The organism is Streptomyces sp. RLA123 (assembly GCF_056270165.1).
Window position 1 is genome coordinate 3267171 of the sequence record NZ_JBWDOR010000003.1, and the last position, 225157, is coordinate 3492327.

216 protein-coding genes, 1 tRNA gene, 6 pseudogenes and 2 riboswitches (1 of these 225 running past the window's edge) are annotated in these 225157 nt (G+C 71.5%); of the genes and pseudogenes, 75 read left to right on the forward strand and 148 right to left on the reverse strand.

Annotated features, from left to right (window positions below):
* Positions 1-566: the final stretch of a phospho-sugar mutase gene (locus RV983_RS14670; RefSeq protein ID WP_475986241.1), read on the forward strand. It extends 1141 nt beyond the left edge of the window; the window shows 566 of its 1707 coding nt (coding positions 1142-1707); its start codon lies off the left edge, out of view; its stop codon occupies positions 564-566.
* A gap of 787 nt (positions 567-1353) precedes the next feature.
* Here RV983_RS14670 and RV983_RS14675 read toward each other — a convergent pair.
* From RV983_RS14675 to RV983_RS14685, 3 genes and pseudogenes are all read right to left on the reverse strand, one after another.
* On the reverse strand, positions 1354-2007 hold the full coding sequence (locus tag RV983_RS14675) for a PH domain-containing protein (protein WP_475986242.1): 654 nt from the start codon (positions 2005-2007) through the stop codon (positions 1354-1356).
* Between the two features lie 67 nt (positions 2008-2074).
* Positions 2075-3115, reverse strand: coding sequence for a hypothetical protein (locus tag RV983_RS14680; RefSeq protein ID WP_475986243.1), 1041 nt, complete (start codon positions 3113-3115; stop codon positions 2075-2077).
* 73 nt (positions 3116-3188) lie between these two features.
* A pseudogene (locus RV983_RS14685) lies at positions 3189-3683 on the reverse strand (SigE family RNA polymerase sigma factor); the annotation flags it as partial.
* Between the two features lie 131 nt (positions 3684-3814).
* On the opposite strand from RV983_RS14685, the gene deoC reads away from it, so the two are divergent.
* From deoC to RV983_RS14700, 3 genes are read left to right on the forward strand one after another with little or no spacing between them, the layout of a single operon-like run.
* Entirely contained in the window at positions 3815-4810 is a 996-nt protein-coding gene (deoC, locus tag RV983_RS14690; RefSeq protein ID WP_475990328.1) for a deoxyribose-phosphate aldolase, read from the forward strand.
* Positions 4811-4817: 7 nt separating this feature from the next.
* Positions 4818-6305, forward strand: coding sequence for an aldehyde dehydrogenase family protein (locus tag RV983_RS14695; protein WP_475986244.1), 1488 nt, complete (start codon positions 4818-4820; stop codon positions 6303-6305).
* Positions 6298-7212 carry an aldehyde dehydrogenase family protein gene (locus RV983_RS14700; RefSeq protein ID WP_475986245.1) on the forward strand — a complete coding sequence of 305 codons (915 nt, stop codon included), beginning with the start codon at positions 6298-6300 and terminating at the stop codon, positions 7210-7212. Before RV983_RS14695 ends, RV983_RS14700 begins: the two co-directional genes overlap by 8 nt.
* Positions 7213-7872: 660 nt before the next feature.
* On the opposite strand, the gene RV983_RS14705 is transcribed toward RV983_RS14700, so the two are convergent.
* A complete protein-coding gene (locus RV983_RS14705) occupies positions 7873-8226 on the reverse strand; it encodes a hypothetical protein (protein WP_475986246.1) in 354 nt (117 codons plus the stop codon).
* Positions 8227-8406: 180 nt separating this feature from the next.
* On the opposite strand from RV983_RS14705, the gene RV983_RS14710 reads away from it, so the two are divergent.
* Positions 8407-9024, forward strand: a complete 618-nt coding sequence (locus tag RV983_RS14710; protein WP_475986247.1) for an ATP-binding protein — start codon at positions 8407-8409, stop codon at positions 9022-9024.
* Between the two features lie 139 nt (positions 9025-9163).
* On the opposite strand, the gene RV983_RS14715 is transcribed toward RV983_RS14710, so the two are convergent.
* Positions 9164-10006, reverse strand: a complete 843-nt coding sequence (locus tag RV983_RS14715; RefSeq protein ID WP_475986248.1) for a SigE family RNA polymerase sigma factor — start codon at positions 10004-10006, stop codon at positions 9164-9166.
* Between the two features lie 187 nt (positions 10007-10193).
* On the opposite strand from RV983_RS14715, the gene RV983_RS14720 reads away from it, so the two are divergent.
* The 5 genes from RV983_RS14720 to RV983_RS14740 all read left to right on the forward strand — a co-directional run bounded on the left by RV983_RS14720 (position 10194) and on the right by RV983_RS14740 (position 13953).
* Positions 10194-10871: a response regulator transcription factor gene (locus tag RV983_RS14720; RefSeq protein WP_319658662.1), complete on the forward strand. Its 678-nt coding sequence runs from the start codon at positions 10194-10196 to the stop codon at positions 10869-10871.
* Complete coding sequence (locus RV983_RS14725; protein WP_475986249.1) at positions 10868-12421, forward strand: ATP-binding protein; 1554 nt, start codon at positions 10868-10870, stop codon at positions 12419-12421. Before RV983_RS14720 ends, RV983_RS14725 begins: the two co-directional genes overlap by 4 nt.
* Positions 12418-13122: a hypothetical protein gene (locus tag RV983_RS14730; RefSeq protein ID WP_475986250.1), complete on the forward strand. Its 705-nt coding sequence runs from the start codon at positions 12418-12420 to the stop codon at positions 13120-13122. The genes RV983_RS14725 and RV983_RS14730 overlap by 4 nt, the downstream gene beginning before the upstream one ends.
* 53 nt (positions 13123-13175) lie before the next feature.
* Positions 13176-13667, forward strand: coding sequence for a VanZ family protein (locus RV983_RS14735; RefSeq protein ID WP_475986251.1), 492 nt, complete (start codon positions 13176-13178; stop codon positions 13665-13667).
* A gap of 85 nt (positions 13668-13752) precedes the next feature.
* Positions 13753-13953 carry a PspC domain-containing protein gene (locus RV983_RS14740; RefSeq protein WP_360902029.1) on the forward strand — a complete coding sequence of 67 codons (201 nt, stop codon included), beginning with the start codon at positions 13753-13755 and terminating at the stop codon, positions 13951-13953.
* Between the two features lie 67 nt (positions 13954-14020).
* Here RV983_RS14740 and RV983_RS14745 read toward each other — a convergent pair whose 3' ends face one another.
* Both RV983_RS14745 and RV983_RS14750 read right to left on the reverse strand, forming a co-directional pair.
* The gene (locus RV983_RS14745; RefSeq protein ID WP_475990329.1) at positions 14021-14350 is read right to left on the reverse strand and encodes an ATP-binding protein; all 330 of its coding nucleotides are present in this window, start codon (positions 14348-14350) and stop codon (positions 14021-14023) included.
* Positions 14351-14524: 174 nt separating this feature from the next.
* Positions 14525-14669 (reverse strand): annotated as a pseudogene (locus RV983_RS14750) (adenosine deaminase); the annotation flags it as partial.
* Positions 14670-14817: 148 nt separating this feature from the next.
* Between RV983_RS14750 and RV983_RS14755 the strand changes: the two are divergent.
* Positions 14818-15933 carry an adenosine deaminase gene (locus RV983_RS14755; RefSeq protein WP_475986252.1) on the forward strand — a complete coding sequence of 372 codons (1116 nt, stop codon included), beginning with the start codon at positions 14818-14820 and terminating at the stop codon, positions 15931-15933.
* A 138-nt stretch (positions 15934-16071) separates the two neighbouring features.
* Here the strand turns inward: RV983_RS14755 and RV983_RS14760 are convergent, their stop codons facing one another.
* Positions 16072-16641 carry an excalibur calcium-binding domain-containing protein gene (locus tag RV983_RS14760; RefSeq protein WP_475986253.1) on the reverse strand — a complete coding sequence of 190 codons (570 nt, stop codon included), beginning with the start codon at positions 16639-16641 and terminating at the stop codon, positions 16072-16074.
* A 418-nt stretch (positions 16642-17059) separates the two neighbouring features.
* Here RV983_RS14760 and RV983_RS14765 point away from each other — a divergent pair, with 418 nt between their 5' ends.
* Together RV983_RS14765 and RV983_RS14770 are read left to right on the forward strand one after the other, a co-directional pair.
* Entirely contained in the window at positions 17060-17839 is a 780-nt protein-coding gene (locus RV983_RS14765; protein ID WP_475986254.1) for a dienelactone hydrolase family protein, read from the forward strand.
* A gap of 116 nt (positions 17840-17955) precedes the next feature.
* Positions 17956-18156, forward strand: a complete 201-nt coding sequence (locus RV983_RS14770; RefSeq protein ID WP_475986255.1) for a DUF5999 family protein — start codon at positions 17956-17958, stop codon at positions 18154-18156.
* On the opposite strand, the gene RV983_RS14775 is transcribed toward RV983_RS14770, so the two are convergent.
* Positions 18143-19123 carry a LysR family transcriptional regulator gene (locus RV983_RS14775; RefSeq protein WP_475986256.1) on the reverse strand — a complete coding sequence of 327 codons (981 nt, stop codon included), beginning with the start codon at positions 19121-19123 and terminating at the stop codon, positions 18143-18145. The two genes, RV983_RS14770 and RV983_RS14775, sit on opposite strands and share 14 nt — an antisense overlap.
* Before the next feature lie 64 nt (positions 19124-19187).
* On the opposite strand from RV983_RS14775, the gene RV983_RS14780 reads away from it, so the two are divergent.
* Complete coding sequence (locus RV983_RS14780) at positions 19188-20459, forward strand: MFS transporter (protein WP_475986257.1); 1272 nt, start codon at positions 19188-19190, stop codon at positions 20457-20459.
* An 88-nt stretch (positions 20460-20547) separates the two neighbouring features.
* Here RV983_RS14780 and RV983_RS14785 read toward each other — a convergent pair whose 3' ends face one another.
* The 8 genes from RV983_RS14785 to RV983_RS14820 all read right to left on the reverse strand — a co-directional run bounded on the left by RV983_RS14785 (position 20548) and on the right by RV983_RS14820 (position 30706).
* Positions 20548-21825, reverse strand: a complete 1278-nt coding sequence (locus tag RV983_RS14785; RefSeq protein ID WP_475986258.1) for a thymidine phosphorylase — start codon at positions 21823-21825, stop codon at positions 20548-20550.
* Positions 21826-21840: 15 nt separating this feature from the next.
* Positions 21841-22263 carry a cytidine deaminase gene (locus RV983_RS14790; RefSeq protein WP_475986259.1) on the reverse strand — a complete coding sequence of 141 codons (423 nt, stop codon included), beginning with the start codon at positions 22261-22263 and terminating at the stop codon, positions 21841-21843.
* Positions 22260-23549, reverse strand: a complete 1290-nt coding sequence (locus RV983_RS14795; RefSeq protein WP_475986260.1) for an ABC transporter permease — start codon at positions 23547-23549, stop codon at positions 22260-22262. Before RV983_RS14795 ends, RV983_RS14790 begins: the two co-directional genes overlap by 4 nt.
* The gene (locus tag RV983_RS14800; RefSeq protein ID WP_475986261.1) at positions 23546-24661 is read right to left on the reverse strand and encodes an ABC transporter permease; all 1116 of its coding nucleotides are present in this window, start codon (positions 24659-24661) and stop codon (positions 23546-23548) included. The genes RV983_RS14795 and RV983_RS14800 overlap by 4 nt, the downstream gene beginning before the upstream one ends.
* A complete protein-coding gene (locus RV983_RS14805) occupies positions 24658-26259 on the reverse strand; it encodes an ABC transporter ATP-binding protein (protein ID WP_475990330.1) in 1602 nt (533 codons plus the stop codon). Before RV983_RS14805 ends, RV983_RS14800 begins: the two co-directional genes overlap by 4 nt.
* Before the next feature lie 224 nt (positions 26260-26483).
* Positions 26484-27533 (reverse strand): BMP family lipoprotein, encoded by a 1050-nt coding sequence (locus tag RV983_RS14810; RefSeq protein WP_475986262.1) that lies wholly within the window; start codon positions 27531-27533, stop codon positions 26484-26486.
* Between the two features lie 153 nt (positions 27534-27686).
* Complete coding sequence (locus RV983_RS14815) at positions 27687-28931, reverse strand: amidohydrolase (protein WP_475986263.1); 1245 nt, start codon at positions 28929-28931, stop codon at positions 27687-27689.
* Between the two features lie 233 nt (positions 28932-29164).
* Positions 29165-30706 (reverse strand): glycosyltransferase, encoded by a 1542-nt coding sequence (locus RV983_RS14820; RefSeq protein ID WP_475986264.1) that lies wholly within the window; start codon positions 30704-30706, stop codon positions 29165-29167.
* A 206-nt stretch (positions 30707-30912) separates the two neighbouring features.
* On the opposite strand from RV983_RS14820, the gene RV983_RS14825 reads away from it, so the two are divergent.
* Genes RV983_RS14825 through RV983_RS14835 form a run of 3 tightly spaced genes read left to right on the forward strand, consistent with a single transcriptional unit; the run spans position 30913 to position 34074 of the window.
* Complete coding sequence (locus RV983_RS14825; protein ID WP_475986265.1) at positions 30913-32862, forward strand: hypothetical protein; 1950 nt, start codon at positions 30913-30915, stop codon at positions 32860-32862.
* On the forward strand, positions 32859-33227 hold the full coding sequence (locus RV983_RS14830; protein WP_475986266.1) for a hypothetical protein: 369 nt from the start codon (positions 32859-32861) through the stop codon (positions 33225-33227). Before RV983_RS14825 ends, RV983_RS14830 begins: the two co-directional genes overlap by 4 nt.
* Positions 33220-34074, forward strand: coding sequence for a SecDF P1 head subdomain-containing protein (locus tag RV983_RS14835; protein ID WP_475986267.1), 855 nt, complete (start codon positions 33220-33222; stop codon positions 34072-34074). The genes RV983_RS14830 and RV983_RS14835 overlap by 8 nt, the downstream gene beginning before the upstream one ends.
* Before the next feature lie 36 nt (positions 34075-34110).
* On the opposite strand, the gene RV983_RS14840 is transcribed toward RV983_RS14835, so the two are convergent.
* The 4 genes from RV983_RS14840 to RV983_RS14855 are packed head-to-tail and all read right to left on the reverse strand — an operon-like array spanning position 34111 to position 38827.
* A complete protein-coding gene (locus RV983_RS14840; RefSeq protein ID WP_475986268.1) occupies positions 34111-35232 on the reverse strand; it encodes a hypothetical protein in 1122 nt (373 codons plus the stop codon).
* A gap of 3 nt (positions 35233-35235) precedes the next feature.
* Positions 35236-36183: an N-acetylneuraminate synthase family protein gene (locus RV983_RS14845; protein WP_475986269.1), complete on the reverse strand. Its 948-nt coding sequence runs from the start codon at positions 36181-36183 to the stop codon at positions 35236-35238.
* Positions 36180-37493: a cytidylyltransferase domain-containing protein gene (locus tag RV983_RS14850; protein ID WP_475986270.1), complete on the reverse strand. Its 1314-nt coding sequence runs from the start codon at positions 37491-37493 to the stop codon at positions 36180-36182. The genes RV983_RS14845 and RV983_RS14850 overlap by 4 nt, the downstream gene beginning before the upstream one ends.
* Before the next feature lie 26 nt (positions 37494-37519).
* Positions 37520-38827, reverse strand: coding sequence for a DUF6716 putative glycosyltransferase (locus RV983_RS14855; RefSeq protein ID WP_475986271.1), 1308 nt, complete (start codon positions 38825-38827; stop codon positions 37520-37522).
* A gap of 186 nt (positions 38828-39013) precedes the next feature.
* On the opposite strand from RV983_RS14855, the gene RV983_RS14860 reads away from it, so the two are divergent.
* From RV983_RS14860 to RV983_RS14870, 3 genes are all read left to right on the forward strand, one after another.
* Entirely contained in the window at positions 39014-39994 is a 981-nt protein-coding gene (locus RV983_RS14860) for a glycosyltransferase family 2 protein (RefSeq protein WP_475986272.1), read from the forward strand.
* Positions 39994-41343 (forward strand): polysialyltransferase family glycosyltransferase, encoded by a 1350-nt coding sequence (locus RV983_RS14865; RefSeq protein WP_475986273.1) that lies wholly within the window; start codon positions 39994-39996, stop codon positions 41341-41343. Before RV983_RS14860 ends, RV983_RS14865 begins: the two co-directional genes overlap by 1 nt.
* A gap of 135 nt (positions 41344-41478) precedes the next feature.
* The gene (locus RV983_RS14870; RefSeq protein ID WP_475986274.1) at positions 41479-41946 is read left to right on the forward strand and encodes a hypothetical protein; all 468 of its coding nucleotides are present in this window, start codon (positions 41479-41481) and stop codon (positions 41944-41946) included.
* 7 nt (positions 41947-41953) lie between these two features.
* Here RV983_RS14870 and RV983_RS14875 read toward each other — a convergent pair whose 3' ends face one another.
* Positions 41954-43543, reverse strand: a complete 1590-nt coding sequence (locus RV983_RS14875; protein ID WP_475986275.1) for an acyl-CoA mutase large subunit family protein — start codon at positions 43541-43543, stop codon at positions 41954-41956.
* Between the two features lie 120 nt (positions 43544-43663).
* Between RV983_RS14875 and RV983_RS14880 the strand changes: the two genes are divergently transcribed.
* A complete protein-coding gene (locus RV983_RS14880) occupies positions 43664-44557 on the forward strand; it encodes a L,D-transpeptidase family protein (RefSeq protein ID WP_475986276.1) in 894 nt (297 codons plus the stop codon).
* An 18-nt stretch (positions 44558-44575) separates the two neighbouring features.
* Here the strand turns inward: RV983_RS14880 and RV983_RS14885 are convergent, their stop codons facing one another.
* The 4 genes from RV983_RS14885 to RV983_RS14900 all read right to left on the reverse strand — a co-directional run bounded on the left by RV983_RS14885 (position 44576) and on the right by RV983_RS14900 (position 48713).
* Positions 44576-45007 carry an SRPBCC family protein gene (locus RV983_RS14885; RefSeq protein ID WP_475986277.1) on the reverse strand — a complete coding sequence of 144 codons (432 nt, stop codon included), beginning with the start codon at positions 45005-45007 and terminating at the stop codon, positions 44576-44578.
* Between the two features lie 321 nt (positions 45008-45328).
* Complete coding sequence (locus RV983_RS14890) at positions 45329-46243, reverse strand: hypothetical protein (RefSeq protein WP_475986278.1); 915 nt, start codon at positions 46241-46243, stop codon at positions 45329-45331.
* Entirely contained in the window at positions 46240-46872 is a 633-nt protein-coding gene (locus RV983_RS14895) for an RNA polymerase sigma factor (RefSeq protein WP_475986279.1), read from the reverse strand. The genes RV983_RS14890 and RV983_RS14895 overlap by 4 nt, the downstream gene beginning before the upstream one ends.
* Positions 46873-47093: 221 nt before the next feature.
* Complete coding sequence (locus tag RV983_RS14900; RefSeq protein WP_475986280.1) at positions 47094-48713, reverse strand: beta-N-acetylhexosaminidase; 1620 nt, start codon at positions 48711-48713, stop codon at positions 47094-47096.
* Positions 48714-49135: 422 nt separating this feature from the next.
* On the opposite strand from RV983_RS14900, the gene RV983_RS14905 reads away from it, so the two are divergent.
* The 5 genes from RV983_RS14905 to RV983_RS14925 all read left to right on the forward strand — a co-directional run bounded on the left by RV983_RS14905 (position 49136) and on the right by RV983_RS14925 (position 53140).
* Complete coding sequence (locus RV983_RS14905) at positions 49136-49612, forward strand: 2-oxo-4-hydroxy-4-carboxy-5-ureidoimidazoline decarboxylase (protein WP_475990331.1); 477 nt, start codon at positions 49136-49138, stop codon at positions 49610-49612.
* Positions 49613-49739: 127 nt separating this feature from the next.
* Positions 49740-50120: a succinate dehydrogenase, cytochrome b556 subunit gene (sdhC, locus tag RV983_RS14910; protein WP_475986281.1), complete on the forward strand. Its 381-nt coding sequence runs from the start codon at positions 49740-49742 to the stop codon at positions 50118-50120.
* Between the two features lie 8 nt (positions 50121-50128).
* Complete coding sequence (locus RV983_RS14915) at positions 50129-50599, forward strand: succinate dehydrogenase hydrophobic membrane anchor subunit (protein WP_475986282.1); 471 nt, start codon at positions 50129-50131, stop codon at positions 50597-50599.
* Positions 50600-50627: 28 nt separating this feature from the next.
* On the forward strand, positions 50628-52382 hold the full coding sequence (gene sdhA / locus RV983_RS14920) for a succinate dehydrogenase flavoprotein subunit (protein WP_475986283.1): 1755 nt from the start codon (positions 50628-50630) through the stop codon (positions 52380-52382).
* Positions 52382-53140: a succinate dehydrogenase iron-sulfur subunit gene (locus RV983_RS14925; RefSeq protein ID WP_475986284.1), complete on the forward strand. Its 759-nt coding sequence runs from the start codon at positions 52382-52384 to the stop codon at positions 53138-53140. The genes sdhA and RV983_RS14925 overlap by 1 nt, the downstream gene beginning before the upstream one ends.
* Before the next feature lie 252 nt (positions 53141-53392).
* Here the strand turns inward: RV983_RS14925 and RV983_RS14930 are convergent, their stop codons facing one another.
* Complete coding sequence (locus RV983_RS14930) at positions 53393-54643, reverse strand: DUF4132 domain-containing protein (protein WP_475986285.1); 1251 nt, start codon at positions 54641-54643, stop codon at positions 53393-53395.
* A gap of 124 nt (positions 54644-54767) precedes the next feature.
* Between RV983_RS14930 and RV983_RS14935 the strand changes: the two genes are divergently transcribed.
* Entirely contained in the window at positions 54768-56024 is a 1257-nt protein-coding gene (locus RV983_RS14935) for a D-alanyl-D-alanine carboxypeptidase family protein (protein ID WP_475986286.1), read from the forward strand.
* Between the two features lie 21 nt (positions 56025-56045).
* Here RV983_RS14935 and RV983_RS14940 read toward each other — a convergent pair whose 3' ends face one another.
* Entirely contained in the window at positions 56046-56483 is a 438-nt protein-coding gene (locus tag RV983_RS14940; RefSeq protein ID WP_475986287.1) for a DUF4234 domain-containing protein, read from the reverse strand.
* A gap of 159 nt (positions 56484-56642) precedes the next feature.
* The gene (locus RV983_RS14945; RefSeq protein ID WP_475986288.1) at positions 56643-57206 is read right to left on the reverse strand and encodes a MarR family winged helix-turn-helix transcriptional regulator; all 564 of its coding nucleotides are present in this window, start codon (positions 57204-57206) and stop codon (positions 56643-56645) included.
* 68 nt (positions 57207-57274) lie between these two features.
* Here RV983_RS14945 and RV983_RS14950 point away from each other — a divergent pair, with 68 nt between their 5' ends.
* The 4 genes from RV983_RS14950 (at position 57275) to RV983_RS14965 (ending at position 60345) form a co-directional block, all read left to right on the forward strand.
* On the forward strand, positions 57275-58567 hold the full coding sequence (locus RV983_RS14950) for an MFS transporter (protein ID WP_475986289.1): 1293 nt from the start codon (positions 57275-57277) through the stop codon (positions 58565-58567).
* Between the two features lie 71 nt (positions 58568-58638).
* Positions 58639-59049 (forward strand): hypothetical protein, encoded by a 411-nt coding sequence (locus tag RV983_RS14955; RefSeq protein WP_475986290.1) that lies wholly within the window; start codon positions 58639-58641, stop codon positions 59047-59049.
* A 5-nt stretch (positions 59050-59054) separates the two neighbouring features.
* Positions 59055-59627 carry a thiol-disulfide oxidoreductase DCC family protein gene (locus RV983_RS14960; RefSeq protein WP_475986291.1) on the forward strand — a complete coding sequence of 191 codons (573 nt, stop codon included), beginning with the start codon at positions 59055-59057 and terminating at the stop codon, positions 59625-59627.
* A gap of 10 nt (positions 59628-59637) precedes the next feature.
* On the forward strand, positions 59638-60345 hold the full coding sequence (locus RV983_RS14965; protein WP_475986292.1) for a TetR/AcrR family transcriptional regulator: 708 nt from the start codon (positions 59638-59640) through the stop codon (positions 60343-60345).
* Positions 60346-60376: 31 nt separating this feature from the next.
* Here RV983_RS14965 and RV983_RS14970 read toward each other — a convergent pair whose 3' ends face one another.
* Positions 60377-60772 carry an ATP-binding protein gene (locus RV983_RS14970; RefSeq protein ID WP_475990332.1) on the reverse strand — a complete coding sequence of 132 codons (396 nt, stop codon included), beginning with the start codon at positions 60770-60772 and terminating at the stop codon, positions 60377-60379.
* Positions 60773-61036: 264 nt separating this feature from the next.
* On the opposite strand from RV983_RS14970, the gene RV983_RS14975 reads away from it, so the two are divergent.
* The 5 genes and pseudogenes from RV983_RS14975 to RV983_RS14995 all read left to right on the forward strand — a co-directional run.
* Complete coding sequence (locus RV983_RS14975) at positions 61037-61216, forward strand: hypothetical protein (RefSeq protein WP_475986293.1); 180 nt, start codon at positions 61037-61039, stop codon at positions 61214-61216.
* On the forward strand, positions 61213-62238 hold the full coding sequence (locus RV983_RS14980) for a UbiA family prenyltransferase (protein ID WP_475986294.1): 1026 nt from the start codon (positions 61213-61215) through the stop codon (positions 62236-62238). Before RV983_RS14975 ends, RV983_RS14980 begins: the two co-directional genes overlap by 4 nt.
* 214 nt (positions 62239-62452) lie before the next feature.
* A complete protein-coding gene (locus tag RV983_RS14985) occupies positions 62453-62653 on the forward strand; it encodes a hypothetical protein (RefSeq protein WP_475986295.1) in 201 nt (66 codons plus the stop codon).
* A 319-nt stretch (positions 62654-62972) separates the two neighbouring features.
* Positions 62973-66989: a carboxypeptidase regulatory-like domain-containing protein gene (locus RV983_RS14990; RefSeq protein ID WP_475986296.1), complete on the forward strand. Its 4017-nt coding sequence runs from the start codon at positions 62973-62975 to the stop codon at positions 66987-66989.
* Between the two features lie 143 nt (positions 66990-67132).
* Positions 67133-67636, forward strand: a pseudogene (locus tag RV983_RS14995) (transposase); the annotation flags it as partial.
* Between the two features lie 50 nt (positions 67637-67686).
* Here the strand turns inward: RV983_RS14995 and RV983_RS15000 are convergent.
* A complete protein-coding gene (locus tag RV983_RS15000; protein ID WP_475986297.1) occupies positions 67687-67935 on the reverse strand; it encodes an SCO4848 family membrane protein in 249 nt (82 codons plus the stop codon).
* Positions 67936-68203: 268 nt separating this feature from the next.
* Between RV983_RS15000 and RV983_RS15005 the strand changes: the two genes are divergently transcribed.
* The 3 genes from RV983_RS15005 to RV983_RS15015 all read left to right on the forward strand — a co-directional run bounded on the left by RV983_RS15005 (position 68204) and on the right by RV983_RS15015 (position 70380).
* Entirely contained in the window at positions 68204-69505 is a 1302-nt protein-coding gene (locus RV983_RS15005; protein WP_475986298.1) for a D-alanyl-D-alanine carboxypeptidase family protein, read from the forward strand.
* 195 nt (positions 69506-69700) lie between these two features.
* Complete coding sequence (locus RV983_RS15010; protein WP_475986299.1) at positions 69701-69919, forward strand: hypothetical protein; 219 nt, start codon at positions 69701-69703, stop codon at positions 69917-69919.
* Between the two features lie 65 nt (positions 69920-69984).
* Positions 69985-70380, forward strand: a complete 396-nt coding sequence (locus tag RV983_RS15015; RefSeq protein ID WP_475986300.1) for a DoxX family protein — start codon at positions 69985-69987, stop codon at positions 70378-70380.
* Here RV983_RS15015 and RV983_RS15020 read toward each other — a convergent pair.
* The gene (locus RV983_RS15020) at positions 70349-70552 is read right to left on the reverse strand and encodes a DUF397 domain-containing protein (RefSeq protein WP_475986301.1); all 204 of its coding nucleotides are present in this window, start codon (positions 70550-70552) and stop codon (positions 70349-70351) included. The genes RV983_RS15015 and RV983_RS15020 overlap by 32 nt on opposite strands.
* Positions 70549-71361 carry a helix-turn-helix domain-containing protein gene (locus RV983_RS15025; RefSeq protein ID WP_475986302.1) on the reverse strand — a complete coding sequence of 271 codons (813 nt, stop codon included), beginning with the start codon at positions 71359-71361 and terminating at the stop codon, positions 70549-70551. The genes RV983_RS15020 and RV983_RS15025 overlap by 4 nt, the downstream gene beginning before the upstream one ends.
* 70 nt (positions 71362-71431) lie before the next feature.
* Between RV983_RS15025 and RV983_RS15030 the strand changes: the two are divergent.
* Positions 71432-71803: pseudogene (locus tag RV983_RS15030) on the forward strand (ATP-binding protein); the annotation flags it as partial.
* Positions 71804-71890: 87 nt separating this feature from the next.
* Positions 71891-72463, forward strand: coding sequence for a 3'-5' exonuclease (locus RV983_RS15035; protein ID WP_475990333.1), 573 nt, complete (start codon positions 71891-71893; stop codon positions 72461-72463).
* Between the two features lie 38 nt (positions 72464-72501).
* Here the strand turns inward: RV983_RS15035 and RV983_RS15040 are convergent, their stop codons facing one another.
* The 5 genes from RV983_RS15040 to trpS all read right to left on the reverse strand — a co-directional run bounded on the left by RV983_RS15040 (position 72502) and on the right by trpS (position 77287).
* Positions 72502-72966: a hypothetical protein gene (locus tag RV983_RS15040; RefSeq protein WP_475986303.1), complete on the reverse strand. Its 465-nt coding sequence runs from the start codon at positions 72964-72966 to the stop codon at positions 72502-72504.
* Positions 72963-73850 carry a YihY/virulence factor BrkB family protein gene (locus RV983_RS15045; RefSeq protein ID WP_475986304.1) on the reverse strand — a complete coding sequence of 296 codons (888 nt, stop codon included), beginning with the start codon at positions 73848-73850 and terminating at the stop codon, positions 72963-72965. The genes RV983_RS15040 and RV983_RS15045 overlap by 4 nt, the downstream gene beginning before the upstream one ends.
* Positions 73851-73883: 33 nt before the next feature.
* Complete coding sequence (locus tag RV983_RS15050; RefSeq protein ID WP_475986305.1) at positions 73884-75305, reverse strand: pyridoxal phosphate-dependent decarboxylase family protein; 1422 nt, start codon at positions 75303-75305, stop codon at positions 73884-73886.
* A gap of 150 nt (positions 75306-75455) precedes the next feature.
* The gene (locus tag RV983_RS15055) at positions 75456-76058 is read right to left on the reverse strand and encodes a 2'-5' RNA ligase family protein (RefSeq protein ID WP_475986306.1); all 603 of its coding nucleotides are present in this window, start codon (positions 76056-76058) and stop codon (positions 75456-75458) included.
* Positions 76059-76273: 215 nt separating this feature from the next.
* Entirely contained in the window at positions 76274-77287 is a 1014-nt protein-coding gene (gene trpS, locus RV983_RS15060; RefSeq protein ID WP_319658601.1) for a tryptophan--tRNA ligase, read from the reverse strand.
* Between the two features lie 141 nt (positions 77288-77428).
* On the opposite strand from trpS, the gene RV983_RS15065 reads away from it, so the two are divergent.
* The 3 genes from RV983_RS15065 (at position 77429) to RV983_RS15075 (ending at position 79899) form a co-directional block, all read left to right on the forward strand.
* Entirely contained in the window at positions 77429-77980 is a 552-nt protein-coding gene (locus tag RV983_RS15065) for an RNA polymerase sigma factor (protein ID WP_475986307.1), read from the forward strand.
* Entirely contained in the window at positions 77977-78735 is a 759-nt protein-coding gene (locus RV983_RS15070; RefSeq protein WP_475986308.1) for a hypothetical protein, read from the forward strand. Before RV983_RS15065 ends, RV983_RS15070 begins: the two co-directional genes overlap by 4 nt.
* Positions 78736-79200: 465 nt before the next feature.
* Positions 79201-79899 (forward strand): hypothetical protein, encoded by a 699-nt coding sequence (locus tag RV983_RS15075; RefSeq protein WP_475986309.1) that lies wholly within the window; start codon positions 79201-79203, stop codon positions 79897-79899.
* Between the two features lie 13 nt (positions 79900-79912).
* Here RV983_RS15075 and RV983_RS15080 read toward each other — a convergent pair whose 3' ends face one another.
* Positions 79913-81355: a glycine hydroxymethyltransferase gene (locus RV983_RS15080; RefSeq protein WP_475986310.1), complete on the reverse strand. Its 1443-nt coding sequence runs from the start codon at positions 81353-81355 to the stop codon at positions 79913-79915.
* A 26-nt stretch (positions 81356-81381) separates the two neighbouring features.
* A riboswitch (ZMP/ZTP riboswitch) is annotated at positions 81382-81468 on the reverse strand.
* Between the two features lie 150 nt (positions 81469-81618).
* Here RV983_RS15080 and rocD point away from each other — a divergent pair.
* On the forward strand, positions 81619-82824 hold the full coding sequence (gene rocD / locus RV983_RS15085; RefSeq protein ID WP_475986311.1) for an ornithine--oxo-acid transaminase: 1206 nt from the start codon (positions 81619-81621) through the stop codon (positions 82822-82824).
* Positions 82825-83087: 263 nt separating this feature from the next.
* Complete coding sequence (locus tag RV983_RS15090) at positions 83088-83261, forward strand: hypothetical protein (RefSeq protein ID WP_475986312.1); 174 nt, start codon at positions 83088-83090, stop codon at positions 83259-83261.
* A gap of 318 nt (positions 83262-83579) precedes the next feature.
* Here RV983_RS15090 and RV983_RS15095 read toward each other — a convergent pair whose 3' ends face one another.
* The 7 genes from RV983_RS15095 to RV983_RS15125 all read right to left on the reverse strand — a co-directional run bounded on the left by RV983_RS15095 (position 83580) and on the right by RV983_RS15125 (position 90381).
* On the reverse strand, positions 83580-84569 hold the full coding sequence (locus tag RV983_RS15095; protein WP_475986313.1) for a malate dehydrogenase: 990 nt from the start codon (positions 84567-84569) through the stop codon (positions 83580-83582).
* 332 nt (positions 84570-84901) lie between these two features.
* Positions 84902-85789, reverse strand: a complete 888-nt coding sequence (locus tag RV983_RS15100; protein WP_475986314.1) for a helix-turn-helix domain-containing protein — start codon at positions 85787-85789, stop codon at positions 84902-84904.
* Between the two features lie 124 nt (positions 85790-85913).
* Entirely contained in the window at positions 85914-86801 is an 888-nt protein-coding gene (locus tag RV983_RS15105) for a helix-turn-helix domain-containing protein (RefSeq protein ID WP_475986315.1), read from the reverse strand.
* A 94-nt stretch (positions 86802-86895) separates the two neighbouring features.
* Complete coding sequence (locus RV983_RS15110) at positions 86896-87570, reverse strand: response regulator (protein WP_475986316.1); 675 nt, start codon at positions 87568-87570, stop codon at positions 86896-86898.
* On the reverse strand, positions 87567-88775 hold the full coding sequence (locus RV983_RS15115; RefSeq protein ID WP_475986317.1) for a sensor histidine kinase: 1209 nt from the start codon (positions 88773-88775) through the stop codon (positions 87567-87569). The genes RV983_RS15110 and RV983_RS15115 overlap by 4 nt, the downstream gene beginning before the upstream one ends.
* Positions 88776-89008: 233 nt before the next feature.
* Positions 89009-89530 (reverse strand): DUF3017 domain-containing protein, encoded by a 522-nt coding sequence (locus RV983_RS15120; RefSeq protein WP_475986318.1) that lies wholly within the window; start codon positions 89528-89530, stop codon positions 89009-89011.
* A complete protein-coding gene (locus RV983_RS15125; RefSeq protein WP_475986319.1) occupies positions 89527-90381 on the reverse strand; it encodes a bifunctional methylenetetrahydrofolate dehydrogenase/methenyltetrahydrofolate cyclohydrolase in 855 nt (284 codons plus the stop codon). The genes RV983_RS15120 and RV983_RS15125 overlap by 4 nt, the downstream gene beginning before the upstream one ends.
* A 102-nt stretch (positions 90382-90483) precedes the next feature.
* On the opposite strand from RV983_RS15125, the gene RV983_RS15130 reads away from it, so the two are divergent.
* Positions 90484-91194 carry an RDD family protein gene (locus RV983_RS15130; protein WP_475986320.1) on the forward strand — a complete coding sequence of 237 codons (711 nt, stop codon included), beginning with the start codon at positions 90484-90486 and terminating at the stop codon, positions 91192-91194.
* Between the two features lie 97 nt (positions 91195-91291).
* Positions 91292-91915, forward strand: coding sequence for a hypothetical protein (locus RV983_RS15135; protein ID WP_475986321.1), 624 nt, complete (start codon positions 91292-91294; stop codon positions 91913-91915).
* Positions 91916-91994: 79 nt separating this feature from the next.
* On the opposite strand, the gene purH is transcribed toward RV983_RS15135, so the two are convergent.
* Positions 91995-93548 (reverse strand): bifunctional phosphoribosylaminoimidazolecarboxamide formyltransferase/IMP cyclohydrolase, encoded by a 1554-nt coding sequence (gene purH / locus RV983_RS15140; protein WP_475986322.1) that lies wholly within the window; start codon positions 93546-93548, stop codon positions 91995-91997.
* Complete coding sequence (gene purN, locus RV983_RS15145; protein WP_475986323.1) at positions 93545-94159, reverse strand: phosphoribosylglycinamide formyltransferase; 615 nt, start codon at positions 94157-94159, stop codon at positions 93545-93547. Before purN ends, purH begins: the two co-directional genes overlap by 4 nt.
* Before the next feature lie 214 nt (positions 94160-94373).
* On the opposite strand from purN, the gene RV983_RS15150 reads away from it, so the two are divergent.
* Positions 94374-95087: a hypothetical protein gene (locus RV983_RS15150; protein WP_475986324.1), complete on the forward strand. Its 714-nt coding sequence runs from the start codon at positions 94374-94376 to the stop codon at positions 95085-95087.
* Between the two features lie 12 nt (positions 95088-95099).
* On the opposite strand, the gene RV983_RS15155 is transcribed toward RV983_RS15150, so the two are convergent.
* Positions 95100-96512: a cell division protein PerM gene (locus RV983_RS15155; RefSeq protein WP_475986325.1), complete on the reverse strand. Its 1413-nt coding sequence runs from the start codon at positions 96510-96512 to the stop codon at positions 95100-95102.
* Between the two features lie 415 nt (positions 96513-96927).
* Between RV983_RS15155 and RV983_RS15160 the strand changes: the two genes are divergently transcribed.
* Positions 96928-97638, forward strand: a complete 711-nt coding sequence (locus RV983_RS15160; RefSeq protein WP_475986326.1) for a SigE family RNA polymerase sigma factor — start codon at positions 96928-96930, stop codon at positions 97636-97638.
* Between the two features lie 78 nt (positions 97639-97716).
* On the opposite strand, the gene sucD is transcribed toward RV983_RS15160, so the two are convergent.
* The 5 genes from sucD to RV983_RS15185 form a co-directional block, all read right to left on the reverse strand.
* Complete coding sequence (sucD, locus tag RV983_RS15165) at positions 97717-98601, reverse strand: succinate--CoA ligase subunit alpha (protein WP_360902261.1); 885 nt, start codon at positions 98599-98601, stop codon at positions 97717-97719.
* 18 nt (positions 98602-98619) lie between these two features.
* Complete coding sequence (gene sucC / locus RV983_RS15170) at positions 98620-99795, reverse strand: ADP-forming succinate--CoA ligase subunit beta (RefSeq protein ID WP_475986327.1); 1176 nt, start codon at positions 99793-99795, stop codon at positions 98620-98622.
* A 281-nt stretch (positions 99796-100076) separates the two neighbouring features.
* Positions 100077-101276, reverse strand: a complete 1200-nt coding sequence (locus RV983_RS15175) for a VWA domain-containing protein (protein ID WP_475986328.1) — start codon at positions 101274-101276, stop codon at positions 100077-100079.
* Between the two features lie 20 nt (positions 101277-101296).
* Entirely contained in the window at positions 101297-103669 is a 2373-nt protein-coding gene (locus tag RV983_RS15180) for a DUF5682 family protein (protein ID WP_475990334.1), read from the reverse strand.
* Entirely contained in the window at positions 103627-104715 is a 1089-nt protein-coding gene (locus RV983_RS15185; protein WP_475986329.1) for an ATP-binding protein, read from the reverse strand. Before RV983_RS15185 ends, RV983_RS15180 begins: the two co-directional genes overlap by 43 nt.
* A gap of 166 nt (positions 104716-104881) precedes the next feature.
* On the opposite strand from RV983_RS15185, the gene RV983_RS15190 reads away from it, so the two are divergent.
* The gene (locus RV983_RS15190) at positions 104882-106240 is read left to right on the forward strand and encodes an SWIM zinc finger family protein (protein WP_475986330.1); all 1359 of its coding nucleotides are present in this window, start codon (positions 104882-104884) and stop codon (positions 106238-106240) included.
* 56 nt (positions 106241-106296) lie between these two features.
* The gene (locus RV983_RS15195) at positions 106297-107844 is read left to right on the forward strand and encodes a DUF5691 domain-containing protein (RefSeq protein WP_475986331.1); all 1548 of its coding nucleotides are present in this window, start codon (positions 106297-106299) and stop codon (positions 107842-107844) included.
* 47 nt (positions 107845-107891) lie between these two features.
* On the opposite strand, the gene RV983_RS15200 is transcribed toward RV983_RS15195, so the two are convergent.
* Positions 107892-108305 carry a cobalamin B12-binding domain-containing protein gene (locus tag RV983_RS15200; RefSeq protein WP_475986332.1) on the reverse strand — a complete coding sequence of 138 codons (414 nt, stop codon included), beginning with the start codon at positions 108303-108305 and terminating at the stop codon, positions 107892-107894.
* 242 nt (positions 108306-108547) lie between these two features.
* On the opposite strand from RV983_RS15200, the gene RV983_RS15205 reads away from it, so the two are divergent.
* Together RV983_RS15205 and RV983_RS15210 are read left to right on the forward strand one after the other, a co-directional pair.
* On the forward strand, positions 108548-109366 hold the full coding sequence (locus RV983_RS15205) for an esterase/lipase family protein (protein ID WP_475986333.1): 819 nt from the start codon (positions 108548-108550) through the stop codon (positions 109364-109366).
* A 141-nt stretch (positions 109367-109507) separates the two neighbouring features.
* Positions 109508-110857: a M23 family metallopeptidase gene (locus RV983_RS15210; protein WP_475986334.1), complete on the forward strand. Its 1350-nt coding sequence runs from the start codon at positions 109508-109510 to the stop codon at positions 110855-110857.
* Positions 110858-110941: 84 nt separating this feature from the next.
* Here RV983_RS15210 and pcrA read toward each other — a convergent pair whose 3' ends face one another.
* Positions 110942-113377, reverse strand: a complete 2436-nt coding sequence (pcrA, locus tag RV983_RS15215) for a DNA helicase PcrA (protein WP_475986335.1) — start codon at positions 113375-113377, stop codon at positions 110942-110944.
* Positions 113378-113654: 277 nt separating this feature from the next.
* A riboswitch (cyclic di-AMP (ydaO/yuaA leader) is annotated at positions 113655-113816 on the forward strand.
* 8 nt (positions 113817-113824) lie between these two features.
* Here pcrA and RV983_RS15220 point away from each other — a divergent pair.
* Positions 113825-114958: a C40 family peptidase gene (locus tag RV983_RS15220; protein ID WP_475986336.1), complete on the forward strand. Its 1134-nt coding sequence runs from the start codon at positions 113825-113827 to the stop codon at positions 114956-114958.
* A gap of 25 nt (positions 114959-114983) precedes the next feature.
* On the opposite strand, the pseudogene RV983_RS15225 reads toward RV983_RS15220, so the two are convergent.
* A pseudogene (locus RV983_RS15225) lies at positions 114984-115338 on the reverse strand (hypothetical protein).
* A 340-nt stretch (positions 115339-115678) separates the two neighbouring features.
* Between RV983_RS15225 and RV983_RS15230 the strand changes: the two are divergent.
* On the forward strand, positions 115679-116752 hold the full coding sequence (locus RV983_RS15230) for a C40 family peptidase (protein ID WP_475986337.1): 1074 nt from the start codon (positions 115679-115681) through the stop codon (positions 116750-116752).
* A gap of 24 nt (positions 116753-116776) precedes the next feature.
* On the opposite strand, the gene RV983_RS15235 is transcribed toward RV983_RS15230, so the two are convergent.
* Positions 116777-117448, reverse strand: a complete 672-nt coding sequence (locus tag RV983_RS15235; protein WP_475986338.1) for a LuxR C-terminal-related transcriptional regulator — start codon at positions 117446-117448, stop codon at positions 116777-116779.
* Positions 117445-118752 (reverse strand): PspC domain-containing protein, encoded by a 1308-nt coding sequence (locus RV983_RS15240; protein WP_475986339.1) that lies wholly within the window; start codon positions 118750-118752, stop codon positions 117445-117447. The genes RV983_RS15235 and RV983_RS15240 overlap by 4 nt, the downstream gene beginning before the upstream one ends.
* Positions 118753-118861: 109 nt before the next feature.
* On the opposite strand from RV983_RS15240, the gene RV983_RS15245 reads away from it, so the two are divergent.
* Both RV983_RS15245 and RV983_RS15250 read left to right on the forward strand, forming a co-directional pair.
* A complete protein-coding gene (locus RV983_RS15245) occupies positions 118862-120130 on the forward strand; it encodes a PspC domain-containing protein (protein WP_475986340.1) in 1269 nt (422 codons plus the stop codon).
* Positions 120127-120387, forward strand: coding sequence for a hypothetical protein (locus RV983_RS15250; protein ID WP_475986341.1), 261 nt, complete (start codon positions 120127-120129; stop codon positions 120385-120387). Before RV983_RS15245 ends, RV983_RS15250 begins: the two co-directional genes overlap by 4 nt.
* 66 nt (positions 120388-120453) lie before the next feature.
* Here the strand turns inward: RV983_RS15250 and RV983_RS15255 are convergent, their stop codons facing one another.
* From RV983_RS15255 to guaA, 3 genes are all read right to left on the reverse strand, one after another.
* Positions 120454-120975 (reverse strand): DoxX family protein, encoded by a 522-nt coding sequence (locus tag RV983_RS15255; RefSeq protein ID WP_475986342.1) that lies wholly within the window; start codon positions 120973-120975, stop codon positions 120454-120456.
* A gap of 123 nt (positions 120976-121098) precedes the next feature.
* Entirely contained in the window at positions 121099-121890 is a 792-nt protein-coding gene (locus tag RV983_RS15260; RefSeq protein ID WP_475986343.1) for a class II aldolase/adducin family protein, read from the reverse strand.
* An 89-nt stretch (positions 121891-121979) separates the two neighbouring features.
* Complete coding sequence (gene guaA / locus RV983_RS15265; RefSeq protein WP_475986344.1) at positions 121980-123563, reverse strand: glutamine-hydrolyzing GMP synthase; 1584 nt, start codon at positions 123561-123563, stop codon at positions 121980-121982.
* Between the two features lie 278 nt (positions 123564-123841).
* Here guaA and RV983_RS15270 point away from each other — a divergent pair, with 278 nt between their 5' ends.
* The gene (locus tag RV983_RS15270) at positions 123842-124129 is read left to right on the forward strand and encodes a chorismate mutase (protein WP_475986345.1); all 288 of its coding nucleotides are present in this window, start codon (positions 123842-123844) and stop codon (positions 124127-124129) included.
* 511 nt (positions 124130-124640) lie between these two features.
* On the opposite strand, the gene RV983_RS15275 is transcribed toward RV983_RS15270, so the two are convergent.
* The 7 genes and pseudogenes from RV983_RS15275 to RV983_RS15305 form a co-directional block, all read right to left on the reverse strand.
* Entirely contained in the window at positions 124641-126464 is a 1824-nt protein-coding gene (locus tag RV983_RS15275) for a GMC family oxidoreductase N-terminal domain-containing protein (RefSeq protein WP_475986346.1), read from the reverse strand.
* Positions 126464-128084: pseudogene (locus RV983_RS15280) on the reverse strand (succinic semialdehyde dehydrogenase). Before RV983_RS15280 ends, RV983_RS15275 begins: the two are co-directional and overlap by 1 nt.
* Before the next feature lie 167 nt (positions 128085-128251).
* Complete coding sequence (locus tag RV983_RS15285) at positions 128252-128488, reverse strand: hypothetical protein (RefSeq protein WP_475986347.1); 237 nt, start codon at positions 128486-128488, stop codon at positions 128252-128254.
* An 86-nt stretch (positions 128489-128574) separates the two neighbouring features.
* Positions 128575-130458, reverse strand: a complete 1884-nt coding sequence (locus RV983_RS15290; RefSeq protein WP_475986348.1) for a serine/threonine protein kinase — start codon at positions 130456-130458, stop codon at positions 128575-128577.
* An 81-nt stretch (positions 130459-130539) separates the two neighbouring features.
* Entirely contained in the window at positions 130540-132399 is a 1860-nt protein-coding gene (locus tag RV983_RS15295; RefSeq protein WP_475986349.1) for a protein kinase domain-containing protein, read from the reverse strand.
* Between the two features lie 121 nt (positions 132400-132520).
* A complete protein-coding gene (locus RV983_RS15300; protein ID WP_475986350.1) occupies positions 132521-134146 on the reverse strand; it encodes a serine/threonine-protein kinase in 1626 nt (541 codons plus the stop codon).
* 114 nt (positions 134147-134260) lie between these two features.
* Positions 134261-135967, reverse strand: coding sequence for a glycerol-3-phosphate dehydrogenase/oxidase (locus RV983_RS15305; RefSeq protein WP_475986351.1), 1707 nt, complete (start codon positions 135965-135967; stop codon positions 134261-134263).
* A 220-nt stretch (positions 135968-136187) separates the two neighbouring features.
* Here RV983_RS15305 and RV983_RS15310 point away from each other — a divergent pair, with 220 nt between their 5' ends.
* Positions 136188-137423, forward strand: a complete 1236-nt coding sequence (locus tag RV983_RS15310; RefSeq protein ID WP_475986352.1) for a nucleotide sugar dehydrogenase — start codon at positions 136188-136190, stop codon at positions 137421-137423.
* 124 nt (positions 137424-137547) lie between these two features.
* Here the strand turns inward: RV983_RS15310 and RV983_RS15315 are convergent, their stop codons facing one another.
* The 8 genes from RV983_RS15315 to RV983_RS15350 form a co-directional block, all read right to left on the reverse strand.
* Complete coding sequence (locus tag RV983_RS15315; RefSeq protein ID WP_475986353.1) at positions 137548-139626, reverse strand: acyltransferase family protein; 2079 nt, start codon at positions 139624-139626, stop codon at positions 137548-137550.
* A gap of 49 nt (positions 139627-139675) precedes the next feature.
* Positions 139676-140776 (reverse strand): mannose-1-phosphate guanylyltransferase, encoded by a 1101-nt coding sequence (gene manB / locus RV983_RS15320; RefSeq protein ID WP_475986354.1) that lies wholly within the window; start codon positions 140774-140776, stop codon positions 139676-139678.
* A 16-nt stretch (positions 140777-140792) separates the two neighbouring features.
* Positions 140793-142031, reverse strand: coding sequence for a glycoside hydrolase family 113 (locus RV983_RS15325; protein WP_475986355.1), 1239 nt, complete (start codon positions 142029-142031; stop codon positions 140793-140795).
* A 20-nt stretch (positions 142032-142051) separates the two neighbouring features.
* Complete coding sequence (locus tag RV983_RS15330) at positions 142052-143503, reverse strand: glycosyltransferase family 2 protein (RefSeq protein ID WP_475986356.1); 1452 nt, start codon at positions 143501-143503, stop codon at positions 142052-142054.
* 405 nt (positions 143504-143908) lie between these two features.
* Positions 143909-145030 (reverse strand): GuaB3 family IMP dehydrogenase-related protein, encoded by a 1122-nt coding sequence (locus tag RV983_RS15335; RefSeq protein WP_360902374.1) that lies wholly within the window; start codon positions 145028-145030, stop codon positions 143909-143911.
* A gap of 152 nt (positions 145031-145182) precedes the next feature.
* Entirely contained in the window at positions 145183-146685 is a 1503-nt protein-coding gene (gene guaB, locus RV983_RS15340; protein WP_475986357.1) for an IMP dehydrogenase, read from the reverse strand.
* 122 nt (positions 146686-146807) lie between these two features.
* Positions 146808-147419: a sigma-70 family RNA polymerase sigma factor gene (locus RV983_RS15345; protein WP_475986358.1), complete on the reverse strand. Its 612-nt coding sequence runs from the start codon at positions 147417-147419 to the stop codon at positions 146808-146810.
* A 260-nt stretch (positions 147420-147679) separates the two neighbouring features.
* Positions 147680-148291 carry a response regulator transcription factor gene (locus tag RV983_RS15350; RefSeq protein WP_003948568.1) on the reverse strand — a complete coding sequence of 204 codons (612 nt, stop codon included), beginning with the start codon at positions 148289-148291 and terminating at the stop codon, positions 147680-147682.
* A gap of 481 nt (positions 148292-148772) precedes the next feature.
* On the opposite strand from RV983_RS15350, the gene RV983_RS15355 reads away from it, so the two are divergent.
* The 4 genes from RV983_RS15355 to RV983_RS15370 all read left to right on the forward strand — a co-directional run bounded on the left by RV983_RS15355 (position 148773) and on the right by RV983_RS15370 (position 151893).
* Positions 148773-149087, forward strand: coding sequence for a WhiB family transcriptional regulator (locus RV983_RS15355; protein ID WP_475986359.1), 315 nt, complete (start codon positions 148773-148775; stop codon positions 149085-149087).
* 245 nt (positions 149088-149332) lie between these two features.
* On the forward strand, positions 149333-150388 hold the full coding sequence (locus RV983_RS15360; protein WP_475986360.1) for an aminotransferase class V-fold PLP-dependent enzyme: 1056 nt from the start codon (positions 149333-149335) through the stop codon (positions 150386-150388).
* A 49-nt stretch (positions 150389-150437) separates the two neighbouring features.
* Positions 150438-151097, forward strand: a complete 660-nt coding sequence (locus RV983_RS15365) for an MOSC domain-containing protein (RefSeq protein ID WP_475986361.1) — start codon at positions 150438-150440, stop codon at positions 151095-151097.
* A 10-nt stretch (positions 151098-151107) separates the two neighbouring features.
* Positions 151108-151893, forward strand: a complete 786-nt coding sequence (locus tag RV983_RS15370) for an SDR family NAD(P)-dependent oxidoreductase (protein ID WP_475986362.1) — start codon at positions 151108-151110, stop codon at positions 151891-151893.
* A 74-nt stretch (positions 151894-151967) separates the two neighbouring features.
* Here the strand turns inward: RV983_RS15370 and groL are convergent, their stop codons facing one another.
* Both groL and groES read right to left on the reverse strand, forming a co-directional pair.
* Positions 151968-153590 carry a chaperonin GroEL gene (gene groL, locus RV983_RS15375; RefSeq protein WP_475986363.1) on the reverse strand — a complete coding sequence of 541 codons (1623 nt, stop codon included), beginning with the start codon at positions 153588-153590 and terminating at the stop codon, positions 151968-151970.
* Positions 153591-153714: 124 nt separating this feature from the next.
* Positions 153715-154023, reverse strand: coding sequence for a co-chaperone GroES (gene groES, locus RV983_RS15380; protein ID WP_018562788.1), 309 nt, complete (start codon positions 154021-154023; stop codon positions 153715-153717).
* Between the two features lie 267 nt (positions 154024-154290).
* Here groES and RV983_RS15385 point away from each other — a divergent pair, with 267 nt between their 5' ends.
* Positions 154291-155472 (forward strand): class I SAM-dependent methyltransferase, encoded by a 1182-nt coding sequence (locus RV983_RS15385; RefSeq protein ID WP_475986364.1) that lies wholly within the window; start codon positions 154291-154293, stop codon positions 155470-155472.
* Positions 155473-155520: 48 nt separating this feature from the next.
* On the opposite strand, the gene RV983_RS15390 is transcribed toward RV983_RS15385, so the two are convergent.
* From RV983_RS15390 to tsaB, 4 genes are read right to left on the reverse strand one after another with little or no spacing between them, the layout of a single operon-like run.
* Entirely contained in the window at positions 155521-155772 is a 252-nt protein-coding gene (locus tag RV983_RS15390; protein ID WP_475986365.1) for a hypothetical protein, read from the reverse strand.
* A complete protein-coding gene (gene tsaD, locus RV983_RS15395; RefSeq protein WP_475986366.1) occupies positions 155769-156875 on the reverse strand; it encodes a tRNA (adenosine(37)-N6)-threonylcarbamoyltransferase complex transferase subunit TsaD in 1107 nt (368 codons plus the stop codon). The genes RV983_RS15390 and tsaD overlap by 4 nt, the downstream gene beginning before the upstream one ends.
* Positions 156868-157362, reverse strand: a complete 495-nt coding sequence (gene rimI, locus RV983_RS15400) for a ribosomal protein S18-alanine N-acetyltransferase (protein ID WP_475990335.1) — start codon at positions 157360-157362, stop codon at positions 156868-156870. The genes tsaD and rimI overlap by 8 nt, the downstream gene beginning before the upstream one ends.
* A 17-nt stretch (positions 157363-157379) precedes the next feature.
* On the reverse strand, positions 157380-158033 hold the full coding sequence (gene tsaB / locus RV983_RS15405; RefSeq protein ID WP_475986367.1) for a tRNA (adenosine(37)-N6)-threonylcarbamoyltransferase complex dimerization subunit type 1 TsaB: 654 nt from the start codon (positions 158031-158033) through the stop codon (positions 157380-157382).
* Positions 158034-158170: 137 nt separating this feature from the next.
* Between tsaB and RV983_RS15410 the strand changes: the two genes are divergently transcribed.
* Positions 158171-158740, forward strand: coding sequence for a hypothetical protein (locus tag RV983_RS15410; RefSeq protein WP_475986368.1), 570 nt, complete (start codon positions 158171-158173; stop codon positions 158738-158740).
* 59 nt (positions 158741-158799) lie between these two features.
* On the opposite strand, the gene RV983_RS15415 is transcribed toward RV983_RS15410, so the two are convergent.
* The 10 genes from RV983_RS15415 to RV983_RS15460 form a co-directional block, all read right to left on the reverse strand.
* Entirely contained in the window at positions 158800-158994 is a 195-nt protein-coding gene (locus RV983_RS15415; RefSeq protein WP_475986369.1) for a hypothetical protein, read from the reverse strand.
* Between the two features lie 132 nt (positions 158995-159126).
* The gene (gene tsaE, locus RV983_RS15420) at positions 159127-159654 is read right to left on the reverse strand and encodes a tRNA (adenosine(37)-N6)-threonylcarbamoyltransferase complex ATPase subunit type 1 TsaE (protein WP_475986370.1); all 528 of its coding nucleotides are present in this window, start codon (positions 159652-159654) and stop codon (positions 159127-159129) included.
* 11 nt (positions 159655-159665) lie between these two features.
* Positions 159666-161015, reverse strand: a complete 1350-nt coding sequence (locus tag RV983_RS15425) for an alpha/beta fold hydrolase (protein WP_475986371.1) — start codon at positions 161013-161015, stop codon at positions 159666-159668.
* A 32-nt stretch (positions 161016-161047) separates the two neighbouring features.
* Positions 161048-162184: an alanine racemase gene (gene alr / locus RV983_RS15430; RefSeq protein ID WP_475986372.1), complete on the reverse strand. Its 1137-nt coding sequence runs from the start codon at positions 162182-162184 to the stop codon at positions 161048-161050.
* A gap of 35 nt (positions 162185-162219) precedes the next feature.
* Positions 162220-163158 carry a L,D-transpeptidase gene (locus RV983_RS15435; RefSeq protein WP_475986373.1) on the reverse strand — a complete coding sequence of 313 codons (939 nt, stop codon included), beginning with the start codon at positions 163156-163158 and terminating at the stop codon, positions 162220-162222.
* Positions 163159-163227: 69 nt separating this feature from the next.
* Complete coding sequence (locus tag RV983_RS15440; RefSeq protein ID WP_475986374.1) at positions 163228-164682, reverse strand: NAD(P)H-hydrate dehydratase; 1455 nt, start codon at positions 164680-164682, stop codon at positions 163228-163230.
* Positions 164683-164824: 142 nt separating this feature from the next.
* Positions 164825-165193 (reverse strand): holo-ACP synthase, encoded by a 369-nt coding sequence (locus RV983_RS15445; protein WP_475986375.1) that lies wholly within the window; start codon positions 165191-165193, stop codon positions 164825-164827.
* 13 nt (positions 165194-165206) lie between these two features.
* Positions 165207-167054: a glutamine--fructose-6-phosphate transaminase (isomerizing) gene (gene glmS, locus RV983_RS15450; RefSeq protein ID WP_475986376.1), complete on the reverse strand. Its 1848-nt coding sequence runs from the start codon at positions 167052-167054 to the stop codon at positions 165207-165209.
* Between the two features lie 98 nt (positions 167055-167152).
* Positions 167153-167959, reverse strand: coding sequence for an ABC transporter permease (locus RV983_RS15455; RefSeq protein ID WP_475986377.1), 807 nt, complete (start codon positions 167957-167959; stop codon positions 167153-167155).
* A complete protein-coding gene (locus tag RV983_RS15460) occupies positions 167956-168930 on the reverse strand; it encodes an ATP-binding cassette domain-containing protein (protein WP_475986378.1) in 975 nt (324 codons plus the stop codon). Before RV983_RS15460 ends, RV983_RS15455 begins: the two co-directional genes overlap by 4 nt.
* Before the next feature lie 162 nt (positions 168931-169092).
* Here RV983_RS15460 and coaA point away from each other — a divergent pair, with 162 nt between their 5' ends.
* Both coaA and RV983_RS15470 read left to right on the forward strand, forming a co-directional pair.
* Positions 169093-170085, forward strand: coding sequence for a type I pantothenate kinase (coaA, locus tag RV983_RS15465; protein WP_475986379.1), 993 nt, complete (start codon positions 169093-169095; stop codon positions 170083-170085).
* A gap of 29 nt (positions 170086-170114) precedes the next feature.
* A complete protein-coding gene (locus RV983_RS15470; RefSeq protein ID WP_475986380.1) occupies positions 170115-171062 on the forward strand; it encodes a DUF389 domain-containing protein in 948 nt (315 codons plus the stop codon).
* Here the strand turns inward: RV983_RS15470 and glmM are convergent.
* The 4 genes from glmM to RV983_RS15490 form a co-directional block, all read right to left on the reverse strand.
* Entirely contained in the window at positions 171059-172417 is a 1359-nt protein-coding gene (gene glmM, locus RV983_RS15475) for a phosphoglucosamine mutase (RefSeq protein ID WP_475986381.1), read from the reverse strand. The genes RV983_RS15470 and glmM overlap by 4 nt on opposite strands.
* Positions 172418-172565: 148 nt before the next feature.
* Positions 172566-173066, reverse strand: coding sequence for a 30S ribosomal protein S9 (gene rpsI / locus RV983_RS15480; RefSeq protein WP_475986382.1), 501 nt, complete (start codon positions 173064-173066; stop codon positions 172566-172568).
* A 40-nt stretch (positions 173067-173106) separates the two neighbouring features.
* A complete protein-coding gene (gene rplM / locus RV983_RS15485) occupies positions 173107-173553 on the reverse strand; it encodes a 50S ribosomal protein L13 (RefSeq protein ID WP_475986383.1) in 447 nt (148 codons plus the stop codon).
* Between the two features lie 279 nt (positions 173554-173832).
* Positions 173833-175455, reverse strand: a complete 1623-nt coding sequence (locus tag RV983_RS15490) for an ATP-binding cassette domain-containing protein (RefSeq protein WP_475986384.1) — start codon at positions 175453-175455, stop codon at positions 173833-173835.
* A 66-nt stretch (positions 175456-175521) separates the two neighbouring features.
* Between RV983_RS15490 and RV983_RS15495 the strand changes: the two genes are divergently transcribed.
* The gene (locus tag RV983_RS15495; RefSeq protein WP_475986385.1) at positions 175522-176577 is read left to right on the forward strand and encodes a hypothetical protein; all 1056 of its coding nucleotides are present in this window, start codon (positions 175522-175524) and stop codon (positions 176575-176577) included.
* 40 nt (positions 176578-176617) lie between these two features.
* Entirely contained in the window at positions 176618-178465 is a 1848-nt protein-coding gene (locus tag RV983_RS15500; RefSeq protein WP_475986386.1) for a hypothetical protein, read from the forward strand.
* Positions 178466-178726: 261 nt separating this feature from the next.
* On the opposite strand, the gene truA is transcribed toward RV983_RS15500, so the two are convergent.
* From truA to RV983_RS15735, 47 genes are all read right to left on the reverse strand, one after another.
* Complete coding sequence (gene truA / locus RV983_RS15505; protein WP_475986387.1) at positions 178727-179605, reverse strand: tRNA pseudouridine(38-40) synthase TruA; 879 nt, start codon at positions 179603-179605, stop codon at positions 178727-178729.
* Between the two features lie 75 nt (positions 179606-179680).
* Positions 179681-180175 carry a 50S ribosomal protein L17 gene (gene rplQ / locus RV983_RS15510; protein WP_475986388.1) on the reverse strand — a complete coding sequence of 165 codons (495 nt, stop codon included), beginning with the start codon at positions 180173-180175 and terminating at the stop codon, positions 179681-179683.
* A gap of 82 nt (positions 180176-180257) precedes the next feature.
* Positions 180258-181280: a DNA-directed RNA polymerase subunit alpha gene (locus tag RV983_RS15515; protein ID WP_475986389.1), complete on the reverse strand. Its 1023-nt coding sequence runs from the start codon at positions 181278-181280 to the stop codon at positions 180258-180260.
* Between the two features lie 184 nt (positions 181281-181464).
* Positions 181465-181869: a 30S ribosomal protein S11 gene (gene rpsK, locus RV983_RS15520; RefSeq protein WP_018558890.1), complete on the reverse strand. Its 405-nt coding sequence runs from the start codon at positions 181867-181869 to the stop codon at positions 181465-181467.
* Between the two features lie 67 nt (positions 181870-181936).
* Positions 181937-182317 (reverse strand): 30S ribosomal protein S13, encoded by a 381-nt coding sequence (gene rpsM, locus RV983_RS15525; RefSeq protein ID WP_389254277.1) that lies wholly within the window; start codon positions 182315-182317, stop codon positions 181937-181939.
* Between the two features lie 184 nt (positions 182318-182501).
* Positions 182502-182615: a 50S ribosomal protein L36 gene (rpmJ, locus tag RV983_RS15530; RefSeq protein WP_003956441.1), complete on the reverse strand. Its 114-nt coding sequence runs from the start codon at positions 182613-182615 to the stop codon at positions 182502-182504.
* A 29-nt stretch (positions 182616-182644) separates the two neighbouring features.
* The gene (gene infA, locus RV983_RS15535; protein ID WP_003956442.1) at positions 182645-182866 is read right to left on the reverse strand and encodes a translation initiation factor IF-1; all 222 of its coding nucleotides are present in this window, start codon (positions 182864-182866) and stop codon (positions 182645-182647) included.
* Positions 182867-182997: 131 nt separating this feature from the next.
* A complete protein-coding gene (map, locus tag RV983_RS15540; protein WP_475986390.1) occupies positions 182998-183837 on the reverse strand; it encodes a type I methionyl aminopeptidase in 840 nt (279 codons plus the stop codon).
* Between the two features lie 91 nt (positions 183838-183928).
* Positions 183929-184603, reverse strand: a complete 675-nt coding sequence (locus RV983_RS15545) for an adenylate kinase (protein ID WP_475986391.1) — start codon at positions 184601-184603, stop codon at positions 183929-183931.
* A complete protein-coding gene (gene secY / locus RV983_RS15550) occupies positions 184603-185916 on the reverse strand; it encodes a preprotein translocase subunit SecY (protein WP_475986392.1) in 1314 nt (437 codons plus the stop codon). Before secY ends, RV983_RS15545 begins: the two co-directional genes overlap by 1 nt.
* 210 nt (positions 185917-186126) lie before the next feature.
* Positions 186127-186591: a 50S ribosomal protein L15 gene (rplO, locus tag RV983_RS15555; protein ID WP_475986393.1), complete on the reverse strand. Its 465-nt coding sequence runs from the start codon at positions 186589-186591 to the stop codon at positions 186127-186129.
* A 1-nt stretch (position 186592) separates the two neighbouring features.
* Positions 186593-186775, reverse strand: coding sequence for a 50S ribosomal protein L30 (gene rpmD / locus RV983_RS15560; RefSeq protein WP_087927574.1), 183 nt, complete (start codon positions 186773-186775; stop codon positions 186593-186595).
* Entirely contained in the window at positions 186775-187380 is a 606-nt protein-coding gene (rpsE, locus tag RV983_RS15565) for a 30S ribosomal protein S5 (protein WP_319658494.1), read from the reverse strand. The genes rpmD and rpsE overlap by 1 nt, the downstream gene beginning before the upstream one ends.
* Positions 187381-187420: 40 nt before the next feature.
* Positions 187421-187804 (reverse strand): 50S ribosomal protein L18, encoded by a 384-nt coding sequence (rplR, locus tag RV983_RS15570; RefSeq protein WP_475986394.1) that lies wholly within the window; start codon positions 187802-187804, stop codon positions 187421-187423.
* A gap of 3 nt (positions 187805-187807) precedes the next feature.
* Complete coding sequence (gene rplF, locus RV983_RS15575; RefSeq protein ID WP_401596924.1) at positions 187808-188347, reverse strand: 50S ribosomal protein L6; 540 nt, start codon at positions 188345-188347, stop codon at positions 187808-187810.
* Between the two features lie 21 nt (positions 188348-188368).
* Positions 188369-188767, reverse strand: coding sequence for a 30S ribosomal protein S8 (rpsH, locus tag RV983_RS15580; RefSeq protein WP_319658491.1), 399 nt, complete (start codon positions 188765-188767; stop codon positions 188369-188371).
* A gap of 210 nt (positions 188768-188977) precedes the next feature.
* A complete protein-coding gene (locus tag RV983_RS15585; RefSeq protein ID WP_003948630.1) occupies positions 188978-189163 on the reverse strand; it encodes a type Z 30S ribosomal protein S14 in 186 nt (61 codons plus the stop codon).
* 3 nt (positions 189164-189166) lie between these two features.
* Positions 189167-189736: a 50S ribosomal protein L5 gene (gene rplE, locus RV983_RS15590; RefSeq protein WP_319658490.1), complete on the reverse strand. Its 570-nt coding sequence runs from the start codon at positions 189734-189736 to the stop codon at positions 189167-189169.
* On the reverse strand, positions 189736-190059 hold the full coding sequence (gene rplX, locus RV983_RS15595; RefSeq protein WP_360902495.1) for a 50S ribosomal protein L24: 324 nt from the start codon (positions 190057-190059) through the stop codon (positions 189736-189738). Before rplX ends, rplE begins: the two co-directional genes overlap by 1 nt.
* 3 nt (positions 190060-190062) lie before the next feature.
* Positions 190063-190431, reverse strand: a complete 369-nt coding sequence (gene rplN, locus RV983_RS15600) for a 50S ribosomal protein L14 (RefSeq protein ID WP_360902498.1) — start codon at positions 190429-190431, stop codon at positions 190063-190065.
* Positions 190432-190587: 156 nt separating this feature from the next.
* Positions 190588-190872 (reverse strand): 30S ribosomal protein S17, encoded by a 285-nt coding sequence (gene rpsQ, locus RV983_RS15605; protein ID WP_475986395.1) that lies wholly within the window; start codon positions 190870-190872, stop codon positions 190588-190590.
* On the reverse strand, positions 190872-191096 hold the full coding sequence (gene rpmC / locus RV983_RS15610; RefSeq protein WP_475986396.1) for a 50S ribosomal protein L29: 225 nt from the start codon (positions 191094-191096) through the stop codon (positions 190872-190874). Before rpmC ends, rpsQ begins: the two co-directional genes overlap by 1 nt.
* Entirely contained in the window at positions 191096-191515 is a 420-nt protein-coding gene (rplP, locus tag RV983_RS15615) for a 50S ribosomal protein L16 (protein ID WP_475986397.1), read from the reverse strand. Before rplP ends, rpmC begins: the two co-directional genes overlap by 1 nt.
* A 5-nt stretch (positions 191516-191520) precedes the next feature.
* Entirely contained in the window at positions 191521-192378 is an 858-nt protein-coding gene (gene rpsC / locus RV983_RS15620) for a 30S ribosomal protein S3 (protein WP_475986398.1), read from the reverse strand.
* A complete protein-coding gene (gene rplV, locus RV983_RS15625) occupies positions 192378-192725 on the reverse strand; it encodes a 50S ribosomal protein L22 (RefSeq protein WP_475990336.1) in 348 nt (115 codons plus the stop codon). Before rplV ends, rpsC begins: the two co-directional genes overlap by 1 nt.
* Positions 192726-192774: 49 nt before the next feature.
* Entirely contained in the window at positions 192775-193056 is a 282-nt protein-coding gene (gene rpsS / locus RV983_RS15630; protein WP_018558873.1) for a 30S ribosomal protein S19, read from the reverse strand.
* 12 nt (positions 193057-193068) lie between these two features.
* Positions 193069-193905 carry a 50S ribosomal protein L2 gene (rplB, locus tag RV983_RS15635; RefSeq protein WP_319658483.1) on the reverse strand — a complete coding sequence of 279 codons (837 nt, stop codon included), beginning with the start codon at positions 193903-193905 and terminating at the stop codon, positions 193069-193071.
* A gap of 47 nt (positions 193906-193952) precedes the next feature.
* Entirely contained in the window at positions 193953-194279 is a 327-nt protein-coding gene (rplW, locus tag RV983_RS15640; RefSeq protein WP_475986399.1) for a 50S ribosomal protein L23, read from the reverse strand.
* Complete coding sequence (gene rplD, locus RV983_RS15645; protein ID WP_475986400.1) at positions 194279-194929, reverse strand: 50S ribosomal protein L4; 651 nt, start codon at positions 194927-194929, stop codon at positions 194279-194281. The genes rplW and rplD overlap by 1 nt, the downstream gene beginning before the upstream one ends.
* 4 nt (positions 194930-194933) lie before the next feature.
* Positions 194934-195578: a 50S ribosomal protein L3 gene (gene rplC, locus RV983_RS15650; RefSeq protein WP_475986401.1), complete on the reverse strand. Its 645-nt coding sequence runs from the start codon at positions 195576-195578 to the stop codon at positions 194934-194936.
* A gap of 14 nt (positions 195579-195592) precedes the next feature.
* Entirely contained in the window at positions 195593-195901 is a 309-nt protein-coding gene (gene rpsJ, locus RV983_RS15655) for a 30S ribosomal protein S10 (RefSeq protein ID WP_014144312.1), read from the reverse strand.
* Between the two features lie 404 nt (positions 195902-196305).
* Positions 196306-197490, reverse strand: a complete 1185-nt coding sequence (locus tag RV983_RS15660) for a S8 family peptidase (protein ID WP_475986402.1) — start codon at positions 197488-197490, stop codon at positions 196306-196308.
* Between the two features lie 250 nt (positions 197491-197740).
* Complete coding sequence (gene tuf / locus RV983_RS15665) at positions 197741-198934, reverse strand: elongation factor Tu (protein WP_475986403.1); 1194 nt, start codon at positions 198932-198934, stop codon at positions 197741-197743.
* Positions 198935-199106: 172 nt separating this feature from the next.
* On the reverse strand, positions 199107-201233 hold the full coding sequence (fusA, locus tag RV983_RS15670; protein WP_475986404.1) for an elongation factor G: 2127 nt from the start codon (positions 201231-201233) through the stop codon (positions 199107-199109).
* A gap of 39 nt (positions 201234-201272) precedes the next feature.
* Positions 201273-201743 carry a 30S ribosomal protein S7 gene (rpsG, locus tag RV983_RS15675; protein WP_475986405.1) on the reverse strand — a complete coding sequence of 157 codons (471 nt, stop codon included), beginning with the start codon at positions 201741-201743 and terminating at the stop codon, positions 201273-201275.
* A gap of 2 nt (positions 201744-201745) precedes the next feature.
* Positions 201746-202117 (reverse strand): 30S ribosomal protein S12, encoded by a 372-nt coding sequence (gene rpsL, locus RV983_RS15680; RefSeq protein WP_014144289.1) that lies wholly within the window; start codon positions 202115-202117, stop codon positions 201746-201748.
* A gap of 278 nt (positions 202118-202395) precedes the next feature.
* Entirely contained in the window at positions 202396-202839 is a 444-nt protein-coding gene (locus RV983_RS15685; protein WP_475986406.1) for a DUF1707 and DUF4190 domain-containing protein, read from the reverse strand.
* A 118-nt stretch (positions 202840-202957) separates the two neighbouring features.
* The gene (locus RV983_RS15690; RefSeq protein WP_475986407.1) at positions 202958-206857 is read right to left on the reverse strand and encodes a DNA-directed RNA polymerase subunit beta'; all 3900 of its coding nucleotides are present in this window, start codon (positions 206855-206857) and stop codon (positions 202958-202960) included.
* A gap of 131 nt (positions 206858-206988) precedes the next feature.
* A complete protein-coding gene (rpoB, locus tag RV983_RS15695) occupies positions 206989-210474 on the reverse strand; it encodes a DNA-directed RNA polymerase subunit beta (protein ID WP_475986408.1) in 3486 nt (1161 codons plus the stop codon).
* A gap of 592 nt (positions 210475-211066) precedes the next feature.
* The gene (gene rplL / locus RV983_RS15700; protein ID WP_475986409.1) at positions 211067-211450 is read right to left on the reverse strand and encodes a 50S ribosomal protein L7/L12; all 384 of its coding nucleotides are present in this window, start codon (positions 211448-211450) and stop codon (positions 211067-211069) included.
* An 84-nt stretch (positions 211451-211534) separates the two neighbouring features.
* A complete protein-coding gene (gene rplJ / locus RV983_RS15705) occupies positions 211535-212092 on the reverse strand; it encodes a 50S ribosomal protein L10 (RefSeq protein ID WP_384295633.1) in 558 nt (185 codons plus the stop codon).
* 275 nt (positions 212093-212367) lie between these two features.
* Positions 212368-213285, reverse strand: a complete 918-nt coding sequence (locus RV983_RS15710) for an SCO4651 family lipoprotein (protein WP_475986410.1) — start codon at positions 213283-213285, stop codon at positions 212368-212370.
* A 149-nt stretch (positions 213286-213434) separates the two neighbouring features.
* The gene (gene rplA / locus RV983_RS15715) at positions 213435-214160 is read right to left on the reverse strand and encodes a 50S ribosomal protein L1 (RefSeq protein ID WP_475986411.1); all 726 of its coding nucleotides are present in this window, start codon (positions 214158-214160) and stop codon (positions 213435-213437) included.
* Positions 214161-214249: 89 nt separating this feature from the next.
* Positions 214250-214684 (reverse strand): 50S ribosomal protein L11, encoded by a 435-nt coding sequence (gene rplK, locus RV983_RS15720; protein WP_475986412.1) that lies wholly within the window; start codon positions 214682-214684, stop codon positions 214250-214252.
* A 236-nt stretch (positions 214685-214920) separates the two neighbouring features.
* Complete coding sequence (nusG, locus tag RV983_RS15725) at positions 214921-215757, reverse strand: transcription termination/antitermination protein NusG (protein WP_475986413.1); 837 nt, start codon at positions 215755-215757, stop codon at positions 214921-214923.
* 69 nt (positions 215758-215826) lie between these two features.
* Positions 215827-216126 (reverse strand): preprotein translocase subunit SecE, encoded by a 300-nt coding sequence (gene secE / locus RV983_RS15730; RefSeq protein ID WP_475986414.1) that lies wholly within the window; start codon positions 216124-216126, stop codon positions 215827-215829.
* 61 nt (positions 216127-216187) lie between these two features.
* Positions 216188-216260 (reverse strand) — tRNA-Trp (locus RV983_RS15735).
* A gap of 203 nt (positions 216261-216463) precedes the next feature.
* Between RV983_RS15735 and RV983_RS15740 the strand changes: the two genes are divergently transcribed.
* Together RV983_RS15740 and RV983_RS15745 are read left to right on the forward strand one after the other, a co-directional pair.
* A complete protein-coding gene (locus tag RV983_RS15740) occupies positions 216464-217681 on the forward strand; it encodes a pyridoxal phosphate-dependent aminotransferase (RefSeq protein WP_475986415.1) in 1218 nt (405 codons plus the stop codon).
* A 119-nt stretch (positions 217682-217800) separates the two neighbouring features.
* Positions 217801-218814 carry an adenosine deaminase gene (locus tag RV983_RS15745; RefSeq protein ID WP_475986416.1) on the forward strand — a complete coding sequence of 338 codons (1014 nt, stop codon included), beginning with the start codon at positions 217801-217803 and terminating at the stop codon, positions 218812-218814.
* On the opposite strand, the gene RV983_RS15750 is transcribed toward RV983_RS15745, so the two are convergent.
* The gene (locus tag RV983_RS15750) at positions 218804-219412 is read right to left on the reverse strand and encodes a TetR/AcrR family transcriptional regulator (RefSeq protein ID WP_475986417.1); all 609 of its coding nucleotides are present in this window, start codon (positions 219410-219412) and stop codon (positions 218804-218806) included. The genes RV983_RS15745 and RV983_RS15750 overlap by 11 nt on opposite strands.
* Positions 219413-219469: 57 nt before the next feature.
* Here RV983_RS15750 and RV983_RS15755 point away from each other — a divergent pair, with 57 nt between their 5' ends.
* The gene (locus RV983_RS15755) at positions 219470-220102 is read left to right on the forward strand and encodes an NAD(P)-dependent oxidoreductase (RefSeq protein WP_475986418.1); all 633 of its coding nucleotides are present in this window, start codon (positions 219470-219472) and stop codon (positions 220100-220102) included.
* Positions 220103-220169: 67 nt separating this feature from the next.
* Complete coding sequence (locus RV983_RS15760) at positions 220170-220691, forward strand: N-acetyltransferase family protein (RefSeq protein WP_475986419.1); 522 nt, start codon at positions 220170-220172, stop codon at positions 220689-220691.
* Here RV983_RS15760 and RV983_RS15765 read toward each other — a convergent pair.
* Positions 220681-221736 (reverse strand): UDP-N-acetylmuramate dehydrogenase, encoded by a 1056-nt coding sequence (locus tag RV983_RS15765; RefSeq protein ID WP_475986420.1) that lies wholly within the window; start codon positions 221734-221736, stop codon positions 220681-220683. The genes RV983_RS15760 and RV983_RS15765 overlap by 11 nt on opposite strands.
* Positions 221737-221809: 73 nt before the next feature.
* Positions 221810-222979 carry a thiolase family protein gene (locus RV983_RS15770; RefSeq protein WP_475986421.1) on the reverse strand — a complete coding sequence of 390 codons (1170 nt, stop codon included), beginning with the start codon at positions 222977-222979 and terminating at the stop codon, positions 221810-221812.
* 122 nt (positions 222980-223101) lie between these two features.
* Here RV983_RS15770 and RV983_RS15775 point away from each other — a divergent pair, with 122 nt between their 5' ends.
* Entirely contained in the window at positions 223102-223575 is a 474-nt protein-coding gene (locus tag RV983_RS15775; protein WP_475986422.1) for a winged helix-turn-helix transcriptional regulator, read from the forward strand.
* A 70-nt stretch (positions 223576-223645) separates the two neighbouring features.
* On the opposite strand, the gene RV983_RS15780 is transcribed toward RV983_RS15775, so the two are convergent.
* Positions 223646-225115, reverse strand: coding sequence for a DHA2 family efflux MFS transporter permease subunit (locus RV983_RS15780; protein WP_475986423.1), 1470 nt, complete (start codon positions 225113-225115; stop codon positions 223646-223648).
* Positions 225116-225157 lie beyond the last annotated feature (42 nt).

Below are 225157 nucleotides of genomic sequence, written 5' to 3' on the forward strand. Positions count from 1 at the left end.
TCAAGTGGATCTCCCGGGTGGAGGGCCTGCGGTACGGCTACGAGGAGGCCCTCGGCTACTGCGTGGACCCCGGGGGCGTCCGAGACAAGGACGGCATCAGCGCGGCCCTCGCCGTCGCCGAACTCGCCGCCGAACTCAAGGCCAAGGGCCGCACGCTCTCCGACCTCCTGGACGACATCGCCCTGGAGTACGGCCTGCACGCGACCGACCAGCTCTCGGTGCGGGTCGCCGACCTCGGCCTCATCGGCGACGCCATGACCCGGCTGCGGGAGCGGCCGCCGACCTCCCTTGCGGGGCTGGCCGTGACAACCGCCGAGGACCTCACCCAGGGCACCGAGGACCTGCCCCCGACCGACGGCCTGCGCTACCACCTGGCCGGCGCCGGCCCCGTCGAGGCGGCCCGCGTCATCGTCCGCCCCAGCGGGACCGAGCCCAAGCTCAAGTGCTACCTGGAGGTCGTCCTCCCGGTCCCGGGCGGCGCCGAGACCCTCGCGGCCACCCGCACGCGCGCGGCCGAGGTCCTGTCCGCGCTGAAGACCGACCTCGCGGCGGCCGCCGGCATCTGAGCCTCCCTCCGCTGACGGAGCGACACGGCCGCACGCCGCCGCATCGCTCCGTCGGCGGGCGGTCCGTGGCCGGGGGTGCCCCACGCCCGCGAAAGTGATCCAGCACGTGCCGTCGGCGGTGTCCACCGGATACCGGATACGACCACCGCCGGTGACGTCGATCTGCCACTGCTCGCGGGTCCGCCCGCGGTGAGTGCCGTGTGCCAGGCTGCCCTTGTGCCGGTGGTGCCGGGACGTCTCGGCGGACGGCCGGGGATGCGTAGGCACGCTGAACCATGCACGGCAGGTGTTCCCGCGGGCCTGCCGGGCCGGGCTCTCCCGTCCCCTGGCCGAGGCCCGTCCGCGTCCGCGAAGCGGACCTCCCACTGGCCTTCCGGCGCCGGAGGTGCCGCCCGGTCGCCACGACCGGCCGCCATGTGGTGTCCCGCGGATCGGGTACCGCACCGCAGTCCGCGTCGTGATCCCTGGTCAGTGCGGCCGGCAGTTCGGGATCCGATCGGGCCTCGGCGGTGTGCTGCCAGGCGACGAGCCGAGCCCGGGCGCGGAACCGGGCCGCCCGTGCGGGTGCCCGGGGCCGCGCCTGCCGGCGGGGCCGGCAAGGGGTTCCCGTCGGGGACATTCGCGATGCATCAGCCCGGCCGGAGTTGACGCCGCCAGGAGGAGTTGCAGGAGTGCACAACCGAGGGCACGTCGCGGGAATTCAGCCGCGGCGTGCCCTTCCCCTTTCCCGCGCGGTTTTCGCGGGCGCGCCTCCGGACGGAGGCGCGCCCGGCGCGGGGCCGCCGGCTCACCCCAGGGCGAGCAGGACCAGCAGGGCGATCGCCCCGGCCACCGCGGGGGCGATCACCTCGTACGCCCAGCGCACCGTGACCTCGCCCTGGGCAGTGTCCCGGGCCGCGTGCTTCTCGGCGAGCTCCCGCAGCTCGTCGACGACCTGGTCGGACCAGGCCCTCGTGGAGTCCGACGCACCGAGGCGCTTGTTCAGGGTCGCGCCCGGATCGGCCGCGGCCACCGACCGCGCCCGCGTCCGCGCCGCGCGCTTGCGGGCGCGCATCGACACCGGGACCGCCCACAGCTGGTACTTCTTGCCCCCGGCGAACAGCTCGGTGGAGTACCCGGCACGCAGTCCTTCCACCGCCGCCCAGGGCGCGACGATGGTCCGGAAGGGGTTGCGCACCCGCAGCCGCTCCTCCCCCGCGAACACCACCGGGCGCAGGCTGAAGGCGGTGATCAGCGGCACGACCAGCACCAGCAGCGCCAGAGCGGCCCAGGGAGTGCGGCCGTCACCCCGGAGGATCGCGTCGATGCCGAGCCACAGGGCGATGGCGAGCATGATCACACCGCCGGCGATACCGGCCGCCGATCGGTAGGACCGGTCGGCGTACTTCGGCTGCCCCGGACCGGGCTGCGGGTCGGGGGCGGGGGTCTCTGAGCTCGTCATGAGATCAGATTGTGCCTGACGGGCCGCCGCTGCCTCACGGGGCAGAGGTTGCGTTAGTGCATCGGCGTCAGCCGCCCACGGTCTGGTCGTAGGCGGTGTCCTGCCTCGAGTCGTAGACCAGCCTGCCCGCCGCGTCGTAGCCCTTGACGCGCGGCGCCGACGTCACGGGCTTGGTGAGTATGCCGGTGACCGCGTAGTAGCCGTGGTCGAAGGCCGCCTCCTTGGTGACCCCTCCGTAGGAGACGGTGACCCTGGCGACCTGGGGCTCGGCCGTGCCGATGCTGCCCCAGCGGTATGGGAGCCTCCAGCTGTCGCTGGTGATCATCGTCTGCTCGTAGAGCTTGAAGGCGTTGATGTCGGGTGCCACGGGGCCCCGGCCCGGGTCGTCCCCGCCCCCGGAGTTCAGCCCGGAGACCTTGCCGTCCTTCATGGTGCAGATCAAGCGCTGGGCCCGGGAGTCCGACCTGTCGACCGCGACGACGCTGAAGCCGTCCCCCGGCGCGTTGTCGTCACCGGTGGCCCTCATGGCGAGGATCACGCGGTAGTCCCCGGCCGTGCCGGAGTCGTGCCGGAAGGTCTTCACCCGGGGCTCGTACCGCCGGTCGAAGCGCAGGCATTTCTCGATCGCCTCGCCCGCCTGCCGCATCGTGATCCCGTCCACGAGCTGCCCAGGGGTCGCCGGGCCCTCGGGAGCCGACGGTGTGCGGGACGCGCGCACCGCAGGGACGGAGGACTGCGGACGGGCCGTGCCGGAGGTCTTCGTCGGCACGGTGCCGCCGGCCGGCTGCGCGGTCGCCCCGCGCCCGTCCGGCTGGAAGTGCACGGCCACCGCCGTGCCCGGCACCGCCACGAGCGCCGCCAGGCCGGCTCCGGCCGCCGCCATACGACGGCGGCGATCGGTCCTGCCCTGCCGCACGATCGAGGCGTACGGCGCCTCACCGGGATGGAATCCGTCCGTCTCCCGCTCCAGCAGATCGCGCAGCCTCGCCTCGAACGGGGTGTCCTGCGGGTCCCCCGTCGCCGCCTCGTTCCCGGTGTCCGCGCTGTACCGGCTGTGCCCGCCGTCCGCGCTCGGCCTGTACTGCCCGTCCTGCCCCATGCCGCCCATCGGCCCCTCCTCCTGCCTGTGTGTTCCTCGCCGTGTCCCACCGCGCCGGCCCCTCTTCCGGGCCGGCGCCCGCCCTTGCCGCTTCCGCTCCCAGATGGCTGCGGAGTTTGGCCAGGCCTCTCGCGGCCTGACTCTTGACCGTCCCCACCGAGCAGCCCAGCACGTGGGCGACCTCGGTCTCCGACAGGTCGTCCCAGTACCTCAGGACCACCACCGCCCGCTGCCGGGCGGGGAGTTCGCCGAGCGCCTCCAGCAGCACCTCGCGCTGGGCGACCCGCGCCGTCGGATCGGCCCCCGCGCCGTCCGGCGGAGCGTCGACCAGCCGCTCCGGCACCCGTTTCTTGCGGAACCGGTCCTTGTTGCAGGTGATCAGGATCCGGCGCACATAGGCGTCGGGATTGTCCCTGCGCTGGAGCCTGCGCCAGGACCGGTAGGCCTTGGCGAGCGCCGTCTGGGCCAGGTCCTCGGCGTGATGCCTGTCACCTGTGAGGAGATAGGCGGTACGCACCAGATGGGCCCATCTGGCACGGACGTAGCCTTGGAACTGCGCCTCGTCGTCCGGATTCATCGATGACCCCCTTCACCCTCCAGACCACCGCTCGGGTGAAAACGGTTGCCGGATCCGGCCGTCGGTCCTCACGAATCCACCACTCGGGTGGTGACATGTGCTACGCGCGTAGATATGCTCATGTGGTGACCATGCCCACCACTGTTCCCGCTCACGGCCCGGACGCCGCGGCGAGGCTGGCGTCGATGTCCGACGTCACGTCCTCGGACGCCGCGCTGCGCCGCTTCCTGCACGGGCTGCCCGGCGTCGACGCGGTCGGCCTCGAGGCCCGCGCCGCAAGCCTCGGCACCCGCTCGATCAAGACCACGGCGAAGGCGTACGCCATCGACCTGGCGATCTCCATGATCGACCTCACCACGCTCGAAGGCGCGGACACCCCGGGCAAGGTCCGGGCGCTGTGCGCCAAGGGCGTCACCCCGGACCCGACGGACCGCACGGCCCCCAAGGTCGCCGCCATCTGCGTCTACCCCGACATGGCCGCGATCGCCAAGGAGTCGCTCGGCGCCTCCGGCGTCCGGGTCGCCTCCGTCGCCACCGCCTTCCCGGCCGGCCGTGCCGCGCTGCCCGTCAAGCTCGCCGACACCGCCGACGCGGTGGCCGCCGGGGCCGACGAGGTCGACATGGTCATCGACCGCGGCGCCTTCCTCTCCGGCCGCTACCTGAAGGTCTTCGAGGAGATCAGGGCGGTCAAGGCGGCCTGCCGCCGCTCCGACACGACCTCCGCGCGGCTCAAGGTGATCTTCGAGACCGGCGAGCTGGCGACGTACGACAACATCCGCCGCGCCTCCTGGCTCGGCATGCTCGCCGGCGCCGACTTCATCAAGACCTCGACCGGCAAGGTCGCGGTCAACGCCACCCCTTCCAACACCCTGCTGATGCTGGAGGCCGTGCGCGACTTCCGCGCCGCCACCGGCGTCCAGATCGGCGTGAAGCCCGCCGGCGGCATCCGCACCTCCAAGGACGCCATCAAGTTCCTGGTGCTGGTGAACGAGACCGTGGGCGACGAGTGGCTGAGCAACGAGTGGTTCCGCTTCGGCGCCTCCAGCCTGCTGAACGACCTGCTCATGCAGCGCCAGAAGCTGAGCACCGGCCGCTACTCCGGTCCCGACTACGTGACGGTGGACTGAGAACCCCATGACGAAAAAGACACAGACGACCGACACCCAGCGGCCCGAGCAGCCGAGGCCGGGCTCCGCCTTCGCGTACGCGCCCGCGCCGGAGTCCCGTTCCGTCGTCGACATCGCGCCCTCCTACGGCCTGTTCATCGACGGCGAGTTCACCGAGGCCGCCGACGGCAGGGTCTTCAAGACCGTCAGCCCGTCCACCGAGGAGGTGCTCTCCGAGGTGGCCCGGGCCGGTGAGGCGGACGTGGACCGCGCCGTGCGGGCCGCCCGCCGCGCCTTCACCTCGTGGTCGGCGCTGCCCGGCTCCGAGCGCGCGAAGTTCCTGTTCCGCATCGCCCGGATCGTCCAGGAGCGCTCACGCGAACTGGCCGTGCTGGAGACGCTGGACAACGGCAAGCCGATCAAGGAGACCCGCGACGCCGACCTCCCCCTGGTCGCCGCGCACTTCTTCTACTACGCCGGCTGGGCGGACAAGCTCTCGCACGCCGGCTACGGCCCGGACCCGCGCCCGCTGGGCGTGGCCGGCCAGGTCATCCCGTGGAACTTCCCGCTGCTGATGCTGGCGTGGAAGATCGCCCCGGCGCTGGCCGCGGGCAACACCGTGGTCCTCAAGCCCGCCGAGACCACACCGCTGTCGGCGCTGTTCTTCGCCGACATCTGCCGCCAGGCGGGGCTGCCCAAGGGCGTCGTCAACATCCTCCCCGGCTACGGTGACGCCGGCGCCGCGCTCGTCGCGCACGAGGACGTGGACAAGGTCGCGTTCACCGGCTCCACCGGGGTCGGCAAGCAGATCGCCCGCAGCATCGCCGGCACGAAGAAGAAGGTCACGCTGGAGCTGGGCGGCAAGGGCGCCAACATCGTCTTCGACGACGCCCCGGTCGACCAGGCAGTCGAGGGCATCGTCACCGGCATCTTCTTCAACCAGGGCCAGGTCTGCTGCGCCGGCTCCCGCCTGCTGCTCCAGGAGTCGGTGGCCGACGAGGTGCTGGACGCGCTCAAGCGCCGCCTGTCGACGCTGCGCGTCGGCGACCCGCTGGACAAGAACACCGACGTCGGTGCCATCAACTCCGCCGAGCAGCTGGCGCGGATCACCGCGCTCGCCGACGCCGGCGAGGCCGAGGGCGCCGAGCGCTGGTCGCCCGAGTGCGAACTGCCCTCCTCCGGGTACTGGTTCGCGCCGACGCTGTTCACTGGTGTCACCCAGGCGCACCGCATCGCCCGCGAGGAGATCTTCGGCCCGGTGCTGTCGGTGCTGACCTTCCGCACCCCGGCCGAGGCCGTGGAGAAGGCCAACAACACCCCTTACGGGCTGTCGGCCGGCATCTGGACGGAGAAGGGCTCGCGCATCCTGTCGGTCGCGAATCAGCTCCGCGCGGGTGTGGTGTGGGCCAACACGTTCAACAAGTTCGACCCGACCTCGCCCTTCGGCGGCTACAAGGAGTCGGGCTTCGGCCGCGAGGGCGGCCGGCACGGTCTGGAGGGGTACCTCGATGTCTGAGAAGTCCGAGAAGCCCGAGGCAGCGCGGCTGTCCGTCTTCAAGACCTACAAGCTGTTCGTCGGGGGCAAGTTCCCCCGCAGCGAGAGCGGGCGGGTGTACGAGGTGACCGACTCCAAGGGCGACTGGCTCGCCAACGCCCCGCAGTCCTCCCGCAAGGACGCCCGTGACGCGGTCTCCGCCGCCCGCAAGGCCGTCGCCGGCTGGTCCGGCGCGACCGCGTACAACCGGGGCCAGGTCCTCTACCGCGTCGCGGAGATGCTGGAAGGCCGCCGGGACCAGTTCGTTCGCGAGGTCGCCGAGGCCGAGGGGCTGTCGAAGTCCAAGGCCGCCGCCGTCGTGGACGCCGCGATCGACCGCTGGGTCTGGTACGCGGGATGGACCGACAAGATCGCCCAGGTCGTCGGCGGCGCCAACCCCGTCGCGGGGCCGTACTTCAACCTCTCCAGCCCCGAGCCCACCGGTGTCGTGGCGGTCCTCGCGCCGCAGGAGTCGTCCTTCCTCGGCCTGGTGTCGGTGATCGCCCCGGTGATCGCCACCGGCAACACGGCGGTCGTCGTGACGAGCGAGAAGGCCCCGCTGCCCGCGCTCTCGCTGGGCGAGGTGCTGGCCACCTCGGACGTCCCCGGCGGTGTGGTCAACCTGCTGTCCGGCCGGACGTCCGAGGTCGCGCCGACGCTCGCCTCGCACCAGGACGTCAACGCCATCGACCTCGCGGGCGCGGCGCACGACGCCGGACTGGCCCGGGAGCTGGAGGTGGCCGCCGCGGACAACCTCAAGCGGGTCCTGCGTCCACAGGCTGTGGACTGGGCGGCCGAGCCCGGCACGGAGCGCATGACCGCGTTCCTGGAGACGAAGACCGTGTGGCACCCGGCGGGTGCGGGCGCGGGCTCCGGCTCCGCCTACTGACCCGGTCTCCCCGGCGGCACCTCCCGCCGCCGGGGAGGACGGGCACGCTCAACCGGCGTTTCTCCCGGCCCCGGCCCCGTCGCCGTCCGTCGCCGTGTCCGCCGATGACGAGGCGAAGCGTTCGTACGCCGCCCGGCAGGTCGAGTAGCGCTCATAGGCGCGGGGGGGGAGACCGCCAGGGTGCCGCCCTGCGGGCCGCGCGCGGACCGGAACCACCCGTTGCCCTCGTCGGGTGCGTGCAGCAGCACGCAGCCGAGCTCACCGATCTCGCTCTTGAGGTGCCTGAAGTCGGCGCGACAGGGTGGCGGGATCGGGCCGGCCCCCGGCCGCCACCGCGACCACCCGGCCGTTGTGCGCCTTCATGCGCCAGTGGTGGTCCCGTCGGCGGACCGCTCGACGCTCCACCGTGCACCCGGCGCGGATCCGCGGTCCCTACGTGCGGCCATCACGTGGCCCCCGCCCCTTCTGCTCATCAGGGCCGAGCCCGCCGCCGTGGCTGATCCCGGTTCGCGGAAGGCAGTGGGAGGTGCCGCGCGCGACGGCCCATCGGTCCGGATACCGAAAGGGCTTCACACCGAAGTTGTCCCTCATTCCCACGGGACGACGCGCCCCGCCTGACCGAAGGTCGCTGGTCAGAGCGGGGCGAAGCGGGAACGACGGTCAGTGGCCCTGGAGCGTGCGCACCAGGCCGCCGACGAGCGGCAGATCGGCGACCGAGCGGCTGTCGGCGACCGGCTTGGTGAGCGTGGCGCTGGAGACCGGCTTGAAGTCGCTGACCTGCGAACCCACCGCGTTGTCCAGGGGGTTGACACTGGTGCGCGCCAGCGGGTTGACCGGCAGGTAGTTGATGGTGCCGACGACGGCCGACGCGGTCTCCTTGCCGGCCTTGTCGGCGCCTCCCTGCCCGTTGGGCTGCGCCGCGCCCGCCTGTGCCGCCCCGGCCACCGTGAGGGCGGCGACGGACGACACCGCGAGGGCTGCGGCGCGAAGAAGGGTACGGGAGAGCTGCGGCATGAAAGTCCACCTGCCTGGTCGCTGAACCGGTGCCGGGCCGGAGACCGGGGCCGGTCGCGGGCCGGCGGCCGTCTCCGTACGCGACGATGTCGCCACGTACGGTATTCGGTTGAACATCACGCGTCCAAAACATGTCCCCGCGGGTCACTCCAAAGGCCGAATGCCTCACACTGGTGTTCCGTGAGCTCCCACCCCGCCCGCGTGATCCTGCTGACCGGCCCCTCCGGGTCCGGCAAGTCCTCGCTCGCCGCCCGTACCGGGCTGCCGGTCCTGCGTCTGGACGACTTCTACAAGGAGGGCGACGACCCGACCCTCCCGCCGCTCGCGAGCGGTGCCGGGACCGACTGGGACTCACCGGTCTCCTGGAACGCCGAGGCCGCCGTCGCCGCCGTCGCCGAACTGTGCGCGACCGGGCGCACCGAGGTCCCCGCGTACGACATCTCCTCCAGCTCCATCACCGGCCGCACGGCCGTGGAGCTCGGCGGGGCACCGCTGTTCATCGCCGAGGGTGTCTTCGCCGCCGACATCGTCGCGCGGTGTGCCGGCCTCGGGCTGCTCGCCGACGCCCTGTGCCTGAGCCGGGGGGCGGTCACCACCGCCCGCCGCCGCTTCGTGCGGGATCTGCGCGAGGGCCGCAAGTCGGTGCCCTTCCTGCTGCGCCGCGGCTGGAACCTGATGCGGGCCGAACGGCACATCGTGGCCCGCCACTCGGCGCTCGGGGCCCATGTCTGCGACCGGGACGAGGCGCTGGACCGGATCACCGGTGCGCGATGCACACCTGTTCCCGTCCGGGTCTGAACGACACGGCGCTCGCGCCCGTAGACATGGGTGAGGGAGCGGTGCGCACAGACCCCCCGCTGCACGCGACCGCTCCCTCTCCCCCCTCCCCCCGCTGTGGAGCCCCCGCTCCCCCGATCCCCCCGGGGGCTCCGCGGCGTCAGGCCACCAGCTCGCCGAACGCCCCTTCCTCGTCGACGCCCGCGCTGAGCGTCTGGTCCTCGCGCAGCCGGCGCAGGGAGCGCCAGATGCTGCTCTTCACCGTGCCGACGCTGATGCCGAGGATGCCGGCGATCTCCGGGTCGGTCCGGCCCTCGTAGTAGCGGAGCACCAGCATCGTGCGCTGGGTCTCCGGCAGCTTGGCGAGCGCCTGCCAGAGCACGGCCCGCAGCTCGGTGCCGCGCATCTCGTCGCAGTCGCCCACCGTCTCCGGCAGTTCCTCGGTCGGGTACTCGTTGAGCTTGCGGCGCCGCCAGGCGCTGATGTGCAGATTCGTCATGGTGCGGCGGAGGTAACCGCCGACCGCCGCCTTGTCGCTGATCCGGTCCCAGGCCCGGTAGGTGGAGAACAGCGCGCTCTGCAGCAGGTCCTCCGCCTCGAAGCGGTCTCCGGTCAGGTGGTACGCGGTCGCGTACAGAGAGGCCCGGCGCTCCTGGACGTAGGCGGTGAAGTCCGCCTCCGCCGATACCCGCCGCTCCTCCTCGCCGCCCGTGGCCGGGTCGGCGAGGTCCCCCGAGGCCCCCGTGGCCTCTCCGTACGCGACACCCCCGTGTCCCCCGTGACCACCCTCGATCGCCGTGAAGTACGGCGGGCGATTGCGGATCACCCCACGTCCTGTGCCACGAGCGCACCCCCGCCCGCCCGTGGCACCGGGCTTCTCCACACCCCGCCCCGCGGTGCGCACCGCGGCGGCCGGGCGAAGCTCCTCGTTCCGGACCTGCTGGTGGGAGACGAGCGGGAGCGGCTGAAGTACTGCCGTCGTCGTGCTGTGCAGTGCGTTCATTTCGCGCCCCCGTGGGTGGAGCCTGCCTGGTGACTGTCTCGGCACGGCAGGGGCTTCGCCCAGGGCTGCCCTCGCCGTGAGCAATAGACTGCCGGGCCAGTTTCATGACGCTGTCCGCCGAGTGTCACAGGCCCGTCACAGACGCCACAGGTACCTTCCGCGGCCATCCTTGGTGGAGAATGCGGGCGTGCCCTTCCTGTTGCTGATCGAGGACGACGACGCCATCCGAGCGAGCCTCGAACTCGCCCTGTCTCGCCAAGGCCATCGAGTGGTGGCCGCGGCGACGGGCGAGGACGGGCTGAAGCTGCTGCGCGAGCAGCGGCCGGACCTGATCGTGCTGGACGTCATGCTGCCCGGGATCGACGGTTTCGAGGTGTGCCGGCGTATCCGGCGCACCGACCAGCTGCCGATCATCCTGCTGACCGCCCGCAGCGACGACATCGACGTCGTCGTGGGCCTGGAGTCCGGTGCGGACGACTACGTCCTCAAACCGATCCAGCCGCGGGTGCTGGACGCCCGCATCCGCGCGGTGCTGCGCCGCGGCGAGCGGGACAGCTCCGACTCGGCGGCCTTCGGCAGCATCGTGATCGACCGGTCCGCGATGACCGTCACGAAGAACGGCGAGGACCTCCAACTGACCCCCACCGAACTGCGCCTGCTGCTGGAGCTCAGCCGCCGGCCCGGGCAGGCCCTGTCCCGGCAGCAACTGCTGCGCCTGGTGTGGGAGCACGACTACCTCGGTGACTCCCGCCTGGTCGACGCCTGCGTGCAGCGGCTGCGCGCGAAGATCGAGGACGTTCCGTCGTCACCCACCTTGATCCGTACCGTCAGGGGCGTCGGATACCGCCTGGACGCCCCGGCGTGAATCCAGGGCATCACGAGTACGCCGCCGAGGACGACCCCGCGGAGCAGCGGCTGAACGGCTGGCGATCACGACTGCTGCGGTTCACGAGCCTGCGGCTGCGCCTGGTGGTGGTCTTCGCCGCCGTGGCGCTGGCCGCCGCCGTCTCCGCCTCCGGCATCGCCTACTGGCTCAACCGCGACGCCGTGCTGACCCGCGCCCAGAACGCGGCGCTGAACGACTTCCGTGCCTCCATGACGCGCAACGCGGGGTCGCTGCCGCGCCATCCGCCCTGCGACAAGCTGGCGGAAGCGACGCGGAGCATCGGCGCGAGCACCCAGAACTACCAGGTGATCCTCATCGGCACCGGGCCGGACGGCGAGCGCTGTGCGACCAAGTCGAGCAGCGACGGCCTCTCGCTGGACGCGGTGCCCGCCTCGCTGCGCAAGGCGGTCGAGAAGCGCAACCCCAAGCAGGGCGACCCCGCCGAGTACCACCTGTACTGGCAGCGGATCACCCGTGGCGGCCAGCCCTACCTGGTGGGTGGCGCCAAGGTGATCGGGGGCGGCCCGACCGGCTACATGTTCAAGTCGCTGGAGGCCGAGCGCAAGGACCTCAACTCGCTGGCCTGGTCGCTCGGCATCGCGACGGCGCTCGCCCTGATCGGCGCCGCGCTGCTGGCGCAGGCCGCCGCCTCCACCGTGCTGCGGCCCGTGGCACGGCTCGGGGAGGCCGCGCGGCAGCTCGGCGAGGGCAAGCTCGACACCCGGCTGAGGGTGACCGGCACCGACGAACTCGCCGAGCTGTCACGGACGTTCAACCGCACCGCCGAGCGCCTGGAGCGGCGGGTGGACGAGCTCAGCCAGCGCGAGGCGGCCAGCCGCCGCTTCGTCGCCGACATGTCGCACGAGCTGCGCACCCCGCTGACCGCGATCACCGCCGTCGCCGAAGTGCTGGAGGACGAGGCGGACTCCCTCGACCCGATGATCGCCCCGGCGGTGCGGCTGGTGGTGAGCGAGACCAAGCGGCTGGGCGAACTGGTCGAGAACCTCATGGAGGTCACCCGCTTCGACGCGGGCACCGCCAGGCTCGTCGAGGACGCGGTGGACGTCTCCGACATGGTCACCGCCTGCATGGACACCCGTGCCTGGCTGGACGCGGTCGACCTCGACGCACCGCGGGGCATCATCGCGCGGCTCGACCCGCGCCGCCTGGACGTCATCCTGGCCAACCTGATCGGCAACGCCCTCAAGCACGGCGGCTCGCCGGTCCGGGTCAAGGTGCGGCAGGACGGCGAGGAACTGGTCGTGGAGGTCGCCGACAACGGCCCCGGCATCCCCGAGGACGTCCTGCCGCACGTCTTCGACCGGTTCTTCAAGGCCGACGCCTCCCGCGCCCGTTCCGAGGGCAGCGGCCTGGGTCTGTCGATCGCGCTGGAGAACGCGCACATCCACGGCGGCGGCATCACCGCGGCCAACGCCCCCGGCGGGGGCGCTGTCTTCACGCTGCGGCTGCCCATGGGCGGTGGGGACGACCTCGCCCCGGAGCCCGAGGAAGGAAACGCGAACACATGACGCGACCGCCCCGGGGCACCGCCCCGTACCCCGCGGCGCCGGGCTCGGCCCGGCGGTGGCGCGCCCCGCTCCTCGCCGTGGTGTGCGCGGCGCTGGCGGCCGGCTGCGGCATCCGCACGACCTCCGTGCCGGTGGACGCGGGACCGGCACCGTCGCGGGTGTCGTGCGCGGTTCCGGACCGCCCCCGGGCGACGGCGACGGCGACGGTCTCCGCCTCCGTCCCGGCCTCTCCTCCCGCGTCCGGCTCCACGACGGCGCCGGCTCCTTCCAGCGCGGAGTCCCTGGCCACCGTGTATCTGGTGTGCAGCTCGCAGGTCGCCGACGTGCACCGCATCGTCGCCCTCGCCGGGCTGACCCGGCTCGGCACCGCCGTGGCGCTGCTGCGCGAACTCCAGCAACGGCTCGGGATGGCCGAGGCGACGGCCGGCTTCGGCACCGCCGTGCAGGGCGACCTCGCCGTGGAGGGACCGCATCCCGGCGATCCGCGGGACGCGCTGCGGCTGAGCGCGCCGGTGTCGGAGCTGCCGCCGTTCGCGCTCGCGCAGTTGGTGTGCACCTACGCGGCCGATCCGTCGCTCTCCTCCGACGGCTCGGTGGTGCTGGGAGGTTCCGACGACGCCAAGGTGCGCCGTTTCACCTGCACCAGCGCCTTGCGCACGGACCCCGGGGCGGCCGAAACCGCTGGAACCGCCGTGAAGTGACGGACGTCCTTCCATTCGTGCGGCGCAACGGCTCTCTCCCCAAAGTGCGCGCGGTGGGCCTGATACTCGCCGCGGTTCATCTGACCCTGGTGGGATGGCTGCTGCTGCGTCCGCAGTACCTCGCCTGGGTCGACGCGCCGAACCTGCGCCCCCTGGCGACGATCCGCGCCGACCTCGCCCGGCCGCCCGTGGAGGCGGCCCGTGAACTGGGCGCGGGACTGGTGCTGCTGGCGCCGCTGGGGGTGCTGCTGCCCATGGCCGGGGGGCGGGCACGGGTCTCCGGGCCGGGTTCGTTCGCGCGGACGGTGTTCGCCGGGCTGATGATCTCGCTGACCCTGGAGTTCATGCAGACCGGCGTGCCGGGCCAGATCTTCGACGTCGACGCCCTGCTGCTCAACACCGCGGGCGTCGCCCTGGCCCACCTCGCGGTCGTACCGGCCGCGCGTGCCCGGCTGCGGCGGCGCGGTGAGCGGGTCACGGCCCGTGGCGCGGCCCGCACTCAGGGCCGGACCCCGAGGATTCCCAGGGTCGGAGTCGCCCCGTAGAGCGACGATTCGCGGGGGTATGCGCTCGTACGGTGGTGGCATCGGCCGGAGGGACCGGCCTGGAACTCCCGAAGGAGCACCCGCCATGTCCGCTCTGGTCCGCCCGCGTCACGGCCGGATGATCGCCGGGGTCTGCGCCGGGCTCGCCGACCGGTTCGGCACCTCGCACACCACGATGCGCGTGATCTTCCTGCTCTCCTGCCTCCTGCCCGGCCCGCAGTTCCTGCTCTACCTGGCGCTGTGGATCGTGCTGCCCGCCGAGGGCCGCCCCTCGGCCGCGCTGTAGCCGCCGGTACCGGAACGCGCGAGGGCCGCACCCCCGTCAGGGGTGCGGCCCTCGCGCATGGGCGGGGTCAGCCGCCGATGGGCAGGCCCTGCAGCGGGAGCTGACCGATCGGCAGCTTGCCGATGGGCAGGCCGCCGAGCAGCGTGTTCAGCGCGACGGGGGTGTTCTGCGCGCCGGGGACGACGCTGCCCGTCTTGGGCAGGTTGCCGGCGAGCGAGTCGAGCGGGACCGCCTGGGCCACTTGGTTGACCGGCAGAGAGGTGGCCGGCAGGTTGGGCACCTGGGGCAGGCCCATGTCGGTCGTCGACGGGGCGGCGGATGCGGCGCCCGCGGCGGCACCGACGAAGGCCACGCCCAGCGCGGCGGCACCGAGAGTCTTGACGGTTCCGGTCTTCATGGTTGCGATCCTCGTGATGGGGGAGATGGAGCGCCCGCCGCGTCGACACACCGGCCGTAACCGCGGGAATTCGGAACGTAGCGAGGCGGGGCACCGCGGCGCAAGCGAACGCGTGCCGCCGAGCGCCGCGCCGTCACCTCCCCGGCGCGCCCGTACCCGCCCTGCCGGTCCCTGCCCCTCGGACGCGGAACCGCTGGCCGAGGCATGTGCGGCGGAACCGCGGCTCGGCCTTCGGTTCGGCGTACCCGGGCTTGATGACGTCATTGATCATCGCCACCCGTTCATCGAAAGGGATGAACGCCGAGTTCATCGTGTTGACGATCCGCGAGCACACGACAGTTGGCGTGGGGTCAGGTTCACCGGCCCTTGCCCCGTGGACCGGGGCCGCGACGCGGCCTGTCCGCCGGGTGTGCGGGCCGGCGTCGTACCAGGGTCCGTTCTATGCGCGTAGGAGTTAGAGTGCGGAAATGACGAGCCAGAGCGTGATCCCGAGTTCTGAGCAGATCCGGCGTGCGCCGAAGGTGCTGCTTCACGACCATCTGGATGGTGGTCTGCGGCCGGGGACGGTCGTCGACCTGGCCCGTGCGTCGGGTTACGAGGGGCTTCCGGAGTGGGACCCCGACAAGCTCGGGGTGTGGTTCCGCGAGGCGGCCGACTCGGGTTCGCTGGAGCGGTATTTGGAGACGTTCTCGCACACGGTCGGTGTGATGCAGACGCGTGAGGCCCTGGTGCGGGTCGCTGCGGAGTGTGCCGAGGATCTTGCGGCCGACGGTGTGGTGTACGCGGAGGTGCGGTTCGCGCCGGAGCTGCACGTCGCGCGGGGCCTGGGCCTGGAGGAGGTCGTCGAGGCCGTCAACGAGGGCTTCCGGGAGGGCGAGCGGCGTGCCCGTGAGGAGGGCCGGCGTATCCGGGTGGGAGCGCTGCTGACGGCGATGCGGCATGCGGCGCGGTCGCAGGAGATCGCGGAACTGGCGATCTCGTACCGGGACGCGGGCGTGGTCGGCTTCGACATCGCGGGCGCCGAGGCGGGCTTCCCGCCCACCCGCCACCTGGACGCCTTCGAGTACCTGAAGCGGGAGAACTTCCACTTCACCATCCACGCCGGCGAGGGGTTCGGGCTGCCGTCGATCTGGCAGGCGCTCCAGTGGTGCGGCGCGGACCGGCTGGGCCACGGTGTCCGCATCATCGACGACATCGAGGTGGCCGAGGACGGGTCGGTGAAGCTGGGCCGGCTGGCGTCGTACGTGAGGGACAAGCGCATCCCGCTGGAGATGTGCCCGACCTCGAACCTCCAGACGGGGGCGGCCTCCTCCTACGAGGACCATCCGATCGGGCTGCTGCGCCGGCTGCGGTTCCGGGTGACGGTGAACACCGACAACCGGCTGATGAGCGGTACGAGCATGAGCCAGGAGTTCGAGCATCTGGCGACGGCGTTCGCGTACACGCTGCGGGACTTCGAGTGGTTCTCGATCAACGCGCTCAAGTCGGCGTTCATCCCGTTCGATGAGCGGTTGGCACTGATCGACGAGGTGATCAAGCCGGGGTACTCGGCGCTGCGCAGCGAGTGGCTGTTCCAGGGGTGAGGAGCCGGCGGGGGCCGGGACGCGGCCCGCTGCCGCAAGGACCCCCGCACCCCCGGTGATCGCGCGGGGGGCCGGCCGGGAACAGGTGAGTCCCTGACCGGCCCCTCACCGGATCAACGCCGCGAACCCCGCGGCCGGCTACTCGCAGGCGACTCCGTCGCCGTCGCGGTCGAGCCCGCTGCGGTAACCCGGGTCACCCACGTAGAGCGGGGCGGCCCCGGCGGCGCGGGCCGCCGTGCAGTTCGCGTAGTACGCGCTGCCTCCGCCACCCCCGCTGCCGCTCCCGCCCCCCGAGCCGCTGCCACCGCCGCCGGACCCGGAGGCGGCCTTGACGGACTTGGTCACCGTCACCCTGGGCAGCGGCTTCGCCGTGACGGTCCTGGTCACCGTCGGAGCGGGCTCGGGGGACTCGGTGACGGTGGCCGTGGCGGTCGCGGTGACGGTGGCCCTCGCCGTGACCGTCGGGGCGGCCTTCGCCTTCGCGTTGGCCTGGTCGGCCCCGTTCCCCGTGGCCGCGGCGGTGATCACCATGGCGAACAGGAACACCCCGACCCCCGCGAACCAGACACGCTTGCGCCGGTGCAGCGGCCGGGAGTCCGGTACGCGCGACGCCCCGGAAGTGTCGTACGGATGCGTCGGCGGCTGACCCCATCCCTGCTGCTGCGGCCTCGGTCCCCACCCCTGCGGCTGCTGCGGGCTGTTGCTCACTCGGTTTTCCCTCCCCATACCCCTGCGGACAGCACTGTCCGCATGGCGCCCGGCCGGGGCGTCGAACCCCAGCTCACGCTCCCGAAGGGACCGGGCGGCACATGAAGTCCCCCCACACGTGCCGTCGTTCCTGCCGGGGAACGACCGACGAACACGAGGCAGCCACTCCCTCTTCACAGGAAGCACACAGTAGCGAGAGGCTACGACAGCGGAGGGCGCGGCAACTGGGTTTCGCGCGAATGACGCCCGGCCGCGTCCGGGTTCCACCGGTACGTACGGCAATGCCGCGCCAGGCAGCCGTCCGCTCCGGGAGGCAGCGGACCAAGCGCAGCCGTACGCGCGTAGAGCCCGTGGATGATGCTGAATATTGACCTCTCGGCCAGGCCGTGCACACCTTCCCGTCTGCCATGGTTACGCCATGGCTTCGCAAGCTTTACCGGTGCGTGGTGCGCGGTTGGGAAAGAGAGTCACTCCGGGGCTGACCCCGGCGGCACGGCGGGAATCGGACGACACCGTCCGGGCCGCCGTTCTCGTGCTGCCCGGGGGCAGCGCGTTGAGCACGCGCCGGCGCTCGCCGGTGGCGGCGGCCGCCATGGTGCCTCTGGCCCGTCGGCTGGTGCGGGCGGCCGGGCGGGGCGAGGGCTTGGCCGTGCACGTCGTGCACTACCGCTTCCGCGGCTGGAACGGCGGTCACGCCCACCCCGCGCAGGACGCCGAGTGGGCCGTGGACGAGGTCGTACGGCGCTACGGCGACGTGCCGGTGGCCCTGGTCGGCATGGACATGGGCGGCCGCGCGGCACTGCGGGCGGCCGGCCACGCGGCCGTCGACTCCGTGGTGGCGATGGCCCCGTGGCTGCCCGACGCCCTGGAACCCGACCCCGTCAAGCAGTTGATCGGCCGTCACGTGCTGATCGTGCACGGGACGAACGACCACTCCACCCACCCCGACCTGTCCTACCGGCTCGCCGAACGCGCGAAGAAGGTCAACCGGGACGTGTGCCGCTTCGAGGTGCACTCCGACGGCCATCTGCTGACCGACCACCGCTCCGAAGTCTCCGCCCTTGCCGCCGACTTCGTCCTCGGGACCCTGCTGGGGCGGTCCTTCGCCCGTCCCGTCGCCGACGCCCTGGCCGCCCCTCCCCCGCTCGGCCTGCGCATGCCGCTGGCGACGGGTTTCGGCCGCGCACCGCTCCACTGACGAACCCCCGGCACCAAGAGCTGTCCCGGCGTTCGCCTGCGCGCCGTACGGACGTACGGACGGTGTCAGGGGGGCGGGGGAGCATCACGGCAGCCGGTGGAAAAGCGAGGTCCGTCATGTGTCTGCACCAGCCGCAGTGCCCGCCCTCCGACGCTCCCGACCGTGAGGCGGCGCATGCGACGGCGTCCCACAGCGAACAGGGCTGGAGCCTGCTGTGCAACGGCGTCCTGCTCTTCGAGGACACCGGGGAGATCCTGCCCGACGGCCGGGTCGTCGATCCCCGCCGTCCGACGGACGCGCCGCTCACCCCGGGATGAGCCTGCCGCGCCGCCCGATCAGGAACTTCTTGAAGGCCGCCACGGGCGCCGTGTCCGGGTGACCGCCGAGCCAGGCCACCCCGATCTCGCGCACCGCGCGCGGCGCCGTCACCGACAGCTCCACCACACCGGGACGGGGCACCAGCGGCGGCGGCAGCAGCGCCACTCCCAGACCCGCGGCCACCAGGCCGCGCAGCGTCTCCGTCTCCTCGCCCTCGAAGGCGACACGCGGGGTGAACCCGGCCTCGGCGCACAGGGTGTCGGCGATCCTGCGCAGCCCGTAGCCCGGTTCGAGGGTGACGAACAGTTCACCGGCGGCCTCCGCGAGCCGGATCCTGCGCCGTCCCGCGAGCCGGTGGCCGTCGGGGACGACCAGCCGCAGCCGCTGCTCGTCCAGGCGCCGGGTGACCAGATCGGGTGCGTCGGGGACCGGTGAGGTCAGGCACAGGTCCAGCTGACCCGCGCGCAGCCCGGCCAGCATCGCCTCGCTGTAGTTCTGCACGAGCTGGAAGCGCACCCGCGGGTGGTCGGCACGGAACTCCCGCAGCAGGGCAGGTACGGTCTCCGAGCCGAGGGTGTGCAGGAAGCCGAAGGCGACCCGCCCGGTCGCCGGGTCGGCGCCGGCGCGTGCCGACTCCGCCGACCGTTCCACCTCCCCCAACGCGCGCTCCACGGAGGCGAGGAAGCCCCGCCCGGCGGGGGTGAGCGAGACGGTGCGCCCCTGGCGGGCGAAGAGCGTGACGCCCAGATCGGTTTCGAGCCGGACCATGGCCCGGCTCAGCGTCGACTGCGGTACGCCCAGCTCGCGCGCCGCCCGTGTCACGTGCTCGTGCCGCGCGACCGCCGCGAACTGCGCGAGCCGGGGCGCGAGGACGGCCGCCCAGGAGGCGCTGTCCAGCTCCGCACGCATGTCGCTCGCGTCACTCGAAGGCGGAAACGATGCCGTCGACCTCGCTTCATGCACCATGGGAACGATTATGGCGAGTCCATGCATTGGACGCATGAAACGTGCCGGTCCTAGCGTGGGGGACATGCCTTCTGCCGATACAGGGGCGTCCGCCATGACACGGCCGGACGCCTCCTCTGCCGACGCTCTCCGCCCGGGTGCACCCGGCTACCGCCGCGCCAATGTGGCGCTGTTCGCCGCCGGTCTCGCGACCTTCGCCCTGCTCTACTCGACACAGGCCCTGCTCCCCGCGCTCTCCGCGGGCCTCTCGCTCACCCCGGCGCAGGCCAGCCTCACCGTCTCCGCCACGACGGCGGCGCTCGCGCTGGCCCTGCTGCCGGTGAGTGCGCTGAGCGAGAAGTACGGCCGCACGGCGGTGATGACGGCCTCGGTGTTCAGCGCCTCGGCACTGGCCCTGGTCATCCCCTTCGCTCCGGACCTGACCACGCTCGTCGTGCTGCGCGCCGTGCAGGGCGTGGCGCTGGCCGGGCTGCCCGCGACGGCGATGGCCTATCTCGCCGAGGAGATCCACCCCAAGGCGGTGGCCTCCGCGATCGGCCTGTACGTGGCGGGCAACAGCATCGGAGGGATGAGCTCCCGGGTCCTGACCGGCGCCTTGGCCCAGGCGTTCGGGTGGCGCACCGCGCTGTTCGCGGCCGGCCTCATGGCGCTGCTGTGCGCCGTCGCCTTCCGCCTGCTGATCCCGCCCGCCCGTAACTTCCGTCCCGGGCCGGTCAATCCGGCGGCCCTGGTGCGCATCGTCGGCCACCACCTGCGCACACCGCTGCTGCGCCGCCTCTACGCGATCGGGCTGCTCTTCATGGCGGTCTTCGGCGCCGTCTACAACGTCCTGGGCTACCGGCTGGGCGAGGAGCCCTTCGGCCTCTCCCAGACGGCCATCGGCTTCATCTTCCTGGTCTACCTGGTCGGTACCGCCGCCTCGGCGGCCTCGGGGGTGCTGCACGGCCGCATAGGCCGCCGCGGCGCCCTGTACGTCGCCGCGGGCCTGGTGACCACCGGACTGCTGCTGAGCCTCGCCGGCTCCCTCGCCGCCGTGCTCACCGGCCTCGTGCTGATCACGGCCGGCTTCTTCACCGGCCACGCCATCGCCTCGGGCGCCGTCAGCCGCACGGCCGGCACCGGCCGCGCCCAGGCCTCCGCCCTCTATCTGACGGCGTACTACATCGGCAACAGCCTCGGCGGCACCCTGGGCGCCTCCGCCTTCCACTCCGCGGGCTGGGACGGCACGGTCGTCCTCTGCCTCGCGGCGGTCCTGGCCGTCGCCGGCATCACCTTCCACGCCACCCGGCGTGCCCTCGCCGAGCACCGCGGCCGGGCGCTGCTCACCGCCGGCTGAGCCGCGCACATCACGCGGTGGGGAAGAGAGCGGGACCGGTGGACGTCCACCGGTCCCGCTCGCTGCGCCGCTCGGGGGGCTGCCCCGGTCAGGCGATACGGTCCAGCACGATCGGGCGGGGCGTGAACGCCGTGCTTTCCGGAGAGATCTCGACGCCGCCGGTAAGGGCCGCCAGGGCGTAGTCGAACTTCTCCGGGGTGTCGGTGTGCAGGGTCAGCAGCGGCTGGCCCTGCGTGACCGTCGCGCCGGGCTTGGCGTGGATCTCGACGCCGGCGCCGGCCTGCACCGGGTCCTCCTTGCGCGCGCGGCCCGCGCCCAGACGCCAGGCGGCGACGCCGACGGCGTAGGCGTCGAGGCCGGTGAGCACACCGGACCGCTCGGCGGTGACCACGTGCCGCTCGCGGGCGACGGGCAGTTCCGCGTCCGGGTCGCCGCCCTGGGCGGCGATCATGCGGCGCCACACGTCCATGGCGGAGCCGTCGGCCAGCGCCTTGGCGGGGTCGGCGTCCTTCAGGCCGGCCGCGTCGAGCATCTCGCGGGCGAGGGCGAGGGTCAGCTCCACCACGTCGGCGGGACCGCCGCCCGCCAGGACCTCGATGGACTCGCGGACCTCGAGCGCGTTGCCCGCGGTCAGGCCCAGCGGGGTCGCCATGTCGGTGAGCAGGGCGACGGTCCTCACACCGTGGTCGGTACCCAGACCCACCATGGTGGAGGCCAGCTCGCGGGCCTGCTCCAGGTTCTTCATGAAGGCGCCGGAGCCGACCTTGACGTCCAGGACGAGCGAACCCGTGCCCTCGGCGATCTTCTTCGACATGATCGAGGAGGCGATCAGCGGGATCGCCTCGACGGTGCCGGTCACGTCGCGCAGCGCGTACAGCTTCTTGTCGGCCGGGGCGAGGCCGTCGCCCGCCGCGCAGATGACCGCTCCGGCGTCGCCGAGGACCCGCAGCATCTCCTCGTTGGTCAGCAGCGCCCGCCAGCCGGGAATGGACTCCAGCTTGTCCAGGGTGCCGCCGGTGTGGCCCAGGCCCCGGCCGGACAGCTGGGGCACGGCAGCGCCGCAGGCGGCCACGAGGGGCGCGAGCGGCAGCGTGATCTTGTCGCCGACACCGCCGGTGGAGTGCTTGTCGGCGGTCGGGCGCGGCAGCGAGGAGAACTCCATGCGCTCGCCGCTGTTGATCATCGCCGCCGTCCAGCGGGCGATCTCCGCCCGGTCCATGCCGTTGAGCAGGATCGCCATGGCGAGCGCGGACATCTGCTCGTCGGCGACCTCACCCTTGGTGTAGGCGTCGATGACCCAGTCGATCTGCTCGTCGTCCAGGCGGCCACCGTCGCGCTTGGTGCGGATGACGGAAATGGCGTCCATGATTCACGTACCTTCTTAACGGTTGGTCAGGTCGTCCGGGCCGAACGCGTCGGGCAGGACGTCCCGCATGGTGCGGATGCCGTCGGACATCTCGACCAGCAGATCGGGGCCGCCGTGCTCCCACAGCAGCTGCCGGCAGCGGCCGCACGGCATCAGCTGGTCGCCGTTGCGGTCGACGCAGGTGAACGCGACGAGCCGGCCCCCTCCCGTCGCGTGCAGGAGCGAGACCAGCCCGCACTCGGCGCACAGGCCGAGGCCGTAGCTGGCGTTCTCCACGTTGCACGCGGCGATGACACGGCCGTCGTCCACCAGGGCGGCCGCTCCCACCGGGAAGTGGGAGTAGGGCACATAGGCCCGGGACATGGCGTCCCGGGCCTGCGCCCGCAGGCCTTCCCAGTCGACCCCGGTGGGGTCGGCCGGGCCCGCGGTGCCGGTCACTTCCCCTGACCCTTTCGGTAGCGCATACCGTCAGCCTTGGGCATGCGCAGGCGTTGCGCCGACAGGGAGAGCACCAGCAGAGTGACGACGTACGGGGTCGCGCCGACGAACTCGGCCGGGACCTCGTCGGTGAGCAGGTACCAGACCAGCACCAGCGCGCCGACGGCCAGGCTGGCCACGCCCTGCCACACGTTCCGCTTCCACAGCTTCCAGGCGCCGAGCAGCACCACCAGGATCACCAGGAGCAGCAGCAGCGCGTGGACGGTGGGACCGCCGTTGCGCAGCTGGAGCGCGTCGGAGTAGCCGAACAGGCCGGCACCGGCGGCGAGGCCGCCCACCCGCCAGTTGCCGAAGATCATCGCGGCGAGACCGATGTAGCCGCGGCCGCCGGTCTGGTTCTCCAGGTAGATGTGCGTGGGCACCATCGCCAGGAACGCGCCGCCGAAACCGGCGAGGGCACCGGAGACGATCACAGCGACGTACTTGTAGAGGTACACGTTGACGCCGAGCGACTCGGCGGCCACCGGGTTCTCACCGGCGGAGCGCAGCCGCAGGCCGAACGCCGTGCGCCACAGCAGGTAGAAGCTGGCCACGAAGAGCACGGCGGCGATGATCGTCAGCGCCGAGACGTCGGTGACGAGGCCGCCGATGACACCCGCGAGGTCGGAGACGAAGAACCAGCCGTGCTTCTCGATGCCGCTCAGCCAGTCGGACAGCCCGGGGATGTCGAACGACGGCAGGGAGTCCACCGGAGGCGACTGCTTGGGGTTGCCGCCCTTGGCCGCCGCCTCGCCGCCTGTGAACCACAGCTTGGCGAGGTACTGCGTCGCGCCGAGCGCCAGGATGTTGATCGCCACACCGGAGATGATGTGGTCGACGCCGAAGGTGACGGTGGCGACCGCGTGGACCAGACCGCCGACCGCGCCGCCGACGACACCGGCGAGGACGCCGATCCAGGGGTTGGTCTGCCAGCCCGCCCAGGCACCGAAGAAGGTGCCGAGGATCATCATGCCCTCGAGGCCGATGTTGACCACGCCGGAGCGCTCGGACCACAGACCGGCCAGACCGGCCAGACCGATCGGCACCGCGAGCCCGAGGGCCGCGGTGATCTGGCCCTGTGCGGTGAGCTGGTCCTGGCCCGTGACGATCCGCACGACCGACACCAGCGCGAGCGCGCCGGCGATGATCAGCAGGATCACCGGGAAGGAGAGGCGGACCTTGCGGCCCTTGGTGCCGGCCGCCTTGGGAGCCGCGGGCGGCGGGGTGTGGGTCGTCGTGGCGGTCACGCCGTCACCTCCTTCTTGGTGCGCGCCTGGGCGGCGAGCTGCTCGCCGACCTTCTGCTGCTGCCGCTTGAGGCCGTAGCGGCGGACGAGCTCGTAGGCGATGACGACGCACAGGACGATGACGCCCTGCATGACGCCGACGATCTCCTTGTCGTAGCCGTCGAACTCCAGGCGGCCGGAGCCGCGCTCCAGGAAGCCCCACAGCAGTGCGGCCAGCGCGACACCGACCGGGTTGTTGCGGCCCAGCAGCGCCACCGAGATGCCGGTGAAGCCGATACCGGCCGGGAAGAGGTCGGCACCGTAGGCGTGCACGTCGTTCAGCAGCAGCGGCAGACCGGTCAGGCCGGCCAGGCCGCCCGAGATCAGCATGCTGATGACCACCATGCGCTTGACGCTGACACCGCTCGCGGTGGCCGCGCTCTCCGACATCCCGACGCTGCGCAGGTCGAAGCCGAAGCGGGTGCGGCCCAGCACGAACCAGTAGCCGACGCCGATGATCACGGCGAGGACGACGAAGCCGTAGATCTGGCCGATGTCCTCACCCATGTCGAAGTTGAACAGGTGGCCCGACGAGGGCAGCGGCGTGGTCGACACCGAGGTCTGCGCCTTGTCGAGGTGGCCGAGCCGGCCGGCCTTGAGGAAGAAGCCCAGGATGGACAGCGCGATCGCGTTCAGCATGATGGTCGAGATGACCTCGCTGACGCCGCGGGTGGTCTTCAGGAGGCCCGCGATGCCGGCCCACACGCCACCGACCACCATGGCCACGACGATGATCAGCGGGATCTGCAGGAAGCTCGGCAGGGTCACCGCCCCACCGACCGCGGCGGCGAAGAAGACGCCCAGCCGGTACTGGCCCTCGACACCGATGTTGAACAGGTTCATGCGGAAGCCGACGGCGACCGCGATACCCGCGATGTAGTAGTAGCTGGCCTTGTTGATGATCTCGACCTGGCTGTCGCTCTTGAAGCCGTAGTCGATCATCGTGCTGAAGGCGCCGAACGGCTCCTTGCCGGTGGCCAGCAGCACGAGCGCGGTGATCACGAACGAGGCGACGATCGCCAGCACGGGTGCGGCGACGGCGAGGAGCAGCCGCTCCTTGTCGATCTTCTTCATCGGTCCTCTTCCCCGTGCGCGGCGTCGCCGTTCTCGTGCTCGAGACGGCCGGCGGCGGCGCCGGTCATCGCGGAGCCCAGCTCCTCCGGGGTGATGGTGGCGGGGTCGGCGTCGGCGACCAGGCGGCCGCGGTACATGACACGCAGGGTGTCGGACAGCCCGATCAGCTCGTCCAGGTCCGCGGAGATCAGCAGCACGGCCAGGCCGTCGCGGCGGGCCTCACGGATCTGGTCCCAGATCTGGGCCTGCGCGCCGACGTCCACACCCCGGGTGGGGTGGGCGGCGATGAGCAGCCGGGGCTGATGGCTCATCTCCCGGCCGACGATCAGCTTCTGCTGGTTGCCACCGGACAGGGACGCGGCGGTGACCTCGATACCTGCGGTGCGGACGTCGTACTCGCGCACGATCCGCTCGGTGTCGCGGCGGGCCGCGGCCGGGTCCAGGAGGCCGCCCTTGCTGTTGGGGCGCTCGGTGACGTGGCCGAGGATGCGGTTCTCCCACAGCGGGGCCTCCAGCAGCAGCGCGTGCCGGTGGCGGTCCTCGGGGATGTAGCCGATGCCGTCCTCGCGGCGCTTGCGCGTCGGGAGGTGGGTGATGTCCGTGGTGCCGAGCGTGATCCGGCCGGCGTCGGGCGGGAGGATGCCCATGATCGCCTCGACCAGTTCCGCCTGGCCGTTGCCCTCGACGCCCGCGATGCCCAGGATCTCGCCCTTGTGGATCGTCAGGGAGATCCGGTCCAGGACGACGCGCTCGATGCCCTCAAGGTCGGTCTCCGACAGGTGCAGACCGTCCACGGTCAGCATCGGGATGTCGGTGACCGTGGACTCGCGGGTCTCCGGCGACGGCAGCTCGCTGCCCACCATGAGTTCCGCGAGCTGCTTGGGGGTCGTGGTCTTCGGGTCGGCGGAGCCGACGGTGGTGCCGCGCCGGATGACCGTGATCTCGTCCGCGACGGAGAGCACCTCGCCGAGCTTGTGCGAGATGAAGATGACGGTGAGGCCCTCGGCCTTCAGACCGCGCAGGTTGCCGAAGAGGGCGTCGACCTCCTGCGGGACCAGGACCGCCGTCGGCTCGTCGAGGATCAGCGTACGGGCGCCTCGGAAGAGGACCTTGAGGATCTCGACACGCTGACGGTCGGCGACACCGAGGTCCTCCACCAGGACGTCCGGCCGCACTCCGAGGCCGTAGGCGTCCGAGATCTCCTTGATCCTGGCACGGGCGCGGCCGCCGATACCGAAGAGTTTCTCGCTGCCGAGCACGACGTTCTCGAGGACCGTCAGGTTGTCGGCGAGCATGAAGTGCTGGTGCACCATGCCGATGCCGCGGGCGATGGCGTCGCCGGGGTCGTGGAAGGTGACCTGTTCGCCGTCGACGGTGATGGTGCCCTCGTCCGGCTTCTGCATGCCGTAGAGGATCTTCATCAGGGTCGACTTGCCGGCGCCGTTCTCACCCACGAGGGCGTGCACGGTGCCGCGGTGGATGGTGATGTCGATGTCGTGGTTGGCCACGACACCCGGGAATCGCTTGGTGATGCCGCGCAGTTCGACGGCATGCGGACTGAGGGGGCTAGGGGGACTGGGGGTGCTGGACGCGTTGATGACGCACTCTCCTCGCGGAAAAGAGCGGGGCGGGGCGGGTGTGGCGAACGTACCGCGAGGAGGGAGCTCTATACGCGTAGCGTTGCCAGATCCGTAGTGGTGCGAGTCAGAACAGAAACCACTGGGGACCGAAATGGGCTGAACGCAGGCGCGAGGCCCGGTGAGGGAGAGCCTGGGCTATCCCCCACCGAGCCTCGCGACCGTGACTCAGAGGAGACCGGGCGTCACTTGACGGTCGTGTTGACCTTGATGTCGCCGCTGACGATCTTCTGCTTGGCCGCGTCCAGCTGCGACTTGATGTCGTCGATGAAGCCGCCGCTGGTGGCCAGGCCCACGCCGTCCTTGGCGAGGTCGTAGCTCTGGGTGCCGGTGAGCGGGGCGCCGTCCTTGACCGACTTGACCGCGTCGTAGACCGCGACGTCCACGTTCTTCAGCGCGGAGGTCAGGATCGACTTCTGGTACTTGACCAGACCCGTCTGCGCGTACTGGTCGGAGTCGACACCGATCGCCCAGGCGCCGGTCTTGCCGGCGACGGCCTCGATCGCGCCGTTGCCGGAGGAGCCGGCCGCGGCGTAGACGACGTCGATGCCCTTGTCGAGCATGCCCTGCGCGGCCGCCTTGCCCTTGGCCGGGTCGGAGAAGCCGGACAGGTCCGAGCCGCTGGTCAGGTACTGCGAGGTGACCTTGACCTTCGGGTTGGTCTCCGTGACGCCCTGGCGGAAGCCGGCCTCGAACTTGTTGATCAGGGGGATGTCCACGCCACCGATGAAGCCGACCTTGTTGTCCTTGGTCTTCAGCGCGGCGGCGACACCGGCGAGGTAGGAGCTCTGCTCCTCGGTGAAGACGATGCTGTCGACGTTCTTCGCGTCCACGACGGAGTCGACGATCGCGAAGGTGGTCTTCGGGTACTTCGCGGCGGCGGCCTTGATCGAGTCGCCGTAGGCGAAGCCGACACCGATGACCGGGTTGTAGCCCGCGTCCGCCAGGTCCTCGAGGCGCTGCTCGCGGTCGGCCTCGGTGTCCGAGGTCTTCGCGGTGAGCTCCTTGACGTCGATCCCGAAGTCCGTCTTGGCCTTGTCCAGGCCCGCGGCGGCGGAGTCGTTGAACGAGTGGTCGCCACGACCACCCACGTCGTAGGCGACACCGACCTTGAGCTTGCCGCTCTTGTCGCTGTCGCTGTCGGTGTCCTTGGAGCTGCTGCCGCACGCGGTCGCGGTGAGCGCGAGAGCCGCGGAGGCTATGCCCGCGGCGGCGAACTTGGTTACCCGGCGCAAGAGGGACCCCTTCACTAGAAGCGCCCCGTCCGGGGCTGGCTTAACCCGGAGCTTAACGCGCGTAGATGTCAGGTAAAGGGGGGTTGGCGGCCCGTTATCGGATCGACGCATTTCGGCCAGGTGACCCGGCCGTGACAGCCGGGTCACCCACCGTCATGCCAGCAGCGCAGCGGAGGTGAAGAGCTCCACCCCGACCTTGATCGCGCCCTCGTCGACGTCGAAATCACCTTGATGCAGATCACGCTTGGCGGTGTCCCCCACGGGACGCACTCCGAGCCGCGCGAGGGCGCCCGGCACCTGCTCCAGGTACCAGGAGAAGTCCTCCCCGCCGAGGCTCTGCTCGGTGTCCTCAACGGTGTGCGCACCGTAGCGGGCCGTCATGGCGTCGCGCAGCAGCTCCGTCGAATCGTGCTCGTTGACCACCGGCGGGACCCCGCGGTGGTACGTCAGCTCCCACTTGGCGCGATACATGCCGGCGATCTGGTCGATCACCTCGTGCACCAGGTCCGGGGCCTCGTGCCAGGCGGTCAGGTCCAGGCAGCGGACCGTGCCCTCCAGCTCGGCGTGCTGCGGGATGACGTTGCAGGCATGGCCGGCCTCGATACGTCCCCACACGATGCTCATCCCGGACCGCGGGTCCACCCGGCGGGCCAGCACGGCCGGCAGCTCGGTGGCCATCTTGGCGGTGGCCGTCACCAGGTCGGTGGTCAGGTGGGGGCGGGCGGTGTGGCCGCCCGCGCCGTCCAGGGAGAGCTCGAGGCGGTCCACCGCCGAGGTGATCGGCCCCTGCCGCAGCCCGATCCGGCCGACGTCGACCTTGGGGTCGCAGTGCACGGCAAGGATGCGTCCCACGCCGTCCAGCGCGTTCGCCTTGATGGCGTCCAGTGCTCCGCCCGGCATGACCTCCTCGGCCGGCTGGAACACCAGCCGCACGGGCCGCCGCAGCTTGCCCTCGCGCAGCAGCTCCGCCAGCACCAGGCCGGCGCCCAGCACCACCGTGGTGTGCACGTCGTGGCCGCAGGCATGCGCCCGGCCGGGAACCGTCGAGCGGTAGTCGACCCGCTTGGTGTCCGGGATCGGCAGCGCGTCCAGATCGGCGCGCAGGGCCAGCCGCGGCCGCTCCGGGTCCGTGTCCCCGATGTCGCAGATCAGGCCCGTCCCGCCCGGCATGACGCGGGGCCTGAGACCGGCCTGCTCCAGGCGGGCCTTCACCGCGGCCGTCGTGCGGAACTCCTGGCGGCCCAGCTCGGGATGCATGTGCACATCCCGCCGGAACGCCACGAGCTCCGTCCGCAGGCGCTCGGGGAGCACACCCAAAAGGGCGTCGTCCGGCGCGGCGGGGACGGTGGGGGCCGCTGACACAGGGCTTCCGGAGGGTTCGGAGGGTGAGTCGTTCACCTCCGACAGGCTAGACCGCATCTGCACTCCCGATCACTGGATCGCCGTAAATTCATTCCGCGCGAGGAAGAAAAACTCCCCCGTTCGGTGCGTACCCGGTTCCGTACAGGGGTATCAATACGGTTTACCCCTCGCCACTCCATAGTGGCTCAACGATCGCCCCGTCGCGAGGCAACGCTCGGTGAGCGGCGTCACCCGGGACCCAGGTGGCGGCGCCGTGCGGAGGTACGGGGTCAGCGCGGTCCCAGCAGGCGGGAGTAGAGGTCCATGAGCGGGGCGGACTGCGTCTGCCAGGACCAGTCACGCAGGGTGTCGCCTCGGTCGTAGGCCTTCCGGTAGCGCCGCGGATTGGTCAGTACGGCACCGACGGCGCGTACGAAGTCGGCGGTGTCCAGGGAGCGGAAGACCTCGCCGTTGCCGATCTCCAGCGTCGGCCGGGCCAGCACCCGCACATCGCTGACGACCACGGGCAGACGGGCGTGGGCGTACTCGAAGTAGCGGGCCGGCAGGGCCACCTGGTGCGCGGGCAGGCGGTGCACGGGCAGGACGCCGATGTCCGCGGAGGCCAGGAAGCGCGGGATGTCGGCGGGCGGCACATAGGGCAGCACGTGCAGCCGGCCCTCGACGCCGAGTTCCGCGGCGCGGTCGGTGAGGATCCGCACGAAGGCGTCGCCGGGATCGGGGACGACCAGGGCCGCGTGCAGGTCGTACAGCTTGGGCAGCGCCTCGATCACCGTGAGCAGGCCGCGGGCCGGTCCGACCGCGCCGCTGTGGACCAGGAGGGGGACCTCGGGGGCCAGGTGGCAGCGGTCGCGGACCCCGGAACGCGACGAGGCGGCCGAGGACGGCGGAGTCTCGTACGGCGGGGCGTTGCGCGCCACGGCCGGGCGCGCGGCAAGGCCGTGGCGCTCGCGCAGCCGGTCGGCGTAGGTCTCGGCGACGGTGACGACGCCGTCGACGAGCGGCACATAGGTGCGCTCGTGGGCGTCACGGGCGACGGCGGCCCGGTGGCTGGGCTCGGTCTTGGCCGTGGTGTCCCAGACGACCTCGACACGGTGCCCGGTGCCCTCCGCCCGCAGCGCGGCGCGGACGGCCGTGCCCAGGGTGCGGTGCCCGAGGGCGTGCACCAGGTGCGGGCGCAGCTCGTCCAGGACTGGTCCGTAGGCGATCTCCAGGTCGAGCAGCAGCGGGTCCAGCCGGCGCCAGCAGCGCTTGCCGAGCACCAGGCGCGTGGTGGCGGTGGACAGCCGGTCCAGCAGCCCGCCGGGCGTCGCCCTGCGGCGGACGGCGGCGCGGTACTGCGCCGAGCGCAGGGCGGTCCAGGCCCGGCGCACCGCGTGCTGCAGACGCGCCCCGCCGTGGCCGAGCCGGGCGGCGGCCTTCACCGGTAAAGGGCGGTAGATCACGTCCAGCTCGGCCTGGCGGGAGGCCAGCAGGGCCGTGTGGGCGGCCACGAAGGCGTTGCGGTGCGCGTACGACTCCGCACTGCGGTAGGCCAGTGCGCGCAGCAGGCCCGGACGGGGGCGTTGCAGGCGCCTGCGGTGCAGGGTCTCGGCGACGGAGACACGGATCAGGCGCACGCCCTCGGGCGTGATGCCGTCCCCGTCCTCCTGGCAGTCCTGGCATCCCCGGCCCTGGGCGGCCCGGCCGATGATCGTGACCTCGTACCCCGCCTCGGCGGCGGCCGCCGCCACGCGGTGCGCCCGTGAGTCGCGCTCCAGCGCACTGTCCGCGAGAACCGCGATGCGCCGCGCGGGCCTCGGTGCCGTTGCCATGGAGCAAGGCAACCTGGTTCGGGTGACTGATCGGTTACGCACGGCTTGCGCGCAGCGGAACGCCCCCGACAGCCGGAACACGCGCCCCTGTGCGCCCCTCGCGCCTCGCAGCGCCCCAGCGCGCCTGGTTTTCACACATCCCCCACCTTTTCGGGACTTGTGGGGGCGCCCACACTGGTGGGAACAGGGGAGATGAGGTGGGGCGTGTGACATCGCGATACCCGGGTGCCGGGAGCCCGGGGAACACGACCGGGACCGGCATCGAGGACCGCGCCGGGGAGGGCAGCAGGGAGGCCGGGGAGGGCAGCAGGGAAGAGTCCGCCGCCCGCGGCGCGGGGACCGCCCCCAAGCCCCCGCCCCCGCGCCCGGCGGCCGCGCCGCCCTTACCGCGCCAGGCGCCCGCCCCCGGGTACCGGCCGGGCAGCGGCGGCACCGGCGAGGAGGACTGGGGCGCTTCGACCCGCTACATGTGCGCGGGCGCCCGCCTCGACGAGGGCTTCGCCCGCCGGGTGGTGCACGAACTGCGGCACGAGCGCTACCGCGCCTGCGCCCCTTCCTACGGTGTCGACCTCGACCGGGTGGGCACGCACGCCGAGCAGACCCTGCGGGACCTGCGCAGACGCGACCTTGTCGTCGGCGGCGCCTTCCTGGTGTCGCTGCTGCTGGCCCCGGTGGCCACCGTCGTGTACTGGTTCGCCACCGCCTTCCTGCCGGGCGGCACACCGCACGGCTCCGCCGCGCCCCGGTGGGTGCGCGGGCGGGAGCGGCCGCGCGACCCGGCCGTCCTGGCCGTCCTGCGGGCACTGGCCCTGCAGATCCTCGTGCTGCTCGCCGCCGGCCGGCTGACCCCGCTGGTGCCGGTATGGCTGAACGACGTCCCGGTGGCCACCTTTCTGCTGACGCTGGTCCTCCTGGTCGTCTGCCCCTGGGTGTTCACCTGGGAGCAGCGCGGCCGCACGTGGAAGGCGATCCGCGAGCAACTGACCCGGGAGGCGTTCCGCTCCGCCTCCGGCGCCCCGCCCCTGGACCGGGAGGCGGCCGGGCTGCCGCAGTCCTCGGTCGGCGGGGACGCCAACCTCGTCGTCTACAGCGGCTACCGCCCCTTCGTCGGCGCCGGCGACGAGGTCAACTCCTGGTCGTTCGCCATGCGGCTGGCCCCCGACGGGCACGAGCCGGGCGCGGGCGCCGAGCCGCCCCCGGTGCCTTTCGACACCGCCGGCCTGGTCCGGCGGATGGCCGACGACCTGGACGCGCTGCGCGCGGGCTCCGGAGCGGCCTTCGCGGCGGACCGCGTCCCCGGGCTGGAGGTCACCGAGAAGGTCTTCGTCCACGGCACAGAACTGCGGCAGAACGCCCTGTTCGGCGAGGCGGTGTTCTGGCCGGGCGCCGCCGGGCACTGGCCGCCCGAGGGCAGGCCCGCCGACCAGCTCTCCTCCGAGCGCATCGCCACCGCCCGGGGCACCGTCGACGGACCGGTGCGGCACTGCCTGTGCGCCCAGGTGCGCAGCTGGGGCACGGATCTGGTGCTGTCGGTCTTCGTGCAGGTCGCCGTGAGCGCGGCGACCCTGTATCTGCAGGCGAACACCCTGGTGCTCACGCCCGTCAAGGAGGAGTACCGGGTGGCCGACTCGGTCGCGCGCCCCGAGGACCTCCAGGACCCCCGGGACCTCCGGGACGGGGAGCGCGCCGCTCCGGGACTCGCCGACGCGCTCCTGCACAGCCGCTCGGTGCTGCAGTCCGCGCCGGCCGCCGCCTTCTCGGAACTGCGCGCACCCGCCCGGCGGCAGCGCGCCCTCCAGGCTCAGCGCACGGCGATGTCCGACGACCGGCGGTACGACTTCGGGGCCCGGCTCAGCCTCCGCGAGCTCGCCTCCTCGCACGCCTTCCGGGACTTCTTCCAGCGGGTGGACGTCAACCGCATCGGCAAGCAGATCGAGCTGCAGGTCCTCAGCACCGTCGCCGAGTTCCTCGCCGAGCACGGTCTGGACCTCGGCGATCTGACGCGGCACCGCAACGTCATCCTCAACCAGGGGATCATGATGACCGGAGGATCCATGAGCGGCAGCATCGCCGCCGGGGCCGGCGCGGCGGCGCTCTCGACCGCCCCCGGGCCGCAGTGGGCCGCGGACCCCGGCGAGGGGGGTGGCACGCGATGACCGGGACGGGCGAACCGCGGGCCAACCACGGCATCGTCATCGGCGGGAACGCCAGGGTCGGCGACTCGGCACTGGCCGCAGGGGACGGCGCCGTCGCCCATCGCACCGGACCCGGATCCACGGCCGCCGACGGCGCGCTCGCCGCCCTCGGCGAACTGACGCGCCGGCTGGAGACGTGGGAGGACACCGAGGCGGCGCGCGCCGAGGCGGAGGCCCTGGCCCGGGAAGTGGCCGCCGGGCAGCCCGACGGTGAGCGCGTCGAACGGCGCCTCGCCCGGCTCCGGGCTCTCCTCGGCGACGCCACCGCGCTGACGGGCCTCGTCACCGCGGTGCACGCGAGTGTGCGGGCGATCACCGGTGGCTGAGCGCCGGCGCCGGATCACGGCGCTCGCCCTGCTGCTCGGCTGTACGGGCGCTCTCGCGGCCTGTTCGCCGGCCGGGCATCCCGTCGCGGACAAGGGCGGCGACGGCCCCCGCACAACGACGGTGTTCATCCCGCGCGAGCCCCTGGGCGAGGAGCGGTTGCGGCGGACCGCCGACCTGATGCGCCGCCGCGCCGAGGGTGTCGGTCTCCGGGACGTCGCGGTGCACGCGGCCGACGGCAAGGTCACCGTCACCGCACGGGGTGCCACCGCCAAGCAGCTCGCCTCGCTCGGTGAACCGGCGGTACTCGTGCTCCGGCCGGTGGTCGCGGTCGCACCGTCCGCCGACGGGGTGCCCTCCCCCGAGGCAGGGGCCGGGGTCGCGGAGTTCCAGGCGCTCGACTGCTCGGCGGCCGCCGGCCGTACGGATCATCAACGGGGCCCCGGGGAGCGGGCGGTGGCGTGCGCCACCGAAGTCGTGGGCGGGGTCCGTACGAAGTACCTGCTCGAGCCGGTCGCACTCAACGGCACCGAGATCAGCAGCGCCAAGGCGGTCTTCGACCAGAAGACCGGCCCCGGATGGCAGATCCAGCTGCGGCTGACCTCCGCCGGTGCGACGACGTTCCAGGAGGTCACCGGCCGGCTGGCCGGGCAGACGAGCCCCACCAACCAGTTCGCCATGGTGCTGGACGGCGCGGTGCTGTCCGCCCCCGCGGTGAACACCGCGATCCCCGGGGGGACCGCGGTCATCACCGGCAATTTCACGCACGCGTCAGCCGGCCTGCTGGCCGCGCAGATCAGTGGCGGTTCGCTGCCGACACCGATGGACGTGTCGTCCATGACGCGCTGAGGCGCCTCATGGACGACGACGTCCGCGGTGCCGGTGTCAGGGCGCGAGGACCGTGGGCTGCCCGGAGACCACCGACGCGAGCCCGTGCAGGTCGCGGGCGGTGCCGGTGATGCCGGACAGGAAGCTCTGCGCCCGGGGTGAGGCCGAGTCGGTCAGCCACTCCGGGTCGACGTCGCAGACCTGGATCTTGACGCCGGTGCCCTCCAGCGCGAGCGGGAGGGTGTGCACGACCGTGGAGGGGAAACTCAAGATGGTGTGGCCGATCGGCCCCCGCCTGGCGACCAGTTCCAGGGGCAGGTCGGGCCGCACGATCTCCAGACCGGTCTCGACGGAGAGCCGGTGGAGCTTGTCGACGCTCTCACGGCGGTGCGCGAAGTAGCGGGTCGCGCCGTGGCTCCTGGTCAGGATCGCGACCGCGGTCATGTACCGCTCCAGGTCGACGACGCCGGTCTCCACCAGGGAGGTGCCGACGATGTCGGTGCCGGCGCTGACGGTCGGCGGACCGAAGCGGGCCCGCGTCCACGCGAACCGGTTGGCGCGCAGTGCCATGCCGGACGGCGGCGAGGCGGGCATCGAGCTGAACAGCTCGACCTGCCGGCCGCGGCCCGGGGTGAGACGCCGCCGGGCGGCCGAGGCGAAGACGCCGAAGGCGGCGTCCGCCGGGGAGGGGCGCCGGCCGCTGCGGTGCCAGCGGACCAGCCGCGCGCCCTTGGTCAGCAGCTCGGTGAACTCCATGGTCGCGGTGCCGTCGTCCACGACGATGATCTCCCGCGCCCGGGTGAGCGGCAGGAGGACCTGCACCAGCCGGGAGAAGGGGTCACCGAGGACGACCCGGCCCGCGGAGCGCAGAGCCGGGGTGAGTTCGGCCGCGGTGCGCAGCAGGGAGCCCCGGGAGGAGCGCGCCTCGCACCAGCGGACCACGATGCCCTCGTCCAACGCCAGTTCCGCCATGCGGCGCAGTTGCCCGCGCGTCATGGGGTCGCGCGGGGCGAGAGCCACCACGGTGAGGGGCCGGCCGGGTGCCACCGGGCCCGGGGCGGCCGAAGCCGCCCCGGGTCGCGGTGTGGGCACCGCGGGCGGGTGAACATGCGCCCACTCCAGCACGTTGAGCAGCTGAACGGGGCTCTCTACGAGTGCCAGAGTGCCGCTGTCGCCCATGGATCAGGCCGACACCGATTCGGCGTCGGCAGCTGCTGCCGCCTCCTGCTCGGCGATGACGCCGGGCACACGGCGCAGCTTCTTCATCGGGCCGAGCTCGCCCTCGTAGACCTTCTTGACACCGTCGCCGAGCGCGGACTCGATGATGCGGATGTCGCGGACCAGGCGGTCCAGACCCTGCGGCTCGACGGAGGCGGCCTGGTCGGAGCCCCAGTTCGCGCGGTCCAGGGTGATGTGGCGCTCGACGAAGACGGCACCCAGGGCGACCGCCGCGAGGGTGGTCTGCAGGCCGATCTCGTGGCCGGAGTAGCCGACCGGAACGTTCGGGAACTCACGCTGCAGCGTGTTGATCATCCGCAGGTTCAGCTCCTCGTGCTTCGCCGGGTACGTCGACGTGGCGTGGCACAGGATGATGTTGTCGCTGCCGAGGACCTCCACCGCGTGGCGGATCTGCTTCGGCGTGGACATGCCCGTGGAGAGGATGACCGTCTTGCCGGTGGCGCGCAGGGCGCGCAGCAGCTCGTCGTCGGTCAGCGAGGCCGAGGCGACCTTGTGGACCCGGACGTTCTCGAACTTCTCGAGGAACTCGACCGAGGGGACGTCCCACGGGGAGGCGAACCAGTCGATGCCCTTGCTGACGCAGTACTCGTCGATGGCGCGGTACTGCTCCTCACCGAACTCCACCTTGTGGCGGTAGTCGATGTAGGTCATCCGGCCCCACGGGGTGTCGCGCTCGATCTCCCACTGGTCGCGGGGGGTGCAGATCTCCGGGGTGCGCTTCTGGAACTTCACAGCGTCGGCGCCGGCCTCCACGGCCGCGTCGATCAGGGCGAAGGCGTCCTCGAGGGAGCCGTTGTGGTTGATGCCGATCTCGCCGGTGACGTAGACGGGCTGGCCGGGGCCGACCAGGCGGTCGCCGATCGGACGAAGGCGGGCGGGGGTGGTGGTCACTGGGAGAGTTCCCTTCGGGAAAGAGAGGGGCCGAGGATCCACGAGGCGACCTCGCGGATCGCACCGCGCCCTCCGGGCGTTGCGGTGATGGAACGGGCCGCGTCCTTGACCACGTCGTGCGCGTTGGCGACGGCGGTCGGCCAGCCGACGAGCGCGAAGCAGCCGAGGTCATTGACGTCGTTGCCGACGTAAAGGACCCGCTCGGGGGCGATACCTTGCTCCTCGCACCACTGCTTCAGTGCGAGGTCCTTGCGGTCGATGCCGTGGAGCACGGGGACCTTGAGCTTGCGGGCCCGTGCGGCGACGACCGGGTTGGTCTCCGTGGACAGGATCAGGACGGGGAGTCCGTTGTCGCGCAGGGCGGCGATCCCGAGCCCGTCACCACGGTGCACCGTGACGGTCTCGCGTCCCTCGGAGTCGACCAGCACCGTGTCGTCGGTCTGGGTGCCGTCGAAGTCGAGTACGACCGCGTCGATGTCGGCGCGGGTCGGCAGGGCGGCCGGTGCCGCGGACTCGTCGGTCCTGGCGGCGGAGCCGGTCGCGGGGTCGAGCAGCGGGGCCAGGGCGCGGGCGCGGGACAGGTCGTCCGGCTCGTCGATCTCCAGCACCCGGGCGGGGTCGGTGCGCACCAGCGCGGTGTGGCCGAAGAACCGGTGCTTGGCCTCCCGGAAGCCCTCGACGCGCATCGCGTAGGCGGCGCCGGTCTCCAGCAGGTCCTGCGGGCGGTCCTGGCGGCGCGGGCGGTGCGCCTTGTCGTGGTTGACACCGTACCCGCCCGTGGTGGTGGCCAGGGCCGTACGGGCCTCGCCGGTGCCGGAGGCGGCGCCGACCTGGTCCGTCGCGGCGGCGGCGGCGCCCATCTCGTCGGCGGCGTCGCGCCAGATGAAGCCGTGGAACGGCGCGACGGTCACAGCCGTGTCGGCGCCGTCCTGGACGACCGCGGCGGCGACCCCGTTGACGTCCTCGGTGCTGATGAACGGGCTGGTGCACTGCACGAGCAGCACGACGTCCGCGCTGACCCCGGACATCGCCTGGTAGGCGTCCATGGCGTGCAGGACCGCGGCCTCGCTGGTCGCGGTGTCGCCGGCGATGGCCGCCGGGCGCAGTACGACCTCGGCGCCGGCGGCGCGGGCCGCGTCGGCGATCTCGGGGTCGTCGGTGGAGACGACCACGTCGGTGATCAGCTCGGCCTCGCGGCAGGCGCGCACGGCGCGGGCGACCAGCGGCACGCCGCCGACGGGGGCGAGGTTCTTGCCGGGTACGCCCTTCGACCCGCCTCGGGCGGGAATGACGGCCAGCACCGTTGGCATGGGGGCTCCTTGCGATTTCAGGGGACTCACAGCTGGCCCCATCGGCGGATCACGGGCGCGACGCGCTGAACGCCCTGGCGGTACGCGGTGCGCGCGGAGTTGCGCGCGAAATCGCGGACCGCGCGGCGCAGCGCGCTCGGCTCGACGGGCTCCACGGCGGCACCGGGCAGCGGCTCGCCCTTCGGGTCCAGGCTGTGCCGGGCGAGGACTCCGGGGAGGTAACCGGGTGCGGTGGCGGTGGTGTAGTACGGCGCGAGCGGCGGCAGCTCGTTCTCCGCGGTGAGCGCGGCGACGCGCTCACGGACAGTACGGAACGGGTCGCCGTCCGAGGCGATGCCTTGGGCACGGGCCCACGCGGGGCGCACGCGGGGCACCTGGCCCGCGTCGATGTGGTCCCAGGAGGCGTAGGCGCCGGAACCCAGGAAGTGGTGGTTGCCCAGCGACTCGCGAATGCCGAGGTCGGTGAGGATCGCGGTCGGGATGCCGCGGTGCATCGACTCCAGCGCGGCCGTGGAACTGACCGTGACCAGCAGATCCGTGTGGTCCAGCACCTCGCCCATGTGCCCGTAGACGAGCTTCAGGTTCTTGGGCGGGTCCAGCCGGGCGACCAGCTTCTGGTACGGCTGTTCCTCGATGTGCGTGGTGTGCTCGCCGGGCTTGCTGCGCAGCTTGACCAGCACCTCGCGGTCCGGGTGGAAGCGCGCGTGGTCCACCGCGCGGCGCAGCAGGTACAGGCGGTCCTTGCGGCTGTCCGGGACGGACGGCTGGACCGCGAAGACGACGGTGAAGGGCCGGTCCGCCGAGGGCTCGTACGGGGTGCCCTCCAGGAACGGCAGCGCGGTCTCCACGATGGATCCCGCGTCCGCCCCGACGCCCTCGTACACCGCGCGGAAGCGGTCGGCGTCGTGCGCGCTGTTCGCCAGCACCGCGTCGGCACCGGAGCGCAGCAGGAGGCCGTCGGCGAGCTTCTCGTAAACGACACCGACATAGCCGGTGACGACCACCGGCCGGTGAGGGCTGCCCTCCCAGGCGCGGGCGAGACCGTGCAGCATGGCCTGGACGCTGCCGCCGACACAGGACAGAACGACCACGTCCGCGGTGTCGCGGCTGGTCGTGGCCAGGAACTCGGCCGCCGTGACCTCGCGCATGGAGTCCGCGGGGATGCCGACCTCGGAGAGCTGGCGCTCGGTCGGCGTCGCACGCCCGCGGAGCAGGCGGGCATCGAGCCGCGCATGGGGGGCGATACGGCGGGCCGTCAGCGCACCCCATTTCCATCGGGTGTCCGAGTCGGCGAGGACGGTGACCCTGATCGGGTCGGCGGTACTTGCAGGCACGCCGCAAAGCTAGGAATACATTCCTAGCGGGCGCCCAACGCCACGCCAACGGACGGTTAACAACACGCCGCCGGATGAAGAACCAGCACGCCAGGCTGACGCATTCACAAACCCGACACCTCACGTTCACCAAAGAGCCCGCGTCGTGTCAGCACGCGGGGCAGCGGGAGTCATAGGGTGCGCCCCGTGGTTAAGCTTTCCGTCATCGTCCCGTTCTACAACGTGCAGGCGTTTGCTCCTGACATGTTGAGAAGTCTCCGTGCGAACGCGCGGCCGGATTTCGAGTTCATCCTGGTGAACGACTGTGCCACGGATGAGACGCCGAAGATCCTCGAGCGTGCCCTGCCGGACCTACCCGGGGCGAGACTGGTCACGCACGAGCAGAACGGCGGCCTCGCCACCGCCCGCAACACGGGCATCGACGCCGCCAAGGGCGAGTACGTGACCTTCCTGGACGGCGACGACTGGCTGGCCGAGGGGTACCTGCCCCAGCTGCTGGACGCCATCGAGACGCTGGGCACCGACTTCGTCCGCACCGACCACGTCGTCTGCCACGGCCGCAAGCGCACCGTGGCCCGTGTGCCGCACGGCCGCCGCGGGGTCTCCCTGGACCCCCGCGGGGCGATCCTGCCGGCCGACCGCACGACCTCGGTGGACTACCCGTACGCCTGGGCCGGGATCTACCACCGCCGGCTGGTCGACGCCGGGCTGCTGCACTTCCCCGACGGGCTGCGCACCGCCGAGGACCGGCCGTGGATCTGGCGGCTGCACCGCGAGGCGAAGAGCTTCGCGGTCGTCGGCCTGCTGGGCGTCTTCTACCGGCGCGGCGTGGCCACCTCGCTGACGCAGATCGGCGACGTCCGGCAGCTGGACTTCATCCGGTCCTTCGACCAGGTACTCGCCGAGACGGCGACGGACCCGGACGCGGACCGCTTCATGCCCAAGGCCGTGCGCACCTACTGCGCGGTGATCTCGCACCACCTCGGGGCCATGGGCCGCTACGAGCCGCAGGTGGCCCGTAAACTCAAGGCCATGAGCGCGGCCGCCCTCAAGCAGATGCCCCAGGACATCCTCGCCGAGGCCCTGGACTCGATGGACATGGAACGCAGCCTCCGCCTGCGCAGGCTGCGCCGGCGGATCGGCGCCGGCGGGACGGTGGCCGCGTAATGGGGCGTACCCAGGTCTTCCTGGCGGCCGGCCTCACCGGCGTGGCCGCGCTGGCCGCCGCGCTGGACGCGGGGCTGTTCACCCCGGCCGACCGGCGACTGCTGGTGATCAGCAACAACGCCCCGGTGCCCGAGACCTCGCCCGCCGCGGACGCGATGGCGGGCTTCGAGGCGCTGCGCGGCCGCTTCGACCGCGTGCTGTCCTGGAACGAGGCGATCTCCCCGCTCCACCCGCGCGGCTGGTCGCCGCGTCCGGACGACGTGCCCATGTGGGAGCGCCATCTGCGGCGGCTGTGGAACCTCGGCGACGACGATCTGGAGCTGGTCGTCGAGTCGCCGCACGTCGACCCGGCACTCGCTCTGGTGAACGTCTTCACCGGCGCGCCGATTGTGGCGTACGCGGACGGGCTCACGGTGTACGGACCGTCCCCCACCAAGCTGGAGCCACTGGTCACCACGCGTGTCGGCCGGCTGCTGCACCTGGGACTCGTGCCGGGACTGCGCCCGCTGATGCTGTCGGAGTACGGCGTACCGGAGGAGGTCGTCCCGGCCGAGGCGTTCACCAAGGTCCTCGCGGAGGTCGCCACGGCCGCGGAGCGCACCGCGGACGGCGACACACCGCCGAGGGGCGGCGCCCTCCTGCTCGGCCAGCACCTGTCGTCGCTGGAGATCCTCAGCGACCGCCAGGAAGAGGAACTCCACCTGCGCATGCTGCGCAGTGCCGTCGCCGCCGGGCACCGCACCATCGTCTTCAAGCCGCATCCGACGGCTCCCGCGCACCGGGCGGGCCGGCTGGAGCGGGAGGCGGCGGAGCTGGGCGTCCAGCTGCATGTGGCCGATCCCGCGCAGCCGGCCGAGGTGCTCTTCCAGAGCGTCCGCCCCGAACTGGTCGCCGGCGGCTTCTCCCCGGCGCTGTTCACCGCGTCCGCGCTCTACGGGCTGCCGGTCGCGCGGATCGGCACCGAGACGGTGCTGGAGCGCCTTGCGGTGTACGCCGACGGCAACCGCGTCCCCGTCATCATCGCCGACCGTCTGCTGCCCGACTTGGCCGACAGCGCCGCGGTGGCCGGCTGGACCCCGCCGGCCGCCGAGCGCGTCGCGTCCGAGGTCGCGCCGCTGCTGCGCGCCGTCGCCTTCTGCATGCAGCCACAGATCTACCCGTCGCTGCGCGACGAGACCGCCACGTACCTGTCGAACCACCTGAACTCCGGCAGCATGCGCTACTTCACACGGCGCCGGCTCAGCAGGCTCGCCCTTCCGGGTGGAGTGCCTGCCCAGCTCGCCTTCCTGCCGAACAACCCGGCCGTGCGCCGGGCGGCGCGCCGGCTGCGTCACGTGGCACGTCGCTGACCCCGCGGACGGAACGCGCCGGCGCGCCCCGTCCGGTGCGAGGGTCTCCGCGATGCCGGCGACGACGATCCGCAGGGTCTCGAAACGGGCCTCGCAGTTGCCGAACGCCTCCTCGCTGACCGCTCCCAGCGGCGGGTGCCCGGCACCGAGCCGCTCCCTGCGCTCGCCGGGGACCGGCCGCACCGCCTGTTCCTCGATCACGAAGCGTTGAGGGCGTTCTCGACGGTGAACCCCTGCCGGCGCAGCACCGAGGTGCACCGGCTGGGCGTCGGCTACCGCGGAGGCCCGCTCACCGCCGAGACCCGCGACGGCCTGGCCGACGCTGCGCTGCGGGCCGGTGACCGCGCCCCGGACGCACCGCTCGCCGACGACGGCCGGCTGTTCGACGTCTTCCGCGGCCCGCACTTCACGGTGCTGGCGATCGGCGCCGAGCCGCCCGCCGCCCTGCCGGGGTTCGCCCGCGTGCGCCGCGAGGAGTCCGGCGGCGCCGCCCACGAGGCCTACGGCGACGGCCTGTTCGTGGTCCGTCCGGACGGCTACGGGGGACTGGCGACGGACGACCCGCGGCGGGTGGGCGCGTATCCGGCCCGCTTCGGTGGCTGACCCGGCGTCAGAGGACGTCGGTGGGGACATAGGTGCCCCAGACCTCGCGCAGCGCGTCGCAGACCTCGCCGACCGTGGCCCGTGCGCGCAGCGCGTCCTTCATCGGGTACAGCACGCCCGGCCCGGCCGCCTCGCTCTCCGCGGCCCTGCGCAGCGCACCCAGTGCCGCCACGACCGCCCGCCGGTCGCGCCGGGCCCGCAGCGCGGCGAGCCGCTCCACCTGGGCGGTCTCGATCGCGGGGTCGACGCGCAGCGGCCGGTACGGCTCCTCCTCGTCGAGCCGGAAGCGGTTCACCCCGACGACGACCCGTTCACCGGAGTCCGTCTCCCGCGCGATCCGGTAGGCGTTCCGCTCGATCTCCGACTTCTGGAAACCGCGCTCGATGGCAGTGACCGCGCCGCCCATGTCCTCGACCCTGCGCATCAGGTCCACCGCCGCCGCCTCGACCTCGTCGGTCATCGTCTCGACCACGTAGGAGCCGGCGAACGGGTCCACCGTCGCCGTCACGTCGGTCTCGTACGCCAGCACCTGCTGGGTGCGCAGCGCGAGCCGGGCCGACTTCTCCGTGGGCAGCGCGATGGCCTCGTCGAAGGCGTTGGTGTGCAGCGACTGCGTGCCGCCCAGTACCGCCGCCAGGCCCTGGACGGCGACCCGCACCAGGTTCACCTCCGGCTGCTGCGCGGTGAGCTGCACACCCGCCGTCTGCGTGTGGAAGCGCAGCATCCAGGACCTGGGGTTCCGCGCGCCGAACTCCTCGCGCATGACGCGGGCCCAGATCCGGCGCGCGGCACGGAACTTGGCGACCTCCTCCAGGATCGTCGTCCGCGCCACGAAGAAGAACGACAGCCGGGGCGCGAAGTCGTCCACGTCCATACCCGCGGTGACGGCGGTGCGGACGTACGCGATGCCGTCCGCCAGGGTGAAGGCGATCTCCTGCGCGGGCGAGGCACCGGCCTCGGCCATGTGGTAGCCGGAGATGGAGATCGTGTTCCAGCGCGGGATCTCGGTACGGCAGTAGCGGAAGAGGTCCGCCACCAGCCGCAGGGAGGGCCCCGGCGGGAAGATCCAGGTCCCGCGGGCGATGTACTCCTTGAGCACGTCGTTCTGGATCGTGCCGGTGAGCCGGCCGGCGGGGACCCCCTGCTCCTCACCGACCAGCTGGTACATCAGCAGCAGCAGGGCGGCGGGGGCGTTGATGGTCATGGACGTGGAGACCTCGCCGAGCGGGATGCCGTTGAGGAGCACCTCCATGTCCTCGACCGAATCGATCGCCACCCCGACCTTGCCGACCTCGCCGTGCGCGAGCGGGGCGTCGCTGTCGTGGCCCATCTGCGTGGGCAGGTCGAAGGCCACGGACAGACCGGTCGTGCCGTGGGCGATCAGCTGCCGGTAGCGGGCGTTGGACTCCGCGGCGGTGCCGAAGCCGGCGTACTGGCGCATCGTCCAGGGGCGGGTGGTGTACATCGCCGGGTGGACGCCGCGCGTGTAGGGGTACCCGCCGGGCTCGCCGAGCTTTTCCGCCGGATTCCAGCCGTCGAGTGCGCCGGGGCCGTAGACCGGCTCGATCGGCAGACCGGATTCGGACTCGCGTGCCATGCGTCATCCTCCAGGGATTCGCCCCCTGGTCCCAGTGTGCGGGGATTTTCCTCGATGTCGGCGCAACTACATGCCGGGGAAATCAGTCCAAGGGGATACCGGTTCTCACAGGGGGATGACATGGGACTCATATCGATCACCAGATCACGTGCGGCCGCGGCGGCCGCGGCACTTCTCACCGGGGCGCTGCTGGCCGGCTGCACGGCCCACACCACCGAGCCCGTGACAGCCCAGGGCTCGCCCGCATCCTCGGCCGGCGAGGACAGCCCGCGCCCGGCCACGCCGAGCACGGGCACCGGCACCCCGTCGGCCCCGACCGCGACCCCGACCACCGCGAAGCCGAGCCCGTCGCGCACGCCCAAAGCCCCGCACACCGCGCGCCCGGTCGTGGTCATGGCCCCCGGCAGCAACAGCGCGGGCGTGCGCGAACTCCAGGCCCGCCTGCGGCAGCTCCGGCTCTTCGACCGGGCCCCCACCGGCTACTACGGCAGCGTCACCAAGGCCGCGGTCCGCACGTTCCAGGGCACGCACGGCCTGGCCGCCTCCGGCAGCGTCACCAAGTCCACCTGGACGAAGCTTCGTTCCCTCACCCGACAGCCCACCCGCGCCGCGATGTACCCGCCGACCGCCAACCCCGTGGCCGAGCTGGACCCGCGCTGCCTGAACGGCCGTGTCCTGTGCGTCAGCAAGACCAGCCGCACCCTGGCCTGGGTGATCGACGGCAAGGTCGTCTCGGCGATGGACGTCCGCTTCGGCTCCCAGTACACGCCCACCCGCGAGGGCACCTTCAGCGTCTTCGCCAAGAGCCGCCACCACGTGTCCACGATCTACCACACGGCCATGCCGTACGCGATGTTCTTCAGCGGCGGCCAAGCGGTGCACTACTCCCCGGACTTCGCGGCGCGCGGCTACGCGGGCGCGTCCCACGGCTGCGTCAACGTACGGGACGTCAACAAGATCGCGGCGCTCTTCGCCCAGGTCCGGATCGGCGACAAGGTCGTCGTCCACTGGTGACCGCCGACGGCGGCCGCCCTACGGCTGGTCCCCGGCCAGCAGCGCGTCCAGCGCGCGTCCGAACACCCGCCGGCCGGCCCACGCCGTGGGCCGGCCGAACGCCTTGGGGAGCCCGCGCACCCGCAGTTCCTCGCGCCACACGATCCGCGACCCCGGGCCGGGGCCGCGCGGCCACACCTCGATCTCGGCCCAGCCCAGCACGACCGCGCCCCGCTTCTCCAGCCGGCACCGGCCGGGCCCGCCGTCGGCGTCCGGCGGCTCCCAGCGCACGATCTCCATCGGGTCGGCGAAGGACAGCGGGCCGACGCCGGTCCGCGCGGTGAAACCCTTGCCGCCGTGGCGGACGACCGTGGTCAGGGGGACGTGGGCGGCGTGCCGTTCCCAGTCGGTGACCCGGCGCCAGGCCTCGGCGGGTGGCAGCGGCGACTCGCGCTCGACGTGGAAGACCACGGCCGGCTCACCGCCTTCCGGCGAAGGTGCCGACGCCCCGGTGCGGGGACGTCCGGTCCGCGGCCGTGGCGAGGGGCGGGAACGTCGTGGTCACGACGGCCAATCTATGCCTCTGGCCGCCGGCGGGCGGGGACGCGGGCAGGGCGGGGGGAAAGCGCCCCGCCCACGTCCCTCGTTGGGGGCCCGATACGGGGAGACCGGGCTGCCCCTCGACCGATGACCAGTCGGTCTACTGGTTAAAGCGCCCCGAGGGCCGAAAGTGTCACTCGCCCCGCGGATCTGCGGGCACGGGGGGCGGGGCCCCGGGGCGCCCGGAAGCCGTCACTGGCCGCCGGCGCGGGCCGGCCGCCGCTCACCGGAGCGGTGCCCGCCGGGACGGTTCTTCCCGTTCCCCTTTCCCACATGGTGCAGCCGGCCGTGGCCGTCGCCCTTCGGGTCGTCCCCGCCCGCCTCGCCGCCCCGGCGACCGTGCGGCCCGAGCACGACGGCGCAGTAGCGCCGCACCGCGGGCTGGCCGCCGTCCGCCGCCTTGCGAAGCTGCTTCCAGATCTGCTCGTCCGTCTTTCCGCGACGCCAGCCGGCGGCCGCGTAGGCGCGGCACAGCGCCGTGGGACCGGTCGCCTCGATGGGCGGCACGGAGACCCGCGTGGCCCCGGGCGTACCCGGGGCGACGCCCGCGCCCGGCACGGTGCCCACCGGGAGGCCGCGTCCTGACCGCGAGGGCACGGGCGAGCCCGGGGAGACCGCCGGGGTGGGAGGACGGGTGCCGCCCGTCACCTGCGGCGCCGCGCCCTGGGTGTGCACCGGCGCGGGTGCCTCGTCCCCGCCGCTCAGCAGTACCGGCAACGCACCCGCCGCGGCGACGAGGGCGACCCCGGCGACGGCCGCGGTGGCCAGCAGGGTGCCGCTGAAGACCCTGGCGGTACGGCTCTTGGGCCCACCCGCACGCCAGTCGGCCGCGTCGCGGCCGCCGGCGTCGTCGCCGCGTCCGCGCCCGCCGGCGACGGGCGACAGCTCGGGCCCCTGGTCCCGCGCGTCCCGGAAGGCGGCGAGCGCCGCCTCCTCGCGCGCCGGGTCGACCGTCGCGGGTGCGGCGGCCGCGGCCAGCATCCGGGCGAGGGCCGCGGCACGCGGGTCCGTCCATGCCGGGCCGGCGGTGCCGTCCCCCGCCGGCCGGCGCAACAGCCTTTCGGCGGTGGTGTCGTCGAGCCAGTCCTGTCCTTTGTTATCGCTCATCTCATGTCCTCAAGCGTTCGAGACGCCGAAAACGTCACACTTGACGACCCGTCGTCGGATTCCAGCAGTCCAGCGAGGCGTCGCAGACCACGGCTGGTGGCCATGCGCATCGCCCCCGGCCGTTTGCCCACCACCGCGGCGGCGGCGCGGGAGTCCAGCCCCATCACGACGCGCAGCAGGACCGCCTCCGCCTGGTCCCGGGGAAGGGCCGCGATCGCGGCGAGCGCGGCGCCGGTGCCCACCGCGGCGACCGCCTCCTCGGCGGTGTCGGAACCACCGGGCCGGTCGAGCAGCTCCTCGACCCCGGCGGCGGTCAGCGGGCGGCGGCCCACGGCCCGCAAGTGGTCCAGCGCGCGGTTGCGGGCGATGCGCGCCGCCCAGCCGCGCAACGCGTCCCCGTCGCCGTGGAACGACGACAGGTCCCGGGCGATCTGCAGCCAAGCCTCCGATGCCACGTCCTCGGCGTCCCCCACGCCGACCAGCGAGCGTACGTACTGCAGCAGTTGCGGTTGCACCGCTCGGTACACGAACCGGAAGCCGTCCTCGTCCCCTTCTTGCGCCGCGTGTACCGCGGTCGCCAAATCCACGTTCGGGCCTCCCCCTTGGAATCGCGCACCATACTGCCCCATCAAGCGCGTTCCGACAGGCCCTGGGGGGCGGCTACTCACCAGTCACAAAAGCTCACGAAAGCAGCCGTGCCCCCGTCGGGATCCCACCCGACCGTCGGCGTTGCCAGGGGGGTGTGACACTTTCGGCCCGCGGGACGCTGAACAAGACAGAAGCGGCCGGAGACGCTCCTGTGGGGGGAGGCGGACTTCGGCCGCTTCACCTGGGACGCGGGCCTCTTGGGTCAGCTCACCCGTGACGCCAGAGCCGCGAATTCCCGCCAGCTCAGTTCCGGCCGGCCCGGGTCCCAGAGTTTCTGCGCCAGGGCCCGCAACGGCATGCGGATCCCGGCGGCGACCTGCGCCTGGTTCTCGGCACCGGCACGGTCGCACCAGACGGCCAGCCGCGCGCCGACGATGCGGTCGGGGCCGGACAGCGCCGCCGGCACCTTGCGGTCGCGGTAGACCACGGCCGGGGTCCACCGCTCGTAGATGCGCTGCCCGGTGGGGTACGGGAAGTTCGCCGGGCCGCCGAGCACGTAGTACAGGTACCGGGAGTTGAGGTTGACCAGCTGCCGGCCCCGGCTCAGGTAGTGCTCGGGCAGCGGGCCGCGCAGCTTGTTGCTGGACCAGTAGGCGACAACGCGGTCGGCGTCCGGCGCGACACGGCCGGTGCGCGGGCCGCCGCCGTCGAGGAACCCGTCGTTCCACGCCTCGGCGCGCCTGCCGAGGCTCCGCAGCGTGGCGGCCCGGTCGTTGAGCCACCCGGTGACGGCGTCGGCCACGGTCGCGCCGGGACCGTGGCGCCGCCGGGCGTACGCGGCGAGCCCCGGGAAGGAGCGCTCCGGGTCGCGCACGGTCAGCGCGCCGTACTCGTCGCCGCCCAGATGCCAGGACCGCCCGGGAAACAGCGGGGCGAACTCCCGCACCAGGTCGTCGACCACACGGGCCGCCCCGCACCGGGAGATGTCGAGGGCGCCGCGCACCGGAACGCCGCGGCGGTCGCGCAGTCGAAGGCCGGGGTGGGCGGCGAGCACCGCGCCCATGTGCCCCGGGCTGTCGATCTCCGGCACGACGGTCACATGCCGCCGGGCGGCGAGGGCGACGACCGCACCGATGTCGGCCTTGGTCAGATGCCGCGCCGCGACGACCTCGGGGTGGGTGCCGCTCTCGACCCGCAGGCCCTGGTCGTCACTGAGGTGGAGATGGAGCTGGTTGTACTTCAGGTCGCCGAGTTCGCGGACCCGGTCCTCCAGCCAGCCGCGGCTGAAGTACTTGCGCCCGATGTCGACCATCAGCCCGCGCTGCGGCCGGTCGGGACGGTCCTCGACCGTCCCGGCCGGCACCCGTCCGGTGGAACGGAGCGCCTGAAGAATCGTGCGGGTGCCGTAGAAGGCCCCGGCGGCGGTGCCGGCGCGCACGATCACACCACCGGGAGCGCTTGTCATCTCGTACGACTCGGGATCACCGCTACTCCGTCCGGGTGAAAGTGACAGTGCGATGTCACCGGGCCCGGACGTGCCGCTCGCGTAGGGCAGCCGCAACTCCCCCGCGAGCAGCCGCGCCTCGGCCGCGAGCCGCCCGCCCGACGTCGCGACCACGCGTGAACCGGCGCGCGGCACGAAGCCCGCCGTGGCGGCGGGCGAGAAGGAGCGGACGGCCGGGATCGAAGGGAAGGAAGAGGCGGCAGCCGGGGCCGGTGATGCGGGCCGCGCCGGAGGGTACGGTGCGTCCGCTCCGCTGTCAGCCGCGGCGAACACCGCCGGACCGGAGTCCGCGGCGAGCGCGGGACCGGCCGGCGAAGTGGCGACAAGGGCGGCCGCGACGGTGCATGCCGCCGCGAGCTTCGCCCGGATGCGCCACATGATCTGACGTTATGCCCGGATGGCCCGTCCCGCCGTGCGAGGCATCGGGGGACGTGCACTTTCGTTCCCGTACGGGTGAAATTCGCGCATCCGTCGTACAGTGCCGAACATACGCCGATACGGTGGCGCTCACGCGCCGTCCACTCCCACGGACGCCCCACGCGTCACCGTCAGTTCCCGATGGTTTGTAGTTCCCCGCAGTACCGCGCAGTCCCCCCACCCCGCAGTCCCCCCGCAGTTCCAGGAGAGCACCGCTGACCAGCGACACTCCGTCCGTCCCGCCGACGACACCGCCGCTGCTCCCGCCGCAGTCCCGCGGCGGCACCGACCGGGCGGCCCGCCGGGCACCGCAGCCCGGCCGCCCGCGCGGCGGACTGGACGGTTTCAACGACGCCGCGCCCGCGGTCGCCGAGGCAGCTCTGCTGGGCTGCTGCGGCAGCCTGCGCTGGGCCCGCCGGGTCGCCGACCACCGCCCCTACCCGGACCTGGACGCGCTGCTCGCCGCCGCCGACGAGGCCGCCTACGACCTGTCCCCCACCGACCTGGCCGAAGCCCTCGCGGGCGAGGCCTCGGGCGCCCCGCCGGACATCGCGCCCACCCGCGGCAGCCTCGCCGCGCACACCGCGCTGCGGGCCGCCCAGGCCGCGTACGAGGCCCGGTTCGGCCATGTCTTCGTCGTCAGCCTGGACGAGGTCGACCCCGACGAGGCCCTCGGACTGCTGCTCGCCTCGCTGCGCCGCCGCCTGAACCACGACCCCGACGAGGAACGCGTGGTCGCCGCCGAGGAGCTGCGCCGGGTGACCCGCTCGCGGCTCGCCCGGCTCGCGCGCGGGGACGATCCGGTGGAGCAGGGTGTTCCCGGCGGATACACCCACCCGTGCGGGATCGATCACACCTGACGGACCCGGCAGGACGTAGCCGACAGGCCGTCGCTACGATGGCCAGGGCCGGAGGACCGTACCCGGCCGGGCCCGACCGACCAAACGAAGCCGGCTGGCCCCTCATCGCTCCCGGAGGGTTTTTTCCGTGCCGGCTGGAACGTTGTACCGCGGCCGGGAAGGCATGTGGTCATGGGTGGCTCATCGCGTCACCGGTGTCCTCATCTTCTTCTTCCTGTTCGTCCATGTCCTCGACACCGCGCTGGTGCGGGTCTCCCCCGAGGACTACGACAGAGTCGTCGACACCTACAAACAGCCCATCGTCAGCCTTCTTGAATACGGGCTGGTCGCCGCTGTCCTCTTCCACGCTCTGAACGGCCTGCGCGTCATCGCCGTCGACTTCTGGTCCAAGGGCCCGAAGTACCAGAAGCAGATGCTGTGGTCGGTCGTCGGAATCTGGGTCGTCCTGATGATCGGGGCGATCTATCCCGTCCTCGGTCACGCCGCTCGAGTGCTGTTCGGGAGCTGAGTCCATTCATGTCCGCAACCGACCACGTGGAGCTCAGCTCCTCCAGCGCCGCCTACGGCCCTGACAACCCGGCTCCGTTCATCGAGGCACCGCGCGCCCGTTCGAAGCGCACGCCGCGTGCCACCCGGACCAACTTCGAGCTGTACGGCTGGCTGTTCATGCGCCTGTCCGGCATCGTGCTCGTGGTCCTGGTCCTCGGCCACCTGCTGATCCAGCTCATCCTCGACGGCGGCGTCACCAAGGTCGGCTTCGCCTTCGTGGCCGGCCGCTGGGCGTCCCCGTTCTGGCAGACCTGGGACCTGATCATGCTGTGGCTGGCGATGCTGCACGGGGGCAACGGCCTGCGCACCGTGATCAACGACTACGCCGAGCGGGACAACACCCGGTTCTGGCTGAAGATGCTGCTGTACACGGCGACGGCGTTCACCATCATCCTCGGCACGCTGGTGATCTTCACCTTCGATCCGAACATCCGCTAGCCAGGGCTGGACAGGGAAGCGACCCCCCATGCAGATCCATAAGTACGACACCGTCATCGTCGGCGCGGGTGGTGCCGGCATGCGCGCCGCCATCGAGGCGACGAAGCGCAGCCGCACCGCCGTGCTGACGAAGCTCTACCCCACGCGCTCCCACACCGGCGCGGCGCAGGGCGGCATGGCCGCGGCCCTCGCCAACGTCGAGGAGGACAACTGGGAGTGGCACACCTTCGACACGATCAAGGGCGGTGACTACCTGGTCGACCAGGACGCCGCCGAGATCCTGGCGAAGGAGGCCATCGACGCGGTCCTCGACCTCGAGAAGATGGGCCTGCCCTTCAACCGCACGCCGGAGGGCCGGATCGACCAGCGCCGCTTCGGCGGCCACTCCCGCAACCACGGCGAGGCCCCGGTCCGCCGCGCGTGCTACGCGGCCGACCGTACCGGTCACATGATCCTCCAGACGCTGTACCAGAACTGCGTCAAGGAGGGCGTGGAGTTCTTCAACGAGTTCTACGTCCTCGACCAGCTCCTCGTCGAAGAGGACGGCGTCACGAAGTCCGCCGGTGTGGTCGCCTACGAGCTGGCCACCGGCGAGATCCACGTCTTCCAGGCGAAGTCCGTCGTGTACGCCTCCGGCGGCACCGGCAAGTTCTTCAAGGTCACCTCCAACGCGCACACCCTCACCGGTGACGGCCAGGCCGCCGTCTACCGCCGCGGTCTGCCGCTGGAGGACATGGAGTTCTTCCAGTTCCACCCGACAGGCATCTGGCGCATGGGCATCCTGCTGACGGAGGGCGCCCGCGGTGAGGGCGGCATCCTCCGCAACAAGGACGGCGAGCGCTTCATGGAGAAGTACGCGCCGGTCATGAAGGACCTCGCCTCCCGCGACGTCGTCTCCCGCGCGATCTACACCGAGATCCGCGAGGGCCGCGGCTGCGGTCCCGAGGGCGACCACGTCTACCTCGACCTCACCCACCTCCCGCCGGAGCAGCTGGACGCCAAGCTCCCGGACATCACGGAGTTCGCGCGCACCTACCTCGGCATCGAGCCCTACACGGACCCGATCCCGATCCAGCCGACCGCGCACTACGCCATGGGCGGCATCCCGACCAACGTCCAGGGCGAGGTCCTCTCGGACAACACCACGGTCGTCCCGGGCCTGTACGCCGCAGGCGAGGTCGCCTGCGTCTCCGTGCACGGCGCCAACCGCCTCGGCACCAACTCGCTGCTCGACATCAACGTCTTCGGGCGCCGTGCCGGCATCGCCGCCGCGGACTACTCGGCGACCGCCGACTACGTCAAGCTCCCCGAGGACCCGGCCCAGCTGGTCGTCGACCAGGTCGAGACGCTGCGCGCCTCCACCGGCAACGAGCGGGTCGCCACGCTCCGCAAGGAGCTGCAGGAGACCATGGACGCCAACGTCATGGTCTTCCGCACCGAGCAGACCATCAAGACCGCGGTCGAGAAGATCGGCGAGCTGCGCGCGCGGTACAAGAACGTCTCGATCCAGGACAAGGGCCGGCGCTTCAACACCGACCTGCTGGAGGCCATCGAGCTCGGCAACCTGCTCGACCTGGCCGAGGTCATGGCGGTCTCCGCCCTGGCCCGCAAGGAGTCCCGCGGCGGTCACTACCGCGAGGACTACCCCACCCGCGACGACGTCAACTTCATGCGGCACACGATGGCGTACCGCGAAGTGGGTGCCAACGGCACCGAAGCGATCCGTCTCGACTACAAGCCGGTCGTGCAGACCCGCTACCAGCCCATGGAGCGTAAGTACTGATGAGCACCGCGACCCTCGACGAGGTCGAGGCCGAGGCCCAGACCTCGCCCTACATCACCGTCACCTTCCGGATCCGCCGGTTCAACCCGGAGGTCTCGGCCGAGCCCACGTGGCAGGACTTCCAGCTCGAGATCGACCCCAAGGAGCGGGTCCTCGACGGCCTCCACAAGATCAAGTGGGACCTGGACGGCACGCTGACGTTCCGTCGCTCCTGCGCCCACGGCATCTGCGGCTCCGACGCCATGCGCATCAACGGCCGCAACCGCCTGGCCTGCAAGACCCTGATCAAGGACATCAACCCGGACAAGCCCATCACGGTCGAGCCCATCAAGGGCCTGACGGTCCTGAAGGACCTGATCGTGGACATGGACCCGTTCTTCCAGGCCTACCGGGACGTGATGCCCTTCCTGATCACCAAGGGCAACGAGCCGACCCGCGAGCGCCTTCAGTCCGCCGAGGACCGCGCGCGCTTCGACGACACCACCAAGTGCATCCTGTGCGCGGCGTGCACGTCGTCCTGCCCGGTGTTCTGGAACGACGGCCAGTACTTCGGTCCGGCCGCCATCGTCAACGCCCACCGCTTCATCTTCGACTCGCGTGACGAGGCGGGCGAGCAGCGGCTCGAGGTCCTGAACGACAAGGACGGCGTCTGGCGCTGCCGCACGACGTTCAACTGCACTGACGCGTGCCCGCGTGGCATCGAGGTCACCAAGGCCATCCAGGAGGTGAAGCGCGCGCTCATCACGCGTCGCTTCTGATCCCCCCTCCCCGGCTCCGCCCGAGGGCCCCGCACCCGGTCCGGGTGCGGGGCCCTCGGGCGTTCACCAGGTCAGCGCGCCGCTCCTCGGGCATGGCCCGCAGGACGGCCGCCGTCCGGTAGCCCTCGCCGTCGCTCCGGTGGAGCAGGTGGCCGGCGAGAACGGCCGGATCCCCCTCTGCCGCGAGGCGGGCGACGAGGGCGACCCGGCCCGGGTCCTACCGGCGCGAGGGGTGGTACGTCCGCGCGGCGCTCACAGCTGCCGCACGATCGTGGGGTCGGTGATCCGGTCGTCGCGGGCGAGCAGCGCGGCCTTGCCCAGGACGGCCGAGAGCATCCGGTCGCCCTCGTGGGGCAGCCAACTCGGCTGCGGTGCACGAGCGGTGGCGAGGGCGACGGGCAGGTGGCGGTCCTCGGGCAGAAGTACCTGGGCGGAACCGAGGTGGATCCGGTAGGTGTGACGGACACCGCGGACGTGGAGGAAGCGGCCCTCGGCGCTGCAGCGGTCGCCCAGGGCGAGACGCGGCAGGAGCCGGGCCACTGCATCGCGGCGGGCCCGGGCACTGGGGCTGAGCTCTCCGAAGGCGCAGGAGGCCCAGAGGGCCCGATCGTGACCGCCTGGAGGGGCGGCGTCGTTCGCGAGATCGGCGGCGTCCACGAGCAGGCCGATGTCGCGCGCGACCTCGCTGACGACGAGCGGCGGCACGCCGGCGGACGCGAGTGGGTGGAACCGCGGCCCGCCGAGGACCACGGCCCGGCTGTCCGCGTACCGCACGACATCGACCGGCAGTTCGACGCGCACGCCCCAATCCGGCAGGTCGCGCGTGAGGGCCGTGCGGGCGCCGTCGACCGGTGCGCACCGCCAGCCGAGGGCGGCGGCCCGGACGTGGAATCGGTCCTCGCACAGAAGGTGCCCTGGGAGCGGTCCGGTGGTGCAGACCTCGCGGTAGGCCTGCGGGAAGGGCTGTGTGATGCCGTGCCGCTCCAGGCGGGCCCGCCAGGCGGCGACCTCCGCCTGGTCACGCCCGAGGGGGTGCCACAGCTCCACCGCGGCGCCCCCGCCGACCGGCTCCCCCGTCAGCGTGCGCAGGGCCCCGTCCGTGTGGGCGCACGCCACCCCGTCCACGGTCCACAGCAGGCGCCGGGCGACCGTTCCCACGAGCGGGTGGTCGAGGCACTGCTCCCGCCATTCGCCGTACCCCCACGGGCCGCGCCGCAGGAACTCCCGCTCCAGCCGCGCGCTCCGGGCCGCCAGCGCCTCCTCGATGTCGCGTACGGCCGCCCGCAGCAACGCCAGCTCCCCCGTCTGCTCCCGGCGCACGCACGCCGGCACGCCGCGTACGGCCCTGCCCGCGGCATCCCGCCAGCCCACCGCCACCTTCCCGCCCCGCACCACCAGCTCGGCGCTCACTGCGCCCAGCCGCCACACGCCCCGCCCCGGGCCGCTCAGCCCGTACGCGGGAACGGCCCGTTCCGTTTCCCCCACGACCGTTCCAGTCCCCATGTCCGCGAGCGTAGAGAGGGGGACTGACAGCGGCCCCTCGGCCACCGCCCGAACGAGTGCCACTTTCCGCCGGGACGCGCCCCCTGTTCCACGTCGGGGTGCCTTCGCTTGTACGGTCTTGCGCGTGCGCGACTTTCCCCACATCTCACGTCGCGGCGCGCTCGGCTTGGCAGCGGCCGCTCTCCCTTCCGCCCTTTTGGCGTCCGGTTCTGCCGCGGCGGCCGGCAGAGCCGTGATCGGCGGCGCCCGGCTCGCCCGTTCCGGGGTCCAGGTGGACGGCGGGGCGCCGGATCTGCCGGAGACGAACTCGTTGTCATGGGTCGTGGCGGACGCCGGCTCCGGCGAAGTCCTGGCCGCGTACAACGCGCATCGCCGGATGCCGCCGGCGAGCACCCTGAAGATGCTGTTCGCGGACACGGTGCTGCCGAAGTTCGACCGGAGGCTGCGGCACAAGGTGACGGCGGCGGACCTCGCGGACATAGGAGCGGGGAGCAGCCTGGTCGGGATCGAGGCGGGGACCACCTACACCGTCGAGCAGTTGTGGCTCGGGGTGTTCCTGCGGTCGGGGAACGACGCCGTGCACGTGCTGTGCTCGATGAACGGCGGCGTGGCCAAGACCGTGCGGGAGATGCGGGCGCGGGCGCTGGAGCTGCAGGCGAACGACACGCACGTGGTGAGCCCGGACGGCTACGACACGCCGGGGCAGTTGTCGTCGGCGTACGACCTGACGCTGTTCGCGCGGGCAGGGCTGCGCGATCCGGACTTCCGGGACTACTGCCGGACGGAGGTGGCGCACTTCCCCGGGGAGCACGGGAGCACGTTCGAGATCCAGAACACGAACCGGCTGCTGGGCCGCTACCGCGGCGTGATCGGCGTGAAGAACGGTTACACGACGAACGCGGGCAACACCTTCACCGGCGCGGCCGAGCGCGACGGCAGGACGCTGCTCGTCACCGTGATGCACCCGGAGTCGGGGTACGACGAGGTGTACAAGGAGGCCGCCGCGCTGCTGGACTGGGGGTTCGGCGCGACGGGCCGTGTGGTGCCCGTCGGGGCGCTGGTGCCGCCGCTCAGCGAGCTGAAGGCGTCCCCGCGGCCGGGGAACAGCGCCGACGGCGAGGTGAGCGCGAGCACGGCGGCGAAGGGCTCCGGGTGGCTCGGGCCGGGGACGGGGGCGGGACTGGTGGCGCTCGTCGCCGCGTTCATCCTGGCGATCCGCCGGCGGCCACGGCCGAGGACCGCGGCGGGGGGCGGCCGGCGGCGCGCGGGCGGCGGCACTCAGGCCGCGCCGCGCAACGGCGCACGAAGCACGGAGCGGACCGGAGAACGGACCGGAGAACGGGCCGCGGAACGGACCGGGCGGCGTCGGCGCCCCTCGTGAGGGGCCGCGCCGGGCTCCGCTCTAGTTGCGGGCGACCCACACCCGGTTGAGCTGTTCCTGGTAGTAGAACGGCATCAGGCCGAGGACCGGCACCAGCAGGACGCCCTTGAAGCCGGAGACCGTGCAGGCCAGACCGGCGCGGCGCTGGGCGCGGGCGATGCGGCAGCCGGTGTTGTAGAGGGATACCGCGGCGGGCACCAGCAGGAGGGCGCCGAGGGAGACCGCGAGGACCGAGAGGGCCGGACGGACCTTGATGCCGGGGTCGAAGTCGCGCAGTTCGCGGTTGACGCGGTAGTACCAGATCAGCCAGTACACGCCGAGGGTCGCGGGGCCCAGGAGCCAGACCCGGCCGGGGCGGCGCAGCTCGCCGGAGGGCGTGGCGAGGTACGTGCGGGTGATGACGGGGAAAGCCGCGATGACCGGACGGGTCAGGGTCCGGTAGCGGTCCTCGTGGTACATGCTGCCCCCGAGCGATATGCCGGCGAAGGTGGCGTGGAAGGCAAAACTACTCGGCGGTTCAGCCGAGTGTCAGGGGTCGGCATCGACATATTCCGCACAGACTCCCGGGTCAGGATATGGCGATGGCGTGTACGACATGTACGGGGCGGTCGCTGCCGCTCACTTCGCCCCGGTACCGCCCGCCTCGCCACCGCCCGTTTCGGCGGCGCCCGCCTCGGCCACGGCCATCACGCGGCGGAGCATGTCGGCCAGCAGCCTGCGCTCACCCACGTCCAGGGCCCCGAGCAGCCGGTACTCCTCGTGTCCCAGCACGTCCATCGCACCGAGCCAGGCGGCGCGGCCGTCGTCGGTGAGCTCGACGTCGATGCGGCGGCGGTCGGCGGTGGAGTGGGTGCGGCGGACGTAGCCGCGCCGTTCGAGGCCGTCGACCCGCCCGGTGACGGAGGCGGGGGCGAGGTCCAGGTCCACGGCGAGTTCGGAGGGGGCGGCGCGGCCGCCGCGACCGGCGAGGGCGTGCAGGGTGTGGAACTCGTGCCACTGGAGGTCGAAGTCGGCCAGCGACTGCTCGCGGACCCTGCGCAGATGCCTGGTGACCAGCTTCATGCGCGTGACGGCGCCCTCGATGTCGGGATCGAGGTCCGGCAGGACGGGCAGCCAGCGCTCGACATGGCCGTCGGTCCAGTCCCGCTCCGTCCCCGCCGTACGCGGTGGCTCGGCTGTCATGGCCGGAATCCTACGACACCATAAATTTCGGTGGCGAATCATTCGATGCCGAAATACATTGCGGCCCCATGACACCGATCCATCCGCTCCGGCTCCGCGCCTTCCGCCTGCTGTTCACCGGCCGCGTCCTCTCCCTCCTCGGCGACGGGGTCGTGCCCGCCGCACTGGTCATCGCCGTCACCCGGGTGACCGGCGACGTCTCCGCCCTCGCGCTCGTACTGGGCTGCGCAATGGTGCCGCGACTGCTGCTCCTGCCCCTCGGCGGCGTGATCGCCGACCGGTTCGACGCCCGCCGGGTGGCGCTCGCCACCGACCTCGTGCGCTGCGCGGCCCAGCTCCTGGTGGGGGCCGAGCTGCTCGGCGTCCTCGGCGGCGGCCCGGTCCTGGCGCACATCGCCGTCGCGGAGGCGGTCGGCGGCGCCGCCTCGGCCTTCGCCATGCCGACCCAGGCGCCGCTCGTCGCCGGGACCGTGGCCGGGACCGGCGACGGCGAGGCCCGCCGCAAGGCCAACGCGCTGATGGGCGTGGCGAGCAGCGCCACCCGGCTGTGCGGGCCGGGGCTGGCCGCGGCACTGATCTGGGCCGCCGGGCCGGGCCTGGCCTTCGTGCTGGACGCGGCGTCCTTCGCGGTGAGCGCGGCCCTGCTGACCGCGGTCAGGGTCGAGCGCGTCCCCCTGCCGCGGGCCTCGTTGCTCACGGACCTCAAGGAGGGGTGGCGGGAAGTGCGTTCCCGCGACTGGTACTGGACGAGCCTGGTGGCGCACGGCACATGGAACGGTGCCGCCGCCGTGCTCACCACCCTCGGCCCGGCCGTCGTGATCGGCAGACTCGGCGGTGAAGGTGTCTGGTTCTGGGTGCTGGAGGCGGGCGCGATCGGCCTGGTCCTCGGCTCGCTCCCGGCCGCCCGGCTGCGGCCGCGCCGGCCCGTTCTGATCGCCAACCTGGGGCTGGCGACGTACGCGCTGCCGCTGGCCCTGCTCGCCGTGGCCGCCCCCGCGCCGCTGCTGATCGCGTCCTACGGTCTCGCGCTGGCAGCGCTCGGCTTCCTCAACCCGGTCTGGGAGACCGTCGTCCAGCAGCAGGTGCCGCCGCAGGCGCTGGCCCGGGTCACCTCGTACGACTGGCTGCTGTCGCTCGCCGCGACGCCGGCCGGCTACGCGCTCGCGCCGCCGGCCGCGGCCGCGTGGGGCAGTGCGGTGCCGCTCGGGGTGTGCGCGGCGCTGGTGGCGATCGCCTGCGTGGCGACAGCGGCGGTGCCCGGCGTGCGGAACGTCGGCGCGTCAGCGTCGGCCCCGGCCACCCCGTCCGTCCCCGCAGGAAGCGCCGGAACCGCCGGAAAGCCCGGCCCGCAAGCAACTTGAACGTGTTCAAAATCAGGTCTACAGTCAGTCCCGCAACGGGTTTTGAACACGTTCAAACAAGGGTGGGACCCATGGACCTCACGGTCGTCGCATATGTCATCTACCTGCTGGTCAGCGTCGCGCTGACGGTGTGGGTGGCCCGGACACTCAGCAAGGCGGGCAAGGTCTTCCTCGAAGACGTCCTCCACGGCAACGAGAAGCTCGCCGATGCCGTCAACCACCTCCTCGTGGTCGGCTTCTACCTCGTCAACCTCGGCTTCGTCGCCCTCTACCTGAGGAACGCCGACGCGGTCGACAACGCCCGCGGCCTCTTCGAGGCGCTGTCGGTCAAGCTCGGCGTCGTCCTGCTGGTGCTGGGTGTGCTGCACCTGTGCAACGTCTACGTCCTGAACAGGATCCGCCGCCGCGGGATGATGGACCGCGAGCAGATCCCGCCGGTCACGCCGCAGGGCTGGACGCCCCCGGCCGTCCCCGGGGTGTGACGGTGATGGACCGCACCCCAGCGACCGGGGCCGCCACAGCGGCCCCGGTGCCGGTCCGCCGGCTGACCGTCCTGTACGACCCCGACTGCCGGTTGTGCTCCTTCGTCCGCGACTGGCTCGCCCGCCAACGTCAGCTGGTTCCGCTGGAGACGGTCCCCGCAGGCTCCGACGAGGCACGGCGCCGCTTCCCGCGTCTGGACCCCGCCTCGACGCTGCGCGAGATCACCGTCATCGGCGACTCCGGCCAGGTCTACCGCGGTGACGCCGCCTGGCTGGTCTGCCTGTGGGCGCTGTCGGAGTACCGGCCCACCGCGCACCGGCTCAGCACCCGCTCCGGCGCGCCCCTGGCCCGGGCCGCGGTGCTCATGGCCGCGCGCTACCGCGAGTCCCAGTGGAACCGCGGGACGGCCGCCCCCGGCTGGGGCGGCCGGGTCTACGGGACCGCCGACGGCTGGACGTACGACGCCAAGGACGGCTGGACGTACACCGGCACCGCCACCGGCCCGGACTCCCCCGCCGGCCCGTCGGCCGCCACCTCACCCGGCGCCTGTGCGGGCGGCTGCGCACCTCCCCGTTAGGCTCTCGACCGTGGAAGAAGCACCCCCCGGCAGGACCACCGGGACCCCGCGCACCGCCAAGAGCGAGCAGACACGGGCCCTGATCCTCGAGACCGCCCTGCGGCTCTTCGAGGAACGCGGCTACGACAAGACGACGATGCGCGCCATCGCCAACGAGGCCGGGGTCTCGGTGGGCAACGCCTACTACTACTTCGCCGGCAAGGAACACCTCGTCCAGGGCTTCTACGACCGGCTCGCCGCCGACCACGAGGCCGCGGTCCAGGGGGTACTGGCCGGGGGCGGTGACAAGGACCTGGCCGGGCGGCTGCTCACGGTCATGGACGCCTGGCTGGATGTCGCACGCCCCTACCACCAGTTCGCGGCGCAGTTCTTCAAGAACGCCGCCGACCCGGCCAGTCCGCTCAGCCCGTTCTCGCCCGAGTCGCACCCGGCCCGCGACGCGGCGATCTCCATCCACGAACGGGTGCTCTCCGGCTCGGACATCAAGCTCGACGCCGAGCTGGCCGAGGTGCTGCCCGAGCTGATGTGGATGTACCAGATGGGCATCGTCGTCTACTGGGTCTTCGACCACTCCCCCGACTGCGAGCGCACCCGTCGTCTGGTGGCCCGCACCGCCCCGCTCGGCGCGCGCATCCTCAAGCTCTCCCGTTACCGCCTGCTGCGGCCGATCGTGCGCGAGGTCCGCGAGCTGCTCAAGGAGTTCCTCTTCGAGCGTTAGCCGCGACGGGGAACAGGCGGGGGCCGTGCCGCTAGGCGGAGGCCAGTACGGCCCACACCGTCTTGCCGTCCCTGCCGCGTTCGCGCACGCCCCAGTTCCGCGACAGCGCCTCGACCAGGCGCAGGCCCCGTCCCGACTCGTCGCCGTCGGCGGCCTCGCGAGGCACCGGACGCACGTGCGCGGCGCCGTCGGACACCTCCACCACGCACGAGCCGTCCGCCTCGATCGTCACCGCCACCTCGAACTCCCGCTCCAGCAGCGGACTGTGGCGGACGGCGTTGGTGGCCAGCTCCGACACGACGAGCACCACGGACTCCACCGTCTCGTTCTCCCGCTCCCATCCCACCAGGTGGTCGCGGACCCGGTGCCGGGCCAGTCCTACCGACGTGGGATGTCTGGGCAGCCGGAACGTGCTGCGCCTCATCAGGTCACCCTCCCCATGAGCGAACCTCCCCGTTACCGTTGCGGCATGCATTTCCGGATTCGGGGCCGCCGAAGCGCCGATCGACGGAATTGCCGCTCCCGGTGGGCACTTTCCGGCCAAACTCGAACGCCGATCGAGGCGGGGCCCCCGGTCGTGCCGGCGGCCGCCGTCGCGCCGCAGGAGACCTGAGTACCCGTACTCATGGCCCAAGGCCGCGCGGTCCCGATAATCGTGGCGTCGGGAGCAGCACGCAACGAGGGGCCGACCATGCCTGATACACCGTCAGCCGACGTATCGCACGATCCGCCGCCCGGCCGGCCCCGGAGGTCCCCCTGGGCCGCGGTGGGCGTCGTCCTGGCCGTCGTCCTGGCCGTCGCGGGGCTCGCGGTGGTCGGCCTGTTCGTCCTCGTCTATGCCGCGATCTCCACTTGGGGGAGCAACAAATGACGGCACGTCTGCGTCTGCTGGTCCTGCTGAGCAGGCCCCCCGTGGTCCTGCTCCTGGCGCTCTACACCGCCGTCGGCCTCAGCCGGGCCGGCCACGGCCAGGACCCCGCCCTGCTGGCCGGATCGCTCGTCGCGATCCTCGGCTTCCTGTTGTTCTCCGTGGCCTGCAACGACCTGGCCGACGTGGCCATCGACCGGGTCAACCTCCCGGGTGCGGCCGAACGGCCGTTGGTGACGGGCAGCGCGGCGGCGCGGGACATGGTCGTGGTGGCGGCCGCGTCAGGCGCCCTGGCCCTGGGTGCGAGTCTCGCCATCGACCCCTGGGCCGCCGCGGTCACCGCGGCCGGTCTCGCGGTCAGCGCGGGGTATTCACTGCGCCCGGTGCGCCTCGCGGACCGCGGCGCGGTCGCGGCGCTCGTGCTGCCCGCCTGCTACGTCGCCGTGCCGTACCTGGTGGGCGTGCTGGCCGCCCGCCACTCCGTGCGGCCGGGCGACCTGCTGCTTCTGGCGGGCCTGTACCTCGGGTTCATCGGCCGGATCCTGCTCAAGGACTTCCGCGATGTGCGCGGTGACGCGCTGTTCGGCAAGCGCACCTTCCTGGTGCGTCACGGGCGCCGTGCGACCTGCCTGTTCAGCGCCTGCTGCTGGACGGCCGGCACGGCGGTGCTGATCATGGCCGCCCGCCCCGGACCGGCGTACGCCGTCAGCACCGGCCTCTGCCTGGCCGGGGCCCTGTGGCTGCTGCGCGCCCTGGCGACCTGGCCCGGCCACCGGCGGGAGGAGGCGCTGATCTCCGCGATCGCCATCGTCGGGCGCGGGATGATCCTGCTCCTCCTGGCGCATCTGTCGATGCTCCAGGCCCACTGGACGGCACTCGGGGAGTCGGCCGCCCTGGCCGCCCTGCTCGTGGTGACCGCGGGCCAGGCCGCCACCATGGCCGTATCCGGTCCGGTCACACGCTTGACCGTGCCGTTCACGGAGGTGAGGACCGAGGCCGGCTCCTCCGGGCGACGCCCCGCTTGAAACAGCAGCCATCCAGTCACTCCATGACAGCAGAATCAAACAGCCTCTTTACTGTGGTGCGGGACGCGGTCGTCGACCGCTACCGGCGGCAAGGGCAGCATTGCCCGCTGGGTTCGCTCGTCTCGCGGCTGAGCCCCGCGACGCCCGGCGCCCAGGCCGTCACCCAAGAACTTCTCGCCACCTGGCAGGCCAGATCACCAGCGGCGTCCCGGCCATGCAGGAGCAGCGGGAGATCTCGCCGGCGCTGGACACCGACCGAGCCGCCGCCGCCTTGCTCGCGGGCATTCAGGGCGTCGTCTCGATCCTGACGTCGACGGGCTCGCTCACCCACCTGGAGGCCGCCCTCGACCTGGGCATCGAACGTCTTCTCGCCGCGCCTCGCCGAGCCCGTGCGCCCGAGGCGTCAGAACGCTGACGGTGCGTGGTACCGCTCACGGCGACTCTGCCGGAGCGGGACCCGAGGGTAGGGCCGCCCTCCTGCGACGGGTCGCGGCAACGCACCACCTCAGAACGTGCGTGCGCTGCGGCGTCCGGTAGTGGTGGTGTGCGCCGCCGCAACGGACGCCGCGAGCCGGAAATGATCACATTTTACATCCACGTAACGTCCATGCCTTCCCTGGATCCTTGGCGGATGCATCAATGTTTCCGCGGCGAACTCATGGAACTTTCGCCGCACGCACGTTACTTGGAGACCTCACGTGTCATATCGCTCCACAAGACGGCACAGAACGCCCATGAGGACGTTCTTCGCCATGGTGGCCACGTCGGCCGCGGTCGCCGGCGCGCTGTTCGGCCTCGGCGCGCCGCAGGCCCTGGCAGTAACCACCGCGACGGCCGAACCGCCCACCGTCCACGGCAACGTCGAACGGATCTGCGACACTCCGGACCCCGAACACGCCGCATGCCTCGCCGTGCGCCGCACCGACACCAGGGCCTTCCGCGGCCTTGCCAAGGCCGGGGCACTCCCGGAGGGGCTCGGCCCCGCCGAGATCCAGGACGCCTACGACCTGGCCGCCGACGGCGGTGCCGGGCAGACCATCGCCATCGTCGACGCCTTCGACGACCCCACCGCCGAGGTCGACCTGGGCATCTACCGGGCCCAGTACGGTCTTCCGGCCTGCACCTCGGCCAACGGCTGCTTCCGCAAGGTGGACCAGCGGGGCGGGACCGAATACCCGGAACCCGACACGGACTGGGCGGGGGAGATATCACTCGACCTGGACATGGTGTCGGCGGCCGCCCCTAGTGCCCGCATCCTGCTCGTCGAGGCCGACGACTCCTCACCCGAGAACCTCGCCGCCGCGGTCGACCAGGCCATCGCGATGGGGGCGAAGTTCGTCTCCAACTCGTACGGGGCCTTCGAGTCCGCGGTGGACACCACCATGGTGGACGCGGCGTACAACCATCCCGGTGTCGCGATCGTCGCCGCGGCGGGTGACGAGGGTTACGGCGTCTTGTATCCCGCGGCCTCGCAGTACGTGACCGCGGTGGGCGGAACGGCCCTCGTCCGGGACCCGGATTCCGAGCGCGGCTGGTCGGAGACCGCCTGGACTGGCACCGGATCCGGATGCTCGGAGTACCAGCCGAAGCCCGACTTCCAGAACGACACGCTCTGCGAAGGCCGCACCGTCGTCGACGTGGCCGCGCTGGCCGACCCTGAGACCGGCGCCGCCGTGTACCAGACGTACGGCAACGGCGGCTGGACGGTCATCGGAGGCACCAGCGCCTCCGCCCCCATCATCGCCGGGGTCTACGCGCAGGCGGGGACGCCCGAACCCGGGACCTACCCCAACTCCTACCCCTACGCCGCCGGACCGGACACGCTGCACGACATCACCGCGGGCACCAACGGCGCATGCGACCACCCCTACCTGTGCAACGCCACGGCCGGCTACGACGGGCCGACAGGTGTGGGCACCCCCAACGGCCCGGCGGCCTTCCGCAGCGGCCCGCACGGCAAGCTCCACGGCACGGTCCTCGACGCCGCCGAAGGTTCGCCCGTGACAGGGGCGGAGATCCACGCCGGCAACTCCACGGCGTACACCGGCCCCGACGGCACCTACAAGCTGTCCCTGCCGGCAGGCACCTACGACATCACCGTCGGCGGCTACGGATACCGGACCAAGACGTTCGCCGAGGTGAAGGTCGTCGCCGACAAGGACAAGGCGAAGGACCTCCCCCTCACCGCCCTTCCCACCAGCCGGGTCTCGGGCACCGTCAAGGACGGCTCAGGCCACGACTGGCCGCTGTACGCCATGGTCAGCGTGGACGGAAAGCCCGGATCCCCGGTCTGGACCGACCCGGTCACCGGCGCCTACAGCATCGACCTGCCGAGGAACGCCGACTACACCCTGCGCGTGATCGACTTCTACCCCGGGTACGAACAGGCCGTGCGCACGGTGAAGGTCGCCACGTCCGACGTCGGCGCCGACTTCGGGCTGAAGGTCGATCCGCGGTCGGGTGCGGCCCCGGGCTACGACGTGACGCACGAGGGTCCCACGGAGAGCTTCGACTCCACCTCCGCCGCGCCGGAGGGCTGGTCGGTGCGGAACGCGGAGGGTACCACTGGCGGTTGGGCGTTCGACGACCCCCGGTACCGGGGCAACCACACCGGTGGAGGCGGCGGGTTCGCCATCGCTGACAGCGGCTACGGAGTCAGTGCGGACACCAGCCTCATCAGTCCTTCCTACGACTTCAGCGGCGATGAGCACCCGGACCTGTCCTTCCAGACGCAGTACCTGGGCTCCTGGTCCCAGCAGGCGTCCGTGGACGTCTCCACCGACCAGGCGCGGACCTGGACGACCGTCTGGGAGGCCAACTACGCCGACATCAGCGGTCCGGCGAGGATCGGCGTCGATCTGAGCGCCTACGCGGGGCGGCCCGACGTGCGGGTGAGGTTCCACTTCGTCGGGTCCGACTCCCAGTACTGGGAGCTCGACGACGTGCAGGTCGCCGACTGGAAGGCGGTGAAGGTCGCGGGCGGCCTCGTCACTGGTCAGGTGACCGACGCCAACACCGGCGAGGGGATCGTGGGCGCCGATGTCACGGCTGCCTCCGGGCAGCGAGCCATCTCGGTGACCACCCCCGCCGACGTCAGGCGTCCCGACGGCTTCTTCTGGATGTTCGCCCCGAAGGGCAAGCAGGATCTCACCGCGTCCAAGAAGCCGTACCAGGCCCTGACCGGGCAGGTGAAGGTGGTCGCCGACGGCAGCGCGGCCGCGGGCGACTTCGTGCTGAAGGCGGGCAAGGTGTCCGTCACCGCCGACGGAACCGACGCGTCCGTGAAGTGGGGAGCCTCTGCGACCCGCACCCTGCGGGTGACCAACACCGGAGATGTGCCGGCCCATGTGACGCTGGTCGAGCACCCGGGCGGTGCCGTGGTCGCGGCCGGGCGGGCCGCGGCCGGACCGGCATGGCACCCCGCGCCTGATGTGCCGACGGCTGTGATCGACGGCCTCGCCGACAGCTACCAGGGCAAGCTCTACGCCGGGCTCGGGAGCAACGGCAAGTCCTCCTCGCGCAAGCTCATGGTCTACGACCCCAAGGCAGGCGGTGCGTGGTCCACGCTGGCCCCGGCCGAGGACGCCCGCACCCACCCGACCCACGGATTCATCGACGGCAAGCTCTACGTCGTCGGCGGCATCGACTCCTCCTACGCAGCCGACGGAAAACTCGAGATCTACGACCCCGCCACCGACACGTGGACGACCGGCGCCGGCCTGCCGAACCCCCTGTCGGGCGGAGGCGGCGCCGTGCTCAACGGCAAGCTGTACATGATCGGCGGATGCAGCTTCGACTTCAGCTGCGGCCAGAACACCGCGGTGAACGTCTACGACCCGGCCACCGACACGTGGAGCACGGCCGCCGACTACCCCGAACCGGTGGCCGCGAACGCCTGCGCCGGCATCGATAACAAGATCTACTGCGCCGGCGGCAACGGCAACGTCGACACGAGCGACACGCGGTACGAGCTGTCCTCCGCCTACGTCTACGACCCGGCATCCGACAGCTGGTCGCGGCTGCCCGACATGCCCTTCCCCCTGTGGCGCTCGGCCCATGCGAGCGCCAACGGCCAACTGGTCATGACCAGCGGCCAGTCGCAGGGCAAGGTGGTCGCCACCGGCCTGGCGTTCGACCCGAAGACCTCGTCGTGGTCCGAGCTTCCCGCTTTGGCCCAGGCCCGCACCGCGGCTTCCGGCGCGACGGGCTTCTACGCCGTCGGCGGCATGGTGGACGGTGTTCCGGTGAAGTCCACGGAGCTGCTGCCCGGTTACGACCAGCCGGACGACGCGGACGTCACCTGGATGTCCGTCAGCGAGCGGCGGCTGGACCTGCAACCCGGCGCGTCCGCCACGGTGACCGTCACCCTGGACGCGTCCGTGGCCGAGGTCGGGCAGCCCGGCACCTACTCGGCGCGCCTCAACCTGGGCAGCGACACCCCCTACCCCGCCCAGGACATCCCCGTCTCCCTGACCGTGGCGCCGCCCGCGTCGTGGGGGAAGCTGACCGGCACGGTGACATCCGCGGCGACCGGGAAGCCGATCGCGGGAGCCACCGTGGAGGTCGACTCGTGGGTTGCCGACACCACTCTCACGACCGGCGAGGACGGCCGCTACGAGCTCTGGCTCGACAAGCGCAACAACCCCCTGTCCGTCATCGTCTTCAAGGACGGCTACAAGCCGGCCACGGCCACGATCAAGGTGGTGAAGGGAGAGGTGGTCGTCACCGACTTCGCGCTGAAGAAGGTGTAGCGCGCTGACCGGCACGGCGTGAGGCCCCAGGGCCTGAGCCGTCCGACGACCAGCCGTGGGTGCCCGGGAGGTGATTCCGGGCACCCACGTGCGCGTCACTGCCCGCCCGTCCGCATGCGACCGTGCAGGACACCGGGCCCGGGCGCGGTGCTCTGCACGGTCGCGCGCCGTGCGGCGCCCCGGGGAGTGGGGCCGACAGCACGGACGGCGGGCGGCCGGCGCGGGCACTGGTGTCCGTGACCGGCGGGAACCGGCATGACGTCACGCAACTGACGCCGCTGCTGGACGCGATCCCCCGGATACGGGGTCTGCGCGGACGTCCACGCAACAAGCCCAAGCGCCTATTCGCCGACCGCGGCTACGGCTACGGCTACGGCTACGGCTACGGCTACGGCTACGGCTACGGCTACAACAAGTACCGCCGGCTGCTATGGAAGCGCGGCATCAAGCCCCTCATCGCGCGACGCGGCGCTGCCCACGGCTCCGGCCCGGGCGAGACCCGCTGGGTCGTCGAGCGCACCTTCGCAGGGCTCCACCAGTTCAGACGACCCCGAACCCGCTACGAACGCCGCGCCGACCTTCACCAGGGCCTCTTGGAACTCGCCTCCAGCATCATCTGCCTCCGACGACTCCGCACATCATTCTGAAACGATCAGTCAGGGCCGCCGGCACCGGGCACGGCGGGACCGCGATCAGTTCACCGTGCGGCGCGCAGCGCCCGCAGCCCGCGGATCCCGAGCACACCGATCGCGGTGCCGAGCACGAGCGAGGTGATCGCGAGGGTGAGGTGGACCCAGAAGTACGCGGTCGGCGAGGCGTGGTCGCCGCCCTCGAAGGCGAGCCCGCTGGCGTCCTTCCACAGGTTCTTGACGAACGTGGTCCAGACGATCCAGCTCCACACCCCGAAAGCGGTCAGGAACCAGGACACGGGGCGGCTGAGCTTCATACGACCAGTATGCGGTCCTCCTCGCGAAGCCCGGCACGGGGGCCGCGAGGAACCGGTCACCCCACTGGAATACCGAATTTCGCCCCTATATGACCCTTTTGGGCATCGCGCGTCGCCCGCCCTCGATCGCACGGGGCGGCACACTGCGACACCGCACAGGACGGCCGGACGGGGTGGATGGTTGCGCTCAGGGGGCGTGGGAACGGTCACGGCCGGGATCCGCCCATGCCGCTCCCGCAGCGTCATCCTCTCCCTGTAGTTTCTCCCCGTGCCCAACTCCTCCCGCCGTTCCGTGCGCCGCCCTGCCCTGGTCGTGTCCGCCTTCGCGCTGTCCTGCGGTGCGGCCCTGGCGACCGCCCCCCTCGCGCACGCGAAGGGCCCGTCACCGACCCCGACCCCGCCCGCGGGAATGTCGACCGTGGGTGGCGAACGGCTGGGAGCGCCGGGCACACAGGTGAGCCCGCTCGGGGGCGCCCCGGCTCTGCCGGGCAAGCTCACCGCCCGCTCCTGGATCGTCTCGGACGCCGAGTCCGGCCAGGTGCTCGCCGCCCACAACGCGCACTGGAAGCTGCCGCCCGCGAGCACGCTCAAGATGCTCTTCGCGGACACCGTGCTGCCGAAGCTCGACAAGACGCAGACGCACAAGGTCGCGGTCTCCGACTTCGACGGCGTCGGCGCGGGCAGCAGCCTGGTCGGCATCAAGGAGAACCTGACGTACACCGTCAAGGACCTGTGGCTGGGTGTCTTCCTCCGCTCCGGCAACGACGCGGTCCACGTGCTGTCCGCCATGAACGGCGGTGTCGACGCCACCGTTCTGGAGATGCAGGCCAAGGCCGAGGACCTCCAGGCCGACGACACCGAGGTCATATCCCCCGACGGTTACGACATGCCGGGCCAGGTCTCCTCCGCCTACGACCTCACCCTCTTCGCACGCTCCGGCCTGCAGAACGCCGACTTCCGCGACTACTGCTCGACCGTGCGGGCCTCGTTCCCCGGCGAGTGGAAGACGATCAAGGCGAAGGGCGGCAAGAAGGCGAAGAAGAAGCGCGAGACCTTCGAGATCCAGAACACCAACCGCCTGCTCACCGGCGACTACGACCTGCCGTCGTACCAGGGCATCGCCGGCGTCAAGAACGGCTACACCAGCAAGGCCGGCAACACCTTCACCGGCGTCGCCCAGCGCGGCGGCCGCACACTGCTCGTCACCGTCATGCACCCGGGCGAGGGCCACAACATGGTCTACAAAGAGGCCTCGAAGCTGTTCGACTGGGGCTTCCAGGCGGACGGCAAGGTCACCCCGGTCGGCGTCCTCGTGCCCCCGAAGTCGGCCCTCGCCACCGCCTCGCCCTCGGCCGCGCCGTCCGCCTCCGGCGGCACCGCCCAGGCCGGGAACCCGGCCGACCCCACGTCCGCGTCCGCCGCCACGTCCTCCGGCGGCGGCCTGTGGACCGCCCTCGCCATCACCGGCGGATCGGTCCTGGTCGTCGGCGCGGTCGCCTTCTTCGTCCGCAAGCGGTGGCCGCTGCCCAAGCGGCCCACCACGGCGGAGGCCGGCGCCGACCGGTCCTAGCCCGCCCTCTCCCCCTCTCCCCCTGAGGCCCCGAGGGCCCCCGCGCTTCTCCCGGGGGCGCTCGACGGCGCTCATGCGGCGCGTGCGCCCACCCCGCTCCGACCGCCCCCCACCGCCCAGGTGGCACGGAGCCCCGGCCCGGACATGACCCAGGGGACAGGGACGCGGGGACACGGAGGGAAGAGGGAACGATCAATGGGCATTCTGTCCGTCATCGGACTCGTCATGGGGCTCGCGGTCGCCGTCTACTGCGTCCGTGCCGCCTTCCGCACCAAGATCCCCGCCGCGCGCTTCGGCTGGGCGGCCGCCGCACCGGGGGCGGTCGTGGTGGGGACGTACCTGGCGGGATTCATCCTGGTCACCGCGGTCGTCCTGGCCGTCACCTGGTTCACGGTCGCGCATTTTCTCCGCTGAACCGATGAGTCGGCGGCGGTCGGCCGGTCCACCTCCCCGTACACCCGACACCGGAGGAGACCACGATGACCGCCGCCGCTCCCGCGTCCGCGCCCGCCCTTCCGCACCGGGGCCGCCGCGCGAACACCGCCCTGTGGACGCTGCAGATCGTCCTCGCCCTGTTCTTCGCGTTCGCCAGCGCCATGTCGAAACTCATCGCCCACCCGTCGGCCGTCGAGAGCTTCGCGACGATCGGTTACGGCACCTGGTTCATGTACCTCATCGGCGCCCTCGAACTCGCGGGCGCCGTCGGCCTCGTGGTCCCGCGCCTCGCCGGCGTCACCGCGATCGCCTTCATCGGGCTCATGATCGGGGCGGCGTTCTTCCAGATCGTCTCCTTCGACGGTCAGAACGTCGCCACACCGGTCGTCATCGGCCTGCTCATGGGCCTCATCGCGTGGCGCCGCCTACGTCGAGCGTGACCGCGAACGCCACGAACGCGCGCCACGCGTCGGACGGGAACGTCAGCCGGGCCCCGGCCCTGTCCTTGGAGTCCCGCACGAGGACGGCACCGGGGCCGAGCGCGACCTCGACGCAGTCGCCGCCCTCGGAGTTGCTGTAGCTGGACGTGAACCAGGCCGGCTCGGTTCTCATAGCGCCTCCGCCAACTCGCCGATGAACCGCGCCGACTGCTCGGGGCCGAGCGCCTGCCGGGCGATCATGTCCTGCCGCCGCATGACGATACTGACCTTGTCCGGCTCCGCATACAGCAAGCCCGTCGTCTGCCCCTCCTCGTAGACCACATGATCGTGCTCAGGCGTCTCCAGCAGCACGAACGGACCGAGCAGGCCGCAGTGGAAGCCGCCGTCCGCGGACATGACCTGAATCGTCACGTTGCGGGACTCGCCCATCTTCCGCAGGTGCCCCAACTGCCGTGCGTGCGCATCCGGGTCGCCGAAACGACGACGCAGAGCGGCCTCCTCGACCACGAAGCCGAACGACTTCGGGGGCTCGCGCAGCAGGGCCTGCCGCTCCAGCCGGGCCGCGAGCCGTTCCTCCACGGTCTCGTCGCCGAGCGGGGGCCAGTGCGAGGCCAGCAGGCGGCGCGCATACTCCTCGGTCTGCAGCAGCCCAGGGACGTACTGCGCCTCGTAGGCGTAACGGGCGATGGCCTCCGATTCGTACCGCATGAAGTCCAGCGCGTACGAAGGAAACCGCTCCGGCTTCAAGAAGGCGTCCGCCGCCGTGAGTTTGCCGCCGGCGCCGCACATCTGGTCGGCGACCTGGAGCAGCCGGATCGTGGGGCGGCGCCGACCGAGTTCCATGGAGCGCACGGTCTCGCCGCCGTAGCCGGCCTCGTCGGCGAGCTGTTCGCGGGAGACGCCCGCCTGTTCGCGCCAGAGCTTGACCTGATTGCCGCAGTAGCGCCACGCCATCGGGGGCGGGGACGTCTCGATCGCCATGAGGTACAACCACCCTCCGTACACGCCTGGTCACTTCCGAGGCTACGCAGTGACCTGCACCTTTGGAGCCATGAACGAGACAACTCCCCCCACGGAGTGGCGCTTTCCGCGCCGGGCGCGCAGTGTGCGCCTCGCGCGGGCGCGGTTGCGCGAGCAGGCCGCGGTGTGGGGTCTGCCCGCGGAAACCACGGAGACCGCGGTACTGCTGCTGAGCGAACTGATGACCAATGCCGTGCGCCACGCGCGGGTGCCGCCGGACCGTCAGGTGGCGGCGCGGGCCGTCCTCACCGGGGGCCGGCTGCGGGTGGAGGTGTGCGACGCGAGCAACGCGTACCCGCGTCCCCGGGCCGCGTCACCGGAGGACGAGTCGGGGCGCGGCCTCGGGCTCGTGGAGGCGTTGGCCGACGCGTGGGATGTCCGTCCGCGTCCGTACGGGATCGGCAAAACGGTCTGGTTCGAACTGAGAGTAGTAAATACCTGCGCAAAGAGTAGTGACCCATGGCCGGAAATAGACGTACTGTTTCCCGTCATGGAGAGTGATGAGGGACTGCTGAACGTCATCGATGTCGAAGCGACGTGCTGGGACGGCGAGCCGCCACCCGGCGCGGTGAGCGAGATCATCGAGATCGGGCTGACCGTCGTCGACCTCCACCGCGGCGAGCGCGTCGCCCGGCACCGCATCCTCGTCCGGCCTGAACGGTCGCAGGTGAGCGACTTCTGTACGGAGTTGACCGGGCTCACGCAGGCCGAGGTCGACCAGGGCCTCGAATTCTCCGACGCCTGCAAGGTCCTGGCCGCCGAACACCGCGCCGGCCCCCGTACGTGGGCCAGTTGGGGCGACTACGACCGGCACCAGTTCAACCGGCAGTGCCGGGCGACCGGGACGACGTACCCCTTCGGCAGCCGGCACATCAACGTCAAGACGCTTTTCACTCAAGCCCACGGTCTGACCAAGCGCCCCGGCATGGTCGAGGCCCTGCAGATCGCCGGGCTTCCCCTCGAAGGACGTCACCACTGCGGTGAGCACGACTCCTGGAACATCGCCGCCCTCGCCCTGGCGCTCACCGGCCGCGGCGCCTGGCCGGGCCTGCCCGGCCACTGACCGCTCCCTCCCCGCGCGTCAGGGAAGGTCGGCGCAGGTCAGGGTGCGCCTCGATAGCTGACGTGGTCGCCGCCGCGGAAGAAGACGCGCCAGGACTCGGCGGGTTCCGAGGTGACCGGGAAAACCTCCAGGACCCAGGCGTCGTCCATCTCCACCGTGACGCGCCCGCTGTCCCCAAGGGTGGAGCGCACCACGTTCAGCGGGTGGTCGCCCAGACGCCCGCACAGTTCGCGCGCCTGCTCGTCGAAGAGCGTGGTGAAGTCGGCGAGAGCGGCCGCGGGGTCGGTGCCGCGTACCCGCGGCCACCGCATGTCCTCGGAGCCGAGCACGAGGTCGCCCCCGTGCGTCATCCGGAACGGGCAGTGGGCCTGGAGGACGGCGCCCGGCGTGAGGGACTCACGGGTGGCGAACGCGAAGACGCCGGTGAGCGCGTCCCTGTCGATCCCGGTCAGCGTGTAGGGGACGAGGCAGGCGACGGCCTCGTTCAGCGCGATCTCGGTCAACTCGTCTCCTTGGTCTGCTCATTGGCCCGCAGTTCGGCGCTGTGCGGCGTGGCCGTCCACGCCGCGCAGTACAGCAGCAGCTTTGCCGTGAAGTTCATCCACAACAGGAGCGCGATGGGCACACCGAAGGCCCCGTACATGCTCTTGGTGGCGACGCTCTGCAGGTAACCGCTGATCAGCAGCTTCAGCACCTCGAAGCCGATGGCTCCTATCAGGCTCGCCACGACGACGTCGCGCCGGTCGGGGGTGACACCCGGCAGGAGGGTGAGCAGGTAGGCGAGGATGCCGACGTCGATGAGGACGGCGACGCAGAAGCCCACGACGGACAGCAGGGCCCGGCCGGGGCCGTTCTCGTCCAGGCCGACGGCGTCGCCCAGGCGGTTGACAGCCGAGCCCGCGAGGGTGGAGCAGACCACGGAGAGCAGGGCCACGGCGCCCAGGCCGATCAGGACGCCGAGGTCCTTGAGCCGGTCCATGAAGGGGTTGCCGGACTCGTCGTCCTTGTGCCAGACGGCGCGCAGGCAGTCCCGGAGCGCGGCGACCCAGCTGACGCCGGTGAGGACCAGCAGGATCGCGGCGACGGCACCGACCGTGCCTGCGTTGTCCACCAGCCCGTTGATGTTGAGCTTGTCGGCGATCCCCGGCACCTGCTCGGCGAGTTTGTCCTGAAGCTGCTTGAGCTGGGACGGGGACAGCAGGGCCGCTCCGACGGCGGCGCCGACGGTGAGCAGCGGGAAGAGCGCGACGAAACTGACGAAGGTGATGGCGGCGGCCAGCCGCGTCCAGTGGACGCTCTCCAGGTGTTCGTAGGTGCGCCAGGCGTGGGTGCGCATGAGCCGCGCGATCCACGGACCGATCACCGGGATTTTCGTCAGCCATTCCATACCGCGCGCCTACCCTCCGTCACCTCCTGCACTCTAGGTGGCGGGCGCCGTGGCGGCGATGACCGCCTCGAAGACGCGGTCCGTGTCGGCCTCGGACGTCCGCCAGTTGCTGAAGGCGGCGCGCAGGGCCGGCACCCCGGCGTGGACCGTCGGGGTGAGGAAGGCCTCGCCGGAGGCGGCGACGGCGCGGGCCGCGGCGGAGACGCGCTCCCGCAGGTCCTCCGGCGGGGCGTCCCCCGCGAAGGTGAAGCAGACCACGTTGAGCCGGACGGGGGCGAGCAGCCGCAGGTGCGCGGTATTGGCGACGCGGTCCCCGAGGCGGCGGGCGAGGGCGATGTTGCGTTCGACGATGTCGCGGTGGCCGTCCCGGCCGTAGGCGGTGAGCGAGAACCAGGCGGCCAGGGCCCGCAGGCGGCGGGAGTTCTCGGGCGTCAGGTGCAGGAAGTCGGGGTCGGGCAGGGCCGGAAGACCCAGGTAGGGCGAGGCGTTGTGGAACACCCGCATCTGGAGGTCCTGGCGGCGGGTGAACTGCACGGCGGCGTCATAGGGGACGTTGAGCCATTTGTGGAGGTCGACGCAGACGGAATCGGCGGCGTCCAGCCCGGCCGTGAGGTGGGCGTGGCGGGGCGACAGCGCGGCGAAGCCGCCGAAGGCCGCGTCGACGTGCAGCCAGAAATCGTGACGTCCCTTCAGGGCCGCGACGGCGCGCAGGTCGTCGAAGTCGACGGTGTCGACCGTACCGGCGTTGGCGACGACGATCGCGGGCCCGCCGTCCAGCGCGTCCAGCGCCTCCGCCAGCCGGTCGACGTCCACCGCCTCGCGGCCGGGCAGCAGCGGGACACGGGTCAGGCAGGCCCGGCCGAGGCCGAGGACCGACAGGGCCTTCTCGGTGCTGGAGTGCGGGGCGCCGGACAGCACCGTCACGGGGCCCAGCGCCGCGACGCCGTCCCGGGACACCGACACGCCCCGCCGCTCGCCGAGCCATTCGCGGGCGACGGCCAGACCCACGGTGTTGGAGACCGTCGCGCCGGTGACGAACGCCCCGCTGTGCGCGGCGCCCAGGCCGAACAGCTCACGCAGCCAGGTCAGGGTCTCGCGCTCCAGGGCGGCGGCCGAGGAGCCCGTGCCCGACGCGGCGTTCTGGTCGTACGTGGCGGTCAGCCAGTCCCCCGCGACGGCGGCGGGAGTGGCGCCGCCCGTGACGAAGCCCAGGTAGCGCGGTCCCGCGCTGCCCGAGAATCCCGGTGCCCAGCGCCGCGCGAAGCGCTCCAGCGCGCCGTCGGCCCCCACCCCGGCGTGCGGCAGCGGCTCCGGCGCGGGGGCCGGGCCGGGGCCGGGGCCGGGGCCAGCGACCGGGCGTTCGTCGACGGAGGCCAGTTCACGGGCGGCGAACTCCGTGACGGAGCGCAGGAGATCGGGGAAGCGGTCGCGGTCCGCGGCGAGGAAGGAGTCCATGGCGGCAGCGTAGGCACGGCACGGGCGACGGGTCCGGGGCCACGGGCGAAGAAGTGGCCCGCCCGGCGTCACACGGGAGGCGGCGGAGCCTCGGGGGGACCGGCGTCGTCCGCCGGTTCCGGCCGGCCCGCGGCGGCCGGCCCGGTGTGCTCACGCGGGTTGCGTACCCCGTGCGGGAGCCGTACCGAGTGGTTCGCAGGCCCCCGGCTGCTGGGGGAGCAGGGGGTGGGGGGCGGCGGCCCCGAAGGCGTAGTCGCGCAGGGGGCGCCAGACGCCCTCGTCGTCCTGCTCGTACAGGGACAAGCAGCTCGCGGTCCACGCCGCGGTGAAGTCGGCGAGCTCCATCTGCGCCCGGTCCAGCGCCTCGTCCGGGATGCCGTGGCCGATGGTGACGTGCGGGTGGTACGGGAACTGCAGCTCGCGGCGGATCGGGCCGGAACGCACCCGCTCCTGGAGCTCGGCGCAGTCCAGGCCGCCCTGGGCGAGCTCGACGAAGACCACCGGGGTCAGCGGCCGGAAGCTGGCCGTGCCCTCCAGGCGCATCGGAAAGGGGTGGCAGGCTGCCGCGACCTCGCCCAGATACTCGCGGAAGGCCGGGAGGACGGCGGCGTCCACCTCGGTCGGCGGAAGAAGTGTGACGTGGGTGGGGATGCAGTAGGCCAGTGGGTCGCCGAAGTCGGCGCGGCACTGCTGCAGCAGGCTGCCGTAAGGCTCCGGGACCGCGATGGACACGCCGATCATGCGGTTTCCCACGAGTTCACCCCTTTCCCGGTCGTACCCCGGTCGTCGCCCCGTCGGTTCCCGCCCGCTCCCGTCCGGTCCCAGGCGGGCCGGAGGCATCGTACGCACGGTGTGCGACGCAGCGCCTCCGCAGCAAGTGTGACGCGCTCGCACCCCGGGGCGCGAGCGTCGTCCGTCACATTCACGCGGGACCAAAGGCCCGCGCCGGGAGCGCCGGAATGCCCCGTTCAGTGCTTGGCGGGCAGGAAGCCGACCCGGTCGTAGGCGTTCGCCAGGGTCTCGGCGGCCACGGCACGGGCCTTCTCCGCGCCCTTGGCCAGCACGGAGTCCAGGCTCTCCGGGTCGCCTAGGTACTCCTGCGTGCGCTCGCGGAACGGGGTGACCCACTCCACGAAGACCTCCGCGAGCTCGGTCTTCAGCGCGCCGTAGCCCTTGCCCTCGTAGCGCTGCTCCAGTTCGGGGATCGCGGTCCCGGTGAGGGTGGAGTAGATGGTCAGCAGGTTGCTGATGCCCGGCTTCTCCTGCTCGTCGAAGCGGATCACGGTGTCGGTGTCGGTGACCGCGCTCCTGATCTTCTTCGCCGAGGCCTTCGGTTCGTCCAGGAGGTTGATGAGGCCCTTCGGGGACGCCGCCGACTTGCTCATCTTCGCCTGCGGATCCTGCAGGTCGTAGATCTTGGCCGTCTCCTTGACGATGTACGGGGCCGGAATGGTGAAGGTGTCGCCGAAGCGGCCGTTGAAGCGCTCGGCGAGGTCCCGGGTGAGCTCGATGTGCTGGCGCTGGTCCTCGCCGACGGGGACGGCGTTCGCCTGGTACAGCAGGATGTCCGCGACCTGGAGGATCGGGTACGTGAACAGGCCCACGGTCGAGCGGTCGGCGCCCTGCTTGGCGGACTTGTCCTTGAACTGCGTCATGCGCGACGCCTCGCCGAAGCCGGTGAGGCAGTTGAACACCCAGCCGAGCTGCGCGTGTTCGGGGACGTGACTCTGGACGAAGAGCGTGCAGCGCTCCGGGTCGAGGCCGGCGGCGAGCAGCTGGGCGGCGGCCAGCCGGGTGTTGGCACGCAGCTCCGCAGGGTCCTGCGGCACGGTGATCGCGTGCAGGTCGACGACCATGTAAAAGGCGTCGTGCGACTCCTGGAGGGCCACCCACTGGCGGACCGCGCCCAGGTAGTTGCCCAGGTGGAACGAGCCTGCGGTGGGCTGGATACCGGAGAGCACACGGGGACGATCGAGAGCCATGCCTCTCATTCTCTCAGGTCCACGGGGATTGTCCGCCCGCAACGGGAACCGGGCCGGGGGGAGCGGTGTAGAAGGGGTGACGGGGTCGCACGGGGGCGGCCGGGGGAGCGAAAGGGGGCCGCCACGGAGGGGGAGGCGGCGGTGATCGCACGCGTACGCGCCGGGGACCGTGAGGCGTACGCGGAGCTGGTGCGCGTCCACGCGGACGTCGCCCACCGCACGGCGGTGCTGCTCGGGGCCGGTGCCGACGCGGAGGACGTGGTGCAGAACTCGTTCGTCAAGGCGTACCGCGCCCTCGGCGGCTTCCGGGAGGACGCCGCCTTCCGGCCGTGGCTGCTGCGCATCGTCGCCAACGAGGCGCGGAACGCGGCACGGGCCGCCCGCCGGCTGCGCTCGGCCGTCGAGCGCAACGCCGCCATGGAAGCCGTGCCCGGGCCGGACCAGGACCCGGAGACGCTTGTGGTGACCCGGGAACGGCACGCGGCACTGCTGACCGCGGTCGGCGGCCTGAGCGAGCCGCACCGGCTGGTGGTCACCTGCCGCTATCTGCTCGACCTCGACGAGGAGGAGACGGCCGCGGTGCTGGGCTGGCCGCGCGGCACCGTCAAGTCACGGCTGCACCGCGCCCTGGCGAGGCTGCGGACCGGCCTCGGCGAACCGCTGCTGGCCGCACGGGACGGGGGGCTGCGATGACCGACCGGCTCCCGGAGGAACTGCGCGAGGCGGGGCGGCGGCTGGACATCCCGGCGCCGTCGCCGGACTCGGTGGCCGAGCAGGTGCTGGCCCGGCTGCTCGCCGAGGCCGTAGCGGTACCGGTGCCCGAGACCGGCCGGGGACGCGTGCGGCGCGCGCGGATCCGGGTCGCGGCGCGGTGGCGGGCGCTGGCGGCGGTGCTGTGCGGGGTGCTGGTCGTGCTGGTGCTCACCCCGCCGGTGCGTGCCGCGGTCTCGGACTGGTTCGGCTTCGGCGGCGTCGCCGTGCGCCACGACCCCTCGGCGACCCCGGGCGCGGGAAGCCCGCCACCGGTGCGTGGACACGCGCCGCTGGACGGGGCGTTCGTCCCGGCGGCGCTGGGCGAGCCGGACGGGGTCGCGGTCACCGACGGCGGGCGGGTGCTGTCGATGAGCTGGCGGCGCGACGGCCGCACGGTCCGGCTCGACCAGTTCCGGGCCTCGATCGACATGGTCTTCCTCAAGACGACCGGCTCGGCGGCCGAATGGGTAGAGGTCGACGGCGATCTCGCGGTGTGGTTCGCCGAACCGCACTACGTCCGGCTCGTGGACCCGGACGGACGGACGCGCAGCGAACCGCCCCGGGCGGCCGGGCCCACCCTGCTCTGGCAGCGCGGTGAGCTGACGCTCCGTCTGGAGGGCGTGCCCGACCGGGCACGCGCGCTGGCGATCGCGCAGTCGGCCCGGCTCCAGGAGTCCCCCGGCCCGCCCGCCTGACCGCCGGGCCCGCGGCGCGGCGCGGCAAGACGGCACCCGGCAGCCTCGGACCGGTCCCGGATACCGCGCACGACCGGGTCGACGGGCAGGACGGCGGCGCGGACGCCGATCGCGCCGACGGCGAACGCCTCCCGGGCCGGCGCGCCGGCGGGCATCTCGTGGGCGGGGTTACGCAGCCGGCGACGGGCCGGGGGCCTCGATCCTCGCCGGGATCGCCGCTCCTCCCTCCGAGGACCCGCCGGACGCGCCGTCATCGGGGCTGCCCGGTCCCTTCCGCGAACGGCAGCACCCGTGGCCGGCGGCGGTCCTCGGCGGGGCGGGCGCCCACAGCCCCGGCGTCGTCCTCGGCGGTCCGGCGACGCGGCGCCCGCGCCAATCCCCGGTCCCCGGTCCCCGGTCCCGGAACGGGAACCCGGTGGGGCCGGGCGGTGTAACAGGAGCAGGACCGAGCGAGAGGGGGACCGCATGCGGATCAGAAGGTTCGTCACCTGGGCGGGAGTCACGGGCACAGCACTCGCCGCCGTGCTCGTCGGCGCGGGACCGGCCACGGCCGGGGGGCCGACCAGCGTGATGCTGGTCGCGCCGGAGAGCGGCAAGGCCGCGGCGATCTACACGTCGTCCCCGGACTACGGGACGTTGGACACGTCCATCGGGCCGGTGGCCGGGGTCTCCGATCCGCCCGCGCAGGCGGATGTGGAGGGCTCGGGCCGGCGCACGATCACCGTCACCTGGCTGATCCACGACGTCTCGGTGTGGCGCGTCGACTTCGTCTACCTGGACGCCGCCGGGGGCCCGTGGATCCACAGCCGCCGGGCGGGGGATACGGGACTGCCGGAGCGGGGGGTGTGGCACCACGCCGCCCAGCCGAAGATCCTCGAGGCGCTGCTGGACCGCATGGGGCTGCTGAGCCCGGACAAGGGTCTCGGCGTCAGCGCCCCCGACTACCCGCTCGGTTCGGAGGAGGTCCCCGCGGTCCCCTCCCCCGCCCCCACCGCCGCAGCCGCGCCCGCGGCGGCGGACGGTCCCACCGACTGGTGGCTGTCCCTCCCCGGGCTGGGCGCCGGCCTCGCCCTCGGCTGCGCCGGCACCCTGCTCGCCTCACGCCTGATATCCCGCCGGACGCCCCGCGATCCGGGGCCCCGGCAGGAGTTGGTCGACGCGTGAGAACCCGCGCGCGCTAGCTCAGGTCGATACCCGGGTACAGCGGGAAGCCTGCCAGCAGGTCGGCGGCTCGCTGCGCGATCTCGTCGGCGACCTTCGCGTCCAGCACGTGCTGCGCCTTGGACGGCTTGCCGGCCGAGGTGACGCCGGCCTCGGTCGTGGTCAGCACGCGGTCGATGAGACCCGCGATCTCGTCCATCTCGCCCGTGCCGAGGCCGCGGGTGGTGAGGGCCGGAGTGCCGATGCGGATGCCGGAGGTGTACCAGGCCCCGTTCGGGTCCCGGGGGATGGAGTTCCGGTTGGTGACGATGCCGGACTCCAGCAGGGCCGCCTCGGCCTGACGCCCCGTGAGGCCGTAGGAGGACTCGACGTCGATGAGCACGAGGTGGTTGTCGGTGCCGCCGGTGACCAGGGTCGTGCCGCGCCGCAGCAGCCCCTCGGCCAGCGCCTTGGAGTTGTCGACGATGCGCTGTGCGTAGCCGTGGAAGTCGGTGTGCCGGGCCTCGGCCAGCGCCACCGCCTTGGCCGCCATGACGTGCGGCAGCGGGCCGCCGAGCACCATCGGGCAGCCGCGGTCGACCTGTTCGGCCAGCGTGGAGTCGCACAGCACCATGCCGCCGCGCGGGCCGCGCAGCGATTTGTGCGTGGTGGTGGTGACGATGGGGGCGTGGGGCACGGGGTCGAAGTCCCCGGTGAGGACCTTGCCGGCGACCAGACCCGCGAAGTGCGCCATGTCGACCAGCAAGGTGGCGCCGACCTCCTCGGCGATCTCCCGCATGATGCGGAAGTTCACCAGCCGGGGGTAGGCCGAGTAGCCCGCGACGATGATCAGCGGACGGAACTCGCGCGCCGTCCTGCGCAGCGCCTCGTAGTCGAGCAGGCCCGTCGCCGGGTCGGTGCCGTAGCTGCGCTGGTCGAACATCTTGCCGGAGATATTGGGCCGGAACCCGTGCGTGAGGTGGCCGCCGGCGTCCAGCGACATGCCCAGCATGCGCTGGTCGCCGAGCTCGTGGCGCAGCCGCGCCCAGTCCGCCTCGGACAGGTCGTTGACCTGTCGTACGCCGGCCCGCTCCAGCGCCGGCGTCTCCACCCGGGCGGCCAGCACGGCCCAGAAGGCGACGAGGTTGGCGTCGATCCCGGAGTGCGGCTGCACATAGGCGTGCTCGGCGCCGAAGACCGCCCGCGCGTGCTCGGCGGCAATGGCCTCGACGGTGTCGACATTGCGGCACCCGGCGTAGAAGCGGCGCCCGACAGTGCCCTCGGCGTACTTGTCGCTGAACCAGTTGCCCATGGCCAGCAGCACCGCCGGGGAGGCGTAGTTCTCGCTGGCGATGAGCTTGAGCGAGGCCCGCTGGTCCTCGATCTCCTGGCCGATCGCGTCGGCGACGCGCGGCTCGACCCCCCTGATCACGTCAAGGGCACTGCGGAAGGCGGTGGACTCGGTGGGACCACTGGACATGCGGACCTCCTGCGCGGCACGGCATACCGGATGGCCCAGGCGCACGGCACACAGTTCACGGACCGCTCCCCGATGGTCGATCCCATCCCAGCGCGCCAGTCACGGCCCACGGCCAGCGTAGCAACGCAAGGTCGGGACGTCGCCGCAATGTTTCTTCGCATCCCGGGCGAGCGACGATAAGAACAGACGACAAGAACAATGGAAAGGAGCCCCACCGGGCTCCCGCGCCACACCTCCCGACGTACCACGAACGGAGCACTCACGTGTCGACCGCCGCCGAGCACATCGCCGCCACAGAAACGCACAGCGCGCACAACTACCACCCGCTCCCCGTCGTCGTCGCCTCCGCGGACGGCGCGTGGGTGACGGACGTCGAGGGCCGTCGCTACCTCGACATGCTCGCCGGCTACTCGGCGCTCAACTTCGGCCACCGCAACACCCGCCTGATCGAGGCGGCCAAGGCGCAGCTGGACCGGGTGACCCTCACCTCGCGGGCCTTCCACCACGACCGGTTCGCACAGTTCTGCACCGAACTCGCGGACCTGTGCGGCATGGAGATGGTGCTGCCGATGAACACCGGCGCGGAGGCCGTGGAGACCGCGGTCAAGACGGCCCGCAAGTGGGGCTACCGGGTCAAGGGCGTGCCGGACGGCCAGGCGAAGATCATCGTGGCCGCGGGCAACTTCCACGGCCGCACGACCACCGTCATCAGCTTCTCCACCGACCCCGAGGCCCGCGCCGACTTCGGCCCGTACACCCCGGGCTTCGAGATCGTGCCGTACGGCGACCTCGCGGCGCTGGAGGCGGCGATCGACGCCGACACGGTGGCCGTGCTGATGGAGCCCATCCAGGGCGAGGCCGGCGTACTGGTGCCGCCGGCGGGCTACTGGGCGGGGGTGCGGCGGCTGACGTCCGAGCACGGGGTGCTCTTCATCGCCGACGAGATCCAGTCGGGCCTGGGCCGTACGGGCAGGACGTTCGCCTCCGAGCACGAAGGCGTCGTCCCGGACATGTACGTGCTGGGCAAGGCCTTGGGCGGCGGCGTCGTGCCGGTCTCGGCCGTCGTGTCCTCCGCGGAGGTGCTGGGGGTGTACCGCCCGGGCGAGCACGGCTCGACCTTCGGCGGCAACCCGCTCGCGTGCGCCGTGGCGCTGGAGGTCCTCGCGATGCTCCGGACGGGTGAGTACCAGCAGCGGGCCACCGAGCTCGGCGACCATCTGCACCACGAACTCGCCCTGCTGACCGGCAGCGGCACGGTCACGGCGGTGCGCGGCCGCGGCCTGTGGGCGGGGGTCGACATCGCCCCGGGCCACGGCAGCGGCCGCGAGGTCTCCGAGCGCCTGCTGGGACGGGGTGTCCTGGTCAAGGACACCCACGGCTCCACGATCCGGATCGCGCCGCCGCTGGTGATCTCCAAGGAGGACCTGGACTGGGGCCTGGACCAGCTGCGCGGCGTGCTGTCCGCCTGAGGGCGGAGCCCGGAGGGTCAGATATCCCCTCGGGGCGCGGCGCCGGGGACATCCGCGAGGTGATGCCGATGCGGTTCCAGGCGTTGATGGTGATGCACATGGCGATCAGGCGGGGCAGCTCGTCCTCGTCGAAGACCCGGGCGGCCTCGTCGTAGACGTCGTCCGGGACACCGTGCTCGCCGAGGCGGGTCACCGCCTCGGCGAGGGCCAGGGCGGCACGCTCGCGCGCCGTGAAGGGAGGTCTCCCGCCACACGGTGAGCCCGTGCAGCTCGCAGAAGGCACAGCCGTTGACCTGCGAGGCGCGGAGCGGGTGCCGCCGCGGATGACACGGCGCATCGCACGGCGGAGCGCGGAGGCCGTCGCCGCGGCCCGCGACCGAGGGGCCTGGGCCTGGGACTGGGACTGGGCCTGGGACTGGGACTGGGACTGGGACTGAGCCTGGGACTGGGACTGCATAGCCTGGACACTTCGGCGGCCGGGACACCGGCGGGTTGGTCGTCGGCTACGGCACCCCACCCGAACACGCCTTCGCCGGCCCGCTCGACGCGCTGTGCGCGCTGCCGGCCGAGCGGACCCAGGCCGGGTTGCGAACGTAGCGCCGTCCGCCCGGAGGGCGGGTGCCGCCGCGGATGACACGGCGCATCGCACGGCGGAGCGTCCTCGTGGGACTTTCAAAACGGGCCCGAGGCGGGGAACGCGAACGGCCCGCTACCGGGCCCCTCGCGGGGGCCGGCAGCGGGCCGTCGATCACGCGTCAGATCAGGCCGAGCCCACGGACCGCGTCGCGCTCCTCCTCGAGCTCCTTGACGGAGGCGTCGATGCGGGAGCGGGAGAACTCGTTGATGTCCAGGCCCTGGACGATCTCGAACCTGCCGTCCTTCGCGGTGACCGGGAAGGAGGAGATCAGGCCCTCCGGCACACCGTAGGAGCCGTCGGAGACGACACCCGCGGACGTCCAGTCGCCCTCGGCGGTGCCGTTGGTCCAGGTGAAGACGTGGTCGATCGCGGCGTTGGCGGCCGACGCGGCGGAGGACGCGCCACGGGCGGCGATGATGGCCGCACCACGCTTGGCGACGGTCGGGATGAACTCCTCGGCCAGCCACTTCTCGTCGTTGACGGTCTCGGCGGCGTTCTTGCCGGCGACCTCGGCGTGGAAGACGTCCGGGTACTGGGTGGCGGAGTGGTTGCCCCAGATGGTGAGGCGGCGGATCTCGCTCACCGGCACGCCGGTCTTCTTCGACAGCTGCGACATGGCGCGGTTGTGGTCCAGGCGGGTCATCGCGGTGAAGCGGTCGGCCGGGACGTCCGGGGCCGAGGACTGCGCGATGAGCGCGTTGGTGTTGGCCGGGTTGCCGACGACCAGGACGCGGATGTCGTCCGCGGCGTGGGCGTTGATGGCCTTGCCCTGCGGGCCGAAGATGCCGCCGTTGGCCTCCAGGAGGTCACCGCGCTCCATGCCGGCGGTACGCGGGCGGGCGCCGACGAGCAGGCCGACGTTCGCGCCGTCGAAGGCGACGTTCGGGTCGTCGCTGATGTCGATGCCCTGGAGCAGCGGGAACGCGCAGTCGTCCAGCTCCATCGCGGTGCCCTCGGCGGCCTTGAGCGCCGGGGTGATCTCCAGCAGGCGCAGCTTCACCGGGACATCGGGGCCGAGCAGATGGCCCGACGCGATGCGGAACAGCAGCGCGTAGCCGATCTGTCCGGCCGCTCCGGTTACGGTGACGTTGACGGGAGTGCGAGTCATTGCCTTCTCCTGGCCTTCTGCTGCTGGATCCCATGCCGCCCCGGCAGCGTCCCATGCTCCCGGAACGGGGATCTCTCGGCGTCAAGAGACCCACGCCAGGCTATACCCGCGCCGTCCCGGCGGCTGCCACACCCGGTGTGGCCCCGGTCACCGCACCCGCGGGGCGCGCGACCCCGGCAGCCGATCGGGGCGAAGGTGCACCGACCCCGAGGGCCCCGGCGAACCGGCATGAGCGCCACCCTGGCCTGCCCTGTGGGCGCGCACACCTGAGCAGGCCCGCGGCGGGCGTGGCGCAGACGCGAGCAGCCCGGGCACGGCGGCCGGCCGCTTCGTCAGGAACCGCTCTGCGGCGTCGCGCACCCGTGGACACCGGAGGCGAGCGTGACGCAGGCGCGGACGGCGGCCGGGGCGGTGGCGGCGAGCATGGGGGTGTACGCGGCGGCGGTCCCACCGATGCGGGTGCGCTGGGCCGGACCGGTCGCCCCCGCGGGCCCGACGGTGAGGGTGTCGCCCAGGGCGGCGGCGGATATCCGCGCCCACGCGGCCGCGCAGACCTCGCTGTACCGCGTCTCGACATAGGCGCCGCCGATCCAGGCCGAGGCCGTCGTCCGCGCGTGCGCCCCGCCGCACCCCATGCCCTCGGGGTCCTCGCCGGTGCAGGTGGCGCCGGTGCACTTGACCCCGGAGGGGAGTCCGGCGGCACGGGCGGTGCGGGAGGGGTGCGGCGCCCGCGTCTCCCCCGCACGGTCCGTGCCGCCCCCGCCGGTGAGCACGGTCGCGCCGATCACCGCCACCACCACGGCCACCGCGCCCGCGGCGAACAGCACCAGGGCCCGCCGGGACCTGCGCGGGACCGCCGGGCCGGTGGCCGGAGGGGGCCCGAACTCGCCGAGCGCGGCGCGTGCTTCGGCGACCCGGCCGGCCTCCATGGTCACGTCGTGCCGGTTCTCCGCGCGGCTCCAGGACCGTTCCGCGACCTCCCACAAGGTGACGAGGTGCCGCGGGTCCGCGCCGGTCGCCTGCGCGAGCGCGACGACGGCGTACCGGGGCGGCAGGAGGCGGGCGGACAGATACCGCTCCCAGGAACTCCTGCTGTACCCGGTGGCGTCGGCGAGGGCGGCGGCGCTCAGGCCTCCTCGGTCCATCTGCCGCCGCAGTTGCTCGGTGAACTCCCGGACGCGTGGGTCGAGATCGTCCGCCAGCGGTCGCCAACGGGTCATGGTGCGGTCCCCCTGCTTGCCTTGCTGTCGTGCGGGTCGTGCGGGTCGTGCGGGTCGTGCGGGTCGTGCGGGTCGTGCGGGTCGTGCGGGTCGTGCGGGTCGTGCTGCCGGGTGTGCCGCCCCGTCACCCGATGCAGATGCCGAGGACGATCAGCCCCAGGCACAGCCCGTGGCCCGACGTCGGGCTCGGTGCCGCGGAGGAGGGCGTGGGGGTCGGGGCGGGTGGGGCCGTGGTGGCCGGCGGCGCCGTGGTGGCGCCGCTGCCCGGCGCCGTCGTGCCGTGCCCGCCGCCGGAACCGCCCGTGCCGCCGGAACCGCCGGAGTCTCCCGTGCCGTCCGCGTCCCCCGTCGCGGGGGCCTGGCCGCCCGTCGGGCGCTCGCTCACGTCGTCTACCGGCGCCGCGGGCGTCCCGCCGTCCGGGGTGACGGCGCCGGCCCCGGTGCGCGGGCCGCCGGGACGGGCCCGCGTCCCCGCCGGGGTCGCGGAGGTCTTCCCGGGCCGGGTCACCGGGGCACCCGGAGCGGACGCGGAAGGTGCCCCGCCGCCCGCCGCGGCCCCCGTGGGATGCGCCGACAGCGGCGCCTGCGCGCGCGGGGCCCCGTCGGTGGCGATCCCGGCGACGAGCAGCAGCCCGAACGCCCCGGCCAGCATCCCGAAGCCGACCAGCACCGCCCTGCGCCGCCGCCGGGCCGCATGCCGGGGCATGCCCTCGACCGGGGCCAGCGGATCGAGCGGATCGGAGTACGGGAAGCCGGTCATCGTGTCGGTCACCCCGCGGTCGGCCAACTCCCACAGCGCGACCAGCCGTTCGTAGTCCGCGCCGCTCAACTGGCCCAGCACCTCGACCGCGTCGCGCGGCGGCACCCGTACGCCGTTGAGGAACTGCTCCCACGCCTCGGTGCTCTGGGCCGTGCGCGCGGCGAGCGCGGGCACGCTCAGCCCGCTGCGGTCCTTCATCCTGCGCAGGTGCACGGCCAGCCGGCGCGCGGCAGCGTCAAGTGTCTCGGGCAATGGTTCCCATCGCGCCACCACGCACCCCCCGGTTCCGTCAGTCAACCCACGGTAGCGACGCACATACGCTCGACGCTTGAAATCCGGAGAATCCTCATCCTCTTCGCGGGGTCACGAGTCCCGTCTCGTATGCCAGTACGACCGCCTGGGCGCGGCTGCCGAGCCGCAGCTTGGCCATGGTGCGGTTCAGATGGGTCTTCACGGTCGCCTCGCTGATGAAGAGCCGCTCGGCGATCTCGGCGTTGGACAACCCCTTGGCGATCAGCCGCAGCACCTCCACCTCGCGCGCGGTCAGAGCCGCGAGTTCGGCGGGGGGCGGCCGGGCGGGATCCGGCGCGGGGCGGACGGGCGCGTACGCCTCGATGAGCCGCCGGGTGACGCTCGGCGCGAAGAGGGTGTCGCCGCCGGCGACGGCGTGGACGGCGGCGATCAGGCGCTCCGGGCCCGCGTCCTTGAGCAGGAAGCCGGAGGCCCCGGCGCGCAGCGCGGTGTACACGTACTCGTCGAGGTCGAAGGTGGTGAGGATGAGGACGCGCGGCGCCCGCTCGCCGGCCGCTGCCAGGATGCGCTCGGTCGCGGTGACGCCGCTGATGCCGGGCATGCGGATGTCCATCAGGATCACCTCGGGCGCGGTCTCGGCGGCCCGCTCCACGGCCTCCTCGCCGTCACCGGCCTCCCCGACCACCTCGATACCGGGGACCGCACGCAGCAGCCCTACCAGTCCGGCCCGGATCAGGAACTGGTCGTCGACGACGAGCACCGTGGTCATGCGTCCAATGAATCCCCTCGCCGCGCGGTCCCGCGCGCCGATGTGGGGAGCGTGAGGCGGACCTCGAAGCCATCGCCGAGCGGGCCGATGTCCACCGTCCCACCGTAGAGCCTCGCGCGCTCACGCATGCCGATCAAGCCGTGACCGGCTCCCTGGGGGATTGTGTCCGGATCGGAACGACCGGACGCCTCCCGCGTCCCGGCTCCGCCGTCGTCGGTGACGGTGACCTGGAGCTGGTGCGGCTCGTACGCCACCAGGACGCGTGCCCGCGCGTGCGGAGCGTGCTTGAGGACGTTCGTCAGCGCCTCCTGCACCACCCGGTAGGCACACAGCCCCACGCCGGGCGCGACCGGGCGCGCGGTGCCCTCGATCCGCAGTTCCACCGCGAGCCCGGCGCCGCGCACCCGCTCGATCATCTCGCCCATGCGGGACACCGAGGGCATCGGGTCGTAGGAGGGCGAACCGCCCTCGGGCTCCCCCGGGCCGGCGCGCAGCACCTTGAGCATGCGGCGCATCTCCTGCAGCGCCTCGCGCGTGGTGTCGGAGATGGTGTCCAGGGCCTTGCGCGCGCTCTCCGGCTCACTGGCGAAGACGTACGAGGCCATGCCGGCCTGCACCGAGATCACCGACATGTGATGGGCGACGACGTCGTGCAACTCACGGGCGATGCGGGCCTGTTCCTCCGCGACCGCCAGTTTGGCGGCGTCCTTCCGCTCCGAGCGCAGCCGCTCGGTGACCTCCCCGAGCCGGTCCGCGCGCTGCGCCGAGACCCGCGCGGAGTGCCCGAACCAGCACATGACCAGCGGGAACACCACTGCCTGTGCGCCCACCGTGGCCATCGAACCCTGCGCGGCCGTCAGGCCCGCGTACACCCACACCCCGCCGGTCAGTGCCGCGCAGCCCAGCGCGACGCGCACCGGGCGCACGATGGCCACGGCGTACAGCGCCATCAGTGGGGCGAGGCTGTTGACGACCGGCCAGTAGCCCGCCGCCACGAAGACCGCCCAGGCCGCGCAGACGAAGACACTGACGCCCACCGGGAAGCGGCGACGGGCGGCGACGGGCAGGTTGACCAGCGCGGTGAGCGCGTAGCCCGCTGCGTCCAGGCGATGCCGGTCCGGCGGTGGCTGCTCGTGTCCCAGCAGCATGCTGGCCGCCGTGAAAGCCACCGCCAGCGCCACGTCCGCCAGCACCTTGTTCCGCACGCGCGAAGCGTAGACCGGCCGGACGGCACCCGCGTCAGCCCGTCGCCGTACCGCGAAAGTTGTACTCCGCCCGGACAAACCTCCACCCAGGACGGGACGCCCCGGTGGGCGGCCTGCCCGTACCGTCGACGCCGGGGAGCCAGAGGGGGGCGCCCTACGCGACGGTGTCCCGTCCTCCGACGGGGGGAGGACGGGACGCCAAGTGCTGTCGCGGGCCGGTTCGCCCCGTGCGGTCAGCGCACGGAGAAGCGGACGACGTCCTCCAGGAACGGGATCTCCAGCACCGGATGCGGCTGCGCCATCAGCGCCAGCAGCACGATCACGACGCCCAGCACGCCGTAGGTGATCACGTCCGTGAAGCGGCTGCGCACCGCCAGCATGCCGACCGAGGGCAGCGCCCAGCGCATCAGCGCGCCCGCGAGCAGCGCGGCGCCGATCAGCACCATCCCGGGCCGCACCGTGTCGGCGGCGATCAGCACAAGACCGACGGCCACCGCCCCGGCAACCCCGAGGAACGGCCACTGACGGGCCGGCGCGGGCGCGTCGCCCGCCGCGGCCCTGCCGCCGCCCTCGGGGCGGGCAGTGCCCTCCGTGACGGCCTGGAAGCGGCGGCCGACGCCGGGCTGGTCCTGCTGCGGGGCCGGCTCCGCGGTCTTCGCGGCGGCCGCGGCCACCGGGGCGCCCGTCGCCGCGGTCCCGTCGCCGGTGCGGTCGCCGGTGCCGGTGCTGTCGCCCTGGCCTGGGCCGTCGGTCATGAGAACCGGCCCTCCGCGGCCTCGACCACGTTCGCCAGCAGCATCGCCCGGGTCATCGGGCCGACGCCGCCCGGGTTCGGCGAGATCCAGCCGGCGACCTCGGCCACGCCCGGGTGGACGTCGCCGACGATCTTGCCGTTCTCGTCCCGGCTCACGCCGACGTCGAGCACCGCGGCGCCCGGCCGTACGTCCTCGGGCTTGACCAGGTGCGGCACACCCGCGGCGGCCACGATGACGTCGGCCTGGCGCAGCTGCGCGGCCAGGTCCCGCGTGCCGGTGTGGCAGAGGGTGACCGTCGCGTTCTCGGACTTGCGGGTCAGCAGCAGGCCGATCGAGCGGCCGACGGTGACCCCGCGTCCGACCACGGCGACGTGCGCGCCGTTGATCTCCACGCCGTGCCGCCGCAGCAGTTCGACGATGCCGTTCGGTGTGCACGGCAGCGGGCCGCGCTCATTGAGAACCAGGCGGCCCAGGTTGGTGGGGTGCAGTCCGTCCGCGTCCTTGGCGGGGTCCATCAGACCGAGGACGCGGTTGGTGTCGATGCCCTTGGGCAGCGGGAGCTGGACGATGTAACCCGTGCACTGCGGGTCCTCGTTGAGCTCGCGCACGACCGCCTCGATGTCCTCCTGCGTTGCCGTCTCCGGCAGTTCCCGCTGGATGGACGCGATGCCGACCTCGGCGCAGTCGCGGTGCTTGCCGGCGACGTACCAGCGGCTGCCCGGGTCGTCGCCGACCAGCAGGGTGCCGAGCCCCGGCGTGACCCCGCGGGCCGTGAGCGCCTGGACGCGTACGGAGAGTTCTGACTTGATCGCGGCAGCAGTGGCCTTGCCATCGAGAATCTGGGCGCTCATGCCTCCATCTTCTCAGGTCTCCCCCCGGACGCTGGACAGCGGATGACGCCGCCCAGGACGATGTGGGCCGTCCCCACTCGTATCAGCGTGAAAGAAGTCGCCGTGAGCTACCCGCCCGGTCCCGGAAACCCGTACGGTCAGCAGCCCGTTCCGCCGCAGCAGCCCCAGCCGCAGCAGCCCTACGGGTACCCGCAGCAGCCCCCGGCCCAGCCCGGTTACGGCTACCCCCAGCAGCCGCAGCCCCCCTACGGCACGGTCCCGCAGCAGGCCCAGGGGCCGTACGGCTACGGCGGTTACGGCCAGCCGGCAGGACCGGTGGCCGGCATGCCGCCGTTCGCGAGCTGGGGCGCGCGGGTCGGCGCCACGCTGATCGACTTCCTGGTCGCGGGACTGGTCCCGATGATCCTGGTCGGCATCGGCTACGGGCGGTTCATCGCCGTGTTCGTGGACGCGGTCAAGGCCTGCGACGCCAGCGGCAGCGACGCCTGCGACAGCCCGCAGATGCCGGGCGGCGCCCTCGCCCTGATCGGCATCGGCTGCCTGCTGTCGCTGATCGGCGGTCTCTACCTCTGCTACCGCGAGGGCAAGACGGGCCAGACGCCCGGCAAGAGGGCCCTCGGCATCAGCGTGCTGCGCGAGGCCGACGGCCGTCCGCTCGGCTTCGGCATGGCCTTCGTGCGCCGCCTGTGCCACGGACTGGACGGCGCCGCCTGCTACATCGGCTACCTGTGGCCGCTGTGGGACGACAAGAAGCAGACGTTCGCCGACAAGATCCTCAGCTCGGTGGTCGTCAAGACCCCGTCGCCTCGGTGACGTTGGGCGGTAACAGCGGTAACAGCAGTAACCGCAACAACAGCGGTATCAGCAGCAACGCCGGCCCCAAGGCCCCGTCCGCGCGAAGGAATCGCAAGTGAGCCATCCGCCCGGCCCCGGCAATCCCTACAGCGGGCAGCCCGCGCCACCGCAGCAGCCCCAGCAGCCCCAGCAGCAGCCGTACGGCCCGTACGGCCATCCGCAGCAGCCTCCGGCCCAGCCGTACTACGCCCTCCCCCAGCAGCCGCAACAGCACTGGGGCCGGCCGCAGCAGCCCCAGCCGCCGTACGGCTGGGCCGGGCTGCCGGGCGGACCGCAGATGATGCCGTCGTCGGCGAGGACGGCCCGGGCGATGCTCTATGTGCTGGCCGGCATGTGGATCCTCAGCGGCCTGCTGGTCCTGCTGGTCGGCGTCGTGCTGGCGAACGTCGAGGACGACACCGGGCTGGCCAAGAAGTACGGCGGCCTGCTCTGGGTCGCCGGAGTGCTGGCCCTGGCGCTGGCACTGCTGGCGATCGGCGTGGCGGCGAAGTACAGGACGGGCGGCATCGGGGTGCGTACGGGCTCCGTCGCACTGGGCGCGCTGAGCGTGCTCGGCTTCGCGGCAAGCCTGGTCACCGGCGCGCTCCTGATGGTCGTCCCGCTGGTGCCGAGCATTCTGCTGATCGTCTTCGCGTCGAAGGCGGAGACGGCCGCCTGGTTCAGGCGGCCGCAGTACTGAGACCCTCCGCACCGGTTCGCCCCATGCCGAAGGCCCCCGCTGGTGCGGGGGCCTTCGGCACGAAGCCAGGAGTTCCGCCTCAGTGGAAGAAGTGCCGCGTCCCGGTGAGGTACATGGTCACGCCCGCCTGGCGCGCCGCCTCGACCACGGCCTCGTCGCGCACCGAACCGCCCGGCTGCACCACGGCCTTGACGCCTGCGCCGGTCAGCACCTCCAGTCCGTCCGGGAACGGGAAGAAGGCGTCGGACGCCGCGTAGGAGCCGGCCGCCCGCTCCTCACCGGCCCGCTGGACGGCGAGCTTGGCGGAGTCGACACGGTTGACCTGGCCCATGCCGACGCCGACCGTCGCGCCGCCCTTGGCCAGCAGGATGGCGTTGGACTTCACGGCCCGGCAGGCCCGCCACGCGAAGGCGAGGTCGGCCAACTCCCCTTCCGTCAGCGGCTCGCCGGTCGCCAGCGTCCAGGTGGCCGGGTCGTCGCCGGTGGCCTGGAGACGGTCCTTCTCCTGCAGCAGCAGGCCGCCCTCGACCGGGCGGAACTCCGTCACCGCGACGGGCGCCTCGGGGCAGCGCAGCACACGGATGTTCTTCTTGCGGGCCAGGACCTCGACCGCGCCCTCCTCGAAGTCCGGCGCCACGATGACCTCGGTGAAGATGTCCGCGACCTGCTCGGCCATGGCCACGCTCACCGGCCGGTTCACGGCGATGACGCCGCCGAACGCCGACAGCGGGTCGCAGGCGTGCGCCTTGCGGTGCGCCTCGGCGACGTCGTCGCCGACCGCGATGCCGCACGGGTTGGCGTGCTTGATGATCGCCACGCAGGGCGCGTCGTGGTCGTACGCCGCCCGGCGCGCGGCCTCGGTGTCGACGTAGTTGTTGTACGACATCTCCTTGCCGTGCAGCTGCTCGGCGTTGGCGAGGCCGGGACCGCCGTCGGTGTAGAGGGCCGCGGCCTGGTGCGGGTTCTCGCCGTAGCGCAGCACGTTCTTGCGCTCGTAGGTGGCGCCCAGGAAGTCCGGGAAGGGGCTCTCGTCGGCCGGCGCGTACGAGTCGGCGAACCAGCTCGCGACCGCGACGTCGTACGCGGCGGTGTGCTGGAAGGCCTCGCCGGCGAGGCGCTTGCGGGTGGCGAGGTCGAACCCGCCCTCCCGGACGGCGGCGAGCACGTCCGCGTAGCGCTCGGGGCTGGTCACGACCGCCACGGACGGGTGGTTCTTGGCGGCGGCGCGCACCATCGACGGGCCGCCGATGTCGATCTGCTCGACGCACTCGTCGTCCGAGGCGCCGGACGCGACGGTCTCGCGGAAGGGGTAGAGATTGACCACGACCAGGTCGAAGGGCTCGACGCCCAGCTCCTCCAGCTGCCGGCGGTGGTCCTCGAGACGCAGGTCGGCGAGGATGCCCGCGTGCACCTTCGGATGCAGGGTCTTCACCCGGCCGTCCAGGCACTCGGGGAAGCCGGTCAGCTCCTCCACCTTCGTCACCGGAACCCCGGCGGCGGCGATCCGCCCGGCCGTCGAGCCGGTGGAGACCAGCTGGACGCCCGCCTCGTGCAGGCCGCGGGCCAGCTCCTCCAGACCGGTCTTGTCGTAGACGCTGACCAGCGCGCGCCGGATCTCCCGCTTGGTACTCACGGCAACAGAACCTTTCGTCCCTCAATGCGATAGCCGTCGCGGGACAACCGCCCCACGACGTCGACGAGCAGCCTTCGCTCGACTTCCTTGATGCGCTCGTGGAGAGCTTCCTCCGTGTCGTCCTCCCGCACCTCGACCACGCCCTGGGCGATGATCGGGCCGGTGTCGACGCCGTCGTCGACGAAGTGGACGGTGCAGCCGGTGACCTTCGCGCCGTAGGCGAGGGCGTCGCGCACCCCGTGCGCGCCCGGGAAACTCGGCAGCAGCGCCGGATGCGTGTTGACGACGCGGCCACCGAAGCGGGCCAGGAACTCCTTGCCCACGATCTTCATGAAACCGGCCGAGACGACCAGGTCGGGCTCGTACGCCGCGACGGCCTCGGCCAGCGCCGCGTCCCATGCGCCGCGGTCGCCGTGGTCCTTCACCCGGCACACGAACGTCGGTACCCCGGCGCGCTCCGCGCGCTCCAGTCCCGCGATGCCGGAGCGGTCCGCGCCCACGGCGACGACATGCGCCCCCGCGTCCAGCAGTGCCTGAAGGTTCGTGCCCGAACCTGAGACGAGCACGACGAGTCGGGCGGGGCGGGAAAGGGGCGGGAAGACTGCGGCCACTGCGGGTCAACTCTCGGGTCCGGCGTTTTGGAGGATCGTACGACTCGAAGATCCCCCCCATTCCGGGGAACCCTACGAGCCCGTCGACCGTCAGCAACGATACCGGCACACCCGACTGCCCCCCACGGGGACGGGGGAGCGCCCGGACGGTAGCGTCTGGGGGGAGAACGGCGTAGTAGCGCGTCCGACAACTCGAGGAGTCGACGGCAAGGGGATGACCCAGGCAACCATGAGCAGTGGCCGCGGCCATGAGCAGGACAATCCGTTCGCTCCGCCGCCGGAAGACGCTCCCGACCAGCCGTGGCAGCCGCGCAGGCCGCAGCAGCCCTCGGACGAGCAGGACTCCGACCAGCGGCCGACGCCACCCCCGCCACCCGCTTGGGGCAGTCAGTGGAGCGACCGGCAGCCGGGGCGCGGCGGCGGTCTCGGCGACCGCCCCGGCGGAGACGGCGGCTACGGCGGCAGGCGACCGGACGGGCCGCGCTTCGACCCGACCGACCCGGCGCAGCGGCGTGCCCGCTACGCCCTGCTGTGCGGCATGTGGGGGCTGTTCTTCGCCCTGCTGCTCGGCTGGACGTACCTTGCCCTGCTGCTCGGCGGGCTCGCCCTCTACTGGGGCGTCAACGCGCTCCGCATGAAGCCGGAGGAGCGCGCCAAGGCACGCGCCGAGGCCGCCGCCCTGCTGGCCGACGGCCCCGCCCAGGCCCCGCCCCCGCCGGCCGACCCCAACGCCAAGCCCCAGCGCCCCGCCGCGGTCGGCGGCATCGTCATGGGCGCCCTCGCGGTCGGCCTCGTGGCCGGCCTGCTCAGCAGCGAGTTCGCCTACCGCGACTACTACTCCTGCGTCGGCGACTCCCTCACCCAGTCGGCGCGCGACTCCTGTGCCCACGACACGCCGGCCCCGCCGGTCTGGCTGCGCAAGGCGTGAGCGCCGTGGCGGTCAGGCGGAGTCCGTGACCGCGGACTCCGCCTGACCGTCGTCGGATTCGGTCTCTTCATCGTCGGCAGCTTCGGCGTCGTCGTCGTCGTATGCGTCGTTGCAGTCGTCGTCGCCGTAGTCGTAGTCGTCGTCGTAATCGTCGTCGTAATCGTCGTCGTCGAAGACGGCACGGGACGCGCGGAAGCGGCGGACCCAGCGCACCAGAAGGGCGGTGGGGACGCCGATGACGACGGTCCAGCCGACGGCCGCGGCCGCGATGAGCCAGCGCGAGGGGCCGAAGTCGGCGAGGGCGCCGGAGCCGAGGGGGCCCGCGGCGAGCTCCGTGAGCAGACCGAGGACCACGCCGCAGGCCGCGCCGCCGAGTGCCGCCCGGGCGGCCGTACGGCCCAGGCCGGCGGAGGCCTCGCGGTCGACCGCGAACCAGCCCACGGTCACCCCCGCGACGGCCGGCACCAGCAGCGCGAGCCAGGTCAGCACCGTGCCCGGCCCCGCATGGGGCAGCGCGGCCAGGAGCGGGAAGTCCGGCAGCACGGGGTCACCGACCGCACCGGCGGGCCGCACGACCGCCTCCGTGCCCAGGGAGAACCCCGGCCCGAGGGCGTAGGCGGCGCCCCACACCGCCGCGTTGGGGATCAGCGCCACCGACAGGGCGAGCACCGCCAGCCGCCCGGACAGCGCCTCGCTGAGCCGGCTGAAGGACGCCCCCGTGGCCCCGGGATGCGAGACCAGCGCGACCGCCGTGAGCACCGCGCCGCCGGCCAGCAGCACCGCCACCCCCGCAGCCGCCGACCGGGTCACCGGACCGACCTCGCCCGCCGGCACCCTGTCCGTCACCCGGTGGAGTGCCGCCGGAAGGGGGATGTGCGGCCGTCCCCGTTCGGCCCATGCCCCGGCCGCCGCCGCCAGTGCGGCGACCACGGGCACATGGAGCCCGGCGCCGAGCGCGTCACTTCGCACCGGCCCGTACGAGGTGAAGATGGCCGCGCCCGCGGCCACCGCGACATACCCGCCGATCAGCCAGGCCACGGCGGACACCGCCGCCCGGTCGGTCGACGCGGGGGCGGCGGCTTCGGCGCCGGCCCGGTAGAGCAGCCACACCGGAAAGGCGGCCAGGAGCAACGGTGTGACCCCTACGGGCGCGGGGACGCCGGAGACCGTCTCCACCCGCAGCAGGTCGGTGCCGTGCGCCAGCAGCCAGCAGTCGGCGGCGATGTGCAGGGCCCCGTACAGCCCGCTGTCGGGGAACGGCGAGATGATCCAGAGGAACAGCACCAGGACGGCGAAGCCGCCGAGCCCCAGCCCGGCGGCGAGCACGCCGCCGGTGAAGGCGGGCACGGACTCCGCGCTGCGCAGGGCCTCGTGCGCAGCCCGGACACGGCGGAAGACAAGGCTCACAGCACGTGCGGCGGTCACGGCACCCCATGCTGCCAAGAAGACCCCATTTACCTCCGCAGCATGCGAATGTCCGTCGTGTCGCGGAATATGGCGTTATGCGCATCTTCACACGATCCGAGTGGTCGATCGCATGACCCGCACCCACCTGACGAAGACGGCACGGACCGCCAAGAAGCGGCGGTCCCACCCGCAGCCCCCGACGACCCCGCGGACCGCCCCGTCGGCTCCGCCCCCGGCCGCCCCTCCCCAAGGGGCGGCCGGGGCCGCGGGGCCCCCACGCGCGCCCCGGGCCGAGGCACCCCGGGCTCCGCGGCCCGGGCGGCCGGAGGAGTCCGGCCCGCCCGCGCCCGTGGACGAGGCGGCGGCTGAGGCGACCGGGGCATCCGAGACGTCCGAAGCGTCGGCGAAGCAGGTCAGGGCGACGGCGAAAGCGGTGGCGAAAGAGACCAAGGCCGCGGCCAAGGAGGCCGAGGCGGCCGCCGAGGAGGCGGAACTGCGCCTCGCCAAGGCCGCCGAAGCCGCCTTCGACACGCTCTACGCACACGCCGCCCCCGCCCTGATCCGGCAGGTCGAGGTACTCACCGGCAACGAGGAACTGGGCCGGCACGTGGTCCACCGCGCCTTCCACCGGGCCTGGCAGCGCTGGCCCGAGGTCGCGGCCGACCCCGATCCCGTCGGCTGGCTCCGCTCCCAGGCTTTCGAGCACGCGCTGGCCCCCTGGCAGCAGTTCGTGCCCTGGCACCGCACACGGCGCCGTGCCCGCGGTGACCTCCAGCGGCTGCCGCGTGGCGCACGCCACGCCGTGCTGCTCCACGAGGGCCTCGGCCTCGGCCTGCGCCGCACCGCCGCCGAGAGCATGGCCAGCACACCCACGACGGCAGCGCGCATCATCCGGGCCCGTGACACGCTCGGCGAGGAGGCGGTCGCCGGGCTGTCCGGCCTCCTGAACCAGCCGTGCGTGCCGGAGCTCCCCGCGGAGCAGGTACGCGAGATGAGCGAGGAACGGCTGCGGCACCAGACCTTCGGATCGGTCGCCGCCACCGTCGTCCTCGTGCTGCTGACCGCCGGGGGGCTCATCTTCGGGCCGCTCAGCGACCACTTCTCGGTGTCGACGCCGCTGATCGACATCCGTTTCTCCCCCTGACGCCGGCCCCGGACGCACGGCAGCGGGCCCGCCCCCCGAAGGGAGCGGGCCCGCTGCCGTGCGCTGTACGAGGGGTGGTCAGCCCTGCAGGATGGCGCGCGCGAGGCGGGCCGTCTCCGACGGGGTCTTGCCCACCTTGACGCCGGCGGCCTCGAGGGCCTCCTTCTTCGCCTGGGCGGTGCCGGAGGAGCCCGAGACGATGGCACCGGCGTGGCCCATGGTCTTGCCCTCGGGCGCGGTGAAGCCCGCGACGTAGCCGACGACCGGCTTGGTGACGTGCTCGGCGATGAAGGCCGCGGCACGCTCCTCGGCGTCGCCGCCGATCTCGCCGATCATGACGATCAGGTCGGTGTCGGGGTCGTCCTGGAACGCCTTCAGCGCGTCGATGTGGGTGGTGCCGATGATCGGGTCACCACCGATGCCCACGGCCGAGGAGAAGCCGATGTCGCTGAGCTCGTACATCATCTGGTAGGTCAGCGTGCCGGACTTCGACACCAGGCCGATGCGGCCGGCGGTGCTGATGTCGGCCGGGATGATGCCCGCGTTCGACTGGCCGGGGGTGATCAGGCCGGGGCAGTTCGGGCCGATGATCCGGGTCTTGTTGCCCTTGCTGCCCGCGTACGCCCAGAAGGAGGCGGTGTCGTGGACGGCGATGCCCTCGGTGATCACGACCGCGAGCGGAATCTCGGCGTCGATGGCCTCGACGACCGCGTCCTTGGCGAACTTCGGCGGGACGAAGATGACGGTGACGTCGGCACCGGTCTTCTCCATGGCCTCGGCGACGGAGCCGAAGACCGGCACCTCGGTGCCGTCGAAGTCCACGCTGGTGCCGGCCTTGCGCGGGTTCACGCCACCGACGATGTTGGTGCCCGAGGCGAGCATGCGCCGCGTGTGCTTGGTGCCCTCGGAACCGGTCATCCCCTGGACGATGACCTTGCTTTCCTTGGTCAGGAAGATAGCCATGATGTGGTGACCTGTCCCTTACTTCGCAGCCAGCTCGGCGGCGCGCTCCGCGGCGCCGTCCATGGTGTCGACCTGCTCGACCAGCGGGTGGTTGGCGTCGGTGAGGATCTGCCGGCCCAGCTCCGCGTTGTTGCCGTCCAGGCGGACGACGAGCGGCTTGGTGACCTCCTCGCCCTTGGACTTGAGCAGCTCCAGGGCCTGGACGATGCCGTTGGCGACCGCGTCGCAGGCGGTGATGCCACCGAAGACGTTGACGAAGACGGACTTGACGTCCGGGTCGCCGAGGATGATCTCAAGACCGTTGGCCATGACCTCGGCGGAAGCGCCACCGCCGATGTCGAGGAAGTTGGCGGGCTTCACGTTGCCGTGGCCCTCGCCGGCGTAGGCGACGACGTCCAGGGTGCTCATGACGAGACCCGCGCCGTTGCCGATGATGCCGACCTCGCCCTCGAGCTTGACGTAGTTCAGGCCCTTGGCCTTGGCCGCGGCCTCCAGCGGGTTGGCGGAGGCGTGGTCGACCAGCGCCTCGTGCTCCGGCTGGCGGAAGTCGGCGTTCTCGTCCAGGGAGACCTTGCCGTCGAGCGCGATGACGCGGCCGTCGGCAACCTTGGCGAGCGGGTTGACCTCGACGAGGAGCGCGTCCTCGGCGATGAAGGTCTTCCACAGGGTCTGCAGGATCTCGACCACCTGGTCGGCGACGTCGGCCGGGAAGGCGGCCGCCTCGACGATCTCGCGGGCCTTCTCCGGGGTGACGCCCTCGTTGGCGTCCACGGCGATCTTCGCGAGGGCCTCGGGCTTGGTCGCCGCGACCTCCTCGATCTCCATGCCGCCCTCGACCGAGGCCATCGCCAGGAAGGTCCGGTTGGCGCGGTCGAGCAGGAAGGAGACGTAGTACTCGGAGGCGATCTCCGGGGCCAGCTCCGCCAGCATCACCTTGTGGACCGTGTGGCCCTTGATGTCCATGCCGAGGATCTGACCGGCCTTGATCACCGCGTCCTCGGGGTCCGACGCCACCTTCACGCCGCCGGCCTTGCCTCGGCCACCGGTCTTCACCTGTGCCTTGACGACAGCCTTGCCACCGAGCCGCTCCGCGACCTCGCGCGCCGCCTCAGGCGTGTCGATGACTTCACCGGCCAGCACCGGTACACCGTGCTTGGCGAAGAGGTCCCTCGCCTGGTACTCGAACAGGTCCACGCGCGTCCGTCCTTGGTAATCGCGGGTTCGTTGTTGGCGTGAGCGTGCCGGGAGCGGACGTCGCTGACGTCTTCGTAACGATCCATGCGTACGGTCGTACGGGGGGCGCACACGTCGGCCGAGCACGCGGCATGTCCGTTTGGCAGGTTAGCGCCGCGCGGGCGGCACGACTAAATCCCAGCTCGTGGACGAGCGGTGAGAACAGTCACAGACCTCGTCCGTGGCCACTGCGCGATTGACCCTTCCGGGTGATTCGGGCGCTTCGGGCGGCGCCGGCGGCCTCACCCCTCCGGCACGGGCAGCGGCCGCTTCTCCACCGCCGCGGCCATGATCTCCGGGAACAGGTCGGGCGTGCAGGCGAAGGCCGGGGCGCCGAGGGCCGCCAGGGCGGCGGCGTGCTCGCGGTCGTAGGAGGGGGCCCCCTCGTCGGACAAGGCGAGCAGGGCGACGAACTGGACGCCGGAGGCCCGCATGGCCGCGACGCGCTTGAGCATCTCGTCCCGTATACCGCCCTCGAAGAGGTCGCTGATGAGCACCACCACGGTGTCGGCCGGACGGGTGATCAGCGACTGGCAGTAGGCCAGTGCCCGGTTGATGTCGGTGCCGCCGCCGAGCTGGGTGCCGAAGAGGACGTCGACGGGGTCGTCCAGCTGCTCGGTGAGGTCCACGACGGCGGTGTCGAAGACGACCAGCTTGGTGTCGATGCTGCGCATCGAGGCGAGGACCGCACCGAAGACGGAGGCGTAGACGACCGAGGCGGCCATCGACCCGGACTGGTCGATGCAGAGGACGACGTCCTTCTTCACCGCCTGCGCGGCACGGCCGTGGCCGATCAGCCGTTCGGGGACGACCGTGCCGTGCTCCGGCAGGTAGTGCCGGAGATTGGCGCGGATGGTGCGGTCCCAGTCGATGTCGCGGTGGCGCGGGCGGTTGATCCGCGCCGAGCGGTCCAGCGCCCCGGTGAGGGTGGCGCGGGTGCGGGAGGCCAGGCGCTTCTCCAGGTCCTCCACGACCGTGCGGACCACGGCCCGGGCGGTCTCCTTCGTCGTCTCGGGCATCGCCTTGTTGAGCGACAGCAGCGTGCCGACCAGATGCACGTCGGCCTCGACCGCCTCCAGCATCTCCGGTTCCAGCAGCAGCGCGGACAGTCCGAGCCGGTCGATGGCGTCGCGCTGCATCACCTGGACGACGCTGCTCGGGAAGTAGCTGCGGATGTCGCCGAGCCACCGCGCGACCTGCGGCGCGGAACCGCCCAGCCCGGCGGACCGGGGCCGGCCCCGCCCGGGCGTCCCGCCGTCGACGCGCGGTCCGGAGCCGTACAGCGCCTCCAGCGTCCGGTCCATGGCGGCGTCGCGGCCGGTGAGCGCGTGGCCGGTGCCGTCGGCCTGGCCTCCGCCCAGCACCAGCCGCCAGCGGCGCAGCCGCTCCTCGCCGTCGATGCCGGTGTCCGTACTCGGGTCGCCGTTCACGGTCCCGCTCATGACCCTGCTCATGTCGCCGCTCATGTCGCCGTTCCCCCTGTCGGTCGGTCGTGTCCCAGCAGGAGCCGGACAGTCGCCAGCACCGCGTCCGCCCGGGCCCCGTCCAGCCCGGAGGCGAAGCCCGGCGCGCCCTCCCCCGGCGCCTCGGGCGGGCCGCCCGCCGGGCCGCGCCGCACCAGCTCCCCCACCGTGCGCCGCACGCCCGCGTCGAACTCGCCGAACGTGCGCCGCAGCAGCGGCAGTACGTCGTCGAATGCGGCGGCCGGGACCGCCGACAGCCAGTCGTCGACCAGGGCGAGCAGCCGCGCGTCGTGGACGAGCAGCATGCCGCCCCCGGCGAGGAAGCCCTCCGTCCACGCGGCCGCCTCCTGCGGCGGCGTACCGGTCGAGAGGGCCAGCCCCATCAGGCGGGCCACCTCCTCGGCCTCGAGCCGGCCGTCGTCCAGCAGCAGGCGGGCGGCGCTGCCGCGCAGCAGCCCCGGCATCCCCCGGTCGCGCACCGCCAGGGTCCGCAGGACCCCCGCCCAGCGCCTGCGCAGCCCCTCGTCGGCCAGCAGGACCACCGCCTCCTGCACGCCCTGGACATGGCCGCGCATCTCGGCCGCGCCGTCTGCGTCCAGCCCGGCGCACGCGGGCGGAAGACCGACGCATATCCGCTCGGCCAGCCCTTCGGCCACCTCGCGCAACGCGGCCGCGTCGGTGCCCCGGACATCGCCGTAGCGGACGGACCGCACCAGCGCGGGCAGCGCCTGCGCGAGGTGGCCGACGTCGGCGTCGAGCGCGGCGCGGTCGGCGAGCACCCGCATCACGGTCGGCAGCGCGTCGGGCAGTTCCGCGAGCAGGCAGCGCTCGGCGAGGCCGGTGACCTCGGCGAGCGCGGCCGCCCGGACCGCCTCGTCCTCCGCCTTGGCGGTGGCGGCCGACGACACGGTGGTCCCCCACACTCCGGCCTCGGCGACCCGCACCGCCAACTCGGGCTCCCAGCGCAGCCGCCAGGTCTCGCGGAAGGTGCCGGTGCCGGCGCGGGACCGGGCGGGCTCGCCCCACCCGATGCCCAGCAGCCGCAACCGGTGCAGCAGGCGGCTGCGGCCGGCGTCGGTCTCCTTGCGCAGGTCGAGCTCCACCTCCTTCTCCAGTGCCTCCGGCTTCAGTCGCAGCCTGCGCTGCTCACGTGCCAGGTCACGGGCGAGCGGCACCGCCGGGGCGCCGTCCGGGACCTGGCCCAGAGTGTCCCCCACCACCAGGCGGTCGCGGATGAGTTCCATCGGCACATCGGATCCGTCGCACATCACGGCCCGTATCGCGTCGGTGGTCTCACCCAGACCGGCCAGCGGGCGGCCGCGCATCGCGGCGAGCGTCTCGGCGAGCCGCACCGCCTCGATGACGTGCGCGGAGGAGACCGGCAGATCCTCCTCACGCAGCAGTCCGGCGACCTTGGTCATCCAGCGCGCGACGGGCCGGTCCGGTGCGGTGAACAGGTGCCGGTACCAGCCGGGCGAGGCGATCCCGGCCCCGTACCCGCCGGCCCGGGACAGCCGCCGGTGGGTCCAGGGCACCCAGGTGATCTCGACCTTGGCCTTGGGCAGGCCCTTCAGCAGGGCCCGGTCGGCGGTCACCCCGGTCACGGCCGCGAGCGCGGGCACGTGCCAGGCACCGCAGACCACCGCCACCCGCTCGTGCTCGCGGCGGGCGTCGCGTATGCGCAGCCGCATGTGCGCCTCGCGCACGGCGTCGTGCGGATGCCCCCCGTCCCCGTACTCCTCCCGCAGCGCCCCCATGGCCTCGGCGATCGCCCTGAACGCCGCGAGCGCGTCGTCCGCGTCATCCGCGCCATCTGCCTCGCTGTCGCGGCCCCGGTGCTCCACGGCGTCCTCCCACCACCGCTCGGGGTCGTCGTAACCGGCGGTCTCCGCGAGCACGGCGAGCGGGTCGATCCGCACCCGGACGTCCCCGGATCCGCCGTCCTCTTCCCCGGCTTGCTCGGCTTCCGCCGCCGCTTCCGCGCGCGTCCCGTCCTCCACGGGCTCCCGCATCAGCAGCGAATGGGCCGCCGGCAGGTCGATGAAGCGGACCGGCACCCCCCGCGCGGTCGCCCAGCGGATCGCCTCCCACTCCGGGGAGAAGTCGGCGAACGGCCAGAACCCGGCCCGGGACGGCTCGTCGACGACGTGCGCGAGGAGGGCGACCGGGGGCCGCATGCCCGGCTCGGCGGCCAGCCCCACGACGGCGTCCGCCTCCGGCGGTCCCTCGATCAGCACGATCTGCGGCGCGTACCGGTCGAGCGCCGCGCGGACCCCGCGGGCCGACCCCGGCCCGTGGTGCCGCACCCCCAGCAGCGCCGGCCCGTCCGTCACGGCGTCACCTCCCGGCAGGCGCGGTAGAAGTCCTTCCAGCCCTCCCGCTCCCGGACCACGGTCTCCAGGTACTCCCGCCACACCACACGGTCGGCCGCGGGGTCGCGGACCACCGCACCCAGGATCCCCGCCGCCACCTCCCCGGCGCGCAGTACGCCGTCGCCGAAGTGGGCCGCGAGCGCCAGCCCGCTGGTGACCACCGAGATGGCCTCGGCCGTGGAGAGCGTGCCCGAGGGGGACTTGACCTTCGTCCTGCCGTCGGCGGTGACCCCGCCGCGCAGCTCACGGAAGACGGTGACGACCCGCCGGATCTCGTCCGCGCCCGCGGGCACGGACGGCAGGTCGAGCGACCGGCCGAGCTGGCCGACCCGGCGGCTGACGATGTCGACCTCCTCCTCCACGGTCGCCGGCAGCGGCAGCACGACGGTGTTGAAACGCCTGCGCAGCGCGCTGGACAGGTCGTTGACCCCGCGGTCCCGGTCGTTGGCGGTCGCGATGAGGTTGAAGCCGCCCACCGCCTGGGTCTCGGCACCCAGCTCCGGTATCGGCAGCGTCTTCTCCGACAGGATCGTGATGAGGGTGTCCTGCACGTCCGCGGGGATGCGCGTCAGCTCCTCGACACGGGCGATGCGGCCCTGGGCCATCGCCCGCATGACCGGGCCGGGCACGAGCGCCTCGCGGGTGGGGCCCTGGGTGAGCAACTGCGCGTAGTTCCACCCGTAGCGGATGGCCTCCTCCGGTGTGCCGGCGGTGCCCTGCACGAGAAGGGTGGAATCGCCGCTGACGGCGGCCGCCAGATGCTCCGAGACCCAGGTCTTGGCCGTGCCCGGTACCCCGAGCAGCAGCAGGGCCCGGTCCGTGGCGAGGGTGCTGATTGCGACCTCGACGATGCGGCGCGGTCCCACGTACTTGGGTGTGACGACGGTGCCGTCGGGAAGCTCGCCGCCCAGCAGGTACGTGGCGACCGCCCACGGCGACAGATTCCAGCGGGCCGGGCGGGGCCGGTCGTCGGCCGCCGCGAGAGCCTTGAGCTCATGGGCGAACGCGTCTTCGGCATGCGGCCGGAGTGCGGTGTCCGCGGACATGGTTCTCCCCCTGTTCTGGGCACGTCGGACTGAGGCGGACGATCCGTCAGACCCCCTGCGTCGTCCGCGGTTCCCACGATGCACGACCCCACTGACAATCATCCTCAGCGGAGACATCACGCCAGGTCAGAACCGATTGTCAGTGCCCGGGCCTACCGTCTTGGGCATGGACGGGATGGACGAACAGCGACCCGAGCGGTGGACCGCCGACCAGGTCCTGGCCCTCGCGCCCGACGCGTCGTCGCGGAAGGCCGGGACGGGTCTGGCGGCGGCCGCGCGCTGGTCGGGCACGGGGACGTCGGGCACGGCGGTGTGGGGGTTGTGCGCGGGCAGCGGCAGCAAGCCGTACCAGACGGTCGTGGACACGGCGGGGCCCGGCGCCAAGTGCAGCTGCCCGAGCCGCAAGTTCCCCTGCAAGCACGCCATCGGACTGCTGCTGCTGTGGTCCGGGGGCGAGGTCGGGCCGGCCGCACACGGGGGCGGCCGGCCCGGCTGGGTCACCGAATGGCTCGACGCGCGCAGGACGCGTGAGGAGCGCAGAGCCGCCCCTGCCGGGGGCGGTGATCCCGAGGCGGCGCGCAAGCGTGCCGGGCAACGGGCGCGCAGGGTCGCCGCCGGGGCGGCCGAGCTGGAACGCCGGCTGACGGATCTGCTGCTCGGAGGGCTGTCCAGCGCCGACCGCGAGGGCTACCAGCGGTGGGAGGAGACGGCGGCCCGCATGGTCGACGCCCAGGCGCCCGGGCTCGCCTCGCGGGTGCGCGAGCTGGGCGCGGTGGCCGCCTCGGGAGGCGACTGGCCCTCCCGGCTGCTGGAGGAGACCGCGCTGCTCCATCTGCTGGCCCGGGGCGCTCTGGGGCACGACCGGCTTCCCGGCGCACTGGCCGCGACGGTGCGCGCCCGGGTGGGTTACACGGTGGATTCGGCGGAACTGCTCGCCGGACCCACCGTGCGGGACCACTGGCTGGTGCTGGCCCAGCACGACTCGGCCGACGATCGGCTGACCACCCGCCGCATATGGCTGCACGGCAGGGACACCGGGCGGCCCGCACTGCTGCTGTCCTTCGGCGCGGGCGGCCGGGCCCCCGAGCTCGCCCTGCCGGTCGGGCTCGGCGTCGACGCCGATCTGGCGTACCACCCGGGCGCGCGACCGCTGCGGGCCGTGCTCGGTACCCGGCACGCCGCGCCCGGCCCCGGTCCAGTGCCGCCCGGGCTGCCGGTCGGCGCGGCACTGGCGGCGTACGGGGAGGCCCTGGCGGACGACCCGTGGCTGGACGCCTGGCCCTCCGTCCTCGCAGGGGTCGTGCCCGTGCCGGGTGACACGGGCTGGCAGCTCGCCGACGCGGAGGGGGCCGACGCGGTGCCGGTGACCGCGGGGGGCGGCAGCGGCGCCGGGGGCCCGTGGCGCCTGGCGGCGGTCTCGGGAGGCCGGCCCGTGACGGTCTTCGGCGAGCTGGGACACCGCGGCTTCCGGCCGTACACGGCCTGGGGCGCGGCCGGCACGGAGGCGGTCGCCCTCGCGCCGTAGCGCCGGGGCCGCCGCCCGCATCGCGGACAGACGCGAACGACACCGAAGGGGGACGCATGGAGACGGCGACCTGGGCCGATCTGGTCGGGACCGCCCTGATGGGCACCGAGCGCAAGGGCGGGACGCCCACCGAACTGCTCGACGCCGCCGCGGTCGCCGTCCTGCGGCGTCGTGCGGGGCTGCGGCCGGCCGGCGCGGGGAAGCGGCCGGCCGCGGCCCCGGACGATCCCCGCCCCGCCCTGCCGGCCGCCGCGCGGCGGCGGCTCGGGCTGCTGCTGGCGGACCGGTCGGGTGGGAGCGGCGGCAGGCGGGGAGCGGCACCCAATCTCGCCGAGCTGCTGCCGCAGTGGCTCGGCGAGGCCACCGCGCGCGGTTACGCGGCTCCCCCGGAGATGCTGCCCGCCCTGCTCGACGCCGCCCGCGCCCGCACCGACCTGAGGCCGGACGCGCTCGCCCTGGCGGGCCCGCGCGGACTCTGGCTGGCGGAGCTGAACGCGGAATGGCGCTTCGCGCTGCGGGCGGGCGCCTCCGGTGCCGCACCGGACGCGGGGAACGCGGCGAACGGCCCCGAGGTGCGGCAGCTGTGGGAGGAGGGTCTGTTCGCCGAGCGGGTGGCGCTGCTGACGCGGCTGCGGTCCCGCGACCCCCGCGGTGCGCTGGACCTGCTGCGTTCCGGCTGGAGCGGTGAGCGCGCCGAGGACCGCCTGATGTTCCTGGATTCCCTGCGCGAGGGCCTGTCCTCGGCCGACGAGCCCTTCCTGGAACAGGCGCTCTCCGACCGCAGTCGCAATGTGCGGGCCACCGCCGCCGAGCTGCTCTCCGCCCTGCCCGGTTCCGCCCTGGCCGGCCGGATGGCGGCCAGGGCCAGGACCTGCGTGTCCTGGGACGCCGGGGACAGCCGGATCATGGTGGAGGCGCCGTACGAGTGCGACGCGGCGATGGAGCGCGACGGTGTGGTGGCGATACCCCCGGCCGGGCGGGGCGAGCGGTCGTGGTGGTTCGGCCAGGTAGCGGACGCAGCGCCGCTCGGGACATGGCCAAACCGGTTCGGCGGCCGCACGCCGCAGGAGATCATCGCGCTGCCGGTCGCCGACGACTGGCAGGGCGACCTGCACGCGGCCTGGTGCCGGGCGGCGGTCCGCCAGCGCGACGCGGCCTGGGCCCGGGCGCTGCTCGGGCCGATACCGACCACGGCGACGGCGGTCGCCCCGGTGGGCGACCCGGCGAAGCTGCTGGCGGTGCTCCCGGCCGGCGAGAGGGCCGAATGGGTGGCGCGCTTCATCGGCTCGCACGGTTTGTCGGAGGCGTTCCAGATGCTCGCGGTGTGCGCCGTTCCCTGGGCGGGTCCCCTGGGACGGGCGGTCGTGGACGCGCTGGACATCGCCCGTGACGCCGGCAGCTACCCGTGGAGCTTCAGCGGGGTCATGGGCCTCGCGGAGCGCTGCCTCGACCCGGCGGAGGCCGACCGCGCGACACCGCTCACCGCGGTGCCCGAGGAATCGGCCGGCACCTCACCGGGCGCGGGTGCCTACTGGGCCGAGGCCTTCCAGCGTCTGGTGGGCACCCTGCGGCTGCGCGCGACGATGAGCAAGGAGCTGGCCTGAACCGCGGAAGTCCGCGACTCCCGCGGCCCGGGCCGGACGGGGCGCGATCAGGCGCCGGCAGGCTGCCGGATGTTGGCGTTGACCCAGTCCACGACCTCGGAGGTCGTCGCACCGGGAGTGAAGATCGCGGCGACGCCCAGTTCGCGCAGCGGGGCCATGTCGTCCTCGGGGATGATGCCGCCGCCGAAGACCTTGATGTCGCTCGCGTCGCGCTCCTCGAGCAGCTCCAGCACCTTGGCGAACAGCGTCATATGGGCGCCGGACAGGATGGACATGCCGATCGCGTCGGCGTCCTCCTGGATCGCGGTGTCGACGATCTGTTCGGGCGTCTGGTGCAGGCCGGTGTAAATGACCTCCATACCGGCGTCGCGCAGCGCGCGGGCGATGACCTTGGCCCCGCGGTCGTGGCCGTCTAGTCCCGGCTTGGCCACCACGACCCGGATCGGACCGGACACTCCCATCACTGCCTCCAACACGATTGCTGCGCTCAGCGGGCACCTCTGTGAACGAACGTTATCGCCAGCATCCCCCGACCGGACAGTTTCGCGAAGGCCCTCGAGGGGGAAATTACCCATTGGGACACGTTCACGTTAGAAACGCGTTCGGCCCGTGGTCGTCATCGCTTGAGCAGACGGCGCGGGCTTTCGCGTTCTCGGCGCACGGGGGACAGAGCCGTCTCCGTGTGCCGCACGGGAGGTAGGCCATGGGCGTCCTGTCTTTCGGTGTCGGAGACCGTCTGGTGCGTCAGGCGGCCTACGTACGAGCCGCGGCGATCGAGATCGCCATCCTGACCGGTCATGTTTTCCTGTACCCGACCGGCATCTTCCAGGAACGCGGGCCGGAACCCCCGGTCGGCGAGACGGAGGAACCGACCCGCATCCCCACCGCGGGCCGCAGTCACCCACCGGTGTTGCTGCTGCACGGCTTCGTGGACAACCGTTCGGTGTTCGCCATGCTCCGGCGGTCCCTGCGCCGGCACGGCTGGCCGCATGTGCAGGCAGTCAACTACTCCCCCCTGACCTGCGACATCCGCACGGCCGCGGCGTTGCTCGGCCGTCATGTGGAGCAGATCTGCGAGCAGACGGGCCACAGCCAGGTGGACATCGTGGGCCATAGCCTCGGCGGGCTCATCGCGCGCTACTACACGCAGCGCCTGGGCGGGGACAGCCGGGTACGCACCGTGATCACCCTCGGCACCCCGCACTCCGGCACTCGTGCCGCGCCCCTGCTCAACCCGCACCCCATCGTCCGGCAGATGCGGCCCAACTCCGATCTGATAGAGGAACTGGCCGAACCGGCGGTCGGCTGCCGTACCCGTTTCGTAGCGTTCTGGAGCGATTGGGACGAGATGATGAGCCCGGTCGAGGCGGCCCGTCTGGACCACCCCGATCTCATCGCCCGCAATGTGCACGTCGCAGGTGTCGGGCATCTGACCATGCCGGTGCACGCGGCCATCGCGGCCGGTATCCGACAGGCGCTGCTCGGGGAGGAACGGGCGTCCGGCGCCGTTGACGCCGCTTGACGGTCCTGTCCCCATAAGCATCGAAACGCCATCGAACACAAGGCATCGTCGATGCCTGAATCCTGCCGAAGATTGTCGCCGTCGGCCGCAGGGGGATACAGTCGCCGCTAATTCTCCTGCTGCCGAGGCGAAAGAGAAGTGGTGAACGATCGTCACCCGTCGGGGTATGCCCCCGACTACAGCGCCTACGGGCACGAGGGCTATTCCAGCGCCCCGTACCAGTTCGCAGGCGCTGTCCACGCGGATGACGACCCGTTGTTCGGCACGTGCCAGGGCTACCCCGCACACGACACCGGCACCCAGGCCACCGGCTCGTGGGACACCACCGCGACCGCCTACTGGCAGCAGCCCCAGGACGCCACCGCAGGCTACGGCGACCCCGCCGGCGCGGCCACCGGCACCTGGTACACGCAGCCCGCGGCCGAGACGTACGACTACACGACGACGGCGACGGCGACGGCGTACGAGCACGCCCCGGTGTACGAGTACCAGGAGCCGGAGCCCGCCCTTCCGCACGAGCACCACGCGTATGTGCCCCACGCCCGCGAGCCGGAGGCCGTTCCCCACGGGAACGCCACCGAGGACTACGCCGGCGGCGAGGACACCTACCCGTTCGACGAACACGACGCCACCGGCCACGACCTCCAGGACTTCCACGACACGGACCCGCACGGCGGCGCCGAGCCGGAGGAGTACGACGCCGAGCACGTCGCCGGGTACGACGCGGACCCGGACGGCACGCCCGTCCTGCCGCGCCCCCGCGCCGGCAGCCGCCGTCGCCGCCCCGCCCGGCGCTCGGCGCTGCTGGTCGTCGCCGTCCCCTCCGCCGCGGTCATGGGCGTCGCGGCCTGCGCCGCCGCCGTGACCGTCACGACGGAAGAGGGCGACACCACCACGACGCAGGCGGACGCTGTCGTCGACGCCGCCAAGACCCCCACCACCAAGCTCGACCAGCAACTGGCCGGCGTGAACCGGGACGTCGACGATTTCGCCTCGCGCGCCAGCCGCACCCAGGAGCGCCTCGACATCAAGGAGCGCCAGGCCTCGGAGCGGAAGAGGAAGGCGGAGGAGGCGGCCCGCAAGGAGGCGCTGCGCCCCAAGTTCCTGCTCCCGGTGTCCGAGCACGGCCTGAGCGCCTACTTCGGCCAGGCGGGCGTCAACTGGATGTCGGTCCACACGGGCATCGACTTCCCGGTCAGCTACGGCACCCCCGTGATGGCCGCGACCGACGGCACCGTCCGCACGCAGTGGAACAGCAGCTACGGCAACATGGCCATAGTGACCGCGCCGGACGGCACGGAGACCTGGTACTGCCATCTGAGCAGCACCAAGATCCGCTGGGGCAGCGTCAAGGCCGGCGAGGTCATCGCCTATTCCGGCAATTCCGGCAACTCCACCGGACCGCACCTGCACTTCGAGGTGCGCCCCGCCGGAGGCTCGGCAGTCGACCCGCTGCCGTGGCTGCTCGCGCACGGTCTCGACCCGCGCTGACCCACGGGCCCCACCGGGCCCCCGAGCCCCTCCCGGCAACCCGTGCGGCTCCCTCGCCGGAAGCCGCACCCGGCGACAAGCCCGCTAGAGCTTCTCCACCGGCGCGTAGCGCAGCAGCAGCACCTTCGGCCGCTCGTCGCCGAAGTCGATGGTGGCTTTGGCCTTCTCACCGCTGCCGTCGACCGAGACGACCGTGCCCAGCCCGAACGTGTCGTGGTTGACCCGGTCCCCCACCACCAGCGCGACGACCGGCCGGTCCTGGGTGCGCCGGGTGGCGAAGCCGGACGGGCCGTTCTTGGACGAGGACCGTGACAGCATCGAGGCCGCCGCGGACACCGAGGCGGACGGTGCCGGGGAGGACCCCGTACGCCGCCATTCGATGAGCGACTCCGGGATCTCCTCCAGGAAGCGGGAGGGCGGGTTGTACGACGGCTGGCCCCACGCGCTGCGCATGCTCGCCCGCGTGACGTACAGCCGCTGCCGCGCCCGCGTGATGCCGACGTAGGCGAGCCGGCGCTCCTCCTCCAGCTCCTTGGTCTGGCCGAGCGCGCGCATGTGCGGGAAGACCCCGTCCTCCATGCCGGTCAGGAAGACCACGGGGAACTCCAGGCCCTTGGCGGTGTGGAGGGTCATCAGCGTTATGACGCCACCGCCCTCCTCGTCGTCCGGGATCTGGTCGGAGTCGGCGACCAGCGCGACGCGTTCCAGGAACTCGGCGAGCGTACCGGGCTCCTCCTCGGTGCGCTCCTGCTCGAACTCCAGGGCCACCGCCGCGAGTTCCTGGAGGTTCTCGACGCGGGTCTCGTCCTGCGGGTCGGTGGAGGCCTGGAGTTCGGCCAGGTAGCCCGTGCGCTCCAGCACCGCCTCCAGGACGGTGGCGGGGCCGGCGCCGGAGTCGACGACCGTGCGGAGTTCCTCCAGCAGCTCGTTGAAGCGCTTGACGGCGTTGACCGAGCGGGCGGCCATGCCGAAGGCCTCGTCGACCCGGCGCAGCGCCGCCGGGAAGGAGATCCGCTCGCGCGAGGCCAGGGCGTCGACCATGGCCTCGGCGCGCTCGCCGATGCCGCGCTTGGGCACGTTGAGGATGCGGCGCAGCGGGACGGTGTCCTCGGGGTTGGCGAGTACGCGCAGATAGGCCAGGACGTCCCGGACCTCCTTGCGCTCGTAGAAGCGGACTCCGCCGACGACCTTGTACGGCAGGCCGACGCGGATGAAGACCTCTTCGAAGACACGGGACTGCGCGTTGGTCCGGTAGAAGACGGCGACCTCGCCGGGACGGGCGTCGCCTGCGTCGGTGAGCCGGTCGATCTCGTCGGCGATGAACTGCGCCTCGTCGTGCTCCTGGTCGGCGACGTAGCCGGTGATGACCGGGCCCTGGCCGGCCTCCGTCCACAGGTTCTTCGGGCGGCGGGAGGCGTTGCGCTCGATGACGGCGTTGGCGGCGGTCAGGATGTTCTGTGTGGAGCGGTAGTTCTGCTCCAGCAGGATCGTGCGCGCCTGCGGGTAGTCCTCCTCGAACTGGAGGATGTTGCGGATGGTGGCACCGCGGAAGGCGTAGATGCTCTGGTCGGCGTCACCGACCACGCACAGCTCCGCCGGCCCTTCGCCGCCCTGCTCCGCGTCCCCGGTCCCGACCAGCTCGCGCACCAGGGTGTACTGGGCGTGGTTGGTGTCCTGGTACTCGTCGACCAGGACGTGCCGGAAGCGGCGCCGGTAGTGCTCGGCGACATCCGGGAAGACCTGGAGCAGGTTGACCGTGGTCATGATGATGTCGTCGAAGTCGAGCGCGTTGGCCTCGCGCAGCCGCGACTGGTACATCGCGTAGGCCTCGGCGAGCTTCTTCTCGAAGGGGTTCTCGGCCTGGTCGGCGAAGGTCTCCTCGTCGATGAGCTCGTTCTTGAGGTTGGAGACCTTGGCGCTGAAGGACTTCGGGGGGAACTGCTTGGGGTCCAGGTCCAGGTCGCGGCAGACCAGCGCCATCAGGCGCTTGGAGTCGGCCGCGTCGTAGATCGAGAAGCTGGAGGTGAAGCCGAGCTTCTTGGACTCCCGGCGCAGGATGCGGACGCAGGCGCTGTGGAAGGTGGAGACCCACATCACATGGGCCCGCGGGCCGACGAGTTGCTCGACGCGGTCCTTCATCTCGCCGGCGGCCTTGTTGGTGAAGGTGATCGCCAGGATCTGGCCGGGGTGCACCTTGCGGGCGCCCAGCAGGTGGGCGATGCGGTGGGTGAGCACCCGGGTCTTGCCGGAGCCGGCGCCCGCGACGATGAGCAGCGGGGAGCCGGTGTGCTCGACGGCGGCGCGCTGCTGCTCGTTGAGCCCCTCCAGCAGGGCGGCGGGGTCGACGGCCGGGCGCGGCGCGCCGTCCCGGTAGTACGTGTCCCGGTCGGCGGGCGCGTCGAAGCGCCCCTCGAAGAGGTCGTGCGGAACCGCCTCGGCCTCCTCCTCGAGGGGCGGCGGCGGGTGCTCCTCCCTCGGTTCGAAGCCGGCCAGGAAGCTGTCGTCAAAGAGGCTGCTCATCGCTTCCCGAGTCTAAGCGGTGGGACCGACAGCGGTGCGCCGCTTCCGGGAGCCCGGTGGTCGCGGGTTCCGCGCACGCAGCCCCGCGGCAGTGCCGCCCGAGAGCCTCCGCGGGCCCACCGGAGTGGCCCACCGGAGGGCCGGGCAACGGCCCGGCTGCGTAAAGGTCACGAAATGATTGCGGACAATTCGAACACCAGCCTTCCCAGGAGCCACCCCAGTTGACTAGCGTGCCCCCTCAGGCGGTCCGCACCGAACGGCGGCGACCGAGCCGTCACGGCCGCCTCCGCTGAGTCCGGCGACCGCCGGAGCCGGGGACCCACCACTTTGGGGTGAATCGGTCCGTACGGGCACACGCACACGTGCCCGGACGACCGTAGGGCGGCCTTCCGAAGCCCGAACCCGACAGCTAACCCGGTAGGCGGTCCACGGAAGGAGCCGTCCGACTTGGCGACGCACCGCAAGCCGCGCCCCCGCATGCTCACGGTCCCCGGCCCGCGCACGGCCGTGGGGCTGACGACCGCCGCACTGGCGACCGTCACCCTCTTCGGAGAGAGCGCCAGCGCGGCGCCCGCCTCCCCCGACAAGCCGTCCATCACCGAGGTCAAGGCCAGGGTGGACTCGCTCTACCACCAGGCCGAGGCGGCCACGGAGCGCTACAACGGCGCCAAGGAGCAGACCGACAAGCAGCGGACGCACGCGGACGAGCTGCTCGACCAGGTCGCCCGCAAGACGCAGACGCTCAACGACGCCCGCCGCACGATCGGCGAGTACGCCACGGCCCAGTACCGCGGCGGCGGCCTGGACGGCACGACGTCCTTCCTGCTCACCTCCGACCCGCAGCAGTTCCTGGACCAGGCGCACCTGGTGGAGCGCCTGTCCGACCGCCAGGAGCACGCGATGGAGGCCTTCCGTACGCAGCAGGAGGCGACCACGCAGAAGCGCACGGAGGCGGTCCGGAGTCTGCAGAAGCTCAGCGAGGCGCAGTCGACGCTGGCCACGGAGAAGAAGGCGGTCAAGGAGAAGCTCGCCGCCGCGCAGCAGTTGCTCAACACCCTGACCGCCCAGGAGAAGGCGCGGCTGGCCGCCCTGGAGAAGAAGAAGCAGGAGGAGGCCGAGGCCGCGGCCAAGGCGATCGCCGCGAAGGAGAAGGAGGCGCAGCAGACGGCCGCGGACACGTCGGTCACCGGCGGAGGTTCCACCACGTCCACGGTGGCATCGGGCACCTACGCCGCCAAGGCCGACAAGGCGATCGCCTTCGCCCACGCCCAGATCGGCAAGCCCTATGTGTACGGCGCCACGGGCCCCAACTCCTTCGACTGCTCGGGCCTGACCCAGGGTGCCTGGGCCGCCGCGGGCGTCTCCATCCCCCGTACCACCTACGACCAGGTCGACTTCGGCTCCCGCGTCACCGCGGACCAGCTGCAACCCGGCGACCTGGTCTTCTTCTACTCGGACGTGACCCACGTCGGCCTCTACATCGGCGGCGGCAAGATGATCCACGCGCCTCACACGGGCACCGTGGTGAAGATCGCCCCGATCACCGAGATGCCGATCTACGGCTACGCCCGGATGGCCTGAGTCCCGCGCCTCCCCGCAAAGGGACTCAGGTCCAGAGCACCGCGATGAAGATGTTGGCGGTGGTCAGCGCACCCATGGTGCCGAAGGCCGCCGCCGACCACCTTCTCCTCGTCGCGCTTGACGTGGACCAGGCCGAGGACCACCACCAGCACGGCCGGCTTCACGCCGATCTTGACGTTGTTCACCGGCTGGTCGTCGGCCTGGTTGAGGCCGACCAGCAGCGCGCCGGTGACCAGCATGGTGAGAGCGCCGTGCAGCATGCCCGGCACGAAGCGCGCCTCGCCGCGGCCCATGGCCTTCATCTGGGTGAGGAAGCCGCCGAGCAGGGCGGCGATGCCGATGATGTGCAGGCCGACGACGAGGCTGATGAGTACGTCCATGGCTCACGACCCCAGCCACGCCCATATCAGCACCAGGCACCGAGGTGGGCTCCTTCCGGCACATCGGTCACGGCTGGACCGCAAGCGACCAGGTCACCCGTCGAACAGCGGTCATCGCGTGACAGGTAGCGGCCGAATCGGACCAGTCCCGCACACTCCCCCGCCGCCCGGCGGCGCACAGGTTTAGCGTCCTGCCCCAGGTGGCCGATCCCCACTGCCGGCGGGACTCGTCGTCGGCATCGGCCACCCCCGCCGAAGGTCCGGCGGCGGCGCGGCTCCCCGTCCGTCCGCCGCCGGACCGCGGGCAGCAAGTCCGGCAGCTCGGAAGGAGTGACGGCGCGTGGCGTCGCACAGAAAGCCCAAGGAGCGCACCCTCACCGGCTCCACCGTGCGCACGGCCGCCACGCTCGCCATCGCGGGAGCGGCCTCGGTGACGGTGTTCGGTGAGACCGGGCACGCCGAACCCCGGCTGACCACCTCCGAGGCCAAGGCCCGTGTCGACCGGCTCTACGAGGAGGCCGAGCAGGCCACCGAGCGGTACAACGGCGCGAAGGAGAAGGCCGACACGGTCCAGCACCGGATCGATGACCTCCAGAACGAGCTCGCCCGCAGGACCGAGCGCCTCAACCGCACCCGCGACGGCCTGGGGTCGATCGCCACCGCCCAGTACCGCACCGGCGGCGTCGATCCGGCCATGCAGCTCGCCCTGGCCTCCTCGCCCGACCAGTACCTGGAACGGGCCGGGCTGCTGGACCGCATGAGCAGCCGTCAGAACGCCGCGCTGCACGCCCTCGGCACCCAGAAGCGCGAGGTCGAGCAGTTGCGCGCCGAGGCCGGCACCGAACTCACCGAGCTGCGCCGGTCCCGCGCCGAACTCGCCCGCCACAAGAGCACCGTGCAGGAACGCCTGGCCACCGCCCAGCGCCTGCTGGACGGGCTGACCGCGGGCCAGCGCGCCGCCGTCCTGGCGGACGGGGGCCAGGGCACGGCCCGCTCCGGCGATCGGGCCGGCCGCGCGGTCTCCGCGGGCTCACGGGCGGCCCTGGCGCCCGCGGTGGCCCCCAACGCCCGCGCCGCCCGGGCCGTGTCCTTCGCGTACGACTCCCTCGGCCTGCCCTACGTCTGGGGCGCCACCGGCCCGTCCTCGTACGACTGCTCGGGCTTCACACAGGCCGCCTGGCGGTCCGCCGGGGTGGAGCTGCCACGCACGACCTACACCCAGATCAATGCCGGCAGCCGCATCTCCCGCGCCGAACTGGAGCCCGGTGACCTGGTGTTCTTCTACTCGGGGATCAGCCACGTCGGCCTGTACATCGGCAACGGCATGATGATCCACGCCCCGCGCACCGGCGATGTGGTGAAGATCGCCCCCGTCGACCAGATGCCCTTCGCGGGGGCCGCCCGTCCCGCGTGAGCCCCCGCCGCCCGGACCCGGCCGTCAGACCAGCCGGCGGGCGGTGGCCCAGCGGGTGAGTTCGTGGCGGTTGGAGAGCTGGAGCTTGCGCAGCACCGCCGAGACGTGCGACTCGACCGTCTTGACGGAGATGTAGAGCTGCTTGGCCACCTCCTTGTAGGCGTAGCCGCGGGCGATCAGCCGCAGCACCTCGCGCTCGCGCTGGGTGAGCCGGTCCAGGTCCTCGTCGACCGGCGGGGCGTCGGTGGAGGCGAAGGCGTCCAGGACGAAGCCGGCCAGGCGAGGTGAGAAGACCGCGTCCCCGTCGGCGACCCGGAAGACCGAATTGACCAGGTCGGGACCGGTGATGGTCTTGGTGACATAGCCGCGGGCACCGCCGCGGATCACGCCGATGACGTCCTCGGCGGCGTCGGAGACCGACAACGCCAGGAACCGCACCGGGTGTTCGGCGGCCGCGCTCAGCCCCGCGCAGCGCTTGAGCACCTCGACCCCGCCGCCGCCGGGCAGGTGGACGTCGAGCAGTACGACGTCGGGCCGGGTCGCGGTGATGACCGCGACCGCCTGGTCGACGTCGGCGGCCTCGCCGACCACGTCCACGCCGGTCCGCTCGGTCTCGCCGATCTCGGCCTGGACCCCGGTGCGGAACATCCGGTGGTCGTCGACGAGGACGACCCTCACACGCCGATCGCTGCTCATGACGGCCTCCCTGGTCCCGAGTCCTGCTGCCGCTCCATCTCCAGCTCCACTTCCGTCCCCCCACCCGGCGCGGGGCGCAGCCGCGCCTCGCCGCCGTTGCGTCTCATCCGGCCGATGACGGACTCCCGTACGCCCATCCTGTCCGACGGTACGTCGTCCAGGTCGAAGCCGGGGCCGCGGTCGCGCACGGACACGAAGACCCTGCTCCCCTCGACCTCCGCGTACACCTGCACGGGCTCGTCGCCACCGTACTTGGCGGCGTTGACCATGGCCTCGCGGGCCGCCTGCATCTGCGCGACCAGCCGCTCGTCCAGCGGGCAGTCGCCGACGCACACCACCTCGACCTGGACGCCGTGCGCGTCCTCCACCTCCGCCGCCGCGCGGCGCACCGCCTCGGCCACGGTGGTCGGCTCGTCCTCGCGGCCGTTGCCCTCGGGGCGGTAGAGCCAGGCGCGCAGCTCGCGTTCCTGCGCGCGGGCGAGCCGGGCCACCTCGCGCGGGTCGTCCGCGTGCCGCTGGATCAGGGTCAGGGTGTGCAGGACCGAGTCGTGGACGTGCGCGGCGACCTCGGCCCGCTCCTGGGCCCTGATGCGCGCGAGGCGCTCCGCCGACAGGTCCTGCGTCATACGGACGAGGTAGGGGCCGGCGATGAGCGCGACGCCGACGAGCACGGCGAGCGTGGCCTGGAGGATGGTGCCGAGGTGGCTGACCGAGCCCCGCACGACGAGGAAGCCGGTCACCCCGACGCCCACCAGGATCACTCCGGCCGCGCCGCGCGCGACGGGCAGCAGCCGCTTGCCGCGGCTCAGTTCGGCCCAGCGGGCGCGGCGCGCGTTGTCCGCCTGCCGCCACACCAGCGCGACGCCGAGGCCGATCAGCAGCAGTGGCCAGATGTAGGCGTTGGCGGCGTCGAGGTCGAGGTTGTCCAGCAGGATGCCGAGGCCCACGGCGAGCGCGAGCAGCGCGACGATCTGGCCGCGGTCGGGCCGCCGCCCGGCGAGCCACGAGCGCGCGTCCCGCGGCTCCTTGGCCTCCACGACCCCGCCGACACCGAGCGGCACGACGAACCAGAAGACGGCGTACAGCAGGATGCCCAGCCCCTGGATGGTGGCCAGCACGACGAAGACCACCCGCACCCACGCCACCGGCAGCCCCAGGTGCCCGGCCAGACCGCGCGCCACGCCGCCGATCATGCGGCCCTCGGAGCTGCGGTACAGCTTGCGGACCGGCGGGTCGGCCGGGTCCGGCGGGGCGAAGTACGACGCCCCGGTGGACGGGGGTGTCTGCGGGCCGGCGGGTGACATGCCCCGATCGTCACACGTTTCGCGGACGGGGGGTATCAGGGTTGGCCCCCATGCGCGGTCAGGGTCGTTCCGGATACCGGCGGGCCCCTCGGGCCGCCACCATGGACCCATGACGGAGCAGTACACGCAAGGCGCGCCCGAGGCCGCCCCGCAGCGGCGCAGGCTCACCCGCAGCCGCGGGCGGAAGGTGATCGCGGGCGTCTGCGAGGGGGCGGGGCGGTACTTCGACATCGACCCGGTGGTCTTCCGGATCGTGCTCGGTGTGCTCGCACTCACCGGTGGTCTCGGGCTGGTGGCGTACGGCCTGGGCTGGCTGCTGATCCCGGCCGAGGGGGCGGGCGAGAACGGCGAGCCCACCGAGAGCGAGGCGCACCGGCTGCTCTCCGGCCGGGTGGAGGGCCCCGCCCTGACCGCCGTGCTGATGGCGCTGGTGGGCTGCGGGCTGTTCCTGTCGCTGCTCGGCAACGGGGGCAACCTCGCGTTCTCCCTCGGGCTGGTGGCGGCGTTCGCCGGCGCCGTGTACTGGTCGCAGCACCGGCAGCCGACGGCCCAGGCACCGGTGCCCGGAGCCGCCCCGCCGCCGCCCACCCAGCCGCCGCCCGTCCCGGCCACCGCGGCGTGGTGGAAGGAGGCCCCCGCCGAGGACGCGGCGTCCGCCGCGGGCGGAGGGGGCTACCTGTGGGGGCCGGACGACGGACCCGCCGACGAGGAGCGCGACGGCCGCGAGTGGCGGCGGCGCCGGCAGGCGGTCCGCCGCGAGGGGGCCTGGCTGGGGGTGCCGGTCTTCTTCATGGCGGTGGGGGCGGCCACGGCCTGCGTCGCGGCCACCTGGAACTCCCAGCCGCTCGGCACGGCCCTGCAGATCGGTCTCGCCGCCGCGCTGGCCGTCTTCGGCCTGGGCTTCGCGGTGAGCGGGTGGTGGGGACGGCTCGGCGGCGGCACGGTCTTCATGGTCGTACTGACGGCGGCCCTGCTGGTCGGCGCCTCGGTGCTGCCGAAGTCCGTCGGTCACGAGTGGGAGCACCGCACCTGGACGCCGGCCACGGTCGCCTCCGTGCAGACCTCCTACGAACTGAGCGCCGGGCAGGCGACGTTGGACCTGTCGCGCCTGGAACCCGGGGGACGCACCGTCGCCACCCGCGCACATGTGGGCGCGGGGCAGCTCGTCGTCAAGGTCCCGGCGGACGTCACCCTGGCTCTGCATGTGAACGTGGGCCTCGGCGACGTCCAGCTGCCGGGCGACGCGGAGGAGGACGTGGACGTGCAGCCCGGAGTGGACAAGACGGTCAGGCTGGAGCCGGTGGACGGGAAGAAGTCCGCGGGGACACTGAAACTGGAGGTCGACATGGGCGTCGGACAGGTCCGGGTGACCCAGTGAGACGGCACGGCTTCCGTCCTTCCGCCCTCTTCACCGCACTGGTGCTGCTGGGCCTGGCCGCGGTGTTCCTGCTCGATGCCGCCGGCACCCTCGTCCTGCCGCCGCAGGTCGCCGTCCCCATGACCTCCGCCGGCCTCGGGCTGGCGGCGCTCGGGGCCTTCATCGCGCGTTCGGCCCGTGCGCGGCGCGGCGGGCCGCCCCCGGAGCTCTCGGACGCCCCGGCCCGCGACCACCGCCCGCACCGCGACGGCCGGTAGCCGGACGCGGGGGCCGGCAAGGGGCGACACGCCCCTCACCGGCCCCCGCACACCGGTCCGCCCGGGTCAGCCGTGGAGGCGGCGCCCGCGTCGTCCCCTGCGGCGGGCGATGGCCGCGTCCACCGACAGCTGCGGCGCCCCGGCGAGTACCAGGGGGAGCCAGGCCATCAGGTAGATCAGGTCGTTGCCGTAGTAGTACGGCTGGGTCGCCCAGCTCACGGTGAGCCAGAGGCTCAGCGAGATGACCGCACCGCCCAGGGCGGCGATCCGGCTGAGCAGCCCGATCAGGGTGCCGATGCCCACCGCGACCTCGCCGAAGGCGATGGCGTAGCCGAAGCCGTGCGGGCTCTTGAGGGCCAGGTCGATCATCGCGGGGACGGCGGCGCTGCCGCGCACCCCGTTGAGTGTGCCGACCAGGGAACCCGGTGCGGAGTCGGTGAAGAAGGTGTCCGACAGCAGCTTGTCGAATCCGGCGTAGACGAAGGTCACGCCGAGGAAGATGCGCAGGGGCAGCAGCGCGTAGCGCCGGGCGGTGTCCCGCCACGGTCCCTGTGAGGGATCCGTCCCCGAGTCTCGTGTTCCGCTCATGCCCGCTATACCCGTCACACTCACGACGTCCGCCCTCTCGCGTCCACGCCCGGTCCGATACCCCCTCCCGGATCGGTTCTCCGGGAGCGCCATAGGCGGATACGTACGCCAACCGTCCACGGTTCAATCAAAAAGCTCGGAATCCTGACGGACTATGCGCTCATATGTCGGCTGATAGTTGATCCACGCGACCAGATCATGTCCCAACTGTTCGCGGGTGGCGACCGCGTCGTCATGGCCGATCAGCACCGGCGTGCCCGCCGCCTTGGCGCTGAGCTGCACCTCGCAGGCCTTTTCCATGGTCATGAACCACCATGCCGCGGCGTCCACCGTCTCCCCGACCGTCAGCAGCCCGTGGTTGCGGAGGATCACGCCCTTGCGGGTGCCGAGCACCACGGCGACACGCCGCGCCTCGGCGTCGTCGACGACCACCCCGGTGTAGGTGTCGTACACCGCGTGGTCCTCGTAGAAGGCGCACGCCTCCTGGCTGATCGGCTCCAGCCGCTCGCCGAGCGCCGCCAGCGCCCGGCCGTACGTGGAGTGGCTGTGGACGACGGCCACCGCGTCGGGGCGGGCCAGGTGCACATGGGCGTGGAGGGTGAACGCGGCCTGGTTGACGTGGTGACGGCCCTCCACCACCGCACCCTGCTGGTTGACCAGGATCAGTTCGCCGACGCCGACGTGCGCGAAGGGCACCCCGAAGGGGTTGACCCAGAAGTGGTCGGTCAACTCCGGGTCGCGGACCGTGATGTGGCCCGACACGCCCTCCTCGAACCCCATCCGGCCGAACGCCCGCAGCGCCGCCGCCAGTCGCTCCTTGCGGTGCCGCCGCTCCGCGGCCGGCTCCTCGAAGGTCGGCGGCAGCGCGAAGTGCAGCTGGTCCGGAGGCACGGGCTGTGGCGCGGTGTCGGTCATGGCGCGGAAGTTACCCCGAGGTACCGCAGATGAACAGGGGCGATACGAGGTTTCCCCCGTACCGCCCCAAGCCGGCCCCACTCAGGGACTCACTCCCACTCGATGGTGCCCGGGGGCTTGCTGGTGACGTCCAGCACGACGCGGTTGACGTCCGCCACCTCGTTGGTGATGCGGGTGGAGATGCGGGCCAGCACCTCGTAGGGCAGCCGCGACCAGTCCGCGGTCATGGCGTCCTCGCTGGAGACCGGGCGCAGCACGATCGGGTGACCGTAGGTGCGGCCGTCACCCTGGACGCCGACGGAGCGGACGTCGGCCAGGAGCACCACCGGGCACTGCCAGATGTCGCGGTCCAGACCCGCCGCGGTGAGCTCCTCGCGGGCGATGGCGTCGGCGTCGCGCAGCAGGTCCAGGCGCTCCCTGGTGACCTCGCCGACGATGCGGATGCCGAGGCCCGGGCCCGGGAAGGGCTGGCGCTGGACGATCTCCTCGGGCAGACCGAGCTCCTGGCCGACCATGCGGACCTCGTCCTTGAAGAGCTTCCGCAGCGGCTCGACGAGCTGGAACTGCAGGTCCTCGGGGAGGCCGCCCACGTTGTGGTGGGACTTGATGTTGGCGGTGCCGGTGCCGCCGCCGGACTCCACCACGTCCGGGTAGAGGGTGCCCTGGACCAGGAACTCCACCGACTCGCCGTGCGCGCCGGCCTCGGCGACGATCTCGCTCGCGGCCTGCTCGAAGACCCGGATGAACTCCCGGCCGATGATCTTGCGCTTCTCCTCGGGGTCGGAGACCCCGGCGAGCGCGGCGAGGAAGCGCTCCTCGGCGTCGACGACCTTCAGCTGCACGCCGGTGGCCGCGACGAAGTCCTTCTCGACCTGCTCGGACTCGCCCTTGCGCATCAGGCCGTGGTCCACGTAGACGCAGGTCAGCTTCTCGCCGATGGCCTTGTTGACCAGGGCCGCGGCGACCGCGGAGTCCACGCCGCCGGACAGGCCGCAGATGGCCCGCTTGTCGCCCACCTGGGCGCGGATCGCGGCGACCTGCTCCTCGACCACATTGTGCGTGGTCCAGTTCGGCGCGATGCCCGCGCCCCGGTACAGGAAGTGCTCCAGCACCTGCTGGCCGTGCTCGGAGTGCAGCACCTCGGGGTGGTACTGGACGCCGTAGAGCTTCTTCTCGTCGTTCTCGAAAGCGGCGACCGGCACGAGGTCGGTGGTCGCGGTGACGGCGAAGCCCTCGGGGGCGCCGGAGCAGGTGTCGCCGTGCGACATCCACACCGAGTGCTCGGACGGGGTGCCCTCGAAGAGCGTCGAGCCGGTCTTGCCCACGTGCAGCGGCGTGCGTCCGTACTCACGGGCACCGGTGTTGTCGACGGTGCCGCCGAGGGTGATCGCCATCAGCTGGAAGCCGTAGCACATGCCGAAGACCGGGATGCCGGCCTCGAAGAGGGCCCGGTCCAGCCGGGGGGCGTGCTCGGCGTAGACCGAGGACGGTCCGCCGGACAGGATGATCGCGGCGGGCCGCTTGGCCAGCATCTCCTGGACCGGCATGGTGCTCGGCACGATCTCGCTGTAGACCCGGGCCTCGCGGACACGACGGGCGATGAGCTGCGCGTACTGCGCCCCGAAATCGACGACGAGAACGGTGTCGGGGGCGGCTGGGGTCGCTGATGCCACGGTGGGCCTTCCGGCGGGTCGAACGTGGGGTCCCTGCCGATTCTACCGGGGCCTACGGCTTTACTTCCCCGCCCCGAGGAGTCACACTGTCCGCCATGTTCAGCAGCACGCACTTCGCGTTTACCTATGGCACCGGCTGGTCCGGCTGCCATGGTCGTGCTGTCTGATCGCGGAAACGCATTCCAGACGTCACCAGGCGCCCCGGGCCACACGGCCCGGGGCGCTTGGCGTATGCCTCCCCGGGCGGGCCAGGGACCCCGACCCCCGAGGAGAGACCCATGAGCGGCACGGCAGCACCCACCGGACAGGACCACGCCCCGGACGCCGAGACCGTGATCGCCGGCGCGCGGCAGCGCATCGACGGCCTCGACGCGCGGATCATCGCGCTGATCCGGGAACGGATGACGGTCTCGGCCGGAATCCAGCGGGCCAGGATCGAGTCCGGCGGCCGCCGGGTGCACCTGGCCCGCGAGATGGAGGTTCTCGGCCGCTTCCGGCGCGAGCTGGGCCGGCCCGGCACCGCCCTGGCGATGACCCTGCTGGAGCTGTGCCGCGGCCGCGTCTGAGGAGCGGAAGGCGATGCCCCCCGGACGGGCCGTGTGACCCGTTCGGGGGGCATCACCCGTACGGCACGTGACCGCCTCCGGGTGCCTTCGTTGAATCCGTTGTCCGTGCCAGCCAGGCGCGGTCACCTTGGGCCAGGGGTAGCAAGGACAGCAGGAACAACAGACGTCGAAAAGCAGGACACCACGCGTGGACACCGCTCAGACGCAGCTGGGCGGGGTGGCACCGGAACGATGAGGCGCGCCCGCGCCTAGTGGAAGCACCGCGGGCCCGCCGTGGGACCTCGTTCCGGTGGATGTGACCGGACGGCAGGGGACAGCAGCCCGGTCACGACTCGAAAATGGCGGTCGGCTCCGGGGACGCCGGGGGCCGGCCGCTCTGCGAGGAACACACTACTCATTTCGCGGCACTTGGACGGACATCCGGCCCACGATCGAGTGAGTCGCCGTCCGCCGCCCGGAGACGAGGGCGCACCGGCACGGTGCGGACCCCCGTCTGCCGTTCCGGCGGCCGTCAGGACGCGGGTGGCACCGGCGGGACCGGGAGCAGCGGCAGGCGCAGGGCGCCGAACGCCTCCCCCGGTACGACCGGCTGCTTCGGCTCGACCGGCGTGAGGCGACGGTAGACCTCGCCCTGGGCCGGACGCGGGTCCGCGTCCCCCTTGTTGGGCCACAGCGACATCGCCCGTTCCGCCTGCGCGGTGATGGTCAGCGACGGGTTGACGCCGAGGTTCGCCGACACGGCGGCGCCGTCCACCACATGGATACCCGGGTGCCCGAACAGCCGGTGGTACGGGTCGATGACGCCGTGCTCCGCGTCCTCGCCGATCGCGCAGCCGCCCAGGAAGTGCGCGGTGAGCGGGGTGCCCATCAACTCGCCGACGTTGCTGCCCGCGAAGCCGTTGATCTCCTCGGCCAGCAGCCGGGCCGCCTCGGCGCCCTCGGGGATGAAGTCCGGGTTGGGAGCGCCGTGCCCCTGGCGGGCGGTGAGCAGGCCCTTCCCGAGGCCCTTGGGCTTGCGGTACGTGGTCAGCGAGTTGTCCAGGGACTGCATGACCAGGCCGATGATGGTGCGCTCGGACCAGCGGCGGTTCGACAGCGAGCGCATCAGCAGCACCGGGTGGCGGGCGCAGTGCGCGAGGTAGGCCAGGCCGCGCGGCAGTTTCGTGCCGTGCGGGACCTGGAGGATGGACAGGCCGCCCATCGAGTTGGAGCCCTTGCCGTAGCGGACCGGCTCGATGTGGGTGTTGTCGTTCGGGTGGATCGAGGACGTGATGGCCACGCCCCGCGTGAAGTCCACCCGCTTCTGGCCCGTCCGCTTCCGGTAGCGGCGGCTGTCGGTCATCGCGCCCACCAGGGCCTCGGAGTTGGTGCGGGTCAGCTCGCCGAGCCGGGGCGAGAGACGGGGCAGCCGGCCCGTGTCGCGCATGCGGTGCAGCAGGGTCTGCGTGCCGTAGGTGCCGGCCGCGACGACCACGTACCGCGCGCGCAGGACGCGGGGGGCGGCCTTGCGGCGGTCGGTGGCGACGACGGAGACGTCGTAGCCGCCCTGGGGGTTCTCCGCCAGCGCGGTGACCGTGGTCATCGGGTGGATCACCGCGCCCGCCTTCTCGGCGAGGTGCAGGTAGTTCTCGTTGAGGGTGTTCTTGGCGCCGTGCCGGCAGCCGGTCATGCACTCCCCGCACTCGGTGCAGGCCCGCCGGGACGGGCCGGCACCGCCGAAGTACGGGTCCGGCACCTCGCCGCCGGGAGCCGCCTCGGCGCCGCCGTCCCCCTCCCCGCCCGCGTCCTTGCCGTCGCCGAAGAACACGCCGACCGGGGCCATGTGGAAGGAGTCGCCGACGCCCATCCTCTCGGCGGCGGCCTTCAAGTGGACGTCGGAGGGGGTCATGGTCGGGTTGAGGCGCACGCCCAGCATCCGCTTGGCCTGGTCGTAGTAGGGCGCGAGCTCTTCCCGCCAGTCGGTGATCCGGCCCCACTGACGGTCCTCGAAGAACGCCTTCGGCGGCACGTAGAGGGTGTTGGCGTAGTTGAGCGAGCCGCCTCCGACCCCGGCGCCTGCCAGGATCATGACATTGTCGAGCAGATGGATCCGCTGGATCCCGTACAGCCCGAAGGCCGGGGCCCACAGATAGTCCTTGAGGTGCCAGGAGTTCTTCGGCAGGGTCTCGCGGGTCCAGCGGCGGCCCGCCTCCATCACGCCGACCGACCAGCCCTTCTCGGTCAGCCGCAGCGCGGAGACGGCCCCGCCGAAGCCGGACCCGATCACGATCACGTCGTAGTCCCGGGCCTGCTCCCGCACCTCGTCCGCGCTCCGCGCCATCGGCTCGTCCCCCATCAGCGGAGCCTCAGCGCCTTCATCGCGCGGAGGCTGCGGCTCATGAACGCCGCGTACTTCTCGTCGTCCATGCCCAGCGACGGGGCCATCGGCAGCAGTCGCTGCGTGGCCACGGTCTGCGCCTCGGTGTACTTCAAGATGCCCTCGGAGCCGTGCCTGCGGCCGAGGCCGGAGTCCTTCATGCCGCCCATCGGGGAGCGCACGCTGCCGTAGGCGGACGAGTAGCCCTCGTTGACGTTGACGGTGCCGCTGCGCAGGCGGGCGGCGACGCGGGCGCCGCGGCGGGCGTCCTTGGTCCACACGCTGGAGTTGAGCCCGTAGGGCGTGGCATTCGCGCGCTCGACGGCCTCGTCCTCGTCGGTGAAGCGGTAGACGGCGACGACCGGGCCGAAGGTCTCCTCGGTGCAGACCGCCATCGGCGCCTCCACCCCGTCCAGGACCGTCGGCTCGAAGAAGAACGGGCCGACGTCGGGACGCGGGCCGGCCCCCGGCGAGGACGGTCGCGCCCTTGGCGACGGCCTCCTCCACGTGCCGGGTGACGGTCTCCAGCTGGCGTTCGCCGGCCAGCGAGCCCATCCCGGCACCGTAGGCGAGGGCGGTGCCGAGCTTGAGGGCCCGGGTACGGGCGGTGAAACGCTCCAGGAAGGCGTCGGCGACCGACGCGTGGACGAAGAGCCGCTCGATGGAGATGCACAGCTGCCCGGCGGAGGAGAAGCAGGCGCGGACCGCGCCCTCGGCCGCCTTGTCCAGGTCGGCGTCCTCCAGGACCAGCAGTGCGTTCTTGCCGCCCAGTTCGAGGGAGACGCCGATCAGGCGGGCGGCGGCGCGGGTCGCGACGTCGCGGCCGGTGCGGGTCGAGCCGGTGAACGACACGTAGTCGGCGTGCTCGACCACGGCCGGGCCGACGACCGGGCCCTCGCCGATCACGATCTGCCACACGTCGGCCGGCAGCCCGGCCTCGATCAGCTGCTCGCGCGCCCACAGGGCGGTCAGCGCGGTCTCGGTGTCCGGCTTCATGACGACGGCGTTGCCCGCGACGAAGGCGGGCAGCGCGTCGCCGATGGACAGCTCCAGGGGGTAGTTCCAGGGGGCGATCTGCCCGACCACACCCCGCGGGTGGCGCAGCTCGCTGACCTTGGTCAGCACCGGGATCGCGCCCGTGTGCCGCTTGGGCCGCAGGTACGACGGGGCCTTCAGCCCGTAGTGGCGGGCCGCGACGGCGACGGCCTGCACCTCCTCGTGCGCGTGCAGCCGCGTCTTGCCGGTCTCCAGCTGGATGAGGTCCAGCACCTCGGCCTGCCGGCGCAGGACGAGGTCGTGGAACCGGAGCAGGACCGCCGCGCGCCGGCGGACCGGGGTGGCCGCCCAGGCCCGCTGGGCCTCCCGGGCCCGGTCGTACGCCGCCGCCACGTCCTCCGGCGTCGACTCGGGAAGCTCCGCCAGCGTCTCGCCGGTCATCGGCGTGTGGTTCGCGGTACGGCCGCTGCCGCCCACGCCCCGTGTGAGCCGTGCGACCAGTTCGGGGGTCACCACGTCAGCGGCCGTCCTGGTACCGGCGGGGGCGACCGGGTTGCCGTCGCCGGCCGGACCGGCGGGACCACTTGGGGGGAAGTCCGTCATGGCGGGAGAGTACGGCGGTACGACACCGCGTGCATACCCGTCAGTAGCTACTTTTCACGATGACGCCAGCAAAAGCTGGCAAGAACGCCGCAAGGGCCCGCGACGCCGGCCTGTTCGCCACCGCTCTCCACGGCTCGCTCCGAGTGGGGCGCCGCGCCAGGGGACCTTCAGCCGGAGGCGTCCGGGGCGGTCGCGCGGGCCTCCTGCTGCATGCGGGTCTGGAGCAGCGCCCGGTCCTCCTCGGCGAGATGGGCACCGAGGGTCCGCTCCTTGACCGCGACGGTACGGCGCAGCACGACGTCCTGGGCCTCCCACCCCCGGCCCGTGCCGCCGCTGCCGATCAGGTCGCCCAGCCGGTACCGGCCGGCCGGCACGCTGCCGCTGCCACTCGCGCTTGCGATCATTCCGCTGCCCCCACGGCCTGTTCGACGCCGTGCCGTCCGCTCCGGTTCCGGTTCCGTTCCGCGCGGCGGGACCGGCACGGGACGGCTCAGGTGCCGTAGGTCTCCGCCGCCTTCTCGAAGTACCTCTTGACGTCCGAGCGGCGGTTGTCCGGGCCGACGACCAGCACGACGTGGTACTTGCCGTCCCGGATCATCACCAGGTTGCGCGCGAAGAGCTGCTGCCCCGCGGTGTCGCTCCAGCTGAACTCCCCCTCCGCCGCCGGGGTTCCGCCCATGTCCAGGCGGCGCAGCCCGGAGGCCGAGGACCAGCCGGAGGCGCGGAAGCCCGCGAGCTCCGGCTCGTCGTTCTGGTACGCCATGGGGTCGCTGCCCTTGTCGGCGACGGAGTCACGGCCGGGGACGACGAGCAACTGGTAGTCCCCGCCGGTGTAGCGGACCTGGCCGTCGCCGTTCCTGCCGCTGCGCTGCCAGCCGTTGGGCACGGCCAGGTGGAAGCCCGCGGGGTCGGTGCGCAGCTGGAAATCGCCGCCGAGACCGGTGGTCACCGTGTTGTCGGGGGACGCCGGCCGGGTGGGCGGCGCGCTGCTCGCCGGCGTCCGGGACGGCGACCGCGGTGCGGACGGGGCGTGCGAGCCCTGCGGCTTGTCGTCGCCACCGGGCACCTGCGCGGGCAGGGTGCGCGTGGGGGCCGCGCCGCCCTCGTCGGCGGTGCCGCCGCGGGGCAGGAAGACCACGGCGTAGACCACCGCGGCGGCCAGCAGCGCCAGGACCAGGGCGACGAGCATCAACCCGAGCGTGCGCGGCCCCCGTCGGCTCTTCTTGCCCGCCTTGGACCGCTTGTGACGGCCGTGGGCGAGGGGCACCGGTACGGGATCGGCGGCGGCCTTGCGGCGGCGGACGAGCTCGCCCCGGCGCCGCACGATGGGCAGCTTGTGCGCGTCGTCGGCGGGCACCGGCACGGTGCGCAGCCCGAGGTCCGGCTCGGGGGCGGAGCGCACGAGGGAGCGCAGCCAGCCGCGCAGTTCCTCCGCGTCCGGCCGCTCCTCGGGGTCCTGCCGCAGCAGGGACTCCACGACCGGGCGCAGTGGACCGCACTCCTCCGCGAACGCGGGGGGCTCGGCGACGACCAGCTGCACCAGCTCGGTGGTCGACTCCTCGGGGAACGGCGGGTGGCCCTGCACACTGCGGAAGAGCAGCGAGCCCAGCGCCCACAGGTCGGCGGCGGGGCCGACCGGCGGGGCCAGCTGCCAGTTCTCGTGGACCTCGGTGGCCTGCTCCGGGGCCCAGCGTTCGGTGACCGGGCCGACCACGGTGAGCCGGGCCTGCCGGGCGCGCTCCAGCTCCAGCACCGAGTGCGGGCCCTCCCAGCTGCCGCCGCCCGCCTCCTCCTCGCCGCCGCCGCCCGCAAGCGCGGGCACCGGCAGCGTGTTGTAGCCGCACAGCGCCTCCTGGGCGGCGCCGACCGCGAGGCCGGACAGCATGGCGCGGCCGTCGTCGCAGACCAGCACGGTGCCGGCGGTCACATTGCGATGGGTCCAGCCGTGGGCGTGCAGCACGCGCAGCGCGGTCAGCACGTCGTTGCCGACCTCGGCGGCGCGGTGCGGGCTCAGTTTCCTGTCGGCCAGGAGCGCGGCGAGCGGGCGGCCGGAGACCAGTTCGCTCACTATCCAGACGCTGCCGTCCTCGACGAAGGTGTCGAAGACCTGCACCAGCCGTGGGTGGTCGGGTATCGCGGTCGCCGCGCGTGCGGCCTCCAGCGCCCGGCGCGCGGTGTCACCGCGGTCACCGCCGTCACCGCGGTACGGCTCCGGCTCGGCGCCGACGACCTCCGGCAGCAGGACCTGGCGTATCAGCACCTCCTGGCCGCTGAAGGTGTCGAAGGCCCGGGTCTCCACCAGTTCGTACTCGTCGGCGGGCGGCCGCGGCAGGCGGTAGCGGTCGGCAAGTACCCGTCCCGCGTAGTCGTCCACGACGCCTCCCCAAAGCGTCAGATCCGATCCGATCTGGATGCGGACAGTCCGCGATGATTCACGATACGTGCTCGAGCGGCGTCACTTGGCCGGTTTGAAGGTCTTGTACAGAGCGGCCAGCATCGCCTTGGTCTCCGGGCTGTCCCACTGCGCGTCCGGGGCGGTGAAGAAGATGGCGTAGCCGTGCTTGTCGTCGGTGACGAAACCGCGGTTGACCGCCCGCATCCTGGTGCCGTGGGAGGTGAAGGTGAACGTCCAGTCCGCCACGGTGCGGTAGCCGCGCCAGGAGACCGGGTCGATGGAGATCCGCTGGTAGCCGGGGAAGGTGCCCCGGGTGTTCGGCTCCTGGTCCCGCCAGGCCTTTGCCGCGTCCTTGCCGGGCGTACTCGTCCAGTCGACCTGCACACGCGGGCTGTGGTTCGCGTTGAATATCCGGCCGCTGCCGTAGCCGTTGTCCGTGCTGTTCCCCGCCCAGCCGGCGGGCAGCGCGATCGAGAAGTCGCCCGCCGAGGAGGTGTAGGTCTTCCAGCCGGACGGCACAGAGCCGGCGGAGTCACCGGATCCGGAGTCGTCGGACCCCTTGCCGGAGCCGGAGTTGTCGCCGGACGAGGGCGTGGAGCCGGAACCCTTGCCGGAGTTGTCGTCCTTCTTGCCGCCCTTGTCGTCACCGGACTTGTCGTCGCCCTTGTCGTCCTGGACGCCGCCGTCGCCACCGGACTTGGTGCTCGAGGAGGACGATGCCGAGGGGCCGGGGGACGCCTCCGAGCCCTTGGTGTCGTCGCCCCCGGCCGCGTAGACGCCGATGATCGTGCCGAGCACGGCGAGCACCACCACGGCCGCCACGATCAGCAGGATCCGGCGGCGCCGCTCGTCCTGGAGGAAGGGCGGCAGCGTGAACGACGCCGGGGCGGCGGCGGGCGCCGGCACCGGCACCGGCTCCGGCTTGGTCTTCGCGGCGCGCAGCGCGGCCTGGTCGGCGGCGGCCTCGCGGGTCGCGGGCGGCGCGTCGGTGGGGGTCGGCTGGGGGTCGGTGGGGGTCGACTGCGGGTCGGTGGGCAGCGCCATGGCGCGGGTGACGTCGGGCGCCGGGGCGACGGGGACGACCGGAGCGTTGGCGACACCGGTCAGCATCGGCCGCACGGCCGCGTCGTCGAGGCGCTCCTCGGGGTCCTTGGCCAGCAGCCCCTGGATCGCGTCGGCCAGCGGGCCCGCGTTCGCGGGGGTCTTGAGCTGCTCGGTCATCACGGCGGTGAGGGTGGCGATGGCCGATCCCCTGTCGTACGGCGGCCTGCCCTCCACGCACGCGTACAGCAGCGCGCCCAGCGACCACAGGTCGGCGGGCGGACCGGGCTTCTGGCCGCGGGCCCGCTCGGGCGAGATGTAGGAGGGGGCGCCGACGAGCATGCCGGTGGAGGTGACCGACGGGTCGCCGTCGATCTGGGCGATGCCGAAGTCGCTGAGCACGACCCGGCCGTCCTGGGCGAGCAGCACGTTGGACGGCTTGACGTCGCGGTGGAGGATGCCCTCCTTGTGCGCGGCGCGCAGCACGTCCAGGACCGTCAGGCCCACTTCGGCGGCACGCTTGGGCGTCAGCGGGCCGTCCTCGCGGATCGCGTCGGACAGCGAGCGGCCCTCGACCAGCTCCATCACGATCCAGGGGCGCTCATCCTCCTCGACGACGTCGAAGACGGTGATCGCACCGGTGTTGCGGATGCGGGCGGTCGCCTTGGCCTCCCGCAGGGTGCGGGTGATCAGGCGGCGCTTCTCGTCGTCGTCGACGTTGCCCGGGAAGCGCAGCTCCTTGACGGCGACGGTCCGGCCCAGGGTCTCGTCGACAGCCCGCCAGACCGTGCCCATGCCGCCCTTGCCGAGCACGGCGCCCAGCCGGTAGCGGCCGGCGAGGAGACGGTGGTCGGTGTCGGTGTCATGCGCCTGACCCATGAATTCCCTCTGCAGTCGCTGAAGATGAAGCTCCCTCATCGCCTGATTTCGGCGACCGCGGGATGGAGAGCTCCATCATCCCTGACAATGCCCCGTGGTCCCACCCCGGCTTGGGCCTGTGCTAGTCGTGCAGCACGAGTCCGGCCACGGCGTTCTCGAACACCTGCCGGTCAGCAGCCCATTGGGCCGCCGGAGCGGAGAGGTAGACGGCGAACTCCCGCTGTCCGGGATCGCCGAATCCGAGGTCGATCGCACGGAACGTCCGCGCCTTGCCCTCGAAAGTGAACTCCCATACGGCGGCGGGCCGTCCGCGCCACTGGGTGCTCTGCATCCGCAACTGCTGGTATCCGTCCAGCTTGGGGATCGTCTGCGCCTCTTCGTCCTTGAAGTGCTGCAGGGGGCTCGGCCCGGCGAAGTCCAGCGTGCCGATGCGCAGGCCGACCAGCTGGCTGGGGTCGACGTAGATGATCTGCTGGCCGTCGTCGCTGACCTGGCGCGTCCACCCGTCGGGAATGGGCACGGAGAAGCCGCGGTCCGGTTCATCGGCCAGGTGGTAGCCGTCCGGGACGGGGGACGGGCTGTACGACGGGGGAGGCGAGGCGGAGGGCGTGCCCGGCGCCGACGACGGGGACGACGGCCCCGGTGAGGCGCTGGCGCCGTCGGCACCGCCGAAGTGCTGGGCGGCGTACGCCCCGCCCCCGGCGAGGGCCGCCACCAGCACGGCGACGGCGATCCACAGCGGGGCGCGCCGCCGGCGGGCGGGCGGCGGAACCGGGGCCGGGGCCGGGGCCTGCGGCGGGTACGGCGACATCGCGGCCGCGGTGACGGAGGCCGTCACGGCGCCTGCCGGAGGGCGGACGACCGAGGTCGGCCCGGTCAGGGGCTGCGGGTACGACAGCGCCTCCCGCCGCACGCTCGCCGTCATGGTCTCTGCCGCGAGGCCGCGCAGCATCCACTCCGTCTCCTGCGCCGACAGCCGTCGCTCCGGCTCGCGGACCAGCAGCCCGGCGATGACCGGTGCGAGCGCGCCCGCGCGGCCCGCGGCGGGCACCTCGTCGGTGGCGATCGCGTACGCGGTCTCGATGGCGGTGTCCCGGCGGAACGGCGAACGCCCCTCCACCGCCTGGAACAACGTCGCCCCCAACGCCCACAGGTCCGCCTCTGGGCCGGGCGCACCACCCGTCAGCCGTTCCGGCGCGAGAAAGTCGATCGACCCGATCAGCTCGCCGGTGCGCGTCAGTGTCGACGTCCCCGAGGCCTGGGCGATGCCGAAGTCCGTCAGCACGACCCGGCCGGTGTCGGAGAGCAGCACATTGCCCGGCTTCACATCCCGGTGCAGTACGCCCGCGGCGTGCGCGGCGCGCAGGGCGGCGATCATGCCGCGGCCGATGCGGGCGGCCTCCTCGGGCCCGACCGGCCCGCGTTCCTTCAGTAGATCGCCCAGGGTCGTGGCCGGCACGTACTCCATCACGATCGACGGCAGGCCCTCGTCCTCCACGACGTCGTGGACCACCACCACGTTGGGATGGCTGATCCGTGCGGCGCTGCGCGCCTCGCGCCGGGTGCGCTCGAAGAGCGTCTCCAGCTCGTCGTCCTGCAGATGGGGCTGCGGCGGATGCAGCTTCTTGACGGCCACCGGGCGTCCGAGCAGTTCGTCCTCGGCCCGCCACACAGTGCCCATGCCGCCGCGGCCTATCCGCTCGACGAGTCGGTACCGCCCGGCAACCAGGCGTCCGAGGTCGGACATCGCGCGCCCCTTCCTGCGATCTGCCAGAAGGAACGATATCCGGCCCGGTCACGCCTCCCGCAGGCGCCGTGGTCCAGGCCACACAGGACGCCCGCCCACCTGCTGGTTCCGGCGCTACAGCGGGACGATGTCCGGGGCGCCCAGCCGGGCGGCGTCCGCCGTCTGGTCGTCCGGCTGCCGCTGCGACTCCCGCTCGGCCTCCACCCGCTTCTGGTAGTGCTCGACCTCCTTCTCCACCTGCTCCTTGTCCCAGCCGAGCACCGGCGCCATGAGCTCGGCCGCCTCACGGGCGCTGAGCGTGCCGCGGTCGAAGGTCTCGATGGAGATGCGGGTACGGCGGGTGAGCACGTCGTCCAGGTGGCGCGCGCCCTCGTGCAGGGCCGCGTAGACGACCTCGGCCCGCAGGTAGTCCTCGGCATTGGCGAGGGGGCTGCCGAGAGACGGGTCGTCCTTGATCAGCTGCAGCACCTCCTCGGTGAGGGAGCCGTAGCGGTTGAGCAGGTGCTCGATGCGCGCCACGTGCACGCCGGTGCTCTCCGCCATGCGCGCCCTGGCGTTCCACAGGGCGTGGTAGCCCTCGGCGCCGGCCAGCGGGACGTCCTCGGTGCAGCACTCCGCGACCCGGCGGTCCAGCCCGTGCACGGCGGCGTCCACGGCGTCCTTGGCCATCACCCGGTACGTCGTGTACTTGCCGCCCGCGATGACCACGAGCCCCGGCACGGGATGCGCCACGGTGTGCTCGCGCGACAGCTTGCTGGTCGCCTCCGACTCCCCCGCCAGCAGCGGCCGCAGCCCGGCGTACACGCCCTCGACGTCGTCACGGGTGAGCGGCACCGCGAGCACGGAGTTCACGTGCTCCAGCAGATAGTCGATGTCGGCGCTGGACGCAGCCGGGTGCGCCTTGTCCAGGGACCAGTCGGTGTCGGTGGTGCCGACGATCCAGTGCCGGCCCCACGGGATGACGAAGAGCACGCTCTTCTCGGTGCGCAGGATCAGCCCGCTCGAGGAGTGGATGCGGTCCTTCGGCACGACCAGGTGGATCCCCTTGGACGCGCGGACGTGGAACTGCCCGCGCTCGCCTATCAGCGCCTGCGTGTCGTCCGTCCACACGCCGGTGGCGTTCACGATCTGCCGGGCCCGCACCTCGTACACGCCGCCGCCCTCGACGTCCTCGACCCGGGCGCCGACGACGCGCTCCCCTTCGCGCAGGAAACCGATCACCCGGGCCCGGTTCGCGGCGAGCGCGCCATAGGAGGCGGCCGTCCTGACCAGCGTCATCGTGTAGCGGGCGTCGTCCATCTGCGCGTCGTAGTACTGCAGCGCCCCGACCAGGGCGTCCTTGCGCAGGCACGGCGCCACGCGCAGCGCGCCCTTGCGGGACAGGTGCCGGTGGTGCGGCAGGCCGCGGCTGTGGCCCGACGAGAGCGACATCGTGTCGTACAGCGTCACGCCCGCCCCCGCGTAGAGGCGCTCCCAGCCGCGGTGCTGCAGCGGATAGAGGAAGGGCACCGGCTTGACCAGGTGCGGGGCCAGCCGCTGGATGAGCAGCCCGCGCTCCTTCAGGGCCTCCCGGACCAGGGCGAAGTCCAGCATCTCCAGATAGCGCAGGCCGCCGTGGATCAGCTTGCTCGACCGGCTCGACGTCCCCGCCGCCCAGTCCCGCGCCTCCACCAGCCCGGTCGACAACCCGCGGGTCACGGCGTCCAGCGCCGTCCCCGAGCCGACGACTCCGCCGCCGACCACGAGGACGTCCAGTTCCTGCTCCGCCATTCGGGCGAGCGCGGAGGCGCGCTCCGCCGGTCCCAATGTCGCCGTCAGCATCCGAGCCTCCCGTGATGACGCCAGGTCGCGCCTCAGCGCATTCCCCGTCCCCACGATCGTTACCCGAGGCGCGCGCCTCTGCTACCTGTGCGGGGCGCGCCGGGCCCGCAGGGCGTGGCGTGCGGTCATATCAGCTATCTGTCTGGTTAGCCTGATTTCGAGCTGTTTGGGTACCGCACGCAGCACTACCCCGCCGCAGGCGCCGCAGGAAGAGGACCCCATGCCCGCAGACCTCGCAGTCATCGGACTCGGCCATGCCGGCCTGCCCTTCGCGCAGGCGGCCTGCGCCGCCGGGATCGGGGTGATCGGGTACGACCCGGACGAGCGGGCCGTGGACGCGGTGAACGCCGGCCTGCGCGGCCCGTCCGGGGATCTCGCCGCGGCCGATGTGCGCAGGATGCTGGCCGCCGGCTTCCGCGCGACCGCCGACCCGGCCGCGCTGGGCCGCGTCAGGACCGCCGTGATCTGCGCACCGGTCACGGTCGGCGAGGACCGGGAGCTCGACCTGTCCGCGCTGGAGGAGGCGGGCCGCACGCTGGCCGCGCAGTTGCGCCCGCACACCACGGTGGTCCTGCAGTCGCCGGTGTACCCGGGCACGACGGAGGAGTTCCTGCGGCCGCTGCTGGAGAAGGGCTCGGGCCTGCGCGCGGGCCACGGCTTCCATCTGGCCTACTCCCCCGTCCGCGGCTTCGCCGGCCCCAAGGTGATCGGTGGGCTGACCCCCGCCTGCACCGAGGCCGCCGCCGCGTTCTACGCCCGCTTCACCGAGCGGATCGTCCGGGCCAGGGGCCTGCGCGAGGCGGAGACCGTGCAGCTGCTGGAGACCAACTACCGGCACGTCAACATCGCGCTCGCCAACGAGATGGCCGTCTTCTGCCACGACATCGGCGTCGACGTCTGGGACGTGATCCGCTGCGCCGAGACCCGCCCCTACGGCTTCCAGGCCTTCCGGCCGGGCCCCGGGGTCGGCGGCCACACGATGCCGCTCGACCCCAACCACCCGCCGTACCAGGGCCGCATGCGCGGCCACCCCCTGCGGCTGGTCGAGTACGCGCAGGAGGTCAATGCCCGTATGCCGCGCTACGTGGTGCAGCGTGCCGCCGCGCTCCTCAACGAGCACGGCAAGTCGCTGCGCGGCGCCCGCGTCCTGCTCCTCGGTGTGACGTACAAGCCCGACCTGCCGGACCAGGAGGGCGCCCCGGCCCGCGAGATCGGCGCCCGCCTCATCGAACTCGGCGCGCAGCTCAGCTACCACGACCCCTACGCCCCGCAGTGGCGCGTCCTGGACCGCCCGGTCCCCCGCGCCGACTCCCTGTGGGAGGCCGCGGCGCAGGCCGACCTCACGGTGCTCCTCCAGCACCACCGCACGTACGACATGCAGGGCCTGTCCGCCAAGGCCCAGCTCATGCTGGACACCCGCGGCGCCACCCCGGTCGGCGCGGCCGCGCGGCTGTGAGCCTCGCGGGCATCAGTTCATGACACTCAGCGCGGAGGCGAGGCCGTCCGTTGCATATCGCACGGAGAAAGGGGCTCCGCGGCGGTCGCCGCGGAGCCCCCTGGGTGCGATCGGGCCGACGGGATCAGTCGGCCAGGACCTTCTCGAAGGTCGGCTCCAGATAAGGGGCCAGGGAGCGGGCGTAACTGCCCGTCATGTGGCTGTAGTCGAAGTAGACGACCCTTCCGCCGATCACGGCGGGACAGTATCCGTCCGCGCAGAGGGCGGGGGTGGAGTCGATGACCTTGGCTCCGTGTTCTTCGGCCACTTCGCGTTCCATGGCGCGGATCTCCGGGTGGTCGAGGATTTTCTCGGCCTTCGGGCTGCAGGACGAGATCTTGTCCGAGTTTCCCGCCAGACAGTCAGGGACACTGAAGCCCGGATACGGAGTGTCCGTCAGGAAGACGAGTTCCGCACCCGTGGCCTTGAGCGCGTCGAACATCTCCTCGGCACCCTTGCGTGTGGCCGTCGGCTGGGCGCGGTCCGTGACAACGATGACGTCCGGTTTGATCTTGCCGATGTAGTCCATGGCGGACTGCCGCCAGCTGGTGCATTCGCTGTAGTCGCGCCCGAGATCCTCGCGGGTGATCTTGTAGACCTCCGGGCTGCAGCCGCCCTTCGCGATGGTCACCATCTTCGCGTGGAGGTTCCTTCCGACCTCCTGGAAGGCGTTGCCCCATTGCCAGGAGTGGGAGTCTCCGAAGGCGACGACCGTGGCCTTCCCGTCCGGGTCGCCGACGATGCAGTCGTCACGCATGACGAACTTCGCGACGTCGATGTTGTCGATGCAGCCGTGCTCGGTCTGATCCTTCGGTGAGTTCAGCAGGTACTTCTCGCTGACCTCCGGCCTGGCCCTCTCGGCCACCGCCGCCTTCACCGAGTCGGTGCCGCTGAAGCCCACGGCCGCTGCACTGTTTCCGGAGAGGGTGATGGACACATTGAGCGGCACCACCCGCACCGCGAGGGTCATGACGACGGCGGCGGTGGCGGTCAGGGACACCCCCATGAGGATGCCCCGCCACGGTATCTGCACCAGCCGGACGTTCGCCTTGAAGCGCCGCTCGATGAGGTAGTGCATGCAGACGGCGAGGAGGAAGGAGAGCACCGCCACCCGCCAGCGGTCCGAGTAGCCGAACTCCCGGTCGATGATCTCCGGGAACAGGATGAGCAGCGGCCAGTGCAGCAGGTACCAGCTGTAGCTGGCGTTGCCGATGAAGTCGAAGACCGGGTTGTCGAGGAGCTTCTCGGCACCGAGGCGGGGTGCTGCGCAGCCGCCGGCGATCACCAGCGCGGCGCCCACCACCGGTCCGGCCACCGCGTAGCCGGGCAGCGGGGTGTGCTCGTTGATGAGCAGCGCGGTGCCCACGGCGCCGAGAATGCCGACCCAGGTCAAGAAGCCCGCGAACCACAGGTTCATACGGGAGAGGAGCCTGGCGTTGAGAGCGACGAGGACGCCGAGGGCCAGCTCCCAGACACGGGTCTGGGTGCCGAAGTAGGCAAGCGGCTGGTCGGACTTGGTCTGGGTGACCGAGAGGTAGAGCGAGCCTGCGATGGCGACGGCGAGAAAGAGTCCTATCAGGAAGCGGCTGCGGGTGAGCACCCGGCTGAGCCAGGCGACGACGACGAGCGCGATCGGCGCGACGACGTAGAACTGCTCCTCGATGCCGAGCGACCAGAAGTGCTGGTAGGGCGACTGGCTTCCGTCGTTGGCGAAGTAGTCGGTGCCGTTCTCGGCGAGCCGCCAGTTGATGAAACTCAGGGAGGCGGCGAAGCCGTCCTTCATGTAGTCGCGGAAGGAGAACGGACCCGCGAAGAACCAGGCCAAGACAGCGGTGACCACGATGGTGAGCGATGCGCCGGGCGCGAGCCGGCGGAAGCGCCGGGCCCAGAACTTGCCCAGCGAGACCTTGCCGGTCCGGCTGATCTCACCGAGGAGCTGACTGCCGATGAGGAAGCCGCTCAGCACGAAGCTGATGTCGACGCCGCCGTGGATGTCGAGGATGCCGCAGTGCATCGCGACCACCATCATGATGGCGACGGCACGTAGACCCTGGAGGTCCGGGCGGTACTTGCGCAGGCGGTCCGTCTTCTCCGGCTGGGGCTCCGCCGATCGGTGCCGGGGCGGAAGCTGCGGGCTGACGGCCGTTGAGGCGTGGGTGGTCACGATTCTCCAGAAAATGCCCGGTGGGGCCCGCGGGGGCCGACCGGCTGCTTCAGTGGACCGTCGGGCAGGCGGCAGCCGTTCCGCTGACGCGCACCCCTTGGGCGGGAATGCGGATGCCGCATGACAGCCGCAGTTGGGCCGGCAGCTCGTTCTGCGCGCCGATATGGGCGTGGCAGCCCACGATGACCTCGTGAAGGAACGATTCGCTACCGATCGAGGAGTCGTGGTCGACCACGGACTCGCGGATGCGGGCGCCCTCGGCCACGGTGACGTTCGCGCCGATGATGGAGCGATCGACGACCACGTACGGACCGATGACGGCGTGCGGGCCGATCGTCGAGCCGCCCGTGACGAGGGCGGTCGGATCGACAGAGGCCGCGGGATGGATCAGGGCCTCGGCCGGACCTGCCACGAGAGGAGAGGTCGCTCTGCCGGTGACCAGGTCGGCCGAGCCGTGGACGAAGGCAAGCGGCGTACCGAGGTCGCGCCAGTAGTCCTCCGTGACGTGGCCGAACACGCGCCGTCCCCGGGCGACGAGCTGCGGGAAGGTCTCCTGCTCGACCGAGACCTCGCGGTCGCCCGGGATGGTGTCCAGGACGGATCTGCTGAAGACGTAGCAGCCGGCGTTGATCTGGTCGGTGACGCACTCCTCGGCCGTCTTCGGCTTCTCGAGGAAGGACAGCACTCGGCCGTCCTCGTCGGTGGGGACGAGGCCGAAGGCCCGCGGGTCGGCGACCCGGGTGAGGTACAGGGTGACGTCCGCGTCCTTGTCCTCGTGCCGCGCCAGGATGGCGCGCAGGTCCACGCCGGACAGGATGTCGCCGTTGAGGATGAGGACCGGTGCGTCGTCAGGGCCGCCGCGCAGCAGGCGCGCGGCGTTGCGAATGGCCCCGCCGGTGCCGAGCGGGACTCCCTCGACGGCGTAGGAGATCTGCAGCTCACGGGAGAAGTCCTTGAACTCCTCCTCGAAGAGGCTGGCGAGGTACGAGGTGGCGAACACCACGTGCTCGACCCCCGCCTCCATCAGCTTGGCGATCTGGTGCCGGATGAAGGAGGAACCCGCGACGTTCAGCAGCGGTTTCGGGGTGTGGTTCGTCAGCGGGCGCAGGCGAGTTCCCTTGCCGCCCACCAGGATGATGGCTTCTTGCATGATTGCCTCCGCTCGGTCAGCTGGTGGGGGCGGTACCGGGTCCCGCGTAATCAGAGGTGAAGCAGGACTTGATGGCCTTGTCCGAGAGGGGGCGCCCGGCGAAGTCGAGCCGAGACGCGACCTCGTCGTCGGGCTTGGTGTTGGGGTCGTCGTCGAACCAGAGCGACCACCAGTAGATGCCCTGCATGTGCCGGTCCTGCACGACCTGGCAGACCGCCTTGTACCAATTGGCCTGCACCTGGGGGTTCACGGCGTGCTTGACGTAGAAGTCACCGGGAGCTTGGTAGGCGCCGTCCATGGCCCCGATGCCGGTCTCGGAGACGAGGATGTTCGGCAGCGGACCGGTGGCCTTCTTGTCCAGCCAGTCGTTCCAGCCCTTGACCAGATCCTGGACCGGGGCCGTGTCCGGCACCTTGACGGGGAAGTAGGCGTCGACCCCGAGGTGGCTGACCGGCATGTTGATCCGGCGGGTGACGTAGTTGTCCCAGTTGGCGTCGTAGGCGACCTCGCCGGGGAACTCCTTCTCGGCATAGGCGACCAGGGAGTCCCAGCCCGTGTCGCCTTCCATCGAGTTCAGCTCGGTGCCGATCACGAAGGTGTCCGCCTTCGTGTCCTCGGCGGCCTTGAGGTACGGGGTGAGGAACTGCTTGTACGAGGTGAACCAGGCGGAGCGCGAGGCGGGCTCGATGTTGCCGCGCCAGCCGTTCGACTGCTCCAGGGTGCCCTCGTCCAGGATCGGGCGGACCGTGGTCCTGAACCCGGCGTCCTTGAAGACCTTCAGCACGCGCTCGATACGCTCCGGGGACGGGGTCTTGGCGCCGGCCGAGAGCTGGTTGGACGTGGAGTTCTCGATGAAGAACGGGAACGAGACCGACACCGAGTTCGCGCCCAGGCCGATGAGGTACTTCGCCTGCTTGCCGGCCTGTGCCTCGATGAAGGAGTCGGAGCGCTTGTTCTGCTCCTCCTCCCAGTAGAGCTGTACGCCCCACTGTGCCATGCCCTTCTTCCAGGGCTTGGTGACCTGGAGGGCATCCGTCGAGGAGGACGGGGAATCGGACGAAGAGGAGCCGGGCGTCTCGTCCGTGGAGTGGCCGGCCGGGCTGGCGGGCTTCTTGGCGTCGCCCATGACGATCTTGGGCATGGCCGAGCCCGCCTCCCAGCGCACCGGGTGGTCGCCGAGGACGAAGGGGGTGCCCACCACGACGGTGAGGACGGTCACCGGAAAGATGGCGAGCAGAGGAAGTCGCGAGCGCATGTCAGTTGTCTTCCGGGCGGTCAGACGGGCTTGGCGATGACGACGAATTTGTTCTCCTCGCGCCGGACGAACCTCAGGAAGCCCTTGAAGCCGCCGAGTCCTTCCAGCACGGAGAAGACGGGGATGAGAGCGACCACGACGATCGGCTCCCACCACTTGCGCCGGCCGTTGACCGACGCGAGCGCGTTCAGCCGCAGACCTTCCCAGTAGGTCCAGATGACGTAGGCGAAGTTGAGGGCCCAAAGGATGACCACGGACTGAGTCACGGGCGAGGTGTTCATGTCGTTGATGAGCCAGCCGAACAGCAGCACAGCGCCGATGTGCTGGAGCGGGCCGAGGATCCAGGTCGTCACACAGATGGCGAGAAACCACCGGTAGCGGAGCGGAATCGTCCGATTGAAGCACAGGGCGACCAGGCCCCAGGCCCACCGGTCGCGCTGCTTCACGAAATCCTGGGCGGTGGCCGGGGAGGCGCCGTAACAACGGCCGTTGAACCAGTCGCTACGTCCGGGATAAAGGCGGCAGAACGTCAGGGCGAGTTGCGCGTCCTCGACAATTGCCTTCGGGCCGAAGTCCCAGCCGATCGTGGCCTCGATCGAGGCCCGCAGAACGAGGAGTTCACCGTGCACACCGGCCACCGGGGTGCCCATTCCGGTGAGCGCCCGGAACCGCGCGATGTCGTCCGCCGGCCGAACTGCGTCGGCAAGCCAGGTGAACATGTTGACCGCGCTCTCGCGCGGGTAGGTCAGAATTCCCTGGGCCATGTGCTTGGCCTCGTCGGGCGCCGCGCGCCGCTGCCGGTTGATGAACTGCGCGAGCGCCCCCGCGGTGTCGGGGCCGACCCCGGTGTCATCGTCCATGTGCAGCACCCATACGTCGTCGAGCGCCTCGCCCTCGGCGATGCGCAGCTCGTGCGCGTAGTGGTTGGCGCGCGCCTTGAAGCGGGTGCCGTTGGCCGTGGTGTACGCCTTGGGCACCGTGACGACGCGGATCAGCGGGTGGACGGTGGCCAGCCGGTCGATGTCCGCCGCGGCCTCGCAGCCCTCTTCGGTGAGGACGTCCACGCGCATGTACGGGAACCATTCCGGCAGGTACTCGACGTACGAGAGCACGGAACGCTCGAGCGCCGGATACGTGTCGTGGCGCCCGATGGTCGGCACCAGCACGATCAGGAAGTCCTGCTCGACAAGGGCGGGCGGCACCATGTTGACGTTGCGCTTGATCCTGCGGCGGATGAGCCACGCGCCCTGGATGCCCACCAGCACGCCCACGACGGGCAGCGACCAGACGATGGACAGCACCCAACTGAGCGGGGTCCGGCTGGGCTCGTACGACCACAGACCGAAAGTCATCAGCAGCACGAACGGGATCAGGAACGGCAGGATCCCCGGCTTCCAGGCGGCGGTCCGCTGCGCCAGCTTCGCATTGTGCCGGGAATGGGCGGGCAACCCGTTGACGACAATATTTGACATTGCGTTATACGGCTTCCTCAACGTGTGCACTGCGCTTTGGACATGACACAGGAAGGGCCGGCAAAGGCCCTCTGGGCATGCCGAATGACACACCTCGCGGTAGCTGGAATCCCCTCCCGCACCCTGTACCCGTCGGCTTGCGCGGCGCCCCGCGCCGTCCCCCGCATGCCAGACAGGAACCTCAGTCTGTCAAAATTTGCATTACTTCGGCAACTGCCGCGAGCAATTTGTGTCCTTGCCGTGACCATTTAAGGGATTGAGCAGTAATTAAGAGAAGTAATTCCGCCCGTTTTGCACACATGTCTGATGCATCGATTCCAGCCACGCCTGAAACGACCACAGCCCGGACCGCGGGAAGCGGTCCGGGCTGTGGTGGCTGCCGCGGCGCGAAGTGCGCCGCCGGCGTCAGCGGTGGTGCGTCGGCGAGACCGTGACCTCGACCCGCTGGAACTCCTTGAGCTCCGAGTAGCCCGTGGTGGCCATCGCCCGGCGCAGCGCGCCGAAGAAGTTCATCGAGCCGTCCGGGGCGTGCGAGGGGCCGAGCAGGATCTGCTCGGTCGTGCCGGCGGTGCCGAGGTTCATCCGCTTGCCGCGCGGCAGTTCCTCGTGGGTGGCCTCCATGCCCCAGTGGAAGCCGCGGCCGGGCGCGTCCGTGGCGCGCGCGAGCGGCGAGCCCATCATCACCGAGTCGGCGCCGCAGGCGATCGCCTTCGGCAGATCGCCGCTGGAACCGAAGCCGCCGTCGGCGATGACGTGGACGTAGCGGCCGCCGGACTCGTCCATGTAGTCACGGCGGGCCGCGGCGACGTCCGCGACGGCGGTGGCCATCGGCACCTGGATGCCGAGCACACTGCGCGTGGTGTGCGCCGCGCCGCCGCCGAAGCCGACCAGGACGCCCGCGGCGCCGGTGCGCATCAGGTGGAGCGCGGCGGTGTAGGTGGCGCAGCCGCCGACGATCACCGGGACGTCGAGCTCGTAGATGAACTGCTTGAGGTTCAGCGGCTCGTGCGAACCGGAGACGTGCTCGGCGGAGACCGTCGTGCCGCGGATGACGAAGATGTCGACGCCGGCGTCGACGACGGCCTTGGAGAACTGCGCGGTGCGCTGCGGGGAGAGCGCGGCGGCGGTGACCACGCCCGCGTCGCGCACCTCCTTGATGCGCTGCCCGATCAGCTCCTCCTTGATCGGCGCAGCGTAGAGCTCCTGCATGCGCCGGGTCACGGAGGCGTCGTCCAGCTCGGCGATCTCGGCGAGCAGCGGCTCCGGGTCCTCGTAGCGGGTCCACAGGCCCTCGAGGTTGAGGACGCCGAGGCCGCCGAGGTTGCCGATGCGGATCGCGGTCTCCGGGGAGACCACGGAGTCCATCGGCGCCGCCAGGAACGGCAGCTCGAAGCGGTACGCGTCGATCTGCCACGCGATCGAGACCTCCTTCGGGTCCCGCGTACGGCGGCTCGGGACGACGGCGATGTCGTCGAATGCGTACGCCCTGCGGCCGCGCTTGCCCCGCCCGATCTCGATCTCAGTCACTGTCGCTATGCCTTTCCTCGTGGCCTGCCCGACCAGTATCCCAGGGAGGGCAGGCGAAAGCCCGCGACCGTGGAAGGCCGCGGGCTCTGCCGTGTCCGTACTGCCGTGTGCGCCGCGCCGGATGTGCCCGGCGCCGTGCGCACCCGCGCGGATCAGCGCCCGTGGTAGTTGGGCGCCTCGGTGGTCATCTGGATGTCGTGCGGGTGGCTCTCCTTGAGGCCGGCCGCGGTGATCCGCACGAAGCGGCCCTTCTCCTTCAGCTCCGGGACGGTCGCCGAGCCGACGTAGCCCATGGAGGAGCGCAGGCCGCCGATGAGCTGGTGGGCCACCGCGGAGAGCGGGCCGCGGTAGGGCACCTGGCCCTCGATGCCCTCGGGGACGAGCTTGTCCTCGGAGAGCACGTTGTCCTGGAAGTAGCGGTCCTTGGAGTACGACCTGGCCTGGCCGCGCGACTGCATCGCGCCCAGCGACCCCATGCCCCGGTACGACTTGAACTGCTTGCCGTTGATGAACATCAGCTCGCCCGGCGACTCCTCGCAGCCCGCGAGCAGGCTGCCCAGCATCACCGTGTCGGCGCCGGCGGCGATCGCCTTGGCGATGTCGCCGGAGTACTGCAGACCGCCGTCGCCGATCAGCGGGACACCGGCCGGGCCGGCGGCCAGCGAGGCCTCGTAGATCGCGGTGACCTGGGGGGCGCCCACGCCGGCGACCACCCGCGTGGTGCAGATGGAGCCGGGGCCGACACCGACCTTGATGCCGTCGGCGCCGGCGTCGATCAGTGCCTGGGCGCCGTCCCGGGTGGCGACGTTGCCTGCCACCACGTCGATCCGGATGTTGGCCTTGACCTTGGCGACCATGTCGAGGATGCCGCGGCTGTGGCCGTGGGCGCTGTCGATCACCAGGAAGTCGGCGCCGGCCTCCACCAGCCGCTGGGCGCGGAGGAACGCCTCGTCGCCGACACCGACCGCCGCGCCGACCAGCAGCCGGCCCTCGGCGTCCTTGGCGGCGTTGGGGTACTTCTCGGCCTTGACGAAGTCCTTGACCGTGATGAGGCCCTTGAGCCGGCCCTCGTCGTCGACCAGCGGAAGCTTCTCGATCTTGTGCTTGCGCAGCAGCTCCATCGCCTCGATGCCGGAGATCCCGACCTTGCCGGTGACCAGCGGCATCGGCGTCATGACCTCGCGGACCTGGCGGGAGCGGTCGCTCTCGAAGGCCATGTCGCGGTTGGTGACGATGCCCAGCAGCTTGCCGGAGCCGTCGGTGACCGGGACGCCGCTGATGCGGAACTTGCCGCAGAGCGCGTCCGCCTCGGCGAGGGTCGCGTCCGGGTGCACGGTGATGGGGTCGGTCACCATGCCGGACTCGGACCGCTTGACCAGATCGACCTGGTTGACCTGGTCGTCGACCGACAGATTGCGGTGCAGCACGCCCACGCCGCCCTGGCGGGCCATCGCGATGGCCATGCGGGCCTCGGTGACCTTGTCCATCGCGGCGGAGAGCAGCGGGATGTTGACGCGGACGTTCCGGGTGACCCGGGAGCTGGTGTCGACCTGGTTCGGCACGACGTCCGAAGGCCCTGGGAGGAGGAGCACGTCGTCGTAGGTCAGTCCGAGCAGTCCGAACTTCTCGGCTACTCCGTCGGCGTTCAGCGTCATGACACCTTCCCCATGGTCTTGCCCAGCGAGATGTTCAATGCTAATGGCTCTCGCGGGAAACCTTTTCCGGTCTTGACGGCGGCCCACGGAGCCGGGGCCCCGCCGGGGACCGGAGCGATGGGCTAGGCGCTCATCCCGCGGGCACCCGCTGCTTCCTCCGCGAGTGCGCGCAGCCGGGACAGCGCCCGGTGCTGCGCCACCCGGACGGCCCCCGGCGACATCCCGAGCACCTGTCCGGTCTCCTCGGCGGTGAGCCCGACGGCGACCCGCAGCAGCACCAGCTCGCGCTGGTGCTCCGGCAGATTCGCCAGCAGACCCTTCGCCCATTCGGCGTCGCTGCTGAGCAGCGCCCGTTCCTCCGGCCCGAGCGAGGCGTCCGGCTGCTCGGGCATCTCGTCGGAGGGGACCGCGGTCGAGCCGGGGCCGCGCATGGCCGCCCGTTGCAGATCGGCGACCTTGTGGGCGGCGATCCCGAACACGAAGGCCTCGAAGGGCCGGCCCTGGTCGCGGTAGCGCGGCAGCGCGCACAGCACCGCGAGGCACACCTCCTGGGCGAGGTCGTCCACGAAGTGGCGCGCGTCACCCGGCAGTCGCGACAGCCGGGTACGGCAATAGCGTTCGGCCAGCGGGTGCACATGGGCAAGCAGATCGTGCGTCGCCTGCTCGTCACCCTGGACGGCTCGACGTACGAGAGCCCCTATGGCTGTCTCTGTGCCGGTGGCCTCGTCGCGCATCCATCCATAGTGCCTCCCCGAGGCGCGCTCCGTGGCCTCGGCGGGGTGGTTGTGCTCCGAAGCGTTATGAGATGCGCCCTGTGGCGCGTTTCGAGGGACCGCACCGGCCGTAGTCATGTCGTGCACCCGCCGCCCCGCCCGCCCGTGTCCCCGAGAGTCCATGCCTCAAGCATGCGCCCTCGGAACGGAAACCGGTACGAGCGGGGCTGCCGCACAACCGCCCCACAGCCCATCGGCCCCTCGCCGCTCAACTCGACGGCCTAGCGCACCAGGCCCCAGCGGAAGCCGAGCGCCACCGCGTGGGCCCGGTCCGAGGCGCCGAGTTTCTTGAACAGACGTCGCGCGTGCGTCTTGACGGTGTCCTCGGACAGGAAGAGCTCCCGCCCGATCTCGGCGTTGGAGCGGCCATGACTCATGCCCTCCAGCACCTGGATCTCACGGGCGGTGAGCGTCGGTGCGGCACCCATCTCGGCGGAGCGCAGCCGGCGCGGTGCCAGCCGCCAGGTCGGGTCGGCGAGCGCCTGGGTGACCGTGGCCCGCAGTTCGGCGCGCGAGGCGTCCTTGTGCAGGTATCCGCGGGCACCGGCGGCGACGGCGAGCGCCACCCCGTCCAGGTCCTCGGCGACCGTGAGCATGATGATGCGGGCCCCCGGATCGGCGGACAGCAGCCGCCGTACGGTCTCGACACCGCCGAGTCCGGGCATCCGGACGTCCATGAGGATGAGGTCCGAGCGGTCGGCGCCCCAGCGGCGGAGGACTTCCTCGCCGTTGGCCGCGGTCGTTACGCGCTCGACACCGGGCACGGTCGCCACCGCGCGGCGCAGCGCCTCTCGGGCGAGCGGGGAGTCGTCGCAGACGAGAACGGAAGTCATGACCGTCCTCCGCAGCTGATCTGCGTCACGTTGAGCCTCCAGGCTGTACGAATCGTCACTGGTGGGGCTGACGGGTCTCGGGCACCTGCCCGATTCGTTCGGCCGCCAACCACTTCCGCACCTTCAACGACCCTCACTCGAAAGAGTTACGGAGTTTGCGGACGCTCTCCCGCACACTGCGTGCCCGGCTCGCCACGCACCAGCAACACCGCAGGTCGTGACAGCGGGCCCCCTCGCGAAACGCAGGACATCGGGCGCCCGGTTGCAGGACACCCACCCGCCGACCGGGGGGGTCAATGTCAGATTTTGCCTGTTTGGCGGCTTTTTACCCGCATGGCGGGAGTTCGTTGGCGATTTTGTGATGAATCATATTTACATCTACTTGGACAGTAGATGTACCGTCGACATCACCTCCCGCAGAGCGCCTGGAGCGTCGCCTGGGAGGCAGTCCCGTGCAGCCCACCTCTCGAGGAGATGAGCAATGGCAGACTTCTCCCGCCTCCCGGGCCCCAACGCCGACCTCTGGGACTGGCAGCTGATCGCCGCGTGCCGCGGTGTGGACAGCTCGCTGTTCTTCCATCCGGAGGGAGAGCGCGGTGCGGCGCGGAGCGCGCGTGAAGCGGCCGCCAAGGAGGTGTGCATGCGCTGTCCCGTGCGCGCCGAGTGCGCGACCCACGCCCTGAGGGTCCGCGAGCCCTACGGGGTCTGGGGCGGACTCACCGAGGACGAGCGCGAGGAGATGATGGGCCGGTCCCGCAACCGGGTCATGAGCTCGCACGCCGCCGGCGGACACTGAACGCCGGGCTTCACTCAATGGGGAAACGTTTCCCTCTCCCCGTACGCCGGGGAACCGGTCCGGGCGCCCGTGCGGCGCCCTCGTCCTGCGGGGCCTCGGGGCCCGCAGGACCCAGCAATCCGCAGGATCCGAGAGTTCCCCCACCGACACCCCCCCGCGTCGCGGCGCCCAGCCGTGACCGGGCCACACCGGCACCGGACCTCCCCCATGGACTTCGGGCGGCGCCGGGCCCAGGCTGAGGAGCCATGGACCTCACCGGGGAATTCACGCTGGCTGCCGGCATCACCTACCTGAACACCGCGTCGGCGGGCGTCGGCCCGCGCCGGGCCGCCGACGTACTGCGCACCGCTGTGACGGCCTGGTCCGACGGCAGCGACGACTGGGTGCGCAATGAACTCGTCCTGAACACCGCACGCGCCTCCTACGCCCGGCTGACCGGTGTCGCGGCGGACCGGGTCGCGGTCGGCTCCTCCGTCACCACCCATGTCGGGATGATCGCCGCGGGCCTGCCGGCCGGCGCCGAAGTCGTGGTCGCGGAGGGCGACTTCAGCTCCCTGGTCAATCCCTTCGCCTCCCGCTCCGACCTCATCCTGCGCACCGTGCCCCTGGAGGGCGTGGCCGACGCCGTACGCCCCACCACCGCACTGGCCGCCGTCAGCGCGGTGCAGTCCGCGGACGGCCGCGTCGCCGATCTCGCCGCCGTCCGCGAGGCCGCGGACCGGCACGGGGCGCGCGTGCTGGTCGACGCGACGCAGGCGGTCGGCTGGCTGCCGCTGGCCGCCGGGGCCTTCGACTACGTGGTGTGCGGCGGCTACAAGTGGCTGCTCGCCCCGCGCGGCGTCTCCTTCCTGACCGTGCGGGAGGGCGCGGAGGACGGCCTGTCGCCGCACTTCGCCGGGTGGTACGCGGCCGAGGACCCGTGGGGCGACTGCTACGGCCCGGTGGCCCGGCTCGCCCGCTCCGCGCGGCGCTTCGACGTGCTGCCGCCGTTCCTGCCCTACCTGGCCGCCTCGGCCTCGCTCGGGCTGATCGAGGAGGTGGGTGTCGAGGCGATCAGCGCCCACGACATCGCGCTGGCCGAGCGTTTCCGGGCGGGTCTGCGGGAGCTCGGCCACAAGGCCGTGCCGCCGGGCGCGCACGATTCGGCGATCGTGGCCGTCCCTGGCCTGGGGGACGCGGCGGAGCGACTGGCCGCGGCCGGCATCCGCCTCTCGGTCCGCGCCGGCAACCTGCGGGCGGCCTTCCACCTGTACAACACCGAGGCGGACGTGGACCTGCTGCTGCGCGTGCTCGCGCGATGAGCCGGAAATCACCTCGCCCCGCGCCGGTCGGCCGCCGTACGGTCGCGGGATGAGAGTGCTCTCGGTCAACGTGGGGCGTCCCCGGCCGAACCCCTGGAAGGACACGGGCGTCACGGGCATCGACAAACAGCCCGTGACGGGTCCGGTGGCCGTGACCGCACCGGGCCCCAAGGGCACCGGCGCGGTGGGCCTGGCCGGCGACCGGGCGTACGACGTGCAGCACCACGGCGGCACCGACCAGGCCGTCTACGCCTACGCCCGCGAGGACCTGGACGGCTGGGCCGGCGAGCTGGGCCGGGAGTTGCGCGACGGCATGTTCGGGGAGAACCTGACGACCCTCGGCGTGGACGTCAACGGGGCGCTGATCGGCGAGCGTTGGCGGATCGGCGGCCCGGCGGGCCCGGTCCTGGAGGTGTCCTGCCCGCGCGTTCCCTGCGCCACCTTCCAGGGCTGGCTGGACGAGGGCGGCTGGCTCCGGCGGTTCACCCGCGCCGCGCTGCCCGGCGCCTATCTGCGGGTGGCGGGGCCGGGCACGATCCGCGCGGGCGATCCGGTGGAGATCGTCCACCGCCCCGACCACGAGGTGACCGTCGCCCTGGTCTTCCGGGCGGTCACCCTGGAGCCCCGGCTGCTTCCCGCACTGTCCGCGGCCGACGCGCTCCCCGAGGAGATCCGCGCGGCGGCGCGCAGGCGCACACGGTCCCACTAGCCTGCGGGGCATGACGACTTCACTCATCACGGGAGCCACCGCGGGCCTCGGCGCCGCCTTCGCCCGCCGGCTCGCGAGCGACGGCCACGCCCTCGTCCTCGTCGCGCGCGACGAGCAGCGGCTGGAGGAACGCGCCGCCGAGCTGCGCCGCACCTACGCGGTGACCGTGGAGGTGCTGCCCGCCGACCTGTCGACGGACAAAGGCATCGAGGCGGTGGAGGCGCGGCTCGGCGACCGCGAGCGGCCGGTCGGCGTACTGATCAACAACGCGGGCTTCGGCAACCGCGGTTCCTTCGGCGACGTGCCGATGGCCGACGAGCTGACCATGCTCAAGGTGCACTGCGAGGCCGTACTGCGGCTGACCGGCGCGGCGGCCGCGGCCATGAAGGAGCGCCGGCGCGGCTTCATCGTCAATGTGGCCTCGGTGGCGGCCTTCGTGCCGCGCGGCACGTACGGCGCGAGCAAGGCCTGGGTGGTCAGCTTCACGCGAGGCGTGGCCCGCGAACTGTCCGGCAGCGGGGTGCGGCTGATGGCGCTGTGTCCGGGCTTCGTACGCACCGAGTTCCACGAGCGGGCCGGCATGGACACCGGCAGCATCCCGGGGTGGGCGTGGCTCGACGCCGACAAGGTGGTCGCCGCCGCCATCCGCGACCTGGCCCGCGGCCGCACGCTCAGCGTGCCCGACCCGCGCTACAAGGCCGCTGCGCTCGCCGCCAAGCTCGCCCCGAGCGGGGCCTTCGGCGCGGCCTCCACATCGGCCGGACGCCGCTTCGGTCCCGTCTACCCCCGGGACTGACGGCACCGCGAGGACGCACCGGGCAAGCCGAAGGCCCCCGTTCCCGGCGCGGGAACGGGGGCCTTCGGACGCACTCAGTGGGAGTGGCCGTGACCGTGACCGGCCTCGGCGGGCTCCTCCTCCTTCTTCTCCACCACGAGGGTCTCGGTGGTGAGAAGCAGGGAGGCGATGGAGGCGGCGTTCTCCAGGGCGGAGCGGGTGACCTTGACCGGGTCGATGACGCCGGCCTTCACCAGGTCGCCGTACTCGCCGGTCGCGGCGTTGAAGCCGTGGCCCTTCTCCAGCTCGGCGACCTTGGAGGTGATGACGTAGCCCTCCAGGCCGGCGTTCTCGGCGATCCAGCGCAGCGGCTCGACCGCGGCGCGGCGGACGACCGCGACACCGGTGGCCTCGTCGCCGGACTTGCCGAGGTTGTCCTCCAGCACCTTGACGGCGTGGACGAGCGCGGAGCCACCACCGGAGACGATGCCCTCCTCGACCGCGGCGCGGGTCGCGGAGATGGCGTCCTCCAGACGGTGCTTCTTCTCCTTGAGCTCGACCTCGGTGGCCGCGCCGACACGGATGACGCACACGCCGCCGGCCAGCTTGGCGAGGCGCTCCTGGAGCTTCTCGCGGTCCCAGTCGGAGTCCGTCGTGGTGATCTCGGCCTTGATCTGGTTGATCCGGCCCTCGATCTCGGAGGAGTCGCCCGAGCCGTCGACGACGGTGGTCTCGTCCTTGGTGACGGTCACACGGCGGGCGTTGCCGAGCACGTCCAGGCCGACCTGGTCGAGCTTGAGGCCGACCTCCTCGGCGACGACGGTCGCGCCGGTGAGGGCGGCGAGGTCGCCCAGCATGGCCTTGCGGCGGTCGCCGAAGCCGGGGGCCTTGACCGCGACCGCGTTGAAGGTGCCGCGGATCTTGTTGACCACCAGGGTGGACAGGGCCTCGCCCTCGACGTCCTCGGCGATGATCAGCAGCGGCTTGGACGCGCCGGCCTGCAGCACCTTCTCCAGCAGCGGGAGCAGGTCCTGGATGGAGGAGATCTTGCCCTGGGTGATGAGGATGTAGGGGTCCTCCAGGACGGCTTCCTGGCGCTCCGGGTCCGTCACGAAGTACGGCGACAGATAGCCCTTGTCGAAGGCCATGCCCTCGGTGAAGTCCAGCTCCAGACCGAAGGTGTTGGACTCCTCGACGGTGATGACACCGTCCTTGCCGACCTTGTCGATCGCCTCGGCGATCAGCTCGCCGACCTGCTTGTCCTGGGCGGACAGCGCGGCGACGGCGGCGACGTCGTCCTTGCCCTCGATCGGGCGGGCCGAGGCGAGCAGCTCGTCCGAGACGGCCTTGACGGCCGCGTCGATGCCCTTCTTCAGGGCGGCCGGGGAGGCGCCGGCGGCGACGTTGCGCAGACCCTCGCGCACGAGCGCCTGGGCGAGCACGGTGGCGGTGGTGGTGCCGTCACCCGCGATGTCGTTGGTCTTGGTCGCCACCTCCTTCACCAGCTGCGCGCCGAGGTTCTCGTACGGGTCGTCGAGCTCGACCTCGCGGGCGATGGTCACGCCGTCGTTGGTGATGGTCGGGGCGCCGAACTTCTTGTCGATGACGACATTGCGGCCCTTGGGGCCGATGGTCACCTTCACGGTGTCGGCGAGCTTGTTGACTCCACGCTCAAGGGCGCGACGGGCGTCCTCGTTGAACTTCAGGATCTTGGCCATACCGGCGGAATTCCTCGTCTTTGGGTTCTCGTCAAAGACCGCGCCCCGGGCCCCCGGTCCGTGCAAGGACTCGGTGTGCCCGGGGCGTGGTCACGGCATTTCTCGGTTACGAGCGGCGCCGGATTTACTTCTCGACGATCGCGAGGACGTCGCGAGCCGAGAGGACGAGGTACTCCTCGCCGCTGTACTTGACCTCGGTGCCGCCGTACTTGCTGTACAGCACGATGTCGCCGACCTTGACGTCGAGCGGGATGCGGTTGCCGTCCTCGAAGCGACCCGGACCGACGGCCAGGACGACGCCCTCCTGGGGCTTCTCCTTGGCGGTGTCCGGGATGACCAGGCCGGAGGCCGTGGTCTGCTCGGCATCCAGCGGCTGGACCACAATGCGGTCCTCGAGCGGCTTGATGGCAACCTTGGTGCTGGCGGTCGTCACGATCCGACCTCCCCCTTCAAAGGGCTCACGGGAGTGTCTGTCTGGGGTGGCGACCTGGTAGGCCCGTCGTCGCGGGTGCCGGACCTGCCCGTCGCTTTGTTGCTGGCACTCGGCATGGCTGAGTGCCAGGTCTGAGATTATGACGCGCTTAGCACTCGGTCAAGCGGAGTGCCAATGCCACGCCGTACGCGCCTCCGCGAAGCCGTCCTCGGCGGCCCCCCGCCGCCCGTCGGGGCGCGGTCCTGCGGACACCGGCGGCGCGGGACAATGGAGGGTGTGGATCTCGACGCGTTCTCCGCCCTGCTGACCGACGAGGGGCAGCGGCTGCTCGCCGGCCTTCGCGACTACGACCCCGCGGACGAGATCGCCACCGCGACCCGGCTGCGGCGGGAGCACGACGCGGCCCTCGTCTCGGCGGCGCTCACCCAGGCACGGCTTCGGCAGCGGGCGGAGGCGAAGTTCGGCGAGGACGCGTACGCGATGTACTTCACGCCCCACGGGGTGGAGCAGTCGACGCGGTCCTCGGTGGCGCGGCACCGGGCGGAGCGGTTCACGGCCCTCGGGGTGCGGCGGCTCGCGGACCTGTGCTGCGGGATCGGCGGCGACGCGATCCCGCTGGCGCGGGCCGGGGTGGAGGTGCTGGCGGTCGACCGCGATCCCCTGACGTGCGCGGTGGCGCGGGCCAACGCGAGCGCGCTGGGGCTCGCCGAACGCATCGAAGTGCGCTGCGCCGATGTCACCGAGGTGGGGACGGACGGCTGCGACGCGGTGTTCGTGGACCCGGCCCGGCGCGGGGGACGCGGCAGGATCTTCGACCCCGAGGCGTACTCCCCCCCGCTGTCGTGGGCCGTGGCGGCGGCGCGCAGGGCTCCGCTGGCCGCGCTGAAGGTAGCGCCGGGCATCCCCCACGAGGCGGTGCCGCAGGACGCGGAGGCGGAGTGGGTCTCCGACCACGGCGACGTGAAGGAGGCCGTGCTCTGGTTCGGCACGGCCTCGGGCAAGCGGCGGGCGACCCTGCTGCCCTCCGGCGCCTCGCTGCCCGCCGCCGGCCTGCCCGACCCCGCGGTCCGCCCGGTCGGGCGCTGGCTGTACGAGCCCGACGGCGCCGTCATCCGGGCCCACCTGGTCGCGGACGTCGCGGCGCGGGTCGGGGGCGGGCTGATCGACGAGACCATCGCGTACGTCACCTCCGACGAACCGCACGCGACGCCCTACGCGACCGCCTACGAGATCACCGACGTGCTGCCGTTCAACCTCAAGCGGCTCAAGGCGCTGCTGCGCGAACGGGAGGTGGGCGTGCTCACGGTCAAGAAGCGGGGCTCCGCGGTCGGACCCGAGGAACTGCGGCGCCGCGTCAGGCTCCAGGGCCCCAACTCCGCGACGGTCTTCCTGACCCGGGTCGCGGGGGCGCCCACGATGCTCCTCGGCGCGCCGGCACCGCGTGGCTGACGGTGGCGCGTGCGTTCCCCGCACAGCGAGCGCAGCACAGCGCACCCGCTAGGCCACGGCCTCGAAGCGCCAGCGGTGAACAGCCCGCCGGGACAGCGCCTGCGGCGGATCGGGCAGTTCGGGGAGGTCCGCGTCGTACGGTGCGTCCCACCAGGTGATGACCAGGACCCGGTCCTGGGGGGCGGAGAAGGTCTCCCGGCGCAACGGGGCGGGCGTGAGCGTCTGTGCGCGGGCCCACGCGAGGAGTTCGGGCCCGCGGCCCTCCACGGCGCGGGCCTCCCACATCAGGGCGACGGTCATGACGAGTAGAGGTTGTCCTTGCTGAGCTCGTGCACGTGGTCGTGGTCGTGGTCGTGGGTGTGCCCGGGTACGGACACGTCCGTGACGAGCAGTGAGGAGTCCGCCGGCAGGTCCCACGTGGAGGACGGGCGGCCTCGGGCCACCATTTCCGCGCCGAGCGCCGCCACCATGGCGCCGTTGTCGGTGCAGAGTTTGGGCCGCGGTACGCGCAGGATGATGCCCGCGTCCTCGCAGCGCTCCTGGGCCAGCGAGCGCAGCCGGCTGTTGGCTGCGACACCGCCGCCGATCATGAGGTGGTCGACGCCGTTGTCCTTGCAGGCGCGGATCGCCTTGCGGGTCAGCACGTCGGCCACGGCCTCCTGGAAGGAGGCGGCGACGTCCGCGACGGGGACGTCCTCGCCGTCGCGGCGCTTGGACTCGATCCAGCGGGCCACGGCAGTCTTCAGCCCGGAGAAGGAGAAGTCGTAGAGCGGGTCCCGCGAGCCCGTCAGGCCGCGCGGGAAGCGGATCGCGGTCCGGTCGCCCTCGCGTGCGACGCGGTCGATGGCCGGGCCGCCGGGGAAGCCGAGGCCCAGCACGCGGGCGACCTTGTCGAAGGCCTCGCCCGCCGCGTCGTCGATGGTCGCGCCGAGCGGCCGCACGTCGCCGGTGATGTCGGGTGCCAGCAGCAGCGAGGAGTGCCCGCCGGAGACCAGCAGCGCCATCGTGGGCTCCGGCAGCGGGCCGTGCTCCAGCTGGTCGACACAGATGTGGGAGGCCAGGTGGTTCACGCCGTACAGCGGCTTGCCGAGCGCGTAGGCGTAGGCCTTGGCGGCCGAGACGCCGACCAGCAGCGCGCCGGCCAGGCCCGGCCCGGCGGTGACGGCGATGCCGTCCAGGTCGGAGGCGGCGACGCCGGCCTCCTTCAGCGCGCGCCGGATGGTGGGGACCATCGCCTCCAGGTGGGCGCGGCTGGCGACCTCGGGGACGACGCCGCCGAACCGGGCGTGCTCGTCCACGCTGGACGCGATGGCGTCGGCCAGCAGCGTGTGACCGCGCACGATGCCGACACCGGTCTCGTCGCAGGACGTCTCGATGCCGAGGACAAGGGGCTCGTCAGCCATGGGTCGTCTCAGTTCCTTGTAGACCTGGTGTTTCTCGTGTGCCCGCCGTGAGATCGCCGAGCCGCATGACGAGGGCGTCGACGTTGCCGGGCTGGTAGTAGCCGCGCCGGAATCCGATCGGCTCGAAGCCGAAGCGCTCGTACAGCCGCTGGGCGCGGATGTTGTCGACCCGCACCTCCAGCAGTACCTCGTGGCATTCGAACGCCGTGGCCTGGTGCAGCAGTTCGCGCAGCAGCCGGGCGCCGAGCCCGGTGCCCCACTGGTCGCGGGCGGTGGCGATGGTCTGCACGTCACCGGTCCCGGCCACGGCGGCCAGACCGGCGTAGCCGACCAGGCGCCCGTCCTTTTCCGCGACGACGTAGTGGCGCGTCGCTGCCGGGTGCCGGGCGTCGGCGAGTTCGGACCAGAACATGCCGCGCGACCAGGCGTCGTCGGGGAAGAGCAGGTCCTCCAGCTCCATCACCGGCTCCAGGTCCCACCAGCGCATCTCGCGCAGGACGGCGGTCACTTCGGCAGGACCGCCTTGTACCCGGCCGGCACCTGCGCGTCGGGGCGGCGCAGATAGAGCGGCAGAGGCGGCAGGAACTCCTCGCCCTCGGCCAGCTTGGCCGCGGCGAGCGCGGCGAGCGCTGCGGCGGACTGGTCGGCGGGCGGGCGGACGTCGGTGAAGACGCCCGGGTACAGCGCGGCGCCCGCGCCCACCGCGGGCAGGCCCGCGACGCTCTCGGCGATGTCGGCCGGGTGGTCCACGGCCGGGTCGCCGACCCGGCCGCGAGGGCCCTCGTAGCGGGCCCAGTAGACCTCCTTGCGACGGGCGTCGGTGGCCACGACGAAGGGACCGTCGATGCCGGCGGCGTACGCGAGGCCGTCCAGCGTGCAGAGTCCGTGCACGGGCACCCCGAGGACGTCCCCGAAGGCGGCGGCGGTCACGAGGCCCACGCGCAGGCCCGTGTACGGCCCGGGGCCGACACCGACCACGAGCCCCGTCAGGGCGGCCGGCTCGGCGCCCGCCTCGCGCAGCACGCGGTCCACGGTGGGCATCAGCAGCTCGCCGTGCCTCCGCGCGTCGATCTCCGTCGACTCGGCGAGCACGCGGCGTCCGTCGTGCAGGGCAACGGTCACGGCGGGGGTGGCGGTGTCGAAGGCAAGCAGCAGCACGCGTTCAGCCTACGGCGTTCACCGGCGCGGCCCTGCCGCCACCGCGGTCCCCGCCGGTACGGGGGCGGCGCTCGGATCCCGTACGCACCGGCTGCTAACGTCAACCTGAGCCTGACGCCCCACTTCCGGAGGACCCCGTGGCAAGGATCGGTTCAGGGACGATCGTGACCGGGCTGACCGCGGCCGCCCTGGCCGCCGTCGGCGTGCTCGCCGTCCAGGCATCGAGTTCCGCCACGGAGGTGGCCGCCGGTGGCGCGGCGGTGTCCACGGACAACGGCAGCACCTCGCCCTCCGACGGCGCCTCCGCCTCCCCCGGCAAGAAGCACGAGCTGCCCGCCGCCTCCGGCAGCGGCCGCCGCGTGGTGTACTCGCTGCGCCAGGACCGCATCTGGCTGGTGGGCGACGCGGGCGCGGTGGGCCGCACCTATGTCGTCGTGCCGGGCACGGTGGACCCGGACCCGGGGACGTACGACGTGACCACGCGCAGCGCCAGCGGCACCGGCGGCGACGGGGTCCCGATCGAGCATGTGGTGCGTTTCGCGTCCGTGGACAACGTGATCGTCGGTTTCAGCGCGGCCCGTGACGGCTCGCTGCCCGGCAAGCCCGACCCCTCGCAGCAGACCGGCGGCATCCGCGAGAAGCGCAAGGACGGCGCGGCCCTGTGGAACTTCGCCACGATCGACACCAAGGTCGTGGTCGTCCGCTGAGGACGGCCGGATCCACGGGCACGAGGAAATCACCCGACCGGGTGAACGGGCGACCGGCCCTAAGCGGCGTCCGCCTCGCGGGCCGCGGTTCCGGGTCCGGTCGTGCCCTCCGTGTCCGGGGCGCCGGGCGCTGTCGGCCGCTCCGGCGACTTCGGGGGCGTGCTGACCGCGTTCGCCGCGGCACACGCGGCGAGCAGTGCCTCCACCGAGTAGCCCGGCTCCGGCTCCGGCTCCGACTCCTTGTGGGCCGACATGTTGCCTCCTGGGGCGGGGGGCGGTGTGCTCCGAGGAGTGGAGGTTAGGCAGCCCTAACTTCTCCTCGCAACTCCAGAAGAACACGTGACCCGTGCCCGGCGCAACATCTTCCCGACACCTTGTCGGAACGGTTATGCCCCCAGCGCTGCCAGGTTCTCCCCGGCCCAGCGGGCACCGACCCCGGTGACGACCACCTCGCGCACGTCGTGGTCCTCCTGCCCGTTCCCGGACGCGACCTCGCCGACTGCTCGGTGGATCACCAGTTGCAGACGGTCCTCGGAGAGCTCCTCGACCTTGCCCTCGCCCCATTCGACGACCACGACCGACTCCGGGAGCGAGACGTCCAGGTCCAGGTCCTCCATCTCGTCCAGACCGCCGGCGAGCCGGTACGCGTCCACGTGCACCAGCGCCGGCCCGCCGGTCAGCGACGGGTGGACCCGCGCGATCACGAAGGTCGGCGACGTCACCGCGCCGCGCACGCCCATGGCCTCGCCCAGACCGCGGGTCAGTGTCGTCTTGCCCGCGCCCAAGTCCCCGCTGAGCAGGACGAGATCACCCGCCCGCAGCAGCGGCGCAAGGCGCTGCCCCAGTTCCCGCATCTGCTCGGGGGTCTTGACGACGACCCGGATCGCTACCCTGCCGATGGCTTCCATGCCCATGTGCCCGAATGCTACGCGCCGCCGGAGACCACGTGCCCGGACCGGCCCTGCTGCCGCGGCACGGTCGGCCGCGCCGCGGCGAGCTCGCGCAGCGCCTGCGGTACGGGGGCGCGCGAGGCGTCCGCCGCCTCGGCGAGAATCGCGGCGAGATGGGTGTTGACCAGATCCGGCTGCTCCAGCATCACCAGATGACCGGCGCCGGGGACGACGATCAGCTCGGTGTCGGGCAGCCGCTCGGCGATGGCCCGGCTGTGCTCACTGGGCGTCAGCAGGTCCTTGTCCCCGGCGAGCACCAGTCCCGGCAGGCCGTCCAGGACGTCCAGCGCCTCGCTCTTCTCGTGCTCGGTGAAGGCCGGGTAGAACTCGGCGACCACGTCGATCGGCGTCGACTCGATCATCCGCTCGGCGAACCGCGCGACCGCCGGGTCGACGTCCGAGCCGAACGAGTAGCGCTTGATGATCCCGGCGAAGAGGTCGGCCGTCGCCCGGCGCCCCCGCTCCACCAGATCCACCTGGGTGCCCAGGATCCGCAGCACCCCCGGCGCCAGCGCCCGCAACGCCCGCGCGCCGGCGGCCGGCAGGCCCAGCGTCACGCTGGCGAGCTTGCCGGAGGACGTGCCGACGAAGGCGAAGCCCACGACGCGCTCCCGGACGAACTCGGGGAACTGGTCGGCCAGCGCCATCACCGTCATGCCGCCCATGGAGTGCCCGACGAGCACCACCGGGCCCTCCGGAACGGCGGCGTCGACGACCTGCTTCAGGTCGCGGCCGAGCTGGTCGATGGTGGCGGGCTTGCCGCCCGCCTGGTCGTTGCCGCGGGCGGAGCGGCCGTGGCTGCGCTGGTCCCAGTACACGGCGCGCACCGTGCCGCGCAGGACCGCGCGCTGGAAGTGCCAGGAGTCCTGGTTGAGGCAGTAGCCGTGGCTGAAGACCACGGTGAGCGGGGCGTTCTGCCCGCCGCGCCGGAACAGGCCCCAGCGGCGGGCCGGCGGGATCGGGTCGGCGACGGCCGGATCGGCCTCCTCGACCTCGTAGTACAACTCGGTGCCGTCCTCGGCCGCCACCCGCCCCGGCATCCCGCGCAGCGACCCGTAGGGTCCGGCCACGTCGAGGGCGAGCCGCGCGCGCCGGCGCATGCCGCGGCCGACCGTGACGCGCTCCAGCGCCACACCTGCTGCGGCACCCGCCGCGACGACGCCGATGGCCGCACCGGCTATCCCGGCGTGGCGCCAGCGACCGGAGGACAGCAGACCGCCGGAACCGCCCGTCACGGCCTCCGCGACCGCCTCGGCGGCGCCGGCCACGGCCTCGGCCGCCTCCACCGCTCTCCCCGCTGTGTTACCGCTCTCGGACCCGCTCATGTCGTCTTCGCTGCTTCCCCTCGGCTACGCGGTTACGTACCCACGTAGACGCGCGGCACCCGGCTCCCGATCCGGGTGACGATCTCGTACGCGATGGTGCCCGCGGCCCGCGCCCAGTCCTCGGCGGTCGGCTCGCCGCGGTCGCCGGGGCCGAACAGCACGGCCTCGTCGCCGGCCTCGGCCCGGTCGCCGCCGAGGTCCACGACGAACTGGTCCATCGCCACCCGGCCCGCGGCGGTCCGCCACTTGCCCGCCACCAGCACCGGTCCGGTGCCGGAGGCGTGCCGCGGGACGCCGTCCGCGTAGCCGAGGGGGACGAGGGCGAGGGTGGTGTCGCCCGGCGTCGTGTAGTGGTGGCCGTAGCTGACGCCGTGGCCGCCGGGCACCCGCTTGACCGAGGCCAGGCGGGCGGAGAGCGTCATCACCGGCCGCAGCCCGAACTCCTCCGGGCCGCCGACCTGGGGGACCGGCGAGATCCCGTACATCGCGACGCCGGTCCGCACGAGGTCGAAGTGCGCCTCGGGCAGGGTGAGCGTCGCCGGGGAGTTGGCCATGTGCCGCACCTCCGGGCGCAACCCGGCCCGCTCGGCGGTGTCCAGCGCGGCGCGGAAGACGGCCAGTTGGGCGGCGTTGGCAGGGTGGCCCGGCTCGTCGGCGCACGCGAAGTGCGACCACAGACCGGTCACCTTGACGAGCCCCGCATCCTCGGCGGCGCGGGCGGCGGTCACCAGGTCCGCCCAGTCCCCGGGCTGGGCGCCGTTGCGGCCCAGCCCGGTGTCCGCCTTGAGCTGCACCCGGGCGGTACGGCCGGCGGCCTCGGCCGCCGACGCCGCCGCGCGCAGCGCCCACAGCCCGCTGACCGTCACATCGAGGCCGGCCTCGACCGCGTCGCGCCACGGCCCGTTCGGCGTCCACAGCCAGCACAGCACCGGCGCGGTGATCCCCGCGGCGCGCAGCGCCAGCGCCTCCTCCGGGGTGGCGACCCCCAGCCAGGCGGCGCCGGCCTCCAGCGCCGCCCGTGCCGACGGGACCATGCCGTGGCCGTAGGCGTCCGCCTTGACCACGGCCATCAGCCCGGAGCGGGGCGCACGGGCGCGCAGCGCCGCGACGTTCGACCGCAGCGCGGCGAGATCGATCGTGGCCTGGGCGCGCAGATTTGTCTCATCCATCGCGCCCAGTGTCTCAGGCCCGCCCGGTGCGACCGTCACGTGCCGGACTTGTGCCCGAAGACGTGCACAGGGTCATGGAGCTTCAGCACGTTCCACAGGCGTCCCGCGTCGGGCGTGGACAGGTTGACGCAGCCGTGCGAGCCCGGCGCGCGGTAGACGCTGCCGGTGATGGCGTGCAGGGCCTGGCCACCGCTGAAGAACTGGCTGAAGGGCATGGGGGCGTCGTAGATGTCGGACACGTGGTCGCGGTGGCGCCAGTAGACCTTGAAGCGCCCCGTGCGGGTCGCGAAGCCCGTACGGCCGCTGCGCATCGAGACCGGTCCGAAGACCACGTTCTTCGCACTGGTCTGCACCCACAGGATCTGCCGCGTGAGGTCCACGCACGCGACGCGGTGCCCCGCGGGCGGCGTCATGCACTGGCGGCCGGCGTTCGGGCCCTGCTGGATGGCCAGGTCCAGGCGCAGGTGGCCGAAGGTGGTGGGCCCGGCGAACCCGGTGTCGGGCAGGATGGCGCTCGACTGCTGGTAGCGCTGGATGGCGTAGCAGTCGTCCTCGGACTGCTTCCCGTCCACGGGCAGCCCCAGAAGCCTCTCCACGTCCCGCTGGTACGGGCCGGCGAGCGGCGTGCAGTACGGCGACAGGCGGCCCGCGGCGGCCTCGTCGGGGGGCAGCCACTCGACCTGCTGCGGGTCGATGGGCGCCTGCTCCTCCTCGGCCTCCTCCTCGTCGTAGTCGCCCCGGTTCTCCTCGGCGTCGTGCGAGTGGTCCACGTGCTTGGGCGGCAGACCCTGGTCCGGGGTGTCGGTCGGCGACGGCAGGTCGTACTGCTGGTACGGAACCCCCGCGACGTAGTCCTCGAGCTTCACGGGGTGGTGATCATCGGCGGAGGCCGTCGTCTCTGCGCCCAGAGCGGACAGGACGACCAGGGCGGCGGTGCACAACCGCGCCCCCCGGCAGGCGTACGTTCTTCCCATGCCTTGACGGATAGACGCGACGCCGCCCGCCGGAACACTCCGCGGGCGGACTCCACCCGTTTCGCCCAGCTACGATCTGACGCTCCGCCAGGCATCGGGCACCGCGGCGGCCACGTCGTGCGCCGCGATCGGCGCCCCCACGGCCCCGGAGGCGATGCGCGCCGCGAGGCCGTGCAGATACGCGCCGGCGGACGCGGCGTCACGCGCCGCGAGGCCCGCGGCGAGCAGCGAGCCGGTGATGCCGGAGAGCACGTCCCCGCTGCCGGCCGTGGCCAGCCAGGGCGTCCCCGTCGGGTTGACCCGGACCGGCGCGGCCGGGTCCGGGGCCGCCACGAGCGTCGTGGAGCCCTTCAGCAGCGCTGTCGCGCCGAACTCCGCCGCCAGCCGCCGTACGAAGGCCAGCCGGGCCGCCTCGACCTCCTCCCGGGCCACGCCCAGCAGCGCGGCCGCCTCGCCCGCGTGCGGGGTCAGCACGGTGGGCGCGGAACGCCCGCGTACGGCTGCGCGGTCCAGCAGCCGCAGCCCGTCCGCGTCCACGAGCACCGGGACGTCCGAGGCGAGCACGTCCTCCACCGACTGCCGCGCCTCCGGCCCGTCGCCGAGCCCCGGGCCGACCACCCACGCCTGCACCCGGCCGGCCTTGCGCGGCGGCCCCGCCGACACCAGCGCCTCCGGGAAGCGCGCGATCACCGCCCGCGCGCCCGGGCCCACGTACCGCACGGCCCCCGCGCCGGCGCGCAGCGCGCCCGCCACCGCGAGTACGGCGGCGCCGGGGTAGCGCTCCGACCCCGCGACGACGCCGACCACACCGCGGCGGTACTTGTCGCTCTCGGCGGACGGGTGCGGCAGCAGCGCGGCCACGTCCGCGTGCTGCAACGCCTCCAGGTCCGGGGCGGGCGGGTCAAGGCCGATACCGATCAGGCGCAACGCGCCGGCGTACTCGGCGGCGGGGTCGATCAGCAGGCCCGGTTTGTACGTACCGAACGTCACCGTCATGTCGGCCCGGACCGCCGCGCCGCGGACCTCGCCGGTGTCCGCGTCCACCCCGCTGGGCAGGTCGACGGCGACCACGATCGCACGAGCCGCGTGCGCGGCCTCCGCCAGCGGCACCGCCTCCGGGCGCAGTCCGCCCTTGCCGCCGATGCCCACGATGCCGTCCAGGACGAGGTCGGCGCGGTGGATCAGCGCCTCGGCGTCCACGTCCCCCGGGGTCACGGCGCGGCCGCCCGCGGCGCGCAGGGCGGCCAGCCCGCCGGGGTGGGCCTTCTTCGGGGCGAGCAGCACGGCGGTCACGCCCGCCCCGCGCCGGGCGAGCCGGGCGCCCGCGTACAGGGCGTCGCCGCCGTTGTCGCCACTCCCGGTCAGCACAACGACGCGGGCGCCGTACGCGCCACCGCCGAGCGCTGTCGCGCAGGCCGTTGCGAGGCCCGCGGCGGCGCGCTGCATCAGTGCGCCCTCCGGCAGGCGGGACATGAGCTCGCGCTCGGCGGCCCTGACGGTCTCCACGTGGTGCGCAACCCGCATGGCGCCCATGTTCCCACCCCCGCCCCCATGTTGCGCGCGGCACGGTCCTGCCCGGCAGGTTTTCGCCCGCCCGCCCTCCCTCCCCGAACCGTCGGCCGGGGGTCCCCCGGCCCTGTGAGGGCGGGCGGGAAAAATGCCGCGCCTACGCCTCCGCGACGACGACCGCCGAGGCCACCCCCGCGTCATGACTGAGGGAGACGTGCCACACCCGTACCCCCAGCGCGTCCGCCGCCGCCGCGACCGTGCCCCGCACGATGAGCCGCGGCTGCCCCGAGTCCTCCGTGACGACTTCCGCGTCCGTCCAGTGCAGCCCCCCGGGCGCACCCAGCGCCTTCGCGACCGCCTCCTTCGCGGCGAAGCGCGCCGCGAGGGATGCGGTGCCGCGACGCGCCCCGCTGGGGAGGTGGAGCTCACCGGGGAGGAAGAGCCGTTCGGCCAGGCCGGGTGTGCGGTTCAGGGACTCCCCGAAGCGGTCGATCTCCGCGACGTCGATGCCGACCCCGATGATCACGCGGTCCCCCGGCTCATTCGACGGTGACGGACTTCGCGAGGTTGCGCGGCTGGTCGACCTCGTTGCCCCGGGCCGTGGCGAGTTCGCAGGCGAAAACCTGCAACGGCACGGTGGCGACCAGCGGCTGGAGCAGGGTCGGCGTCTGCGGCACGCGGATGAGGTGGTCGGCGTAGGGGACGACGGACTCGTCGCCCTCCTCGGCGATGACGATCGTGCGGGCGCCGCGGGCCCGGATCTCCTGGATGTTGGAGACGATCTTCTCGTGGAGGACGGACCGCCCGCGCGGGGAGGGGACGATCACGACGACCGGCAGGTCGTCCTCGATGAGCGCGATGGGCCCGTGCTTGAGCTCACCGGCCGCGAAGCCTTCCGCGTGCATGTAGGCGAGCTCCTTGAGCTTGAGCGCGCCTTCGAGGGCGACGGGGTAGCCGACGTGGCGGCCGAGGAAGAGGACGGTGTTCTTGTCGGCCAGGGAGCGGGCCAGTTCGCGCACCGGCTCCATGGTCTCCAGGACCTGCTCGACCTGCTGGGAGATCTGCGAGAGCTCGCGGATGACGGCGATGATCTCGTCGCCCCACTTGGTGCCGCGCACCTGCCCGAGGTAGAGGGCGACGAGGTAGCAGGCCACCACCTGGGTGAGGAATGCCTTGGTGGAGGCGACGGCGACCTCGGGGCCGGCGTGGGTGTACAGGACCGCGTCGGACTCGCGCGGGATGGTGGAGCCGTTGGTGTTGCAGATCGCGAGCACCTTGGAGCCCTGTTCGCGCGCGTGCCGCAGCGCCATGAGGGTGTCCATGGTCTCGCCGGACTGGCTGATGGCCATGACGAGGCTGCGCGAGTCGAGGATCGGGTCGCGGTAGCGGAACTCGCTGGCGAGCTCGACCTCGCAGGGCACGCGGGTCCAGTGCTCGATCGCGTACTTGGCGATCATGCCGGCGTGGAAGGCGGTGCCGCAGGCGACGATCACGATCTTGTCGATCTCGCGCAGCACAGAGGCGGGGATGCGGACCTCGTCGAGCGTGAGCAGGCCGCTCGTGTCGATCCGGCCCAGCAGCGTGTCGGCGACGGCCTTGGGCTGCTCGGCGATCTCCTTGAGCATGAAGTAGTCGTAGCCGCCCTTCTCGGCGGCGGAGGCGTCCCAGTCGATGTGGTACGGCCGGACCTCGGCGGGCTTGCCCTCGAAGTCGGTGACGGTGACGCCCTCCCGGCGCAGCTCGACGACCTGGTCCTGGCCGAGCTCGATCGCCTCGCGGGTGTGGTCGATGAAGGCCGACACATCGGAGGCGAGGAAGTTCTCGCCGTCGCCGACTCCCACGACGAGCGGGGAGTTGCGGCGGGCGCCGACCACGACGTCCGGCTCGTCGGCGTGGACGGCCACGAGGGTGAAGGCGCCGTCCAGACGGCGGCACACCTGGCGCATGGCCTCGGTGAGGTCGCCGGTGGAGGAGTAGGTCTCGGCGAGCAGGTGGGTGACGACCTCGGTGTCGGTCTCGGAGAGCAGGTCGTGGCCGCGCTCGGCGAGCTCCGCGCGCAGGGCGGCGAAGTTCTCGATGATGCCGTTGTGGACGACGGCGACCCGGCCCCCGTTGTCCAGGTGCGGGTGCGCGTTGGCGTCGGTGGGGCCGCCGTGGGTGGCCCAGCGCGTGTGGCCGATGCCGGCCAGGCCGGTCGGCAGCGGGCGCTCGTCGAGCAGCTTCTCCAGGTTGGCGAGCTTGCCCGCCTTCTTGGCCGCCGCCATGCCCCCGTCCGCCAGGACGGCGACGCCGGCGGAGTCGTAACCCCGGTACTCCAGACGCTTCAGACCCGCGACGACCACCTCGAGGGCGGACTGCCCGCCCACGTATCCCACGATTCCGCACATGAGGAGAACTCTAAGCGGCGAGTGCCCGCCGCCGAAGTCGGAGCGAGCCGCCCGGATGCCCGGGATGCCGGGCATCCGGGGCACCGAAGGGCGCCCGGTCAGGTCCGCGCGCGGTAGGCGCGCATCACCAGGGGGACGAACACAACGGCGATTCCGGCGGCCCACAGCAGCGACCACATCACCGGGCCGGCGACCTCGCCGGTACCGGTCGTCAGCGCCCGCACCGCGTCGGCCAGACGGGTGACGGGGTTGACGTCGGCCCACGCCTTGAGCCAGCCCGGCATCGTGTCGGCCCGCACGAAGGCGCTGGAGGTGAAGGTCAGCGGCATCACCAGGACGAAGCCGAAGGTCATCACCTTCTCCGGCTCGGAGACCAGCATCCCGATGAGCAGCGTCATCCACGACATCGCCAGTGCGAAGACCAGCAGCAGGCCCGCCGCGCCGAGCACACCCGGGACTCCGCCGTTCACGTCGAAGCCCATCAGCATGCCGAGACCGAGCATCAGCAGCAGCGACCAGAGCTGTTTGCCGAGGTCGGCGACGACGCGGCCCATGAGCGGCGCGGAGCGGGCGATCGGCAGCGAGCGCAGCCGGTCCAGGACGCCCTTGGTGAGGTCGATGTTCAGGCCCATCGCGGTGTTCATCGTCGCGAAGAGCGCGTTCTGCACGATGATCCCCGGGAGCGCGTACTGCAGATAGGCGTCCGGCGAACCGGCCATCTGGCCGCCGAAGACGTAGGTGAACAGCAGGACGAACATGATGGGCTGGACGCTGAGGTCCATCAGCTCCATCGGGTTGTGCTTGATCTGCACCAGGTTGCGCCAGGCGAGGGTGCAGGTCTGCTGCAGCCCGTCCCAGGGCCGCACCTTGGCGGCCGGTGCCACGTCCAGGGTCACGGCGGTCATACCAGGGCCTCCGTCTTGTCCTCGTCGGTCGTCGTGTCCTCGATCGCGCGGTGCCCGGTCAGGGACAGGAACACCTCGTCGAGGCTGGAGCGGCGCAGCGTGAGCTCGCCGACCCGCACCCCGGCCTCGTCCAGCCGCCGTACGACGGTGGGCATCATCTCCGGGTCGTTCACCGGGGCGGTCACGGCGCCGTTCTCCACGGTGACCGCGGGGCCGGCGATCACCGAGACCATCGCGTGCACCTTGTGCAGCTCTCCCGCGTCCATCGGACGCACCTGGAGCACCTGTCCGCCGACCTGCTCCTTGAGGCCGTCGGGGGTGCCCTCGGCGATCACGCGGCCGCGGTCGATGACGGCGATGTCGTCGGCGAGCCGGTCGGCCTCCTCCAGGTACTGCGTGGTCAGCAGGACCGTCGTGCCGTCCCCGACCAGGCTCCGGACGATGTCCCACAGCTCGTTGCGGCTGTGCGGGTCCAGGCCGGTGGTGGGCTCGTCGAGGAAGAGGATGCGGGGCCGGCCGACCAGGCTCGCGGCGAGGTCGAGGCGGCGCCGCATGCCGCCGGAGTACGTCTTGGCGGCCCTGCCGCCCGCGTCCGACAGCCGGAAGTCCTCCAGCAGGCCGGCCGCCCGGGCGCGGGCCTCACGCCGCGGCATGCCGAGCAGGCGGGCGATCATCAGCAGGTTCTCGTGGCCGGTGAGCATCTCGTCCACCGCGGCGTACTGCCCGGTGAGACCGACCAGGGCGCGTACCGCGCCCGCCTCCCGCACGACGTCGTGCCCGCCGACCAGGGCGCGGCCGGCGTCCGGCCGCAGCAGGGTGGCGAGGATGCGCACCGCGGTGGTCTTGCCTGCCCCGTTCGGGCCGAGCACACCCAGCACCGTGCCGGTCCGGGCGGCCAGGTCCACGCCGGACAGGGCCTCCGTCTCCTTGAAGCGTTTGACCAGGCCTTCCGCCTGGATCGCGTAACTCATCCGCGATGTCCTCCCCGTGATGGTTCCTACGGTCTTCGTGCGATGCGCACCACTGTCCTCGCCCCCACTGACAACGGGCTGACAGGCCGCTGACAGCCGGCCCGGGGCGCCGCCGGGCGACCCCGCCGCGAGCGCCGTTCATCCCGGCGCAACAATGAGTCCGTGCCGTCGACCACCTCGCCCCACCAGACACGCCGCCGTGCCGAGCCGACCCCGTACGTCGACCTGACGCGGGCCGAGTGGAGCGCGCTGCGCGACCGCACCCCGCTGCCGCTCTCGGCCGACGAGGTCGAACGGCTGCGCGGCCTCGGCGACGTCGTCGACCTGGACGAGGTGATCGACGTCTACCTGCCGCTGTCGCGGCTGCTGAACCTCTACGTCGGCGCCGCCCACGGCCTGCGCGGCGCGGTCAACACCTTCCTGGACGACACCGCGGGCGGCCACGGCGCCCAGCCCGGCACGCCCTTCGTGATCGGCGTCGCGGGCAGCGTGGCGGTCGGCAAGTCCACCACCGCCCGCATCCTCCAGGCGCTGCTGGCCCGCTGGCCGGAGCACCCGCGGGTGGAACTCGTCACCACCGACGGCTTCCTGCTCCCCAAGGCCGAGCTGCAGCGCCGCGGGCTGATGTCACGCAAGGGCTTCCCCGAGTCGTACGACCGGCGGGCGCTCACCCGTTTCGTCGCCGATGTGAAGGCCGGCAAGGACGAGGTGCGCGCGCCGGTCTACTCCCACCTGATCTACGACATCGTGCCCGGCGAGGAGCTGGTGGTCCGGCGCCCGGACATCCTCATCGTCGAGGGGCTCAACGTCCTCCAGCCGGCCCTGCCCGGCAAGGACGGCCGCACCCGCGTGGCACTCGCCGACTACTTCGACTTCAGCGTGTACGTGGACGCGCGCACCGAGGACATCGAGCAGTGGTACCTGGCGCGCTTCCGCAAACTGCGCGAGACCGCCTTCCTGAACCCGCGGTCGTACTTCCACCGCTACACGGAGGTCTCCGAGGGGGAGGCCATGGAGTACGGCCGGCACACCTGGCGCGCCATCAATGAGCCCAATCTGGTCCAGAACGTCCTGCCGACCCGCGGACGGGCCACGCTGGTGCTGCGCAAGGGCGCCGACCACAAGGTGCAGAAGCTGTCCCTGCGCAAGCTCTAGGCCCGAGCGGGGGCCGATAGCCTGCGCGCATGCTGCATCTTCGGATGATCGTCCCGGAAGCCGACACCGACAGAGTGGTCTCGCTCGTGGAGCGGACCGTGGGCACCGCCCACGTCGCCGTACTGCCCGGCGCGGCGCGCAATCCGCGGGGCGACATCGTGATGTGCGACGTGGCCCGCGAGTCCGCCGACGAACTGCTCCACGGTCTGCGCGGTCTCGGCATCGCGGACACCGGGGCGATCACGGTCGAGCACATCGACCTCACGCTGTCCCGGCGGGCCGACAAGGCCGAGCAGGAGGCGCCGGGCGAGGGCGCGGACGCCGTCCTGTGGGAGTCACTGACCGAGGCGACGCACGAGGAGTCCACGCTCACCGTCACCTACCTGGCGTTCCTGTCGGTCGCCACGATGCTGGCCGCCTGCGGCGTGATGCTTGACAGCGCGATCCTCATCGTGGGCGCGATGGTCGTCGGGCCGGAGTTCGGGCCGCTGGCGGGAGTGTGCACGGGACTGGTGCGAGGGCGGCTCGCGCTGGCCCGGCGCTCGCTGATCGCGCTGCTGGTCGGCTTCCCCCTCGCGATGGTGCTCACGGGCGGCTTCAACTACACGATGGACGTGCTCGGGGTGTTCAGCGAGGCGGACTTCACCGCGCCCCACCCGTCCACCGCGTTCATCTGGCAGCCCGACCTGAGTTCCCTCGTGGTGGCGCTGCTCGCCGGGGTCGCCGGCATCCTCTCCCTGACCTCGGCCAAGTCCGGGGCCCTGGTCGGGGTGGCGATCTCGGTGACGACCGTCCCGGCCGCCGCCAACGCCGCCCTGGCGCTGAGCTACGGCGACTACCGCGAGTTGTGGGGCTCGTCGGCCCAGCTGGGTGTGAACCTGGTGGGCATCGTCATCGCGGGCGTCCTGACGCTGCTCGCCCAGAAGGGCTTCTGGGCGGTGCAGCGCAGGCGACGTGCGGGAGTGCTCGCGGCTTAGCCGAGCGCGGACTTCACCGCGTCGGCGAGCCGGCCGGCCACCGAGCGGGCGTGGTCGATGTCGGCGGCCTCGACCATGACGCGCACCAGCGGCTCGGTGCCCGAGGAGCGCAGCAGGACGCGTCCGGTGGTGCCCAGCTCTGCCTCCGCCTCGGCGACGGCGGCGGTGAGCTCGGCCGAGGAGTGCACGCGGTTCTTGTCCACGTCACGGACGTTGATCAGCACCTGCGGCAGCCGCTCCATGACCTGCGCGAGGTCGGCCAGCGTGCGGCCGGTGGCGCAGACGCGTGCGGCCAGCATGAGGCCGGTCAGGGTGCCGTCACCGGTGGTGGCGTGGTCCAGGATGATCACGTGCCCCGACTGCTCGCCGCCGAGCGCGTAGCCGTGCTCCTTCATGGACTCCAGCACGTAGCGGTCGCCGACGGCGGTCTCGACCAGGTCGATCCCCTCGCGCTCCATGGCGAGCTTGAAGCCCAGGTTGGACATGACCGTGCCGACGACGGTGTTCTTGCGCAGCCGGTCCGCCTCGCGCAGGGCGAGCGCCAGGACGGCCAGGATCTGGTCGCCGTCGACCTCGTTGCCGAGGTGGTCCACGGCCAGGCAGCGGTCGGCGTCGCCGTCGTGGGCGATGCCGAGGTCCGCCTGGTGCTCGATGACGGCGGCCTTGAGCAGTTCCATGTGGGTGGAGCCGCAGCCGTCGTTGATGTTGAGGCCGTCCGGCTGGGTACCGATCGTGATCACCTCGGCGCCGGCCCGGGTGAAGGCCTCGGGCGAGACGCGGGCCGCCGCGCCGTGGGCCTCGTCCAGGACGATCGTCAGCCCGTCGAGGCGGTTGGGCAGGACGCCGATCAGGTGGGCCACGTACTGGTCGAAGCCCTCGTCGTAGTCCCGGACCCGGCCGACTCCGGCGCCTGTCGGGCGGTCCCAGGGTGCGCCGGTGCGGTGCTCCTCGTAGACGGCCTCGATACGGTCCTCCAGCTCGTCCGCGAGCTTGTGGCCGCCCCGGGCGAAGAACTTCACGCCGTTGTCGGGCATCGGGTTGTGGCTCGCGGAGAGCATCACGCCGAGGTCCGCGCCGAGCGCGCCGGTGAGATATGCCACAGCCGGGGTCGGCAGCACGCCCACCCGCAGGACGTCCACGCCGGCGCTGGCGAGTCCCGCCACCACCGCTGCCTCCAGGAACTCTCCGGACGACCGCGGATCACGCCCCACCACGGCCACCGGCCTGTGGCCCTCAAACGTGCCCGCCTCGGCCAGCACGTGCGCCGCCGCGACCGACAGCCCGAGCGCCAGCTCGGCCGTCAGATCGGCGTTCGCGACGCCGCGCACACCGTCCGTACCGAAGAGTCGTCCCACAGTATTTCCTCCGAGATGTTGCCGTGCGTCGCCCCGTGTTCAGCAGGCGTTCATCCGGTTATACGCCACTATCCCCCGGAATGCGTACGCCCCGGAGACGCACAAAGTGTCTCCGGGGCGTACGTGCGGCGCAGCACGCGCGAGGTGATTAGCGCTTGCTGTACTGAGGCGCCTTGCGGGCCTTCTTCAGACCGGCCTTCTTGCGCTCGATCTCGCGAGCGTCACGGGTCAGGAAGCCGGCCTTCTTGAGCGGGGCGCGGTTGTTGTCCACGTCCGCCTCGTTCAGCGCACGGGCGACGCCCAGGCGCAGCGCACCGGCCTGGCCGGAGATGCCGCCGCCGTTGATACGGGCGATCACGTCGTAACGGCTGTCGAGCTCAAGGATCTTGAACGGCTCGTTGACTTCCTGCTGGTGCACCTTGTTGGGGAAGTACTCCTCAAGGGTGCGACCGTTGATGGTCCACTTGCCGGAGCCCGGAATGATCCGGACGCGGGCGACGGACTCCTTGCGGCGGCCCGTGCCGGCGGCCGGCTGGGGCTCGCCGAAGCGGGATGCGAGGGACTCGGAGGTGTACTCCTCCGGGATCTCGATGGTCTCCACGATCTCGCCGTCCTCGACGAGAGGGGTCTCAGCGGTGGTCTCGGCCACGATTCTCCTCAGATGCTTTCTGTGTTGACGGTGGCCGGGACTAGCCCTGCGCGACCTGGCTGATCTCGAACGGAACCGGCTGCTGAGCGCCGTGCGGGTGCTCGGCACCCGCGTAGACCTTCAGCTTCGAGAGCATCTGACGGCCCAGGGTGTTCTTGGGCAGCATTCCCTTGATGGCCTTCTCGATGGCCTTCTCCGGGTTCTTGTCGAGCAGCTCGTCGTAACGAACGGAGCGGAGACCGCCGGGGAAACCGGAGTGGCGGTAGGCCAGCTTCTGCTGCTTCTTGTTGCCGGACAGGTGCACCTTCTCGGCGTTGATGATGATGACGAAGTCACCAGTGTCAACGTGGGGCGCATACACCGGCTTGTGCTTGCCCCGGAGGAGGGACGCGGTGTGGGCCGCCAGTCGGCCCAGGACGACGTCCTGCGCGTCAATGACGTGCCACTGGCGCTGGACATCGCCGGGCTTGGGGCTGAACGTACGCACGGTCGTAGCCTTCGCTTCTTCAGTGAGTGGGTACTGACAAGGCCACCCGGACGATCACGACAGCCCTGTCGTCCCGCGGCGACGCAACCGCTGGACGAACGCTGGTCATCGGCCCGGTGGACCGGCGTAGCGGCCTCCCACGTGAGAACGAGCAAGCCAATACGCATAACGAACCTGCAGAATACCCGCGCTGCCCTGTTCGGGTCAAAACGCGTCGCCGACACCGCGTGCGTGCCCTTCCGCACACGGCGTGCGCCCCCGCTTTGGCGCCCGCTGCGGCTACCGCTCCCGCGCCACGCGTGCCTCGTCCCACACCGGCTCCGGCACCTCCCGGAGGACCCCGTCAGCGCCGAAGACCACGAAGCGGTCGAAGCTGCGGGCGAACCAGCGGTCGTGCGTCACCGCGAGCACGGTCCCGTCGAAGGCCTCCAGGCCCTCTTGCAGCGCCTCCGCCGACTCCAGGTCGAGGTTGTCCGTCGGCTCGTCCAGAAGCAGCGCCGTGGTCCCTGAGAGCTCCAGCAGCAGGATCTGGAAGCGCGCCTGCTGCCCACCGGAGAGCTGGTCGAAGCGCTGGTCGCCCTGGCGGTCCAGCTCGTACCGGCGCAGAGCGGACATCGCCTTGCCCCGGTCGCGGGCGTGCTCCGTCCACAGGATGTCCACGAGGGTGCGCCCGAGCAGCTCCGGGTGCGCGTGGGTCTGCGCGAAGTGCCCCGGCACGACCCGGGCGCCCAGCTTCCACTGCCCCGTGTGCCGGACCCCGGCGTCCCCCGCCAGCAGCCGCAGGAAGTGCGACTTGCCGGAGCCGTTCGAGCCCAGCACCGCGACCCGCTCGCCGTAGAAGACCTCCAGGTCGAAGGGCTTCATCAGCCCGGTCAGCTCCAGCCCCTCGCAGGTGACGGCGCGCACGCCGGTGCGCCCGCCGGACAGGCGCATGCGGATGTCCTGCTCGCGCGGCGGCTCCTGCGGCGGCCCCGCGTCCTCGAACCTCCGCAGCCGGGTCTGCGCGGCCCGGTAGCGGGAGGCCATGTCGGGGCTGATCGCCGCCTGCTGACGCAAGGTCAGCACCAGTTTCTTCAGCTTGGCGTGCTCCTCCTCCCAGCGCCGCCGCAGCTCCTCGAAGCGGGCGAAGCGCTCGCGGCGCGCCTCGTGGTACGTGGCGAAGCCGCTGCCGTGCACCCACACGTCCGACCCGGCGGGACCCGGCTCGACGGAGACGATCTTCTCGGCGGAGCGGGCCAGCAGCTCGCGGTCGTGGGAGACGAAGAGCACGGTCTTGCGGGTCTGCCGCAGCTGCTCCTCCAGCCAGCGCTTGCCGGGCACGTCGAGGTAGTTGTCCGGCTCGTCGAGCAGCAGCACCTCGTCGGTGCCGCGCAGCAGCGCCTCCAGGACGAGCCGTTTCTGCTCACCGCCCGACAGCGTCCGCACCTCACGCCACTGCGCCCGCTCGTACGGGACGCCGAGCGCGGCCATGGTGCACATGTCCCAGACCGTCTCGGCCTCGTAGCCGCGCGCCTCCGCCCAGTCGCTCAGCGCCTGCGCGTACGCGAGCTGGGCGGCCTCGTCCTCCTGCGCCATGATCTCCAGCTCGGCGGCGTCGACGGCCGCGGCCGCCTCGCGGATGCGCGGCGGGGAGACCGACACCAGCAGGTCGCGCACCGTGCGGTCGTCCCGCACCGAGCCGACGAACTGCGGCATCACGCCGAGTCCGCCGCCGACGGTGACGGCGCCGCCGTGCGGCTTCAAGTCCCCGGAGATCAGGCGCAACAGCGTCGTCTTGCCCGCGCCGTTGGCACCCACCAGCGCCACCGCGGCGCCCTCGCCCACCCGGAACGAGACATCGCCGAGCAGCACCCGCCCGTCCGGCAGGTAGTACTCCAGATGTGCAACGTCGACATGTCCCATGTCCTGGATTCTCGCTGCGCGGCCGCCCGCCGCCAAACGGGTTTCCTCCTCTATAGAATCCGCGCCATGACTGAAGGGCCGCAGCAGCCGTACAACCCGAACCAGGGATGGACCGCGCCACAGGGACCGAACGGCACGCCCCGGACACCCGGGGAGGAACGCCAGGTGCTGCGTGGCAACATCGTCGGCGGCCCGGATCACCAGCCGCAGCAGGCCGCCTGGACGCCGCCCGCCGACTGGACGCCGCCGTTGCCGGGCCAGGGCACCCGCGGCCCGTCGCGGCAGCACCAGCAACAGCAGCAGCACCAGCAGTTCGGCCGACCGGCCACCAGCGAGCCCGACTGGTCGGCGCTGGCCGACGAGACCGCCTCCCGGACCCGGCGCCGCAAGTTCTACCTGATAGGCGGCGGCGTTCTCGCCGCCGCCGCCGTCGCGGGGATCGTCGCCACCGCCGTGGTCAGCTCCGGCCGGCCGTCGGTCTCCCCCACCCCGACCGCCTCCTCGGCCCCCTCCGAGGTGGCGCTGCCGCCGGAGCCCTCGTTCTCCGAGGTCTCCGCGCCGCCGCAACTCGATCCGCTGGACTTCATCTCCGACCGCAGGAAGGACACCGCCCCGCTGTCGGTGGCGGGTCTGTTCCCCGGCAAGAAGCTCGTATGGGGCGGCCGCACCTACACCAAGGCCACCGCCAAGGAGGGGAACTGCTCCTCCGCGGCCTCGGCCGACCTCGCCGCCGTGCTGCGGAAGAACGGCTGCCGCACGTTCCTGCGCGTCACCTACGTCGGCGGCAAGGTCGCCGTCACCGTCGGTGTGGCCGTCTTCGACGACCAGGGCGCGGCCGGCAGGGCCAAATCGCAGGCCAAGGGGTACGTCACGCCGCTGTCCGGCGGCGGTGTGGGCACCTTCTGCCACGCCACCTCGTGCCGGACGACCACCAACGCCAAGGGCCGGTACGCGTACTTCACCATTGCCGGGCTGAAGAACAACGGACGCATCACCGCCTCCGACACCGTTGCCAGGCAGGCGGGCAAGGACGGCTCCGACTACGCCTTCAACCGGATCGTCCAGCGCGGCAAGGACCAGGCCGCCGCCATGGCCTCCGCCGCGGCCTCTCCGGACAACTGACCCGCCCCGCCCCTCCCCCCGCGACCCGGACCGGAACGGCATGCCCTCCTTGCGTACGCTGCTGACCCTCCCCCGCATGCTCCGCCATGGCACCGCCGTCGGCGCCGGGCTGCCGCCGGACGAGGCCGTCGTGCTCGACGTGCCAGGCGCCCCGCTGCGCGCCGCGCTGGCCGCGGCGGGCGCAGGCGACCACGCCCCGGCCCGCGACGTGCTGTCGGCCACCCGGCTGGGCTGCGAGTGGGAGCGGCGGGACGTGTACGTGGCGGAGATGGCGCAGTTCGCGCTCCACAACCCCGGCTGGCTGGACGCCTGGCTCGCGGCCTCCCCCGATGACCCGGACGCGACGCTGGTCAAGGCCGATCTGTCCATCCTCCAGGCCTGGGAGATACGCAGCGGCGCCCGCGCCAAGGACGTCGAACCCGAGCAGTTCAAGGCCTTCTTCGCCTTGCTCAAGGACGCCGTCCCGGTGATCGGCAGCGCCGCCGAGCTCAACCCCTCCGACCCCGTGCCGTGGCGGATCGCCCTCACCCACGCCCGCGGCATCCAGGCCTCCCGCGAGATCTTCGACGCCTACTGGGCCGAGGCCGTCGAGCGCTCGCCGCACCACCACGGCTGCCACGCCACCGCGATGCAGTACCTGTGCGCGAAGTGGTACGGCTCCCACGAGGAGATGTTCGACTTCGCCGAGCACGCCGCCGAGGAGGCGCTGCCCGGCTCGAAGAACAACGCCCTGCCGCTGCTGGCCGCCGTGGAGTACGACATCGTCGCCGGCGGTGCCCCCGGCGACGGCGACGACGGCGAGGACGTCATCGACCCGGCCCGGGTCGCCGCCGCCGTCGACCGCGCCCTGGAGCTGTCCACCTGGTACGAGCCTGGCGACCCGGAGGCCGCGGGCTTCCGCAACCACCTGGCCCTCATGCTGCTGCGGGCGAGCCGCTGGGAGGAGGCGCTGGCCGTCTTCCGGGACATCGGCGTGCACGCCACGAGCCTCCCCTGGGTGTACCTGGGCGCCGACCCGCGCCAGGAGTTCCTCGACTTCCGCACCGGCGTGCGCATGCAGGTCGCCATCCGGACGCGGTTCTTCCACGCCCCGCCGCGGCCGCCGGTCCCGGCCAGTCCCCCGGAGTGGGCCCCGCGCGCCCTCGCGGTGGCCGCGGCACCACTGTCCGCCGTCGCCCAGGCCGCCCTGCTCTGCCGCACGAGCCTGCGCCTGGCGCCCGCCGGGGGGCGCTTCACCTACGTCGAGCTGACCGGCGAGGGCAGTCTCGCGGGCGTGGTCGACCTGTTCACGGCGGGCGAGAAGTGGCCGGCGGTCGTACTCCAGCGGTCCGGCGACCGGTACGGGATCACGCTCTCCTCCCGCGGCAGGAGACTGGCCGCCCACGAATGGGCGCCCGGCGCGCCGGTCCCCTCCCTCGACCGGGCCGGCTCCACCGCCGCCGCCCTCGCGGCCGCCTTCGGCATACCCGACGCCCGGCCCCTGACGTCCCTGCTGCGCGGCACGGACGGGCCCGCACGGCGGCTCGCGGACACCGCGGCGGCCCTGGGCCTGCCGGCCCTCCCGGAGGGCTTCGGGGACCACCCCGGTGTCCTCGACGGGCTGCCCGGCGCGCAGATACTGGCGCAGCGGGGCTTCCTGACCGGCGTCAAGGACTCGCTCGCCACGGACGAGAGCGCCCTGTCCTTCCCGGCCCCGGGCACCCCCGTCCGGCTGCCGTACCGCTGGTGGCTGCTGCGCGCCCTCTACCTGTTCTTCCTGCTGCCGGGCGCCGCCTTCACCTGGTACAGCGCCTTCCACGGCCACCCGCGCCCCGTCCCGCTCGTGGTGACGTCCCTCGGTGCGGCCTACGTCCTCGCCCAGGTCGTCGTGGCCCTGCGGCGCCGCTGAGCGGTCCGCCCTGACCCCGGGGTACGTGCCCCAGCGGGTCCGCTGTCGCCGATCGCGCAGCCCCCGTACGCCGCCCCGCGACGGGTCCACTGTGACTGAGCGCACAGTTCCCCGCGCCCCTACGGCAAACGAAACCCCGCCGAGCCCCACGGCACGAAGCCCGCCCCAGCCGACACCCCGCGCACCCACTACCAGGCCCCCGCCCCCGTACGCCGCCCCGCGACGGGTCCACTGTGACTGAGCGCACAGTTCCCCGCGCCCCTACGGGGCCGGGGCCGGGTCCCCCGGGGGTGTCGCCGGGGCGCAGGGGAGGGTGCGCATGTTGCGGGCCTCGCGGCTGCGCGCCGCGAGGAGTTCGTCCGCGGGGTAGCCGACCTCTTCCAGGGTCAGCCCGTGCGGCCGCACGACGTTGACCGCCGAGTGCCGCACCCGCCCGGCAAGCACCTCGCCGGGGAAGCCCTCCGCACGGTGGCCGTCACCGACCAGCAGCATGGCCCCGACCAGGGCGCGCACCATGTTGTGGCAGAACGCGTCCGCGCGGACGGTCGCGACGGCCACTCCGGAGGGGTCCCGCTCCCAGTGCAGTTCCAGCAGGGTGCGGATGGTCGTCGCGCCCTCGCGCTTCTTGCAGTACGCGGCGAAGTCGTGCTCCCCGAGCAGCCTGTCGGCGGCCGCGTTCATGAGGTCGACGTCGACCGGCCGGTCGTGCCACAGCACATGTCCCCGCAGCAGCGGGTCGACACCGCCCTGGTGGTCGCCGACCCGGTAGGCGTAGCGCCGCCAGACCGCGGAGAAGCGCGCGTTGAAGCCCGTCGGTGCCTGTCCGACCCGCCACACCCGTACGTCCCAGGGCAGCCGCCCGGCCAGCCGCCGCAGCAGCTTGTCACCCTCCCGGGCCCACACGTCCTGCGGCAGGTCGACGTGCGCGACCTGTCCCCGTGCGTGCACGCCCGCGTCCGTGCGCCCGGCGACGGTCAGATCGACCGGATCGGGCAGCCGCAGCACGGTCTGGAGGGCCGACTCCAGCTCACCCTGCACGGTCCGCCGGCTGCGCTGCTTCGCCCAGCCGGAGAACTCCGCGCCGTCGTACGCCAGGTCCAGCCGCACCCGGACAAAGCCGGGAGCCACCTCGTCACTCACCCGTCACTCCACTAGTCCCTCAAAGGAAACGGGCCCGCCCCCAGGAATCTGGGGGCGGGCCCGTCCGAGTACGCCTTACGCGTCCTTGGACTCCTCGGCCGGAGCCTCGGCCTTGTCCTCGACCTCGGCGGGAGCCTCGGTCTTGGTCTCGGCCTCCTTGACCGCGCGCTTCGTCGCGGCCTCCGCCTCACCGGTGGCCTGCTGGGCCACGGTCAGCGCCTCCACCAGCTCGATGACCGCCATCGGCGCGTTGTCGCCGCGACGGTTACCGATCTTGGTGATGCGGGTGTAGCCACCCGGGCGGTTCTCGTACCGCGGGGCGATCTCGGTGAAGAGCGTGTGGACGATGCTCTTGTCCGTGATCGTCTGCAGCACCAGGCGACGGTTGTGGATGTCGGCCTTCTTCGCCTTGGTGATCAGGCGCTCCGCGACCGGACGCAGACGACGCGCCTTGGCCTCGGTGGTGGTGATGCGACCGTGCTCGAACAGCGACTTCGCGAGGTTCGCGAGAAGCAGACGCTCGTGCGCGGCGCTGCCGCCCAGACGGGCACCCTTGGCGGGCTTCGGCATGGTGTTTCTCCTCAATCTCTGCACCGGCCGTGTCAGGTACCGGTGTCAGGGCCCCCCAAGCGGGCGCCTGGGGGCAGTCAGATCAGTACTGCTCGGTCTCGACGAAGCCGGCGTCGACGTCGTCGTCCGCGCCGAAGGCGTCGGCGGCGGCGGTCGGGTCGAATCCGGGCGGGCTGTCCTTGAGGGCCAGGCCCATGCCGGCCAGCTTCGCCTTGACCTCGTCGATCGACTTCGCACCGAAGTTGCGGATGTCGAGCAGGTCGGCCTCGGAGCGCGCCACGAGCTCACCCACGGAGTGGATGCCCTCGCGCTTGAGGCAGTTGTAGGAACGGACGGTGAGCTCGAGCTCCTCGATGGGGAGCGCGAGATCGGCCGCCAGGGCGGCGTCCGTCGGGGACGGGCCCATGTCGATGCCCTCGGCGTCGACGTTCAGCTCGCGGGCGAGACCGAACAGCTCGACGAGGGTCTTGCCCGCCGAGGCCACGGCGTCACGGGGACGCATGGCCGGCTTGGTCTCGACGTCGACGATCAGCTTGTCGAAGTCGGTGCGCTGCTCGACACGGGTCGCCTCGACCTTGTAGCTGACCTTGAGCACCGGGCTGTAGATGGAGTCGACCGGGATGCGGCCGATCTCCTGGCCCTGCTGCTTGTTCTGGACGGCGGAGACGTAGCCGCGACCGCGCTCGACGGTCAGCTCCATCTCCAGCTTGCCCTTGCCGTTCAACGTGGCCAGGACGAGGTCGGGGTTGTGCACCTCGACACCGGCCGGAGGCGCGATGTCGGCGGCGGTGACCACACCCGGGCCCTGCTTGCGCAGGTACATCACGACCGGCTCGTCGTGCTCCGAGGAGACGACCAGCTGCTTGATGTTGAGGATGAGGTCGGTGACGTCCTCCTTGACGCCCGGCACGGTGGTGAACTCGTGCAGGACACCGTCGACCCGGATCGAGGTGACGGCGGCACCCGGGATCGAGGAGAGGAGCGTGCGGCGGAGCGAGTTGCCGAGGGTGTAGCCGAAGCCCGGCTCCAGCGGCTCGATCACGAACCGGGAGCGGAATTCGTCGACGACCTCTTCGGTCAACGAGGGGCGCTGAGCGATCAGCATGGATAAAGCCTTCCAGTCATCGGCACCCGCTATTTGATGCCGAGCCGCCGGGCGTCAGCCCGATATCGATACTGCAAGGGTACGGGCGGTGCGGCGCGAGAGCGCCGCACCGCCCGTACCCTGAGCGCTGCTGCTTCGAGCAGAGCCCGAGATCAGCCGACGCGAGGCGTCGGCACACCACTGGTCAGACGCGCCGGCGCTTCGGCGGGCGGCATCCGTTGTGGGGGGTCGGCGTGACGTCCTGGATCGAGCCCACCTCCAGGCCGGTGGCCTGGAGCGAGCGGATCGCGGTCTCACGGCCGGAGCCGGGGCCCTTGACGAACACATCGACCTTGCGCATGCCGTGCTCCTGCGCGCGACGCGCGGCCGACTCGGCGGCCATCTGCGCGGCGAACGGGGTCGACTTGCGCGAGCCCTTGAAGCCGACGTGGCCGGCAGAGGCCCAGGAGATCACGTTGCCGGACGGGTCCGTGATCGAAACGATGGTGTTGTTGAACGTGCTCTTGATGTGGGCGTGCCCATGAGCGACGTTCTTCTTTTCCTTGCGGCGCACTTTCTTGGCGCCGGCCTGACGGCCCTTCGGAGGCATATGTGGTTACTCCCGGTGGAGGTGGTCGGTCCTACAGCGAAGACCGCTGACGAGCGTCCGCTGAGGACTACTTCTTGCCCGGCTTCTTCTTACCGGCGATGGCGCGACGCGGGCCCTTGCGGGTGCGGGCGTTGGTGTGGGTGCGCTGGCCGTGGACCGGCAGCCCACGGCGGTGGCGCAGGCCCTGGTAGCAGCCGATCTCGACCTTGCGACGAATGTCCGCCTGGATCTCGCGACGGAGGTCACCCTCGGTCTTGATGTTGGCGTCCACGTACTCGCGGATCTTGACCAGGTCCTCTTCGTCCAGGTCGCGAACGCGGGCGTTCGGGTTCACGCCCGTGGCGGCGAGGGTCTCCTGGGCCAAGGTGCGGCCGATACCGAAGACGTAGGTGAGGGCAACCTCCACGCGCTTTTCGCGCGGGATGTCAACACCTGAAACGCGTGCCATTCAATGGCTCCTGTTGGTGTTCGGGGGTCTTCCGCAGCACCACTCCTGACCGCCGTACGAGGTACGGATCAGGTCCCCGGCCCCCGGCCGGAGGTGCCGTCAGCCGCGATCGGCTCAACGGATGCTGCCTGTGTGCGAATTGATTGCGTCGCGCGAAGAACTGCGAAATGCAGGTCGGTGTGCGTCAGCCCTGGCGCTGCTTGTGGCGCAGGTTGTCGCAGATGACCATGACCCGGCCGTGACGGCGGATCACTTTGCACTTGTCGCAGATCTTCTTGACGCTCGGCTTGACCTTCATGGGATGTCAGGTTCTCCGGGTCGTGAGATCTACTTGTAGCGGTAGACGATCCGTCCGCGCGTGAGGTCGTACGGAGACAGCTCCACAACGACTCGGTCATCGGGAAGGATGCGGATGTAGTGCATCCGCATCTTGCCGCTGATGTGCGCGAGGACCTTGTGACCGTTCTGGAGTTCCACCTTGAACATAGCGTTCGGCAGAGACTCGATCACGGTGCCCTCGATCTCGATGGCGCCTTGCTTCTTGGCCATGTCCTGCTTTCGGGATCGACTACCTTGGTCGGCTTTTGGCATGCCTAAAGACATACGTGGGCCGACGTGTCAGTCTACGGCAGGCATCCACGAAAGACGAATCCGGTGTGTATGCCCCCGGATGAAGATCGTTAAGCCAGCGGGTCGGGCGCTGCGGTGACGCCGTACTCCGCCAGTTTGGCCTTGCCGCCGTCCTCGGCGGTGAGGACCAGGGGGCCCTCCTCGGTCAGCGCGACCGAGTGCTCCCAGTGCGAGGCCCAGGTGCCGTCGGTGGTGACCACGGTCCACTGGTCCTGGAGCACCCGCGTGTGCGGGGTGCCCAGGCTGACCATCGGCTCGATGGCGAGGCACATGCCCGGCACCAGCTTGGGCCCGCGGCCCCGGCCGCGCTCGACATAGTTCAGCACGTGCGGCTCCATGTGCATGGCCGAGCCGATGCCGTGGCCGCCGTATCCCTCGACGATCCCGTACTTGCCCTTGGGGGGCAGCGGCTGCCGGCGGATGTAGGACTCCACCCCGCGGCTGATGTCCTGAAGCCGGTTGTTCTTCTTCACCTGGGCGATACCGGACCACATCGAGCCCTCGGTGGTCGTGCTGAGCTGCAGCAGCTCCGGGGCCACCGCACCGACCGGGACGGTGATCGCGGCGTCGCCGTGCCAGCCGTCGATGATCGCCCCGCAGTCGATGGAGATCAGGTCGCCCTCCTCCAGCACCCGCCCGCCGGGGATGCCGTGCACGACCTCGTCGTTCACCGACGCGCAGATCACACCGGGGAAGTACAGACCGCCGTGGTCGGCCTTGAAGTTGGAGGTGGCGCCGTGGTCGGCGATCACCTTGGCCGCGATCTCGTCCAGGTCGCCGGTGCTCACTCCCGGCGCGACCGCGTCGCGGCACGCCGCGAGCGCCGCCGCGACGACCAGCCCCGCGGCGCGCATCTTCGCGATCTGCTCGGGGGTCTTGATCTCCACCATCGGCTCTCGCCTTCCTCAGTGCAGCGGTTAGCTCAACGGTACGGCCGCGGCATCCTCCCGGACACCGCGGCCGTAACGGACTTCGACGTGTTCAGGCGGCGCTGTCGCCCGTGGCCCTCTTGACGCCCAGGGCTTCCATCGCCCGCTGGGTGACCTCGGAGACCTTGCCCAGAGCCGAGATCGTGCGGACCAGGCCCTGCTGCTTGTAGTAGTCGACGATCGGCTCGGTCTTGCTGTGGTACTCCTCGAGCCGAACCCGGACCTTCTCCTCGGTGTCGTCCGAGCGCTGGTAGAGCTCACCACCGCACTCGTCGCAGACACCCTCGACGGCCGGAGGGTTGTAGACCACGTGGAAGACGTGGCTGCCGTCCTTGCGGCACAGCCGGCGACCGGCGATCCGCTTGACGACCTCTTCCTCCGGGACCTCCAGGTCCAGGACCGCGTCCAGCGCTATCCCGTTCTCGCTGAGGATCGTGTCGAGCGCCTGGGCCTGGCCGACGTTCCGCGGGAAGCCGTCCAGCAGGAAGCCGTTCGAGGCGTCCGGCTGGAGCATGCGGTCCTTGGCCATGCCGATGGTGATCTCGTCGGGAACCAGCCGGCCGGCGTCCATGTACTCCTGGGCCTTGCGGCCCAGCTCCGTGCCCTGGCTGATGTTCGCCCGGAAGAGGTCGCCCGTGGAAATGTGCGGGATCGACAGGTTCCTGGCAAGGTACGCGGCCTGCGTACCCTTGCCGGCCCCGGGGGGCCCGACGAGGACAATGCGCATCAGCGGAGGAACCCTTCGTAGTTACGCTGCTGAAGCTGGCTCTCGATCTGCTTCACGGTTTCCAGGCCGACACCCACGATGATCAGGATGCTCGTCCCGCCGAACGGGAAGTTCTGGTTCGCGTTGAACAGCACCAGCGCCACAGTGGGCACCAGGGCGATCAGACCCAGGTACATCGCTCCCGGCCACGTGATGCGGTTGAGCACGTAGCTGAGGTACTCCGCGGTGGGTCGACCAGCCCGGATGCCCGGGATGAACCCACCATACTTCTTCATGTTGTCCGCGACTTCCTCGGGGTTGAACGAGATGGCCACGTAGAAGAAGGCGAAGAAGACGATCAGCAGGAAGTACGTCGCGATGTAGATCGGGTGATCGCCCTTGACCAGGTTGTCCCTGACCCAGTTTGCCCACGTAGAGGTGGATCCACTGAACTGGACGACCAGTGACGGGATGTACAGGAGCGATGACGCGAAGATGACGGGAATCACACCCGCCTGGTTCACCTTCAGCGGGATGTAGGTGGACGTACCGCCGTAGGAACGGCGGCCGATCATGCGCTTGGCGTACTGCACGGGGATCCGGCGCTGCGCCTGCTCCACGAAGACCACCAGGGCGACCATCGCCAGGCCGACGAGGATGACCCCGCCGAACTCGACCCAGCCACCCGCGATCTTGCCGGACTTCTTGATCGCCCAGAGGGCGCCGGGGAAGCCGGCCGCGATGGACAGGAACATCAGGATCGACATGCCGTTGCCGATGCCGCGGTCGGTGATCAGCTCGCCCAGCCACATGATGAACGCGGTGCCCGCGGTCATCGTGATGACCATCGTGATGGTCGTGAAGATCGACTGGTTCGGGACGATGCTGAAGCGCTCGGTGCATCCCTGGAACAGGCTGCCGGAGCGTGCGGTCGCCACCAGGCCCGTGCCCTGCAGGACCGCGAGGGCCACCGTCAGGTAACGGGTGTACTGCGTGATCTTGGTCTGGCCGGCCTGACCCTCCTTCTTGAGGGCCTCGAGCCGGGGGATGACCACGGTCAGCAGCTGCAGGATGATGCTCGCCGTGATGTACGGCATGATCCCGAGCGCGAAGATGGTCAGCTGAAGGAGCGCGCCGCCGCTGAAGAGGTTCACCAGGCCGAAGAGACCCTGGCTACCCTGCACCTCCTTGATGCACTGGTTCACGACCTGGTAGTCGATCCCCGGGATCGGGATGTGCGCACCCAGCCGGAACAGCACCATGATGCCCAGCGTGAACAGCAGCTTTTTGCGCAGGTCGGGCGTCCTGAACGCCCGGGCGAACGCGGTGAGCACGGTGCCTCCTGCGCCCCCCGCTTCTTGGGCGGGAGGTAACGGTTGAACAGCAACGAATACGAGTGAGATCCCAGACCCGCGTCAGCACACAGGCTTCACGAGACTAGCAGCGTCGCCCACCTTACCGGGGCAGGACCACCGCTTGGAATGAACAACCGGGGATGCTCCGCACAATGTGCGGAACATCCCCGGTCGGGAGTGCCATCACTCTCAGACGAGCTCGGTGACCGAGCCGCCCGCAGCAGTGATCTTCTCCTTGGCGGAGCCGGAGACCGCGTCAACGGTCACCTGCAGCGCCACGGAGACCTCGCCGGCGCCGAGCACCTTGACGAGCTGGTTCTTGCGCACCGCGCCCTTGGCGACCAGATCGGCCACCGTGACCTCGCCACCCTCGGGGTAGAGCGAGGCCAGCTTGTCCAGGTTCACGACCTGGAACTCGGTGCGGAAGGGGTTCTTGAAGCCCTTGAGCTTCGGCAGACGCATGTGGAGGGGCATCTGCCCACCCTCGAAGCGCGCCGGAACCTGGTAACGGGCCTTGGTGCCCTTGGTACCACGACCGGCCGTCTTGCCCTTGGACGCCTCACCACGACCCACACGGGTCTTGGCGGTCTTGGCGCCGGGGGCCGGACGGAGGTTGTGGACCTTCAGCGGATTCGACGTGTTGTCGGTTCCCATGTCAGTCAACCTCCTCGACCGTGACGAGGTGGCGGACGGTCTGGACCATGCCGCGGATCTCCGGGCGGTCCTCCTTGACCACAACGTCGTTCAGCCGCTTCAGGCCGAGCGAACGCAGGGTGTCACGGTGGTTCTGCTTGCTACCGATGTACGACTTGACCTGCGTGACCTTGAGGCGAGCCATTACGCACCCACCCCAGCACGCGCCCGGAGCAGAGCCGCGGGAGCCACGTCCTCGAGGGGCAGGCCACGACGGGCGGCGATCTCCTCGGGGCGCTGAAGGCCCTGGAGAGCGGCCACCGTGGCGTGCACGATGTTGATCGCGTTGTCGGAGCCGAGCGACTTCGACAGAACGTCGTGGATGCCGGCGCACTCCAGAACGGCGCGCACCGGACCACCGGCGATCACACCCGTACCGGGGGAAGCAGGCTTGAGCAGGACAACGCCCGCGGCCTTCTCGCCCTGGATGGGGTGGGGGATGGTGCCCTGGATGCGGGGGACCTTGAAGAAGTGCTTCTTGGCCTCCTCAACACCCTTGGCGATGGCGGCCGGCACCTCCTTGGCCTTGCCGTAACCGACACCCACGGTGCCGTCACCGTCGCCCACCACGACCAGCGCGGTGAAGCTGAAGCGACGACCACCCTTCACAACCTTGGCGACGCGGTTGATCGCGACAACGCGCTCAACGTACGCGGTCTTCTCGGCAGCAGCTGCGCCGCCGTCACGGCCCTTCCGGTCCCGCCGCTCGCCGCCACCGGCACCGCCACCGCGGCGCTGGGGTCCAGCCATTGGATTACCTCTCTCTGTTTCCGCTAGCTACGGAACCGGCTCAGAAACCGAGCCCGGCTTCGCGGGCGGCGTCGGCAAGGGCGGCAATGCGCCCGGCGTACCGGTTGCCACCACGGTCGAACACGACGGTCTCGACACCGGCCACCTTGGCGCGCTCGGCGACCAGCTGGCCGACCTTCTTCGCCTGCTCGGTCTTGTCGCCCTCGACACCACGAACCGAGGTGTCCAGGTGCGACGCCGAGGCCAGCGTGTGGCCCTTGAGGTCGTCGATGACCTGCGCCGTGATACCGCGGTTGGACCGGGTCACGACCAGGCGCGGACGCGCCTCGGTGCCCGAGACACGCTTGCGGACCCGGACGTGGCGGCGCTTCTTGGCGGCGCCCTTGTAAGCGTCGCCCTTGGCGATCTTCACACCGTATGCCATGGCTTACTTACCAGCCTTTCCGACCTTGCGGCGGATGACTTCGCCCTCGTACTTGACGCCCTTGGCCTTGTACGGGTCGGGCTTCCGCAGCTTGCGGATGTTCGCGGCGACCTCGCCGACCTTCTGCTTGTCGATACCCTCGACCGAGAACCGGGTCGGGTTCTCGACCTTGAAGGAGATGCCCTCGGGCGCCTCGACAAGGATCGGGTGGCTGTAGCCCAGGGCGAACTCCAGGTTGGAGCCCTTCGCCTGGACGCGGTAGCCAACACCGCTGATCTCGAGCTTCTTCACGTAGCCCGCGGTCACGCCGGTGATCATGTTCGCCACCAGCGTGCGGGACAGGCCGTGCAGAGCCTTGTTCTGACGCTCGTCGTTCGGGCGCGACACCTGCAGGGTGCCGTCCTCGCCCTTGGCGATGTCGATCGGCGCGGCAACGGTGTGGGTCAGGGAACCCTTGGGGCCCTTCACCGAGACCGTCCGGCCATCGATGGTGACGTCCACGCCGGCGGGAACCGGGATGGGCAGCCGTCCAATTCGCGACATGGCTTTACCTCCGTTTCCCGACTACCAGACGTAGGCGAGGACTTCCCCACCCACGCCCTTCTTGTTCGCCTGCTTGTCGGTGAGGAGCCCGTGGGAGGTGGAGATGATCGCCACGCCCAGGCCGCCGAGCACCTTCGGCAGGTTGGTGGACTTTGCGTAGACCCGCAGACCGGGCTTGCTGATGCGCTTGATGCCGGCGATCGAGCGCTCGCGGTTCGGACCGAACTTCAGCTCGAGAACGAGGTTCTTGCCGACCTCGGCGTCCTCGACCTTCCAGCCGGTGATGTAACCCTCCTGCTGGAGGATTTCCGCGATGTGCGACTTGATCTTGCTGAACGGCATGGTGACATCGTCGTGATACGCGGAGTTCGCGTTCCGCAGACGCGTCAGCATGTCTGCGATCGGGTCAGTCATGGTCATGTGATGGCCTTAGGCCTCTCTCGCCGGGGTTTCCTATATGCGCCATCCCTCTCCCCCATCAGACTGGGGGCGGGTGCGGCGCGGGGACCTACGGCGTAGTAAGACGGTCATGGGCGGCGAGCGCCCAACCCTTCTACCTTACGGTATGCGGGGCTGGGCTCCCGCCGTCCTTGATGCTCACCGAGAGTCCGGCACAACCCAGGAGGGTTGTTACCAGGAGCTCTTGGTCACGCCCGGCAGCTCACCGCGGTGTGCCATCTCACGAAGGCACACGCGGCAGAGGCCGAACTTGCGGTACACGGAGTGCGGACGGCCACAACGCTGGCAGCGCGTGTAACCACGCACGCCGAACTTGGGCTTGCGGGCGGCCTTCGCGATAAGAGCCTTCTTCGCCACGGCTCACGCCTCCTTGAACGGGAAGCCGAGGTGACGAAGGAGCGCGCGGCCCTCAGCGTCGTTGGTCGCCGTGGTCACCACGGTGATGTCCATACCCCGGACACGGTCGATCTTGTCCTGGTCGATCTCGTGGAACATGACCTGCTCCGTGAGACCGAAGGTGTAGTTGCCGCGGCCGTCGAACTGCTTCGGCGAAAGACCCCGGAAGTCGCGGATACGCGGAAGCGCGAGCGACAGCAGGCGGTCAAGGAATTCCCACATGCGGTCACCGCGGAGGGTGACGTGGGCGCCGATCGGCTGACCCTCGCGCAGCTTGAACTGCGCGATGGACTTCCGGGCCTTGGTGACGGCCGGCTTCTGGCCGGTGATCGTGGTGAGGTCGCGGATCGCGCCCTCGATCAGCTTGGAGTCGCGGGCGGCGTCGCCCACACCCATGTTGACCACGATCTTGGTGAGACCGGGGATCTGCATGACGTTCTCGTACTGGAACTCGTCACGCATCTTGCCCGCGATCTCTTCGCGGTAGCGCGCCTTCAGACGCGGCTTCACGTGCGTCGTGTCGGTGGTCGTCATCAGATGTCCTCACCGGTCCGCTTGGCAACGCGGATCTTGTTGCCCTCGTCGTCGAACCGGTAGCCGACGCGGGTCACGACCTTGTTTCCGTCCTTCTCCACGACCAGCTGGACGTTGGAGACGTGGACGGGGGCCTCGGTCGTGATGATGCCGCCGGTCTTCGAACCGCGGTCCGTCTGACCGGCCTTCGTGTGCTTCTTGACCCGGTTGACGCCCTCGACCAGGACACGGTCCTCAGTGGGGTAGGCCGCGATGACCTTGCCCTGCTTGCCCTTGTCCTTACCGGTGATGACCTGGACCAGGTCGCCCTTCTTGATCTTCATCGGTTACAGCACCTCCGGCGCGAGCGAGATGATCTTCATGAACTTCTTCTCGCGCAGCTCCCGGCCCACCGGGCCGAAGATACGGGTGCCGCGGGGGTCACCGTCGTTCTTGAGGATGACGGCCGCGTTCTCGTCGAAGCGGATGTACGAGCCGTCGGCACGGCGGCGCTCCTTGACGGTGCGCACGACGACCGCCTTGACGACGTCGCCCTTCTTCACATTGCCACCGGGGATCGCGTCCTTGACGGTGGCGACGATGACATCACCGATTCCCGCGTAGCGGCGACCTGAGCCGCCGAGCACACGGATGCAAAGGATTTCCTTCGCACCAGTGTTGTCGGCGATGCGGAGTCGCGACTCCTGCTGGATCACGTCTATCTCCTGATCGTCTGCCGGTTCCCGCAGGATCCTTGCGGATCACCCTGCGAGCCTGGCGGAACCGTCCTGCGGGATGTTCCCCGCAGGAATTGCTGGCCGGCTCCGGACCGGCCGCGTGCGATCACGCGGCCGGTCCGGCTGCCCGGCGTGTTACTTGGCCTTCTCCAGGACCTCGACGACGCGCCAGCGCTTGGTCGCGGACAGCGGCCGGGTCTCCATGAGGAGGACACGGTCGCCGACGCCCGCGGCGTTCTGCTCGTCGTGCGCCTTGAGCTTGTTGGTGCGGCGGATGACCTTGCCGTAGAGGGCGTGCTTCACACGGTCCTCGACGGCGACCACAACGGTCTTGTCCATCTTGTCGCTCACCACGAGGCCCTCACGGGTCTTGCGGTCGCCGCGCTGCTCGCTGCTCTCAGTCACATTCTTCTCGCTCATCAGGCGTTCTCCACCGTCTCGATGCCGAGCTCACGCTCACGCATGAGGGTGTAGATCCGGGCGATGTCCTTGCGGACGATCTTCAGCCGGGAGTTGTTCTCGAGCTGTCCGGTGGCCCCCTGGAAACGGAGGTTGAACAGCTCCTCCTTGGCCTCACGCAGCTTGCCGACGAGTTCCTCGTCACCCAGCTGACGCAGCTCGGTCGCCTTGGTACCGGCCGCCATCACAGCTCACCTGCCTCGCGCCGGACGATCCGGCACTTCATCGGAAGCTTGTGGGCGGCTCGGGTGAGCGCCTCACGCGCAACCTTCTCGTTCGGGAAGGACAGCTCGAACATCACCCGACCGGGCTTGACGTTCGCGATCCACCACTCCGGGGAGCCCTTGCCGGAACCCATGCGGGTTTCGGCCGGCTTCTTCGTGAGGGGACGGTCCGGGTAGATGTTGATCCAGACCTTGCCGCCACGGCGGATGTGACGGGTGATGGCGATACGAGCGGACTCGATCTGCCGGTTCGTCACATAGGCCGAAGTCAGCGCCTGGATGCCGTACTCACCGAACGCCAGCTCGGTGCCACCCTTGGCCATGCCATCGCGGTTGGGGTGGTGCTGCTTGCGGTGCTTGACCCGACGGGGGATCAGCATGGGGGTCAGGCCTCCGTTCCAGTGGTCTCCGCGGCCGGAGCCTCAGTGGTGGTCGCCTCGGCCTTGGGGGCCTGGGCGTCACCCTGGGGACGACGGCCACGGCCGCCGCGCTCGCCGCCGCGCTCGCCGCCGCGCTCGCCACCGCGGCGCTGCGGGCGGTCGCTGCCGCCGCCGGCGCCGCCACGGGCCGGGCGGTTGCCGGCACGGGCAGCGGCGTTGTCAGCGCGGACCTCGGCGATGTTCTTGACATTGCCCTTGTAGATCCAGACCTTCACGCCGATGCGGCCGAAGGTCGTCTTGGCCTCGAAGAAGCCGTAGTCGACGTTGGCGCGCAGCGTGTGCAGCGGAACGCGACCCTCGCGGTAGAACTCCGAGCGGGACATCTCGGCGCCGCCGAGACGGCCACCGCACTGGATCTTGATGCCCTTGGCGCCGGCCTTCATCGTGCTCTGCATGCTCTTGCGCATGGCACGACGGAAGGAGACGCGGGAGGACAGCTGCTCGGCGACGGCCTGGGCCACCAGCTGAGCGTCCGTCTCCGGGTTCTTGACCTCGAGGATGTTCAGCTGGACCTGCTTGCCGGTCAGCTTCTCCAGGTCGCCGCGGATACGGTCGGCCTCCGCGCCGCGACGGCCGATGACGATGCCCGGCCGGGCGGTGTGGATGTCGACGCGGACGCGGTCACGGGTGCGCTCGATCTCAACCTTCGAGATGCCGGCCCGCTCCATGCCCTGCGTCATCATCTTGCGGATGGCGACGTCTTCCTTGACGTAGTCCTTGTACAGCTTGTCGGCGTACCACCGGGACTTGAAGTCCGTGGTGATGCCGAGGCGGAACCCGTACGGGTTAACCTTCTGGCCCATTACCGGGTTCCTTCCTTGCTGCTGACGACCACGGTGATGTGGCTGGTCCGCTTACGGATCCGGTAGGCACGACCCTGCGCACGCGGACGGAACCGCTTCAGGGTCGGGCCCTCGTCCACGAACGCCTCGCTGATGAACAGCGACTGGGCGTCGGTGTGGTCGTAGTTGTGCGCGGCGTTGGCAATGGCGCTGTCGAGCACCTTGCCCACCGGCACGCTCGCGGCCTGCGGGGCGAAACGCAGGACCGCCTGAGCCTCCGTGGCACTCATGCCACGGATGAGGTCCACCACGCGGCGGGCCTTCATGGGCGTGACGCGGATGTACCGCGCCTGGGCCCTGGCTTCCATGGTTGTCCCTTCGGTGTCTGTCTTCGTCGTCACTTTTCCGCTCCGCAGGTCAGCGACGACGCGACTTGCGGTCGTCCTTCTCGTGGCCGCGGAAGGTGCGGGTCGGCGCGAACTCGCCGAGCTTGTGGCCGACCATCGACTCGGTGACAAACACCGGGACGTGCTTACGGCCGTCGTGCACCGCGATCGTGTGGCCCAGCATCGCCGGGATGATCATCGAGCGGCGGGACCAGGTCTTGATGACGTTGTGGGTACCGGCCTCGTTCTGAACGTCCACCTTCTTGATGAGGTGGTCGTCGACGAAGGGCCCCTTCTTGAGACTGCGCGGCATCTAAACCCGCTCCTAGCGCTTCTTGTTCGTCTTGCGGCGGCGGACGATGTACTTGCTGCTGGCCTTCTTCGGCGAGCGAGTACGACCTTCCTTCTGGCCCCACGGGCTGACCGGGTGGCGACCACCGGAGGTCTTGCCCTCACCACCACCGTGCGGGTGGTCGACGGGGTTCATGGCCACACCGCGGACGGTCGGGCGGACGCCCTTCCAGCGCATACGGCCGGCCTTGCCCCAGTTGATGTTCGACTGCTCGGCGTTGCCGACCTCACCGATGGTGGCGCGGCAGCGGACGTCGACCATGCGAACTTCACCGGACGGCATGCGAAGGGTGGCCATGGAGCCCTCCTTCGCCAGCAGCTGCACCGAAGATCCCGCGGAACGGGAGATCTTCGCGCCGCCGCCGGGACGCAGCTCGATGGCGTGCACCGTCGTACCGACCGGGATGTAGCGCAGCGGCAGGTTGTTGCCCGGCTTGATGTCGGCCCCGGGGCCGTTCTCGATCCGGTCACCCTGGCTCAGCTTGGCCGGGGCCAGGATGTAGCGCTTCTCGCCGTCCGCGTAGTGCAGGAGCGCGATGCGCGCGGTGCGGTTGGGGTCGTACTCGATGTGCGCGACCTTGGCCGGCACGCCGTCCTTGTCGTGACGACGGAAGTCGATCACGCGGTAGGCGCGCTTGTGGCCACCACCCTGGTGGCGAACGGTCACACGACCGGCGTTGTTACGGCCGCCCTTGCTGTGCAGGGGGCGGACCAGCGACTTCTCCGGCGTGGACCGCGTGACCTCGACGAAGTCGGCGACGCTGGAGCCACGACGGCCCGGGGTCGTCGGCTTGTACTTGCGGATACCCATTTCTCAGTCCTCGGAAGATTCCGGACTTCGACTCGTCCCGGTCCCCGTTAGGAGACCGGTCCGCCGAAGATGTCGATGCGGTCGCCCTCGGCGAGGGTCACGATGGCGCGCTTGGTGTCCTTGCGCTTGCCGAAACCGGTCTTGGTGCGCTTGCGCTTACCCTGACGGTTGATCGTGTTGACCCCGGTGACCTTGACCGAGAAGACCGCCTCGACGGCCTGCTTGATCTGGGTCTTGTTCGCGCGCGGGTCGACGACGAACGTGTACTTGTTCTCGTCCAGCAGCGCGTAGCTCTTCTCGGAGACCACCGGCTTGAACAGGATGTCACGGTGGTCCGTGAAGGTCCGGCTGGTGATCGCGGTCTGCTCGGCCATCAGGCGTCGCTCCCTTCGGTCTCGGCGACGCCGTTACCCGTGAAGCGGTCGAAGGCGGCCTTGGTGAAGACCACGTCGTCAGAGACGAGCACGTCGTACGTGTTCAGCTGGCCCGCCTCCAGGATGTGCACCTGGGGCAGGTTGCGCGCGGACAGCCACGCGGCCTCTTCGGCACGATCGGCGACGAGCAGCACGTTCTTGCGGTCGCTGATCTTGCCCAGCAGCGTCCTGGCGGCCTTCGTCGACGGGGACTCGCCCTCGATGACGCCGGTCACGACGTGGATGCGGTTGTGACGCGCCCGGTCGGTGAGGGCACCGCGCAGGGCGGCGGCCTTCATCTTCTTCGGGGTCCGCTGCGAGTAGTCACGCGGCACGGGACCGTGCACGACGCCACCACCGGCGAACTGCGGGGCGCGGGTCGAACCCTGACGGGCGCGGCCGGTGCCCTTCTGGCGGTACGGCTTCCTGCCGCCACCACGGACCTCGCCACGCGTCTTGACCTTGTGCGTGCCCTGACGGGCGGCGGCCAGCTGCGCCACGACGACCTGGTGGATCAGCGGGATGCTGACCTTCGCGTCGAAGATCTCGCCCGGGAGCTCAAGGGTCCCGGCCTTGTCGCCCGCGGGCGACAGAATGTCAATGGTGCTCATATCCTCAGGCCCCCTTGGCCGCGGTGCGGACCAGGACGAGGCCGCCGTTCGGACCGGGAACCGCGCCCTTGATGAGCAGCAGGCCCTTCTCCGCGTCAACGGCGTGGACGGTCAGGTTCTGGGTGGTGACCCGCTCATTGCCCATGCGGCCCGCCATGCGCATGCCCTTGAAGACACGGCCCGGGGTGGCACAGCCACCGATGGAACCGGGGGAGCGGTGCTTGCGCTGGGTGCCGTGACCGGCGCCGAGGCCCTTGAAGTTGTGACGCTTCATGACACCGGCGAAGCCCTTGCCCTTGCTCTTGCCGGTGACGTCCACCTTCACGCCGGCCTCGAACACCTCGGCGGTGATCTCCTGGCCGAGGGCGTACTCGGCGGCGTCGGAGGTGCGAAGCTCCACCAGGTGGCGGCGGGGGGTCACGTCGGCCTTGGCGAAGTGGCCCTTGAGGGGCTTGTTCACCTTGCGCGGGTCGATCTCGCCGAAGGCGATCTGGACCGACTCGTAACCGTCGACATCGTTCGTACGGACCTGGGTCACGACGTTCGGACCGGCCTTGACCACAGTCACCGGGACGACACGGTTGTTCTCGTCCCAGACCTGGGTCATGCCGAGCTTCTCGCCCAGGATGCCCTTGATCTGCTTAGCCATCTGTTCCGCGCCTCTCAGAGCTTGATCTCGATGTCGACGCCGGCCGGAAGGTCCAGGCGCATCAACGAGTCAACGGTCTTGGGCGTCGGGTCGAGGATGTCGATCAGGCGCTTGTGCGTACGCATCTCGAAGTGCTCGCGCGAGTCCTTGTACTTGTGCGGCGACTTGATGACGCAGTACACGTTCTTCTCAGTGGGCAGCGGCACCGGGCCCGCGACCTGCGCACCAGTACGCGTCACCGTCTCGACGATCTTCTTCGCCGAGGAATCGATGACCTCGTGGTCGTAGGCCTTGAGCCGGATGCGGATCTTCTGTCCCGCCATGGCTACTTCGTAGTCCTGTCTAGTAGTAACGCTCTGGAACTCGGTGGAGTTCGACCGTCTTCTCCGACCCACGCGGTCGGGCGTGTCGTGCCCCTTCTTGTAAATCTCCGCATGGCGGAGACCCTCAGGGAGGGGATACGTGGGAGAAGACACCCACCGAGCGCCTGGCAAGCCCCGCGCTGACGCTTCCCGGAAGATTCCCGTACGTCCGCCATCCCGCCCTGGGGCGGAGAGTGACGACGAGTACTGTGGGACTCGCTTCCGGTCCTCCCGACGGGAGGCGCGCAACATCGGCGCTCGACCGAGCAACCCGGCTAGTCTGCCATACCGGACGTGCCGGACGCCAATCGGCCGCGTAGCTTACCCCTCCCCCACCGGACTCCAAACCCGGCCCCGGGGCGGAGTCACAGCCCCGCGGTGTACACCATCAGCCGTGGTGTGCCGGCGGGCAGTTCCGCGGGCACGTCCGGTGTGCCGTTGGCGGTCAGCCAGGCGGCGAGGGCAGCCGTGGACACATCGCCGTGGGTGTCCTTGTAGAGCGCGGCGACCCCGGTGACGTGGGGCGCCGCCATGGACGTGCCGCTCATCCGGGTGAAGCCGCCTCCCCGGGCGGCCGAGGTGATGTTCGTGCCCGGCGCGTTGATGTCCACGCACGGCCCCCAGTTGCTGAAGCCCGCCTTGCGGTCGGACTCGTCGACAGCGGCGACGGTGTAGGCGTCCGGGGCGGCGCCGGGCGAGGTGTCGCAGGCGTCGGCGTCGCCGTTGCCCGCCGCCACGACCGGGAAGACCCCGGCCGCGGCCAGCCCCTCCACCGCCCGCTCCGAGGCCTCCGTGTGGGGCCCGCCGACGGACAGATTGGCGACGGCCGGCTTCATGGCGTGCGCCGCCACCCAGTTGAGGCCCGCCACGACCGAGGCGATCGATCCACTCCCGTCGCAGCCCAGCACCCGCACCGACACCAGACGGGTGCCGCGGGCCACACCCGAGTGCGCGCCGCCGACCGTCCCGGCGACATGGGTGCCGTGGCCGTTGCAGTCCGCCCCCTCCTGCCCGTCCCCCACGACGTCATAGCCGGGCACCGCCCGCCCGCCGAACTCCTCGTGGGCGAAGTCGATCCCGGTGTCGATGATGTACGAGGTGACCTTGGCGCCGGTCGCCCGCACCGAGAAGCCGGTGGCGCCCGCCTCCCGGTGGTTGATCCGGGCCAGGCCCCACGAGACGTCGTCGGCGAAGGTCGTCACCGCCTGCGGCCTGGGCACGGTCACCACCGCGTCCTGCTCCACCGCCCGCACTCCGGGCACCGTGCGCAGTTCCGATACCTGCCGGTCGGTCAGCCGCGCGGCGAAGCCCAACAGGGCACTGGTGTACGTGAACATGGGCGCCGCACCCACGTCGCGCACCACCGAGCGCGGGTCCGTTCCGGCTGCCAGCGTCACCAGGTACTGCCCCGCGATACCGCCCTCCGACGCCATCCTGAGCGGCGCCGGGGCCGGGGGCGGCGACGCCGCCCCGGAGGTGCCTGCCGGGGCGGCGGAGATGGCCGTGAGGGCTGCGGCGACGGCCGCGAACCGGCGCGGGGATATGCGCATGCGGGAGGCTCCAGGACTCGTACGGGTGTGCACCGAACGCCCTCATTCGTAACACCCGGTCACCGGGGCACGCCCGCCCGGAGCGCCATTGGTGATACCCCCCGACGCCGACCCCGTCCGACCCCGTTGGCCCTGCCCGCCCCGCTGGCCGGCTCCCGGCGCAACGGCAAGGGCCCCGGCCCACCGCGTGAACGGTGGGCCGGGGCCCTTGTGCAGCTCGCCTACGGCAAGCGGCAGATCGCCGGGATCCTTACTTCAGGATCTTGGTGACCTGGCCGGCGCCGACGGTCCGGCCACCCTCGCGGATGGCGAACTTCAGGCCCTCCTCCATGGCGATCGGCTGGATCAGCGCGACCGTCATGGCGGTGTTGTCGCCCGGCATGACCATCTCGGTGCCCTCGGGGAGGGTCACGACGCCGGTCACGTCCGTGGTACGGAAGTAGAACTGCGGGCGGTAGTTGTTGAAGAACGGGGTGTGACGGCCACCCTCGTCCTTCGACAGGATGTAGGCCTGGGCCTCGAAGTCGGTGTGCGGCGTGACCGAACCCGGCTTGATGATGACCTGGCCGCGCTCGACGTCCTCGCGCTTGATGCCGCGGAGCAGCAGACCGACGTTCTCACCGGCCTGGCCCTCGTCGAGCAGCTTGCGGAACATCTCGATGCCGGTGACCGTGGTGGTGGTCTTCTCGGTCTTGATGCCGATGATGTCGACGGTCTCGTTGACCTTGAGGACACCACGCTCGATACGACCGGTGACGACGGTGCCACGACCGGTGATCGTGAAGACGTCCTCGATCGGCATCAGGAACGGCTTGTCGACGTCGCGGTCCGGGGTGGGGATGGCCTCGTCCACGGCCGCCATGAGGCCGAGGAGCTTGTCACCCCACTCCTTGTCGCCCTCGAGGGCCTTGAGCGCGGAGACGCGGACGACCGGCAGGTCGTCGCCCGGGAACTCGTACTCGGAGAGCAGCTCGCGGACCTCGAGCTCGACGAGCTCCAGGATCTCCTCGTCGTCCACCATGTCGGCCTTGTTCAGCGCGACCACGATGTAGGGAACGCCGACCTGGCGGGCCAGGAGCACGTGCTCCTTGGTCTGCGGCATCGGGCCGTCGGTGGCGGCGACCACGAGGATCGCGCCGTCCATCTGCGCGGCACCGGTGATCATGTTCTTGATGTAGTCCGCGTGACCCGGGCAGTCGACGTGGGCGTAGTGGCGCGCCTCGGTCTGGTACTCGACGTGCGCGATGGAGATGGTGATACCGCGCTGGCGCTCCTCGGGAGCCTTGTCGATCTGGTCGAAGGCCGAGGCCTCGTTCAGGTCCGGGTACGCGTCATGCAGCACCTTGGTAATGGCGGCCGTGAGGGTCGTCTTACCGTGGTCGATGTGACCGATGGTGCCGATGTTGACGTGCGGCTTAGTCCGCTCGAACTTCGCCTTCGCCACTGGGGTCCTCCTGTGAAGTGGTTCTGGTACGCCTTACTTCATCGGCGCCAGGTGATCTTTGCTGGGTTGCGGGCGGCCAGGGCATTCCGACGCTCCCCTTGCGGTTTGCGGCGGAACACCCCGAAGCCTCCCGGTCAAGCCTACGGCGTGCGTGCAGCGTGAAGAACTGCGGTTACTCGCCCTTGGCCTTCGCGATGATCTCCTCGGCGACGTTCTTGGGAACCTCGGCGTAGGAGTCGAACTGCATCGAGTAGCTTGCGCGACCCGACGTCTTGCTGCGGAGGTCGCCGACGTAGCCGAACATCTCCGACAGCGGCACCAGGGCCTTGACGACCCGGGCGCCGGCACGCTCCTCCATGGCCTGGATCTGGCCACGGCGGGAGTTGATGTCGCCGATGACGTCGCCCATGGACTCCTCGGGCGTGGTGACCTCGACGGCCATCATCGGCTCGAGCAGCACGGGGCTCGCCTTGCGCGCGCCCTCCTTGAAGGCCTGCGAACCGGCGATCTTGAACGCCAGCTCGGAGGAGTCGACCTCGTGGTAGGCACCGTCGAGAAGGGTGATGCGAACACCCACCATCTCGTAGCCGGCCAGGATGCCGAACTTCATGGCCTCCTGCGCACCGGCGTCCACCGACGGGATGTACTCGCGGGGGATGCGGCCACCGGTGACCTGGTTGACGAACTCGTAGTTGGCGTCGCCACCCTCGAGAGGCTCGATGGAGATCTGGACCTTCGCGAACTGGCCCGTACCACCGGTCTGCTTCTTGTGGGTGTAGTCGACCCGGTCGACCTTCTTGCGAATGGTCTCGCGGTACGCCACCTGCGGCTTGCCGACGTTGGCCTCGACCTTGAACTCACGGCGCATACGGTCGACCAGCACCTCGAGGTGCAGTTCACCCATACCGCCGATGATGGTCTGGCCGGTCTCCTCGTCCGAGTGGACCTGGAAGGAGGGGTCCTCCTCCGCGAGACGCTGGATGGCGACACCCAGCTTCTCCTGGTCGCCCTTGGACTTGGGCTCGATCGCGACCTGGATGACCGGCGCCGGGAAGTCCATGGACTCCAGGATCACCGGGTTCTTCTCGTCGCTCAGCGTCTCACCGGTGGTGGTCTGCTTCAGGCCCATGACGGCGACGATGTCGCCGGCGCCCACCGACTCGATCTCCTCACGCTTGTTCGCGTGCATGCGGTAGATCTTGCCGATGCGCTCCTTGCGGCCCTTGACGGAGTTCAGCACGGCGGTGCCGGACTCCAGACGGCCGGAGTACACGCGGACGAAGGTGAGCTTGCCGAGGTGCGGGTCGCTCATGATCTTGAACGCCAGCGCCGACAGCGGCTCGTCGTCGGACGGCCTGCGCTTGACGATCTGCTCCGCGTCGCCGACCGCGTGGCCCTCGATGGCCTCGACGTCCAGCGGGGAGGGCAGGTAGCGCACGACCGCGTCGAGCAGGGGCTGCACGCCCTTGTTCTTGAAGGCGGTGCCGCAGAAGACCGGGGTGACGGTGACGCCGTCGCCCTTGCCGGAGCTGATGGTGACGCGACGCACGGCCGCGTACAGCTGCTCCTCGGTGGGCTCAGTGCCCTCCAGGTACAGCTCCATCATCTCTTCGTCGTTCTCGGCGACGGCCTCGAGCATCTTGCCGCGCCACTCGTCGGCCACCTCGGTGTGCGTGGCCGGGATGTCGACGACGTCGTACATCTCGCCCTTGGTCGCCTCCGCGGACCAGACCAGGGCCTTCATGCGGACCAGGTCCACGACGCCCTTGAAGTCGCCCTCGGCACCGATGGGCAGCTGCATGACGATCGGGGTGGCGCCCAGCCGGTCCGTGATCATGTCGACGCAGCGGTGGAACTCCGCGCCGGTACGGTCCAGCTTGTTGACGAAGCAGATACGCGGAACGCCGTAGCGGTCCGCCTGACGCCACACGGTCTCGGACTGCGGCTCGACGCCGGCGACACCGTCGAACACCGTCACGGCACCGTCGAGCACGCGCAGCGAGCGCTCCACCTCGACGGTGAAGTCGACGTGACCCGGCGTGTCGATGATGTTGATCGTGTGGTCGACGTTCTCCAACGGCCAGTGACAGGTGGTCGCGGCGGACGTGATCGTGATGCCGCGCTCCTGCTCCTGCTCCATCCAGTCCATCGTGGCAGCGCCGTCGTGGACCTCACCGATCTTGTACGAGACACCGGTGTAGAACAGGATCCGCTCGGTCGTCGTCGTCTTGCCCGCGTCGATGTGGGCCATGATCCCGATGTTGCGGACCCTGGCCAGGTCAAGTGAAGTGGTAGCCATAAGGCTTCAGTCTTCTCTCGGATCTCGATGGGGTAGCGACTACCAGCGGTAGTGCGCGAAGGCCTTGTTGGACTCGGCCATCTTGTGCGTGTCCTCGCGGCGCTTCACCGCGGCGCCCAGACCGTTGCTGGCGTCCATCAGCTCGTTCATCAGACGCTCGGTCATGGTCTTCTCGCGGCGGGCGCGGGAGTAACCCACGAGCCAGCGCAGCGCCAGGGTGTTGGAACGACCGGGGCGGACCTCGATCGGGACCTGGTAGGTCGCGCCACCGACACGGCGGGACTTGACCTCCAGGGAAGGCTTGACGTTCTCCAGAGCGCGCTTGAGCGTGATGACCGGGTCCTGGCCGGTCTTCTCGCGCAGGCCTTCGAGGGCGCCGTACACGATGCGCTCGGCGGTGGAGCGCTTCCCGTGCAGGAGGATCTTGTTGACCAGCGAGGTCACCAGAGGAGAACCATAGACCGGGTCGATGATGACCGGGCGCTTCGGGGCGGGGCCCTTACGAGGCATTCTTACTTCTCCTTCTTGGCGCCGTAGCGGCTGCGGGCCTGCTTGCGGTTCTTGACACCCTGGGTGTCCAGCGAACCGCGGATGATCTTGTAGCGAACACCCGGCAGGTCCTTCACACGGCCACCACGCACGAGCACGATGGAGTGCTCCTGCAGGTTGTGACCCTCACCCGGGATGTAAGCGGTGACCTCGATGCCACTGGTCAGACGCACACGCGCGACCTTACGCAGGGCAGAGTTCGGCTTCTTCGGGGTGGTCGTGTAGACGCGCGTGCAGACGCCACGACGCTGCGGGGACCCCTTCAGCGCGGGCGTCTTGTTCTTCTCGACCTTGTCTTGCCGGCCCTTTCGGACCAGCTGCTGGATCGTAGGCACCGTTTCTCCGGTTTCTGTGTGCCGATCTCGATACTTCTAACCTGGAGTTCCCCGACCCACGCGGTCGGGTGTGTCGCGCGCCCCATACGCTTTCCACCGAAACGGAAAGTGCGTATTGTCGGCGTGTCGCGGCGTTCGGCCTCGGAATCCCACGCGGACAAGTGCACGCGCAGGAACCCGGGCACACCCCAGGCACAAGGTCAGAGCGTACCCAGCGCACCCGCTCCGGTCAAAACAAATGGGATTTCGCCCCGGAGTGCCCGGTATATCCCCATGTGTTAAGGGCTGGTGGGTGGCGTGACCTCGTTCGCCACGACGGCCACCAGCACCACCACGAGCACCGTCACGAGCAGCAGCAGCGCCGTGACGACATAGCCCAGGATCAGGCCGCCCAGCGCGAACCCGTCGCCCTGTTCACCCGTGCGGCGGATCTCCCGGCGCGCCAGGTGGCCCAGCACGATCGCGGGCAGCGCCGTAAGCCCCAGGAACACTCCCCCTATGCCGCAGATCAGCGCGGCGACGGCCTTGGCATTGACCCCGGGCGGCGGCGCCGGCCGCGGCCGGGGGATGTCCAGCACCAGTACGTCCAGTTCACCGTATGTACGGCACTCGTACGCGCGCCCGATGCGCTCCTCGTACTCCGGGAGCGTCAGCCGTCCCTCGGTGTACGCGTCCTTGAGCACTTCCACCGTCCGCTCGCGAGCGGCATCACCGGCAAGCACCGTCGCACCACCTCCCCGATCCGCTCCGTCCTCCCATAGTGCCCGAAGACGGGCAGGGACGGCCGAAGGGCGGCCACCCCCGTGAGGGTGACCGCCCTTCGGCGTCATGACATGGACGTCAGCCGTTGTACGGGCCGTAGTCGTAGTCCTCCAGCGGAACGGCCTGGCCGGAGCCGGTGCCGAACGGGCTGTAGTCGATGTCGTCGTAGCCGACGGCCGAGTACATCGCGGCCTTGGCCTCCTCGGTCGGCTCGACCCGGATGTTGCGGTAACGGGACAGACCCGTACCGGCCGGGATGAGCTTACCGATGATGACGTTCTCCTTCAGGCCCAGCAGGGAGTCGGACTTGGCGTGGATCGCCGCGTCCGTCAGGACCCTGGTCGTCTCCTGGAAGGAGGCGGCCGACAGCCAGGACTCGGTCGCCAGCGAGGCCTTGGTGATACCCATCAGCTGCGGACGGCCGGAGGCCGGGTGGCCGCCTTCCGTCACGACCCGACGGTTCTCGGTCTCGAAGCGGCCGCGCTCGACCAGCTCGCCCGGCAGCAGCTCCGCGTCGCCGGACTCGATGATCGTGACCCGGCGGAGCATCTGCCGGATGATGATCTCGATGTGCTTGTCGTGGATCGACACACCCTGCGAGTTGTAGACCTTCTGGACTTCCCCGACCAGGTGGATCTGAACGGCTCGCTGACCCAGGATGCGCAGCACGTCGTGCGGGTTGGTGGCACCCACGGTCAGCTTCTCGCCGACCTCGACGTGGTCGCCCTCGCCCACCATCAGACGGGCACGCTTGGAGATCGGGTAGGCGATCTCCTCGGAGCCGTCGTCCGGGGTGATGACGATCTTCTTGGTCTTCTCGGTCTCCTCGATACGGATGCGGCCGGCCGCCTCCGAGATCGGGGCGACACCCTTGGGGGTACGGGCCTCGAAGAGCTCGACGACACGCGGCAGACCCTGGGTGATGTCGTCACCGGCCACACCACCGGTGTGGAAGGTACGCATCGTCAGCTGGGTGCCGGGCTCACCGATGGACTGGGCGGCGATGATGCCGACCGCCTCACCGATGTCCACCAGCTTGCCGGTCGCGAGCGAACGGCCGTAGCACATCGCGCAGGTGCCCACCGCGGACTCGCAGGTCAGGACCGAGCGGGTCTTGACCTCGGCGACACCGTTGTGGATGAGCTGCTCGATGAGCACGTCGCCCAGGTCGGTGCCGGCGGTGGCCAGGACGCGCCCGTCCACCACGACGTCCTCGGCGAGGCAGCGCGCGTACACGCTGGTCTCGACGTCGTCCGTCTTGCGCAGCGAGCCGTCCTCGGCGCGCTCGGCGATCGCCAGCTTGAGGCCGCGTTCGGTGCCGCAGTCCTCCTCGCGGATGATCACGTCCTGCGAGACGTCCACCAGACGACGGGTCAGGTAACCCGAGTCGGCGGTGCGCAGAGCGGTGTCGGCCAGACCCTTACGGGCACCGTGGGTGGAGATGAAGTACTCCAGCACGGTCAGGCCCTCACGGAACGAGGCCTTGATAGGACGCGGGATGGTCTCGTTCTTGGCGTTGGACACCAGGCCACGCATACCCGCGATCTGACGCATCTGCATCATGTTTCCACGGGCACCCGAGTCGACCATCATGAAGATCGGGTTGGTCTTCGGGAAGTTCGCTCGCATGGCCTCGGCGACGTCGTTGGTCGCCTTCGTCCAGATCGCGATGAGCTCCTGCGTGCGCTCGTCCTTGGTGATCAGACCACGCTCGTACTGCTTCTGGACCTTCTCGTCCTGCGCCTCGAAGCCGGCGATGATCCCCTTCTTCGCCTCGGGAACGACGATGTCGGAGATGGCCACGGTGACACCGGAACGGGTCGCCCAGTGGAAGCCGGCCGCCTTCAGGTTGTCGAGCGTCGCCGCCACGATGACCTTCGGGTAGCGCTCGGCGAGATCGTTGACGATCTCGGAGAGCTGCTTCTTGCCCACCGGGTAGTCCACGAACGGGTAGTCCTCGGGCAGCAGCTCGTTGAAGAGCGCGCGGCCCAGGGTCGTGTTCAGCCGGAAGGAGTCGCCGAGCTGCCAGGGCTCCTCGCCCTCCACGTCCGCCGGCGGGGTCCAGCCACGCGGCGGGACGGTGCCGATCGGGAAGCGGACGTCGATCCTCGACTGCAGCGACAGCTCGCGGGCGTCGAAGGCCATGATCGCCTCGGCGGTCGAGCCGAACGCCCGGCCCTCACCCTTGAGCTTGCGCTCCTCCGCGTCCGTGGTGAGGAAGAACAGACCCAGGACCATGTCCTGCGTCGGCATCGTCACCGGACGGCCGTCGGCGGGCTTGAGGATGTTGTTCGAGGACAGCATCAGGATGCGGGCCTCGGCCTGCGCCTCCGCGGACAGCGGCAGGTGCACGGCCATCTGGTCGCCGTCGAAGTCCGCGTTGAAGGCGGTGCAGACGAGCGGGTGGATCTGGATGGCCTTGCCCTCGACCAGCTGCGGCTCGAAGGCCTGGATGCCGAGGCGGTGCAGGGTCGGCGCACGGTTCAGCAGCACCGGGTGCTCGGCGATGACCTCTTCGAGCACGTCGTACACGACCGTGCGGCCGCGCTCGACCATGCGCTTGGCCGACTTGATGTTCTGCGCGTGGTTCAGGTCCACCAGGCGCTTCATCACGAACGGCTTGAAGAGCTCCAGCGCCATGGCCTTGGGCAGACCGCACTGGTGCAGCTTGAGCTGCGGGCCGACGACGATGACCGAACGGGCCGAGTAGTCGACGCGCTTGCCGAGCAGGTTCTGACGGAACCGGCCCTGCTTGCCCTTGAGCATGTCGGACAGCGACTTCAGCGGACGGTTGCCGGGGCCCGTGACCGGGCGACCACGACGGCCGTTGTCGAAGAGCGCGTCGACGGCCTCCTGAAGCATGCGCTTCTCGTTGTTCACGATGATCTCGGGGGCACCGAGGTCGAGGAGGCGCTTGAGGCGGTTGTTGCGGTTGATGACGCGGCGGTACAGGTCGTTCAGGTCGGAGGTCGCGAAGCGGCCACCGTCCAGCTGCACCATCGGACGCAGGTCCGGCGGGATCACCGGGACGCAGTCCAGCACCATGCCACCGGGCTTGTTGGTGGTCTGCAGGAACGCGGAGACGACCTTGAGGCGCTTGAGCGCACGGGTCTTCTTCTGGCCCTTGCCGGTACGGATGATCTCGCGGAGCTTGGCGGCCTCCTCGTCCAGATCGAAGGACTCCAGGCGCCTCTGCAGCGCCGCGGCACCCATCGAACCCTGGAAGTAGGTGCCGAAGCGCTCCCGCAGCTCGCGGTAGAGCAGTTCGTCACCCTCCAGGTCCTGGACCTTGAGGTTCTTGAAGCGGGACCACACCTCGTCGAGCCGGTCCAGCTCACGCTGGGCGCGGTCGCGCAGCTGCTTCATCTCACGCTCGGCACCTTCGCGCACCTTGCGGCGCACGTCGGACTTGGCGCCCTCGGCCTCCAGCTCACCGAGGTCGGCCTCGAGCTTCTTCTGCCGGGCCTCGATGTCCGCGTCACGGCGCTGCTCGACCTGCTGGCGCTCGACGGAGACCTGGGCCTCCAGCGAGGGCAGGTCGCGGGTGCGCCGCTCCTCGTCCACCCACGTGATCATGTAGGCGGCGAAGTAGATGACCTTCTCCAGGTCCTTCGGGGCGAGGTCGAGCAGGTAGCCCAGCCGCGACGGAACGCCCTTGAAGTACCAGATGTGGGTCACTGGCGCGGCCAGCTCAATGTGGCCCATCCGCTCACGACGCACCTTGGCGCGAGTGACCTCGACGCCGCAGCGCTCGCAGATGATGCCCTTGAAGCGGACACGCTTGTATTTGCCGCAGTAGCACTCCCAGTCCCGGGTGGGGCCGAAGATCTTCTCGCAGAAGAGTCCGTCCTTTTCCGGCTTCAGGGTGCGGTAGTTGATGGTCTCCGGCTTCTTGACCTCGCCGTGGGACCACTGCCTGATGTCGTCCGCGGTCGCAAGGCCGATCCGCAGCTCGTCGAAGAAGTTGACGTCGAGCACTTTGTCGTCAATCCCTCTTTCGGGGTCGAATGTCAAACATGTCTGAACGGGTCCGGGGTCCTCAGTCCGCGTCAGCGGCTCTGAGGGAGGGGTAGCCGGGGAACTGCCGGAACAGTTCCCCGACTGGCCCGTCAGACCTCTTCGACGCTGCTCGGCTCGCGCCGGGACAGGTCGATTCCGAGCTCCTCCGCGGCGCGGAAGACGTCCTCGTCGGTGTCGCGCATCTCGATCGACATGCCGTCCGAGGACAGCACCTCCACGTTGAGGCAGAGCGACTGCATTTCCTTGATGAGCACCTTGAAGGACTCGGGAATGCCCGGCTCGGGAATGTTCTCGCCCTTGACGATGGCCTCGTAGACCTTCACACGGCCGAGAACGTCGTCGGACTTGATGGTGAGGAGCTCCTGCAGCGCGTAGGCCGCGCCGTATGCCTCAAGGGCCCACACCTCCATCTCGCCGAATCGCTGACCTCCGAACTGCGCCTTACCACCCAGCGGCTGCTGGGTGATCATCGAGTACGGACCGGTGGAACGGGCGTGCAGCTTGTCGTCCACCAGGTGGTGCAGCTTGAGGATGTACATGTAACCGATCGAGACCGGCTCCGGGAACGGCTCACCGGAGCGGCCGTCGAACAGCCGGGCCTTACCCGAGGGCAGCACCAGGCGCTGGCCGTCGCGGTTCGGGATCGTGGCCTCGAAGAGGCCGGTGATCTCGTCCTCGCGGGCACCGTCGAACACCGGGGTGGCGACGTTGGTGCCGGCGGCGACCTGGTCGGCGCCGATCGCCGTGAGGCGTCGCGCCCACTCCTCGCTGAGGCCGGAGACGTCCCAGCCCTGTGCTGCGAGCCAGCCCAGGTGGATCTCCAGGACCTGTCCCGGGTTCATTCGGGACGGGACACCCAGCGGGTTGAGGATGATGTCGACCGGGGAGCCGTCCTCCAGGAACGGCATGTCCTCGATCGGCAGGATCTTGGAGATGACGCCCTTGTTGCCGTGACGGCCGGCGAGCTTGTCACCATCGGTGATCTTGCGCTTCTGCGCGACGTAGACGCGAACCAGCTGGTTCACGCCCGGCGGCAGCTCGTCGCCCTCCTCGCGGTCGAAGACGCGCACGCCGATGATCTTGCCGGTCTCGCCGTGCGGCACCTTCAGCGAGGTGTCGCGGACCTCACGGGCCTTCTCGCCGAAGATCGCGCGCAGCAGGCGCTCCTCCGGGGTCAGCTCGGTCTCGCCCTTCGGGGTGACCTTGCCGACCAGGATGTCGCCGGCGACGACCTCGGCACCGATGCGGATGATGCCGCGCTCGTCCAGGTCCGCCAGGACCTCCTCGGAGACGTTCGGGATGTCCCGGGTGATCTCCTCGGGGCCGAGCTTGGTGTCACGGGCGTCGACCTCGTGCTCCTCGATGTGGATCGAGGAGAGGACGTCGTCCTGCACGAGGCGCTGCGACAGGATGATCGCGTCCTCGTAGTTGTGACCCTCCCACGGCATGAACGCGACCAGCAGGTTCTTGCCGAGCGCCATCTCGCCCTGTTCGGTGGACGGCCCGTCGGCCAGCACCTGGCCGGCGATCACGCGGGCACCCTCGTCCACGACGACCTTCTGGTTGAAGGACGTGCCCTGGTTCGAGCGGGAGAACTTGGCGACGCGGTAGGTGTTGTACGTGCCGTCGTCGTTGGCGACGGTGACGTAGTCCGCGGAGACCTCCTGGACCACACCGTCCTTGTCGGCCTTGATGACGTCACCGGCGTCGACCGCGCAGCGGTACTCCATGCCGGTGCCGACCAGCGGGGCCTGCGCCTTCAGCAGCGGCACGGCCTGGCGCATCATGTTGGAGCCCATGAGCGCACGGTTGGCGTCGTCGTGCTCGAGGAAGGGAATCATGGCGGTCGCGACCGACACCATCTGGCGCGGCGAGACGTCCATGTAGTCGACGTCGTCGCCGGGGATGTAGTCGATCTCGCCGCCACGGCGGCGGACCAGCACGCGGGACTCGGCGAACCGCAGGTCCTCGGTCAGCGGCGCGTTGGCCTGCGCGATGACGAAGCGGTCCTCCTCGTCGGCGGTCAGGTAGTCCACGTCGTCCGTGACGACACCCTCGACGACCTTGCGGTACGGGGTCTCCACGAAGCCGAACGCGTTGACCCGGCCGTAGGAGGCCAGCGAGCCGATCAGACCGATGTTCGGGCCTTCGGGGGTCTCGATCGGGCACATCCGTCCATAGTGGGACGGGTGCACGTCACGGACCTCGAAGCCGGCCCGCTCACGGGACAGACCACCGGGGCCCAGCGCGGACAGACGGCGCTTGTGGGTCAGGCCCGACAGCGGGTTCGTCTGGTCCATGAACTGGGACAGCTGGCTGGTGCCGAAGAACTCCTTGATGGAGGCGACGACCGGCCGGATGTTGATCAGGGTCTGCGGCGTGATCGCCTCGACGTCCTGGGTGGTCATCCGCTCGCGGACGACGCGCTCCATACGGGCCAGACCCGTGCGGACCTGGTTCTGGATGAGCTCGCCGACGTTGCGCAGACGGCGGTTGCCGAAGTGGTCGATGTCGTCGACCTCGACGACCACGGAGGAACCGTTGTCGCCGGTGGTCTCGGTCTCGCCCGCGTGCAGCTTGACCAGGTACTTGATCGCCGAGGTGACGTCCTCGACGGTCAGCACACCGGCGTCCAGCGGCGCGTCGGCACCCAGCTTCTTGTTGATCTTGTAGCGGCCGACCTTGGCCAGGTCGTAGCGCTTGGGGTTGAAGTAGAGGTTCTCCAGCAGCGTCTGCGCGGCCTCACGGGTCGGCGGCTCGCCCGGACGCAGCTTGCGGTAGATGTCCAGCAGCGCGTCGTCCTGGCCCTGGGTGTGGTCCTTCTCCAGGGTGGCGCGCATGGACTCGTACTCGCCGAACTCCTCGAGGATCTGCTCGGTGGTCCAGCCGAGCGCCTTGAGGAGGACGGTGACGGACTGCTTGCGCTTGCGGTCGATGCGGACACCGACCATGTCGCGCTTGTCGATCTCCATCTCCAGCCAGGCACCACGTGAGGGGATGACCTTGGCGGAGTAGATGTCCTTGTCGGACGTCTTGTCGATCTGGCTGTCGAAGTAGACACCCGGCGAGCGGACCAGCTGGGACACCACGACACGCTCGGTGCCGTTGATGACGAAGGTGCCCTTGTTCGTCATGAGCGGGAAGTCGCCCATGAAGACGGTCTGGGACTTGATCTCACCGGTCTCGTTGTTGGTGAACTCGGCCGTGACGAAGAGCGGGGCCGCGTACGTGAAGTCGCGCTCCTTGCACTCGTCGATCGAGTTCTTCGGCGGCTCGAAACGGTGGTCGCGGAAGGTCAGCGACATCGACCCGGAGAAGTCCTCGATCGGAGAGATCTCCTCGAAGATCTCCTCCAGACCGGACTTGGTGGGGACGTCCTGGCCACTGTCCAGGGCCGCCTCGACGCGAGACTTCCACGCGGCGTTGCCGAGGAGCCAGTCAAAGCTCTCGGTCTGCAGCGCGAGGAGGTTCGGGACCTCGAGGGGCTCCTTGATCTTCGCGAAAGAAATGCGCAGCGGGGCGGTGCTTGCGCCGTTGTTCGAATTGGCAGTCGAGGCGTTGCGCGAGGCGGCCAAGAGGGGGTCCTTCCGAGGGCTCGGACTCACTACGCGCGTACCGGCTTCCGCCCCCGGGCACAGACAAGGATGTCCTGCTCAGGACAGTTCCCCATGTGTGCTCAGGCTTGGGCTGGTCCCTGGTGACGGGCCAGGCGACAGCTAACAGGCAGCGCAAAGGGTCAGTGTAGCCACTTGGCACACTGATGTCCAATGCAGAGTTTCGGAGACCGGTGCTGCACCAATCTCGTCCTCCGTGGGGGTCCCTGGGAGCCCCTTGTTGTAAGCCGTCATGCCCCTCGTTCACGCTTGCCACGCTAGGCATTCCCGCATCGCTCTCGATCCATGCCTCGGTACATGGCCGATGTGTCGACGCGTCCTGAGAATCGCGCGCCGCGTCCTGTTCGTCAAGGCCCCCGCCCCGCGGAGATCCTCACAGGGAGATCCTCACAGGGGGGGGTGGTACGCGACGAGCCGCGACGTCAGCGGAACGACGATGATCACCTTACCCGGGGAGGGCGACAGCCCGGGTGAAGCCTCACGCAAACGACCGAGGGCGGCCACCCGAAAGGGTGGCCGCCCTGCGGCTGATCAGCCCCGGAAGGGGCGTGGATCACTTGACCTCGACGGACGCGCCCGCGGCCTTGAGGGACTCGGCGGCCTTCTCGGCGGCCTCCTTGGCGACCTTCTCGAGAACCGGCTTCGGAGCGCCGTCGACGAGGTCCTTGGCCTCCTTCAGACCCAGGGAGGTCAGCTCACGCACGACCTTGATGACCTGGATCTTCTTCTCGCCGGCGCCGGTGAGGATGACGTCGAACTCGTCCTGCTCCTCGACGGCCTCGACCGGGGCACCCGGGCCCGCGACGCCGGCAACGGCGACGGGGGCGGCGGCGGTGACGTCGAACTTGTCCTCGAAGGCCTTCACGAACTCGGAGAGCTCGATGAGGGTCATCTCCTCGAACTGGGCGAGCAGGTCGTCCTGGCTGAGCTTCGCCATGATGGCGGTCCTTCCACTAATTCGGCTGGTGCCGTATGTACATTGCGGCGGGCGTACGGGCCCGCTAGAGAACAGCGGGAGTGGTTACTCCGCGTCCTCGGCGGGAGCCGGCTCGCCGGCACCGCCCTGCTCGGCCTGCTTGGCACGGAGCGCGTCCACGGTGCGGACGAGCTTCGACGGCAGCGCCTGGAAGACCGCGGCAGCCTGGGAGGGCTTGGCCTTCATGGCACCCGCCAGCTTGGCGAGCAGCACCTCGCGGGACTCGAGGTCCGCGAGCTTCTTGATCTCATCGGCGGACAGCGGCTTGCCGTCAAGCACACCGCCCTTGATGATGAGGTTCGGGTTGTCCTTGGCAAAGTCACGAAGACCCTTCGCCGACTCCACCGGGTCACCGGTGACGAAGGCGACAGCAGTCGGACCCGCGAACAGGTCGTCCAGCTGGCTGATCCCGGCCTCGTTGGCCGCGATCTTGGTCAGCGTGTTCTTCACCACGGCGTACGTGGCGTTCTCACCGAGCGAACGGCGCAGCGTCTTCAGCTGCGCCACGGTGAGACCGCGGTACTCGGTCAGCACAGCGGCGTTGGAACTGCGGAACTTGTCCGTCAGCTCGGCAACCGCGGCGCCCTTCTCGGGCTTCGCCATAGAGCCTCGGCCTCCTTCCGGGTGATTCGGACCGCACGGTAAGGGGCCGGGCAAAACAAACGCCCCGGCGCAGGCGCACGGGGCGTGACTCGACCAAGATCGCGAAACGATCCCGGGAGTACATCCACATTCACCTGCGCGGGTCGTCCGTAGTAAACGGATCCTTCGGCCGCCGCACCCTGTGAGGGCACGGCAACGACCAGCGGTCTTTGGCTTCTGGGGAAGAGTACGCGAACCGATCGGCGGCAAGCAAATCAGGCGCCGGAGCCTCGGCGTCAGCCGTCGACGTCGGAGGCCTGCATGTTCTTCAGCGTCTTGAACAGGTCGACGGTGTCCTTCGCCGGCGGCGCCTTCACGGTGGTCGCCGCACCGTAGTCGGAGTAGTCGGAGCGGATCTTCACCGTGCCCTGCGACATCGTCATCCCGACGGCCATCCGGACCGGGTAGTGGTCGGAGTTGACCCAGAACTCGGTGTCGTAGCCCTTGATCCCCAGCTTCTTGGTGCGGGCGATCACGTCCGCCCGCTGCTTCTCCGAAAGGGAGGAGGCGGCCTTGTCGGCTCCGAGCATCTCCTCGAAGGTGAGCGTGCCCTTGTAGTGCTCCGCCCGGACACCGCCGATCTGCTCCGCACCGAGGTGCTTGAGGCTCGGCGACTCCAGCAGCAGGGCGAGCTGCTCGGACGGGTCCTGGTTCATGTTCTCCAGGCCGGCCATCATCTGCTTCTGCATCTCGGCGCTGCCGCTCGCCGCGGCGGCGGCCTTGAAGTCCAGCTTCACCCAGTGCTTGCCACCCATGGTGGCGGCCTGCTCGGCGCCCATGTCCATGTACATGGAGTCGTCCACCAGCACCATGTGCACCTGGGAGGGGGCGTCGGGGGCGCTGTCGGTGAGGGCGGAGCCCCTGACCACCATGTCCATCGCCGCGGGGTCCCAGCCCTGGACACCGGAGACCTGCACCGTGCCGCTGTCCGCCATGCCGGGCGGCGTCGTCACCGTCATCCGGACCTTCGCGGACCTGGCCTCGGTGGTCTTGGTGAAGGCGGCACGGATGAACCGGACCGCCTCACTCCGCGTCTGCAGGGCCCCTGCCTTCCCCCCGGCGCCCGTGTCGCCGCCCTGGCAACCCGCGAGACCCACCACGACGGCCGCGGCCGCCAGACCGGCACTCGCGCGCCTGGCTGCGGACATGCTCATGAATTCCCACCCCTGAGTCTCGTTCCCCGGCCCCGGCGACTGCCCGGGGCCGTTGGCACGCTAGCGCACCGCGCCGACACTGTCGTACGAAAAAACCGGCCCCCCGCGCCTTGCAGGCGCGGGGGGCCGGTTCACAGCACACGACCCGGTCAGAGAGCGGCCGGGTCCTCCTCGACGAGGAGGTTGCGGGTGCGGTTGGAGTCGAGCGGAATGCCGGGGCCCATCGTGGTGCTGATGGCGGCCTTCTTGATGTAGCGGCCCTTGGCGGCCGACGGCTTCAGACGCAGGATCTCGTCCAGCGCGGCGCCGTAGTTCTCGACCAGCTGCTGCTCACCGAAGGAGGTCTTCCCGATGATGAAGTGCAGGTTCGAGTGCTTGTCGACGCGGAACTCGATCTTGCCACCCTTGATCTCGGTGACGGCCTTGGCGACGTCGGGGGTGACGGTGCCGGTCTTCGGGTTCGGCATCAGGCCACGGGGGCCGAGGACACGGCCCAGACGGCCGACCTTGCCCATGAGGTCCGGGGTGGCGACGACGGAGTCGAAGTCCAGACGACCCTTCGCCACCTCGTCGATCAGCTCGTCGGCGCCGACGATGTCGGCGCCCGCGGCACGCGCGGCCTCGGCACGGTCACCGGTCGCGAAGACCAGGACCCGGGCGGTCTTACCGGTGCCGTGCGGGAGGTTCACGGTGCCACGGACCATCTGGTCGGCCTTGCGCGGGTCGACACCCAGACGGAAGGCCACCTCGACGGTGCTGTCGAACTTGGTGCTGGAGGTCTCCTTGGCGAGACGGACCGCCTCGAGGGGGGCGTACACACGCTCCCGGTCGATCTTGCTGTCCGCAGCGCGGAGAGACTTGCTGCGCTTGCTCACTGCTGCTCCTGTGTGTCCTGAGGAGTCGTGGTGGGGGCCGAGCCGGCCCTGCCACGTTCTTGCGGGTGGGAAGAGGTGCCGGGGGGCTGTCAGCCCTCGACCGTGATGCCCATGGAACGCGCGGTGCCGGCGATGATCTTCTCGGCGGCGGCCAGGTCGTTCGCGTTCAGGTCGGGCATCTTGGTCGTGGCGATCTCGCGGACCTGGTCACGCGTAAGCTTCGCGACCTTGGTCTTGTGCGGCTCGCCGGAGCCCTTGTCCACACCCGCGGCCTTGAGGATCATGCGCGAGGCCGGCGGGGTCTTGGTGATGAAGGTGAAGGAACGGTCGTCGTAGACCGTGATCTCCACCGGGATCACCCAGCCACGCTGCGACTCGGTCGCCGCGTTGTAGGCCTTGCAGAATTCCATGATGTTGACGCCGTGCTGGCCGAGCGCCGGGCCGACGGGCGGGGCCGGGTTGGCCGCACCTGCGTTGATCTGGAGCTTGATAAGCCCCGTGACCTTCTTCTTCTTGGGAGGCATTGCTCTCTCCGGGTCCTAGTGAGAGTGTTCCTGCCTGCGAGCAGGCATACCGCACGATTTTAGCGGTGTGCCGCCGAAACCCGGAAACCGGCAGGTCAGGACGTCCGCAAAGGACCGTTCACCGCATCGCGGGACCGGTCGCCGGCCGGCGGCCCGGTGACCGCCCCGGTACGCGAAAGAGCCCCTGCCCAGCGGGAGAACGCTGGGTGCAGGGGCTCTTTCGGAAGACCGTCGGGTCAGTTCTTCTGGATCTGGTCGAAGCTGAGCTCGACCGGGGTCTCGCGGCCGAAGATCTCGACGAGGCCCTTGACCTTCTTGGAGTCCGGGTTGATCTCGTTGATCGTGGCCTGGAGGGTCGCGAAGGGGCCGTCGGTGACCGTGACCGAGTCGCCGACCTCGAAGTCCAGCACCTGGACCTCGACCTTGCGCTTCGTCGCGCCGCCCTCGCCGCCCTCGGCGGACCCGCCCTGCTCCTCGGCCTCGGGAGCGAGCATCTTGGTGACCTCGTCCAGCGTCAGCGGGTACGGGTCGTAGGCGTTGCCGACGAAGCCGGTGACGCCGGGCGTGTTGCGGACGACGCCCCAGGACTCGTTCGTCAGGTCCATGCGCACCAGCACATAGCCGGGGAGCTTGTTCTGACGGACGGTGCGGCGGTCGCCGTTCTTGATCTGGACGACTTCTTCCTGGGGCACTTCGGCCTGGTAGATGTAGTCCTCGACGTTCAGTGAGACGGCGCGCTGCTCCAGGTTGGACTTCACGCGGTTCTCGTAGCCCGCGTAGGTGTGGATGACGTACCACTCGCCGGGCAGGGCACGCAGCTCGTCGCGGAAGGCCGCCACCGGGTCCACCGGGGCCTGCTCCTCCGCGGTCTCCTCGTCCTCGCCCTCGACGGCCGCCGTCTCGTCCACATCCTCGTCGACGACCTGCACCGCGTCCTGCTCGGCCGGCTCACCGGCGGCCTGGTCAGCAGCCTCGGCCTGGTCGATGTCGCCGTCGGCGGCCTCGACGATGTCGAGCGCGGTGTCGTCGCCCTCGACGGTCTCGTCGGCGTCGTACAGGTTCGGGTCAGACACGGTCGCTGCTTCTTCCTTCAAGATGTGGAACAGGCGGTCCGGCACCACGGGTGCCCTCCGCGAGGGGAATCACCCGAAGATGTACGAGACGCCCTTGTTGAGTCCCCAGTCAATCACGGTCACGATCGCGATGATGACCACAACGAAGACAATCACCACGCTGGTGTACGTGCTGAGCTCGTTGCGCGTCGGCCACACGACCTTGCGGAGCTCCGCCACGATCTGGCGGTAGAAGAGCGCGAGGCGGGCCAGAGGGCCCTTCTTCCCGCGCTTGCCGCCGCGACGAGCCTTCTTGGAGCCGTCGTCCGCGGAGCCGTCGTCAGGACGACCGCTTTCAGGTGTTGCGGTCGAGCCCAGGGCTTCCGTCACTCGTCCTCACCTGAATCCGATTGATTGCCGATACAACAAAGAAGCGTGTGCCTGCGAACAGCAGGGTCGGAGGGACTCGAACCCACAACCGCTGGTTTTGGAGACCAGTGCTCTACCAATTGAGCTACGACCCTTTGAGTGTCCCCCAACGTACCGCATCCGGCCGAGTGCACGATGTGCACAGGCATGATCGGCTCGCGGGGGCCATCGACGGATGAGTGTACGTGTTCCGGGCCCGGCCGTCGAATGCGTTGCGTGTTCGGCGCGGTTGGGCTCGGTTCTGCCCGGAAGGTGAACTCGTGTGCCCGGGGCCCCCGCGGTCTGCGACGATGCAGACATGACCGCAGCAACTGAACGACGCGTGTCGGCCCGCATCGGGTCGATCTCCGAGTCCGCGACGCTCGCCGTGGACGCCAAGGCCAAAGCGCTCAAGGCCGCCGGGCGACCGGTCATCGGCTTCGGTGCCGGCGAGCCCGACTTCCCCACGCCCGACTACATCGTCGAGGCGGCCGTGGAGGCGTGCCGCAATCCGAAGTACCACCGCTACACCCCCGCCGGCGGGCTGCCGGAGCTGAAGGCCGCGATCGCCGCCAAGACGCTGCGCGACTCCGGCTACGAGGTCGACCCCTCCCGGATCCTGGTCACCAACGGCGGCAAGCAGGCCATCTACGAGGCCTTCGCCGCCATCCTCGACCCGGGCGACGAGGTCATCGTCCCGGCCCCGTACTGGACGACGTACCCGGAGTCGATCCGGCTGGCCGGCGGTGTCCCGGTCGCGGTCGTGGCCGACGAGACGAGCGGCTACCGGGTCACCGTCGAGCAGCTGGAAGCCGCGCGCACCGAGAACACCAAGGTCGTGCTCTTCGTGTCGCCGTCCAACCCGACCGGCGCCGTCTACAGCGAGGCCGAGACCGAGGCGATCGGCCGCTGGGCCGTCGAGCACGGCCTGTGGGTGCTGACCGACGAGATCTACGAGCACCTGGTCTACGGCGGCGCCTCCGCCGTCTCGCTGCCCGCGCTCCTGCCCGAGCTGCGCGACAAGTGCATCGTGGTCAACGGCGTCGCCAAGACCTACGCCATGACCGGCTGGCGCGTCGGGTGGGTCATCGGGCCCCAGGACGTGATCAAGGCCGCGACCAACCTCCAGTCGCACGCCACCTCGAATGTGAGCAACGTCGCACAGGCCGCCGCCCTGGCCGCCGTCTCCGGCGACCTCGAGGCCGTGGCGCGGATGCGCGAGGCCTTCGACCGGCGCCGGCAGACCATCGTGCGGATGCTCAACGAGATCCCGGGCGTGGTGTGCCCCGAGCCGGAGGGCGCGTTCTACGTGTACCCGTCGGTCAAGGACGTGCTCGGCAAGGAGATCCGCGGCAGGCGGCCGCAGAGCTCCGTGGAGCTCGCCGAGATCATCCTGGAGGACGTCGAGGTCGCGGTCGTACCGGGCGAGGCCTTCGGCACTCCGGGCTATCTGCGTCTGTCGTACGCGCTCGGTGACGAGGACCTGGTCGAGGGCGTCTCCCGGATCCAGAAGCTGCTGGGCGAGGCCAAGGCCTGACGCATCGGCGCTGTCGCGGGCCCCGGCCGGGTCGGCCGGGGCCCGCGCGCGTGTGCGGGCAAGCCCTCGTTCGGGGAAAGCGCTACCGGCACCCTCGGCCGATGCGGCAGGATCTCTGAATGGCACGCGATGTTTCCCTCCTCCCCAAGGCGCACCTGCACCTGCACTTCACCGGCTCGATGCGGCCGGCGACCCTGCTGGAACTGGCCGGCAAGTACGGGGTGCACCTCCCCGAGGCCCTGACCTCCGGCGAGCCGCCGAGACTCCGCGCGACCGACGAGCGCGGCTGGTTCCGCTTCCAGCGCCTGTACGACATCGCGCGATCGGTGCTCCGCACCCCCGACGACATCCGGCGGCTGGTGCGGGAGGCCGCGGAGGAGGACGCCAGGGACGGTTCGGGGTGGCTGGAGATACAGGTCGACCCGACCTCGTACGCGCCCCGGCTGGGCGGGCTGATCCCGGCCATGGAGATCATCCTGGACGCGGTGGAGAGCGCCTCCCGCGACACCGGCGTGGGCATGGCCGTGGTCGTGGCCGCCAACCGCACCAAACACCCGCTCGACGCCCGCACGCTGGCCCGGCTCGCGGTGCGCTACGCCGGCAACGGCGTGGTCGGCTTCGGGCTCTCCAACGACGAACGGCGCGGCCTGGCGCGGGACTTCGACCGGGCCTTCGCCATCGCCCGTGAGGGCGGCCTGCTGGCGGCCCCGCACGGGGGCGAGCTGTCCGGTGCGAGCAGCGTCCGTGACTGCCTCGACGACCTGCACGCGAGCCGTATCGGGCACGGCGTGCGGGCCGCGGAGGACCCGAGGCTGATGGCGAAGCTCGCCGAACGCGGCGTGACCTGCGAGGTCTGCCCCGCGTCCAATGTCGCCCTGGGCGTCTACGAGGAGCCCGGGGAAGTACCGCTGCGCACGCTCTTCGACGCCGGGGTGCCGATGGCCCTGGGCGCGGACGACCCGCTGCTGTTCGGCTCGCGGCTGGCCGCTCAGTACGAGCTGGCACGGGATACGCACGGCTTCGGCGACGCCGAGCTGGCCGAGCTGGCCCGCCAGTCCGTACGCGGGTCGGCGGCCCCGCAGGGGGTGCGCAGCAAGCTGCTGGCCGGCATCGACGACTGGCTCAGCGATTGATTCCGGCCAGTACGGTGCGGGCGATGGCGGCGGCGAACTCCTCCAGCGGCCGGTCGTCGACGGGTTCGCCCAGATAGCAGTTGAGGAAGCCGCGCTGATAGCACGCACCGAGCAGCAGCGCGGCCGCCGCGTCGGTGTCGGCGTCGGCGCGGATGCGGCCGCCCGCGCGCTCCGCGCGCAGGTAGCGGGACAGGGCGTGCAGCGGGACGACCGGCCCGCGGTCCAGCGGGCGCAGGGCCTCGCGGTGCCGGGCCAGCAGGGCGGGTTCGGCAAAGAGCGAGGCGGCGATGGGCACGCTGGACTCGTAGAAGAGCACTGCGGTGCGCGCGATGTCGGCGAGGCAGCTCTCGACGCTGCGGCCGCCCGGGTCCGCCGTCAGTTCGGCCATCAGCGGCCCGAGCCGGGGCGCCCGCTCCGCCAGGACGTGGACGAAGAGCTCCTCCTTGTTGGCGAAGTGCTTGTAGAGCGCGGCCTCTGAGCAGCCGGCCGCCTTGGCGATCTCCTTGGTGGTCGTCCTGGCGAGGCCGATCGTGCGCATCAGGCGGTCGGCGGCGTCCAGAATTCGCTGCCGTGTGGGCGTTGACTCGGGGGTGAGCATGCGCTCACCCTATTAGTGAGTGAATACTCACCCACCTATCCCTCGGGGAGATCTGCGATGGAACTCACGGTGTTCGGAGCGACCGGCGGCATCGGACAGGAGATCGTGCGTCAGGCGCTGGCGCAGGGCCACGGCGTGACCGCGGTGGTGCGCGACCCGGCCCGGCTGCCGGTGACCGGCACCGGCCTGCGGGTGGTCACCACGGCGCTGACCGATCCCGAACCGCTGCGCACCGCGGTCGCCGGGCGGGACGCGGTGCTGTCCGGGCTCGGTCCGCGGCGGCGCAAGGACGCGGGGATCGCCACCAGGATCACCCGTCCGGTCCTGCGCGCCATGGAGGCCGAGGGCGTGCGCCGCTTCGTCGCGGTCAGCGCGGCGCCGCTGGGCCCCGTCCCGGACGGCGAGACGCTGCTCGGGCGGATCGTGACGTCCGTGGTCTCCGGGCTGCTGCGGCCGGTCTACGACGACCTGCGCGAGATGGAGGACGAGATGCGCCGCAGCGCCACCGACTGGACCGCCGTCCGGCCGCCGAAGCTCAACGACAGGCCGCTGACCGGGGTCTACCGGACGGCCCTGGGCGCCAACCTGCGCGCCGGCCACAGCATCGGCCGGGCCGACGTCGCCCACGCGATGCTCGCCGCGATCGGCGACACCGCGACGGTGAAGCAGGCGCTGGGCGTGGCGTACTGACGCCGGGCGCTACCGGCCCCGGAAAATCGCTTCCCGCCCGCCGGGCCGCTGCGGCATCGTTCCCGGCATGACACACACGCCACGCCTGGAGACGATCACCGCCGGCAATCTCGACGCGGCGCTCGGCCTGAGGGTCAGGACCGGGCAGGAGCACTTGGTCGCGCCGGTCGTGAAGTCCCTCGCCGAGGCGTACGTCCATCAGGACACCGCCTGGCCGCGGCTGATCACCGACGACGGCCGGGCGGTCGGCTTCGTGATGGCGTTCCTGGACATCGACTGGACCGGCGACGGCACGGGCCGTGACGTGCGGTCCGGTCTGTGGCGGCTGCTCGTGGACGCGCGGGAGCAGGGCCGCGGTTACGGCCGCTTCGCCGTCGCTGAGGTCGCCGCCGGGATCCGCCGGCGCGGAGGCACCCGGATGACCAGCACATGGGTGCCGGGTCCGGGCGGTCCCGGGCGTTTCTACGAGACTCTCGGCTTCCGCCTGACCGGGGAGACCAGCGGGGACCAAGTGGTCGGTGAGCTGGAGCTCGGCGACCTCGGTCCCGGCTCCGGCTCCGGCTCCGGTCCCGGCCAGGTCAGACGCTGACGCCGACCGTCACCGGCTCGTTGACCAGGGTGACGCCGAAGGCCTCGTGGACGCCGGCGACGACCTCGCGGGCGAGCGCCAGCAGGTCGGCGGTGGTGGCGGAGCCGCGGTTGGTCAGGGCCAAGGTGTGCTTGGTGGAGATGCGGACGGGGCCGCTGCCGTACCCCTTGGTGAACCCCGCCTTGTCGATCAGCCAGGCCGCTGAGGTCTTGATGTGGCCGTCGCCCGCGGAGTAGGCGGGCGGCTCGGTGTCCGGGCCGTGGCGGTCGTGGACGCGGCTGAGGAAGTCGGCGTACGCGGCCTCGGTGAGGATCGGGTTGGTGAAGAAGGAGCCCGCCGACCAGGTGTCGTGGTCCTCCGGGTCCAGCACCATGCCCTTGCCGGAGCGCAGCTTCAGCACCGTCTCGCGGGCGGTGGCCAGGGCCACCCGGTCGCCGGTACCGACCCCCAGGGCGCGGGCCACCTCGGCGTACTTCACGGGGGCGGACATGCCGCCGGCGTCCTCCAGCGCGAAGCGGACGCGCAGCACGACGTAGCGCGCGGGATCCGCCTTGAAGCGGCTGTGGCGGTACGAGAAGGCGCATGCGGCGTTGTCCAGCGTGACGGTCTCCCCCGCGACGCGGTCGTACGCGATCACTTCGGTGATCGTGCTCGCCACTTCCTGGCCGTACGCGCCCACGTTCTGGATCGGCGTGGCCCCGGCGGAGCCCGGGATGCCCGCCAGGCACTCCACGCCCGCCAGGCCCGCCTCCACGGTGCGGGCGACGGCGTCCGTCCACACCTCGCCCGCGGCCAGCTCCAGTGCGGTGCCGTGCAGTTCGAAGCCCCGGGTGGCGATGCGCAGCGCGGTGCCCGCGAAGCCCTCGTCGCCGATGACCAGGTTGCTGCCGCCGCCGATGACCAGCAGTGGTGTCCCGGACGCGTCCGCCTCCCGGACCGCCTCGACGACCTCGGCGTCGGTGGTCGCGGTCACCAGGCGGGTGGCGGGGCCGCCGAGGCGGAAGGTGGTCAGGGGCGCGAGCGGGGCGTCGTGGAGTACGTGCACGGCATTCAGAGTACGGGGCGGACGGCGCCCGCCAGGGCCCCGCCCGCCCGCTCCCGGTTCGCTCCGCCGCCGCTTACAGGGCCTCGAGGATCGTGGCGTTGGCGAGCCCGCCCGCCTCGCACATGGTCTGCAGCCCGTAGCGCGCGCCGCGGGCCCGCATGGCGTGGACGAGGGTGGTCATCAGCCGGGTGCCGCTGGCCCCGAGCGGGTGGCCCAGCGCGATGGCACCGCCGTTGACGTTGACCTTGGCCGGGTCGGCACCGGTCTCCTGCTGCCAGGCCAGGACGACGCCGGCGAAGGCCTCGTTGACCTCGAACAGGTCGATGTCGTCCAGGCCCAGCCCGGCGCGGCGCAGCACCCGCTCGGTCGCCGGGATGACGCCGGTCAGCATCAGCAGCGGGTCGGAGCCGGTGACGGCGAAGCTGTGCAGCCGGGCGAGCGGACGCAGGCCGAGGCGCTCGGCGGTCTCACCGCTCATGATCAGGACGGCGGAGGCGCCGTCGTTGATCGGGCTGCTGTTGCCGGCGGTCACCGACCAGTCGATCTGCGGGAAGCGCTCGGCGTACCCGGGGTGGGCGAAGGCGGGACGGAGCCCGGCCAGGACCTCCGGGGTGGTCGTGGGGCGCACCGACTCGTCGGCGGTCAGCCCGGCGAGCGGGGCGACCTCCGCGTCGAAGGCGCCCGCCGCCCACGCCGCGGCGGCCTTGCGGTGCGACTCGGTGGCGAAGACGTCCATGGCCTCACGGCCGAGCGACCACTTGGCAGCGATCAACTCGGCGCTGATGCCCTGCGGGACGAGCCCTCCGGGGAAGCGCTCCGCGATGCCGGGCCCGAACGGGTCGGAGCCGGGAAGCACGCTGGACCCCATCGGCACCCGGCTCATCGACTCCACTCCGCAGGCCACGACGATGTCGTAGGCGCCCGCGATGACGCCCTGCGCGGCGAAGTGCACGGCCTGCTGCGAGGACCCGCACTGGCGGTCGACGGTGGTGGCCGGGACCGAGTCGGGGAAACCGGCGGACAGCCAGGCCCAGCGAGTGGTGTTCATGGCCTGCTCGCCGACCTGGCCCACGGTGCCGCCGACGACGTCGTCGACCAGCGCCGGGTCGATGCCGCTGCGACTGACGAGCTCCGCGAGGGTGTGGGCGAGCAGTTCCACCGGGTGCGTGCCGGCGAGCGCCCCACCGGTCTTGCCCTTGCCGATGGGGGTGCGGACGGCTTCGACGATGACGGCGTCACGCATGAGGGTCGCCTCCTGGGGTGAGGGTGGGGTTCCGGGGGTTGATTTGAATATCCAACTAACTCCCTACTCCAGAGTAGGACCAGTCGATTTGAAATCACAACCTGCCATGTGAGACTGGACCGGTGAGCCCGACCACAGCCCGTCCCGCACTCCCCGGGCGCCCCTGCTCCGCCGCCGCCGCGCTCCAGGTCGTCGGGGAGAAGTGGGCGCTGCTCGCGATGCGCGAGATCCTCTACGGCAACCACCGCTTCGACGCCATCGCCCGCAACACCGGCGCGCCGCGCGACCGGCTCACGGCGCGGCTGCGCGCGCTGGAGGAGGCCGGCGTCATCGAGCGCCGCGCGTACAGCGAGCGCCCGCCGCGGTACGAGTACCACCCCACCGCCGCCGGCCTGGACCTCACCGAGGTCCTCCGCGCCCTGGTCAGATGGGGCGACACATGGATCGTCGACGAGCCCCCGGTCACCTTCCGCCACCACGACCACCTCTTCGACCCCGTGGAGACGTGCCGCACCTGCGGGGAGACGGTGGGCGAGGGCAGCCTCGCGCTCACCCTCAACACCCCGGACTGGGACCACAGCGGCCCCGTCGGCTGATCCGCCGGCGTCAGATGAACGCCGTGCGGCCCCACCCCGGCTCGGGGGTGGGGCCGCACGGGCGTCGGCGTCACTGCTCCGCGCCCACCGGAAGCCGCGCGTCCCCGGCCGCGCCGGCCTTCTCCGCGGCCGCCGCGGCGGAACGCCGCCCCGGTACGAGGAGTGCCGCGACCGCGCCGATACCGACCGCCGCCGCGCCGGCCCAGAGGGCGGGGGTGATGCCGTCCACGAAGCGGGTGGCGGACTCGTAGCCGCCCTGGGCGGAGAAGACCGCCGCCAGACCGGCCACACCGAGCGCGCCGCCCACCTCGCGCAGGGCGTTGTTGGCTCCCGAGGCGATGCCCTGCTCCTCCGGGCGAACGCTGCTCATGACGATGTTGGCGCTCGGCGCGAAGTACAGGGCCATGCCGACACCGCTCACGACGAGCGCCGGGATCTGCGCTCCGTAGGACACACCCGGCTCGATGACCAGGGCGAAGAGCCCGAGCCCGACCGCCTGGAGGGCGAGTCCCGCCGCGACGACCGGGCGGCCGCCGATCCGGTCGGAGAGGAAGCCCGCGATCGGCGCCACGATCATCGGCATGCCGGTCCAGGGCAGCATCCGCAGCCCCGCCTCCGTCGGGGTGTAGCCCGCGACGCCCTGCAGGAACTGGCTGAGCAGGAAGATCGACCCGAACATCCCGAGGAACATCAGCAGGCTCGCCGCGTTGATCGCGGCGAACGCGCGGCTGCGGAACAGCCGCATCGGCAGGATCGGATTGCGGGCCCGCATGCCGTGCCGCACGAAGAGGGCGAGCAGGACGCCGCCCGCGATCAGGCCGCCGAGCACCGGCCCGCTGGTCCAGCCGTCGGCGTTGCCGCGGACCAGGGCGTAGACGATCCCGAAGAGGCCGGCGCTGGCGAGCAGCGTGCCGGGCACATCCAGCCGCGGGTTGGGGCCGCGGCTCTCGGCCAGGCGCAGCCGGGCGAGCGGGATGAGCGCCAGACCGAGCGGGACGTTGACCCAGAAGATCCACTGCCAGGAGATGTGCTCGGTCAGCGAGCCCCCGATCAGCGGGCCGGCCGCGACCGCGAGGCCGTTGACCGCGCCCCAGATGCCGAAGACCATCCCGCGCCGCTGCGGCGGCACCGCGGCCGACAGCAGGGTGAGGGTCAGCGGCATGAGGATGGCGGCGCCGACGCCCTGGACCGCGCGGGCCGCGATCAGCTCGCCCATGCCCGGCGCGAGCGCGGCGCCCGCGGAGGCGGTGGAGAAGACGCCGAGCCCGACCAGGAACATGCGCCGGCGCCCGAAGCGGTCGCCCAGGGCCGCGCCGAACATGAGGAGGACGGCGAAGGTGAGCGTGTAGGCGCTCACCGTCCACTCCAGGTCCTCCAGGGCACCGCCCAGGTCCTTGCGGATGGAGGGCAGCGCGGTGGTGACCACGAGGTTGTCCAGCGCGGCCATGAAGCCGGCGACGCTGGTGATGAGCAGGGCCCAGCCGATACCCCCGCGTCCCGCGGGAGCGTCCTGCCGCTTGTCTCGCTGTGCCGGTTCCATGGTCCTGGTTCCCCCAAGCTTATTAGTAATTGATCAATAACT

Bases quoted from the DNA above. Each gene is read 5' to 3' on its own strand.
- RV983_RS14675 (WP_475986242.1), bottom strand. From the start codon at position 2,007: ATGACGAGCTCAGAGACCCCCGCCCCCGACCCGCAGCCCGGTCCGGGG.
- RV983_RS14680 (WP_475986243.1), bottom strand. From the start codon at position 3,115: ATGGGCGGCATGGGGCAGGACGGGCAGTACAGGCCGAGCGCGGACGGC.
- deoC (WP_475990328.1), top strand. From the start codon at position 3,815: ATGCCCACCACTGTTCCCGCTCACGGCCCGGACGCCGCGGCGAGGCTG.
- RV983_RS14695 (WP_475986244.1), top strand. From the start codon at position 4,818: ATGACGAAAAAGACACAGACGACCGACACCCAGCGGCCCGAGCAGCCG.
- RV983_RS14700 (WP_475986245.1), top strand. From the start codon at position 6,298: ATGTCTGAGAAGTCCGAGAAGCCCGAGGCAGCGCGGCTGTCCGTCTTC.
- RV983_RS14705 (WP_475986246.1), bottom strand. From the start codon at position 8,226: ATGCCGCAGCTCTCCCGTACCCTTCTTCGCGCCGCAGCCCTCGCGGTG.
- RV983_RS14715 (WP_475986248.1), bottom strand. From the start codon at position 10,006: ATGAACGCACTGCACAGCACGACGACGGCAGTACTTCAGCCGCTCCCG.
- RV983_RS14730 (WP_475986250.1), top strand. From the start codon at position 12,418: ATGACGCGACCGCCCCGGGGCACCGCCCCGTACCCCGCGGCGCCGGGC.
- RV983_RS14740 (WP_360902029.1), top strand. From the start codon at position 13,753: ATGTCCGCTCTGGTCCGCCCGCGTCACGGCCGGATGATCGCCGGGGTC.
- RV983_RS14745 (WP_475990329.1), bottom strand. From the start codon at position 14,350: ATGAAGACCGGAACCGTCAAGACTCTCGGTGCCGCCGCGCTGGGCGTG.
- RV983_RS14755 (WP_475986252.1), top strand. From the start codon at position 14,818: ATGACGAGCCAGAGCGTGATCCCGAGTTCTGAGCAGATCCGGCGTGCG.
- RV983_RS14765 (WP_475986254.1), top strand. From the start codon at position 17,060: ATGGCTTCGCAAGCTTTACCGGTGCGTGGTGCGCGGTTGGGAAAGAGA.
- RV983_RS14770 (WP_475986255.1), top strand. From the start codon at position 17,956: ATGTGTCTGCACCAGCCGCAGTGCCCGCCCTCCGACGCTCCCGACCGT.
- RV983_RS14775 (WP_475986256.1), bottom strand. From the start codon at position 19,123: ATGGTGCATGAAGCGAGGTCGACGGCATCGTTTCCGCCTTCGAGTGAC.
- RV983_RS14780 (WP_475986257.1), top strand. From the start codon at position 19,188: ATGCCTTCTGCCGATACAGGGGCGTCCGCCATGACACGGCCGGACGCC.
- RV983_RS14785 (WP_475986258.1), bottom strand. From the start codon at position 21,825: ATGGACGCCATTTCCGTCATCCGCACCAAGCGCGACGGTGGCCGCCTG.
- RV983_RS14800 (WP_475986261.1), bottom strand. From the start codon at position 24,661: ATGAAGAAGATCGACAAGGAGCGGCTGCTCCTCGCCGTCGCCGCACCC.
- RV983_RS14820 (WP_475986264.1), bottom strand. From the start codon at position 30,706: ATGGCAACGGCACCGAGGCCCGCGCGGCGCATCGCGGTTCTCGCGGAC.
- RV983_RS14830 (WP_475986266.1), top strand. From the start codon at position 32,859: ATGACCGGGACGGGCGAACCGCGGGCCAACCACGGCATCGTCATCGGC.
- RV983_RS14840 (WP_475986268.1), bottom strand. From the start codon at position 35,232: ATGGGCGACAGCGGCACTCTGGCACTCGTAGAGAGCCCCGTTCAGCTG.
- RV983_RS14850 (WP_475986270.1), bottom strand. From the start codon at position 37,493: ATGCCAACGGTGCTGGCCGTCATTCCCGCCCGAGGCGGGTCGAAGGGC.
- RV983_RS14865 (WP_475986273.1), top strand. From the start codon at position 39,994: ATGGGGCGTACCCAGGTCTTCCTGGCGGCCGGCCTCACCGGCGTGGCC.
- RV983_RS14875 (WP_475986275.1), bottom strand. From the start codon at position 43,543: ATGGCACGCGAGTCCGAATCCGGTCTGCCGATCGAGCCGGTCTACGGC.
- RV983_RS14880 (WP_475986276.1), top strand. From the start codon at position 43,664: ATGGGACTCATATCGATCACCAGATCACGTGCGGCCGCGGCGGCCGCG.
- RV983_RS14890 (WP_475986278.1), bottom strand. From the start codon at position 46,243: ATGAGCGATAACAAAGGACAGGACTGGCTCGACGACACCACCGCCGAA.
- RV983_RS14895 (WP_475986279.1), bottom strand. From the start codon at position 46,872: ATGGGGCAGTATGGTGCGCGATTCCAAGGGGGAGGCCCGAACGTGGAT.
- RV983_RS14900 (WP_475986280.1), bottom strand. From the start codon at position 48,713: ATGTGGCGCATCCGGGCGAAGCTCGCGGCGGCATGCACCGTCGCGGCC.
- RV983_RS14915 (WP_475986282.1), top strand. From the start codon at position 50,129: ATGTCCGCAACCGACCACGTGGAGCTCAGCTCCTCCAGCGCCGCCTAC.
- sdhA (WP_475986283.1), top strand. From the start codon at position 50,628: ATGCAGATCCATAAGTACGACACCGTCATCGTCGGCGCGGGTGGTGCC.
- RV983_RS14925 (WP_475986284.1), top strand. From the start codon at position 52,382: ATGAGCACCGCGACCCTCGACGAGGTCGAGGCCGAGGCCCAGACCTCG.
- RV983_RS14930 (WP_475986285.1), bottom strand. From the start codon at position 54,643: ATGGGGACTGGAACGGTCGTGGGGGAAACGGAACGGGCCGTTCCCGCG.
- RV983_RS14940 (WP_475986287.1), bottom strand. From the start codon at position 56,483: ATGTACCACGAGGACCGCTACCGGACCCTGACCCGTCCGGTCATCGCG.
- RV983_RS14945 (WP_475986288.1), bottom strand. From the start codon at position 57,206: ATGACAGCCGAGCCACCGCGTACGGCGGGGACGGAGCGGGACTGGACC.
- RV983_RS14950 (WP_475986289.1), top strand. From the start codon at position 57,275: ATGACACCGATCCATCCGCTCCGGCTCCGCGCCTTCCGCCTGCTGTTC.
- RV983_RS14955 (WP_475986290.1), top strand. From the start codon at position 58,639: ATGGACCTCACGGTCGTCGCATATGTCATCTACCTGCTGGTCAGCGTC.
- RV983_RS14960 (WP_475986291.1), top strand. From the start codon at position 59,055: ATGGACCGCACCCCAGCGACCGGGGCCGCCACAGCGGCCCCGGTGCCG.
- RV983_RS14975 (WP_475986293.1), top strand. From the start codon at position 61,037: ATGCCTGATACACCGTCAGCCGACGTATCGCACGATCCGCCGCCCGGC.
- RV983_RS14980 (WP_475986294.1), top strand. From the start codon at position 61,213: ATGACGGCACGTCTGCGTCTGCTGGTCCTGCTGAGCAGGCCCCCCGTG.
- RV983_RS14985 (WP_475986295.1), top strand. From the start codon at position 62,453: ATGCAGGAGCAGCGGGAGATCTCGCCGGCGCTGGACACCGACCGAGCC.
- RV983_RS14990 (WP_475986296.1), top strand. From the start codon at position 62,973: ATGAGGACGTTCTTCGCCATGGTGGCCACGTCGGCCGCGGTCGCCGGC.
- RV983_RS15000 (WP_475986297.1), bottom strand. From the start codon at position 67,935: ATGAAGCTCAGCCGCCCCGTGTCCTGGTTCCTGACCGCTTTCGGGGTG.
- RV983_RS15010 (WP_475986299.1), top strand. From the start codon at position 69,701: ATGGGCATTCTGTCCGTCATCGGACTCGTCATGGGGCTCGCGGTCGCC.
- RV983_RS15015 (WP_475986300.1), top strand. From the start codon at position 69,985: ATGACCGCCGCCGCTCCCGCGTCCGCGCCCGCCCTTCCGCACCGGGGC.
- RV983_RS15020 (WP_475986301.1), bottom strand. From the start codon at position 70,552: ATGAGAACCGAGCCGGCCTGGTTCACGTCCAGCTACAGCAACTCCGAG.
- RV983_RS15025 (WP_475986302.1), bottom strand. From the start codon at position 71,361: ATGGCGATCGAGACGTCCCCGCCCCCGATGGCGTGGCGCTACTGCGGC.
- RV983_RS15035 (WP_475990333.1), top strand. From the start codon at position 71,891: ATGGAGAGTGATGAGGGACTGCTGAACGTCATCGATGTCGAAGCGACG.
- RV983_RS15045 (WP_475986304.1), bottom strand. From the start codon at position 73,850: ATGGAATGGCTGACGAAAATCCCGGTGATCGGTCCGTGGATCGCGCGG.
- RV983_RS15050 (WP_475986305.1), bottom strand. From the start codon at position 75,305: ATGGACTCCTTCCTCGCCGCGGACCGCGACCGCTTCCCCGATCTCCTG.
- trpS (WP_319658601.1), bottom strand. From the start codon at position 77,287: ATGGCTCTCGATCGTCCCCGTGTGCTCTCCGGTATCCAGCCCACCGCA.
- RV983_RS15070 (WP_475986308.1), top strand. From the start codon at position 77,977: ATGACCGACCGGCTCCCGGAGGAACTGCGCGAGGCGGGGCGGCGGCTG.
- RV983_RS15075 (WP_475986309.1), top strand. From the start codon at position 79,201: ATGCGGATCAGAAGGTTCGTCACCTGGGCGGGAGTCACGGGCACAGCA.
- RV983_RS15080 (WP_475986310.1), bottom strand. From the start codon at position 81,355: ATGTCCAGTGGTCCCACCGAGTCCACCGCCTTCCGCAGTGCCCTTGAC.
- RV983_RS15095 (WP_475986313.1), bottom strand. From the start codon at position 84,569: ATGACTCGCACTCCCGTCAACGTCACCGTAACCGGAGCGGCCGGACAG.
- RV983_RS15100 (WP_475986314.1), bottom strand. From the start codon at position 85,789: ATGACCCGTTGGCGACCGCTGGCGGACGATCTCGACCCACGCGTCCGG.
- RV983_RS15110 (WP_475986316.1), bottom strand. From the start codon at position 87,570: ATGACCACGGTGCTCGTCGTCGACGACCAGTTCCTGATCCGGGCCGGA.
- RV983_RS15120 (WP_475986318.1), bottom strand. From the start codon at position 89,530: ATGACCGACGGCCCAGGCCAGGGCGACAGCACCGGCACCGGCGACCGC.
- RV983_RS15125 (WP_475986319.1), bottom strand. From the start codon at position 90,381: ATGAGCGCCCAGATTCTCGATGGCAAGGCCACTGCTGCCGCGATCAAG.
- RV983_RS15150 (WP_475986324.1), top strand. From the start codon at position 94,374: ATGACCCAGGCAACCATGAGCAGTGGCCGCGGCCATGAGCAGGACAAT.
- sucD (WP_360902261.1), bottom strand. From the start codon at position 98,601: ATGGCTATCTTCCTGACCAAGGAAAGCAAGGTCATCGTCCAGGGGATG.
- RV983_RS15175 (WP_475986328.1), bottom strand. From the start codon at position 101,276: ATGAGCGGGACCGTGAACGGCGACCCGAGTACGGACACCGGCATCGAC.
- RV983_RS15185 (WP_475986329.1), bottom strand. From the start codon at position 104,715: ATGTCCGCGGACACCGCACTCCGGCCGCATGCCGAAGACGCGTTCGCC.
- RV983_RS15190 (WP_475986330.1), top strand. From the start codon at position 104,882: ATGGACGGGATGGACGAACAGCGACCCGAGCGGTGGACCGCCGACCAG.
- RV983_RS15195 (WP_475986331.1), top strand. From the start codon at position 106,297: ATGGAGACGGCGACCTGGGCCGATCTGGTCGGGACCGCCCTGATGGGC.
- RV983_RS15200 (WP_475986332.1), bottom strand. From the start codon at position 108,305: ATGGGAGTGTCCGGTCCGATCCGGGTCGTGGTGGCCAAGCCGGGACTA.
- RV983_RS15205 (WP_475986333.1), top strand. From the start codon at position 108,548: ATGGGCGTCCTGTCTTTCGGTGTCGGAGACCGTCTGGTGCGTCAGGCG.
- pcrA (WP_475986335.1), bottom strand. From the start codon at position 113,377: ATGAGCAGCCTCTTTGACGACAGCTTCCTGGCCGGCTTCGAACCGAGG.
- RV983_RS15235 (WP_475986338.1), bottom strand. From the start codon at position 117,448: ATGAGCAGCGATCGGCGTGTGAGGGTCGTCCTCGTCGACGACCACCGG.
- RV983_RS15240 (WP_475986339.1), bottom strand. From the start codon at position 118,752: ATGTCACCCGCCGGCCCGCAGACACCCCCGTCCACCGGGGCGTCGTAC.
- RV983_RS15245 (WP_475986340.1), top strand. From the start codon at position 118,862: ATGACGGAGCAGTACACGCAAGGCGCGCCCGAGGCCGCCCCGCAGCGG.
- RV983_RS15255 (WP_475986342.1), bottom strand. From the start codon at position 120,975: ATGAGCGGAACACGAGACTCGGGGACGGATCCCTCACAGGGACCGTGG.
- RV983_RS15260 (WP_475986343.1), bottom strand. From the start codon at position 121,890: ATGACCGACACCGCGCCACAGCCCGTGCCTCCGGACCAGCTGCACTTC.
- RV983_RS15270 (WP_475986345.1), top strand. From the start codon at position 123,842: ATGAGCGGCACGGCAGCACCCACCGGACAGGACCACGCCCCGGACGCC.
- RV983_RS15275 (WP_475986346.1), bottom strand. From the start codon at position 126,464: ATGGGGGACGAGCCGATGGCGCGGAGCGCGGACGAGGTGCGGGAGCAG.
- RV983_RS15285 (WP_475986347.1), bottom strand. From the start codon at position 128,488: ATGATCGCAAGCGCGAGTGGCAGCGGCAGCGTGCCGGCCGGCCGGTAC.
- RV983_RS15295 (WP_475986349.1), bottom strand. From the start codon at position 132,399: ATGGGTCAGGCGCATGACACCGACACCGACCACCGTCTCCTCGCCGGC.
- RV983_RS15300 (WP_475986350.1), bottom strand. From the start codon at position 134,146: ATGTCCGACCTCGGACGCCTGGTTGCCGGGCGGTACCGACTCGTCGAG.
- RV983_RS15305 (WP_475986351.1), bottom strand. From the start codon at position 135,967: ATGCTGACGGCGACATTGGGACCGGCGGAGCGCGCCTCCGCGCTCGCC.
- RV983_RS15310 (WP_475986352.1), top strand. From the start codon at position 136,188: ATGCCCGCAGACCTCGCAGTCATCGGACTCGGCCATGCCGGCCTGCCC.
- manB (WP_475986354.1), bottom strand. From the start codon at position 140,776: ATGCAAGAAGCCATCATCCTGGTGGGCGGCAAGGGAACTCGCCTGCGC.
- RV983_RS15325 (WP_475986355.1), bottom strand. From the start codon at position 142,031: ATGCGCTCGCGACTTCCTCTGCTCGCCATCTTTCCGGTGACCGTCCTC.
- RV983_RS15330 (WP_475986356.1), bottom strand. From the start codon at position 143,503: ATGTCAAATATTGTCGTCAACGGGTTGCCCGCCCATTCCCGGCACAAT.
- guaB (WP_475986357.1), bottom strand. From the start codon at position 146,685: ATGACGCTGAACGCCGACGGAGTAGCCGAGAAGTTCGGACTGCTCGGA.
- RV983_RS15345 (WP_475986358.1), bottom strand. From the start codon at position 147,419: ATGCGCGACGAGGCCACCGGCACAGAGACAGCCATAGGGGCTCTCGTA.
- RV983_RS15350 (WP_003948568.1), bottom strand. From the start codon at position 148,291: ATGACTTCCGTTCTCGTCTGCGACGACTCCCCGCTCGCCCGAGAGGCG.
- RV983_RS15355 (WP_475986359.1), top strand. From the start codon at position 148,773: ATGGCAGACTTCTCCCGCCTCCCGGGCCCCAACGCCGACCTCTGGGAC.
- RV983_RS15360 (WP_475986360.1), top strand. From the start codon at position 149,333: ATGGACCTCACCGGGGAATTCACGCTGGCTGCCGGCATCACCTACCTG.
- RV983_RS15365 (WP_475986361.1), top strand. From the start codon at position 150,438: ATGAGAGTGCTCTCGGTCAACGTGGGGCGTCCCCGGCCGAACCCCTGG.
- RV983_RS15370 (WP_475986362.1), top strand. From the start codon at position 151,108: ATGACGACTTCACTCATCACGGGAGCCACCGCGGGCCTCGGCGCCGCC.
- groL (WP_475986363.1), bottom strand. From the start codon at position 153,590: ATGGCCAAGATCCTGAAGTTCAACGAGGACGCCCGTCGCGCCCTTGAG.
- RV983_RS15385 (WP_475986364.1), top strand. From the start codon at position 154,291: ATGGAGGGTGTGGATCTCGACGCGTTCTCCGCCCTGCTGACCGACGAG.
- RV983_RS15390 (WP_475986365.1), bottom strand. From the start codon at position 155,772: ATGACCGTCGCCCTGATGTGGGAGGCCCGCGCCGTGGAGGGCCGCGGG.
- tsaD (WP_475986366.1), bottom strand. From the start codon at position 156,875: ATGGCTGACGAGCCCCTTGTCCTCGGCATCGAGACGTCCTGCGACGAG.
- rimI (WP_475990335.1), bottom strand. From the start codon at position 157,362: ATGCGCTGGTGGGACCTGGAGCCGGTGATGGAGCTGGAGGACCTGCTC.
- RV983_RS15415 (WP_475986369.1), bottom strand. From the start codon at position 158,994: ATGTCGGCCCACAAGGAGTCGGAGCCGGAGCCGGAGCCGGGCTACTCG.
- tsaE (WP_475986370.1), bottom strand. From the start codon at position 159,654: ATGGGCATGGAAGCCATCGGCAGGGTAGCGATCCGGGTCGTCGTCAAG.
- RV983_RS15425 (WP_475986371.1), bottom strand. From the start codon at position 161,015: ATGAGCGGGTCCGAGAGCGGTAACACAGCGGGGAGAGCGGTGGAGGCG.
- alr (WP_475986372.1), bottom strand. From the start codon at position 162,184: ATGGATGAGACAAATCTGCGCGCCCAGGCCACGATCGATCTCGCCGCG.
- RV983_RS15435 (WP_475986373.1), bottom strand. From the start codon at position 163,158: ATGGGAAGAACGTACGCCTGCCGGGGGGCGCGGTTGTGCACCGCCGCC.
- RV983_RS15440 (WP_475986374.1), bottom strand. From the start codon at position 164,682: ATGCGGGTTGCGCACCACGTGGAGACCGTCAGGGCCGCCGAGCGCGAG.
- glmS (WP_475986376.1), bottom strand. From the start codon at position 167,054: ATGTGCGGAATCGTGGGATACGTGGGCGGGCAGTCCGCCCTCGAGGTG.
- RV983_RS15455 (WP_475986377.1), bottom strand. From the start codon at position 167,959: ATGACCGCCGTGACCCTGGACGTGGCACCGGCCGCCAAGGTGCGGCCC.
- RV983_RS15460 (WP_475986378.1), bottom strand. From the start codon at position 168,930: ATGAGTTACGCGATCCAGGCGGAAGGCCTGGTCAAACGCTTCAAGGAG.
- RV983_RS15470 (WP_475986380.1), top strand. From the start codon at position 170,115: ATGCTGCATCTTCGGATGATCGTCCCGGAAGCCGACACCGACAGAGTG.
- RV983_RS15490 (WP_475986384.1), bottom strand. From the start codon at position 175,455: ATGGGACATGTCGACGTTGCACATCTGGAGTACTACCTGCCGGACGGG.
- RV983_RS15495 (WP_475986385.1), top strand. From the start codon at position 175,522: ATGACTGAAGGGCCGCAGCAGCCGTACAACCCGAACCAGGGATGGACC.
- RV983_RS15500 (WP_475986386.1), top strand. From the start codon at position 176,618: ATGCCCTCCTTGCGTACGCTGCTGACCCTCCCCCGCATGCTCCGCCAT.
- rplQ (WP_475986388.1), bottom strand. From the start codon at position 180,175: ATGCCGAAGCCCGCCAAGGGTGCCCGTCTGGGCGGCAGCGCCGCGCAC.
- RV983_RS15515 (WP_475986389.1), bottom strand. From the start codon at position 181,280: ATGCTGATCGCTCAGCGCCCCTCGTTGACCGAAGAGGTCGTCGACGAA.
- rpsK (WP_018558890.1), bottom strand. From the start codon at position 181,869: ATGCCTCCGAAGGGCCGTCAGGCCGGCGCCAAGAAAGTGCGCCGCAAG.
- rpsM (WP_389254277.1), bottom strand. From the start codon at position 182,317: ATGGCACGCGTTTCAGGTGTTGACATCCCGCGCGAAAAGCGCGTGGAG.
- rpmJ (WP_003956441.1), bottom strand. From the start codon at position 182,615: ATGAAGGTCAAGCCGAGCGTCAAGAAGATCTGCGACAAGTGCAAAGTG.
- infA (WP_003956442.1), bottom strand. From the start codon at position 182,866: ATGGCCAAGAAGCAAGGCGCCATCGAGATCGAGGGCACCGTGATCGAG.
- map (WP_475986390.1), bottom strand. From the start codon at position 183,837: ATGGTGGAGATCAAGACCCCCGAGCAGATCGCGAAGATGCGCGCCGCG.
- RV983_RS15545 (WP_475986391.1), bottom strand. From the start codon at position 184,603: ATGCGCATTGTCCTCGTCGGGCCCCCCGGGGCCGGCAAGGGTACGCAG.
- rplO (WP_475986393.1), bottom strand. From the start codon at position 186,591: ATGGGAACCGACAACACGTCGAATCCGCTGAAGGTCCACAACCTCCGT.
- rpmD (WP_087927574.1), bottom strand. From the start codon at position 186,775: ATGGCTCGCCTCAAGGTCACGCAGGTCAAGTCGTACATCGGTAGCAAG.
- rpsE (WP_319658494.1), bottom strand. From the start codon at position 187,380: ATGGCTGGACCCCAGCGCCGCGGTGGCGGTGCCGGTGGCGGCGAGCGG.
- rplR (WP_475986394.1), bottom strand. From the start codon at position 187,804: ATGGCATACGGTGTGAAGATCGCCAAGGGCGACGCTTACAAGGGCGCC.
- rplF (WP_401596924.1), bottom strand. From the start codon at position 188,347: ATGTCGCGAATTGGACGGCTGCCCATCCCGGTTCCCGCCGGCGTGGAC.
- rpsH (WP_319658491.1), bottom strand. From the start codon at position 188,767: ATGACCATGACTGACCCGATCGCAGACATGCTGACGCGTCTGCGGAAC.
- rplE (WP_319658490.1), bottom strand. From the start codon at position 189,736: ATGACGACCACCGACACGACGCACGTGAAGCCGCGTCTGAAGGCGCGC.
- rplX (WP_360902495.1), bottom strand. From the start codon at position 190,059: ATGAAGATCAAGAAGGGCGACCTGGTCCAGGTCATCACCGGTAAGGAC.
- rpsQ (WP_475986395.1), bottom strand. From the start codon at position 190,872: ATGAGCGAGAAGAATGTGACTGAGAGCAGCGAGCAGCGCGGCGACCGC.
- rpmC (WP_475986396.1), bottom strand. From the start codon at position 191,096: ATGGCGGCCGGTACCAAGGCGACCGAGCTGCGTCAGCTGGGTGACGAG.
- rplP (WP_475986397.1), bottom strand. From the start codon at position 191,515: ATGCTGATCCCCCGTCGGGTCAAGCACCGCAAGCAGCACCACCCCAAC.
- rpsC (WP_475986398.1), bottom strand. From the start codon at position 192,378: ATGGGCCAGAAGGTTAACCCGTACGGGTTCCGCCTCGGCATCACCACG.
- rplV (WP_475990336.1), bottom strand. From the start codon at position 192,725: ATGGAAGCCAGGGCCCAGGCGCGGTACATCCGCGTCACGCCCATGAAG.
- rpsS (WP_018558873.1), bottom strand. From the start codon at position 193,056: ATGCCGCGCAGTCTCAAGAAGGGGCCCTTCGTCGACGACCACCTCATC.
- rplB (WP_319658483.1), bottom strand. From the start codon at position 193,905: ATGGGTATCCGCAAGTACAAGCCGACGACCCCGGGCCGTCGTGGCTCC.
- rplW (WP_475986399.1), bottom strand. From the start codon at position 194,279: ATGGCCGAGCAGACCGCGATCACCAGCCGGACCTTCACGGACCACCGT.
- rplD (WP_475986400.1), bottom strand. From the start codon at position 194,929: ATGAGCACCATTGACATTCTGTCGCCCGCGGGCGACAAGGCCGGGACC.
- rplC (WP_475986401.1), bottom strand. From the start codon at position 195,578: ATGGCTAAGCAGATCAAGGGCATCCTGGGCGAGAAGCTCGGCATGACC.
- rpsJ (WP_014144312.1), bottom strand. From the start codon at position 195,901: ATGGCGGGACAGAAGATCCGCATCCGGCTCAAGGCCTACGACCACGAG.
- RV983_RS15660 (WP_475986402.1), bottom strand. From the start codon at position 197,490: ATGCGCATATCCCCGCGCCGGTTCGCGGCCGTCGCCGCAGCCCTCACG.
- fusA (WP_475986404.1), bottom strand. From the start codon at position 201,233: ATGGCTACCACTTCACTTGACCTGGCCAGGGTCCGCAACATCGGGATC.
- rpsG (WP_475986405.1), bottom strand. From the start codon at position 201,743: ATGCCTCGTAAGGGCCCCGCCCCGAAGCGCCCGGTCATCATCGACCCG.
- rplL (WP_475986409.1), bottom strand. From the start codon at position 211,450: ATGGCGAAGCTCAGCCAGGACGACCTGCTCGCCCAGTTCGAGGAGATG.
- rplJ (WP_384295633.1), bottom strand. From the start codon at position 212,092: ATGGCGAAGCCCGAGAAGGGCGCCGCGGTTGCCGAGCTGACGGACAAG.
- RV983_RS15710 (WP_475986410.1), bottom strand. From the start codon at position 213,285: ATGAGCATGTCCGCAGCCAGGCGCGCGAGTGCCGGTCTGGCGGCCGCG.
- rplK (WP_475986412.1), bottom strand. From the start codon at position 214,684: ATGCCTCCCAAGAAGAAGAAGGTCACGGGGCTTATCAAGCTCCAGATC.
- RV983_RS15740 (WP_475986415.1), top strand. From the start codon at position 216,464: ATGACCGCAGCAACTGAACGACGCGTGTCGGCCCGCATCGGGTCGATC.
- RV983_RS15745 (WP_475986416.1), top strand. From the start codon at position 217,801: ATGGCACGCGATGTTTCCCTCCTCCCCAAGGCGCACCTGCACCTGCAC.
- RV983_RS15750 (WP_475986417.1), bottom strand. From the start codon at position 219,412: ATGCTCACCCCCGAGTCAACGCCCACACGGCAGCGAATTCTGGACGCC.
- RV983_RS15755 (WP_475986418.1), top strand. From the start codon at position 219,470: ATGGAACTCACGGTGTTCGGAGCGACCGGCGGCATCGGACAGGAGATC.
- RV983_RS15760 (WP_475986419.1), top strand. From the start codon at position 220,170: ATGACACACACGCCACGCCTGGAGACGATCACCGCCGGCAATCTCGAC.
- RV983_RS15770 (WP_475986421.1), bottom strand. From the start codon at position 222,979: ATGCGTGACGCCGTCATCGTCGAAGCCGTCCGCACCCCCATCGGCAAG.
- RV983_RS15780 (WP_475986423.1), bottom strand. From the start codon at position 225,115: ATGGAACCGGCACAGCGAGACAAGCGGCAGGACGCTCCCGCGGGACGC.